Origin of the sequence: Streptomyces sp. CMB-StM0423 (assembly GCF_002847285.1) — a bacterium.
Lineage (GTDB): Bacteria > Actinomycetota > Actinomycetes > Streptomycetales > Streptomycetaceae > Streptomyces.
Genome location: NZ_CP025407.1, coordinates 3,809,914 through 4,034,464, shown reverse-complemented (window position 1 = coordinate 4,034,464; position 224,551 = coordinate 3,809,914). Strand labels below are relative to the sequence as shown.

General features: G+C 72.4%; 218 protein-coding genes, 2 tRNA genes, 5 pseudogenes and 1 riboswitch (2 of these 226 running past the window's edge). Of the genes and pseudogenes, 112 read left to right on the top strand and 113 right to left on the bottom strand.

The features are described 5' to 3' along the window. From CXR04_RS17535 to CXR04_RS17525, 3 genes are all read right to left on the bottom strand, one after another. Window positions 1-721: the 5' portion of a phosphotransferase family protein gene (locus tag CXR04_RS17535; protein WP_101423338.1), read on the bottom strand. The gene continues 209 nt to the left of window position 1, outside the view; only the first 721 of its 930 coding nucleotides appear in the window; the start codon lies at window positions 719-721; its stop codon lies off the left edge, out of view. 73 nt (window positions 722-794) lie between these two features. Next, a complete protein-coding gene (locus tag CXR04_RS17530) occupies window positions 795-1,382 on the bottom strand; it encodes a short chain dehydrogenase (RefSeq protein ID WP_101423337.1) in 588 nt (195 codons plus the stop codon). A gap of 7 nt (window positions 1,383-1,389) precedes the next feature. After that, complete coding sequence (locus CXR04_RS17525) at window positions 1,390-3,027, bottom strand: FAD-binding oxidoreductase (RefSeq protein WP_101423336.1); 1,638 nt, start codon at window positions 3,025-3,027, stop codon at window positions 1,390-1,392. Between the two features lie 190 nt (window positions 3,028-3,217). Between CXR04_RS17525 and CXR04_RS17520 the strand changes: the two genes are divergently transcribed. Together CXR04_RS17520 and CXR04_RS17515 are read left to right on the top strand one after the other, a co-directional pair. Then, on the top strand, window positions 3,218-3,853 hold the full coding sequence (locus tag CXR04_RS17520; RefSeq protein WP_101423335.1) for a hemerythrin domain-containing protein: 636 nt from the start codon (window positions 3,218-3,220) through the stop codon (window positions 3,851-3,853). A 144-nt stretch (window positions 3,854-3,997) separates the two neighbouring features. Beyond that, the gene (locus tag CXR04_RS17515) at window positions 3,998-4,987 is read left to right on the top strand and encodes a hypothetical protein (RefSeq protein WP_101423334.1); all 990 of its coding nucleotides are present in this window, start codon (window positions 3,998-4,000) and stop codon (window positions 4,985-4,987) included. Window positions 4,988-5,008: 21 nt separating this feature from the next. On the opposite strand, the gene CXR04_RS17510 is transcribed toward CXR04_RS17515, so the two are convergent. Then, on the bottom strand, window positions 5,009-5,188 hold the full coding sequence (locus tag CXR04_RS17510; protein WP_442802387.1) for a hypothetical protein: 180 nt from the start codon (window positions 5,186-5,188) through the stop codon (window positions 5,009-5,011). Window positions 5,189-5,312: 124 nt separating this feature from the next. Between CXR04_RS17510 and CXR04_RS17505 the strand changes: the two genes are divergently transcribed. The 5 genes from CXR04_RS17505 to CXR04_RS17485 all read left to right on the top strand — a co-directional run bounded on the left by CXR04_RS17505 (window position 5,313) and on the right by CXR04_RS17485 (window position 11,481). Further along, complete coding sequence (locus CXR04_RS17505; RefSeq protein WP_101423333.1) at window positions 5,313-6,527, top strand: helix-turn-helix domain-containing protein; 1,215 nt, start codon at window positions 5,313-5,315, stop codon at window positions 6,525-6,527. Between the two features lie 79 nt (window positions 6,528-6,606). Next, complete coding sequence (locus CXR04_RS17500; RefSeq protein WP_101423332.1) at window positions 6,607-7,044, top strand: ATP-binding protein; 438 nt, start codon at window positions 6,607-6,609, stop codon at window positions 7,042-7,044. Between the two features lie 68 nt (window positions 7,045-7,112). Next, the gene (locus tag CXR04_RS17495; RefSeq protein ID WP_101423331.1) at window positions 7,113-7,424 is read left to right on the top strand and encodes a MazG-like family protein; all 312 of its coding nucleotides are present in this window, start codon (window positions 7,113-7,115) and stop codon (window positions 7,422-7,424) included. A 371-nt stretch (window positions 7,425-7,795) separates the two neighbouring features. After that, window positions 7,796-10,732 (top strand): helix-turn-helix transcriptional regulator, encoded by a 2,937-nt coding sequence (locus tag CXR04_RS17490; protein WP_101423330.1) that lies wholly within the window; start codon window positions 7,796-7,798, stop codon window positions 10,730-10,732. A 110-nt stretch (window positions 10,733-10,842) separates the two neighbouring features. Further along, window positions 10,843-11,481, top strand: a complete 639-nt coding sequence (locus tag CXR04_RS17485) for a hypothetical protein (RefSeq protein ID WP_101423329.1) — start codon at window positions 10,843-10,845, stop codon at window positions 11,479-11,481. Window positions 11,482-11,640: 159 nt separating this feature from the next. Here the strand turns inward: CXR04_RS17485 and CXR04_RS17480 are convergent, their stop codons facing one another. Then, window positions 11,641-11,991, bottom strand: coding sequence for a winged helix-turn-helix transcriptional regulator (locus tag CXR04_RS17480; protein WP_101423328.1), 351 nt, complete (start codon window positions 11,989-11,991; stop codon window positions 11,641-11,643). A gap of 58 nt (window positions 11,992-12,049) precedes the next feature. Here CXR04_RS17480 and CXR04_RS17475 point away from each other — a divergent pair, with 58 nt between their 5' ends. Together CXR04_RS17475 and CXR04_RS17470 are read left to right on the top strand one after the other, a co-directional pair. After that, a complete protein-coding gene (locus tag CXR04_RS17475) occupies window positions 12,050-12,946 on the top strand; it encodes an NAD(P)-dependent oxidoreductase (protein WP_101423327.1) in 897 nt (298 codons plus the stop codon). A 159-nt stretch (window positions 12,947-13,105) separates the two neighbouring features. Beyond that, complete coding sequence (locus CXR04_RS17470) at window positions 13,106-13,381, top strand: hypothetical protein (protein WP_234380293.1); 276 nt, start codon at window positions 13,106-13,108, stop codon at window positions 13,379-13,381. 83 nt (window positions 13,382-13,464) lie between these two features. On the opposite strand, the gene CXR04_RS17465 is transcribed toward CXR04_RS17470, so the two are convergent. Further along, window positions 13,465-13,974 (bottom strand): MarR family winged helix-turn-helix transcriptional regulator, encoded by a 510-nt coding sequence (locus tag CXR04_RS17465; protein ID WP_101423326.1) that lies wholly within the window; start codon window positions 13,972-13,974, stop codon window positions 13,465-13,467. Between the two features lie 128 nt (window positions 13,975-14,102). Here CXR04_RS17465 and CXR04_RS17460 point away from each other — a divergent pair, with 128 nt between their 5' ends. The 3 genes and pseudogenes from CXR04_RS17460 (at window position 14,103) to CXR04_RS17450 (ending at window position 16,791) form a co-directional block, all read left to right on the top strand. Further along, window positions 14,103-14,528: a Rid family hydrolase gene (locus tag CXR04_RS17460; protein ID WP_101423325.1), complete on the top strand. Its 426-nt coding sequence runs from the start codon at window positions 14,103-14,105 to the stop codon at window positions 14,526-14,528. 127 nt (window positions 14,529-14,655) lie between these two features. Continuing rightward, a complete protein-coding gene (gene sigJ / locus CXR04_RS17455; protein ID WP_101423324.1) occupies window positions 14,656-15,537 on the top strand; it encodes an RNA polymerase sigma factor SigJ in 882 nt (293 codons plus the stop codon). Window positions 15,538-15,612: 75 nt separating this feature from the next. Next, window positions 15,613-16,791: pseudogene (locus tag CXR04_RS17450) on the top strand (NAD(P)/FAD-dependent oxidoreductase). Here CXR04_RS17450 and CXR04_RS17445 read toward each other — a convergent pair. Beyond that, on the bottom strand, window positions 16,775-17,311 hold the full coding sequence (locus CXR04_RS17445) for an SRPBCC family protein (protein WP_101423323.1): 537 nt from the start codon (window positions 17,309-17,311) through the stop codon (window positions 16,775-16,777). The pseudogene CXR04_RS17450 and the gene CXR04_RS17445 sit on opposite strands and share 17 nt — an antisense overlap. 92 nt (window positions 17,312-17,403) lie before the next feature. Beyond that, window positions 17,404-17,979: a hypothetical protein gene (locus CXR04_RS35955; RefSeq protein WP_234380292.1), complete on the bottom strand. Its 576-nt coding sequence runs from the start codon at window positions 17,977-17,979 to the stop codon at window positions 17,404-17,406. Window positions 17,980-18,033: 54 nt separating this feature from the next. On the opposite strand from CXR04_RS35955, the gene soxR reads away from it, so the two are divergent. After that, window positions 18,034-18,525, top strand: a complete 492-nt coding sequence (gene soxR / locus CXR04_RS17430; RefSeq protein WP_101423322.1) for a redox-sensitive transcriptional activator SoxR — start codon at window positions 18,034-18,036, stop codon at window positions 18,523-18,525. Between the two features lie 90 nt (window positions 18,526-18,615). Here the strand turns inward: soxR and CXR04_RS17425 are convergent, their stop codons facing one another. The 3 genes from CXR04_RS17425 to metE form a co-directional block, all read right to left on the bottom strand. Next, complete coding sequence (locus CXR04_RS17425) at window positions 18,616-22,236, bottom strand: SpoIIE family protein phosphatase (protein ID WP_234380291.1); 3,621 nt, start codon at window positions 22,234-22,236, stop codon at window positions 18,616-18,618. A gap of 4 nt (window positions 22,237-22,240) precedes the next feature. Then, on the bottom strand, window positions 22,241-22,447 hold the full coding sequence (locus CXR04_RS17420) for a hypothetical protein (protein WP_101423321.1): 207 nt from the start codon (window positions 22,445-22,447) through the stop codon (window positions 22,241-22,243). A gap of 372 nt (window positions 22,448-22,819) precedes the next feature. After that, complete coding sequence (gene metE, locus CXR04_RS17415; RefSeq protein ID WP_101423320.1) at window positions 22,820-25,138, bottom strand: 5-methyltetrahydropteroyltriglutamate--homocysteine S-methyltransferase; 2,319 nt, start codon at window positions 25,136-25,138, stop codon at window positions 22,820-22,822. Between the two features lie 204 nt (window positions 25,139-25,342). Further along, window positions 25,343-25,522: riboswitch (cobalamin riboswitch) on the bottom strand. Window positions 25,523-25,624: 102 nt separating this feature from the next. Here metE and CXR04_RS17410 point away from each other — a divergent pair. The 4 genes from CXR04_RS17410 to CXR04_RS17395 are packed head-to-tail and all read left to right on the top strand — an operon-like array spanning window position 25,625 to window position 29,332. Further along, window positions 25,625-26,575, top strand: a complete 951-nt coding sequence (locus tag CXR04_RS17410) for an ABC transporter ATP-binding protein (RefSeq protein WP_101423319.1) — start codon at window positions 25,625-25,627, stop codon at window positions 26,573-26,575. Continuing rightward, window positions 26,572-27,360, top strand: coding sequence for an ABC transporter permease (locus CXR04_RS17405; RefSeq protein WP_101423318.1), 789 nt, complete (start codon window positions 26,572-26,574; stop codon window positions 27,358-27,360). Before CXR04_RS17410 ends, CXR04_RS17405 begins: the two co-directional genes overlap by 4 nt. A 9-nt stretch (window positions 27,361-27,369) precedes the next feature. Beyond that, the gene (locus CXR04_RS17400; RefSeq protein WP_101423317.1) at window positions 27,370-28,155 is read left to right on the top strand and encodes a MerR family transcriptional regulator; all 786 of its coding nucleotides are present in this window, start codon (window positions 27,370-27,372) and stop codon (window positions 28,153-28,155) included. 46 nt (window positions 28,156-28,201) lie between these two features. After that, complete coding sequence (locus CXR04_RS17395) at window positions 28,202-29,332, top strand: ferric reductase-like transmembrane domain-containing protein (RefSeq protein WP_442802386.1); 1,131 nt, start codon at window positions 28,202-28,204, stop codon at window positions 29,330-29,332. 160 nt (window positions 29,333-29,492) lie between these two features. Here CXR04_RS17395 and CXR04_RS17390 read toward each other — a convergent pair whose 3' ends face one another. From CXR04_RS17390 to CXR04_RS17350, 8 genes are all read right to left on the bottom strand, one after another. Continuing rightward, complete coding sequence (locus tag CXR04_RS17390; protein WP_442802385.1) at window positions 29,493-29,648, bottom strand: anti-sigma factor domain-containing protein; 156 nt, start codon at window positions 29,646-29,648, stop codon at window positions 29,493-29,495. Window positions 29,649-29,805: 157 nt separating this feature from the next. Further along, the gene (locus tag CXR04_RS17385) at window positions 29,806-30,801 is read right to left on the bottom strand and encodes an aldo/keto reductase (protein WP_101423316.1); all 996 of its coding nucleotides are present in this window, start codon (window positions 30,799-30,801) and stop codon (window positions 29,806-29,808) included. 36 nt (window positions 30,802-30,837) lie between these two features. After that, the gene (locus CXR04_RS17380) at window positions 30,838-31,458 is read right to left on the bottom strand and encodes a hypothetical protein (protein WP_234380289.1); all 621 of its coding nucleotides are present in this window, start codon (window positions 31,456-31,458) and stop codon (window positions 30,838-30,840) included. Window positions 31,459-32,326: 868 nt separating this feature from the next. Further along, window positions 32,327-32,758: a nuclear transport factor 2 family protein gene (locus CXR04_RS17375; protein ID WP_101426437.1), complete on the bottom strand. Its 432-nt coding sequence runs from the start codon at window positions 32,756-32,758 to the stop codon at window positions 32,327-32,329. A gap of 920 nt (window positions 32,759-33,678) precedes the next feature. After that, window positions 33,679-34,152: an SAM-dependent methyltransferase gene (locus CXR04_RS17370; RefSeq protein ID WP_101423315.1), complete on the bottom strand. Its 474-nt coding sequence runs from the start codon at window positions 34,150-34,152 to the stop codon at window positions 33,679-33,681. 207 nt (window positions 34,153-34,359) lie between these two features. Beyond that, the gene (locus CXR04_RS17360) at window positions 34,360-35,082 is read right to left on the bottom strand and encodes a hypothetical protein (protein WP_101423314.1); all 723 of its coding nucleotides are present in this window, start codon (window positions 35,080-35,082) and stop codon (window positions 34,360-34,362) included. Window position 35,083: 1 nt separating this feature from the next. Next, complete coding sequence (locus CXR04_RS17355; protein WP_234380288.1) at window positions 35,084-35,641, bottom strand: RNA polymerase sigma factor; 558 nt, start codon at window positions 35,639-35,641, stop codon at window positions 35,084-35,086. An 88-nt stretch (window positions 35,642-35,729) separates the two neighbouring features. Continuing rightward, the gene (locus tag CXR04_RS17350; protein ID WP_101426435.1) at window positions 35,730-36,119 is read right to left on the bottom strand and encodes a RidA family protein; all 390 of its coding nucleotides are present in this window, start codon (window positions 36,117-36,119) and stop codon (window positions 35,730-35,732) included. A 213-nt stretch (window positions 36,120-36,332) separates the two neighbouring features. On the opposite strand from CXR04_RS17350, the gene CXR04_RS17345 reads away from it, so the two are divergent. Beyond that, window positions 36,333-37,535, top strand: coding sequence for an NAD(P)/FAD-dependent oxidoreductase (locus tag CXR04_RS17345; protein ID WP_101423313.1), 1,203 nt, complete (start codon window positions 36,333-36,335; stop codon window positions 37,533-37,535). Between the two features lie 37 nt (window positions 37,536-37,572). Here the strand turns inward: CXR04_RS17345 and CXR04_RS17340 are convergent, their stop codons facing one another. Together CXR04_RS17340 and CXR04_RS17335 are read right to left on the bottom strand one after the other, a co-directional pair. Next, a complete protein-coding gene (locus CXR04_RS17340; RefSeq protein WP_234380857.1) occupies window positions 37,573-38,919 on the bottom strand; it encodes a tetratricopeptide repeat protein in 1,347 nt (448 codons plus the stop codon). Between the two features lie 591 nt (window positions 38,920-39,510). Further along, window positions 39,511-39,756, bottom strand: a pseudogene (locus tag CXR04_RS17335) (helix-turn-helix domain-containing protein); the annotation flags it as partial. 207 nt (window positions 39,757-39,963) lie between these two features. Between CXR04_RS17335 and CXR04_RS17330 the strand changes: the two are divergent. The 6 genes from CXR04_RS17330 to CXR04_RS17305 all read left to right on the top strand — a co-directional run bounded on the left by CXR04_RS17330 (window position 39,964) and on the right by CXR04_RS17305 (window position 46,046). Then, window positions 39,964-41,712 carry a hypothetical protein gene (locus tag CXR04_RS17330; protein ID WP_101423312.1) on the top strand — a complete coding sequence of 583 codons (1,749 nt, stop codon included), beginning with the start codon at window positions 39,964-39,966 and terminating at the stop codon, window positions 41,710-41,712. 239 nt (window positions 41,713-41,951) lie between these two features. Continuing rightward, window positions 41,952-44,006, top strand: a complete 2,055-nt coding sequence (locus CXR04_RS17325; protein WP_101423311.1) for a sensor histidine kinase — start codon at window positions 41,952-41,954, stop codon at window positions 44,004-44,006. Next, window positions 44,003-44,407 (top strand): roadblock/LC7 domain-containing protein, encoded by a 405-nt coding sequence (locus CXR04_RS17320; protein WP_101423310.1) that lies wholly within the window; start codon window positions 44,003-44,005, stop codon window positions 44,405-44,407. The genes CXR04_RS17325 and CXR04_RS17320 overlap by 4 nt, the downstream gene beginning before the upstream one ends. 1 nt (window position 44,408) lies before the next feature. Beyond that, complete coding sequence (locus CXR04_RS17315; RefSeq protein ID WP_101423309.1) at window positions 44,409-44,777, top strand: DUF742 domain-containing protein; 369 nt, start codon at window positions 44,409-44,411, stop codon at window positions 44,775-44,777. Continuing rightward, window positions 44,755-45,432, top strand: coding sequence for a GTP-binding protein (locus tag CXR04_RS17310; protein WP_101423308.1), 678 nt, complete (start codon window positions 44,755-44,757; stop codon window positions 45,430-45,432). The genes CXR04_RS17315 and CXR04_RS17310 overlap by 23 nt, the downstream gene beginning before the upstream one ends. Further along, a complete protein-coding gene (locus CXR04_RS17305) occupies window positions 45,429-46,046 on the top strand; it encodes a GAF domain-containing protein (RefSeq protein WP_101423307.1) in 618 nt (205 codons plus the stop codon). Before CXR04_RS17310 ends, CXR04_RS17305 begins: the two co-directional genes overlap by 4 nt. A 61-nt stretch (window positions 46,047-46,107) precedes the next feature. Here CXR04_RS17305 and CXR04_RS17300 read toward each other — a convergent pair whose 3' ends face one another. The 3 genes from CXR04_RS17300 to CXR04_RS17290 all read right to left on the bottom strand — a co-directional run bounded on the left by CXR04_RS17300 (window position 46,108) and on the right by CXR04_RS17290 (window position 49,225). Further along, window positions 46,108-47,298, bottom strand: a complete 1,191-nt coding sequence (locus CXR04_RS17300) for an acyl-CoA dehydrogenase family protein (RefSeq protein ID WP_101423306.1) — start codon at window positions 47,296-47,298, stop codon at window positions 46,108-46,110. 327 nt (window positions 47,299-47,625) lie between these two features. Next, window positions 47,626-48,417, bottom strand: a complete 792-nt coding sequence (locus tag CXR04_RS17295) for a carbon-nitrogen hydrolase family protein (RefSeq protein WP_101423305.1) — start codon at window positions 48,415-48,417, stop codon at window positions 47,626-47,628. A 49-nt stretch (window positions 48,418-48,466) separates the two neighbouring features. Continuing rightward, window positions 48,467-49,225 (bottom strand): HpcH/HpaI aldolase family protein, encoded by a 759-nt coding sequence (locus CXR04_RS17290; RefSeq protein ID WP_101423304.1) that lies wholly within the window; start codon window positions 49,223-49,225, stop codon window positions 48,467-48,469. A 59-nt stretch (window positions 49,226-49,284) separates the two neighbouring features. Between CXR04_RS17290 and CXR04_RS17285 the strand changes: the two genes are divergently transcribed. Then, a complete protein-coding gene (locus CXR04_RS17285) occupies window positions 49,285-49,962 on the top strand; it encodes a GntR family transcriptional regulator (protein ID WP_101423303.1) in 678 nt (225 codons plus the stop codon). A gap of 23 nt (window positions 49,963-49,985) precedes the next feature. On the opposite strand, the gene CXR04_RS17280 is transcribed toward CXR04_RS17285, so the two are convergent. The 12 genes from CXR04_RS17280 to CXR04_RS17225 all read right to left on the bottom strand — a co-directional run bounded on the left by CXR04_RS17280 (window position 49,986) and on the right by CXR04_RS17225 (window position 63,942). Beyond that, window positions 49,986-51,713: an ABC transporter ATP-binding protein gene (locus CXR04_RS17280; protein ID WP_101423302.1), complete on the bottom strand. Its 1,728-nt coding sequence runs from the start codon at window positions 51,711-51,713 to the stop codon at window positions 49,986-49,988. After that, window positions 51,710-52,543, bottom strand: a complete 834-nt coding sequence (locus tag CXR04_RS17275; RefSeq protein ID WP_101423301.1) for a creatininase family protein — start codon at window positions 52,541-52,543, stop codon at window positions 51,710-51,712. Before CXR04_RS17275 ends, CXR04_RS17280 begins: the two co-directional genes overlap by 4 nt. 62 nt (window positions 52,544-52,605) lie before the next feature. Continuing rightward, window positions 52,606-53,499 carry an ABC transporter permease gene (locus tag CXR04_RS17270; protein ID WP_101423300.1) on the bottom strand — a complete coding sequence of 298 codons (894 nt, stop codon included), beginning with the start codon at window positions 53,497-53,499 and terminating at the stop codon, window positions 52,606-52,608. 1 nt (window position 53,500) lies between these two features. Further along, window positions 53,501-54,445 (bottom strand): ABC transporter permease, encoded by a 945-nt coding sequence (locus tag CXR04_RS17265; protein WP_101423299.1) that lies wholly within the window; start codon window positions 54,443-54,445, stop codon window positions 53,501-53,503. Continuing rightward, complete coding sequence (locus CXR04_RS17260; RefSeq protein ID WP_101423298.1) at window positions 54,442-56,031, bottom strand: ABC transporter substrate-binding protein; 1,590 nt, start codon at window positions 56,029-56,031, stop codon at window positions 54,442-54,444. The genes CXR04_RS17265 and CXR04_RS17260 overlap by 4 nt, the downstream gene beginning before the upstream one ends. A gap of 356 nt (window positions 56,032-56,387) precedes the next feature. Continuing rightward, window positions 56,388-57,494, bottom strand: coding sequence for a hypothetical protein (locus CXR04_RS17255; protein ID WP_101423297.1), 1,107 nt, complete (start codon window positions 57,492-57,494; stop codon window positions 56,388-56,390). 128 nt (window positions 57,495-57,622) lie between these two features. Then, entirely contained in the window at window positions 57,623-58,066 is a 444-nt protein-coding gene (locus tag CXR04_RS17250; protein ID WP_101426434.1) for a GNAT family N-acetyltransferase, read from the bottom strand. A gap of 57 nt (window positions 58,067-58,123) precedes the next feature. Further along, window positions 58,124-58,738: a hypothetical protein gene (locus CXR04_RS17245; protein WP_234380287.1), complete on the bottom strand. Its 615-nt coding sequence runs from the start codon at window positions 58,736-58,738 to the stop codon at window positions 58,124-58,126. 86 nt (window positions 58,739-58,824) lie between these two features. Continuing rightward, the gene (locus tag CXR04_RS17240) at window positions 58,825-61,356 is read right to left on the bottom strand and encodes a discoidin domain-containing protein (RefSeq protein ID WP_101423296.1); all 2,532 of its coding nucleotides are present in this window, start codon (window positions 61,354-61,356) and stop codon (window positions 58,825-58,827) included. A gap of 125 nt (window positions 61,357-61,481) precedes the next feature. Further along, window positions 61,482-61,694: a DUF397 domain-containing protein gene (locus tag CXR04_RS17235; RefSeq protein ID WP_101423295.1), complete on the bottom strand. Its 213-nt coding sequence runs from the start codon at window positions 61,692-61,694 to the stop codon at window positions 61,482-61,484. Next, window positions 61,669-61,929 (bottom strand): Scr1 family TA system antitoxin-like transcriptional regulator, encoded by a 261-nt coding sequence (locus CXR04_RS17230; RefSeq protein ID WP_199850477.1) that lies wholly within the window; start codon window positions 61,927-61,929, stop codon window positions 61,669-61,671. The genes CXR04_RS17235 and CXR04_RS17230 overlap by 26 nt, the downstream gene beginning before the upstream one ends. A gap of 66 nt (window positions 61,930-61,995) precedes the next feature. Beyond that, window positions 61,996-63,942, bottom strand: coding sequence for a serine/threonine-protein kinase (locus CXR04_RS17225; protein ID WP_101426432.1), 1,947 nt, complete (start codon window positions 63,940-63,942; stop codon window positions 61,996-61,998). A gap of 271 nt (window positions 63,943-64,213) precedes the next feature. Here CXR04_RS17225 and CXR04_RS17220 point away from each other — a divergent pair, with 271 nt between their 5' ends. The 3 genes from CXR04_RS17220 to CXR04_RS17210 all read left to right on the top strand — a co-directional run bounded on the left by CXR04_RS17220 (window position 64,214) and on the right by CXR04_RS17210 (window position 67,545). Beyond that, the gene (locus CXR04_RS17220) at window positions 64,214-65,029 is read left to right on the top strand and encodes a helix-turn-helix transcriptional regulator (RefSeq protein WP_234380286.1); all 816 of its coding nucleotides are present in this window, start codon (window positions 64,214-64,216) and stop codon (window positions 65,027-65,029) included. A gap of 10 nt (window positions 65,030-65,039) precedes the next feature. Continuing rightward, on the top strand, window positions 65,040-65,759 hold the full coding sequence (locus CXR04_RS17215) for an SDR family oxidoreductase (RefSeq protein WP_101423294.1): 720 nt from the start codon (window positions 65,040-65,042) through the stop codon (window positions 65,757-65,759). 142 nt (window positions 65,760-65,901) lie between these two features. Next, window positions 65,902-67,545 carry a substrate-binding domain-containing protein gene (locus tag CXR04_RS17210; protein WP_101423293.1) on the top strand — a complete coding sequence of 548 codons (1,644 nt, stop codon included), beginning with the start codon at window positions 65,902-65,904 and terminating at the stop codon, window positions 67,543-67,545. A 27-nt stretch (window positions 67,546-67,572) separates the two neighbouring features. On the opposite strand, the gene CXR04_RS34875 is transcribed toward CXR04_RS17210, so the two are convergent. Then, a complete protein-coding gene (locus tag CXR04_RS34875) occupies window positions 67,573-67,713 on the bottom strand; it encodes a hypothetical protein (protein ID WP_159072341.1) in 141 nt (46 codons plus the stop codon). 140 nt (window positions 67,714-67,853) lie between these two features. Between CXR04_RS34875 and CXR04_RS17205 the strand changes: the two genes are divergently transcribed. Genes CXR04_RS17205 through CXR04_RS17190 form a run of 4 tightly spaced genes read left to right on the top strand, consistent with a single transcriptional unit; the run spans window position 67,854 to window position 71,094 of the window. Continuing rightward, on the top strand, window positions 67,854-68,240 hold the full coding sequence (locus CXR04_RS17205) for a TOBE domain-containing protein (protein WP_199850476.1): 387 nt from the start codon (window positions 67,854-67,856) through the stop codon (window positions 68,238-68,240). A gap of 21 nt (window positions 68,241-68,261) precedes the next feature. Then, window positions 68,262-69,089 carry a molybdate ABC transporter substrate-binding protein gene (gene modA, locus CXR04_RS17200; protein WP_101423292.1) on the top strand — a complete coding sequence of 276 codons (828 nt, stop codon included), beginning with the start codon at window positions 68,262-68,264 and terminating at the stop codon, window positions 69,087-69,089. Next, window positions 69,086-69,985, top strand: a complete 900-nt coding sequence (locus CXR04_RS17195; RefSeq protein ID WP_101423291.1) for an ABC transporter permease — start codon at window positions 69,086-69,088, stop codon at window positions 69,983-69,985. Before modA ends, CXR04_RS17195 begins: the two co-directional genes overlap by 4 nt. Next, complete coding sequence (locus CXR04_RS17190) at window positions 69,982-71,094, top strand: ABC transporter ATP-binding protein (protein WP_234380284.1); 1,113 nt, start codon at window positions 69,982-69,984, stop codon at window positions 71,092-71,094. Before CXR04_RS17195 ends, CXR04_RS17190 begins: the two co-directional genes overlap by 4 nt. Before the next feature lie 51 nt (window positions 71,095-71,145). On the opposite strand, the gene CXR04_RS17185 is transcribed toward CXR04_RS17190, so the two are convergent. The 3 genes from CXR04_RS17185 to CXR04_RS17175 form a co-directional block, all read right to left on the bottom strand. Further along, window positions 71,146-72,273 (bottom strand): SPFH domain-containing protein, encoded by a 1,128-nt coding sequence (locus CXR04_RS17185; RefSeq protein WP_101423290.1) that lies wholly within the window; start codon window positions 72,271-72,273, stop codon window positions 71,146-71,148. Between the two features lie 90 nt (window positions 72,274-72,363). Beyond that, complete coding sequence (locus tag CXR04_RS17180) at window positions 72,364-72,801, bottom strand: NfeD family protein (RefSeq protein ID WP_101423289.1); 438 nt, start codon at window positions 72,799-72,801, stop codon at window positions 72,364-72,366. A 130-nt stretch (window positions 72,802-72,931) separates the two neighbouring features. Further along, window positions 72,932-73,888: an arsenic resistance protein gene (locus tag CXR04_RS17175; RefSeq protein WP_442802462.1), complete on the bottom strand. Its 957-nt coding sequence runs from the start codon at window positions 73,886-73,888 to the stop codon at window positions 72,932-72,934. 350 nt (window positions 73,889-74,238) lie between these two features. On the opposite strand from CXR04_RS17175, the gene CXR04_RS17170 reads away from it, so the two are divergent. From CXR04_RS17170 to CXR04_RS17160, 3 genes are all read left to right on the top strand, one after another. After that, complete coding sequence (locus tag CXR04_RS17170) at window positions 74,239-74,853, top strand: hypothetical protein (protein WP_101423287.1); 615 nt, start codon at window positions 74,239-74,241, stop codon at window positions 74,851-74,853. A 149-nt stretch (window positions 74,854-75,002) separates the two neighbouring features. After that, a complete protein-coding gene (locus tag CXR04_RS17165; RefSeq protein ID WP_101423286.1) occupies window positions 75,003-75,632 on the top strand; it encodes a DUF3105 domain-containing protein in 630 nt (209 codons plus the stop codon). After that, window positions 75,608-76,270 carry a DUF305 domain-containing protein gene (locus tag CXR04_RS17160; protein WP_101426428.1) on the top strand — a complete coding sequence of 221 codons (663 nt, stop codon included), beginning with the start codon at window positions 75,608-75,610 and terminating at the stop codon, window positions 76,268-76,270. The genes CXR04_RS17165 and CXR04_RS17160 overlap by 25 nt, the downstream gene beginning before the upstream one ends. 24 nt (window positions 76,271-76,294) lie before the next feature. On the opposite strand, the gene CXR04_RS17155 is transcribed toward CXR04_RS17160, so the two are convergent. From CXR04_RS17155 to CXR04_RS17145, 3 genes are all read right to left on the bottom strand, one after another. Beyond that, window positions 76,295-77,494: a hypothetical protein gene (locus CXR04_RS17155; RefSeq protein ID WP_101423285.1), complete on the bottom strand. Its 1,200-nt coding sequence runs from the start codon at window positions 77,492-77,494 to the stop codon at window positions 76,295-76,297. 56 nt (window positions 77,495-77,550) lie between these two features. Beyond that, window positions 77,551-78,243: a DsbA family protein gene (locus tag CXR04_RS17150; RefSeq protein WP_101423284.1), complete on the bottom strand. Its 693-nt coding sequence runs from the start codon at window positions 78,241-78,243 to the stop codon at window positions 77,551-77,553. 82 nt (window positions 78,244-78,325) lie between these two features. Next, window positions 78,326-78,907, bottom strand: a complete 582-nt coding sequence (locus tag CXR04_RS17145) for a hypothetical protein (RefSeq protein WP_234380282.1) — start codon at window positions 78,905-78,907, stop codon at window positions 78,326-78,328. Window positions 78,908-79,005: 98 nt separating this feature from the next. On the opposite strand from CXR04_RS17145, the gene CXR04_RS17140 reads away from it, so the two are divergent. From CXR04_RS17140 to CXR04_RS17130, 3 genes are all read left to right on the top strand, one after another. Then, complete coding sequence (locus CXR04_RS17140) at window positions 79,006-79,392, top strand: BlaI/MecI/CopY family transcriptional regulator (RefSeq protein ID WP_101423283.1); 387 nt, start codon at window positions 79,006-79,008, stop codon at window positions 79,390-79,392. After that, the gene (locus CXR04_RS17135) at window positions 79,389-80,324 is read left to right on the top strand and encodes a M56 family metallopeptidase (RefSeq protein ID WP_101423282.1); all 936 of its coding nucleotides are present in this window, start codon (window positions 79,389-79,391) and stop codon (window positions 80,322-80,324) included. The genes CXR04_RS17140 and CXR04_RS17135 overlap by 4 nt, the downstream gene beginning before the upstream one ends. Before the next feature lie 106 nt (window positions 80,325-80,430). Next, entirely contained in the window at window positions 80,431-81,459 is a 1,029-nt protein-coding gene (locus CXR04_RS17130) for a C40 family peptidase (RefSeq protein WP_101423281.1), read from the top strand. Window positions 81,460-81,499: 40 nt separating this feature from the next. On the opposite strand, the gene CXR04_RS17125 is transcribed toward CXR04_RS17130, so the two are convergent. From CXR04_RS17125 to CXR04_RS17115, 3 genes are read right to left on the bottom strand one after another with little or no spacing between them, the layout of a single operon-like run. Continuing rightward, window positions 81,500-82,105 (bottom strand): methyltransferase family protein, encoded by a 606-nt coding sequence (locus CXR04_RS17125; protein WP_101423280.1) that lies wholly within the window; start codon window positions 82,103-82,105, stop codon window positions 81,500-81,502. Beyond that, window positions 82,102-82,821 carry a cation transporter gene (locus CXR04_RS17120; RefSeq protein ID WP_101426427.1) on the bottom strand — a complete coding sequence of 240 codons (720 nt, stop codon included), beginning with the start codon at window positions 82,819-82,821 and terminating at the stop codon, window positions 82,102-82,104. Before CXR04_RS17120 ends, CXR04_RS17125 begins: the two co-directional genes overlap by 4 nt. A 2-nt stretch (window positions 82,822-82,823) precedes the next feature. Beyond that, complete coding sequence (locus tag CXR04_RS17115; RefSeq protein WP_101423279.1) at window positions 82,824-83,159, bottom strand: ArsR/SmtB family transcription factor; 336 nt, start codon at window positions 83,157-83,159, stop codon at window positions 82,824-82,826. Window positions 83,160-84,480: 1,321 nt separating this feature from the next. Here CXR04_RS17115 and CXR04_RS17110 point away from each other — a divergent pair. Beyond that, complete coding sequence (locus CXR04_RS17110) at window positions 84,481-85,224, top strand: Crp/Fnr family transcriptional regulator (RefSeq protein ID WP_101423278.1); 744 nt, start codon at window positions 84,481-84,483, stop codon at window positions 85,222-85,224. A gap of 110 nt (window positions 85,225-85,334) precedes the next feature. Next, entirely contained in the window at window positions 85,335-85,799 is a 465-nt protein-coding gene (locus CXR04_RS17105) for a hypothetical protein (protein ID WP_101423277.1), read from the top strand. 49 nt (window positions 85,800-85,848) lie between these two features. Here the strand turns inward: CXR04_RS17105 and CXR04_RS17100 are convergent, their stop codons facing one another. The 5 genes from CXR04_RS17100 to CXR04_RS17080 are packed head-to-tail and all read right to left on the bottom strand — an operon-like array spanning window position 85,849 to window position 90,659. Continuing rightward, on the bottom strand, window positions 85,849-86,760 hold the full coding sequence (locus CXR04_RS17100) for a UbiA family prenyltransferase (RefSeq protein ID WP_234380281.1): 912 nt from the start codon (window positions 86,758-86,760) through the stop codon (window positions 85,849-85,851). Then, window positions 86,757-88,037: an FAD-dependent monooxygenase gene (locus CXR04_RS17095; RefSeq protein ID WP_101423276.1), complete on the bottom strand. Its 1,281-nt coding sequence runs from the start codon at window positions 88,035-88,037 to the stop codon at window positions 86,757-86,759. Before CXR04_RS17095 ends, CXR04_RS17100 begins: the two co-directional genes overlap by 4 nt. Then, window positions 88,034-88,651 (bottom strand): hypothetical protein, encoded by a 618-nt coding sequence (locus CXR04_RS17090; protein WP_101426425.1) that lies wholly within the window; start codon window positions 88,649-88,651, stop codon window positions 88,034-88,036. Before CXR04_RS17090 ends, CXR04_RS17095 begins: the two co-directional genes overlap by 4 nt. 11 nt (window positions 88,652-88,662) lie before the next feature. Then, window positions 88,663-89,460, bottom strand: a complete 798-nt coding sequence (locus tag CXR04_RS17085) for a class I SAM-dependent methyltransferase (RefSeq protein WP_101423275.1) — start codon at window positions 89,458-89,460, stop codon at window positions 88,663-88,665. Next, window positions 89,457-90,659 carry a polyprenyl synthetase family protein gene (locus CXR04_RS17080; RefSeq protein ID WP_101423274.1) on the bottom strand — a complete coding sequence of 401 codons (1,203 nt, stop codon included), beginning with the start codon at window positions 90,657-90,659 and terminating at the stop codon, window positions 89,457-89,459. Before CXR04_RS17080 ends, CXR04_RS17085 begins: the two co-directional genes overlap by 4 nt. Before the next feature lie 350 nt (window positions 90,660-91,009). Here CXR04_RS17080 and CXR04_RS17075 point away from each other — a divergent pair, with 350 nt between their 5' ends. The 4 genes from CXR04_RS17075 (at window position 91,010) to CXR04_RS17060 (ending at window position 97,541) form a co-directional block, all read left to right on the top strand. Then, a complete protein-coding gene (locus tag CXR04_RS17075; protein WP_101423273.1) occupies window positions 91,010-91,471 on the top strand; it encodes a hypothetical protein in 462 nt (153 codons plus the stop codon). Between the two features lie 210 nt (window positions 91,472-91,681). Beyond that, window positions 91,682-96,379: an RHS repeat-associated core domain-containing protein gene (locus CXR04_RS17070; RefSeq protein WP_101423272.1), complete on the top strand. Its 4,698-nt coding sequence runs from the start codon at window positions 91,682-91,684 to the stop codon at window positions 96,377-96,379. Beyond that, entirely contained in the window at window positions 96,376-96,843 is a 468-nt protein-coding gene (locus CXR04_RS17065) for a hypothetical protein (RefSeq protein ID WP_101423271.1), read from the top strand. Before CXR04_RS17070 ends, CXR04_RS17065 begins: the two co-directional genes overlap by 4 nt. 35 nt (window positions 96,844-96,878) lie before the next feature. Then, on the top strand, window positions 96,879-97,541 hold the full coding sequence (locus CXR04_RS17060; RefSeq protein ID WP_101423270.1) for a ribonuclease H family protein: 663 nt from the start codon (window positions 96,879-96,881) through the stop codon (window positions 97,539-97,541). 50 nt (window positions 97,542-97,591) lie between these two features. On the opposite strand, the gene CXR04_RS17055 is transcribed toward CXR04_RS17060, so the two are convergent. Further along, entirely contained in the window at window positions 97,592-97,810 is a 219-nt protein-coding gene (locus tag CXR04_RS17055; RefSeq protein ID WP_101423269.1) for a DUF397 domain-containing protein, read from the bottom strand. Further along, window positions 97,794-98,669 carry a helix-turn-helix domain-containing protein gene (locus CXR04_RS17050; protein WP_234380280.1) on the bottom strand — a complete coding sequence of 292 codons (876 nt, stop codon included), beginning with the start codon at window positions 98,667-98,669 and terminating at the stop codon, window positions 97,794-97,796. Before CXR04_RS17050 ends, CXR04_RS17055 begins: the two co-directional genes overlap by 17 nt. Before the next feature lie 112 nt (window positions 98,670-98,781). Here CXR04_RS17050 and CXR04_RS17045 point away from each other — a divergent pair, with 112 nt between their 5' ends. Continuing rightward, window positions 98,782-99,012 carry a hypothetical protein gene (locus CXR04_RS17045; RefSeq protein WP_101423268.1) on the top strand — a complete coding sequence of 77 codons (231 nt, stop codon included), beginning with the start codon at window positions 98,782-98,784 and terminating at the stop codon, window positions 99,010-99,012. Further along, window positions 99,009-99,428 carry a hypothetical protein gene (locus CXR04_RS17040; RefSeq protein WP_101423267.1) on the top strand — a complete coding sequence of 140 codons (420 nt, stop codon included), beginning with the start codon at window positions 99,009-99,011 and terminating at the stop codon, window positions 99,426-99,428. The genes CXR04_RS17045 and CXR04_RS17040 overlap by 4 nt, the downstream gene beginning before the upstream one ends. 178 nt (window positions 99,429-99,606) lie before the next feature. Here the strand turns inward: CXR04_RS17040 and CXR04_RS35950 are convergent, their stop codons facing one another. From CXR04_RS35950 to CXR04_RS17020, 3 genes are all read right to left on the bottom strand, one after another. Further along, window positions 99,607-101,103 carry a glycosyltransferase 87 family protein gene (locus CXR04_RS35950; protein ID WP_234380279.1) on the bottom strand — a complete coding sequence of 499 codons (1,497 nt, stop codon included), beginning with the start codon at window positions 101,101-101,103 and terminating at the stop codon, window positions 99,607-99,609. 365 nt (window positions 101,104-101,468) lie between these two features. Continuing rightward, a complete protein-coding gene (locus CXR04_RS17025; RefSeq protein WP_101423266.1) occupies window positions 101,469-102,836 on the bottom strand; it encodes a serine/threonine-protein kinase in 1,368 nt (455 codons plus the stop codon). Between the two features lie 232 nt (window positions 102,837-103,068). Continuing rightward, on the bottom strand, window positions 103,069-103,812 hold the full coding sequence (locus CXR04_RS17020; RefSeq protein WP_101423265.1) for a hypothetical protein: 744 nt from the start codon (window positions 103,810-103,812) through the stop codon (window positions 103,069-103,071). A 247-nt stretch (window positions 103,813-104,059) separates the two neighbouring features. Here CXR04_RS17020 and CXR04_RS17015 point away from each other — a divergent pair, with 247 nt between their 5' ends. Further along, complete coding sequence (locus CXR04_RS17015) at window positions 104,060-104,782, top strand: alpha/beta fold hydrolase (RefSeq protein ID WP_101423264.1); 723 nt, start codon at window positions 104,060-104,062, stop codon at window positions 104,780-104,782. A gap of 55 nt (window positions 104,783-104,837) precedes the next feature. On the opposite strand, the gene CXR04_RS17010 is transcribed toward CXR04_RS17015, so the two are convergent. Further along, window positions 104,838-105,743, bottom strand: a complete 906-nt coding sequence (locus CXR04_RS17010) for a helix-turn-helix transcriptional regulator (protein WP_101423263.1) — start codon at window positions 105,741-105,743, stop codon at window positions 104,838-104,840. A 138-nt stretch (window positions 105,744-105,881) separates the two neighbouring features. On the opposite strand from CXR04_RS17010, the gene CXR04_RS17005 reads away from it, so the two are divergent. Further along, complete coding sequence (locus CXR04_RS17005; RefSeq protein ID WP_199850475.1) at window positions 105,882-106,916, top strand: SDR family NAD(P)-dependent oxidoreductase; 1,035 nt, start codon at window positions 105,882-105,884, stop codon at window positions 106,914-106,916. Between the two features lie 62 nt (window positions 106,917-106,978). Here CXR04_RS17005 and CXR04_RS17000 read toward each other — a convergent pair whose 3' ends face one another. From CXR04_RS17000 to CXR04_RS16990, 3 genes are all read right to left on the bottom strand, one after another. Continuing rightward, window positions 106,979-108,460, bottom strand: coding sequence for a sulfatase family protein (locus tag CXR04_RS17000; protein WP_101423262.1), 1,482 nt, complete (start codon window positions 108,458-108,460; stop codon window positions 106,979-106,981). A gap of 106 nt (window positions 108,461-108,566) precedes the next feature. After that, entirely contained in the window at window positions 108,567-109,238 is a 672-nt protein-coding gene (locus CXR04_RS16995; protein WP_101423261.1) for a GntR family transcriptional regulator, read from the bottom strand. Then, on the bottom strand, window positions 109,235-109,762 hold the full coding sequence (locus CXR04_RS16990; protein ID WP_101423260.1) for a peptide deformylase: 528 nt from the start codon (window positions 109,760-109,762) through the stop codon (window positions 109,235-109,237). The genes CXR04_RS16995 and CXR04_RS16990 overlap by 4 nt, the downstream gene beginning before the upstream one ends. Window positions 109,763-109,786: 24 nt before the next feature. Between CXR04_RS16990 and CXR04_RS16985 the strand changes: the two genes are divergently transcribed. The 10 genes from CXR04_RS16985 to CXR04_RS16940 all read left to right on the top strand — a co-directional run bounded on the left by CXR04_RS16985 (window position 109,787) and on the right by CXR04_RS16940 (window position 119,917). Then, window positions 109,787-110,743 (top strand): threonine ammonia-lyase, encoded by a 957-nt coding sequence (locus CXR04_RS16985; RefSeq protein ID WP_101423259.1) that lies wholly within the window; start codon window positions 109,787-109,789, stop codon window positions 110,741-110,743. A 207-nt stretch (window positions 110,744-110,950) separates the two neighbouring features. After that, the gene (locus CXR04_RS16980) at window positions 110,951-112,057 is read left to right on the top strand and encodes a hypothetical protein (RefSeq protein ID WP_234380277.1); all 1,107 of its coding nucleotides are present in this window, start codon (window positions 110,951-110,953) and stop codon (window positions 112,055-112,057) included. Further along, window positions 112,054-112,989 (top strand): DUF6772 family protein, encoded by a 936-nt coding sequence (locus CXR04_RS16975; RefSeq protein WP_101423257.1) that lies wholly within the window; start codon window positions 112,054-112,056, stop codon window positions 112,987-112,989. Before CXR04_RS16980 ends, CXR04_RS16975 begins: the two co-directional genes overlap by 4 nt. A 7-nt stretch (window positions 112,990-112,996) precedes the next feature. Beyond that, window positions 112,997-113,371, top strand: a complete 375-nt coding sequence (locus CXR04_RS16970) for a hypothetical protein (RefSeq protein ID WP_101423256.1) — start codon at window positions 112,997-112,999, stop codon at window positions 113,369-113,371. 15 nt (window positions 113,372-113,386) lie between these two features. Further along, window positions 113,387-114,919: an ABC transporter substrate-binding protein gene (locus tag CXR04_RS16965; RefSeq protein WP_101423255.1), complete on the top strand. Its 1,533-nt coding sequence runs from the start codon at window positions 113,387-113,389 to the stop codon at window positions 114,917-114,919. Window positions 114,920-114,938: 19 nt separating this feature from the next. Further along, window positions 114,939-116,027 (top strand): LacI family DNA-binding transcriptional regulator, encoded by a 1,089-nt coding sequence (locus CXR04_RS16960; protein WP_101423254.1) that lies wholly within the window; start codon window positions 114,939-114,941, stop codon window positions 116,025-116,027. Then, a complete protein-coding gene (locus tag CXR04_RS16955; RefSeq protein ID WP_101423253.1) occupies window positions 116,027-116,953 on the top strand; it encodes an ABC transporter permease in 927 nt (308 codons plus the stop codon). The genes CXR04_RS16960 and CXR04_RS16955 overlap by 1 nt, the downstream gene beginning before the upstream one ends. Beyond that, on the top strand, window positions 116,950-117,861 hold the full coding sequence (locus tag CXR04_RS16950) for an ABC transporter permease (protein ID WP_101423252.1): 912 nt from the start codon (window positions 116,950-116,952) through the stop codon (window positions 117,859-117,861). The genes CXR04_RS16955 and CXR04_RS16950 overlap by 4 nt, the downstream gene beginning before the upstream one ends. A gap of 17 nt (window positions 117,862-117,878) precedes the next feature. After that, complete coding sequence (locus CXR04_RS16945; protein ID WP_101423251.1) at window positions 117,879-118,904, top strand: ABC transporter ATP-binding protein; 1,026 nt, start codon at window positions 117,879-117,881, stop codon at window positions 118,902-118,904. After that, on the top strand, window positions 118,901-119,917 hold the full coding sequence (locus CXR04_RS16940) for an ABC transporter ATP-binding protein (RefSeq protein WP_101423250.1): 1,017 nt from the start codon (window positions 118,901-118,903) through the stop codon (window positions 119,915-119,917). Before CXR04_RS16945 ends, CXR04_RS16940 begins: the two co-directional genes overlap by 4 nt. 80 nt (window positions 119,918-119,997) lie before the next feature. Here CXR04_RS16940 and CXR04_RS16935 read toward each other — a convergent pair whose 3' ends face one another. After that, window positions 119,998-120,528: a hypothetical protein gene (locus CXR04_RS16935; protein ID WP_101423249.1), complete on the bottom strand. Its 531-nt coding sequence runs from the start codon at window positions 120,526-120,528 to the stop codon at window positions 119,998-120,000. 100 nt (window positions 120,529-120,628) lie between these two features. On the opposite strand from CXR04_RS16935, the gene CXR04_RS16930 reads away from it, so the two are divergent. After that, on the top strand, window positions 120,629-121,984 hold the full coding sequence (locus tag CXR04_RS16930) for a BTAD domain-containing putative transcriptional regulator (RefSeq protein WP_101426421.1): 1,356 nt from the start codon (window positions 120,629-120,631) through the stop codon (window positions 121,982-121,984). A 213-nt stretch (window positions 121,985-122,197) separates the two neighbouring features. Continuing rightward, window positions 122,198-122,782, top strand: a complete 585-nt coding sequence (locus CXR04_RS16925) for a TerD family protein (protein WP_101423248.1) — start codon at window positions 122,198-122,200, stop codon at window positions 122,780-122,782. Between the two features lie 45 nt (window positions 122,783-122,827). On the opposite strand, the gene CXR04_RS16920 is transcribed toward CXR04_RS16925, so the two are convergent. Beyond that, window positions 122,828-124,078, bottom strand: a complete 1,251-nt coding sequence (locus CXR04_RS16920; RefSeq protein WP_101423247.1) for a serine hydrolase domain-containing protein — start codon at window positions 124,076-124,078, stop codon at window positions 122,828-122,830. 111 nt (window positions 124,079-124,189) lie between these two features. On the opposite strand from CXR04_RS16920, the gene CXR04_RS16915 reads away from it, so the two are divergent. After that, window positions 124,190-125,398, top strand: a complete 1,209-nt coding sequence (locus tag CXR04_RS16915; protein ID WP_234380276.1) for a sensor histidine kinase — start codon at window positions 124,190-124,192, stop codon at window positions 125,396-125,398. Beyond that, window positions 125,389-126,066 (top strand): response regulator transcription factor, encoded by a 678-nt coding sequence (locus tag CXR04_RS16910; RefSeq protein ID WP_101423246.1) that lies wholly within the window; start codon window positions 125,389-125,391, stop codon window positions 126,064-126,066. Before CXR04_RS16915 ends, CXR04_RS16910 begins: the two co-directional genes overlap by 10 nt. Before the next feature lie 126 nt (window positions 126,067-126,192). Here the strand turns inward: CXR04_RS16910 and CXR04_RS16905 are convergent, their stop codons facing one another. Continuing rightward, on the bottom strand, window positions 126,193-127,152 hold the full coding sequence (locus tag CXR04_RS16905) for a sporulation protein (protein WP_101423245.1): 960 nt from the start codon (window positions 127,150-127,152) through the stop codon (window positions 126,193-126,195). A 263-nt stretch (window positions 127,153-127,415) separates the two neighbouring features. Between CXR04_RS16905 and CXR04_RS16900 the strand changes: the two genes are divergently transcribed. The 4 genes from CXR04_RS16900 (at window position 127,416) to CXR04_RS16885 (ending at window position 131,626) form a co-directional block, all read left to right on the top strand. Next, window positions 127,416-128,762 carry a hemolysin family protein gene (locus CXR04_RS16900; protein ID WP_101423244.1) on the top strand — a complete coding sequence of 449 codons (1,347 nt, stop codon included), beginning with the start codon at window positions 127,416-127,418 and terminating at the stop codon, window positions 128,760-128,762. Next, window positions 128,759-129,811 carry a hemolysin family protein gene (locus tag CXR04_RS16895; RefSeq protein ID WP_101423243.1) on the top strand — a complete coding sequence of 351 codons (1,053 nt, stop codon included), beginning with the start codon at window positions 128,759-128,761 and terminating at the stop codon, window positions 129,809-129,811. Before CXR04_RS16900 ends, CXR04_RS16895 begins: the two co-directional genes overlap by 4 nt. 105 nt (window positions 129,812-129,916) lie before the next feature. Further along, window positions 129,917-130,579 (top strand): DUF1707 SHOCT-like domain-containing protein, encoded by a 663-nt coding sequence (locus CXR04_RS16890; RefSeq protein WP_101423242.1) that lies wholly within the window; start codon window positions 129,917-129,919, stop codon window positions 130,577-130,579. Window positions 130,580-130,729: 150 nt separating this feature from the next. Beyond that, the gene (locus tag CXR04_RS16885) at window positions 130,730-131,626 is read left to right on the top strand and encodes a hypothetical protein (RefSeq protein WP_234380275.1); all 897 of its coding nucleotides are present in this window, start codon (window positions 130,730-130,732) and stop codon (window positions 131,624-131,626) included. Window positions 131,627-131,675: 49 nt separating this feature from the next. On the opposite strand, the gene CXR04_RS36450 is transcribed toward CXR04_RS16885, so the two are convergent. Further along, the gene (locus tag CXR04_RS36450; protein ID WP_101423240.1) at window positions 131,676-131,921 is read right to left on the bottom strand and encodes an SAM-dependent methyltransferase; all 246 of its coding nucleotides are present in this window, start codon (window positions 131,919-131,921) and stop codon (window positions 131,676-131,678) included. Between the two features lie 29 nt (window positions 131,922-131,950). On the opposite strand from CXR04_RS36450, the gene CXR04_RS16875 reads away from it, so the two are divergent. The 3 genes and pseudogenes from CXR04_RS16875 to CXR04_RS16865 form a co-directional block, all read left to right on the top strand. After that, window positions 131,951-132,370, top strand: a complete 420-nt coding sequence (locus tag CXR04_RS16875; RefSeq protein WP_101423239.1) for a TIGR03668 family PPOX class F420-dependent oxidoreductase — start codon at window positions 131,951-131,953, stop codon at window positions 132,368-132,370. A gap of 221 nt (window positions 132,371-132,591) precedes the next feature. Then, entirely contained in the window at window positions 132,592-134,082 is a 1,491-nt protein-coding gene (locus CXR04_RS16870) for a hypothetical protein (protein WP_101423238.1), read from the top strand. Window positions 134,083-134,099: 17 nt separating this feature from the next. Beyond that, window positions 134,100-134,303 (top strand): annotated as a pseudogene (locus CXR04_RS16865) (integrase core domain-containing protein); the annotation flags it as partial. Window positions 134,304-134,605: 302 nt separating this feature from the next. On the opposite strand, the gene CXR04_RS35260 reads toward CXR04_RS16865, so the two are convergent. Continuing rightward, entirely contained in the window at window positions 134,606-134,806 is a 201-nt protein-coding gene (locus CXR04_RS35260; protein WP_199850697.1) for a hypothetical protein, read from the bottom strand. Between the two features lie 235 nt (window positions 134,807-135,041). On the opposite strand from CXR04_RS35260, the pseudogene CXR04_RS35940 reads away from it, so the two are divergent. Continuing rightward, a pseudogene (locus CXR04_RS35940) lies at window positions 135,042-135,197 on the top strand (6-carboxytetrahydropterin synthase); the annotation flags it as partial. A gap of 278 nt (window positions 135,198-135,475) precedes the next feature. On the opposite strand, the gene CXR04_RS16850 reads toward CXR04_RS35940, so the two are convergent. Then, window positions 135,476-135,910: an HIT family protein gene (locus CXR04_RS16850; RefSeq protein ID WP_101423236.1), complete on the bottom strand. Its 435-nt coding sequence runs from the start codon at window positions 135,908-135,910 to the stop codon at window positions 135,476-135,478. 136 nt (window positions 135,911-136,046) lie between these two features. Between CXR04_RS16850 and CXR04_RS16845 the strand changes: the two genes are divergently transcribed. From CXR04_RS16845 to CXR04_RS16835, 3 genes are all read left to right on the top strand, one after another. Beyond that, complete coding sequence (locus tag CXR04_RS16845) at window positions 136,047-136,883, top strand: alpha/beta fold hydrolase (RefSeq protein WP_101423235.1); 837 nt, start codon at window positions 136,047-136,049, stop codon at window positions 136,881-136,883. 96 nt (window positions 136,884-136,979) lie between these two features. Next, on the top strand, window positions 136,980-137,567 hold the full coding sequence (locus tag CXR04_RS16840) for a TetR/AcrR family transcriptional regulator (RefSeq protein WP_101423234.1): 588 nt from the start codon (window positions 136,980-136,982) through the stop codon (window positions 137,565-137,567). 159 nt (window positions 137,568-137,726) lie between these two features. Continuing rightward, window positions 137,727-138,383, top strand: coding sequence for an NAD(P)H-binding protein (locus tag CXR04_RS16835; RefSeq protein WP_101423233.1), 657 nt, complete (start codon window positions 137,727-137,729; stop codon window positions 138,381-138,383). Between the two features lie 18 nt (window positions 138,384-138,401). Here CXR04_RS16835 and CXR04_RS35935 read toward each other — a convergent pair whose 3' ends face one another. After that, on the bottom strand, window positions 138,402-139,343 hold the full coding sequence (locus tag CXR04_RS35935; RefSeq protein ID WP_234380273.1) for a helix-turn-helix transcriptional regulator: 942 nt from the start codon (window positions 139,341-139,343) through the stop codon (window positions 138,402-138,404). Between the two features lie 120 nt (window positions 139,344-139,463). Here CXR04_RS35935 and CXR04_RS16825 point away from each other — a divergent pair, with 120 nt between their 5' ends. The 3 genes from CXR04_RS16825 to CXR04_RS16815 all read left to right on the top strand — a co-directional run bounded on the left by CXR04_RS16825 (window position 139,464) and on the right by CXR04_RS16815 (window position 142,435). Beyond that, window positions 139,464-140,267, top strand: a complete 804-nt coding sequence (locus tag CXR04_RS16825; protein ID WP_101423232.1) for an SDR family NAD(P)-dependent oxidoreductase — start codon at window positions 139,464-139,466, stop codon at window positions 140,265-140,267. A gap of 235 nt (window positions 140,268-140,502) precedes the next feature. Next, window positions 140,503-141,483, top strand: a complete 981-nt coding sequence (locus tag CXR04_RS16820; RefSeq protein ID WP_234380271.1) for an acetylserotonin O-methyltransferase — start codon at window positions 140,503-140,505, stop codon at window positions 141,481-141,483. Window positions 141,484-141,556: 73 nt separating this feature from the next. Then, entirely contained in the window at window positions 141,557-142,435 is an 879-nt protein-coding gene (locus tag CXR04_RS16815; RefSeq protein ID WP_101426417.1) for a cyclase family protein, read from the top strand. On the opposite strand, the gene CXR04_RS35930 is transcribed toward CXR04_RS16815, so the two are convergent. The 5 genes from CXR04_RS35930 to CXR04_RS16790 all read right to left on the bottom strand — a co-directional run bounded on the left by CXR04_RS35930 (window position 142,354) and on the right by CXR04_RS16790 (window position 144,748). Further along, window positions 142,354-142,824 (bottom strand): hypothetical protein, encoded by a 471-nt coding sequence (locus tag CXR04_RS35930; RefSeq protein ID WP_234380270.1) that lies wholly within the window; start codon window positions 142,822-142,824, stop codon window positions 142,354-142,356. The two genes, CXR04_RS16815 and CXR04_RS35930, sit on opposite strands and share 82 nt — an antisense overlap. A 578-nt stretch (window positions 142,825-143,402) precedes the next feature. Further along, window positions 143,403-143,508, bottom strand: a tRNA-Gly gene (locus tag CXR04_RS34870). A 232-nt stretch (window positions 143,509-143,740) separates the two neighbouring features. Next, window positions 143,741-144,067, bottom strand: coding sequence for a DUF1048 domain-containing protein (locus tag CXR04_RS16800; protein ID WP_101423231.1), 327 nt, complete (start codon window positions 144,065-144,067; stop codon window positions 143,741-143,743). Between the two features lies 1 nt (window position 144,068). Then, a complete protein-coding gene (locus CXR04_RS16795; RefSeq protein ID WP_101423229.1) occupies window positions 144,069-144,425 on the bottom strand; it encodes a DUF1048 domain-containing protein in 357 nt (118 codons plus the stop codon). After that, window positions 144,422-144,748 (bottom strand): PadR family transcriptional regulator, encoded by a 327-nt coding sequence (locus CXR04_RS16790; protein ID WP_101423227.1) that lies wholly within the window; start codon window positions 144,746-144,748, stop codon window positions 144,422-144,424. The genes CXR04_RS16795 and CXR04_RS16790 overlap by 4 nt, the downstream gene beginning before the upstream one ends. Before the next feature lie 244 nt (window positions 144,749-144,992). Between CXR04_RS16790 and CXR04_RS16785 the strand changes: the two genes are divergently transcribed. Next, entirely contained in the window at window positions 144,993-146,366 is a 1,374-nt protein-coding gene (locus CXR04_RS16785) for a TrkH family potassium uptake protein (RefSeq protein ID WP_234380269.1), read from the top strand. Window positions 146,367-146,375: 9 nt separating this feature from the next. Next, entirely contained in the window at window positions 146,376-147,095 is a 720-nt protein-coding gene (locus CXR04_RS16780) for a potassium channel family protein (RefSeq protein ID WP_199850474.1), read from the top strand. Window positions 147,096-147,102: 7 nt separating this feature from the next. Here CXR04_RS16780 and CXR04_RS34865 read toward each other — a convergent pair whose 3' ends face one another. The 8 genes from CXR04_RS34865 to CXR04_RS16750 all read right to left on the bottom strand — a co-directional run bounded on the left by CXR04_RS34865 (window position 147,103) and on the right by CXR04_RS16750 (window position 154,197). Then, on the bottom strand, window positions 147,103-147,276 hold the full coding sequence (locus tag CXR04_RS34865) for a hypothetical protein (protein WP_159072339.1): 174 nt from the start codon (window positions 147,274-147,276) through the stop codon (window positions 147,103-147,105). 222 nt (window positions 147,277-147,498) lie between these two features. Next, window positions 147,499-148,644 carry a universal stress protein gene (locus CXR04_RS16775; RefSeq protein ID WP_101426414.1) on the bottom strand — a complete coding sequence of 382 codons (1,146 nt, stop codon included), beginning with the start codon at window positions 148,642-148,644 and terminating at the stop codon, window positions 147,499-147,501. An 8-nt stretch (window positions 148,645-148,652) separates the two neighbouring features. Further along, window positions 148,653-149,249 carry a potassium-transporting ATPase subunit KdpC gene (gene kdpC, locus CXR04_RS16770; protein ID WP_101423225.1) on the bottom strand — a complete coding sequence of 199 codons (597 nt, stop codon included), beginning with the start codon at window positions 149,247-149,249 and terminating at the stop codon, window positions 148,653-148,655. Window positions 149,250-149,262: 13 nt separating this feature from the next. Then, window positions 149,263-151,329, bottom strand: coding sequence for a potassium-transporting ATPase subunit KdpB (gene kdpB / locus CXR04_RS16765; RefSeq protein WP_101423223.1), 2,067 nt, complete (start codon window positions 151,327-151,329; stop codon window positions 149,263-149,265). Further along, on the bottom strand, window positions 151,326-152,987 hold the full coding sequence (gene kdpA, locus CXR04_RS16760; RefSeq protein WP_101423221.1) for a potassium-transporting ATPase subunit KdpA: 1,662 nt from the start codon (window positions 152,985-152,987) through the stop codon (window positions 151,326-151,328). Before kdpA ends, kdpB begins: the two co-directional genes overlap by 4 nt. Further along, the gene (gene kdpF, locus CXR04_RS16755; protein WP_101423219.1) at window positions 152,987-153,076 is read right to left on the bottom strand and encodes a K(+)-transporting ATPase subunit F; all 90 of its coding nucleotides are present in this window, start codon (window positions 153,074-153,076) and stop codon (window positions 152,987-152,989) included. The genes kdpA and kdpF overlap by 1 nt, the downstream gene beginning before the upstream one ends. Further along, window positions 153,073-153,201: a hypothetical protein gene (locus tag CXR04_RS36445; RefSeq protein WP_267898192.1), complete on the bottom strand. Its 129-nt coding sequence runs from the start codon at window positions 153,199-153,201 to the stop codon at window positions 153,073-153,075. Before CXR04_RS36445 ends, kdpF begins: the two co-directional genes overlap by 4 nt. A gap of 552 nt (window positions 153,202-153,753) precedes the next feature. Then, complete coding sequence (locus CXR04_RS16750) at window positions 153,754-154,197, bottom strand: CBS domain-containing protein (protein ID WP_101423217.1); 444 nt, start codon at window positions 154,195-154,197, stop codon at window positions 153,754-153,756. 169 nt (window positions 154,198-154,366) lie between these two features. On the opposite strand from CXR04_RS16750, the gene CXR04_RS16745 reads away from it, so the two are divergent. From CXR04_RS16745 to CXR04_RS35920, 4 genes are all read left to right on the top strand, one after another. Continuing rightward, window positions 154,367-154,669 carry a hypothetical protein gene (locus tag CXR04_RS16745; protein ID WP_159072338.1) on the top strand — a complete coding sequence of 101 codons (303 nt, stop codon included), beginning with the start codon at window positions 154,367-154,369 and terminating at the stop codon, window positions 154,667-154,669. Window positions 154,670-154,978: 309 nt separating this feature from the next. Continuing rightward, the gene (locus CXR04_RS16740; RefSeq protein WP_234379988.1) at window positions 154,979-156,577 is read left to right on the top strand and encodes an ISL3 family transposase; all 1,599 of its coding nucleotides are present in this window, start codon (window positions 154,979-154,981) and stop codon (window positions 156,575-156,577) included. 572 nt (window positions 156,578-157,149) lie between these two features. Further along, window positions 157,150-157,983 (top strand): polyphosphate kinase 2, encoded by an 834-nt coding sequence (ppk2, locus tag CXR04_RS16735; RefSeq protein WP_101426413.1) that lies wholly within the window; start codon window positions 157,150-157,152, stop codon window positions 157,981-157,983. Window positions 157,984-158,061: 78 nt separating this feature from the next. Further along, window positions 158,062-158,349 (top strand): hypothetical protein, encoded by a 288-nt coding sequence (locus tag CXR04_RS35920; protein WP_234380268.1) that lies wholly within the window; start codon window positions 158,062-158,064, stop codon window positions 158,347-158,349. Window positions 158,350-158,627: 278 nt separating this feature from the next. Here the strand turns inward: CXR04_RS35920 and CXR04_RS16725 are convergent, their stop codons facing one another. From CXR04_RS16725 to CXR04_RS16700, 6 genes are all read right to left on the bottom strand, one after another. After that, window positions 158,628-158,942 (bottom strand): MazG-like family protein, encoded by a 315-nt coding sequence (locus CXR04_RS16725; protein ID WP_101423213.1) that lies wholly within the window; start codon window positions 158,940-158,942, stop codon window positions 158,628-158,630. 95 nt (window positions 158,943-159,037) lie between these two features. Beyond that, window positions 159,038-159,550, bottom strand: coding sequence for an NUDIX hydrolase (locus CXR04_RS16720; protein ID WP_234380267.1), 513 nt, complete (start codon window positions 159,548-159,550; stop codon window positions 159,038-159,040). After that, window positions 159,547-160,320 (bottom strand): DUF5753 domain-containing protein, encoded by a 774-nt coding sequence (locus tag CXR04_RS36915; protein ID WP_442802383.1) that lies wholly within the window; start codon window positions 160,318-160,320, stop codon window positions 159,547-159,549. The genes CXR04_RS16720 and CXR04_RS36915 overlap by 4 nt, the downstream gene beginning before the upstream one ends. A gap of 9 nt (window positions 160,321-160,329) precedes the next feature. Continuing rightward, window positions 160,330-161,037, bottom strand: coding sequence for a 3'-5' exonuclease (locus CXR04_RS36910; RefSeq protein ID WP_442802382.1), 708 nt, complete (start codon window positions 161,035-161,037; stop codon window positions 160,330-160,332). Window positions 161,038-161,301: 264 nt separating this feature from the next. Beyond that, a complete protein-coding gene (locus tag CXR04_RS16705; RefSeq protein ID WP_101423211.1) occupies window positions 161,302-161,835 on the bottom strand; it encodes an NUDIX domain-containing protein in 534 nt (177 codons plus the stop codon). Between the two features lies 1 nt (window position 161,836). Next, the gene (locus CXR04_RS16700; protein ID WP_101423209.1) at window positions 161,837-163,195 is read right to left on the bottom strand and encodes a transcriptional regulator; all 1,359 of its coding nucleotides are present in this window, start codon (window positions 163,193-163,195) and stop codon (window positions 161,837-161,839) included. Window positions 163,196-163,429: 234 nt separating this feature from the next. Here CXR04_RS16700 and CXR04_RS16695 point away from each other — a divergent pair, with 234 nt between their 5' ends. The 4 genes from CXR04_RS16695 (at window position 163,430) to CXR04_RS16680 (ending at window position 166,452) form a co-directional block, all read left to right on the top strand. Next, the gene (locus CXR04_RS16695; RefSeq protein ID WP_101423207.1) at window positions 163,430-164,179 is read left to right on the top strand and encodes a hypothetical protein; all 750 of its coding nucleotides are present in this window, start codon (window positions 163,430-163,432) and stop codon (window positions 164,177-164,179) included. A gap of 79 nt (window positions 164,180-164,258) precedes the next feature. Beyond that, window positions 164,259-165,170: a phosphotransferase gene (locus CXR04_RS16690; protein ID WP_101423205.1), complete on the top strand. Its 912-nt coding sequence runs from the start codon at window positions 164,259-164,261 to the stop codon at window positions 165,168-165,170. Between the two features lies 1 nt (window position 165,171). Further along, entirely contained in the window at window positions 165,172-165,864 is a 693-nt protein-coding gene (locus CXR04_RS16685; protein ID WP_101423203.1) for a class I SAM-dependent methyltransferase, read from the top strand. Between the two features lie 36 nt (window positions 165,865-165,900). Next, on the top strand, window positions 165,901-166,452 hold the full coding sequence (locus CXR04_RS16680) for an HAD domain-containing protein (protein ID WP_101423201.1): 552 nt from the start codon (window positions 165,901-165,903) through the stop codon (window positions 166,450-166,452). Between the two features lie 307 nt (window positions 166,453-166,759). Here CXR04_RS16680 and CXR04_RS16675 read toward each other — a convergent pair whose 3' ends face one another. Both CXR04_RS16675 and CXR04_RS16670 read right to left on the bottom strand, forming a co-directional pair. Beyond that, on the bottom strand, window positions 166,760-167,248 hold the full coding sequence (locus CXR04_RS16675; protein WP_101423199.1) for a GNAT family N-acetyltransferase: 489 nt from the start codon (window positions 167,246-167,248) through the stop codon (window positions 166,760-166,762). Continuing rightward, window positions 167,245-168,522, bottom strand: a complete 1,278-nt coding sequence (locus CXR04_RS16670) for a tetratricopeptide repeat protein (protein WP_159072337.1) — start codon at window positions 168,520-168,522, stop codon at window positions 167,245-167,247. The genes CXR04_RS16675 and CXR04_RS16670 overlap by 4 nt, the downstream gene beginning before the upstream one ends. Before the next feature lie 269 nt (window positions 168,523-168,791). Between CXR04_RS16670 and CXR04_RS16660 the strand changes: the two genes are divergently transcribed. The 13 genes from CXR04_RS16660 (at window position 168,792) to CXR04_RS16605 (ending at window position 178,883) form a co-directional block, all read left to right on the top strand. Then, window positions 168,792-169,160: a hypothetical protein gene (locus CXR04_RS16660; protein WP_101423193.1), complete on the top strand. Its 369-nt coding sequence runs from the start codon at window positions 168,792-168,794 to the stop codon at window positions 169,158-169,160. Continuing rightward, window positions 169,153-169,341: a DUF5999 family protein gene (locus tag CXR04_RS35915; protein ID WP_101423191.1), complete on the top strand. Its 189-nt coding sequence runs from the start codon at window positions 169,153-169,155 to the stop codon at window positions 169,339-169,341. The genes CXR04_RS16660 and CXR04_RS35915 overlap by 8 nt, the downstream gene beginning before the upstream one ends. Beyond that, window positions 169,338-169,697 carry a hypothetical protein gene (locus tag CXR04_RS34860; protein ID WP_159072336.1) on the top strand — a complete coding sequence of 120 codons (360 nt, stop codon included), beginning with the start codon at window positions 169,338-169,340 and terminating at the stop codon, window positions 169,695-169,697. Before CXR04_RS35915 ends, CXR04_RS34860 begins: the two co-directional genes overlap by 4 nt. Further along, complete coding sequence (locus CXR04_RS16650; protein WP_101423189.1) at window positions 169,694-170,044, top strand: hypothetical protein; 351 nt, start codon at window positions 169,694-169,696, stop codon at window positions 170,042-170,044. Before CXR04_RS34860 ends, CXR04_RS16650 begins: the two co-directional genes overlap by 4 nt. Before the next feature lie 271 nt (window positions 170,045-170,315). Next, window positions 170,316-171,176 carry a hypothetical protein gene (locus tag CXR04_RS16645; protein ID WP_101423187.1) on the top strand — a complete coding sequence of 287 codons (861 nt, stop codon included), beginning with the start codon at window positions 170,316-170,318 and terminating at the stop codon, window positions 171,174-171,176. 236 nt (window positions 171,177-171,412) lie between these two features. Continuing rightward, window positions 171,413-172,162 (top strand): hypothetical protein, encoded by a 750-nt coding sequence (locus tag CXR04_RS16640; protein WP_159072335.1) that lies wholly within the window; start codon window positions 171,413-171,415, stop codon window positions 172,160-172,162. Between the two features lie 416 nt (window positions 172,163-172,578). Beyond that, window positions 172,579-173,076: an NUDIX domain-containing protein gene (locus tag CXR04_RS16635; RefSeq protein WP_101423183.1), complete on the top strand. Its 498-nt coding sequence runs from the start codon at window positions 172,579-172,581 to the stop codon at window positions 173,074-173,076. Window positions 173,077-173,530: 454 nt separating this feature from the next. Then, window positions 173,531-174,532 (top strand): hypothetical protein, encoded by a 1,002-nt coding sequence (locus tag CXR04_RS16630; RefSeq protein ID WP_159072334.1) that lies wholly within the window; start codon window positions 173,531-173,533, stop codon window positions 174,530-174,532. A gap of 219 nt (window positions 174,533-174,751) precedes the next feature. Beyond that, window positions 174,752-175,735 (top strand): hypothetical protein, encoded by a 984-nt coding sequence (locus CXR04_RS16625; protein WP_159072333.1) that lies wholly within the window; start codon window positions 174,752-174,754, stop codon window positions 175,733-175,735. A gap of 18 nt (window positions 175,736-175,753) precedes the next feature. Continuing rightward, a complete protein-coding gene (locus CXR04_RS36440; RefSeq protein WP_267898191.1) occupies window positions 175,754-175,876 on the top strand; it encodes a hypothetical protein in 123 nt (40 codons plus the stop codon). Window positions 175,877-176,105: 229 nt separating this feature from the next. Then, window positions 176,106-176,837 carry a hypothetical protein gene (locus CXR04_RS16620; protein ID WP_101423178.1) on the top strand — a complete coding sequence of 244 codons (732 nt, stop codon included), beginning with the start codon at window positions 176,106-176,108 and terminating at the stop codon, window positions 176,835-176,837. A 113-nt stretch (window positions 176,838-176,950) separates the two neighbouring features. Further along, window positions 176,951-177,838: a hypothetical protein gene (locus CXR04_RS16615; protein ID WP_101423176.1), complete on the top strand. Its 888-nt coding sequence runs from the start codon at window positions 176,951-176,953 to the stop codon at window positions 177,836-177,838. Window positions 177,839-178,106: 268 nt separating this feature from the next. Then, on the top strand, window positions 178,107-178,883 hold the full coding sequence (locus tag CXR04_RS16605; RefSeq protein WP_159072332.1) for a terpene synthase family protein: 777 nt from the start codon (window positions 178,107-178,109) through the stop codon (window positions 178,881-178,883). 159 nt (window positions 178,884-179,042) lie between these two features. On the opposite strand, the gene CXR04_RS16600 is transcribed toward CXR04_RS16605, so the two are convergent. The 4 genes from CXR04_RS16600 to CXR04_RS16585 form a co-directional block, all read right to left on the bottom strand. Beyond that, window positions 179,043-180,761, bottom strand: a complete 1,719-nt coding sequence (locus CXR04_RS16600; RefSeq protein ID WP_101423172.1) for a relaxase/mobilization nuclease domain-containing protein — start codon at window positions 180,759-180,761, stop codon at window positions 179,043-179,045. Then, window positions 180,758-181,282: a plasmid mobilization relaxosome protein MobC gene (mobC, locus tag CXR04_RS16595; RefSeq protein WP_159072331.1), complete on the bottom strand. Its 525-nt coding sequence runs from the start codon at window positions 181,280-181,282 to the stop codon at window positions 180,758-180,760. The genes CXR04_RS16600 and mobC overlap by 4 nt, the downstream gene beginning before the upstream one ends. Window positions 181,283-181,560: 278 nt before the next feature. Continuing rightward, the gene (locus CXR04_RS16590; RefSeq protein WP_101423169.1) at window positions 181,561-182,388 is read right to left on the bottom strand and encodes a DUF2637 domain-containing protein; all 828 of its coding nucleotides are present in this window, start codon (window positions 182,386-182,388) and stop codon (window positions 181,561-181,563) included. Window positions 182,389-182,549: 161 nt separating this feature from the next. Beyond that, window positions 182,550-183,815 (bottom strand): DUF3631 domain-containing protein, encoded by a 1,266-nt coding sequence (locus CXR04_RS16585; RefSeq protein ID WP_101423167.1) that lies wholly within the window; start codon window positions 183,813-183,815, stop codon window positions 182,550-182,552. A gap of 300 nt (window positions 183,816-184,115) precedes the next feature. On the opposite strand from CXR04_RS16585, the gene CXR04_RS16580 reads away from it, so the two are divergent. The 3 genes from CXR04_RS16580 (at window position 184,116) to CXR04_RS16570 (ending at window position 186,210) form a co-directional block, all read left to right on the top strand. Beyond that, window positions 184,116-184,619 carry a helix-turn-helix domain-containing protein gene (locus CXR04_RS16580; protein ID WP_101423165.1) on the top strand — a complete coding sequence of 168 codons (504 nt, stop codon included), beginning with the start codon at window positions 184,116-184,118 and terminating at the stop codon, window positions 184,617-184,619. Window positions 184,620-184,816: 197 nt separating this feature from the next. After that, window positions 184,817-185,038: a helix-turn-helix domain-containing protein gene (locus CXR04_RS16575; RefSeq protein ID WP_101423164.1), complete on the top strand. Its 222-nt coding sequence runs from the start codon at window positions 184,817-184,819 to the stop codon at window positions 185,036-185,038. Beyond that, the gene (locus CXR04_RS16570) at window positions 185,038-186,210 is read left to right on the top strand and encodes a tyrosine-type recombinase/integrase (RefSeq protein ID WP_101423162.1); all 1,173 of its coding nucleotides are present in this window, start codon (window positions 185,038-185,040) and stop codon (window positions 186,208-186,210) included. The genes CXR04_RS16575 and CXR04_RS16570 overlap by 1 nt, the downstream gene beginning before the upstream one ends. A gap of 51 nt (window positions 186,211-186,261) precedes the next feature. Here the strand turns inward: CXR04_RS16570 and CXR04_RS16565 are convergent. Beyond that, window positions 186,262-186,335, bottom strand: a tRNA-Gly gene (locus CXR04_RS16565). Window positions 186,336-186,735: 400 nt separating this feature from the next. On the opposite strand from CXR04_RS16565, the gene dcd reads away from it, so the two are divergent. Beyond that, window positions 186,736-187,311, top strand: coding sequence for a dCTP deaminase (gene dcd, locus CXR04_RS16560; protein WP_101423160.1), 576 nt, complete (start codon window positions 186,736-186,738; stop codon window positions 187,309-187,311). A 10-nt stretch (window positions 187,312-187,321) separates the two neighbouring features. Here the strand turns inward: dcd and CXR04_RS16555 are convergent, their stop codons facing one another. From CXR04_RS16555 to CXR04_RS16535, 5 genes are all read right to left on the bottom strand, one after another. After that, a complete protein-coding gene (locus tag CXR04_RS16555) occupies window positions 187,322-188,221 on the bottom strand; it encodes a Yip1 family protein (protein ID WP_442802381.1) in 900 nt (299 codons plus the stop codon). 273 nt (window positions 188,222-188,494) lie between these two features. Next, window positions 188,495-189,964 carry an FG-GAP and VCBS repeat-containing protein gene (locus tag CXR04_RS16550; protein ID WP_101423156.1) on the bottom strand — a complete coding sequence of 490 codons (1,470 nt, stop codon included), beginning with the start codon at window positions 189,962-189,964 and terminating at the stop codon, window positions 188,495-188,497. Between the two features lie 137 nt (window positions 189,965-190,101). Then, window positions 190,102-191,583 (bottom strand): FG-GAP and VCBS repeat-containing protein, encoded by a 1,482-nt coding sequence (locus tag CXR04_RS16545; RefSeq protein WP_101423154.1) that lies wholly within the window; start codon window positions 191,581-191,583, stop codon window positions 190,102-190,104. A gap of 168 nt (window positions 191,584-191,751) precedes the next feature. Continuing rightward, window positions 191,752-193,275: an FG-GAP repeat protein gene (locus CXR04_RS16540; protein WP_101423152.1), complete on the bottom strand. Its 1,524-nt coding sequence runs from the start codon at window positions 193,273-193,275 to the stop codon at window positions 191,752-191,754. Window positions 193,276-193,515: 240 nt separating this feature from the next. Next, complete coding sequence (locus CXR04_RS16535) at window positions 193,516-195,816, bottom strand: (Fe-S)-binding protein (protein ID WP_101423150.1); 2,301 nt, start codon at window positions 195,814-195,816, stop codon at window positions 193,516-193,518. A gap of 380 nt (window positions 195,817-196,196) precedes the next feature. On the opposite strand from CXR04_RS16535, the gene dnaK reads away from it, so the two are divergent. Genes dnaK through CXR04_RS16515 form a run of 4 tightly spaced genes read left to right on the top strand, consistent with a single transcriptional unit; the run spans window position 196,197 to window position 200,553 of the window. After that, complete coding sequence (gene dnaK / locus CXR04_RS16530) at window positions 196,197-198,062, top strand: molecular chaperone DnaK (protein WP_101423148.1); 1,866 nt, start codon at window positions 196,197-196,199, stop codon at window positions 198,060-198,062. Then, a complete protein-coding gene (gene grpE, locus CXR04_RS16525) occupies window positions 198,059-198,844 on the top strand; it encodes a nucleotide exchange factor GrpE (RefSeq protein WP_101423147.1) in 786 nt (261 codons plus the stop codon). The genes dnaK and grpE overlap by 4 nt, the downstream gene beginning before the upstream one ends. Window positions 198,845-198,886: 42 nt before the next feature. Further along, entirely contained in the window at window positions 198,887-200,077 is a 1,191-nt protein-coding gene (dnaJ, locus tag CXR04_RS16520; protein WP_101423145.1) for a molecular chaperone DnaJ, read from the top strand. 5 nt (window positions 200,078-200,082) lie between these two features. After that, window positions 200,083-200,553, top strand: a complete 471-nt coding sequence (locus CXR04_RS16515; RefSeq protein WP_101423144.1) for a heat shock protein transcriptional repressor HspR — start codon at window positions 200,083-200,085, stop codon at window positions 200,551-200,553. 9 nt (window positions 200,554-200,562) lie between these two features. Here the strand turns inward: CXR04_RS16515 and CXR04_RS16510 are convergent, their stop codons facing one another. Continuing rightward, window positions 200,563-203,793 (bottom strand): NACHT domain-containing protein, encoded by a 3,231-nt coding sequence (locus tag CXR04_RS16510; protein ID WP_101423142.1) that lies wholly within the window; start codon window positions 203,791-203,793, stop codon window positions 200,563-200,565. A gap of 221 nt (window positions 203,794-204,014) precedes the next feature. Here CXR04_RS16510 and CXR04_RS16505 point away from each other — a divergent pair, with 221 nt between their 5' ends. Continuing rightward, on the top strand, window positions 204,015-204,332 hold the full coding sequence (locus CXR04_RS16505) for a helix-turn-helix domain-containing protein (RefSeq protein WP_234380265.1): 318 nt from the start codon (window positions 204,015-204,017) through the stop codon (window positions 204,330-204,332). 200 nt (window positions 204,333-204,532) lie between these two features. Here the strand turns inward: CXR04_RS16505 and CXR04_RS16500 are convergent, their stop codons facing one another. The 3 genes from CXR04_RS16500 to CXR04_RS16490 are packed head-to-tail and all read right to left on the bottom strand — an operon-like array spanning window position 204,533 to window position 207,519. After that, window positions 204,533-205,498, bottom strand: coding sequence for a helix-turn-helix transcriptional regulator (locus CXR04_RS16500; protein WP_101423140.1), 966 nt, complete (start codon window positions 205,496-205,498; stop codon window positions 204,533-204,535). A 7-nt stretch (window positions 205,499-205,505) separates the two neighbouring features. Continuing rightward, entirely contained in the window at window positions 205,506-206,486 is a 981-nt protein-coding gene (locus tag CXR04_RS16495; RefSeq protein ID WP_101423138.1) for a helix-turn-helix transcriptional regulator, read from the bottom strand. A 31-nt stretch (window positions 206,487-206,517) separates the two neighbouring features. Beyond that, complete coding sequence (locus CXR04_RS16490; RefSeq protein WP_101423136.1) at window positions 206,518-207,519, bottom strand: hypothetical protein; 1,002 nt, start codon at window positions 207,517-207,519, stop codon at window positions 206,518-206,520. A gap of 893 nt (window positions 207,520-208,412) precedes the next feature. Here CXR04_RS16490 and clpB point away from each other — a divergent pair. After that, window positions 208,413-211,019 carry an ATP-dependent chaperone ClpB gene (clpB, locus tag CXR04_RS16480; RefSeq protein WP_101423133.1) on the top strand — a complete coding sequence of 869 codons (2,607 nt, stop codon included), beginning with the start codon at window positions 208,413-208,415 and terminating at the stop codon, window positions 211,017-211,019. 159 nt (window positions 211,020-211,178) lie between these two features. Next, window positions 211,179-211,760, top strand: a complete 582-nt coding sequence (locus CXR04_RS16475; RefSeq protein WP_101423131.1) for a YbjN domain-containing protein — start codon at window positions 211,179-211,181, stop codon at window positions 211,758-211,760. Between the two features lie 97 nt (window positions 211,761-211,857). Here the strand turns inward: CXR04_RS16475 and CXR04_RS16470 are convergent, their stop codons facing one another. The 11 genes and pseudogenes from CXR04_RS16470 to CXR04_RS16420 form a co-directional block, all read right to left on the bottom strand. After that, window positions 211,858-212,616, bottom strand: a complete 759-nt coding sequence (locus CXR04_RS16470) for an alpha/beta hydrolase family protein (protein WP_101423129.1) — start codon at window positions 212,614-212,616, stop codon at window positions 211,858-211,860. Beyond that, window positions 212,603-213,961 carry a kynureninase gene (gene kynU, locus CXR04_RS16465; RefSeq protein ID WP_101423127.1) on the bottom strand — a complete coding sequence of 453 codons (1,359 nt, stop codon included), beginning with the start codon at window positions 213,959-213,961 and terminating at the stop codon, window positions 212,603-212,605. The genes CXR04_RS16470 and kynU overlap by 14 nt, the downstream gene beginning before the upstream one ends. Further along, window positions 213,954-214,868 carry a tryptophan 2,3-dioxygenase family protein gene (locus CXR04_RS16460; protein WP_101423125.1) on the bottom strand — a complete coding sequence of 305 codons (915 nt, stop codon included), beginning with the start codon at window positions 214,866-214,868 and terminating at the stop codon, window positions 213,954-213,956. Before CXR04_RS16460 ends, kynU begins: the two co-directional genes overlap by 8 nt. A gap of 256 nt (window positions 214,869-215,124) precedes the next feature. Then, entirely contained in the window at window positions 215,125-215,538 is a 414-nt protein-coding gene (locus CXR04_RS16455; RefSeq protein ID WP_101423123.1) for a DUF3151 domain-containing protein, read from the bottom strand. Between the two features lie 141 nt (window positions 215,539-215,679). Beyond that, on the bottom strand, window positions 215,680-216,702 hold the full coding sequence (gene fbaA / locus CXR04_RS16450) for a class II fructose-bisphosphate aldolase (RefSeq protein WP_101423121.1): 1,023 nt from the start codon (window positions 216,700-216,702) through the stop codon (window positions 215,680-215,682). 175 nt (window positions 216,703-216,877) lie between these two features. After that, window positions 216,878-217,435 carry an orotate phosphoribosyltransferase gene (gene pyrE / locus CXR04_RS16445; RefSeq protein WP_101423119.1) on the bottom strand — a complete coding sequence of 186 codons (558 nt, stop codon included), beginning with the start codon at window positions 217,433-217,435 and terminating at the stop codon, window positions 216,878-216,880. A gap of 10 nt (window positions 217,436-217,445) precedes the next feature. After that, on the bottom strand, window positions 217,446-218,201 hold the full coding sequence (locus CXR04_RS16440; protein ID WP_101423117.1) for an aldose epimerase family protein: 756 nt from the start codon (window positions 218,199-218,201) through the stop codon (window positions 217,446-217,448). 373 nt (window positions 218,202-218,574) lie between these two features. Continuing rightward, window positions 218,575-219,519: an SRPBCC family protein gene (locus CXR04_RS16435; protein WP_234380264.1), complete on the bottom strand. Its 945-nt coding sequence runs from the start codon at window positions 219,517-219,519 to the stop codon at window positions 218,575-218,577. Between the two features lie 167 nt (window positions 219,520-219,686). Further along, a pseudogene (locus CXR04_RS16430) lies at window positions 219,687-221,344 on the bottom strand (polyamine aminopropyltransferase). A 118-nt stretch (window positions 221,345-221,462) separates the two neighbouring features. After that, window positions 221,463-221,981, bottom strand: coding sequence for a DUF2617 family protein (locus tag CXR04_RS16425; RefSeq protein ID WP_101423114.1), 519 nt, complete (start codon window positions 221,979-221,981; stop codon window positions 221,463-221,465). A 226-nt stretch (window positions 221,982-222,207) separates the two neighbouring features. Next, window positions 222,208-222,432: a hypothetical protein gene (locus CXR04_RS16420; protein ID WP_101423113.1), complete on the bottom strand. Its 225-nt coding sequence runs from the start codon at window positions 222,430-222,432 to the stop codon at window positions 222,208-222,210. A 100-nt stretch (window positions 222,433-222,532) separates the two neighbouring features. Here CXR04_RS16420 and CXR04_RS16415 point away from each other — a divergent pair, with 100 nt between their 5' ends. Together CXR04_RS16415 and CXR04_RS16410 are read left to right on the top strand one after the other, a co-directional pair. Then, on the top strand, window positions 222,533-223,723 hold the full coding sequence (locus CXR04_RS16415) for a pyridoxal phosphate-dependent aminotransferase (RefSeq protein WP_101423112.1): 1,191 nt from the start codon (window positions 222,533-222,535) through the stop codon (window positions 223,721-223,723). 71 nt (window positions 223,724-223,794) lie between these two features. Next, window positions 223,795-224,551, top strand: the 5' portion of a protein-coding gene (locus tag CXR04_RS16410; protein ID WP_101423111.1) for a 2-hydroxyacid dehydrogenase. 260 nt of this gene lie beyond the right edge of the window; only the first 757 of its 1,017 coding nucleotides appear in the window; it begins with the start codon at window positions 223,795-223,797; its stop codon lies beyond the right edge, outside the window.

Genomic DNA, 224,551 nt, shown 5'->3' with positions numbered 1-224,551 from the left:
CCAGCGACTCCCAGTCGACGAAGCGCAGGCCCGCGGGGGTGAGGAGCTGGTTGGCGTGGTGCGGCTCGCCGTGGGTGGGGACCCACGGGGCGCGGCCGGCGCGGGCGGCCCCGGCGAGGTGCAGATAGCGGTCCGTCCAGCGGGCGATGGCGTCGCCGTGGGCGGCGAGGGCTGCGCGGGCCTCCTCGGCGAGCGGTCCCGACGTCCAGGGCTCCGCGGTACGGGCCCGGAGGCCGGCCGCGAACCCGGGGCCGACCCGCGGCGCCCAGACGGGCAGCGCCGGCGGCAGGACGGCGGTGGCGTGCAGGGTACGCAGGGCGCGTACGACCTCCGCCGCGTGCGCCGGTTCTGCCGCCTCCGCCTCCGTCGGCGTACGGCCCTCGACCCACGGCGTGACGCTCAACGCCCCGTCCCCGTACGGCACCGTGAACGCCCCGGCTACCGTCCCGGACTTCGCCCGCAGCGGTGCGCACACCGACTCCAGCCCGCCCGCCGCCAGCGCCGCCGCCCCCGCGTACGCCGCCTCCAGCGACGCCGCCGAGTGCCGCGGCGCGAGCGCGTCCAGCGTCGCGAAGAGCACCGTCCCGCCGCCGGCCACCCGCCAGTGGTACGCCCCGAAGCCCCACGGCAGGTGCGCCACTTCGTCCGCCTCCGGCAGCCAGTGCCCGGCCACCGCCTGCAGAATATCCTGGTCGGTCACGGAAGTCGGCGGCGTCAGCATGGAATCGATCGTACGAGCGCCGCGCGCCGGCCTCCGAGTCCCGACTCCCGGGCCGCCGCCCGGCCGCCCCCTGTCACGGCCGGATGGTCAGCCCCTGCGCGGTGCCCGTCACCGCCTCCGCGTACGCCCGCGCCACCTCCGCGGCGGGCGTGCCGCCCGCCGGGTCCATGCCCAGGCTCTCCAGCGTCTCCGTGATCCACCCCGGGCTGATGAGGTTGATCCGCAGGTTCCGCGGCAGCTCGGCGGCCGCGTTGCGTACGAAGCCCTCCAGACCGGCGTTGACCAGGGCCCCCAGCGACCCGCCGGCCAGCGGCGCGGCGAACGTGCCGCCGGTCAGCGTGACGGAGCCGCCGTCCGGGAGCCGGTGCATCGCCCGCCGGGCGAGGGCGACCTGGCCGAGGAGCTTGCCCCGTACCCCCGCGGCGAACTCGTCGTCGGTCACGGAACCCAGGTCCACCAGCGGGCCACTGGCCGCACAGCACACCAGCGCGTCGAGGTCCGGCACGGCGTCGAAGAGCCCGTCGAGCGTGGCGGGATCCTCCAGGTCCACCCGCACGGGACCGCTGCGCGACGCCTTCACGACGTCGTGGGAAGCCTCCCCCAGCACGCTGACGACAGCACTGCCGACCGTTCCGGTCGCACCGATCACGAGTACCTTCATGCGCCGATCATGTCAGTGGCCGTACGGACAGCCCGTGGTGGAAGACGTTGCGCGGGTCCCAGCGCTCCTTGGCGCGCTGCAGCCGTGCGTAGCCGTCCTTGCCGAAGTACAGCGTGTGCCAGGGTGTGCCGGAGGTGTTGTGGGCCGGGTCCGCCAGGTCGTTGTCCGGGTAGTTGATGAACGTCCCGCTGTCGTCCCGGCCCGCCGGTACGCCGCCCGACTGCGCGTACAGCCTGCCGTACAGCTTGCGCAGCCACCTCAGTTGCCGCTCGTCCTCGCCCTCGCCCGTCCAGCCGGTGAGGAAGCCGGCGAGGAAGACGGAGTCGCGGTGCGGCATCGCGGTCGCGCCGGGGGAGACGGCGTTGACCTGGCCGCCGTAGGTGTTGATGAAGACGCTGCCGAAGGGGTTGTCGTACGCGGGGTCGGTGAGGCCGCGGTAGAGGGTGGTGAGCTGGGCGGCGGAGAAACCGCGGCGGCGGTAGCCCGACTTGATCTTCATGCGGCTGGCGAAGGGGACGGCGTCGGCGCCGCTGTGCGCCAGCGTCGCGGAGAGCCACGGCAGCGTCGCGGCCTCCCGCTCGGGCCGCGGTACGCCCCGGCTGCCGGTCAGCGCGCCCTGGAGGTCGTCCAGCAGCCGGCGCGCGGCGGTGTCGCCCGCGGCGACCTGGCCGGCGATGCCGAGGGTCCCGCCCGGCGAGGTGGTCATGGCGAACTCGCCGTAGAGCGCGGCGGCGGGGGAGCCGGGGGCGGAGTTGCGCTCGCCCCAGCGGGCGTAGTTGCGCATGAGGGTGCCGAAGGAGTCCTCGTCCAGGTCGGCCCAGCGCCAGGTGAGGGAGTACGTGAGGACGGTGGCGGGCGGGCGCGGCAGCAGGTCCCCGGGCTCGGCGTTCCGGGGGGCGCCCGGGGAGCGGAACCAGTAGCGGGTGACGACGCCGAAGCTGCCGCCCCCGCCGCCGGTGTGCGCCCACCACAGGTCGCGGTGCGGGTCCGACGGCTCCCGGGTGGCGACGACGCTGCGCGCCCGGCCCGACCGGTCGGCGACGACGACCTCGACGGCGTACAGGTGGTCCACCGTCAGTCCGTACAGCCGGCACAGCGCGCCGTACCCGCCGCCCGCGACGTGCCCCCCGGCGCCCACGCCGGTGCAGGTACCGCCGGGCACGGTGACGCCCCAGCCGAGGAAGAGCCGCCGGTACGCCTCGGCGAGGGTGGCGCCGGCCTCGACGGCGAAGGCGCGGCGCCCGGGGTCGTAGCCGACGTCGCGCATGCCGCTCATGTCGATGATCACGTCGGTGTCTGGGCGGTCGACGAAGTCCTCGAAGCAGTGCCCCCCGCTGCGCACGGCGACGCGGCCCCCGGTCCGTAAGGCGTCGGCCACGGCGCGGACGACGTCGGCGGTGGTGCCGACGAGGCGGATCCGGGAGGGGTGGGAGGCGTGGCGGTGGTTGTATCCGCGGAGCCGGAGGGAGGCGTAGCGGGGGTCGTCGGGGCGTACGGTCACGGGGCCGAAAGCGGTTCCGGCTCCTGTCTCGGCGGCGGCGGGTTGCGGCGCGGCGTGCGCCTGCGGTGCGGCGTACGCGGCCGGTGCGGCCACGGCGGCGGCGGCGCCTGCGCGCAGCAGGCCGCGGCGGGTGGATGCGGACATGCGGGTGCTCTCCTTGCCTTGCGCCGGGTCGGGGGGCTTTCCGACGCTAAGGACCCGCCGCCCGGGGGGACATGGGCCTAGCACCCGGCTCCGCGGTGCAGCCAGCACCCCTTTCCGGCCGACCTCGCCGCGCCGCCTCACACTCCGCGGGGCTGTCCCGTCATTAGGGGTGAGCAAGGGAGAACCGACCATGAGCGACACCATCGACTTCACGCTGATGTACGCGATGCACCACGCGCTCCGCCGCGACCTGGAGCACATCGCGAAGGCGACCGTACGCACCGACGACGAGCCGCGGCGCATCCTCGCCGCCGCGGCCGGCTGGGAACTTTTCAAGAAGGTCCTGCACATCCACCACACCGCCGAGGACGAGGCCCTGTGGCCACCGCTCCGCGAAGCCCTGGAGAACCGTCCCGACGACCTTGCCGTCGTCGACGCCATGGAAGACGAACACGCCCAGATCGACCCCCTCCTCGACGCGGTCGACGCCGCCCTGGCCGACCGCGAGACGGGCCCGGAGCGGCTGGCGGGGCTGGCGGACGAACTGGCCGTGAAGCTCAACGCGCACCTCACGCACGAGGAGGACGTCACGCTGCCGCTGATCGAACGGACGCTGACCCCGGCGCAGTTGCTGCACTTCGGCGGCGTGCACGCGGCCAAGGGCGGGGCCGACGGGCCGGTGCTGACGGCGTGGATGCTGGAGGGCGCGGACGACGAGACCCTGGCGGCGACGCTGGCGATCCTGCCGGAGCCGGTGCGCGCGGCGTACCGCGACGAGTGGCGGCCGGCGTACGTGGCGCGGGACTGGTGGGGCACGCGCGGCTGACGGCGCTTCCGGTGGCGGGCGTACGGGCCGGAATTGCGTATTCCGGCCCGCACGCCCGGCTTTCCGGCATTTCGCCTCCGCGGTCACATCGGCCCGCTCGCGACTGTCATCAGGACGAAGGTGTCGCCGAGAGGACTCGACCGGATGGACGAACACGACTGGCTGGCCGAACGTTTCGAGACCGACCGCCCCGGCCTGCGCCCGCTGGCGTACCGGCTGCTCGGCCCCGCCGAGGAGGCGGGCCGGGAGGAGTGGACGAGGCTGGGAGGCCGCGCGCCGGGTGCCGCCGGTGCCGAGGGCGTGGCGGCGGACGGCCTTGAGGGCTGCCTGCGCACGACCGTCGCGCAGGTCACGCTGCATGTGCTCCGGTCGGGGCCGGTCGTGGAGACGCCTGCAGTGAGCGGAGCGCCGGCGGACCTCCCCCGGTCCGTACGCGTGACGCTGCTGGTCGTGTGCGAGACGCTGCTGCCGCCCGAGCGGCTGGCGTACGTGCTCCAGGACATGTTCGCGGCGCCGTTCGAGGAGATCGCGGCGCTGGCGGCGCTGGCGAACCGCGAGCTGGCGGGCAGCGCCCGCCGTCCCGGCGCGGCGGCGGCCGGATACGGCGGGAGCGGCTACGACAGGGGCGGCCCGTTCGGCTCCGGCATGGACGCCGGGGCGACGACCGGCGCGGACATCGCGGGCGCGTTCCTCGCGGCGTCCCGCGGGGGCGACTTCCGGGCCATGCTGACGGCCCTGGACCCCAACCACCCCGACCGCCGCCCCCGGTCGGACACCCCGCCCGCCTCCCACGGCTCGCACGGCTCGCACGGCTCGCACACCTCGCACGGCTCGCACGGCTCGCACGGCTCGCACGGCTCCGCCGGCGACGCCGCCCCGCACCCCGCCCCGGCGGAACACCGCGGCGGCGACGCCGTCATCGGCACCACGGAGGTCCGCGGCACGGAGTCGGTCACCCGCGTCTGCACGGTACGCACCTGGACCCCGATCCCCGCGCTCATCGACGGCGCCGCGGGTCTGGTGTGGGTCCAGAACGGCCGCCCCCAGGTGGCCTTCCGCTTCACGGTCGAGGACGGCGAGGTCACGGACACCGAACTGGAAACGGACCTCTCGGCGCTGAGCATCGTCTACTGAGGCCCGGTCGGGGCCCGCGGGCTACCAGGGAAGCGGCCCGTCCGCGCTGAAGAACCCGCCGGTCGGGCCGTCGTGGCCGAGGGTCGCCAGGCGCACCGCCACGGCGGCGCCCTGGGCCGGGGTGAGGAAGCCGTTGTGCCCGTTGCTGTCCGTGTCGACGTCCCCGGGCGCGGACGGCGGCGTAGATGTCGAGCAGGTCACTGCGGACGGTTGGCAGGCTGGCGGCGGCGCGAAGCTCGATCGAGGGTGCGGTCATGCCTGGTTCCTCCAGGTGTCGGACGCGAGCGGTAGCGTGGGGAGGGGAATCCGCACCGCGGAGGTGTCCATGTTGTACGGCGAGACCATCGGTGACCGGGTCGGGCGGCTGCGGGTGCGGCGGGAGTTGACGCAGGAGGGGCTCGCGGAGCGCGCGGGCGTCTCGGTCGACACCGTACGGAAGCTGGAGCAGAACCGGCGCCACTCCGCCCGGCTGTCCACGCTCAACAGGCTGGCGCGCGCGCTCGACGTCGAGACCTCCGCGCTCGTCGGCCAGCCCACCACCTTCGAAGCGCACGCAGAAGGCGACGCCCCCTCGGTCCTCGCTCTGCGGCAGGCCGTGGCCCCCGTGTCGGACCTGTTCGGCGAGGAGCCGGACCCCGAGGACCCGCCGACGCTGAGCGCGCTGCGGGCCGCGCTGCGCGCCACGGAACGCATCCGGCGGGACGGCCACATCGGCGAGATCGGCGCGCTGCTCCCGCAGTTGATCCGCGACGCCCGCGCCGCGGTGGACGTGCAGCAGGGCACCGCCCGGTCGGCGGCCTGCGCGGTGCTCGCCGAGGCGTACCAGGTCGCGGCGACCACGCTCGCCGCGCTGGGCAAGGAGGACGCCGCGTTCACCGCGATGGAGCGGGCGACGGACGCGGCCCGCCGCTCGGACGACCCGTACCTGGAGGCCATCGGCGCCTCGACGCTGGCGTGGATCCTCACCCGGCAGGGCCGGCTGGAGGACGCGGAACACGTCGCGCTGGCCCAGGCCGACGCGATCGACCCGGGTTTCCGGTCGCGGCCCGTCGAGTTGTCGCTGTGGGGGATCCTGCTGCTCCGCGCGGCCACGGCCTGCGCGCGGCAGGGCGAGGCCCGCTACGACCGGGTGGAGGACCTGCTGCGCCTTGCCTCGGCCGCCGCCGCGCGCATCGGCGAGGACCGGCTCGACTACGCCACCCCCTTCGGACCGGCCAACGCGGGCGTGGCGAAGGTCAACTTCCTGGTGGAGATGGACAAGAGCCATGAGGCCGTCACCGCCGCCCGCACGATCCCGGGCGTACGCACCCTGCCCCCCACCTGGCGCGCCCGCTTCCACGTCGACCGCGCACTCGCCTACGCGAACCTCGCCCAGGACGCCCGCGCGACCGACGCCCTGCTGGCCGCCGAACGGGACGCCCCGGAGTGGATGCGCTACCACGGCACGACCCGCCAGTTGGTCACCGACCTCCGCACCCGCGAACCCCGCCGCACGGCCCCCATCACCGAACTGGCCGCCCGGCTGCGCGTGGACGGGTAGGACACCGCGTCCCACCCGGGCCGGAGAATGGCACAGAGCGTCCCTGTCCGGTCACGTAGCGCGCCCCTAGGTTCTGCCCATGCACGAAACACACGTGACGAGGGTGACCGAGCCGACCGCCTGTGATCTGCCTGCCTACAGCGTGACTCTGCCGCGCACCGAGGCTTCCGTGGCGAGGGCGCGCAGGCTTGTCTCCGCCTCGCTGCGGGCGTGGGCGCTGGAGGCCGGGGCCGAGGACGCGTGTCTCGTCGTGAGCGAGTTGGTGACCAACGCCGTGCGGCACGCGCGGCTGGAGGTCGTGCACGTCAAGGTGTCCCGGGTCGGGCCGCGGCGTGTGCGGGTGGCCGTGGTCGACCGGTCCAGGGCCATGCCCAGGGTCGTCGAGGCGGGCCGGGACGACGAGTCGGGGCGGGGGCTGGCCGCGGTGGCCGGGTTCTCTGCCGCGTGGGGGGCCGAGCCGATGCCGTGGGGTAAGCGGGTGTGGGCGGACGTCGATGTCTTCGGAGGCGGCTCGTGAAAGAAGTCGGTGGGTCGATCTCCCTGCCGCCGCCCGCGGATCTGTCGGACCCCGTACTGAGGACTGTGATGGACGAGACCTGGACCACGATCGAGCGGTTGTGTGCGTGGCTGGATGAGGAGAGTCCCGTGCAGGGGAGGACCGGGCGGTTGCTGCGGATTCTGAAGGTCGGGGAGGAGTACGGGGAGGTGGCCGCGGCCGTGCACGGGCTGCTGGGGTCCAATCCGCGGAAGGGCAGGACCCACACCATCGACGACATCTGCGAGGAACTGTGCGATGTGATCGTGACGAGCATGGTCGCCCTCGCCTCGATCTCCGACGACGCCGGTGACGTCTTCTCCGCGCGGCTGCGGGAGATCGCCCGCCGTTCCCTCGAATGAGAAGAGTGGCACGGCACCCCGGGGGAAGGTGCCGCGCCACTCGGTCCGTGGGCCCGGTCAGGGGGACCGGGGTGGGGAGTGGGTGGCGTGGGGCCCCGGCGGTGGGCTCACGCCACCCACGCTCTCGTGGGCGAGATCGCCGGCGCCGGCCGAGCGCGCGCGGGAACGTCCCGGTTGCTCCATGACGTCCCCCTCGGTCGCGTGCGAACCGCTGCCTTCCTCTATGACAGCCGCGGGGCCCGTGATGTGACACGCCGGGCCGGTCTTGCTTGGGGCGTGTGCTGAGGCTTACCTTCACGCTGTCGCCGCCGCGACGCGCCGCGCACACCCCCGCTCCGCGTGTCGCTGGACCCCACCGGCCGGAGGCGCTCATGACCGTGACCGTTCTGCGCCCCGCGGAAGCGCCTGTGCTGGTCGGCCGGGCACGGGAGTTGGGCGCGCTCGTGGATGCCGTCACCCGGTCCCCGTCCGTGGCGATGGTCGAGGGCGAGGCCGGGATCGGGAAGACGCGGCTGATCCGGGAGGCGTTACGGGATCCCGCCGTGCGGGGGCGGCGGGTGCTGCTCGGGGGGTGCCGGCCGCTGCGGGAGCCGTTTCCGTACGGGCCGGTGTTCGATCTGCTGCGGCATCTCGCCGGCGGCCTGCCACCCGCGCTGAACCCCGTCTGCGGTGCCCTGCGCGCGTATCTGCCCGAGCTGGCCGACCGGCTGCCGCCCGCGCCCGAGTTGCTCAGCGACTTACGGGCCCGGCGGCACCGGCTCTTCCGTGCCGTACGGGCCCTGCTGGACGCCGCCGGCGAGACCGTCATGGTGGTCGAGGATCTGCACTGGACCGACGACGGCACCCGCGACCTGCTTCGCTTCCTCGTCGACGATCCCCCCGACGGGCTGTCCGCCGTGCTCAGTTACCGTCGCGAGGACCTCCCCGGCAGCGGGCTGCCGCTGGGCCGCGCGTACCGGCAGCCGCCCGGCACCACCGCCGTCGTCATCCCCCTGCGTCCCCTCGACGTCCACGGCGTACGCGGCATGTTCACCGCCCTCACCGGCTCGGCGGAGTCGTCCGACGCCTTCACCGCCGAGCTGCACCGCCGTACCGCCGGCATCCCTTTCGTCGTCGAGGAAGTCGTACGCGCCCTGCCCACCGCCGAACACGACGCCCAACACGGCACCGAACAAGCCGCCTTCGCCCGCATGCCCGTCCCCACCCGCCTCCAGGAAGCCGTCGCCGACCGCGTGAGCGTGCTCTCCCCCGCCGCCGCCGACGCCGTACGGGCCGCCTCCGTCCTCCGCGTGCCCGCCGGCGAGGCGCTGATCGCCGCCGTCGTCCGCGGCACCCCCGGGCAGCCCGCCGCGCCCGCCGACTCCGCGGCCGTACGCGAGGCGCTGCGCGCCGGCGTGCTGCACGAGTGGGGCGAGGACCGCTACGGCTTCCGCCACGCCCTCGCCCAGCAGGCCGTCTACGCCGGTCTCCTCGGCCCCGACCGGCACCGCCTCCACCGGCAGGCGATGCGCGCCCTGGCCGCCGAGGACCCGCAGCCCCTCATCCAGCTCGCGTACCACGCGCGCCACGGCGGCGAGCCGGCCCAGTGGCAGCGCTACGCCGAGGCCGCCGCCTGCTCCGCGCGCGAGATGGGCGATCTGGCCCTCGCCGTGGGGGTGCTGGAGGAGCTGCTGTCGGACGGGCGGCTGGGCCGGCCCGAGTGCGCCCGTATCGCCGTCGACCTCAGCCGCGACGCCGTCGTCGGGCTCACCCACCACCGGGCCACCGCGCTGCTCCACGACATCGTCCGCGACGGCCACATCCCCGAAGCGGTACGCGGCGAGATCCGGCTCAACCTCGGCCTGCTCCTCTACAACCAGGCGGGACGCTACGAGGAGGGCCGCGTCAACACCGAGGTCGCCGTGGCGGAGCTGCACGCCCGGCCCGCGCTCGCCGCCCGCGGCATGGCGGCGCTCGCCATGCCGAGTTGGGGCGACCACCCGCGGCAGGTCTACGAGGCGTGGATCGCGCGGGCGGAGGCGCTGGTGGCGCACGAGTCCGACCCCGCGGTCCGTACCGCCGTCCGCGGCAACCACCTGGCCCTGCGCATGAGCCTCGGCGACCCCGCCGTCCGGGCCGAGGCCGACGGTCTCATCGCCGGCTCGGGACCCGGCACCCACCGCCGCCAAGTCGCCCGCGCCTGCGGCAACTTCGCCGACGCCGCCACCTGCCTCGGCCACTACCGGGCGGCGCAGCGCTACCGCGCTGAGGGGCGGCGGCTGGCGGCGGAGTGCGGGGCGGCCTTCCTCGAAGGCATCGTGGAGGGCACGGCGCTGCGCCTGGAGTGGTACGCGGGCCGCTGGCGGGGCCTCGCGGAGCGCTGCCGGCACACCCTCGACGCGGTGCAGGGCGTCTCCAGCATCGCCGCCGACGCGCACCTGGTGCTGGGGCTGCTGGCGTCGGCGCTGGGGGAGTGGGACGAGGCGGCGGCGGAGCTGGCGGCGGCCGGACTCGCCGACCCGCGCAACGCGCCCGCGCCGGTACTCGCCACCGCCGCCGGCGCCATGACCCGGCTGCTGGCCGCCCGCGGCGAGCCGGAGCGGGCGCGGGCGGAGGCGGAGCGGGGTCTCGCGCGGATCCGGCGCAAGGACATCTGGCCGTGGGCGGGCGACCTGGCGCCGCCGGCCGTCACCGCGCTCGTACGGGCCGGGGAGTTACGGGCCGCGGAGGAGGTCACGGCGGAGCTGGCGGCGGGCATCGCGGGCCGGGACGCGCCGCTGGCGGCGGCGGCGCTGCCGGCGTGCCGGGGGATCGTGGCGGCGGGGCACGGGCGGGCGGAGGAGGCGGCGGTGCTCTTCACGGCGGCGCAACGGGCGTACGGGGCCCTGCCGCAGCCGTACTCGGCGGCCCGCGCGGGCGAGGCGGCGGCCCGCTGCCGCCTCCCGGCGGCCGCCGGTCCCGAACCGGCGCGCGAACTCGCCGCGCTCGCCCAGCAGTTCACCGACCTCGGCGCCATCCGCGACGCCGCCCGCTGCCGCCGCGTGCTGCGCGGCCACAACGTACCGCTCCCCTCCCGCCGCGGCCGCCGCGGCTACGGTGACCAGCTCTCGCCGCGCGAGCGTGAAGTCGCCCGGCTCGTGGCGCTGGGCCGCACCAACCGGGAGATCGCCGACGTGCTGTATCTCTCCCCGCGCACCGTCGAGCAGCACGTGGCGAAGCTGCTGCGGAAGCTGCACGTCGGCTCGCGGTCGGAGGTGGCGGAGGCCGCGGGGCGGGCCGACGCCGCGGGACGCCCGGACGCCGCGCCGCGGCCGGGCGCGGGCAATTAATACGTACCGCCTACGTACCGTTTCCCGGATTGTTCTGCGGCCGCGGACATGCGATCTGTGTGAACGGGCGGCGCGCCGCCCCGAATCCCCCACCAGCAGAGGAGAGCGCCATGCGGAGCAAGGTACTCCTGAGATCGGTACTCGTGGCCGTGGCCGCCCTGGCCGCCGCGGTCGTCGGCCCCGGCGCGCAGGCGGCGCCCGCGCCCGAGGCCCGTAGCGCCGCGGCCGTCGAGGCGGCCGCGCACGACCACGCCGCCCACGCCGGCGACAGCAAGCTCGGCGAGGGCCACGGCATCACGGCGAAGGAGTTCGAGGCGCTGGCGGCCGAGGGCCGGAGCGGCGACCTCGGCGCCAACGCCTGGCCGGTGCCCACCGACCGCAGCTACTACCTCACCTCGTCCTGCAACGCCTACGCGGGCGCCATCGCGCAGGGCGCCGCGGCCTGGGCCAACCTGGACCGCACGTCCGGCAGCGGCACCCCGGTCGAGTGCCGCAACAGCTACATCACCGACTGCGGTGGCGGCGGCAACATCGTCGGCTGCAACTGGGGCGCGGGCCAGCGCATCGCGCTGTTCATGGGCGGCGTGAACGACGACGCGCTGCTCGCGGCGCACGAGTTCGGCCACGACTGGTACGGCCACTCCACGTACCAGTGCGCCGGCTGGTCCAGCCCGGCGCACGTGATGGCGCCGTCGATATGCAACTTCGGCGGCAACGGCGCCAAGAGCGGCCCGGTCCGCATCGACTGACCCGCCGCGCACGACCCGCGGGGGTGTCCGGACGGCGGACGCCCCCGCGGCGTCGTGCCCGGGGGTCCTCCGCCCGCACGGCCGTACCCACCTTTTTGTGGGTACTTGGCACGCCGCCGCGGGGGCGCGACGCTGGAGGCAGACGCGAAACGGAGGTGATCAGGGAGCCACCGCGGCTCCGGTGAGGTTGTCAAGACGGCGGTGGCCCCAGTCGGACAGCGGGCCCAGCGCCACGGAGAGGTCGCGGCCGAAGCCGGTGAGGGAGTAGACCGTCTTCAGCGGCAGTCCCTCGTGCACCTCGCGGTGCACCAGACCGTCGCCCTCCATCTCGCGCAGCGCCTGCGTCAGCACCTTCTCGGTGAGACCGGGCAGCCGGCGGACCAGTTCGCCGGGGCGGTGGGGGCGGGTCTCCAGCAGCCAGAGCAGGGTCGTCTTCCACTTGCCGTCGATCACGGCGATCGCGGCGGTCACACCGCAGACGTTCGTGTCCTGAGCGAGCTTGCGCGTCATGGCACCCCCATGGTCACCACGTGTCTCTTTTTCCTGTCTTCACTTATGGAGGTTAGTCATGTCCGCAAAGTCTGCCGTCACGGTCCTCGGGCTGGGCCCGATGGGACGGGCCCTGGCCGGCGCGTTCGTCGCCGCCGGGGTGCGTACGACGGTCTGGAACCGGACGCCGGGCCGGGACACCGAGCTGGTCGAGCGGGGCGCGCTGCGCGCGGCGTCGGCCGCGGAGGCGGTGGCCGCGAGCGACCTGACCGTGGTGTGCGTCGTGGACTACGACGCCTCCGACGCGGTGCTGCGGCGCGAGGACGTCGCCGCCGCGCTGAAGGGGCGTACGGTCGCGAACCTCAGCGCCGACACCCCCACGCGGGCCCGCGACGCCGCGGCCTGGGCCGCGGACCAGGGGATCCGCTACCTCGACGGCTCGATCATGACGCCGACGTTCACCATCGGCACACCGGACGGGGTGTTCATCTACAGCGGCCCGAAGGACCTCTACGACGAGCACCGGCCGGTGCTCGCCGCGCTGGGCGGCGCCCACACCCACCTCGGCGAGGACGTCGGCCGGGCCGCCGCGTACGACGTGGCGCTGCTGGACATCTTCTGGACCACGATGGCGGGCTGCGCGCACGCGCTGGCCGTCGCGCGGGCGGAGGGGGTCAGCCCGGCCGAGCTGGCGCCGTTCGCGAAGGGCATCGGCGCGATCCTGCCGGAGGCCATCGAGGAGATGGCCGCGGGGGTGGCGGCGGAGGAGTACTCCGGGGAGACCAACCCGATCACGTCGTCCGCGTCGTCGATGAAGCACATCATCGCGACCTCGGAGAGCCACGGCATCGACGCCGGGGTGATGCGGGCGGCGGCAGGGCAGGCGCAGCGGGTCATCGGGCTGGGGTACGGGACGGACGGGTTCATCCGCATCACGGAGCTGGTCGCGGGCCGGCTGAAGCCGGTGGCGGACTGAAGCCGGTGGCGGGCTGACGGTCCGGCCAACGGGGGACGTCCGGGCCGGGTCTCCCCGGCCAACTTCCGGCCTTCCCGGCGCGGGGGGCGTTAGACGGCGTACGGGACGGGCATTCCACCGTCGACTCGCGGTGAACGCGGGAGCGACGAAGGGGGAGCCATGAGGCGACGGTGGGGGATCGGTGCGGGGCTGGCGGCGGCAGTGGCGGCGGTGCTGCTGCTCGCCGGCTGCGGCCAGCCGACGGACTACAGCGAGGTGGTGACGTTCACCGACGAACACGGCCGCGCGTGCACTGCGGCGGTGGTCGTCGACCAGGAGCAGAACGAGGGCGACGACTACGAGGTGGCCGGCCTCGACTGCGACTACCCCCCGAAGGGCCGGGAGCCGGGCCCGGCGGGCCGTCAGGCCCTCCCGGAACGGGACCGGAAGGACTGACGCCGGGGGCCGCCCCCGGAGCCGTCTCGGCCGCCGCCGGGGGCGGCCGCCCCCGGCCCCGCTCCCTCCGCCTCACCCGGCCGTCAGCCCAGGCCGTCGGGGACGATGCGGAGTTTCTCCGCGATGCGGGTGAGGGCCTTCTGGTCGGCCGTGTTGAGCGAGTCGAGGACGATGCGGCGTACGGAGCGCAGGTGGGTGGGCGCCGCCTGCTGCACGATGCCGAAGCCGGCGTCGGTGAGTTCCGCGAGGGTGTAACGGCCGTCGGCCGGGTCGGGTGTCCGTACGATCCAGCCGCGCTGCTCACAGCGCTTGACGACGTTGGACAGGCGGGAGAGCGACCCGCTGGCGAGGAAGGCCAGCTCGCCCATCCGCAGTTTGCGCCGCGGGGCCTCGGAGAGATGGCTGAGCACGAGGTACTCGAACAGGGTCAGGCCGTGCTCCTGCCGCAGCGGCGGCTCCAGCTTGCCGGGCAGCAGCAGGACGAGGGAGATCAGCCCCGTCCACGCCGCCTTCTCCTGCTCGTCGAGCCAGCGCAGCTCCGCGTCGTCCTCGTCTTCGCCCGTGCCGCTCATGGGCCCTTCCGTGCTGCTCATGGACCTTCCCGTCTCTCCGGCGGTGGCCGCCATCACTTTGCGCTTGAAGTCATCGCTTGCTAGTATCACTTTATGCGTGAACTCATGCCAGGGGAAGCGCACCCCTGTGGACAGGAAGAGGGAACATCATGAGCACCGTCACCTTCGGCGTCGCTCCGGGCTACGGCGAGAAGCTGAACAAGGCCCTCGGCTACAGCGGGGCCGTCCGCGTCGGCGACCGGGTCGAGATCTCCGGCCAGGCCGGGGTGGACGACGACCTGGTCATCCCCGACTCGCTGGCGGACGAGATCATCCGGGCCTTCGACAACGTCGAGCGCACGCTCGCCTCGGTCGGCGCCACCTGGAAGGACGTCATCCACGTCAACTCGTACCACAAGGTCGCACCGGGTGAGGACGTCATCGGTCCCGACCACAACGACGTCATGGCTGAGCAGTTCCGCCGTCGCCTCGGCGGCCGCGCGCCGATCTGGACCGAGACCGGCGTCACGGTCCTCGGCCTCGCCGCCATGCGCGTGGAGATCCGCGTCACCGCCATCGTCGGCTCCGGGGACTGACCCGCACGCCGGCACCCCGGACCCGCGACCGGGCCCGCGGCCCGGGCCGCCGTCCCCGCCTCGCCGGTGCCTGCCTGCGTCTGCATACACTGCACACCCCGGCGCCGGTGTGAGGAGGCCGTGACCCGTGGAGGCCACCCGGGCGTTGAGCGACGCGGACTGGCGGGCGCACCGGCCCGCCGTGTTCGGCGCCGCCTACCGGATCCTCGGGTCGGTCGCCGAGGCCGAGGACGTGACGCAGGACGTGTGGCTGCGGGCCGCCGAGGCGGATCTGGCGGAGGTGCGGGACCTGCGCGCCTGGCTGGTGACCGTCGCCGCGCGGACCTCGTACAACGTGCTGAAGTCCGCCCGCGTCCGGCGGGAGGCGTACGTCGGGCCCTGGCTGCCCGAGCCGCTGCCGACCGGGCCCGACGCCGCCGCGCAGGTGCTGGTGGACGAGTCGGTCGGCACGGCGATGCTCGTGCTGATGGAGCGGCTGGCGCCCGCCGAGCGGGTCGCGTTCGTGCTGCACGACGTCTTCGACTTCCCCTTCGCCCGCGTCGCCGACGTGCTCGGCGCCACCCCCGCCGCCGCCCGCAAGCTCGCCTCCCGGGCGCGCGGCCGGGTGCGGGCGGCCGGGCGGCAGCCGCACGCCTCCCGGGCCGAGACCGAGCGCGTGCTGCGGGCGTTCAAGGCCGCCGCCGAGGCGGGCGACATGGCCGGGCTGGTGGCGCTGCTGCACCCGGACGCCGTGTACGTCGGCGACGGCGGCGGCAAGGCGACGGCCGCGCGCCGGCCGGTGCGCGGGGCGGAGACGATCGCGCTGCTCGCGGTCCGTTCGGTACGGATCGCGCGCCCCGACGCCGTACGCCTCGTCGAGGTCAACGGGCAGCCCGCGCTCGCGGTGTACCGCGACGGCGTGCCCGTCTGGCTGGACACCGTGGACGTCGCCGGCGGCCGCCTCACCGCGATCCGCCGGCTCGCCAACCCCGACAAGCTCGGCCCCGTCGCCGCCCTCGGTCACATCTGAGCCCTCCGTCTTGTCTCCCTGCGGATCCTCGCCCCGAGAGGGTCCGTACCGAGCAAGCTGAGGAAGGACCACACGATGAACCATGTCGTGATCATCGGCGGGGGCTTCGCCGGCGTGTGGAGCGCGGCGGGCGCCGCGCTCGCCCGCGGGGACGCGGATCTGCGCATCACGCTCGTCGCGCCCAACGACCGCCTGGTACTGCGCCCGCGGCTGTACGAACCGGAGCCCGACCGCGCGACGGTGGCGCTGGACCGGATCCTGGGCCCGGTCGGCGTCGAGCACGTACGGGCGACGGTCGGCACCATCGACACCGAACGCCGCGTCGTCGTGGCGGACGGGGCGGAGATCGGCTACGACCGGCTGGTGCTGGCGTCCGGCAGCCGGCTCGTGCCGCCGACGGGGCTGCCCGGCGCCGAGCGGCTCTTCGACATCGACACCCTCGCCGGCGCCCGCCGCCTCACCGCCCACCTGCGCGGCCGCGACGGCTACGCCGCCGTGGTCGTCGGCGCCGGGTTCGTCGGCCTGGAGGCGGCGACGGAACTGGCGGCGCGTGGCCGGGTGCTGCTCGTGGACACCGCGGAGACGGTCGCGGAGCCGCTGGGCCCCGGGCCGCGCGCGGCGATCGAGGCGGCGCTGGACGAACTGGGCGTCGAGCGGCGGCTCGGCACCTCGGTGACGGAGGTCGGCGACGGCTAGGCGGTGCTCTCCGGCGGCGAACGGGTCGACGCGGACGCCGTGGTGTGGTCGACCGGGATCCGCGCCCAGGAGCTGACCCGGCAACTCGTGCAGGACCCCGGCGACCTCGACCACCTCGGCCGGGTGCCCGTCGACGAGTGGCTGCGGGCGCTGCCCGAGGTGTTCGCCGCGGGCGACACGGCGGCGGCGCCGTTCGACGCGGAGCACACCGTGATGCAGGCGTGCCAGCACGCCACGCCGCTCGGCAAGGTCGCCGGGTACAACGCGGCGGCGGACCTGCTGGGCGTACCGCCGCGGCCGTTCACCCCCGCCCCGTACGTCACCTGCCTCCATCTGGGCGGCGCCGGCGGGGTGTTCACCCGGGGCTGGGACCGCATGGTCATGGCGACGGGCGCGGACGGCGCCTTCGTCAAGGAGCAGATCAACGGGTACATCCACCCGCCGGTGGACAACGCCCGGGAGATCCTGGCGGCGGCCGACAGCGTCTCCATCGACCTGCCGTTCTTCCCGCGGGAGGACGAGCCGGAGGCGCCCGCCGCGGTCAGGTCAGCGAGGTGAAGTAGTCCCGCTGCGCCGGGTAGTAGTCGTCGAACGACGGCGCCGCGGTGCCCGCGGCGCCGTCGTGCGCGGCGACGAGCAGGTCCAGGTAGTACTCCCAGCCGGGGCCGACCTCGCCGACGCCCTCGACGGACGCGAGGTGGTGGATCAGGTCCAGCCGCGTCCCGCCGCCGGCCTCCGCGAGCAGCGCCTCCATGCGCCAGTCGCCGGCCTCGTCGACCATGGACACGGCCAGGCGGTGCGGCGCTTCGCACACGTCGACGCGCAGGTCGGACCAGGGCGCACCGTCCTCGTACGCCATCTGCACCCGGACCGTGCGGCCGGGCGCGGCGTCGCCCTCCCACTGGCCGAACCAGCGGACGGTGCGCTCGGGTTCGGTGAGCCAGGACCAGACGTCGGCGGCGGGGGTGCGGAACGTGCGGCTGAGCACGAGGTCGTGCCCGTCCGCGGTGCGCTTGAGTACGCCGGTGGGCCGGGGGGCTTCGCGGGGGGCTTCGGTTGCGTGGTCGTCGCCGGTCACGGTGGTCCTCCGTACGGTGTCGAGTGGGCCCCCGGGTCGCGCGCTCCGCGCGGCGTTCCCCCGCGCGAGCGGGCTGTGAGCGTAACGCATGGTTACGGACTTACGCGCCGTTTTCCCCGCACGCCGGCCAGTGCCACCAGCACCGCCGTCGCCGCCGTCAGCGCCGCGCACACGCCCGCCGCGACCTGGAACCCCGTCTCGAACGCCCCCCGCGCCGCGCCCAGCAGTTCGTCGCCCACCGGCCCCGGCAGCCGCTCCGCCGCGGTGACCGTCGCGCTCAGGTCGTCCTCGAACGCCCCGGCCGCGTCCGCCGGTACGCCCTCGGGGACCGCCCCGTCCGTACGCCCCCGGTACACCGCCGTGATCACGCTGCCCAGCAGCGCGATGCCCAGCGCACCGCCCAACTGCGGCGCCGTGGACGAGATCGCCGCCGCCGCGCCCTGCATGGTGATGAGGGAGCCGGCGAGGAGGAAGGCGTAGATGTCGACGGTCCACAGCAGTTGGGTGCTGCCGGCGCCGAGGTCGCGGCCGATGGCGGGCAGGGCGAGGTTGGTGACGGTCAGTTCGAGGGAGGCGAGCAGCGCGGGCAGCGCGAGCACGGCGAGCCCGAGCCACCGCCGCTGCCGGCCCTGCTCCTGCCCCTGTGCCGAGGTGCGGGAAGTGGTCATGCCGGCCAGTCTCAAACCTCGATCATAATCGAGGTCAAGAGCTAGCCTGCCGTCATGGACAAGCCCCCCTTCGACGCGAAGGAGCTCACGGTCGGCCAGCTCGCCGCCCGCTCCGGCGTCGCCGTCACCGCCCTGCACTTCTACGAGGGCAAGGGCCTCATCCGCAGTCGCCGCACCCCCGGCAACCAGCGCCGCTACACCCGGGACACGCTGCGCCGGGTGGCGTTCATCCGCACCGCGCAGCGGGTCGGCATCCCCCTGCGCACGGTCGCCGAGGCGCTGCGGACGCTCCCCGACGAGCGCACGCCGACGCAGGAGGACTGGGCGCGGCTGTCGGCGGCGTGGCGCGACGAACTCGACATCCGCATCGACCAGATGGTGCGGCTGCGGGACCGGCTGACCGACTGCATCGGCTGCGGCTGCCTGTCGCTGGAGCGCTGCCTGCTCCGCAACCGCGACGACCGCCTCGGCGACACGGGACCCGGCCCGCGCCGGCTCCTCACCCGCCGGCTGGCCCAGGAGACCCGGGTGCCGCCGGCGGGCTGAGGGTGTCCGTGCGCGTGGCCCGGTCCGGTGGTCGGCCGGCCTCGGCAGGTTTCTCCGCTTGTGCGCGGGCGGTGGCGACGGCCGGGCCGGTCAGTTGCCGGGTGTCTCCGGTGTGGCCTGTTCGGCCCAGATGACTTTGCCGTCCTGGGTGTAGCGGGTTCCCCAGCGTGCGGTGAGCTGGGCGACGAGGAAGAGACCTCGTCCGCCTTCGTCCATGGTGGCGGCGTAGCGCAGGTGTGGTGAGGTGAGGCTGTGGTCGTAGACCTCGCAGGTGAGCGTGTGGTCGCGCAGCAGCCGTACCTTGATGGGCCCGACGCCGTAGCGCATGGCGTTGGTGAGAAGTTCGCTGAGGATCAGCTCGGTGTTCTCCCGGAGGTTCTCCAGTTCCCATTCTGCGAGGAGTGTGGAGACGGCGGCGCGTACGCGGTGGACGGCTGCGGGGTCTGACTCGACGTCCCACTGGGCGACGTTTCCGCTCCCCAGTACGCGTGTTCGGGCGACGAGCAGTGCGATGTCGTCGCTCTGGACGGGCGGGAGGAGTGCGTCGAGTACGGCGTCGCAGGTCTCCTCTGGGGTCTGATCGGCGCGTGCGAGGGTCTGGCGGAGTAGGTCGAGTCCGGTATCGATGTCCTGGTCGCGGCGTTCGACGAGGCCGTCGGTGAACAGGACGAGTCTGCTGTTCTCCGGCAGGTGCAGTTCGACGGATTCGAAGGGCAGTCCGCCGATGCCGAGGGGGAGACCCGAGGGGACGTCCGGGAATTCCACGGTGCCGTCGGGGCGTGCGAGGGCCGGTGCCGGGTGGCCGGCTCTGGCGATGGTGCAGCGGTGGGTCACGGAGTCGTAGACGGCGTACAGGCAGGTGGCGCCGGTGATGGTGGTCTCGCCGCCGACGGCGACGGCTTCCTGGTCGGTGAGGGTGGCCAGTTCGTCGAGGTGGCCGAGGAGTTCGTGGGGTGGTGGATCGAGGGAGGAGAAGCTGTGTACTGCGGTGCGCAGCCGCCCCATGGTGGCGGCGGCGTGCAGTCCGTGTCCGACGACGTCGCCCATCACCAGGGCGACGCGGGCGCCGGACAGGGGGATCACGTCGAACCAGTCGCCGCCGACGCCTTCCTGTGCGGGGAGGTAGCGGTGGGCGACTTCGACGGCGTTCTGTTCTGGCAGGGTGCGGGGCAGCAGGCTGCGCTGAAGGGCCACGGCCATGCCGTGCTCGCGGGTGTAGCGGCGTGCGTTGTCGAGGGATACGGCGGCGTGGACGGCCAGTTCTGCCGCGAGGGAGAGATCGTCCTGCTCGAAGGGCTCGGGTTTCTCCGAGCGCCAGAAGTGGACGACCCCCAGCAGCACACCGCGGGCGCGCAGCGGCGCCGTGATGAGCGAGTGAACTCCGTAGTCCAGGATGCGTGCGGCCCGTGCGTGATCCACCTCCCGCCACCCCGGGGAGTCACGCAGCCGGGGTACCAGGATCGCCTGCCCTGTCTCGATGCTGCGGGCGGGTGGCGAGGACGGCGCGAAAGTGATCAGGTCGCCGATGGGGAAGAAGGGGTTGTCGTCACGGATACCGCTGACGGCCGTGCGCCGTATCCGCGGGCCGCTGTCGCCGGCGCGGCTGCCGGTCACCCCCGGTTCGTCACCGCGCAGCACGGCCTCGGGCAGGTCGACGGTGACATGGTCGGCGAAGCCCCGGACCGAGACCTGGGCCAGCTCCTCGGCCGTATGCGTCACATCGAGGGTGGTTCCGATGCTGCTGGTCGCGTCGTAGAGGAACTCCAGCCGTCGCCGTACCAGCTCGACCCGCTGCGACGCCTCGCCGATCATCTCCATCACTTCATCGGTGCGGACCGGTTCCTGTCCGACCACCGCGTCGACCACGAGCCGCGCGGATGCCGCGCCGACAGAGCCGGAGAGCTGGGCTTCCGCGTGATGGATCAGCTCCGGGGACGCCTCGGCTTCCGGTGAGTCGGGCCTCGTCCCCGGGTAGGCGCGCACCGCCCGCTCGGCGCCCTCCCGCCCGAGGAAGCGCTCCAGCATCGTCTGCAGGGCGCCGACCGTGGCACGGGCCTGCCAGCGCCGTTCTCCGGCGGGCTCCGCGAGGATGTCGACGTACTGCACCGCCTGCGCCCGCTCGGCGGCATTCGGCCGGTCGGCGAGTGAGACGGCGACATACCCGCCGATGTTCACCAGCGCGCTCCAGAACATCGCATGGCCGATCGGGTCCATTCCCGAAAGGCCGAACAACTGCTGCGGCCGGAGCGGCCCAATGCCGAGCGGGCCCTCATGCAAGAACGAGGCGGGCAGCAGCCCGGACTCGGCAAAGCTCGGCAGCAGCAAGGTGTATGCCCACATGACGAACCCCGCCACAAGACCCACCAGCACACCCCGGCGGGTGCCGTCCTTCCAGAACAGGCCGCCGAGGATCGCGGGCGCGAACTGTGCCACGGCCGCGAACGACACCAGTCCGAACGCCGTCAGCGCCCGCCCCTCGCCCGCGAGTCGAAAGTACGCGTAGCCGAGGAGCAGAATCAGCACGATGGCCGTTCGGCGGATGCCCAGTACCAGGCCGGTGAGATCGTCCCGACGGGTCAGCCGGGACCTGCCGCGCAGCAGCAGCGGCATCACGAGCGAGTTGGACACCATGGTGCTGAGCGCGATGGTCTCGACGGCGATCATGGCGGTGGCCGCGCTGAGGCCGCCGATGAAGACGAACAGCGCCAGTGCCTGCTGGCCCGCGACCATCGGGAGGGCCAGCACATAGGTGTCGGCGTCGGTGGCCTTTCCGAGCCGCAGAAGGCCGCCGGCTGCGAGCGGAAGCACGAAGAAGGTGTTCGCGAGCAGGTACAGCGGGAACAGCCACATCGCGCGTTTGAGGTGCTTCTCGTCGACGTTCTCGACGAAGGTGACCTGCCACTGCCGGGGCAGCAGCACGATCGACAGCATGGACAGCACGATGAACCAGACCCACGTGCCATAGCTGGTGTGCCCTTGCAGGGTGAACAGTTGGGTGAAGTCGGCATGCGCTGCCCGGGAGAACAGGTCGTCGAACCCCTGGAACATCCAGAAGGTCACAAAGATCCCGACCGTGAGGAGCGCCGCGAGCTTGACCACGGACTCGAACGCGACGGCGGCGACCAGACCCTCGTGGCGTTCTGCGGTGTCCAGGTGGCGGGTGCCGAAGAGGATGGTGAACGCGGCGAGCAGCAGCGCCGCGTACAGCCCGGTGTCCTCAAGCAGCGGAACCTGGCCCAGCTCCGAGGGAGCGGTGATCTCGGGATACCGGCGAATGATCTCAAAGGTGTTGGAGACCGCTTTGAGCTGGAGCGAGATGTAGGGAGTAATCCCTACCACGGCCATGATCGTGACCAGACCGCCCAGCACCGCGCTCTTGCCATAGCGGGCGGAGACGAAGTCGGCCAGTGAAGTGACCCGATGCCGCCGGCTGATCCGGATGATCCTGCGCAATACCGGCCAGCCGAGCGCGAACATGATCACTGGACCCAGATAGAGGCCCAGGAAGCCGATACCGGTCGTGGCGGCCCCGCCCACGTTGCCGTAGAGCGCCCATGCGGTTTCGTACACCGCGATTGACAGGGCGTAGACCGTGCCGTTGTTGATCAGGCTCCGGCCGGCGTCCGCCCTCCGATCGGCGTAGAAGGCCACAGCGAAGAGCAGAACGAGGTACCCCACCGAAACAGCGACGATGACCTCGGCCCGGAGCACGGCACTACCTTGATCTGCCGCCGATGACGGCGACCAGGCCGATCACGACCGCCCAGACGAGATACAGGTACGCCCAGAGAACCGGGACACCGAAGACCCGGTCCTTGTGGTCGAACTGCGCCAGCAGCGGTGGAACGACCAGCACGAACCCCAACGCCCCCACGGCCACCAGGCGCCCGGCCAGCCGGTCGTTGTCCCGTGACTCCGCCACGGCTGCCTCCACAACCCCATGTCACGCCTCGCCACGCACCCAGGTGTGTCCCGTGCCGATCACGGCCGCCGACACCGCCGTGCCCACACAAACGCCGCCCCAAGACGCTATCGGCAGCCTGCCGCACCATCGAAGACCAACACACCCACTCCTGCTCCCCTTGCAGGACGACAGCCCGCTCCCGGGCACCGACCCCCCTTGCCCGCCGGCCGGCCCGGGAGACCCGGGTGCGGCGGCGGGTGCGGAGGAGGGGGCGGACGCCTGACGCGGGTCCCCGCACCGGAGCGCCGGCCGCATGCCCGGCGCCCGGTGCGTACGGCCGTCGGCACCCGGCCCGTACGCGAACGCCGGCGCCCGCCCCCCGCCGCTACGTCACCCGCGCAGCTCCGCCCGCACCTCCCGCGCCGCCGCCACCAGGCTCTCCAGCGACGCCCGCGTCTCCGCCCAGCCGCGGGTCTTCAGCCCGCAGTCCGGGTTCACCCACAGCCGCTCCGCCGGAATCGCCCGCAGCCCGGTGTGCAGCAGCGCCACCGTCTCCGCCGCGCTCGGCACCCGCGGCGAGTGGATGTCGTACACGCCGGGACCCGCCTCCCGCGGATAGCCGTGCCCGGCCAGCTCGTACGCCACCTGCATGTGCGAGCGTGCCGCCTCCAGGCTGATGACGTCCGCGTCGAGGTCGTCGATCGCCGCCACGATGTCGCCGAACTCCGCGTAGCACATGTGCGTGTGGATCTGCGTGTCCGCGCGCGCGACGCCCGTCGTCAGCCGGAACGCCTCCGTCGCCCACGCCAGATACGCCGGCCGGTCCGCGGCCCGCAGCGGCAGCGTCTCGCGCAGCGCCGGCTCGTCGACCTGGACGACCGCCGTGCCCGCCGCCTCCAGGTCGGCGACCTCGTCGCGCAGCGCGAGCGCCACCTGCCGGGCGGTCTCGGCGCGCGGCTGGTCGTCGCGGACGAAGGACCACGCCAGCATCGTGACCGGGCCGGTGAGCATGCCCTTGACCGGGCGGTCCGTCAGCGACTGCGCGTACGTCGTCCAGCGGACCGTCATCGGCTCCGGGCGCGAGATGTCGCCGGCCAGGATCGGCGGGCGGACGTAGCGGGTGCCGTACGACTGGACCCAGCCGTGCCGCGTGGCGAGACAGCCCGTCAACTGCTCGGCGAAGTACTGCACCATGTCGTTGCGTTCGGGCTCGCCGTGCACGAGCACGTCGAGCCCGGCCTTCTCCTGGTACGCCACCACCTCGCGGATCTCCGCCGCGATCCGCTCCTCGTAGCCCTCCGCGCCGATGCGCCCGGCGCGCAGGTCGGCGCGGGCGGCGCGCAGCTCGGCGGTCTGCGGGAACGAGCCGACGGTCGTCGTCGGCAGCAGCGGCAGTCGCAGCCGGGCCCGCTGGGCCGCGGCGCGCTCGGCGTACGGTGCCGGGCGGCGGGCGTCGGCCGCGCCGACGGCGGACGTACGGGCCCGGACGGCGGGGTCGCGGGTGATCGGGGAGGCGGCGCGGGCGGCCAGTCCCGCGCGGTTGGCGGCGAGTTCCGCGGCGACGGCGCCGGTGCCGTGGGCCAGCCCGCGGGCGAGCGTGACGACCTCGGCGGTCTTCTGCCGGGCGAACGCCAGCCAGCGCAGCAGGTGCGGGTCGATGTCCCGCTCCGCGGCGGCGTCGAGCGGCACGTGCAGCAGCGAGCACGACGGGGCGACGTCGACGCGGTCGGCGAGCCCGAGGAGGGTGCCGAGGGTGGCGAGCGCCCGTTCCAGGTCGCAGGCCCACACGTTGCGGCCGTCCACGACGCCCGCGACGAGCCGCTTGCCGGGCAGCCCGCCGGCGGCGGCCAGCGCGTCGAGCTGGTCGGCGGCGGCGCCGGTGAAGTCCAGCGCCAGGCCCTCGACCGGCGCCTTGGCGAGCACCGGGAGGGCGTCGCCGAGGCGGCCGAAGTACGAGGCGACGAGGAGCGCCGGGCGGTCGGCGCGGGCGCCGAGATCGCGGTAGGCGCGCTCGGCGGCGGCGAGTTCCGCGGGCGTACGGTCCTGGACGAGCGCCGGCTCGTCGAGCTGAACCCACCCGGCGCCGGCCGCGCGCAGATCGGCCAGCACCTCCGCGTACACCGGCAGCAGCCGGTCCAGCAGCGACAGCGGCTCGAAGTCCGCGGGCGCGCCGGGCGCGGGCTTGGCGAGCAGCAGGTACGTCACGGGCCCGACCAGCACGGGCCGCGCGGCGTCCAGTCCGAGCGCCAGGGCCTCGGTCAACTCGGCCGTCTGCTTGGCCGCGTCGGCGGTGAAGACGGTGTCCGGCCCGAGCTCGGGGACGAGATAGTGGTAGTTGGTGTCGAACCACTTCGTCATCTCCAGCGGCGCCGCGTCCTGCGTGCCGCGGGCCATGGCGAAGTAGCCGGCGAGCGGGTCGGCCGCGACGGCAGCGCGGTGGCGGCCGGGGATCGCGCCGACCATGACGGTGGTGTCGAGCACGTGGTCGTAGTACGAGAAGTCGCCGGTCGGCACCTCGTGGACGCCGGCGCCGGCCAGCTCCCGCCAGGTGGCGCGGCGCAGCTCCGCGGCGGTGGCGCGGAGTTCGCCGGCGGTGACCCGGCCCTTCCAGTAGCCCTCGACCGCCTTCTTCAGCTCCCGGTGGTGGCCCTGCCGGGGGTAGCCGTACACGGTCGCCCGTGCCGCCGCGGCTGCGGACTTCGCTGTCACGGAGATCTCCTTCGCGAGATGAATCCCTGAGATCCCGGGACCGGAAGGAGAGGGGGAGGCAAACGCGAAGAAGGCAGCGCGGCGCGTCCCCGCCGGTCCTGCGCGGCGGGATTCCGCATGCCTGCCTGGTGCGTCACGTGCGCCGACCCGCCCTCGAAGGTCACCGGGATGTCCGCGCACGGAGGGCCCGCGCACGGGCAGCGGGCAGGTCTTCGGACTCGCGGGCAGGTCCGTACGCGACTCGCGCGCACGGGCGCCTACTGGCCGTCGCTTCCCGGATCCGGCGGATCCAGTGCGTATGACGGCGGTCGTTCCCGCTCACCGCTGCGGGGCAGTCCCGGATTCCCACCGGGTTCCCTCTTGCGACGCCACCGCCTGGCGGACGGGGCGAACCGGCTGCACGGGCCAGTCTAGGGCGCCCGTCCGACACCGGCCCGCGCCGCCGCCCTTGACCCCGACGCAGGGTCAACCTTCGAGCATGGCGCCATGACCACCGGAACCCCCGCCGTCGAGGCCGCGGGACTGCGCAAGGCGTACGGCGGCCGCGAGGTCCTCGCCGGCGTCGACCTCACCGTGCCCGCCGGCACCGTCTACGCCCTGCTCGGCCCCAACGGCGCCGGCAAGACCACCACCGTCCGCATCCTCACCACCCTCCTCGCCGCCGACGCAGGCACCGCGCGGGTCGCCGGCCACGACATCCGCCGCGCGCCCGCCCGGGTGCGCGCGGCGATCGGCGTCACCGGCCAGTTCTCCGCCGTCGACGGCCTCCTCACCGGCCGCGAGAACCTGCGCCTGATGGCCGACCTCGGCCACCTCGAACGCCCCCGCGCCACCGCCGTCAGCACCGGGCTGCTCGCCCGCTTCGGCCTCGCCGATGCCGCCGACCGGCGGGCCGCGACGTACTCCGGCGGCATGAAGCGGCGGCTGGACCTGGCGATGACGCTGGTGTCCGGGCCGCGGCTGATCTTCCTCGACGAGCCGACGGCGGGACTCGACCCGCGCAGCCGCCGCGAGTTGTGGGACGTCGTCCGCGAACTCGTCGCCGACGGCACCACCGTCTTCCTCACCACCCAGTACCTGGAGGAGGCGGACCGGCTCGCCGACCGCATCGGGGTGCTCGACGGCGGCCGGCTCGTCGCCGAGGGCACCGCGGCCGAGCTGAAGCGCCGCGTCCCCGGCGGCCACGTCGAGCTGCATGCCGCCGACGCCGCGCGGGCGGCGGAGCTGGCGCGCCGGCTGCCCGGCGCGGTGGCCGGCCCGGCGGGGCCGGCGGTCACCGTGCCGTACGACGGCAGCCTCGGCGCGCTGCGGCGGCTGCTGGCCGGGCTCGACGACGACGGGTCGGTCACCGGGCTCGCGGTGCACACCCCGGACCTGGACGACGTGTTCCTGGCCCTGACCGGCCACGCCGCCGCTGCCGAGGGGGTACGGGCATGAGCGCCCCCGGCACGTACGTCCTCCGCGACTCCGCGACCATGCTGCGCCGCAACCTGAGGCAGATGGCCCGCTACCCGTCGATGACGATCATGCTCGTCGGCCAGCCGCTGCTGTTCCTGCTGCTGTTCACGTACGTCTTCGGCGGCACCATGGGCGCGGGACTCCCCGGCGGCGACCGCGGCGGCTACCTCACGTACATCGCCCCCGGGATCCTCACGATGACGGTCGCGAGCGTGTCCATCGGCACCGCCGTGCTCGTCGCCAACGACATGACCGACGGCATCATCGACCGGTTCCGCACCATGCCCATCGCGAAGTCCTCGGTCCTCACGGGACACGTGCTCGCCGCGATGATCCAGACCGCGCTGGCGCTCGCGGCGGTCGGCGCGGTCGCGTTCGCGCTCGGGCTGCGGACGGACGCGTCGGCGGCGGACTGGCTCTGCCTCGTGGGGCTGCTGGCGCTGCTGTCGTACGCCCTGACGTGGTTCACCGTGGCGCTGGGCCTGGCCAGCCCGGACCCGGAGACGGCGAGCAACCTGCCGATGGTCTTCGTGCTGCTGCCGTTCGTGGGCAGCGGGTTCGTCCCGGTCGACTCGATGCCCGCGGGGCTGCGGTGGTTCGCCGCGCACCAGCCGTTCACGCCGGTCATGGACCTGATCCGGGGGCTGCTCGGCGGCGCGCCCGACGGCGCGGACGCGGCGTGGGCGGTCGGTTGGTGCGCGGCGCTCGGTGCGGCCGGCTACCTCTGGTCGCGCCGCCTCTACCGGACCCGCGCGGCGACCTAGGATGCCCCGATGCTGACCATCGGCGAACTGGCGTCGTACGCGGGCGTGACGGTCCGCGCGGTCCGGCACTACCACGCCAAGGGCCTGCTCCCAGAGCCGGACCGGGACAACTCCGGCTACCGCCGCTACGACGCCGCCGCCGTGGTCGAGCTGATCCGCATCCGCACCCTCGCCGAGGCCGGCGTGCCGCTGGCCCGGGTGCGGGAGCTGCTGCGGGCCGACGAGGCGGAGTTCGCGGCGGCGGTCGCGGACATCGACCGGCGGCTGCGGGCCGAGATCCGCGCCCGCCAGGAGACCCGCCGCCGCATCGCCCGGCTCACCGCGGGCGACAGCCTGGCGCTGCCGGCGGAGGTGGTGGCGTTCCTGGACCGGCTGCGCGAACTGGGCGTCGACGAGCGGATCGTGGCCGTCGAGCGCGAGGGCTGGATCCCGCTCGCCGCGCACGCCCCCGACCGCGTACCGGAGTGGCTGGCCCGCAAGCGAGCCCGGCTCGCCGACCCCCAACTGCTCGACTTCTACCGCACCCTCGGCCGCGCCCTCGACTGGGCACCCGACGACCCCCGCCTGACCGCCCTGGCCGACGACCTCGCCGCGTACCTCGCCCGCCTCTCGGCGGAACACGGGCGGGACTACGTCGCCGACGTCGACCTCGCGCCGCCGCTCGCGGAGCTGATGGACACGCTTGCGTTCGAGGCGGCGCCGCCGGCGCGGCGGCTCATCGAGCTGCTGGGGGAGCGGGGCTGGACGGGGTGGACGCGGCTGGAGCCGCTGGAGACGCGTCGATCTTCGGGGTGATGGGTACACATCACGTGGGGTCGACGGGACTCAGGAGGCGGAAGAGATGGCCGTGGAACGTCGATCAGTGCTGCCGGAAAGCGGGAGAGCGGGCAGCGGCGGGCGGGGGCGGACCGAGAGCAGGTCCGCGGGGTGGTTCGACTGGCCGGGGCTGAAGGCCGACCTCCGGGCCGCGGGACCGGACGCGGGCATCGCGCTCGTCGTCACCGGGGCGATATTCGTCTGGCTCTACGTCCGCGTCGGCAACGGCTCGTCCGCGACCGTCCAGGTCATGCCGCACCTCGCCGACGCCGACCGCTACTGGATGTACTGGCTCTGCCAGGCGTTCGGCTGGTCCGGCCTGCTGTGGGCGTGGATCACCATCGTCTTCAGCCTCCTGCGCACGGGCCCGCGCCCGCGGGTGCGCTGGCTGCCGCCCGCCGGGCTGGAGAAGCTGCACCGCACGACGAGCCTGACGACGATCGCGCTGATGTTCCTGCACGCCGTGATGTTCTTCCTGGAGGAAGTCCGCGGCAACGAGGGCGGTGCGACCTGGGCCGGCCGGCTGTGGGACGCCTTCGTCAAGGTCTTCGTACCCGGCGGCTACGCCACGGGCACCGGCCGCATCGCCATCCTCGTCGGCCTCCTCGCCTTCTACCTCGCGATCCCCCTGGGCCTCGCGTACTACCTGCGCCAGCGCACCGGTTCGCGCATGTGGCGGGCGCTGCACCGCTTCATCATCGTCGTCTACGTCCTGAGCGTCTGGCACACGCTGCTGTACGGCACGAACGTCTGGTACGACGGCGCCTTCCGCACCCTGGTCTGGGCCCTCCAGATGCCCATAGCCGCGATGCTCCTCCTCCGCCTCCTCGCCCCCGCCCGCCCCAGCGAACGCCTCCACCTCCGCGGCCCCCGCCGCGGCCGCCCCCTCCCGCTGACCGCCCGCGCCGCGGGCCGCCTGGCGGTCGTCGCGACGGTGGCGGGCCTGGCGGCGGTGGTCGCCACGGGCGTGGACGGCGGCCGCACCCCGGACGGGGCATCGCCGGGGCTGTGGCCGGAACGGTGGGTGATCTGGGCGGGGTTGCTGGCGCTGACGCTGGCGGCGGTCGCGGTGGCGCACCGGCTGCGGCCGTCGGCGGTGGGAGGCCCCGCGAGGGAGCGGCGGGGGGAGGCGGCGGCGGAACCCGGGGCGGGCTGAGGACGGGAGTGGGACGCCGCCGGCAGGGCCGTGGGGTGCCCCTGCCGGCGACGCGGCTGAGCGGCCGGGCCTGTGGGCCGGCCGGAGAGGTGGGCCCGACAGAGCCCCCGGGCCCGCGAAGCGGCCGGTCCGCGAGGCCCGTACGCCGCGGTGGCCGTGGTCACGTCGGCAGTTCCCTTGCCGCGACGGGCTTCGTGGTGGGGCGTTCCGAGCCGCCGGCCGGTTCCACGGTGACGCCCAAGCCGGAGGCGGTCGCCACCCGGCCCTCCATGAGCACCGCGCCGCCGTCGCCGTCGAGTACCCCGGCCGGCCGCATCCCGCCGCCGTCGTCCCCAGGGCGCTGCGCGCGGCGGGGGCGGCATCGGCTCGCTGTGGGGTCGTCACACCCCACATTCGGAGCCGCGGGCGCCGCGGATTGGTCGGAGTTCGGAACCGGACCGCGAGACCACCCGCGGGGCCCGGCCCCCCGGCGTTCAGCTACCCGGCGTGGGGGCCTCCGGGGGGAGGAGGCCCTCGGCCTTGGCCGTGGTCCAGAGTTCCGGCGGGATCGGGTGCGCGAACGCGCGTGCCGTGTCGGCCACTTCTGCGGGAGCGCGGGCGCCGATCACCACGCTGGTCACCGCCGGGTGGCCGAAGGGGAAGGCGATCGCCGCCGCGGTCGGGGGGACGGCGTGGCGGCGGCAGAGGGTGCGCCAGGCGGTGACGCGGTGGGCGAGGGCCGGGGGGACGGTGGCGTAGCCGTGGGGGGCTTCGGGGCGGAGGTCGGTGAGGAGGCCGGACTGGTAGACGCCCGCCGCCAGCACCGCGACCCCGCGGGCCGCGCACAGCGGCAGCAGCTCGTCGAGGCCGGTGTGGTCGAGCAGGTTGTACCGGCCCGCCAGCATCACGCAGTCCGGCCCGGGCGCCGCTACCTCGCGGAGGTAACGGGCCGCCACCGGCGCGTGGTTGACGCCGATCGACACCGCGCCGACCGTGCCGCGGGCGCGGAGTTCGGCCAGCGCCCGGTAGGCGTCCGTGACGGCGACGGGGAAGTCCTCGTCCGGGTCGTGGACGTGCAGCACGTCGATCCGGTCGAGACCCAGCCGCGCCAGGCTGTCCTCGACCGAGCGCATGACGCCCGCGTACGAGTAGTCCCGCCGCGGCCCGACGCCGGGCGGCGGGTCCGCCCAGATCGGCTGCGTGTCGGTGCCGCCGGGCACGATGAGCCGGCCGACCTTCGTGCACAGCGCGTACGCCCCGCGCGGGCGGGCGGCGAGCGCGGCGCCGGCGCGGCGCTCGGAGCGCCCGTACCCGTAGACGGGCGCGGTGTCGAAGAGCCGGACGCCGGCGTCCCAGGCGCGGTCGACGGTGCGGGCGGCGTCCTCGTCGGACACGGGCGCGAACAGGCCGCCGATGGAGGCGAGTCCCAGCCCGAGGCGGGTGACGGCCACGCCGGTATGTCCCAGGGGCACGACCTCGTCCGCTCGCATGCGCGGCTCCTCTCGGGGGCGTTCGGGGGGAGGCGGTCACCACGCGATGTCGTAGCCGCCCGCGCTCAGCGTCGCCGCGTCGCCGTCCCGCGGGAAGCGGTACGACAGCGGCGCCAGCAGCAGCCGGAGCACCTCCCGCGCCGACCGGTCAAGCCACGGTACGTCGAGCGCGGCGATCAGGGCGTCGACGTGGGCGGGCCGCGCGTACGCGAGCGGGCGGGCGGCGAGGGAGGGGATCTCCGGTGGGCGTACGTCGTACAGGTCGGTGGCCCCGCCCGCGTACCCCACGGCGAGCAACCCGCCGCCGGGGGACGCGTGCAGGCTGGTCACGTCACCGAGGCTGAACCGGCTCGGCGAGACGGGGGGTTGCGGCATCGCGCCGGGGCGGGGCACGAGGGTGGCGGCGTCGAGCAGGCGCAACTCGGCGCGCGCGTCCACGATCGCGCGCTGCCCGCGACCGGGCAGCGCGGTCACCGCCGCGACCCCTTCGACGGAATGGGCGGGCCGCAGCCCGCCGCCTTCGAGCCGGAGCACGTCGACGGTGCCGCGGCGCTGCTCGAACACGGCGAGGGTGGCGGGTCCCGCGAGGACGGCGCGGGTGGTGACGCGGCGGGTTGCTTGGGCGATGACGTGGTCGGACCCGGGGTGCTCGTTCACGTCTGTCAGCAGCAACCGGCGGCTGCAGACCGCCAGTCGGCCGGAGTATGGGTCGGACGCGAGGGCGCGCGGCCAGTCCGTGTCTGTGTGGGGCGGGTGCGGGGGTACGGCGCCGGGCGGGCGGTGCCTCGTTAGGGGAGCCGGTGTGCGGGGGTGTCGGTGAGGGGAGTGACCGTGTCGCTGGGGCTCCCCCCGGGCCACCCCGCTGTTGAGTGTGCGGGCCTGCGTCCGGTGTCAAGGGCGTCCCTTCCGCTTCGCTTCAGGGACGTCGCTGCGCGATGGGGCTTCGCCCCACCCTTGACACCGGACTCCGGCCCGAAAGACCGGCGGCTATGGGTGGCCCGGAGGGAGCGGGCACGCTAACGCTGCGCTACGGATGCCGTGCCCTGCCGACGGGGGCCGGGACACCGGAAGTTGCACCCACCCCGATCGCGGACGTGCGCCTAGACGAGGAGGCAGCCGGGGAAGCTCCGTTCCGGGATGCCCCGGTGGGCGTGGGCCGAAGACCAGAGCCGGGCCAAGCCCGTTCACGGTCAGGCACCGAGACGGAGGGGAGCCGGGGCCGCCTCATTCAGGGACGCAGGGGAGGACGGGTGCCGAAGGCCGGAGACGGGCCCGCCCCGTTCGCAGGTAGGCGCCCAGCCGGAGTTGAGCCGGGCAGTCCTCGTCCGGGACGCTCGATGGAAGTGGAGCCAAGGCCGGATTCGAGCCTGCCCCCCCGTCGTGGGCGTCAGGTCCAAGGGGAGCCGGAGCCCGGCCCGGTCGCCGGCGCGCCCGGCGGGGAGGGGCGGGGCCGGGGTCGTCCCGGTCGGGGGTGGGCCTCCGGGTCCGGGAGGGAGGTGACCACGGGATGCCCGGTGACCCGCCTTTACCGACGCTCCGCGTCGAAGGCTTGGGCGACGGCCAGGCTGTCCTCGTAGACGTGGTGCCGAGTGACAAGCCCGTCCTCGACGGTGAGGTGCAGCGCGAATCGGGCGCGATACGCGCGTCCGGTGGACCGCGCTGTCTGGCGGATCTCCCCGATCACGACCGCGTCCTCTCCGTCGACGAGGATGCGTTCGACCTGGGTCGCCACCTCTTCCGGTACGTGATGCTCGGCAATCTCGCGGAAGTGGGCCCCCGCGTCGCCCCGGGTGGACCGGTGGCGGATCCAAGGCGTGGCGGGACGACCGTGCTCGGCTTCGGGCCAGTCCAGCTTCCAGTCGCTCTGCTCCGCGTACAGCTCAGCGATACGGTCGGGATCGCCCTCGCCGATCCGGCGCAGCAATTCCTCAACCACCGAGCGCGTGCTCGCGGGCACGGATTCCGACACGACTGCCCCCTACGTCCTGGTCCGCGTCCGGGCAACGCGGCGAGATCAGCAAGCTTGCCCGCCCAGGCCGGCCGACACGATTACCCCAGGGGTAAGACAGGCCCTTCGCCCTCGGGTGGGTGCGTGTCGGCGCGCAAAAGTCGACCCACGCGGGTGATTTGCCCTGGTTCTGCGGGGGTGTTACCGCGAGTTTGTGTCGGTGACGCTTCCTCGGGTGGGTTGGGCGGCGGTGAGCACCTTCGGGGGTGGCTGCGTGCGCGCGAGTGGGCGAAACGCGACTCGCGTGGACGTTTTGAAGTGATTTGGGGGGTGAGGTGCCGCGAGTTGGTGCCAATCGCGTGCACTCGGGGGCGCCCGGGCTGTGGCTCGCGGCCGCGGAGGATGGTCGGTGCTCGTAACGGGGCAAAACTCGGCCGCCGTGGGGCATTTGGCCCAGTTTGGTGGCCTGGTGGCCCAGAGTTTGTGCCGGTGGCGTGCATGCGGAGCAGCCTGAGGCGGCTGGGTGCGCGGGGTGGGGAAAAGTCGGGCTTCGGGGCCTGTTTCGGGCTGGATCGGCGGGTGTTACCGCGAGTTACGGCGAGATTCGTCCGCTCGGGGCACGCCGTGGCGGCTGCCTCCTCGTCTCGGCGCACGTCCGCGATCGGGGTGGGTGCAACTTCCGGTGTCCCGGCCCCCGTCGGCAGGGCATGGCATCCGTAGCGCAGCGTTAGGGTGCCCGCTCCCTCCGGGCCACCCATAGCCGCCGGCCCGCACACTCAGGAGTGGGGTGGCCCGGGGGGAGCCCCAGCGACGCCCTTCTCCCTTCGCCGACCTCCCCGTACGCCGGCTCCCCCGACGGAGCGTCGCGAGCCCGGCGCCGTACCCCCGTACCCGCCCTGCACAGAGCACGACGTACCAGCCCCCACCCCCTACCGCCTGAAGTACTCCGACATCATCCCGCTCACCCACCCCGGCTGCCGTACCTCCGCCGGCAGGAACTCCCTCATCATCGGCTTCAGATCCACCACCGGTGTCCCCGACACCGCATCGAGCCCCACCACCCGCAGCTCCCGCCCCGCCACCCCCGCGATCTCGCACGTCGTCGCCCCCAGCCGGTTCGGTCTCCTCGGTCCCCTGCCCGCGAAGATGCCCATCGGCGGGAGGTCCGCGCGGCCCCGGTACGGGCGCGGTTCGTGCAAGGCTTCGGCGTCCGGTTCCGGGAAGCGGTCGAAGACGAAGAGGACCTCCACGTGGGAGAAGTCCTCCAGGCCCTGGAGGCAGGACTCGCCGAAGCGTTCGTCCACCGTGATCGTGCTGCGGACAGCACCCCAGTTGTCCGTGTTCTGGATGTCCGTCCGGTCGTTCCGGACCGTACCAATCGGCGTGATCTCGAAGCTCGGCATGGCCAGAGGCTATCCCCGCGCCCCACAAGACGTACCGAACGTGATGTCCGATTCCCGCCAGCCATCCGCCCCCGCCCCGATCATGCTGGCGGTAAACCGTCACGGTCGAGCGCGGGCGGATCTCCGAGGTACGTCCGTTCTACTGGGACACCCGCGCCATCGCCGACGCCTGCGACCCCTCCGCACCGCCAAGCTGATACCGGCCCGTCACCAGTCCCGGTTCATGAAGTACGACGGGCACCGCACGCCCTCCTCCTGCGCCTCGTTCAGCGCCCGCAGCCGCTCCCCCCGCACCGTCTCCAGGCCCGACCCCTCCCCCGGCCCGTCGCGGAAGTACGAGATCGAATCCCGGCCCAGGTCCTCCACCAGCAGCGGTTCACCGCGGGCGAAGGGCTTCTCGTCGTTCCACTCCACCGGATCCGGCAGCCGCACCGTCACCCGCTCCTCCGCCGACGGGGGTACGTGCCAGCGGATGCCGGTCAGCGTGACCTCCACCCACGGGAACCCGTCGGGCGGGTGCGGGACCTGCTTCACGGCCGCCACCGTGCCCTCCAGCAGGCGCTTCGTGCACGCGGCGTTCTCCAGGCGCGACAGCCCCTTGCCATCCGCATCGGCGTCCCCTCCCGCGTCTCCTCCGGCGTCCTCCGCGGCGCCCGCGTCCGCGTCGTCCTTCGAGATGCGGTCCGTCCCCGCGCCGCTGATCGTCGTGTACGCGAGCAGGCAGAACGCCACCACCGCCGCCGCGCTCACCACCACCGCCAGTGCCCGCCGTACCCCCCGCACCCGTCTGGCCCCCGGTGACTCCCCGGCCCAGCCCCACTCCTCGCCCGCGGCCTCCGCCCCCGCCGCCGAACCCGCTTCCGCCTCCGCCGCGATCAGCCCCAGCGCCCGGCGCAGCCGGGCCTCCTCCGCCTCCGTCAGACCCGGCACCTCACCCCACCTCCCTCTCCCGCAGCCGCGTGCGCAGCACCGCCGCCGCGCCGTGCAGGCGGCTCTTGACCGTGCCCTCCGGGATGCCCATGGCCTCCGCGATGTCCTTCACCGGCAGGTCCGCGTAGTAGCGCAGCACTATCACCTGGCGCTGCCCCGGCGGCAGTTCCTCCAGGCCCTCCGCCACCGCCAGGGCCAGCAGCCGGGCGTCCTCGGGGTGTTCCGCCGGGCGGGTCCAGCGGGCGGCGAGGCGGTCGCGCAGGCCCGCGTCGCGGGTGCGGCCGCGGTGCCAGTCCGCGGCTACGCGGGAGGCGACCGCCGCCGCCCAGGCGGCCGGGTTGCGGACGGGGGCGCGGTCCGGGTCGAGGTGCTGTTCCAGCAGCTTGAGCTGGACCTGCTGTACGCCGTCGTCGAGTTCGCCGAACGGCACACCGCCGAGCGCGAGCACGGCCCGTACCCGGCGCGCGTCGGCCGCGGACAGCGCGGTGTCCGCGGAGTGCGCGTGGTCCGCGCCGCGCCTGCCGGGCCCGCCGTGCGCCGGTCTGCGGCGGACTGCCATCGCGTCCCCTCCCTCGCCCTGCCTGCAACCGCGTCAGGGCTATGACGGAGTACGGGCACAGAACGTTCGCCCGCGCCCCACACCCGCCTCACCCCGGAACCACCGCCAGCGCGTCCACCTCCACCCGGAACTCCGGGCTCACCAGACCCGCCACCTGCACCAGCGAACTCGCCGGCGGCAGCGCCGGGTTCTGGATCTCGTCCCGTACGCGGCGGAACGCCGGCAGGTCGTCGAGGTCCGTCAGGTAGACCGTCAGCTTCACCACGTGCTCCAGGCCGGATCCCGCCGCCCGCAGCGCCGTCGTGAGGTTCGCGAAGACCTGGCGCACCTGTGCCTCCGCGTCGTTCGCGCCCACCAGGCGGCCGGCCTCGTCCAGCGGCACCTGGCCGGAGACGGCGACCATGGTGCCCGTGCACGTCACGGCGTGGCTGTAGCCGTTGACCGGCGGGGATCCGTCGGGTCGGACGATGTGCTGCATGCGCGTGCTCCGCTCGTCGATCACTTCAGTGCTCAGCTAGTCGATCAGATTCCGGCATCTCGAACCTACCTTCCGCACGAATCTTGCTTTCCCTCCCGCCACGGGTGATATCCGGACACGTCATCTTCCATTCCCTCGCCGCGGGCCGCTCGGTGGCAGCCTGGTAGCGACTGCGTGCACGAGCGAAACGGGGGCGAATCCATCGTGCGCATTGTGGTGATCGGTGCAGGCGTGATCGGTACGGCGCTGGCGGCGCAACTCGGCAGCGGGGGACAGCGGAGCGGGGGACGGCGGGCGGACGGCGCCGTGCAGGTGTCGCTGCTCGACGGCGGCGAACCGGCGGCGGGGACCACGGCAAGCTCGATGGCCTGGATCAACGCCCACTCCAAGACCCCGCGGCACTATCACGAGTTGGCGGTCTCGGGCATGCGCGCCCACGCCGCCCTCGTACGGGCCACAGGACCCGCCGCCTACGCGGACAGGGGAGGCGGTGCCGCCGGCGGACCCGGCTGGTACCGCCCCGGCGGTGCCCTGCGGTGGGCCTCCGGCGGTGCCGCGCTCGGCCAGCTCCGCCGGACCGTCGCCCGGCTGCGCGACTGGGGGTACGCCGCGGAGTGGATCCCCGTGCCCCGCGCCCGGGAGCTGGAGCCCGCGTTACGTCTCGAAGACGCCGCCCAGGTCGCGTACTTCCCCGACGAGGCCGCCGTCGACCCGCGGCCCTTCGTCGCCCACCTCCTGGCCACCGCCCGCGCGCGCGGCGTCCACGTCCGTACCGGCGAGGCCGCCCGCGTCGTGGCCATCGACACCGCCGGCGGCCGGGTGCGCGGCGTGCGCTGCGCCGGGGGCGAGACGGTGCAGGCGGACGTCGCGGTGTGCTGCGCCGGGTGGCGGACCCCGGCGGTCGCGGCGCTGGCCGGGGCGTACGTGCCGCTGGTGCCCGGCGACGCGCCGGGATCCGAGGCGCCGACGCTGCTGGCCCACCTCCGGCCGGATGCCGCCGCGGGACCGCCGCTGACCCGCATGGTGCTCAGCCCGCGGCTGCACGCCCGCCCGCTCGCCGGCGGGCGCGTCTACCTGGAGGCGCTGGACCTCAACGACGAGGTGGACCAGCACACGCCCGCCGAGCGCGTCACCGCGCTCGCCCGCGAACTCCACGCCCGCGCCCGCGACCTGCTGCCCGGCCTCGCCGGCACCGCCCGGCTCGCCGACGCCCGGGTCTGCACCCGCCCGCTGCCGCCGGACGACAACTCCATCGTCGGCCCGCTCGCCGGGGCCGAGGGGCTCTACACCGTGGTGACGCACAGCGGCATGACCCTGTCCCTGCGGCTGGGGGAGCTGGTGGCACGGGAGTTGCTCACCGGCCGGGACGCGCCGGAGCTTGCGCCGTACCGGCCCTCCCGGTTCGTACGCCCCTAGCGCCCGGGAGCGCTCGAAGCGCCCCCACACCACCTCGTCAGCGCAGCATCCGCGCCGCCTTGTACGAGAAGTCCCGCGCCGCCGGCACGTTCCGGAACGGCCGCAGCCGCTCCCGGAACCCGGCGAGATAGCCCCGTACCCGCTCCGACTGGATGTCCTCCGTCGCCCGCAGCGCGCCCGTCGCCACCTGGCAGGCGCGCTCGACCTCCCGCTGCTGGAGCCACGCGGTGGCCAGCACGACGCGCGTGAACGCGATGCTGCGCGCGTACCGGTCCGTGCGCGCCGCGATCCCGTGCTCCGCGTGCGGCCGGGCGGCGCGCGCCTGCCGCAGGTCGACGAGGCAGTGCGCGATCTCGTCGTGCAACTCCGCGCCGCTGAAGTAGCGCAGCCAGACCGGCTCCTGGGCGGGGGTGCCGGCGGACAGCGAACTCTCGGCGTGCGAGAGGGAGATGGCGGTCGCGCGCGAGTCGCGCAAGCGGGCGTGCGCGCGGGCCGCCATCGCGTGCAGCACGGCGCGTCCGGCGGGGGTCAGGCCGGGTTCGGCGAGGCCGGCTTCGGAGAGTTCGACGGCCTCGCGGTAGTCGCCGAGGTGGACCGCCTGGTGGGCGAGCGTGCCGAGGATCTTGGCGGCGAACGCGCGGTCGTGGCCGTGGTACGCCATGTCGAGCGCGAGCCGCAGATAGCGCCGGGCGGCGCCGTGCCTGCCGGTGTCGTACAGCAGATGCGCGGTGTGGTGGGTGACGAGGGAGGCGGCGCGGAACAGGTTGCGGCCGACCGCGGCCGTGTAGCTGCCTTCGAGCATCGGCAGCACGTCGGTACGGAGGTGGGTCATCGCGATCGACCGGGCGGCGCCGCCGCCGTAGCGGTTGTCGAGCATCGCCAGGTGCTCGGTCAGCGCGTGGATCTTCGCGATGTCCGGCTGTCCGACGCGGTACGAGCCCACGGCGCGCTGCGGCGGCGCGGGCGGCGTGGCACGGCGCCAGCGGCGGACGGAGTCCCGCAGGTCGGTGGCGGAGACGGGCGGCAGGGCGTAGCGCGGGTCGGCGTCCCAGAGCTGGGCGGCGGTGCGGACGGCGCCGAGGGGCGTCGTCGGACCGCGCAGGCCGAGGTCGTCGGGGGGGAGGCGGCGGCCGATCGGCGTACCCCCGCCGGTGAGGGCGTAGTCGGCGGGGGAGGGGGCGGCGATGTCGCGGGGGGTGATGTCGCGGCCGAGCCTCCGGGAGAACACGGCGGCGATCAGCTCGGGCGGCACGGAGGCGCCGAAGCTGCCGCGCAGCCAGCGCTTGACGTACGTGTGGGTGCAGCGCAGTTCGAGGCCGCGGCGCCGGCCCAGCTCCCTTACCCGGCCGGCGAGGGAGGTGGGGGTGAGCCCGGACTCCCGCATGAGGGCGGCCAGCCGTACGTTGACCCGCGCCTGCTCGCCTCCGCCGGCACCGGGGCTTGCGCCGGTGCCGGCGCCTATACCGGGACCCCGACCGGCCGGAGCCCTGTCCCGGGACGGGGTTCCGGTGCTGGACCGGGATGCGGCGGTGGGCCGGGTTCCGGTGGTGGACGGGGGTGTGGTGGTGGAGGGGGTTCCGGTGGTGGGCCGGGATGCGGTCGCGGATCCGGGTCCGGACAAGGCCGGCCCGGGCCAGGTCGCGGACGGGGAACCGGCCCCGGCCCCGGGCCCGTTCGCGGATCCTGCCCCGGGTCCGGTCGCCGGCCCGCCCCCGGCGCCCGGTCCGGCCCCGGCCGCCGCCGGGGCGCCGAACCGCCGGAACAGGGCCCGCCCGACCGCGTGTCCGGTCCCCCCGGGATCGGCGCCCGCGTGCCCGGTCCCCGCAGCACCGTTCGCCTCCCGCCGGGATGCCTTACGGTCCCGTACGGCCCGCTCCCCGCCCGCCGGCGTACCCGCGTCCCGTGCCTCCGACTCCCGTGCCCCGCTCCCGGGTTCGCGTACCCCCGGTACGCCCGACGCCTCCGGCCTCCGCGCCGCCGCCCCCCGGACCGCCCCCAGGCGTTCCCGCGCGAAGCGGTTGCGCCAGCGGCATACCGTCGCCGGGGTGATGCCGAAGCGGGCCGCCACTTCGCCGTTCGACTCGCCCGCCGCGCACGCCAGCACGATCCGGCAGTGCAGCCGTCTTGCCGCCGGGGTGGCGCTGTGTGCGACCAGGTGTTCGAGGAAGTGGAGTTCCCGATCCGTCAATGTCAACCGAGTCGTGGGCCTGCCTCGCGTCATGGACGCGCATTATTGCCGGTCCGGCGCCGCCCGCAGGGCGCTCTGCCTCGGACGACCCTCGAACGACCTGGAGGATCACCCGATTTAATGCGCGTAGTAACGGTGAACGCTCTGCACACCCCCGGAACTTACGGACGGCACATGCCAGACGGCAGGCTACGGAGCGCAAAGTTCCGGTCTGAGCCGGCAGATCGAGGTAGCGCTTACATGACCACGACGGGACCACCCGCCGACGGCCACACTCCGCAGCCCGCGGACGACGACTCCCCGGGCCCCTCCTCGGGCGATGCACGAGAGGACAGAGCAGACACCCAAGCCGCCCCACGGGAGCCGGAACCCGGCCCCGTACCGCCGCCGCCGACGCTGCTGCGCGTCGAGCTGGCCAAGCGCGGCTGGGCGAGATTCTCGACGTTCGAAGTCCACTACACGCACGCCGCGCGCAAGGCCGCCGCCGAGTACGGCGACCCGCGGCTCGCCCGGCTCACCATCTCCAGCACCACCTTCAAGCGGTGGCTCGCCGGGGAGCAGATCCCGCGCGGCAACGCCGGCACCGTCCTGGAGCACATGCTCGGCATCGACGTCGACGCGCTCCTCGGCCCGGCGCCCACGCGCACGTTCACCACGCCCCGCCTGCCCGACGACGCCTCCCTCGCCACCGCCCGCGCGCTCGACGTCACCTGGTCCACGTCCTTCCTCTCGCCCACCGCGCCGGCCCCCGGCGGCGGCGGGGTCTGGCAGCTCGACGGCCACCGCGTCTTCGACGGGACGTCCGTGGCCGTGCAGTTGTACGAGGCCGAGGCCGGCTCCGACAGCGTCGTCATCGGGCCCGACGACCACCCGCACCTGCGCGACTTCATCCGCCCCGCGCGCCGCGCGCTTCTGCTCGCCGCGCTCGGCGCGCGGCGCGGCGAGGGGCTGTTCGTGCTCGACGCCGTACGCGCCCGGCAGCCCGTCGCCGCGGACCCGGTGGACGTGCTGCCGATCCCGCGCGCGTACCGGCTCGACGACCTGACGTACGCGGTCCTCTGGGCCGTGCTCAACCTCGACGACGGCCTCCTCGCCGACGACGCCGTGCTGGAGGCGGAGCGCAGCGGCCTGGACGACTTCCTGACCCGCGAGCGGTCCGCCGTGGCCCGCTCGGCGATGCCGGAGCTGTCCGACGTCGGCACCGCGTGGCTCGGCTCGTACGTCTGCGACCAGCACATCCTGCGTGAGCTGCGCGCCGACTCCGGCGAGCCGCCGGTGTTCTGGGCCCGCGAGCAGTACGGCGAAGAGGCCGCTGCCTGGCTGTTCTTCCGGCACAAGCACACGTATCTGCGCGCGCTGCGCGACGTGCTCGCGGACGCCGACCGCCCGTACGGGTACGCCTTCTGCCTGCCGCACAACGCGGTCAAGACCAGCGAGCGCTACGAGCGCACGCTGCTGTTCCTGACGCTGGCGCTGCTGGAGCGGCACGGGCTGACCACGTGGGTGGTCCCGGAGCCGGAGTACGCGCAGGTGGACGGGTTCGCGCTGGTGCCGGGCGAGCGGGCGATCATCGCCAACTGGCTCCGTACGGACGGGATCTGGCAGGTCGACACCACCAGCCACTGGGCGCGGCTGCGCGCGTACGCCGACGCCGTACGGCACGCGCAGACGCACAGCGTCACCGACGGCGCCACGCCGGCGGAGCGGCTGCGCCGGCTGGCGGACCACCTGGACCTCGACTGGGCCTGGCTGACCGACCGCTGCGCCGAGCTGGGGCGCTACGGCAGCGCCGGGATGCTCCGGCCGCGCAGCCGGCTGATCGGCCTGGCGGAGCTGGACGACGTGCTGCGCTACGTCGGTGAGCTGGGGGCGGGCGACCCGGCCGGGCGGGAGGCCGCCGACGGCGATCTCGGCGTCTTCGCCGGGGCCGTGACCGGCGGAAACCGAACGCAGTTCCGGCCCGACCGGCACCGCGGCGGGCGAAGATAACGCAGACGTTCGAACCCCCGGGAAGCGACCCCCAAACGACCCCGGGGAGCGGTGGCAACGACACCGGTTGCTGAGCAATGTAGGTGTGGCTCACGGTGCCGTTGAGGCCACGGTGACCATCCGATGTGTGTGCGCCGCGCGCGCACTGCCCGGCAGACGGCCGGAAGAAACGCCGCACGACGCCGTACGACAGCGCAGCCAGATGCTGTCCTCGTACGGCCCATCCAGCGAGGAAGCCCATGTCCGACCACCCCGCTCCCGCCGGGAACGACGGCCCCCGCCAGGGCCGGTTCCCCTCCCGGCGGCGCCGCGCGGGCCGCGCCCTGCGCGCCCGGCTCTGGCGGGTCACGCTGCTGCCGGTGACCGCCGCGCTGCTGGTGGGCGGCGCCACCACGTACGGCGCGCTCATAGGCGGGTCGACGAGCGCCGAGACCCGCATGATCATCGGTGCCGGAGTGCTGGCCGTGGTGGGCATCACGGTCCTGGCGATACTCCGCATCGGCGCGCTCGCCGACGCGCTCGACGCCGAGGAAGACGGCCGCACGGAACGCAACCTGGAGCTGACCGCGCTCCTGGAGGCGGCGCAGGGCGAGCTGCTGCGCCTGGTCGACCAGGCGCAGCGCGGCGAACGCCCCGAGCCCGACCCGCTGTCGCTGTCCTCCCCCTCCGCCACCGGCTACGCCCCTGTTGGCGGGGGTGCCCCCACTGCCCGCGCCGCGGCCGACGTCACCCCCGAGACGGTGGAGCGCCTGGTGCACGCCACCGTGCACGCCGCGCTCAAGGCCGTCGTGGACGTCTCGTCCCGCGGCCGCATCGAGGTCTTCGTCAACCTGGCCCGCCGGCTGCAGAACCTCGTCATCCGCTCCCTGGACGAACTGGACGGGCTGGAGAAGCAGGTCGAGGACCCGGACCTGCTGCACGGCCTCTTCCAGCTCGACCACCTCGTCACCAGGCTCCGCCGCCAGGTGGAGAGCCTGGCGATCCTCGGCGGCGCGGTGCCGCGCCGCATCAGCCGGCCGATGCCGGTGAACGCCGTGCTGCGCTCGGCGGTCTCGGAGGTCGAGGACTACGGGCGCGTCAAGCTGGTGCCGCCGATGACCGGCGTGCTGGAAGGTGCCGTCGCCCCCGACGTCATCCACCTGATCGCCGAACTCGTCGAGAACGCCGCCGGGTTCTCCCCGCCGGAGACCAAGGTCGAGCTGCGCGTCGAGCCGGCCGCGGCCGGTCTGGTCGTGGAGATCGACGACCGCGGCCTCGGGCTGCAGTCCGACACGCAGGACCGGATGAACACCCTGCTGAGCCGGGCCACGCCGCAGGTCGTGGACGAGCAGATCAAGGACGGCCGCATCGGCCTCCTCGTCGTCGCCCACCTCGCGCGCCGGCACCGGATCCCCGTCCAGCTCCAGCGCAACGTCTACGGCGGCTGCCGCGCCACGGTGCTGCTGCCCAACGCGCTGCTGATGGACCCGGAGGAGAAGGGCAAGCGCGCCGCCGCCGCGGCCACCCGCGAGCCGCAGTCCGCCGCCGCCGCACCGCAGCCGCAGGCCGCCGCGATCGCCGCGCCGCAGCCCGCGGTCCTCGCCGACGGCGCCGCCGAGCGCCGCCCGGCCGCCGTCGGGAGCGCCGCCCCCGCGTCGCTGCCCGCCGGTTCCGCCAATGGCGTGGCGCGACAACGGCAGCCGGGCGCCGCCGAGATCAACGGCGCGTCCCAGAGCACCGCCGCGTACGAGGCCACGGGCGGGCACCGGATCCCCGGTGGCCCCGAGACCACCGGCACGTACCAGATCACGGGGGCCCAGGAGATCACCGGCAGCCACGACATCCTCGGCGCCTACGACCACACCCCCGCCTACGACGGCACGGAGTACGAGAGCACCACCCCGTACGAGAACACCGCCGCCCACGAGCGCACCCCCGCGCACCCGGCGCCCGCCGCCGGCCACCCCGACGCCACCCCGCACACCACCGACCCCGTGGCCGGCTACACCCCTCGCCACGCCGCCCCGCCCCCCGCGGCGCCGGCCCCGGCTCCCGGGCAGCGCCCCCCGCTGCCCGAGCGCTCCGGCAGCCACCTGGTGCCCGAGCTGCGCCGCGAACCCGGTGTCCCCGGCGCCGCACCAGGCGCCGCGGCGCCGGCCCCCTCCTCCCCCCTGAACACGGGTCTGATGGCCAGCTTCACCGCCGGCTCCCGGGCCGCGGAGGACGGCGGCCAGCGCGCCGCCGACTACCCCGAAGAACCGGCCGGACCCGCCCCCACGCACCAGCACCGATCCACGGAAGGCCCCTCTTCGTGAGCGAAAGCCTCGACTGGCTTCTGGCCAACTTCGTCCAGCAGGTCGCCAGCGCCCGCAGCGCCGTCGTCGCCTCGACGGACGGCGTGCGGATGCACGCCCACGACCTCGACACCGCCTCCGCCGACCGGCTCGCCGCGGTGGCCACCGGGCTCTTCTCGCTCGGCGCCGGCATCGGCACCGACACCGTGCGCGGCGTGCGCCAGGTGCTCGTGGAACACGAGGACGTCGTGCTGTGCGTGATGGCCGCGGGCCCCGGCGCCGTCCTGGCGGTGCTCGCCGAGCCGGACGCGGACCTGGGCGTGATCGGCTACGAGATGGGCCAGTTGGTCAAGCGCGTCCCGACCCACCTCACCTCGCCCGCACGGACCGCCGCGGCCGCGGCGCCGGGCTCCGTCCGGTGACATGACGTCGTACGACGATGCCCCCTGGGTGGAGGACGGAGCCCCGCGGTTACGCCCGTACGCGGTCACCGGCGGGCGGACCACGCCGACCCGCAGGCTGGCCCTGGAGACGCTGGTCATGGCCGCCAGGACGCTGCCGCGGGTGCCGCTGACGCCGGAGCACGACGAGACGCTGCGGGAGTGCCGCGCGGGCCCGCGCTCGGTGGCGGAGGTGGCCGGCCGGCTCGGGCTGCCGGTGGCGGTGACCAAGATCCTGCTGTGCGACCTGCTCGACACCTGCGCGCTCATCCTGACGGCGCCCGCGGGCCCGCCAGACCCCACCGACCCATACCTACTGGAGAAGGTCCTTGTCGGACTACGCAATCTCTGACGACTCCTTCGTCCCGCTGAAGATCGTGATAGCCGGCGGGTTCGGGGTCGGGAAGACCACGATGGTCGGTGCGGTGAGCGAGATCCCGCCGCTGACGACCGAGGAGACCCTGACCGCCGCGAGCGTCGACCACGACAGTCTGGACGGGGTGCCGGAGAAGGACGCGACCACCGTCGCGATGGACTTCGGCCGCATCACCCTCACCGCGCACCACTTGATGCTGCTGCTGTTCGGCACGCCGGGCCAGAAGCGGTTCTGGTTCATGTGGGACCACCTCGCGAGCGGCGCCATCGGCGCCGTCGTCCTCGCCGACACCCGGCGGCTCGCGGACTGCTTCGCGGCCGTCGAGTACTTCGAGCGGCGCGGCCTGCCCTTCGTGGTGGGCGTCAACGAGTTCGACGACGCCTACCACTACACCCCGGAAGAGGTGAAGGCCGCGCTCCATCTGCGCAGCGACACCCCCGTGATGTGCTGCGACGCCCGCGCCACCAGCTCGGCGCGCAGCCTGCTGATCAGGCTGGTCGAGCACGCGCACGCGCGGTCCGTGGCGGCCAGGGCCGGGGCCCCGGCGGAACCGGAGCCCGCGACCGGGGCAGCGTCCGCGTCCGAGTCCGCACAGCCCGTGCCCACCTCCCCACCGAGGAGCCCCGCATGACGACCTTCGACCACCACACCGCCCGCCATCTGATGACCGACGGGGAGCAGGACCAGGAGCTGGAGCGGCGCAAACAGCGGCTGCACGAACTCGGCCTGGGCGACAACCCCGACCCGGAGTTCGACGCCTTCGCCGCCCGGCTCGCCGAGGGCGCCGCGTCGCTGGCCCAACTGGGCGGGACCCCGTATGCGATGGTCAACCTCATCACCGACCACCAGTACTTCACCGGCCTGTACGCGCCGCCCGCCGACTGGGCCGACCCCAGCCTCGCCGAGCAGCCGGGCAAGCCGGAGGTCAGCCGGATCATGGACCGCGACCACGGCTACTGCCCGCACGTCGTCGGCCGGCGCACCGCGCTGGTGCTGCCCGACGTGTGCGCGTACCCCCGCTTCGCGGGCAACCCGGTGGTGGACCAGATCGGCATCCGCACCTACATGGGCGCGCCGCTCATCGACCCGGTGACCGACGTGACGCTCGGCACCGTGTGCGTGGTGGACACCGAGCCGCGCCCGTGGGGCCGGCAGGCCCAGGAGGGCCTGGAGTTCATCAAGACCCAGGCCCGTTCGCTGATGGAGATCCTCGAAGAGCGCAGCCGGGGCCGGGCGGCGAGCTGAAGGCCCCCGCGGCGAAGCCGCGGGGGCCTTGCGGGGGCTTGCGCCCCAGTCGCTCCGCTCCTCAGACCGGCTGGACGGAGTGCGGCGCGAGGCGCGTCGACCACGGCTCGTGGTCCGCGCCGAGCGCCACCTCCGCCAGCCGCAGCCGCTGCACGTCGGAGGTGCCCGCCGGCGGTAACACGTGGTACGCGTCGCGCAGATACCGCTCCACGGACATCTCCGGGTAGAGCCCGCAGGCGCCGTGCACCTCCATCGCCGTACGGGCCGAGTCGAGCGCGGACTCGACGTTGACCAGCTTGGCGTTCTGCAGCTCGGCGTCGCACGGCAGCCCGCGGTCCAGCAGATGCGTCGCGTGGTACGCGGCCAGCCTGGCCGTCATCAGCCGCGACTGCATCTCGCCCAGCCGCTGCTTGACGGTGCCCAGTTCGGCCAGCGGCTTGCCGTAGCGGATCTGCCGCGCGGCGAAGGCGGTGGTCTCCGACACGAGCGCCTGGTGGATGCCCAGGGCGACGGCGGTGAGGTTGGGCCTGCCGTACAGGATGCTGGAGGAGTACGCGACCGAGAGCCCGTCGCCCTCCTGCCCCAGCAGGTTCGACACCGGCACCCGGCAGTTGTCGAAGATCACCTCGCCGAAGCTGAAGCCGTGCAGGCCCATGGAGGGCCGGTGCGGGCCCAGCGTGCAGCCGGGGCGGTCGGCCTCCACCAGCAGTGCCGAGAGGCCCTTGGAGCCCGGTCCTGTGCGCACGACGACGCCGTGGAGATCACCGACGTGGCTGTTGCCGACGAACACCTTGCGGCCGTTGACGATGTATTCGTCCCCGACGCGCTCCGCGCTCGCCGACATCCCCAGCACATGGCTGCCCGAGGTGGGTTCCGTGACGGCTATGGTCGGCATGCAGACGCCGGCGGATACCAGCGGCAGCCAGGTCTTCTTCTGGACGGCGCTGCCGAAGTGCACGATCTTGGCGACACCGAGCTGCGACGCCTGCACCATCGCGCCCATGGCGGCGCTCACGCGCGAAAGCTCTTCGATCACGATCGTTTTGGCGAGGTGCCCCATGTCCATCCCGCCGTACTCGGCCTCGACGGTGACGCCGAGCCAGCCCTGCCGGGCGATGTCGCGGGACAGCTCGAACTGCACGCTCCGCGACTCCTCCATTCCCGCGATACGGGGGCGGACCTCGCGCTCCGCGTAGGCGCGGACCTCCTCCCTGAGACGTATATGACGCTCCGTGAGGAAGTAACCGTCCATCTGAGTCTCGCCTTCTCGCGTGCAGGTGGGGTGAGCAGGTCGGCGTGGGCCTGTGGTGACAGAGGCCAGGTAGGGCCTCCACCCACGGTGAAGATTTATCGCCATCGCCGCAGTACCCACAAACGCTCGCTTCCGGGTCGTTCACCTCCCCGTATGCACGTCGTCGCACTCCGCACCCGCCTCGTATGGGTGCTACGGTCCCATTTGCTCGCCGGGCCGCCGGGGCCGAACGCCCCCGGAACGGCCCTTGGCCGGCCGGCAGCGACCGGCCGGCCCGGGGGGCCGTTCCCAAAGGGGCGGAAAAGGGGCGTGGTTGCGGGCCGGGCGTCAGCCGAAGGACACGGAGAAGCGGCGGTTGGCCAGGCTCGGGTTCTTCACCCGCACCTCCGCGACCCGCGCCGCGTCCAGGACCGCGGACGCCACCCCGGGCGCCTCGCCGGCGGAGGCGGCGATCTGGCCCATGGGGTCGACGATGGCGCTCTGCCCACACGAGACGGGCCCCGTCTGGCCGCAGCCGAGGACGTAGACGGTGTTCTCGATCGCCCGGGCCCGCAGCAGCGTGGTCCAGTGGTCCTCCTTGACCGGACCGGTGACCCACGCGGCGGGGACGACGATCGCCTCGGCGCCGGCGTCGACCAGGAACCGGGCCATCTCGGGGAAGCGGAGGTCGTAGCAGGTCATGACGCCGACGGTGAGGCCGTCGAGGGTGAAGGTCAGCGCCTTGGCGGGCTGCGGCTGGATGCGGTCCGACTCCCGGTAGCCGAAGGCGTCGTAGAGGTGCACCTTGCGGTACACGCCGAACTGCTCGCCGCCGCGGTCCACGGCCAGGACGGTGTTGCTGGGCTTGCCGGCGCCGGCCGCGGCCTCCGTCATGCCGGCGACGATCGCGACGCCGTGCTCCTTGGCCAGCGCGCCGATCGCGGTGGCGAACGGACCGTCGATCGCCTCGGCCTGGCTCGCCGTCTCGGCCTGCGGGTCGGGGTTGGCGTACATCGAGTTCTCGGGGAGGACGACGAGGTCGGAGCCGCGCGCGGCGGCGGTGGCGACGAGTCCCGCGGCGGCGTCGAGGTTGGCGGCCTTGTCGGTGGTGGCGGCGAACTGGGCGACGGTGGCGAGCATGAGGTGGTGCCTTTCGTGTGGTGGAGCGGTACGGTCCGGCGGCGTGCGGTCAGCTACGCCCGGCCAGCGCGTCGGTCTCGGCGACCGCGGCGCCGAAGCCGGCCAGCAGCGCGCCGTGCTGCATGGTCAGCACCAGTTGGTCGGCGCCGTGCGCGAGCGCGAATGCCTTCTCCGCCGCCGACCAGGCCGGCAGCACCCACGGCTTGCCGGCCGTCCGGGCGGCGTCCGCGATGGCCGCGAGGTCCGCGAAGTCCGCCTCGCTCCGCGTGTACGCGCCGCGCGCGCGGCGCATCGACAGGTCGCTGGGGCCGACGAACACCCCGTCGACCACCGGCAGGTCGAGGATCTTCCCGATCTCCTCGATGGCCCCGGCGTCCTCGATCATCGGGTAGACCCGGGTCTCGCGGTCCTGCCGGGCGATCCAGTCGTCGTCGAACCCGCCGTAGCCCGCGGTCCTGCCGCCCGCGAAGCTGCGGTCCCCCAGCGGCGGGAACTTGCCGTACGAGCAGACCTCGGCGGCGTGCGCCGCGCTCTCCACGTGCGGCACGACGACGGCGGTGGCGCCGAAGTCCAGCGCCTGCTGGATCGGGCCGCGTTCGGGGCCGAGCACCTTGGCGAGCACGTCGAGGTCGAGCCGGCGCAGGAACGGGATGAACCGCTCCAGATCGGCGAGGTCGAAGGCGCCGTGCTCGATGTCGAGCACCACGGCGCCGTACCCGGTGGCCGCCACGATCTCGGCGGTGGCGAAACTCGGGTCGGACAGCCAGGCGGCGTATTCGCGCCGGCGGTCGGTCGTGCGCGGGGGCATGAGCCTCCTTCACGTAGGTATACACTGCGTATACACATGGGCCAGAAAGGGCGGGGAGCGTGTCAGTCGACGAGGACGGCCGTGCGGTGACGGCGCGGGCGCGGGCGTACGAGTGGGTCAAGGAGGCGATCCTGCTGGGGCGCTACCCCGAGGGGTCGTTCCTGGAGGAGAAGGTCCTTTCCCTGGCCGCGGGGGTGTCGCGGACGCCGGTGCGCGAAGCGCTGCACCGGCTGGCCGCCGAGGGGTTCCTCGACCTGCTGCCGCGGCGCGGCGCGCAGGTCAGGCGCGTCACCGTGGCCGAGATGATCGAGACGTACGAGATGCGCCAGGTGCTGGAGATCCACGGCTTCCGCACCCTGTGCGACAAGCGGCTGGAGATCCCCGCCCGGCAGGCCGGACTGCTCGCGCAGATGGGGGACACGGAGCTGCTGGCGCGCTGCCGCGCCGGCGACCGCGAGGCGATCGCCGAGCACGGCAAGCTCGACTTCCAGTTCCACTTCGGCTTCGTCCGGGCCACCGGCAACACCGTGCTGACCGACCTGTTCCGCAGCCTCCAGCCGCGGCACCAGCGCATCGGGGTCTCGGCGATAACGATCCGCCCCGAGCGGCTGCCGCTCATCATGCGCGAGCACCACGCGCTGCTGGACTCCCTCGGCGGGTATGAGTTCGAGACCGCCGCCCGGACGATCCGCACCCACCTGAACCCCGACCAGACGGTGGTCGCGCACCTGGACTGACCGGCGGCGGCAGCGCACGGCGGTCATGCCGCCGCCATCTCGCGCCAGAGCCGGCGCCGCTCCGCCTGCTGCACCGGGTCCGGCACGGGCGCGGCGGCGACGAGCCGCTTGGTGTACTCCGTACGCGGGTTGGCCAGCACCTCGCGCGCCGGGCCGTGCTCCACGAGCCGCCCGTTCTGGAGCACCGCGACCTCGTGCGCGAGGAGTTCGACCACGCCGAGGTCGTGGCTGATGAACAGGCAGGCGAAGCCCAGCCGGTCCTGCAGCTCGCGGAACAGCCGCAGCACGGTGGCCTGGACGGAGACGTCGAGCGCGGACGTCGGCTCGTCGGCGATCAGCAGCTCCGGCTCCAGCGCCAGCGCGCGGGCGATGCCGACGCGCTGGCGCTGGCCGCCGGACAGCTCGTGCGGGAACCGGCTCGCCCAGTGCGCGGGCAGCTCGACCTGCTCCAGCAGCTCGGCCACCCGGGCGTGCGCGGCGGCGCGGTCGGCACGGCGGTTGACCAGCAGCGGCGCGGCGATCGAGTCGCCGATCGACCAGCGGGGGTTGAGCGAGGCGCCGGGGTCCTGGAAGACCATCGAGTACGTCGGCCTGAAGGCCCGCAGCCGGCGCCCCGACAGGCCGGTGACGTCGGTGCCGCAGACCTCGACGGACCCGCCGGTCGCGCGGGACAGCCCGACGACGGCCCGGCCGATGGTGGACTTCCCGGAGCCCGACTCGCCGACCAGGCCCAGGACTTCGCCCTTGCCGATGGTCAGGCTCACGCCGTGCACGGCCTTGAACCCCTTGCGGCCCAGCCGCCCGGGGTACTCGACCTCCAGGTCCCGTACCCGCAGCGTCGTGTCCTCCCCCGCCGGCCATGCCCCCGTCGGCGGGGGTACCCCCACTGCCGCCCCGGGCCTGGTCACCGCGGCGGGCTCGGCGCCAGGGGGCGGCGGCTTGGGCACGGCGGCCAGCAGCCGGCGGGTGTACTCGTGCCCGGGCGCGGCGAACAGCCGCCCCACGGGCGCCTCTTCGATGACCTCGCCCTCCTTCATCACCACCACGCGGTCGGCGATGTCGGCCACCACGCCCATGTCGTGGGTGATGATGAGCACCGCGGAGCCGAGGTCCCGGCGCAGTCCGCGCAGCAGCTCCAGGATCTCGGCCTGCACGGTGACGTCGAGCGCGGTGGTCGGCTCGTCGGCGATGATGACCTCGGGGGAGCCGGAGATCGCCATGGCGATCATCGCGCGCTGCCGCTGGCCGCCGGAGAGCTGGTGCGGGTAGCTGTCGACGCGGCGCTCGGGCTCCGGGATGCCGACCTTCGTCAGCAACTCGATCGCGCGGGCGCGGGCGCCGGCCGCGGACACCTTCTCGTGGCAGCGGATGGCCTCGGCGATCTGCTTGCCGATGGTGTAGACGGGGTTGAGCGCCGTCATCGGCTCCTGGAAGATCATCGCGATCCGCTTGCCGCGGATGCCGCGCAGCGCCTCGTGGCCGAGGCCGAGCAGCTCGGTGTCGTGGAAGCGGATGCTGCCGCGGTGCCGGGCGCTGCCGGCGACCAGGCCCAGCACGGACATCGAGCTGACCGACTTGCCGGAGCCCGACTCGCCGACCAGCGCGACGACTTCGCCGCGGCCGACGGTGAAGCTGACGTCCCGTACGGCGGGGATCCACTCGCCGGCGACGCGGAAGTCCACCGACAGCCGCTCGACGCTCAGCACCGGCTGGGCCGCCGTCGCCTCCTTCTCCAGGTCGGCGCCGGTCACTTCGGCCCCGCCGCGGTTCCGGCGCCCGCCGCCGTACGGGTGTTGCGGTCGTACTCCGCCAGATACGCGGCGCAGAAGCCGAGCACCCGCTCGATCCACACCTTGCCCGTCTCGGCGCTGCCCAGGCTCACGTCGCCGGTGCAGCCGGTGGCGCTGATCTCGGAGAAGTCCCAGAGGACGGTGCCGGGTACGGGCTGGCCGGGGATGGCGGCCTCGGTGTAGCTGGTCGGCGTCCAGCCGGCCGGCGAGGAGAGCCCGCCCGGCTCGGCCAGCTCGCTCTGCACCTGCTCGGGGAACATCGCCAGCATCGCCGAGTGCTCCGGCTCGGCGCCGTGCCCGTAGGCGGTGGCCGGGTCGTCGTACACGTCGCGCATCAGGGCGTAGCCGAGCTGCCAGGGGTAGAGGTGGCCGACGAGGATGCCGAAGTCGCGCCGGGCGTCGATGGCGGCGCCGGTCACCGGGCCGACGTTGCCGCCGTTGTTGTCGACGATGACGATGCGCCGGAAGCCGGAGGCCACCAGGGCCTCCAGGATCTCGTACGTGACGTTGCGCAGCGTCTCCTGGCTGAGGGAGAGGTTCCCGGCGAAGCCGCGGAAGACGCCGGAGTGGCCGTAGTTGAGGGCGGGCGCGACCCAGTAGCCGTGCTCGCGGGCGAGCTTGTCGGCGACCCACTCGGCGACGATGGAGTCCTCGTGGACCGGCAGGTGCGGCCCGTGCTGCTCGATGGCCCCGATGGGCAGCAGGACGACCGGGTCCTGCTCCGCCAGGTGCTTGACCTGCGTCCAGGACAGTTCGCCGAGACGGTGGGTGTCGGGCAGGGAGACGGCCATGGGGCTGGTTCCTTTCGCTGCTGTGCTGGGGTGCTGCTGCGGTGCGGTGTGCGTACGGGAGTTCACGAGTCGGTCCCGCTGCGGCGGGGGTCGAGGAGGTCGCGCAGGCCGTCGCCGAAGACGTTGAGGGCCAGCACGATGAGGATGATCAGCACCGACGGGTAGATCAGCAGCGTTGGCTGGACCTCAAGGAAGTCGCGTCCCGCGCCGACCATCGTGCCGAGCGACGGCAGCGGCGGCTGGGCGCCGAGGCCGAGGAAGCTCAGCCCCGCCTCCATCTGGATGGCGAAGCTCACCGACAGGCTGAGCTGCACGATCACCGGCGCGGCGACGTTCGGCAGGATCGTGCGCAGCAGGATGGTGCTGCGTCCGGTGCCCATGATCTCGGCGGCCTCGACGTACTCCACGCTGCGGATCGCCAGCACCTGGCTGTAGACGATCCTGGTGAACCGCGGGATGTACAGCACGCCGATGACCATGACGACGTTGACCAGCTCGGGCCCCATCGCGGCGACCACGGCGATGGCCAGCACGATGGGCGGGAAGCTGAGCAGGATGTCGATGCCGCGCATGATGACGCTGGACGCCCAGCGGCCGCCGTAGCCCGCGACCAGGCCGAGCGTGGTGCCGATGGCGCCGGCGATGAGGACCGCGGAGAGCGCGACGGCCAGTGACGTACGCAGCCCGATGAGCAGCCGGGAGAGCACGTCGCGCCCGTAGTCGTCGATGCCCAGCACGCCGCCCTGGGTGAGCGGGGTGCCGGCGATGTCGCGGTAGTCGTGCGGCGCGATCAGCGGGGCGAGCAGCCCGGCGGCGCAGACCAGCAGCAGGAAGCCGCCGGCGATCGACGTCCGCCGGTTGGCGGCGAGGCTGCGCAGCAGGTGCCGGCCCCCGCGGCGGGGCGGGGTGGCGGCGGTGGGCGGTGGCGCGGCGGTGGTGAGTTCGACGGTCGGCATGTCAGGCTTCCTCCGCCCGCGGGTCGAGGGCTCGTACGACCAGGTCGCCGACGAGGTTGACGAGGATGACGACGGCCGCGACGGCGAGGACGACGGCCTGGATGACGGGGTAGTCGCGCTGCCCGACCGCGCTCATCAGCAGCGAACTCACCCCGGGCCAGCCGAAGATCGTCTCCACCAGCACGGTGCTGCCGATCAGCGTGGTCAGCTCCACCGTCGTCGCGGACGCCACCGGCAGCAGCGCGGTGCGCAGCGCGTGGTCCTTGATCACCCGCTGCTCGGCGAGGCCCTTGGAACGGGCGGTGCGTACGTAGTCCGCGGAGAGCGTCTCCAGCATCGCCGCGCGCGTCATGCGCGTGATGACCGCGCACGAGGCGGCGGTGAGCGTCACCACCGGGAGGATCAGGATCTGCACGTGGGCCACCGGATCCTGCCAGGGCGTGGTGAAGCGCTGCGGCGGCAGGATCGGCACGAGGAACGCGAAGACCATCAGCAGCAGCGTGCCGACGACGAACACCGGCAGCGAGATGCCGAAGATGGAGCCGGCGACCAGCGCGTGGTCGGCGGGCTTGTCCGCGCGGGTGGCCGCGACCCGGCCGAGGAGCACGCCCAGCGTGACCGCGATGATCAGCGAGACGAGCACCAGCTCCAGTGAGTTGCCCAGCCGGTTCGGCAGGTCCTGCATCACGGGGCGGCTGCTCATCAGCGAGGTGCCGAGGTCGCCCTGGAAGAGCCGGCCCCAGAAGCCGAAGTACTGGCTGAAGAAGGAGTCGTTGAGGTGCATCGCGTCGCGGGTCTGCGCCACCTGCTCCTCGGTGGCGCCCTCGCCGAGCGCGGCGCGCGCCGGGTCGCCGGGGATGAGGCGGACGAGGAGGAACACGATGCTGCCGACGGCGAAGAGCTGCAGCGCCGCCTGTGCGAATCTGGTGAGGAGGAACCGTCTCATTTCTTGTCCATCCATATGCGGCGCAGCGTCACTCCGGTCCACGAGCCCTTGGGCGGGTGCCGGTAGCCCTTGACGTAGTCGTAGTGCGCCTCGCCCTGCTGGCGGCGTACGGTCCAGGTCATCGGCACCAGCTCCAGGGCCCGCTGCTCGACGTCCCGGTAGATCTCGTCGCGCAGCGCGCGGTCGCGGGTGCGGCGGCCTTCGGCCAGGAGCTGGTCGATGCGCTCGTCCTTGAAGTCGGTGTTCGCGGTGAACGTGCCGGTGCTGCCGAGGAAGTCGCTCAGCGAGGCGGGGTCGCCGAACTTCGGCGCGGTGCCCCAGGAGTGCACGGGGTACGACTTGGCCTCGACGCTGGCCCGGAAGGTCAGCCACTCCTGCTGGGTCAGCCGCACGTCCACCCCGGCCTCCCGGATGCCGGGGAGCATGGCCTGGGCCGGGCGGGCGATGACCGAGTACGTGCTGGTGGTGACGACCGGCAGCGTCAGCCCCTCCTGGCCGGCCTTCTTGAGCAGGAAGCGGGCCTGCTCCGGGTCGTGGTCCATGGTGTTGTCGAGGGAGCCGGAGTAGCGCGCGAAGGCCGGCGGCATCAGGGCGCCGTCGATCGGCTGGCCGTGGCCGAGGAGCGCGGTCTCCAGCACGGAGTCCCGGTTGATCGCCATCGCGACGGCCCTGCGGACGCGTACGTCGTCGAACGGCGGCTTGCTGGTGACGAAGCCGACGAAGCCGAAGCCGAAGCTGCGGTCCGAGGCGAGGCGCAGCCGGGAGTTCTCGCTGATGACGTCGACGTGGGTGGCGGGGACGTAGTCGATCATGTCGACGGTGGCGGTGCGCAGGGCCGTGACGCGGGCGTAGTCGTCGCTCATCGGCTGGAAGACCATCGCGTTGAGGTACGGCAGCTCCGGCTCGAAGTACTCGTCGAAGCGCTCGTACGTCGTGCTCACCCCGGGGATGCGCTCCACGAACCGGAACGGTCCCGTGCCCATGACCTGCGTCTTGGGGTCGACGCCGGACTCGATCCAGCGCTGGGAGACGATGTTCGCGGTGGGGTTGGCGAGGACGAACGGGATCGTGGAGTCCGCCTGCTTGAGGTGGAAGACGACCGTGGTGGCGTCCTTGGCCTCGACCTCCTCGACCAGGTCGAGGAGCGGGCCCGTGGTCGCCGCGGTCTTCTCGTCCATCATGCGGCGGAACGAGAACGCGACGTCCTTCGTGGTCAGCCGCGAGCCGTCGTGGAAGCGGACTCCGGGGCGCAGCTTGACCTCGTACGTCGTGTCGTCGGCCCAGCCGAACTCGGCGGCCAGGTCGCCGATGATCTCGCCGTCGCCGTCGTACTGCAGCAGCGCGTTGTACGTGAGCTGCCGCAGCAGGTCCGACGCGGCGCCCGTGGTGACGTGCGGATCGAGGTTGGCCGGGTCCGTGGAGAGCCCGAAGTGCAGCACCCCGCCGCGGCTCGGGCCGCCGGGCCGGGGGGTGACCTCCTCCATGGACGACGGCAGGTTGACCGGGCTGCCGCACGCGGCCAGCGCCGCGCTGCCCAGCGCGCCGCCGCCGGCGGCGAGGAGGTGCCGCCTGCTGATTGGTGCCATTGATTATCTCCACACATCGGGGCCAGGGGACGAGCCGTACCGGCGGTGGATCCACCGTGCATGTGGCAGGTATACACGGGGTCCACATAGGGGTCAACGGGTGTGCAGACCTTGATTCCGGATGAGAAGCGGTGGTCAGGACCGGTGTGGGAGAAGCCGGAGGCGAGGCGGCGGACCGGGAGGGGCGAACTCGGGGGCAGTGCACGGGTCGTCGGCGGCGGGTCGTCGGGGGCTGGGGCGCGGACGCGGCCGGGGGACGAAGGGCCGTGGCCGTGGGCCGTCGGACCCGCCCGACCTGGGAACGGGGCGCGCGGGGGCCTGCGGGCCGGTCCGCTTCCCGGGGAGGCCGCCCGGGGTCAGGGCCGGAGGCGCGCGCGGGCCTCGGCGAACAGCGACGGGTACGCGCTGCCCCAGGTCGCGGCCGCGTGGGAGAGTGCGTCCAGGGCGGCCCTCAGGGGGTCGGGTTCCGCCGCGCCGAAGAGCGCCGGCAGCGCCATGGCCTGCTGCAGGACGTTGTCGTAGCGGCCGTCCGTCGAGTCCACGAGGGTCTGCGGAACCGCGGGGTCGGCGAGGAGCCGGTCGAAGGCCCGGCTCATGTCGTCGAACGGCGCGGGCAGCGCCTCGCCCCGGTCCAGGCCCTCAAGGCCGGCGGCTACCCATCCGACGCGGTCGAGCCCCGCCGCCGCCAGCGCCCGGCGCGCGGCCCAGCGCGCGAGGTCCCGCTGCGCCCGCGGCCCCGCGGCGTCGACCTCGTCGATCAGGTCGCGGTCCAGTCTGACCAGCATCATCACGTTGCCCCCGGCGGCGAGCACCCGCTCGCTCGGTATCCGCCCGCCCCACCGCAGGCGCTCCGCCCGCTCGCGGGCTTCCGCGGCCTCGCGCTCCTTCGCCTCCCGCTCGCGGCGCGCGGCCTCGGCCAGTTCCCCGGGCGTGGGCGGCGGGGGCAGGCCGCGGGCGTGGGCGTGCCAGTACCCGGCGGTACGGGAGGTCTCGCGGACCACCTGGTCCGGGGCGGGCGGGGCGGGCCAGAACTGCAGCAGGTAGTGGTCCACGGGCGGCCCGCCGTCGAGTACGGCCGACTCCGCGTCCGGCTCGACGTCCATTCCCCGCGCGCAGTACCGCACCCGGTGGTCGGTCTCCGCCAGCTCCGCGGCGCACAGCTCCCCGTCACCCCACGGGAGCACCGCCGTCTTCGGCGAGGCGGGCCGGAAGGAGACCTCGACGATGTCCTCCCATAAGTCCGCAACGGGCGGTGCCTCGTCGTGCACCTCGACGGTCAGGCCGACCTGGCCGGTGTGCAGCCCGGTGGTGAGGAACAGGTACCCCGGCACGGAGGCACCGCACAGCCCGTTGCGCTGTCCCGCGCACGGGCGCCAGGGCTGTTCCCCGAACGCCTCCGGCCGGCTCTCCACGTAGAACTGCATGTAACTGACCGGGAGTTCGCCGCTGTACACCGTCCGCATGACGGCAAGTCTGCCCGCCGCCACTGACAACGGGACGGCGCGATGGCGGGCCGGGACCCCTATCGGGCGGGCGTGGGTACGTTCGGTGGTGCGGACATGTCATGCCGTGCGGCGGGAGGGGGCGGTCCCTAGGGGGCCAGTTTCATGTCGATCCAGGGGACCGTCTCGCCCGGCAGCACGTAGCGTTCGGTCTCGACGAAGCCGTGTTCGCGCGCGAAGCGCAGGCCGCTGTGGTTCGACGACAGGACCACGGTCGCGATCTGCTCCGCGCCCAGCTCCCACGCCTTGAAGAGCCCGCGCGCGTACAGCTCCTCGCCGATGCCGCGGCCGCGGTGGTCGGCGAGGACGCGGGCGATGACCGTGGCGGTGCGGGTGCCGTCCTCGGGCGGGCGCACGGTGCTGCAGCCGGCGAGCACGTCACCGGCGTAGGCCAGCTCCAGGTGGTGCCGCCACGCCCGGTCCCGTACGTCGTCCAGGGAGAGGTGATGCGTCGGGATCGTCGCGTTGTGGACGCGGCGCCAGTCCCGGAGCGCCTCGTCGTCGGCCGGCGGCGTGAAGCGGAGATCGGACACCCGGGCAGCCAACATCGCGCACGGCCCGCGCGTCAAACCGCGGTCCTCCGCAGTTGGTCAGTGCCCGCCGGCGGGCTCGGTGCAGCCGCCTTCCATGTAGACACCGTGTACGTCGATCTCGGCGGCCGGGTCGGTGTTGCCGCTGATGCAGGGACCGGCCCCGGCCACGAGCACGTCCCACCAGACGAGGCCCCCGTCGTTCTGCCGCGCGGAGACGGTGTCCCCGGTGTAGCCGAGGTCCTCGAAGAGGCGCCGGATCCGCTCCTCGTCCTTGAGGTCGGCGGGGGCGGCGTCCTTGAGCGCGGCGGCGATGCGCACGGCGTGGGCCTCGCCCCGGCACAGCTCGTCGGGGGTGACGTCGGTCGTCTGCTTGTAGGCGTTGTTCTCCCCGTACTTGGGGTTCTCGGGCACGGCACCTTCGCCCCCGTCGCCGACCGCTTCCGAGGGCTCCGGCCGCACGTCGCGGCACTCCCGCGCGACGTCGGGCCACGCCCGGTCGTGCTCCTTCCGCGTGGCCTCGGCGTACTCCTCCGCGGTGGAAGGGGAGCCGCCGCCCGACGGCGTACCCGTACCGGAACCCGGACCGGAATCCGCGCCGCTCTCCTCGCCGCACCCCGCCGCGACCACCGCGCCCAGCACGACCGCGACCACGGCGACCGCGCCTCTGCGCATTCCGGCACTCCTCGTCACCACGCGCCCCCCTGGCATCAGCCCCGGACGATTCTCGCCTACTGCCGCAGGTCACGCTGTAGCGGACGTCACGCACCGGGGGCGGGCGGCAGGATGGTGGCCGCGGCGGCCGGGAGGTCTACGCGGACGGTGCGGGCGGGGTCCTCGTCCGATTGCGCGGGGACGTGGACGGTTGCCTGGACGGCGGTGCCGGTGAGGTTGAAGACGGCGAGGTGGCCGTCGGCCAGCGCGGCTGCCACGCCGGGCGCGTCGGTGGTCGGGGCGGGGGCGGCTGCCAGGGCGCGGGTGCGGCCCGCGCGCTGTGCCGGGTAGCCCTCGGCGACGAGCGGGGCGGCCGGGCCCGCGGAGAGGGTGACGGAGCCGGCCGTCACGCGGATCGGGTGGCTTCCGCCGCGTACGACGAAACCGGCCCGGTCGTCGACGTTCACCCAGTTCCCCGCGAAGCCGTGCGCCGCCGGCACCGCCGCCACGTCGCGCCAGCCGGTGCCGTCCGCGGACACCTGCACCCGGTACTCCGCGCCGTACGCCGCCTCCCACCCCAGCAGCACCCGGTCCACCCGCTGCTCCGCGCCCAGGTCCACCGCCAGCCAACTGTCCGCCCGCGGCCGCTCCGCGCGGGCCACCGCCCAGCGGGTGGCGGGGTCGCCGTCCGTGGCGTTCGGCGGCGGGTACGCGGGGTCGGCGGACGAGGCGGTGGCGGTACGGCCGCGGGCCAGGTCGGTGCCGGAGCCGGGGGCGGTGCCGGGAGCGTAGACCTCGACGCGCCAGAGGGAGTAGCCGTACTGCGTCGCGGGCCGGGCACCGAGGATCCGTACGTGCCGCGCCGCGACCGCCGGGAAGCGCACCTCGTCCACCCCGCCGTCGCCCCCGTCGGGGGCCAGGGTGACGGCGCCGCCGGGGCCGTGGAACGTACGGTCGCCGTCGAGGCCCCGTACGCCCGGCATGGCCAGGGTGTGCAGCCGCAGCCGCCCCTCGTCGGGGGCGAGTCCTGACGTGGCGTAGACGACCGCGCCGGTGGGCAGCGTCGCGTAGCCGGCGGTGCCCTGCGCGAAGCGCAGCACCGTGGCGGAGCCGTCGAAGCCGTCGGCGGCCCGCGTGTAGCGGGCGACGCGGCGGCCGGTGACCGCGAGGGCGGTGCCCGGCAGGAAAGCGGGGGACGCGCCCGTGACGTCGAAGAGCCAGTCGTCGTGCTCGGGCAGGAACGCGAACTTCACGTGCCCCGCCTTGCTCACCGCCATCGCCAGCGCCCGCGCCGACTGGTGTGCGACCAGCCCGACTTCGGCGCCGTAGTCCGTCGCCCCGGCCACGTTCGCCCAGTAGCGGGCCTCGCTCACCGGCCGGACGTCGCCGTGCAGCCGGTCGCGCCAGACGTGCAGCAGGTACGCGATCGCCACCTCCGCGCGCGCCTCCGGCTCGTACTTCGGCTCGCCGCTGAACTTCGTCAGCCGGTTCTCCGGCGGGTACGCGAGATACGGCTCCAGATGCGCGGCGAGCATCCGCTCCGCGCGGGCGGTGTACGGGTCGGCCTGGCCCATCCGGCGCCAGGTCAGGGGGAGTACGTCGCGGCCGTAGAGGTGGTAGCGGTCGGCCACCATGGGGTGCGAGGAGAGCCCGGAGGCGGTGCCGAGGTGGGTCATCGTGCGCCAGAGCCCGGCCGCGTTGGGCTGCTTCGCGAGCACCTCGGGCAGCGGGGCGCCGGCGATGAGGAAGTGGAGGGCGTTGCGCCCGGGGTACGCGCCGGTGGACTGCTGGTACATGGGCGCGTAGGTGCCGTGGTTCTCCACGACGTGGCCCTCGTACATGTTCTGCGCGGTGTTCCATTCGGACACCGGGCGGCCGTCGATCCGGGTGTCGTTCTCGCGGTCCGCGGAGGGCAGTCCCGTCATGTTCGACAGCCAGCGGGTCAGCCACTCCCGCCAGGCGGCGGCGTCCGGGTGGTCCGGGTGGTACGCGAGGCCCGTGGCCAGCGGCATCGACTTCGCGCCCATCTCCTCGATCTTCGAGTCGCCGCGGTGCCCGCCGGTGAGCCCGTTGGACGACCAGCCGCCGCTGCGCGGGTCCTCGCCGGCGCCGAGGCCCGCGACGTACTGCGCGCCGCGGACGGCGATGGCGTCGACGTGCGCGCGGGTGGCGGCGTCGAGTTGGTCCCAGAGCAGCCGGGCGGCGGCGACGAAGTACGACTCGAACGTCCCGTCCCAGAACACCCTCCCGCCCCACTCGTACCCGCCGCCGCCCCAGGTCGCCCCGGTGGCCCAGAAGTTGGTGGCGGCGAAGTGCCGGATGGTCCGTACGGTGTGGTCGGCGAGCGTGTCGCGGCCGACGCCGGCGAGGTCCGCGTCGTACGTGCCGTGGGTGAGCAGCACGGCGTTGCCGAGGACGCTGACGAAGCCGAAGTCGGCGAGCGGGTAGCGACCGGCGGCGTCCCACTGCGTCTCGACCCAGCGGGTGTGGCGGAGCAGGAGCCGGTGGTAGAGCAGCGCTTCAGGCCCTGGCCCGGGGGCGGCGGCACCGACCCCCGGCGTGCCGAGGGCAAGTCCGGCGGCGGTCGCCCCGCTCGCGAGGAGAAACCGCCTGCGGGGGAAGGGAGTCGGGGTCGCCATTGCGGGATGCCTCCCGTCGCCGCGGTCCGGGCCCCGACTGTAACCCCTGTGCCCGCCGGGGAGTAGATCGCGGCCCCCGCCGTGAGGCGAGGGCCGGTTACTCGGACGTCGGTGAGTGGCGCGGGTCAGCCGTGGCGCTGGGCGAACTCCACGAGACCGGCGAACCCCTCGCGGGTGAGGGTCAGGTGGGGGCCGTGCTGGTCCTTGCTGTCACGGACCAGGACCTCACCTGTCGCACACGCGTGGTCGGATGCCCACTGGACGCAGTTGCCGCCCTGAGCGTCGCTGTATGTGCTGCTGATCCAACGCAGGTCACGCGGGTTTGGCGTGCCGCTCATCCGCGTGCTCCTCCATGATCGAGTGGATGAGGCGCAGTGACCGGATCCCCGACTCGGCCGAAGCGCGCAGCCGATCGTACGTGGCCGTCCACTCGCCTACGGCCGTCGCGGAGTCGTTCACGTACCCGTGCCCGGTCGTCTCCGAGTAGAGGACTGCCGCCCCGTCGGCCTGCGTCAGCAGGCTAAACGACAGTGCCGACGCGGGGGCACCCGCGTGGCCGGGAGTTTCGGGCATCGCCCTCGGCGGGTGGACGACGGAGCGACTGGCCGGGCAGGGGTGCCGCACGTGTGCCTGCTGCCGTCATCGCGCGCGGAGCCGGGCGGCGGCGGATGCCGCGAGGTCCTTCGCCATCCCGCAGAGATCCTCGGTGGGACGCTCACCGTGGACGTCGATGCGTACCATCTCGGCGGCGGTCACGGCATCCTGGCCCTTGTACCTGTGGTGCTCGACAAGCGCGCTACAGGTGTCGCCTTCGTCGTTCGTTTTGACGACCGTGCGATATCCACTGAGTGTGAGGACCGTGCCGTCCTGAGCGGAGCCGGGCTGGTCCCGGAAGAAGCTCACCCCTGCATCGAGCTCGTCGACGGTGCTGGACCACTCGCAGCTCCAGTTCGCGATTGCGGCGTCCGGCACGTCGGCCCTGAGGCCGGGAACGGCGGACAGCGCGGTGGCGTCGAGGAGTGTGCAGGCATTCCCCCAGACCAGCGAGGTTTGCGGGTAAGCCGATGCACGGCGGGGGATCGGACCGGCGTCGAGGACCTCGGCCGCGCTCGCAGCGGCTCTTTCTGCGACCGTACACAGGGTGGCGTTGCCGCCGTTCACCGAGCCTTTGCCCATGTTGACGCGGACCTGGACCACCGTTTCCCCGGTGCTGCCGCCGGTGGTCAGCAGCCGGCTGCACTCATCGTCCTCCGGCTCGTCTTCGACGATGTCGATCCTCCCGATCGTGCGGAAGGGTTCGGCCCCCTGGGGCGGCGCGCTCTGAAGGAGGCGGATCTTTACGTCGATCCGGGTCTCATCGTCGACTTCTACCAGCACGTCGCAGCGGTCGAAGTTCCCGTGGTCCACATCCTTGCGGACGTCCTTGCCGGCGAACTGGTCGAGAACGGAGGTGTCGGCGAGGGCACACACGTCCGCCGTGTGCGGGCTGCCGATCAGGGCCTGCGCCCCCAGTTGCCCGCTCTGGCCGTCCTCGGAGGCGGGCTTTCCGTCCTCGCCGTCGCCGCCGAGGATGAAGACGAGTGCCAGAGCCGTCACAGCAGCACCGACCCCGAGCGCGGCTGCGAGCAGTGGCCGGCGTCGGCGCTTTGTGAGGGTGTCGGCGGCGGCAGCGTCCCCGAGTGCTGAAGCCGTGTCCTTCGAGGATCGAGGGCCGGCTGCGGCGACGTCCTCCAGCAGTTGCTTGGCCTCCGTGGCATCGGGGCGCTGCCGGGGGTTGCGTCGGAGCATGGCGGCGAGCGCGGGGGACAGCGGCCCCACGGCGTCGGTGTCCAACTCGACGAAGCCCTGCTCGGCCTGTAAGTGCCTCAGACTCCGGGTGTTCTCCCAGGAGTCCGTGTCCTCCTGGTGGTCGTTGCTCTCCCTCTCCCCTGGCTCGCTGCCACGCGGCGGCGTACCGGTGACCAGGGCGTAGAGGGTGGCCGCCAGGCAGAACACGTCCGATACCGGCCGGGGGACACTGCCCCGGGCCAGTTCAGGAGCTGCGTAGTCCGGTGTGTAGCTGAAGGGGCCGTTGAACGTGATGGTCTCGCGGCCGCCGACCCGGTAGGCCGCTCCGAAGTCCAGTAACTTCGCGTCGCCGCGCCGCGTGAGGCCGATGTTCGCGGGCTTGACATCGCAGTGAACGATGCCTTCCTCGTGCAGGGCGACCAGCGCGTCGGCGAGTTGGGCGCCGATGCGGGCCGCCTGTTCGGGGGAGATTGGTGGCAGCCGGTCCAGGCCGCCGCCGGGCACGTACTCCATGACGAACCAGTACGTGTCCGCGTCGCCCCCGTCGGCCTCCGGCGCCACGGTGACGACGTCGTACAGGGTCACGACGTGAGGATGGTCGCGGAACTTGGCCATGGTCCGCGGCTCGCCCAACAGCCGACGCACCGCTGTCTCGCCCTCGCCGTCCGTCCGCTCCGGCTTCAGCGCGACGTCCTGACCCACCACTGTGTCGTGTGCCAGCCACACATCGCCGCCGCGCCCCGCGCCGATGACCTCCTTGAGGACGTAGCGGTCGGCGAATTCCTCTCCGGAACGCAAGATCCACCCCCTCGCTCGACCCTGCACACGCGACCAGCGCCACGCGCCGGATCGAACCTACTGTGTAAGGAGGACTGTGCGCAGAGTTACCAGCGCTTTCAACAGTCGCCCTCAGCGGTGGCCGCAGTCTGGCCGGAAGTGATCGGACGACTGACTGGATGACAGCCAGCTTCCGCCCTGGCCGCCGGGGTCCCCACCTCCACGACCGGTCGCGAGGGGGTGATCAACACGTGTGAGCCGCTGCCGGGGCGAAGCGGCTTGAGGAATCATCGTGGTGGTGAACGTGAACGTGCACTCCATCCCGGCGCAGGCGCAGCCCGCCCCGTGTGAGTCGGTGGTCGGCACGCCCCCGCCCCGGCTGGCGCCGTACGTCGTCGGCTGCTCGGCGTTCCGCGCGGGCGGCGGTACGCCCGTACGCCACCGGCTGCTGCCGGTCAACGCCACGGTCCTCGTCATCGACGTCACGGGCGCCGACCGCCTCGTCACCGGCGCCCGCTCCGCGTACGGCATCCACACCACGCAGCGGTGGCGCGAGGGCGTCACCGTCGGCCTCACCCCGGCGGGCACGGCGGCGCTGCTGGGGGTGCCGGCGCGGGAGTTCGTGGGCGAGACGGTGGAGCTGGCGGACGTGCTGGGGCGGCGGCGGGAGGAGGAACTGGCGGAGCGGCTGGCGGAGGCGGGGCCCGGCAGGCTGGACGTACTGGAGGAGACGATGGGGACCTGGCTGGAGGCGGGGACCGGCAGTCCGGCCACCACCCTCGTCGCCGCGGCCTGGCACCGGCTCCAGCGCCAGGGCCGCCGGATCCCCGTCCCGGCGCTGGCGGCCCGGCTGGGCGTCAGCCGCCGCTACCTGGAGCTGGCCTTCCGGCGCGAGGTCGGCATGCCGCCGGGCCGGGTGGCCCGCATCGCCCGCCTCCAGCACGCGGTCGGCCGGCTGGCCGGCCCGGCGCACGACCTCGCTGCCATCGCCGCCACCTGCGGCTACGCCGACCAGCCGCACTTCACCCGGGACGTACGGGAGTTGACTGGCCTGACGCCCACCGCGCTGTGCGCAAACCTTCAATACCGGGAGCCGGCCGCCGGATAGCGTCCCGCGCATGCTGCTGAACGGTAAGACGGCGCTGGTGACGGGCGGTTCGCGGGGCATCGGCCGGGCGATCGTGACCCGGCTGGCGCGCGACGGCGCGCGGGTGGTCTTCACGTACAAGGAGAACGAGACGGCGGCGGCGGAGGTCGTACGCGAGGTCCCGGGCACGGCGGCGGTCCGCGCGGACCAGGAGCAACCGGACGCCCTCGCCGACGCCTTCGCCCCGGTCCGCGACGGCCTCGACATCCTGGTCAACAACGCGGCGGTCAACCCGCGGCTGCCGCTGGCGGAGCTGACGGCGGCGGAGTTCGACCGGGTGCTGGCGGCGAACGCGAGGTTCGGCGCCCTGGCGATGCGCGAGGCGGCGGCCCTGATGCCGGACGGCGGCCGGATCGTCAACATCTCCACCCTCAACACGGTGGTCCCGGCCCCGGGCCATGCGCTGTACTGCGCGAGCAAGGCGGTGCTGGAGCAGTTCACCCAGGTCGCCGCCCGGGAACTGGGCCCCCGTGGCATCACGGTCAACACCGTCTCCCCCGGCGCCACGGAGACAGCCCTCCTCCGCGCCACCAACCCCCCGGAAGCCCTTACCCGGACCGCGGCCATGACCGCCCTCCAGCGCCTGGGCCACCCGGAGGACATCGCCGCGGTGGTCTCGTTCCTGACGGGCCCGGACGCCGCCTGGATCACCGGCCAGAACCTCCGCGCCACGGGCGGCCTGCTGATCTGAGCGAACACGACATGGCGTAAATGGATCCCGGATGAACATTGGCCGGACGGTTTCGGCATCTCCGGCGGTCTGCCGTGGTCACTCCGCACCCTGGTCTCCTTCCAACTCCTTTCTCTGTGCAAGGAATTCAGGGGGCCTGGCGGTGGGCGAACGGGTCGAGCAGTGGATCGCGATTCTCAGTCTCGCGTTTCCCGTGGTGGCGTTCCTGTGGGAGTTCGCCGTCATCGGCCGGAAGCGGCTCGGGTACCGGGTGCAGATGGACACCCTGGCCGCCGATGCGGCCAACAAGCCGTATGCCGGGGTGCTGGGGGACATGCAGCACGACGGGCACCACCTCAAGGATCCCTCGTTCGTCCTGCTGCGGATCGAGAACGCCGGGTCGACGAAGATCGTGTCCGAGGACTATCTCGCCGATCCGGTGGACCACCACGGCATCAAGGTCACCTTCCGGGACCGGCGGGTCACGGCCGTGGTGCTCACCGACCCGAGCGACGAGGTGCTGCGCGACTTCTTCTTCGAGGTACGGACCGAGGGCGACACCGTGCGCGAGGTCGTCGCCAAGCCGGGGTTCCGGCGGCACAACAACGAGACGGACCGTACGGGCACCATCCAACTGCCCAAGGTGACGCTGCCGCGCGGGTCCGAGTACAAGGTGCTCGTCGTGCTGGAGCGGTGGCCCGACGACAACGGGACCGACCGGTTTCCGCCGCCCATCGTGCAGGGGACCGACGGGCTCGACCGGTGGTACGACCCGCTGGTGCGGTTCCTGCGGCTGCGGGCGACCAGGACCGAGAGCCACGTCTTCGCCTCGCGGCCCGCGTGGTGGGCCATCTGGATCCTGATCGCGGCGGTCGTCGTGCAGGCGTCCTTCACACTCTTCCTCCGCGACGACCAACGCCCCCCGCTGGGCTGCGTCGACGGCACGCTGCACCTGCACGGCTCCACCGCCTTCGCGCCCGCCGTACGGGCCGCCGCGGAGGACTACCTGGCCCGCTGCGAGGGGGCGGACGTGTCGATTCCGCTGGAGGACGACACCTTCCGGGGCAGTACGGACGGCGTGACCGACCTGGACGCGGCCGGTGCGGACGCGAAGATCCCGGTCGGCAAGGGGCTCGGCGACCACCTCGCCTTCACCGACGGCCTCGCCTCCGCGGGCCATCCCCGGCTGATACCGCGGCCGGTCGCCTTCTCCGTCTTCACCCTCGTCGTCAACAAGGACGCGGGCGTGGAGAACCTGACGCTCGATCAGATACGGGACGTCTTCGCCGGCCGGGTCAGGAACTGGTCGGAACTCGGCGGCGACGACGTCCCCGTCCACCTCGTCAACCGCGAACCCGGCTCCGGCACCCGCAGCACCCTCGTCGAGAAGGTGCTGAACGGCAAGGAACCGCCGCAGTTCACGGAGACCGACTGCGCCGCGCTGGAGGCGCGGCGGTACGGGCGCTGCGAGGTCAGCAGTACGGACACGATGCTGGCCGCCACCGCCGACAGGGCCGGTGCGGTCGGCTACAGCGAGGCCGCAGGCGTGGACGGCCACCGGGCGGCCGGCGAGCTGGTCAAGCTGAGGATCGACGGCAGGGAGCCGACCGCGGCGGGGGTCGAGGACGCCAACTACCCGTACTGGCAGACGGAGTTCGCGTACACCTACGGCGAGCCCCCGGCCGGCTCGATCGCCGCGGCCTTCCTCAACTTCCTCACCCAGCAGACCGGCCGCGACATCCTCCGCGACCAGGGCCACGGCCTGTGCTCCGAGGCCCGGAACACCGGGGAGTGCCGCCCGGTGTGAGGCGTACGCCGGAGAGCGTGGCGCATGTCAGAGCGGCGGCCGGTACGCGCCGGGCCAGCCGCGGAGGTCGGCCACCGTCGGCCGGGCCGGGCGGGCGAGGTCCCCGGTGAGGACAAGCTCCGCCGCGGGGCGGGCGGGCGTACCGGTGGCTGCGCGGGTACGGGTCACGGGCCACCACCTCCCGCGGGTCACCGTACCCGGGCGGCGGGCCCGTAGAAACGCACATGCCAAGCCATTTCCAGTATTGCCAGGCTTGTGCAAAGGACCCAGTGACTTTTGCCTCGCAGGTGCGGCATTATCATCGGCGCATGCACACGTACCGGATGGGAGATGCCGCCGCCCTGCTCGGTGTCAGCGCCGACACCGTCAGGCGGCTGGTCGACGCCGGAAAGCTGACCGCCGAGCGCGACGACGCGGGGCGCAGGATCATCCCCGGGGCGGCGCTCGCGGCGTACGCCAGGGAGATGCACAGGGCGGAGCGGGAGTCCACCGGGTCGTCCGCGCGCAACCGCTTCGCCGGGATCGTCACCGACGTGCACATGGGGGACGTCTCGGCGCAGGTGGAGATCCAGGCGGGGCCTTTCCGGGTGGTGTCCATGGTCAGCCGGGAGTCGGCCGAGGAGCTGGAGCTGGCGCCGGGCGTTCCGGCGGTGGCAGTGATCAAGTCGACCAACGTGGTCGTCGAGAGACCGTAGACGTCAGGGAGTGGACCTGTGATGACCCGTTCCGCACGCCGGACCGGCGGCTACCGCCCCACCCTCCGCATAGCCGGCGCGGGCGCCGCCGCCCTGCTGGCGCTGACCGCCTGCTCCGACTCGGACTCGGGCTCGGACTCCGGGAAGGACGACGAGTCCGCGTCCGGTGAGCTGTCCGGCGAGGTCACCGTCTTCGCCGCCGCCTCCCTCACCGAGAGCTTCGAGAAGCTCGGCGCGCAGTTCGAGAAGGACCACCCCGGTACGAAGGTGACGTTCAGCTTCGGCGGCAGCGACGCCCTGGCGGCGAGCATCACCGGCGGCGCCCCCGCCGACGTCTTCGCCTCTGCCAGCCCCACGACGATGGAGATCGTCACGGACGCGGACGCCGCGGCCGGCACCCCCGAGACCTTCGTGCGCAACCAACTGGAGATCGCCACCCTGCCCGGCAACCCGGACGGGATCGCCTCGCTGAAGGACCTCACCGACTCGGGCCTGAAGGTCGTGCTCTGCGACGGGACCGTGCCCTGCGGGTCGGCCGCGCAGAAGGCCCTGGACGCCAGCGCGCTGAAGCTCACCCCCGTGTCGTACGAGGAGGACGTCAAGTCCGCCCTCAACAAGGTGGTGCTGAAGGAGGCCGACGCCGCCGTCGTCTACAAGACCGACGTTCAGGCTGCCGGCGACACGGTGGAGGGCGTGGACTTCCCCGAGTCCGCCGACGCGATCAACGACTACCCGATCACGCTCCTCAAGGAGGCGCCGAACGCCGCCGCGGCCGAGGCGTTCGTCGAGTTGGTGCAGTCGGCCGAGGGGCAGAAGGTGCTGACCGGGGCCGGGTTCCTCAAGCCGTGACGCTCCCCTCCGCCGCGGACAAGGGCGAGGCGGCGGACACCCTGGCCGGTGGCCCCGCCCCGCTCCGCCGGCGCGGTGTGCGGTCCCGGCCGCGGTCCCGGTCCCGCCCGCCCGGCCGCGGCGGGGCGCCGCTGCCGCTGCTCGTACCGGCGCTGCTCGGTCTCGCGTTCCTGGTCCTGCCGCTCCTCGCCCTGCTGCTCCGCGCCCCGTGGAGCAGCATGCCGGAGCTGCTCACCAGCACCGAGGTGTGGCAGGCGCTGCGGCTCTCGCTGGTCTGCGCGACGGCGGCGACGGCGCTGAGCCTGGTCATCGGGGTGCCGCTGGCGTGGCTGCTGGCGCGGGTGGAGTTCCCGGGGCGCGGGCTCGTCCGGGCGCTGGTGACGCTGCCGTTGGTGCTGCCGCCGGTGGTCGGCGGCGTGGCGCTGCTGATGGCGCTGGGGCGCAACGGGGTCGTGGGGCGGTGGCTGGACGACTGGTTCGGGGTCACGCTGCCGTTCACGACCGCGGGGGTGGTGGTCGCGGAGGCGTTCGTGGCGATGCCGTTCCTCGTCATCGCCGTCGAGGGCACGCTACGGGCCGCGGACCCACGCTACGAGGAGGCCGCCACCACGCTCGGCGCCTCCCGCTTCACGGCGTTCCGCCGCGTCACCCTGCCGCTGGTCGCGCCGGGCATCGCGGCCGGTGCGGTGCTGGCGTGGGCGCGGGCGCTGGGCGAGTTCGGCGCCACGATCACGTTCGCGGGCAACTTCCCGGGGCGTACGCAGACGATGCCGCTGTCCGTCTATCTCGCGCTGCAGAGCGATCCGGAGGCGGCGATCGCGCTGAGCCTGGTGCTGCTCGCGGTGTCGGTGGCGGTGCTCGCGGGGCTACGGGACCGGTGGATGACCTCGGCATGAACGACGATTCGGTACGAGGAGGGACGCGCGGGGAGATCCGCGCGGAGACACGCGCGGAGACGCCCGGCGAGAGCGGGCTCGACGCCCGGCTCGTGGTCGAGCGCGGCGCCTTCCGGCTCGACGTGGCGCTCACCGCGCGCCCCGGCGACGTCCTCGCCCTCCTCGGCCCCAACGGCGCCGGCAAGACCACCGCCCTGCGCGCCCTCGCGGGCCTCCTCCCGCTCACCGACGGGCATCTGCGCCTCGACGCCGCCGAGTTGGACCGTACGCCGCCGGAGGACCGCCCGGTCGGGGTCGTCTTCCAGGACTACCTGCTCTTCCCGCACCTCAGCGCCCTGGACAACGTCGCCTTCGGGCCGCGCTGCCACGGCGCCACCAAGGCCGGGGCCCGCGCCGAGGCCGCCGCCTGGCTGGCGCGGATGGACCTTTCCGAGCACGCCGCCGCCAAGCCCCGGCGGCTCTCCGGCGGCCAGGCCCAGCGCGTCGCCCTCGCCCGCGCCCTGGCCACCCGCCCCCGGCTGCTGCTCCTGGACGAACCGCTGGCCGCGCTCGACGCCCGTACCCGCCTGGACGTCCGCGCCCAGCTCCGCCGCCACCTCGCCGGCTTCGAGGCCGTCGCCGTGCTGGTCACCCACGATCCGCTGGACGCGATGGTGCTGGCGGACCGCCTCGTGGTCATCGAGGACGGCCGTATCGTGCAGCAGGGCGCCCCCACGGACATCGCCCGCCACCCGCGTACCGACTACATCGCCCACCTCGTGGGCCTCAACCTCTACCGGGGGCGGGCCCGCGGCCACTCCGTCGACCTCGACGAAGGACCCGCGATCACCACGGCGGACGACCTCACCGGGCCGGTCTTCGTCGCCTTCCCACCCAGTGCCGTGACCCTGCACCGGGACCGGCCGACCGGCTCCAGCGCCCGCAACCTCTGGCGCTGCGCGGTCGCGGGACTCGAAACCCACGCCGACCAGATCCGCGCCGAACTCACCGGCGAACTCCCCCTGGCCGCCGACCTGACCACCACCGCGGCCGCCGAACTCGACCTGCACCCGGGCGCCGAGGTCTGGGCGGCGGTGAAGGCGACCCAGACACACGCGTACCCGGCCTGAACCCGGCGGCCGGGCGCGGCCTGGTCGGCCGGCCCGGCCAGGGCCGCCCCGCTACTCGTCGTCCGGCTTCGCCTTGTTCGCCTTCTGCGGCTGCGGCGAACCCGCCGCCCCTGCCTCCGCCCTGGCCTCGCCCACCGCCGCGTCCGCCCCCTTCGCGGCCTCCACCGCCGCCGCCACCGCGTCGAGCGCGGGCTTGGGCGCGGCGGCCAGCTCGGGCGCCCCGGCCTTGTCCAGCGCCGGCGGCTGTGCGTCTCCCGTCGCCGCCGTCGCCCCCTCGTTCGCCTGTACGGCCTGGGGGACGCCCGGCGCCGACTTGTCGCCGAAGGCGGTGGTGACGGTGCGTACCGCCTCGGTCAGCTCGCCGGGGATCACCCAGAACGTGTTGTTGTCGCTCTTCGCCAGGTGCGGCAGCGTCTCCAGGTACTTGTACGCCAGGATCTTCGGGTCGGCGTTGTTGCGGTGGACGGCCTGGAACACCCGCTCCACCGCCTGCGCCTCGCCGTCCGCCCGCAGGATCATGGCCTGCTGCGCGCCCTGCGCCTCCAGGATGTCCTTCTGCTTCGTGCCCTCGGCGGTCAGGATCTTCGCCTGCCGCTCGCCCTCGGCGTGCAGGATCGCGGCGCGCTTGTCGCGCTCGGCGCGCATCTGCTTCTCCATCGCCTCCTTGATGCTGTGCGGCGGGTCGATGGCCTTGATCTCGACCCGGTTGACGCGGATGCCCCACTTGCCGGTGGCGTCGTCGAGGACGGAGCGGAGCCGGGCGTTGATCTCCTCGCGGGAGGTGAGGGTCTCCTCCAGGTCCATGCCGCCGATCACGTTGCGCAGGGTGGTGACGGTGAGCTGGTCGATCGCCTGGAGGTAGTCGGAGACCTCGTACGCGGCCTTCCGCGGATCGGTGATCTGGTAGTAGAGCACGGTGTCGATGTTGACGACGAGGTTGTCCTCGGTGATCACCGGCCGGGGATCGGACGAGTACACCTGCTCGCGTACGTCCAGCTTGGTGTTGACGCGGTCCGCCACCGGCAGGACGAAGTTCAGGCCGGGCTGGAGCGTACGGCGGTAGCGGCCGAAGCGCTCGATGTTGTAGCGGCGGGCCTGCGGGACGACCCGCACGCTGCTCGACACGAGAAAGACGACGACCAGCGCCGCCAGGAGCATCGGGATGACAACCGGGTCCACACTTCCTCCGTTGGCTGTGCGTTCTGCGGCCCGTCGGGGGCTCGGGGCTCAGGGGCTCGGGCGTTCGGGGCGTTCGGGTGCCCGGGGTGCTCAGGGAAGGAGTTCGCGGGGATAGACGACGGCCGTCGCGCCTTCGATCTCCATGACCTCCACCAGCGCCCCCACCGGAATCACCGCCGTCTCGTCCAGCGCGCGGGCCGACCACTCCTCGCCGGAGAGCTTGATCAGCCCCCGGGTCGCGGTGACCTCCTGTACGACCTCGGCCCGCTTGCCGAGCAGCGCGTCGCTGCCGTCGCGGGTCAGCGGGGTCTGCGCCATGTGCTTCAGCGCGACGGGACGTACGACGACGAGCCCCGCTGCCGCCGTCGCCCCGAGGGCCACGAACTGCCCCAGCGCACCGACGCCCACCCCGGCCACCACGGCGGCGACCATCGCGGCGCCGGCGAGCAGTCCGAAGACCAGGGTCATCGTGAAGAACTCGGCGGCACCGAGCGCCGCGGCGGCGAGCAGCCAGACGATCCACGGCATCGCGTCAGCCTCCCTCGGGGGACTCGCCTCCAACCTACCTCCCCGAAATGCCGGGCAGAACAGGCGAGTTCAGGTGGTTCCGGGATTCGGCAGGCTGTTCGCCCGCGCGCCGCCGGGGGCGGGCGCGGGGTCAGGCTCGTGCGCGTACGGGATCCGGCAGCAGCCGAGGGATGAGGCGTACGTAGATCACCATGCCGACCACCTCGACCAGGGTCTGGGTGACGACCACCACCGCGGCGGCGGCCAGCCGGTCGGGCAGCGCGAGGGCGAGAGGGAGGACGACGAGGGAGTTGCGGGTGGCGCCGGTGAAGACGATTGCGCGGCCGGCGGGGACGTCGAGGCGGAACAGCCGGGCGACGCCGAGTCCTGCGAAGGCCATCACGGCGAGGAAGAGCACGTAGAACGGCACCACGCGGGCCACGTCGCCGGCGCTGTCGTCGACCTCGGGCACCTGGGAGGCGACGACGGTGGCGAGGGTCGCGGCCATCAGCGGCACCATCGCGGTGCCCGCCGCGTCGGCGGTCTTCTGCCCGGCGGGGCGGCGGGCGGCCCACGCCTGGGTGAGCCAGGCGAGGGTGAGCGGGATGGCGATGAGGACGACGAACGCTTCGACGAAGGGGCCCGCCTCGACGATGTCGGCGAGGTCGGAGCCCATGAAGAGGTACAGGTAACCGGGCAGCAGCACCATCTGCGCGATCAGGAGGAGGGGCGTGGCGGCGAGGAGCTGGCGGCTGCTGCCGCCGGCGAGGCCGCTGAAGACGATGACGTAGTCGATGCAGGGGGTGAGGAGGACGAGCAGGACGCCCATGCGGATGGCCTGCTCGTCGGGGAGGAAGGCGAACATCGCGGCCACGACGAGCGGGACGACGGCGAAGTTGACGACGAGAGCGGCGGCGAGGAACCGGCCGGAGCGCAGGGAGCGGAGCAGTTGGGCGGCGGGCACCTGGAGGAAGGTCACGTAGAGGAGGGCGGCGAGCACGGGGTTGATGGCGTGCTCAAGACCGGGCCCGGCATCGGGCGCGACCCACCCGACGACGCCGCCGACGACGAGGGCCCCGAGGTAGACGGCGACCTGATGCCGCTCCATGGCGACGACGATCCCGCCCGGCTGCGCCACGGCTGCTCCTCACGGGGGTGGGGTGATCTGCGGTGCTCCCTAGACGGTAATCGGCGGAGCGGTGGTGGCCGGGGCGGGGGCTTGTGGCGCGGCCGGGTGCGGTTCGGGCGGGCGTCGGCGCTGAGGTCCTGTCGGTGGGCGTTGTCGGTGGGCGTTGTCGGTGGGGCTGCCTACCCTTGGGCGGGTGTGCGGGGTTGGTGTGGTGGCCCCGGGGCGGGTGTGAAGGGTGGCCGTGGTGCTGCCGGGGCGGGGGCCGCGGGGGTTCGTTCCTGGTGCGGGGCGCTGTTGCGGCGTGGGTGGGCGGGCTACGATTCGCGGCGATGACCAGGCCACGCAGGGTTCCGGACGCCGCGACGCGCCGCCTCCGCCTGCTCGGCTACGTCCTCGTCCTCCTGGGCCTCCTCGCCGGTGCGGCGTCCTGCGCCGACGCGGGCCGCTCCGACACAGCCGCGAGCCATGGGCTCGTCCTACGCGCCGCTGTTCTGCAGGGCGACGTCCTGGACGTGCTACGTCCCGACGTCCCGCCCGACGCCGTCCGGACCGCTGCCGCACCGGCGGACGACCGTGTGGCCGCCGCCACATCGTCCGGCGGCCTCCCGGCCGCCGCCTCCCCGGCCGACGCCTCGTCCGCCGACACCCTCCGCGCCGATACGCCCGGCGAAGTCGTCCTGTCCGACCGTCCGCCCGCCGGCGCGCCTCTCCCCCAGGACTGCACCGCCGCTCACACCCCCGGCGGCTCCGCCGGTGACTGTCCCGCCGCCTCCGAGCGTGCCGCCGCGCCTCCGCTCCCCGGCGCCGGGGCCTGGCCGGAGCCCGGTGACGGGCCGCCGTGTGCGCCCAGTGCGGCCGCCGTCGCCGGGTGCGGCGTCACCCCGGCCCCGCCCGGGGCCCTCCGCACCCCCGATCTCCACCAACTCCAGGTCCAGCGGACCTAGGACGGATCCCCGCGCACGCCCAGAACCGGACCGCCGCCCGCGGGGCCCGGCCCGTGCGCCCACCCGTACTCCGTCCACCACACCCCTACGCAATCACCCCGCCGCGCGTCCGCGTAGGCGCGCGACCCGGGGAGAAGGGTCCGCACACCATGGGTTCCGCCAAGTCCAAAGCCGCCGCCCGCCGTGCCCGCGTCGAAGAGCTGCGCCGCAAGGAAGCCGCCCGGGAGCGGCGCAGCAAGCAGGTCACCTATCTCGCCTCCGCCGTCGTCGTGATCGCCACCGCCGTCGGCGGCTACTTCATCGTCGACAGCGCCCGCGAGGACGACAAGGCCGCCGCGGCACCCCTCAAGGGCGAGCAGAGCTGGGACGACCTCGAACAGAACCACGTCACCGAGGACGTCGACTACAAGATGACGCCCCCCGCGGGCGGCGACCACGACCCCGCCTGGCAGAACTGCAACGCCGACGTCTACGAGCAGCCGATACGCGACGAGAACGCCGTGCACTCCCTGGAGCACGGCGCCGTGTGGGTCACGTACAGCGACAAGGCGAAGGAAGGGGACGTCAAGACGCTCACCGAGCGCGTCACCAACACCCCGTACTCGCTGATGAGCCCCCACCCCGATCAGACCGGGGCGATCACCCTCTCCGCCTGGGGCAAGCAGCTCACGGTCAAGACGGCGGACGACCCGAAGGTGGGCAAGTTCTTCGACAAGTACGTCCAGGGTCCGCAGACCCCCGAGCAGGGTGCCGCCTGCACCGGTGGGAAGGAGGCGTGACGCTCGTCCGGCCCGCCCTGCGGTGGCCGCTCGCGATGCTGGCCGCCACGGTCCTCGTCTGCGGGGCGTTCCTCGTCGTCCTCGCCACCGGCGCGGACGGCGACGACACCCCCGCCGTCCCGGACACCGGCTCCGCGGACGCCGGGTTCGCCCGCGACATGGTCGTCCACCACCAGCAGGCAGTGGAGATGTCCCTCATCGTGCGCGACCGCACCGACGACGAGGACGTGCGCCGGCTCGCGTACGACGTCATCAACACCCAGGCCAACCAGCGCGGCATGCTCCTCGGCTGGCTGGACGCGTGGGAGCTGCCGAAGTCGTCGGGCGAGCCGCCGATGGCCTGGATGGGCCACGAGATGCCCTTCGAGGCGCGCGACGGTGCGCTGATGCCCGGCATGGCGACGAACACCCAGCTCCGCCAACTGCGGGCCGCGGACGGCGAGGACGCCGAGGTGCTGTACCTCCGGCTGATGACCGCGCACCACCAGGGCGGCGTGCAGATGTCGCAGATGGCGGCGGGCGCGGTGGAGACGCAGGTGGTGCGGCGGCTGGCGGAGACCACGCTGCGCGGGCAGCAGTCGGAGATCAAGCTGATGCGGGACATGCTGGAGGAGCGCGGCGGCATCATGAAGCCGTAGCCGCGCCGTACGCCGGCGGGCGGCTCACCAGTACGCGCTGTCGTCCCACGGCTCGAAGCCCGCGAACTCGACCGGGTCGTCGTCCTCGTCCAGGACGGCGAACCCGGGCGTGAACAGCCTCCCGCGCTGCCAGTCCAGCAGCGTCTCGACCAGGCCGCCCGCCAGTGGCGGGGCCTGGTCCGCGTGCCGGGGCCAGACGATCAGCGGCCAGGCGTCGGGGTCCCTGCCCTCGGTGAGCCAGCCGAGGCAGTCGCCGTCGATGGAGCCGGCGAAGGAGAGGAAGCCGCCGGGCTCGGGCCAGATCGGCAGCGGGTACCACTCCGGGTGGCCGGCATGGAGTTCCCGGTACGCGTTCGCGATGCTCTCGGCGTGCGTACGGAACCGGCGTTCGCCGGTCCGCAGCGGGGTGTGGAAGCGCAGCCACCCGCCCCAGATCCCGGCGCCGTACTCGTCCATGAGCCGCACGTACTCCCCGGGCAGCCGGGTGCCCAGCTCGGCCCACAGCGCCTCCCAGGACCCGTCGCCGAGGTACGGCCGCGCCGGCGGCGGCGACAGCAGCCGCAGCGCGGTCGTCCCGGTGCCGGTCTCCAGTGCGACGCGGCGCTCGGCCGCGGTGAGCCGGGGCGGTACCGGCGCGGGCGGGGTCCACTGCCCGGCGTCGGGCAGGAACGCGGTCCGCGCGGCGGTGCCCGGCAGCGGGCCGAGCAGCGGTCCTGGCGGGGTGGGTAGTTCCCAGGCGTCGCGGACGGTGTGGCGGAGATAGCCGGTGAGCGTCAGGTCGTAGCGGTGCCAGGGTTGCAGGCCGCTGCCCGGTATCGGCCCCGAGTGCCGTACCACCACGGTCCACTCGTCGGGGTCGGCGGAGACCGAGGTGTCCCAGAACAGCACGTCGGTGCCGCGCGTGCAGCCCCACGCCAGCAGTCCGCCGGGCTCGGGGTGGAGCGCGGGCCGCTCCGCCTCGGGCAGGTTCCGCGCCGCGATCCGCGCCTCCCGGTGGGTCTCGCGCAGCCACGCGCCGTAGTCGAAGCGGTCCTGCTGGCCGCACGGCACGTGGATCCAGACGTATTCGCCGAAGTCCAGCGGCCCGTGCCGGTCGGCGAGTTGCCTGTAGTCGGCCGGCAGCCGCAGCCCGAGCCAGTCCTCGACGGCCGCCCAGTCGACGGGTACGGGGGCGGGCGGGCGCTCCGCGGAGGGGGTGGTGAAGGTGCTGATGTCCGACGGCAATTGACGTTCCTCCGGGGTGCGGTGCTCGGTACGCGGCCGATTCTGCCGTCTCGGGTTCAGCGGGCGAGCGCTTCGTCGAGGGCGGCGGCGAAGTCCTCGTACGACTGCGGGTTGGAGATCTTCTCGCCGCCGAGGAAGAACGTCGGTGTCCCCTGGACGTCGAGCGCGAGGCCGTCGCGCTGGTCGGCCCGCACCCGGTCGGCCGTGCGCGGGGCCGCCAGGTCGCGGTCGAAGCGGGCCAGGTCCAGGCCCAGTTCGCGGGCGAAGCCGCGGAAGACGTCCTCCTTCGGCTCCTGCGCCTCGCCCCACTCCGCCTGGGTGTCGAAGAGCTTGCGGTACATCTCGTCGAACTTGTCCTGCCGGGCGGCGGCTTCGGCGGCGCGGGCGGCGAGTTCGCCGTTGCGGTGGCCGGGCATGGGGAAGTAGCGGGCGACGAAGGTGACGCGGTCGCCGTAGCGCTCGCGGAGCTTCTCGACGGCCGGGTAGTACGCGCCGCACGCCTCGCACTCGAAGTCGAGGAACTCCACCAGGGTCAGCTCGCTGTCGGCGGGCGAGGTCAGGCGGTGGCTGTCGGCGCGTACGACGCGGGGGTCGGCGGCGGGCGCGGCGTCGGTGGGGGAGTCGTCGCCGGGCAGGAAGGCGGCGGCGAGGGCGAAGACCGCGACGAAGACGGCGGCGATGACGACGGTGGCGTAGAGGTGCTTCTTCTTGTTCCCGCTCTGGGTGGTGGTGCTGCGGTTCTCGGGCATGGGTTCCTCACGACGGGGTGCGGGCGGGCGCTGGCGTACGTACCGGCGGCGCCGGCCGGCGCCGCGTTCCCGTCCGCGTCCGTCAGGAGGCGAGGGCGAGGGCGAGGCGGCCCGGGACCGGTGGCCGGGCGGGGAGCGGGCCGTACACCGGGGGCGCGCGCAGCCGCAGTTGCCCCGGGCCGCGGTGCCGGCGGGGCGGCGCCTGGGCGGCGGGGAGCGGCGGGCGGGGCGGCGCGTACGCGGGGTGCGCGGCCCGTACGAGCCGGTGCGCGAGGACGTACCCGCGCACCTCGGCGACCACCGTCCGGCCGCGCGCCAGCAGCGCGTCCGCGGCGCCGAGCAGCCGGGCGGAGATCAGCAGCGCGACGGCCTGGGCGGCGACCAGCCCCCACGGCGGGTGCCCCGGGCCGGCGACCGCGGGGGCGGTGACCACGCACAGCAGGTCGAGCGCGAGCTGCGCGGCGACGAGGACGGCGAGCCCGCCCGTCTCCGTACGCCGCTGCCGCCCCGCGACCAGCCACCCGGCGACCGCCGAGACGGCGAAGAGCCACAGGCACCCCTGCGCCCGCAGCGCCCCGGCGGGCAGTACCGCCCCGAGCTGCGGCAGCAGCACGCACCCGGCGGCGAGCGCGGGCGCGGGGACGGAGGACGTACGAGCGGTCATGGTCGTCGCAGCCTAACCAGCACCGCCACCGGCCCCGGGCCCCGGTCCGCCCCTGACTACGATGTGGCTGCGCGCAACGCCTGCGGAGGGAAACGATCATGCGGCGGCTGGGGGATCTCGAAGCGGAGATCATGGACCGGCTGTGGAAGTGGGAGCGCCCCGCCACCGTCCGCGAGATCGTCGACGACATCAACAACGACCGCGAGCTGGCCTACACGACGGTCATGACCGTCGCCAACATCCTGTACCAGAAGGGCTGGCTGGTCCGTACGAAACAGGGCCGGGCCTGGCTCTACACCCCCGTCCGCAGCCGGGAGGCGTACTCCGCCGCGCTGATGGAGGACGCCCTCGGCGCCAGCGAGGACCGGTCCGCCGCCCTCGCCCACTTCGTCGAGGGCATGACCGACGACGAGGTCGCCGCCCTGCGCAAGGCGCTGCGCGACAGCGACGCCGCCCGCCGCGGCGAGAGCCGGGGCCCGGGGTGAGCGAGGCGCTGCCGGTCCTGGGGTACGCGGCCGTGCTGGGCGTCGTCGCGCCGCGCCTCGTGCTGCGCGGCGCGTGGCCGCACCGGGCGCCGCGGCTCGCGGTCGCGGTGTGGCACGCGCTCGCGGTGGCGTTCACGCTCTCCGTGGCGCTGGCCGCGTACCACCTGGCGACGCCCACCGAGCATCTGCACGCCAGCTTCGTCGGCTTCCTGCACTCCTGCGGCCTGGGCCTGGACCGGGGCGTGGACCTCGGCCTCGGCACCGGGCGGCCCGACCCGGGCGTTGCGAGCCGGCTGGCGGGTGCGCTGCCGGCCGCCGTCGCCGGCGCGGTGGCGGTGAGCGTCGGCGTGCACGCGTTGCGGGCGCGGCGGGTACGGGCCCGGCACCGCGCCGTGCTCGACATGGTCGGCCGCCGGTCGGCCGCGCTGGGCGCCACCGTGGTGGCGCACGGCACGCCCGTCGCGTACTGCCTGCCGGGCCGCCGCGCGCGCGTCGTCGTCAGCGAGGGCGCGCTGCGGCTGCTGTCGGCCGCGCAGGTCGACGCGGTCCTGGAGCACGAGCGGGCGCACGTCGCCGGCCGGCACCACCTGCCGCAGGCAGCGGCGGACGGCTTCGCCGCCGTGTTCCGCGGGCTGCCGCTGGCGCGGCACGTACGGCGGCAGACAGCGCTGCTGCTGGAGATGGCCGCGGACGACCGCGCGCTGCGGCGGCACCCGGGCGGGGTGCTGGCCACGGCGATGTACGAGATGGCGGCCTGCCGCGCGCCGAGCGGGGCGTTCGCCGTCGGCGGCGGGACGGTGCCGGTGCGGCTGCGCCGGGTGCTGGGCCCGCGACGGCGCGCGCACCCGGTGCTGCGGGCCGCGGTGGCGGCGGTCGCGCTGACGGTGCCGCTGGTGCCGCTGCTGGTGGCCTGCCCGCCCGCGCTGGTCTGACGGCCCGTACCCCCGGCTTGCAGGGGGTCGCTTGCCCGTGCTTCTACTAATCTACTAAGTTGCCTTTCGGTCCCTGTCGCCGCCGAGGATGAGGAGCAACTCCGCCATGGGAGCGCACCGCCGCCCGAAGTCCCCCGGCCGCGCCCGGATCACGACCCTCTCCTTCGCCGCCGGGGCCTTCACCCTGCTCTCGGCCCAGAGCGGCCAGGCCGAGCCGAAGCCCACCGTCGAGGAGGTGCGCGCGGAGGTGGAGGAGCTGTACGAGGAGGCCACTGGGCCCACCGAGGAGTACAACGCCGCCCGCGAGCGCCAGCGCGGGCTCCAGGAGGAGGCCGACAAGGCGCAGGACGAGGCGGCCCGCCAGCAGCAGGAGATCAACGAGCTACGCGACCGGATAGGCCCGCTCGCCGCCGAGCAGTACCGCAACGGCGGCATCGACCCCAGCGTGCAACTCGCCCTCTCCGCCGACCCGGACGAATACCTCCGGGAAGCCGAGTTGGCCGACCGCGTCGGCCACCGGCAGGCGTCGGCGCTCAGCGTCCTCCAGGGCAAGCAGCGGGAGCTGGCGCAGCAGCGCAAGGAGACGTCGGCGAAGCTGCGCGAGGCGGAGGAGTTCCGTACGGCAGCGGCGGAGAAGAAGAACGAGGTCCAGGCGAAGCTGACGGAGGCGCGCCAGCTCCTCAACTCCCTGACCGCCGAGGAACGCGTCCGCCTCGACGCCGCCGAGGAGCGCGACGCGGCCGAGGCCGGCACGAGCGACGCGGCGGACAGCTACGACGGCCCGGCGAGCGGCCGCGCGAAGGCGGCCCTGGACTTCGCCTACGCCCAGCTCGGCAAGCCCTACGAGTGGGGCGCCACCGGCCCGGACTCCTTCGACTGCTCCGGCCTGACGGGCGCGGCGTGGAGCGCGGCGGGGGTCTCGCTGCCCCGTACGGTCAAGCAGCAGTACGACGCGGGCCGGAAGGTCGGCCAGGCGGACATGCAGCCCGGCGACATCATCTACTGGTACAACGACACGCAGCACAACGGCATGTACGTCGGCGACGGCAAGGCGATCCACGCGCCCCGCACCGGCAAGAACGTCGAGATCGTCCCGGTCGACAGCATGCCCTTCTACGCCGCCAGCCGCCCCTGAGCCGCTGCCCGCCCGAGGTGCGGCCCGCTGCGGGTGCCCGTCAGGCCGTGCGCCGGCCGATGCCGGGAAGGAAGCGGCCGGCGCGGGCCGTGTACGCGGCGTAGGCGTCGCCGTGGACCGTCGTCAGGTACGGCTCCTCCACGACCCGTACCTGCAACTGGATCGCGACGACCAGCGCGGCGAGGGCCGCGAGGGAGACCGCGTGGGGGAGGACGAGCGCGAGGCCGGTGGCGGCGGCGGTCATGGCGGTGAAGACGGGGTTGCGTACGTGGGCGAAGAGGCCCGCGGTGACCAACTCGGTGCGCTCGCCGGCGGCGACGCCCACGCGCCAGGACGCGCCCATGTCCGTCTGCGCGACGAGGGTCGCGCCCATCGCCGCGAGCGTGACCGCCAGCCCGCCCCACTGCAGCGCGGGATGTTCGGCGGTCGGCAGCCCGGCGAGCGTCGCGACCGGCGCGGCGGCGCCGCCGAGCAGCGCGACGACGAAGAGCACCCCGGCCCACCAGGCGGCCTCACCGGGCCGCCCGGAGATCCCGCGGAACCCGGCGTCCCCGGTCCGCCGCCGCTGCACGGCCCCGCGCACCCCGAACGCGGCGACCGCCCAGGCCACGTACAACCCGAGCGCCGCCCAAGCCCACCCGCTCATGACAGTCCTCCTCGATCGGTGCCGCAGCAGTCGCACGCGGCGGTGGTGTCCATGGCGTCGGCGGTGCCGGCGGCTCCCGGGACGGCGCAGCAGGCTTCGCCCCGCCAGGCGTTACGGCCCTCCCGTACGGCGATGGCGGCGATGACCAGGGCCGCGACCGGGTCGGCGAAGGCCCAGCCGACGGTCGCGTTGAGGACGAGCCCGAGCAGCAGGACGGCCGACAGGTACGTGCACAGCAGGGTCTGCCTGGAGTCGGCCACGGCGCTGGCGGAGCCGAGTTCGCGGCCCGCGCGGCGCTGCGCGGCGGACAGGAACGGCATGATCGCCAGCGACAGCGCGGCCAGCACGATGCCGGGTACGGACGGCTCCGCCTCGGCGCCGCCGGCCAGCGCCCGTACGGCGTCGGCGGCGACGTACGCGGCGAGGGCGAAGAACGACACCGCGATGATCCGCAGCGTCCGCCCCTCCCGGGCCTGCCGGGCGGCGGGGTCGGCGGCGGAGAACTGCCAGGCGAGGGCGGCGGCGGAGGAGACCTCGACGACGGAGTCAAGACCGAAGCCGATCAGCGCGGTGGAGGAGGCGAGTGCCCCGGCGGTCAGCGCGGCGACTGCCTCGACGACGTTGTACGCGATGGTCGCCGCGACCAGCAGCCGTATCCGGCGGGTGAGCAGGGCCGCCCGGCCCGGACCGGGACCGATGCCGACGCTCGCGGCCATCGTCAGCAGCACCCCTCGGCGTCGGCGTCCGGGCAGGTCCGGTCCGTCGCCACGGCGACGACGGCGGCCCGCAGGTCGTCCAGGGCGTGGCCGAGGCGGGCGTCGGCGAGTTCGTACCGCACCCGCCGCCCGTCGGGCACGGCGACGACGAGCCCGCAGTCGCGCAGGCACGCCAGGTGGTTGGAGAGCCGGGTCCGGGAGACCCCGAGCGCCTCGGCCAACTCGGCGGGGTAGCCGGGTCCTTCGCGCAGGGCGAGCAGGACCCGGCAGCGGATGGGGTCGGCAAGCGCCCGCCCGAAGCGGGCCAGCACGTCGATGTCTACGGCGGTGGTCAGCACACCGGCGACGATACAGAAAATCCTGAATCCAGGGAAGGGTGAATCAACTGCCCGGCATCGGCGGCGCCGTCCGCGGCCGGCGCCCGCCCGGCGTGACGGAACCCACGCCGGGCGCTGCCCGGCCGCCTCCCGGCCCTGCCGGGCGTCCGCCGGCCGGACCCCCGCGGGCCGCTGCGCGGTGGCGTCGGGCCGTATGGGGCAGGGGAGTTGGTGTCGTTCTTGGTGCGGCATGGAGTGTCCGGGGGCTCCGGGGGTGTGCGCTGACGGGCCATCAGATGCGCTCGGGGCGGACGGGGGTGGGCCATTGGCTCACGGTGAGTCGACAAAACTCCTTGGGCATTGCGTTCCTGTCCCCGATGGATAATTCAGGCCCTCCTTTTCGGGCCGTATCCCGGCCGGCAGGCTTTCACCCGTCGTAACGCCGCCGGGGGGTGCGGGAAGCGATGTCCATGTCCGCAGGCCGTGCGCCCCCGGGGTGGGTGCCGGCCTTCCTTTGCACAAGTGCACCGAGTCTGCTGAGTGCGCGCACTTGTACGCTCCGGCGTCGGGCGGTTCGCCCCCGCAGCCTTTCGCAGAGGTGAATCGCGACATATTGTACTCAAGCGGACAGGTGGTGCCGTGCGGTGCCGGTCACTCTCGGTGCGCTTCGCGGCGCCCCGATCCGGATGTCAAAAGCCCCGGCTGCGGGGAATGTTGCCTCTGTGCAGGCGCCGGTGGTGCTGCACTTGCATGCTGTGGTGTTAAATAGGGAGTCGGTCTGAGCCTTGGTGGGTCCAGACCTCTTCCCGGAGGCTCCAGGGTGGTTCCCTGGAGCCTCCGGTGCGTTGCGCGACGCCCGTGCGTATTCTCCCGCCGCGTTTACCTGCCGGAAATCCAGTGGGGCCGCTGTGGGCAATTGCGGAAACCTTGTTGCATGGGAAAGGCCGTTGAGTTCCGTGCCTGGTGGCACCCGGTGCAGGCGCCGCTGAGTGGAATTTCAATCCCCACCGGTGGGGATTCTCGGGGAGGCTGCGGAAACGATCGGGCATAGCTGGGATCTGCCATGCCGTGGGGGTAAAGTAAGTGCCTCGCTTGTCGCCGTGCCGCAGCCGGACTCACCATCCGGACAGGTGCGGGGAGAGGTGCTGGACCCACCGCTTTCCCGTTCCGGACAGAAGGAGGCTCGGACCTTGGACCGCGCCGTCCCCGACGGCGTCGCAGCGCAGGCCACCCGTGTTCCGCGGGCGCGCTGTCGTGCTGCGCTGCCGCCCCACCCCCCGCCTCACCCCGCCGCCGGCGATCGCGCCGGCGCGCCCGCCCGACCGGGAGGCCAGGGGTAGAGATGGGTTCGCTTCCGTCGCAGGGTGACGGCTTCAACCCCGCCGAGGTGCTCGCAGGCCGGCTGCCCATGCCCAAGGGCAGCTTCCTGCACCACCTCCCGTGCGCCATATGGCCGTTGCTGGTGCAGGCGTGGGGCCCGGACGTCTGTGACTTCCGGGCCGGCGAGAAGCTGCCGGTCGGCCAGGACGACCGCGACTGCTTCATCGTGCTGGGTGGCTGCGTCGTCCAGAAGCGCCACCCGATGGGCCGAAGCCGGGACCTGATCGCCCGGTTCCGCGGCGTCGGCCAGTTCCTGGGCGAGGCCAAGCTCATCGAGCCCTGGTCGCAGGTGGAGACGTGCTGCCTCAGCACCACGTGGGTGCTGCCCTGCTCCGCGCAGCGGGTGAACGTCCTGCTCAAGCAGCACCCGGCGATGCAGCTCGCCCTTCTGCGCAGCCTGGAGGACCGCAACCGCGCGGACGAGAAGGTCTATTCCATGACCCGCAGGAGCACTCTCGCCCGCGTGACCACGCTTCTGGTGCACCTGGCCCACACCGCCGGGACCAGGGATCCCGTCGATCCCGACCGGATCACGATCAAGGGGCTGCGGCAGCGCGACATCTCCGACGCCCTGGCACTCAGCACGTCCACCGTCGAGAACGCGCTGCGCCACCTGCGGACCGCCGAGCGGGCAGTCGAAAGCGGGTACCGGGAGCTGGTGGTGGCCGATCTGAACGTCCTGGAGCGCCTCGACGTCACCACCTAGCCCCACCCGCACCGACCCGCCGCCCGCCCCGCGGGTGACTGCCCTCCACCCCCCCGCGCGGTTCCGGTGCCACCGGAGCCGGGCCGTGCGCATCCACGAACGGAAGCTCGATGAACCTCACCACCACCGTGGCGATCTGCAGCAGCACCGGCCTCTTCGCCGCCGCCGTCGTCACCGTGCGCCACAACCGCCGGGTCTTCGCCTGGAACAGGAGGAACTACCTCACGGACAACGCCGCCAAGGACCTGGACGACGTCGACCGGTACCTCAAGGACATCCACGAACTGCTGTGCCGGTTCGCCCAGAAGCCCAGCACGGCCGCCGACCTGGACTGCCTGCGCACCCTGCGCCACGTGATCGAAGGCTACGCCGGCCGGCCCGGCGTGCTGCGCGCCGAGTTGCAGGACATCGTGGCCCGCTGCGACGTCTACCTCGGCACGGCGCTCAAGTCGCCCGTGTCCGGGTCCAGGGCGTACCTGATGGTGGCCGCCATGGAGCAGGAGCAGGCCCGCACCCGGCTCGCGGCGGCCGTGAGCGGCGCCCAGCAGCGGGTCCGTACGCTCCGCAGGCCGTGACCCGGCCGACGGGCGGAACGGCCGAACCGGGTGCCGTGCGCCCCCGGAGTCAGATCACCAACGACCCCGCCACGAAGGCCGCGAGGACTCCCAGGGGGTGGAACGACGCGCGGTTGAAGACCGTCAGGGCCGTGGGCGCCTCGGGGTGGCGGAGGAGGTGGGCGGCGGGGAGGACGAGGGTGGGGATCGCGGTGAGGGCCGTTACCGCGAGGCCCACCGCGCCGTAGGACGGCCAGGCCGTCACGGCCAGGGCGCAGGCCGTTGCCGCCGTGAGCAGGAGCAGGGTCGCCGAGAGGCGGGCGGCGGCGCGGGGGCCGTAGACGATCGGGACCGTCTTGATGCCGAGCGGGGTGTCCTCGGCCACGTCGGCGAGGTCGTTGGGGATGTTGCGGCCGCCGATCTCCCACGCCGCCATCCACACCGCCAGCAGCCCGAGGCGCAGCGGGTCGACGGTGTCGGAGAAGGCGAACCAGCCCGCGCAGGCGCCGATCGCGACCATCGCGCCGCTGAGCAGGAACTTGTACGCCGTGACCGTGGCCAGCTTGCAGTACGCCGCCTCCAGCAGCGCCGCGCACCCGAACAGCACCGCGCACACCCAGCTCAGCGCGATCGCCACCGCCAGCGCGATCCCGCCCAGCAGCAGCACCCACGCGAGCCCCGCCGCGAACCGCAGCCTGCCCCGGGCCAGCGGGTGCCGGCCGCCCGTGCTGTCGATGTCGGGGGCCGCGCGGGTGTGGGCCATCGCCGCGCTGCGCCGGTCGAGGCGGGCGTCGAAGAGGTCGTTCGCGGCGAAGACCGCGAAGAACGCCGCGGCGGTGGCGAAGACGGCGGCGGCCAGGCGGCCAGGCGCGGGGTGGTCGGTGGCCAGCAGCGCGCCGACCAGGGGCTGGGCGATGCTCAGCAGCGCCTGGTTGCCGCGCGAGAAGCCGTACAACGCCCGCGCCTGGACCGCAAGGCTCATGGAGTGGACTCCCTGGGTTCTCTCGGCTGCGTCGGGTGCGAGGCGCTGTGCGGCCTGGGGAGGCCGGGGCCCGCGCCGACGTACCAGTGCGCGAACGCCGCGCCCGCGGCGCCCGGTTCTGCCAGCTCGCGCAGCCGCTCCAGCCGCCGCGCCAGCTCCCCCCTGCGGTCCGCGGGGTGCTCCCCCTGCGGGTGCAGCAGGTCCAGGAACCCGGCCGCCAGGTCCCGGGTGCGCAGCACCTCGGGGAGCCTGCGGGCCGTATAGCCGGCCAGGTACGTCTCGTCGCCGTCCCGGTAGCGGCGGATCAGGGCATCGGCCAGGTCGGCGGCGTCCGCGACGGCGAGGTTCATGCCCTTCGCCCCCGAGGGCGTCAGCACGTGCGCCGCGTCCCCCGCGAGGAACAGCCGCCCGTGCTGGAACCGCTGCCGCACGCTGCTGCGCATCCGCAGCACCCCGGTCTCCACGATGTCCCCCAGCCGCGGCACCGCCTCGCCCGCGCCCACCAGCCGGGCGCGCAGCCGCTCGTGCACGCGCGCGGCGGTCCAGCGCGCGGTGGCGTCCCCGGCGGGGATCTCCAGGTAGAGCCGGGCGATACGGGACGTCCGCGGCATGACGCCCGCGAAGCCGTCCTCGTGCACGGCGTACACCACGCCCGGCACCCCGCGGTCGACCTCCGCGAGGAGCGTGAGCCAGTCGTACGGGTAGCGCTCGTCCAGCTCGCCGCGCGGCGCGGTGTCCGGGGGCAGCGCCTGCGGGGTGATGCCGTGCGGGCCGTCGCAGCCGACGACGTAGTCGCAGTCGATGTCGAGACCCGCGCACTCCACCCGCGCAGGCCCGGCGCCGTCGACGTGCAGGCGGGTCGCCGGCAGGTCGAACTCCGGGGTGTGGCCCGCCGCGCCCAGGTCGGCGATGAGGTCGCGGACCAGGAGCTGCTGCGGGTACACCCAGTGCCGTACGCCCCCGGACTGCGCGCCGTAGTCGAAGCGCAGCAGCCGGCCCGCGCACAGGAAGTCGCACCAGCCGTGCCGGGTGCCCTCGGCGAGCAGCCGGCCGGCGAGGCCGTGCGCGCGCAGGTACTCGACGACCCGGTGCTCCACCAGGCCCGCCCGCGCGCGCCGTTCGACCTCGGCGCGGGAGCGGCGCTCCACGACGGCGACGTCGACTCCGGCGCGTAAGAGGACGTTTGCCAGGACAAGGCCCGCCGGTCCCGCGCCCACGACGGCGACCTGCGTACGCAATCGTCGCCGCGGCCCCGCCGCCGCGCTCGCGCCGCTCATGCCGTCTCCCCCAGATCCGCCGGTACGTGCGCGGGGTTGAACACCTCGTGCACCGCGGCCAGCACGTCGTCGCCGCACCACAGCCGGTACGTGCGGAACGCCGCCGCCCGCGACTCCGCCGCCCCCGACTCCGCCCTCGACGCCCCCGGCTCCGGCGGCCACGGCGTCACCCCGGCCCGTACGACGGTGCGCCCCAGCCGCGCGCCCGCCGCCCGCAGCGCGGGGCCCAGCGGCACCGAGGCGTCCGTCAGGCAGCGCCGGAGCGCCGGGTCGCCGCCCGGCCCTGCGACGACCCGGTTCCACGACCACATGCGGCCCCCGGCGTCGGTGAGCGTCGAGTGCCGTACGAGCACCTCGCCTTCGGTCCCGAGCAGCGCGACGACGCAGCGCGGGGCCAGCTCGGGGCGGACGACCCGGAGGGCCACGTCGCCGACCCGCATCGGCGTGCCCGCCCACGACTCCAGGAGCGTCGTCGTCAGGCCGTCGCTGCCGAGCAGCATCCGCGTCAGCGGGCTGCGGAACCGGCCGATGGCCGAGCGGGCGGTGTCGGTGCCGAAGGTGTCGAAGTTGTCGTCGTCGTGGGCTGCGGGCGGGAACTCGGTCCTCGTGGGCATACCGTTGCGGCTCACTTTCGGGTCCGGAGACGGGTCGGGACGGCAGGAGCCGGGGCGTACGACGACCGCGTGGCGGTGGCGACGAGATACCCCGGCAGTGCGAACCGAGTGTGCACCCGCAGTGGCGCTGCGCACATCCCCGCAAGTGCCCGGACGGCGGCGGCCCCGTAGACCTTGCGCAGGCTGATCAGGCCGTCGTGCGCCTGGGCCGGGCCACCGGTCAGAAACATGAGCGGCACCGACGCCAGGCACAGCGGGTGCCGCCACCCGTCCACCAGCAGCAGCGTCCGCGCCACCCGCGTGCCCTCCCGCAGCAGCGCCAGCACCCCGGCGGGCGGCAGGTGGTGCAGCGACATCGCCATCACCGCCACGTCGTACGCGCCCGCCGGGGCGTCGATCGCCGTCGCGTCGACCACCGCGCAGCGGGCCCGCGGATGCCGGCCGAGCGGCCCGGCGCGCAGCTCCTCGACGACGCGCGGGTTGACGTCGCTGGCGGTGACCCGCGCGGTGGGGTGGGCGCGGAGGATCCCGTACGCGAGCCGCCCGCAGCCGGCGCCGAGTTCGAGGACGCGGGGGTGCGGGGCGGGGCCGAACTCGGCGGCGGTGAGGCGGGCGCAGGTGCGGTAGCCGAGGGTGAGGCGCTGGAACCGGTCGAGCCCGCGGAGGACGCGGCGGGTGGTGGCGGGGTTGCCGGGGCGGTCGATGTACTCGGCTCTGTCCGTCTCGTAGAGCCGGTCCCAGCGGGCGGCGGCGGGGCCGCCGCGGGGCATGGCGAAGGGGGCTGCAGGGTCGGGGGGCGGGGGGTTCACGGCTGGTCACCGCCGGGGCCGTGGCCGTAGGCCGTGCCCGCCGCCTCGTGGCCGTACGTCTCACCCGCCGTCTCATGGCCGTTCGCCGTGCCCGCCGCCCCGTTGCCGTACGTCGCGCCCGCCACCTCGTCCGCCAGCCACGCCAGCCGGTCGCGGTCCGTGCCCGCGGGCACCGGCGCGAGCGCCTCCCGGCAGCGGTCGACGTACGCGCGCGCCATGCTCTGCGCCGCGTCCAGCGCGCCGGTGTCGTGGGCGAGCCGGGAGAGCTGCCGCTGGCGGGCGCGCTCGTCGGTGGTGCCGTCGACCAGTTCGACGAGGGCGGCCCGTTCGGCGCGGCCGCCGAGGCGGTGGGCGAGGAGTACGGGCAGCGCGGGGCGGCGGTTGCGGAGGTCGCTGCAGACGGGCTTCCCGGCGCGCAGTTCGCCGTCTCCGTCACCGTCCTCGCCCTCCCCGTCGTCGCCGGCATCGCCGTCGGCCACGTACGGCAGCAGGTCGTCCCGGATCTGGAAGGCGATCCCCATCGCCTCCCCGTACGCCGCGAGCGCCCGCGTCTCCTCCGGGCTGCCGCCGCCCAGCAGCGCCCCCACGTGGCACGCGGAGTAGAACAGCGACGCGCTCTTCAGCCGCGCCATCTCCACGTACGCGGCGATGCCTCCGTCCGCCGCCGAGGTCACCTCGCGCAGGCTGCCGCTGAGCGCGACCTCCTGGGCGACGCCGCGCGCGGTCTGCTGCCCGGCGGCGCCCAGGACCCCGACGGCGTCGAGCACGCGGTTCGCGGGCACGCCGGCCTGCCGGCAGGCGCCGACCTGCTCGAAGAGGGCGAAGAACAGCGAGTCGGCGGCCAGCACCCCGTGCGCGAGCCCGAACTCGCGGTGCGCCGCGGCCTTGCCGCGGCGCAGCTCGTCGCCGTCGATGATGTCGTCGTGGACGAGGGTCGCGACGTGGGCGAGTTCGATGCCCACGGCCGCGGGCAGCACCGCGTCGTACGAGCCGCCGACGGCACCGGCGGCGGCGAGGAGGGTGATCGGCCGCAGCAGCTTCCCGGGCGGGCAGAGCGCCCAGCGCTGCGCGGTGGCCAGGTGGTCGGAGTCGTCGGCGCCGGAACCGGTGCGGTCCAGCCAGGCGGCGATGCCGCGGTCGACGGCGTGACGCAACTCGGCGAGCGGAAAGCACGCCGGGCCGGCGTCGGTGCGCTGCATGAGGACAAGCCGCCTTCCCGGGGGCAGGGTGCGTAGGCGCCCGTTTGGCTGGTAACGACGGCGCGAAAGCGCAGGGCACTGAGGATCACCCCACTGGGGGCACGCTGCCCGCCGCGCGACGCACGACCGGGGGACATACGCGCCGTGAGGATCCGGCGGTCCGGGGTACGGGACACGCCGCGGCACGGCTTCCGGAGGGCACCTGACGCGCCGGTAACAAACATGGCGCAATAGTGATGCCCATGACAAAGAGAGGCCGTCACCGGTCTTGCCCTCGCGGGGTGGGGCTGCCTCAATGCCTAGGTATCCGGGGTGATCCACCCCGACCCCCCACCAGGAAGAGGCACTCCATGAAGAACGCACGCACCGCCCTGGGCGTCGGTGCCGCGGTCGCCGGCGCGCTGTTACTCGCGGCGCCGAGCGCGCTGGCGGTGGAGCCGCAGACCGCCACCATCGGGTTCGACTGCGGGAGTTGGGGCGCCGGCGAGGCGACGCTCGAAGCCACGCAGGACGGCACCGCCGCGACCGTCACCATCACCACCGACGCCATCACCGCCCCGATCCCGATCGGCGCGAACTCCGCGTCCTCGACGCTCACCCTCACCCGGAACGGCACCGACACGGTCGAGTTCTCCGGCAGCTCCAACCCGGCCATCCCGGCCGGCGCCCCGGCCGACACGGGTCCGCTCGACGGCACGGTCGCCTCCGGCGACTCGCTGGAGGCCACGTCCCTGACCGTCTCGGTCCTCGGCATCACGGCCACCTGCGACGCCACGACCCCGCAGAACCCGGGCCCGTTCGTCTTCGAGTGACAGACCCGCACGAACGCACCACCGGTGGCCGGGTACCCGCCCGGCCACCGACCCGTACCCGCCCCCGGTGCAGACACTGACCGGGCACCACCCCGGCGGAGGGAAACCAGCCGTCCGATTCTGTCGTCTTTTCTCGCACGGACGGGTATCGATAAGCGTTGTCCGGGCACCGATACGGCTGTTTGACACGCGACTTCGGGGGTGGGAGTGGTGGGGAACCGGCCGACGGACTGGCACGTACTCGACCTGGATGACGACCCGACCCCGGGGGATCCGGAGCGGGTCAAGCAGTTGGCGCGTGAGCTGCACGATTTCGCCGATGACGTGGCGGATGCGTTGCGGCAGATCAAGGGCATGGCCGGTGAGGATGCGCTGCTGCGGTGGGCGGGGAAGACGGCGAAGGCGTTCCAGGACGAGTTCGAGGAGGTCCCCAAGAACCTGAAGAAGCTTCAGCGGTCGTACGACCTGGCGGGTGATGCGCTTGCGGCGTACTGGCCGAAGCTGGAGCGGGCCCAGTCGCTGGCGGACAAGGCGCTGGCCAAGGGCCGGGAGGCGCAGAGTGATCTGAGCGCCGCCAGCGGGCGCCTCGATTCGGCGAACTCCTGGGTGGACCGGGCGACGAAGAAGACCGACGAGTACGACGAGAAGGAGGGCAAGGAGAAGCCCGACGAGTCCGAGGTACGCGCCGCCACCCGTAACGCCACCGACGCCAAGTCCGCCCGCGCCAGTGCGCAGAGCGCCGTCGACAACGCGCAAGGCGGCCTCGAAGCGGCCAAGAAGATGGCCGCCGACGCCAAGAAGATGCGTGAGGATGCCGCGTCCGAGGCGAAGGACAAGCTGGAGGACGCCTCCGACGCCGGGATCCAGAACCGCAAGTGGTGGGAGAAGGCGGTCGACTGGGTCAAGGACAACTGGGACACCATCGTCACCGTCTGCAAGGTCATCGTCGCCGTCCTCGGCATCGTCGTCCTCATCATCGGCGGACCCCTCGCCTGGGTCGTCCTCGCCGCCGCCCTCGTCGTCCTCGCCGACACGCTCTACAAGTACATGAACGGCGAAGCCTCCCTCTGGGACGTCGCCTTCGCCGCCCTCGACTGCATCCCCGGCATGAAGGGCCTCACCACCCTCGGCAAGCTCGCCGGCGGCCTCAAGGCCCTCGCCAAGGGCGGCCTCAAGGGCATGGCGGCTGCTCTCCGCGGCCTCGGGACCAAGGGCCTCAACAAGCTCCGCAGCGCCGCCAACGGCATGCGCAGCGGGATGGACAACCTCGTCGCCAAGGGCAAGGCGGCCGTGGGCAGGTGCCCGGGCGGGGACCCGGTGGACATGGTCTCCGGCGAGATGATCATGATCGAGACGGACGTCCGGCTGCCCGGGCTGCTTGCGCTGACCTGCACGCGGACGCATCTGTCCACGTACCGCTACGGCCGTTGGTTCGGCGCGTCGTGGGCCTCCACGTTCGACCAGCGGCTGGAGATCGACGCGGACGGCGCCGCCCTCGCCACCGAGGACGGCATGCTGCTCGCGTACCCCGTTCCCCGGCCCGGCGAGCCCGTGCTGCCGGAGGAGGGGCCGGCCTGGCCGCTCGTCTGGGACGGCACGCCCGGCGGCGAGATCCGGATCACCGATCCGGCCGGCGGTCTGACGCGGCACTTCACCGCCGACGGAGCGCAGGACGGCGGCAGTCCGCTCGTGCTGCCCGTACGCGCCGTGTCCGACCGCAACGGGCAGCGGATCGACTTCGACTACGCGCCCGACGGCCTGCCGCAGGCGATCCGGCACAGCGGGGGCTACCACGTGGACGTCCGCACGGACGACGAGGGCAACATCACCGCCCTCGCCCTGCGGGAGGGCGAGGACAGCACCGTGCTCGTCTCGTACGGATACGACGCCGAAGGCAACCTCACCGAGGTCGTCAACTCCTCCGGAGAACCCTTTCGCTACACCTACGACGAGCAGAGCCGCATCACCGCCTGGACCGACCGGAACGGAAGCTGGTACGCGTTCGAGTACGACGCCGAGGACCGCTGTGTGCGCGGCAGCGGCGCCGACGGCTTCCTCGACTGCACCATCGCGTACGACGCCCGGGCCAGGACCACCGCGTACACCGACTCCCTCGGCCACACCACGGTCCACCACCACAACGAGCTGCTCCAGCGCACCTCCGTCACCGACCCGCTCGGCAACACCGACCACTGGACCTACGACGAGCGAAACCGCCTCCGCTCCCACACGGACGCCCTCGGCCACACCACCCGCTACGACTACGACCGGGCCGGCAACCTCATCGCCGTCACCTCGCCCGACGAGACCAGCGTCACCGCCGAGTTCAACGACATCCACCTGCCCCTCGTCCTCCACGGCGCCGACGGCACCCGCTGGAGCTACACCTACGACGAGCGCGGCAACCGCACCTCGGCCACCGACCCCCGCGGCGCGACGACCACCTTCGCGTACGACGGCGCCGGCACCCTCACCGCCCTCACGGATCCCCTCGGCGTCACCACCCGCGTCGAGTGCGACCCCCGGGGGCTGCCGGTGCGCACGGTCGACCAGCACGGTGCCGCCATCGAGCGCCGCCGCGACGCCTTCGGCCGGATCGCCGCCACCGTCGACGCCCTCGGCCAGGTCACGCACGTCACCTGGACCACCGAGGGCAAGCCCGTCACCCGCACCCACCCGGACGGCACGGCCGAGACCTGGCACTGGGACGCCGAGGGCAACCTCGTCGCCCACACCGACCCCGCCGGCGCCACGACCCGCTTCGCGTACACGCACTTCGATCTGCTCGCCGCCCAGACGGGCGCGGACGGAGCGCGGCGGACCTTCGCGTACGACACCGAACTCCGCCTCACCGCCGTCACCGATGCCCGCGGCGCCACCTGGACGTACGACTTCGATGCCGCCGGCCGGCTCGTCGCCGAGTCCGACTTCAACGACCGCGTGCTGCGCTACGCCCGCGACGCCACCGGGGAGCTGAGCACGCGCACCAACGGCGCCGGGCAGACGACGACGTACCGGCGCGACTCCCGCGGCCGGATCGTGGAGAAGCTCAGCGGCACCGCCGCCACCACGTACGCGTACGGCCTCGACGGCCGCATGGTCCGCGCCGAGAACGCCGACGCGGTGCTGGAGGTGGAGCGGGACGACGCCGGGCGGCTGCTGCGCGAGACCGTCAACGGGCGCACCACCGGCTACGCGTACGACGAACTGGGCAGGCGGTGCCGCCGCAGCACACCCTCCGGGGCGGTCAGCGAATGGGAGTACGCGGACAACGGGCTGCCGGTGCGGCTGGTCGCCGACGGGCACGAGGTCACGTTCGCGTACGACGGGATCGGCCGCGAGACGGAGCGGGTCTTCGGTGACGGGTTCCGCATCGGCCAGCGGTGGGACGAGAGCCACCGGCTCGTCGGCCGCGAGCTGACGGCCCCCGGTGGGCCGGCGGGGGACGACCCCCTCGCGAAGTTCCGCACCGTGGGCCGTACCGCCTACCGCTACGACCCCGCGGGCCGGCTCGTCGGCCTGGACGACCTGCACACCGGCTCCCGTGCACTCGAACTGGACGCCGAGGGCCGGATCACGACGGTACGGGCCGAGGGCTGGAGCGAGCGCTACGCCTACGACGCCGCGGGCAACGTGACGTCGGCGGCGGCGGGTACGGCAGCCGAAGCGGGCGCCGCCGGCGCCGGACCGGCCGCCGAGCCGGAGGCGTACACGTACACGGGCAACCGCCTCCGGCGCGCCGGCCGGTCCCGCTACGACTACGACGACCAGGGCCGCTGCACGAGCATCACCCGCCGCACGCTCTCCGGCACCCGGCGCACCTGGCTGTTCACCTGGGACGCGGACGACCAGCTCACCGCCGTCGTCACCCCCGACGGCAGCCGGTGGCGCTACCGCTACGACCCCATGGGCCGCCGGCTCGCCAAGGAACTCCTCGACGCGGCCGGGGGCGTGGCCCGGCGGGTGGACTTCGCCTGGGACGGCGACCGGCTTGCGGAACAGTCGACGCGCACCGACGACGGCGGCAGCCACTCCGTCACCTGGGACTACGAACCGGGCGGCCACCGGCCCGTGGCCCAGAGCGAACGCCGCTCGCTGCGCGACGCGCCGCAGGAGGAGATCGACCGGCGCTTCTACGCCATCGCCACCGACCTCGTCGGCGCGCCCACCGACCTGATCACCCCGGACGGCGAGGTCGTCTGGCGCCACCGCGCCACGGTGTGGGGCAGCCCGGCCGGAACCGCCACCGCCACCCGGGCCGCCTGCCCCCTGCGCTTCCCCGGCCAGTACGCGGACGAGGAGAGCGGCCTCCACTACAACCGCCACCGCTACTACGACCCGCGCAGCACCCGCTTCCTCACCCCCGACCCCCTCGGCCTGGCCGCCGCACCGGACGACTACGCGTACGCGCCGAACCCGCTGACGTGGTCCGACCCGCTGGGCCTGCAGATGTGCCCGCAGTTCCTGCGCATCGACTGGCTGACGGAGAAGCTGCTGTCGCGGGTCTCGTACCAGTACCAGAGGTTCGTCACGCACACCGACTACGAGCAGGTCTTCAAGCTCAAGAACGGCCGCGAGGTGCACGTGGACGGCGGGCCGACGGCCGACAACTTCATCGTCGAGGCGAAGTGGACCGGAAACGAGAAGCAGTGGTCGTCGTCCCAGTACAACCCGGAGCACCGCCACTACAACCAGGACCGGATCATCGACCAGGCGGAGCGGCTGGTCGCCCTCAACGACGAACTCGGCGCCAACGGCGTCCGCTACGCCACCTCCAGCCCGCAGGGTGCCGACCACCTGCGCGAACTGTTCTCCGACAGCTCGGTCAGCCAGTCGGTGGCCGACGCGCTCAGTGATGGCAGACTGCAGGTGTTCCACGTACCGGCGAACGGGATGATCAGCACATGAACGAACTCATCGCTCTCGTCCAGCGCCTGGCCGCCGAACCGCAGCTCACGGGCGAGCTGCTGGCGGCGACGCTTGAGGAGGAAGGCTGGTCGGTGCTGCGTGCCAGGCCCGGAGCACCCTTTCCGCGGGTCTGGGAGAAGGACGGCCTGACGGCGGGCATCCAGGGCGATCCCCCGGAGACGCACCTCGCGGTGACGCTGTGGCTGCGGGAGGCGGACGAGGACGAGGGCTTCGAGGCCCTCGAAGCGCTGCACGATGAGGCGGAGGCGGAGTCGCGCCGGGTGGCGGGCGAGCTGGAGCAGGGCCCGCTCGGCGGGGAGCTGGCGCCGCCGACGGGAGATCCGTCCCGCGGGCTCGACTACATCCACCACCGGGCCTGGCAACTGGGGGACCGCACTCTCCTCGTGGGCTCCATCCAGCAGGACTCCGACCTGCCGGTGGTCGTCGAGGCGGTCATCGGCTGACCGGCGCCCCGCCGCGGGATGGCAGAATCGGCCGTATGGCTGACGTGATCATCGCCGCATGCGACGGCGCCGCGAGTCCGAACCCGGGGCCGGCCGCGTGGGCGTGGGTGGTGGCGGGCCCGGACGGCGCGGTCGCGCGCTGGGAGGCGGGCCCGCTGGGCAAGGCGACCAACAACATCGCCGAACTGACCGCCCTGCTGCGGCTCCTGGAATCCACGGACCCTGCCGTGCCCCTGGAGGTGCGGATGGACTCCACGTACGCGATGCAGGCCGTCACCGACTGGCTGCCGGGCTGGCGGAAGCGCGGCTGGAAGACCGCGGCGGGCAAGCCGGTCGCCAACCAGGAGCTGGTACGCAGCATCGACGACCGCCTCACGGGCCGCGAGGTCCGCCTCGTCCACGTCCGCGCCCACCAGGTCGACGGCGACCCCTACAACGCCGCCGCGGACGCCGCCGCCGCGGAGTCCGCCCGTACCCAGAACCCCGCGGGCACAGCTCACGGCTCCCCGCTCCCGACGGCGGAAGACGCCCCGGCGCGCGTCTCGTCCCCCGCCCCGAAACGGCGTGCGGGGAAGACCGGCGGCACCCTGAAGGCGAAGTACGCGGGCCGCTGCCGCTGCGGCGCGTCGTACGAGGCAGGCACGACGATCGCGAAGAACGCCACGGGCTGGGGCCACGTGGAGTGCGCGAAGGCATGACAAGGCCCCCGCGGTAAGGCGGGGGCCGGTCAGTGGCTACGCGGGCGGGGTCAGCCGTGCCGCTTGGCGAACTCCACGAGCCCGGCGAACTGCTCGCGGGTCAGGGTCAGGTGGGGACCGTGGGGATCCTTGCTGTCGCGCACCAGGAACTCACCGGTGGCCACCGCGCGCTCCGGCGCCCACTCGATGCACTCGCCGCCCTGGCCGTTGCTGTAGCTGCTCTTCACCCAGACCGGAGACGGTGCCTTGTCCTCAGGAGTCGATGTCATCCTCATACCCTTTCAGGTACCTGTTGAGCAGGGCCACGCTCTTCCCGCTGTCAAGGGCCTTCGACCGGGCGATGTCGAGGAGGGTCGTCAACTCCAGGACCTCCGCCGGGATATCCACGGACACACCGGACGCGAACGACTCGACGTAGGCGAAGGTCGCACCGTCATGGCGGGTGAGCAGGCTCAGGCTACCGCCCAGCAGCGGATGGACTCCGTGCGCGAAAGGCAGTACCTGCACCCGTACCGCACCGTTGCGCTCGATCACGTCGAGGATGTGCTGAATCTGCTCCGCCATCACCGCCGGACTGCCCACGGGGCGGCGTAGCGCGGCTTCATCCATGATCGCCCAATAGAGCGGCGGCGTCGGCGAGTCCAGCACCGCGCGCCGGTGCACTCGCGTCTCCACCAGCATCGCGACCTTCTCGGCGTCCTTGCCCGGCATGGATTCGACGAACATGGCCGACGTGTACGGCTCGATCTGCAGCAGTCCGGGCACGACGCTGCTGTTGAACGTCTGGATACGCGCCGCGCGCTGCTCCTCTTCGAGGACTCGGCGCCCCCACGTCGGGATCTCGGCCGCCCGGGCGACGGTCAGCAACTCGGTGATGAGCCCGTCGGTCCCGTAGAAGTCGTCAAGGGCTTCGGCCAGCGCGGTGGACGGGAGCTGGTCACCGCGCTCGACGCGGCTCAGGTAAGTGTGCGGATAGCCCAGCTTCTCAGCGAGCGCGCGCAGCGACAGGCCCTTCTTCGCCCGCGCCCGCGCCGCGCGGCTGGCGAGCATTCCCGCTGGTGAAGCCGGCGTGACCGCATCTTCCGGCTCAAGCTCCACGCAGCCGACCTCCTTCATCTCGCTGTCCACAGAGCGTATTTGGTCACACACGATCTGTGTACCTGACTCTTTCCGGCGGCCAGGGTGGAGTTGCGGAGGAAGCCGCGGCCAGCACAACGGAACAAGGCGATCGGAGAGCGACATGACGAAGAACCGGGCTCAGGGTCCCGACAGGGTGAAGGAGGCCGGGCTGGCGTGTGAGGAACTGCGGGCGGCGCTCAAGGCGGCGGGGGTGGTGCTGCCTTCGCTGGGGCTCGACCCCGTTTCGTGTAGCGGGTCCGCGCCGCTGGGGCTGATCGACCTCGGGCGCTGCAACATCGCCACCGCCCGCGCCCTCGCCGCCGTCCTCCGCCCGCGGGAGACCGCCCGGTGAACCGGTTCCTGCCCGCCGTCGACCGCCCGTGGCGCGACGCGTGGCCCGCGGTGGCGCGAGGCGGGGACGGTAACGCGTGGGTGCCGGGGGTGTGCTGGCTCTTCTGCCGCCGGGCGGGCGTGGCCGTGCTGTGGGTCGGGTCCGTGATCACGCCCGGCGCGGGCGGCGAGATGTACGCGTGCGGGGCGTGCATCGCGGAACTGGACCACATGGTCCGCGTCCAGGCCCAGACCCGCGACCGCCAGGGCCACCGCACCGCCCGCTACGCCACCCTCACCCTCCCCGCCCACCAGCCCGCGGCAGGACGGCGCCTTGCGGCGGTGCACCCCGCCACCGGAGGCTGCGAGCATCCGCGGACCGAGCAGTGCGACGGCAAGACCTGTTGCCAGGACTGCAAACGCCAGCTTTACCTATGAAGACCCCACTCCCGCACTCCCCACCCCCACACTCCCCACCCCCACATCCCCTCACACCCGCCCAAGGGTAGGCGGCCGGTCTGACAACGCCTGGTCAGCGAAGTGCTGAGCCGGTACGTCGCCCAAGCCGGGCCGGGGCGGCGCGAGGTGGGTGCGGGGGTACGGAGTCGGCCGCCCCTCAGGGCACGGCGATCTCACCGTCCGGACCCAGCGCTCTGTTCCCCCGGGGAGAGCGGTCGCGCAGGGCTTGGACGGCCAGGTGTGCGCCGACGGCCAGGACCGCGACGGCCGCCGCCGGATACAGTGCCGACAGGAAGATGTGCCAGGTGCCCAGATCGGGCTGCCCGAGCCGCTTGGGTACGAGCCAGACGCCGTAGGTGAGGAAGACCCCGACGGCACCGCCCGCCAGATACCACCACCGGACGCCCACCCGGCGCCATGCCTGCGAGACGAGCAGGACGATCACCGGCACGCACCACACCCAGTGGTGGGACCAGGTCACCGGGCTGATCAGCAGCGCGGTCATGGCGCAGCACACCGCGGTCCAGGCGGTCGAGGACTCCAGCCGGGGTCCGGCCAGTGCCGCGGCGGTGGTGACCGCCAGGCCCGCGGCGAGGGTGAGGGCGGCCACCGGCAGCCACCAGGTGCCGGGGTCGGTGGTGTGCAGGAGCCTGGCCAGGACCCCGCGCAGCGACTGGTTCGCGGGGTCGTCCGCCCGCCCGACCCGGTTCGCGGACAGGAAGAGCCCGCCCCAGAACCGCCGGGAGTCCTCCGGCACCACGAGGGCCGCCGCCGCGATCGTGGCGGCGAACGTGACACCGGCCGTCACCCCCCGCCGCAGCCAGAGACGACCCGCGCTCGCGCCGGCGTCCCCGCCCGTGCCGCCGGCCCATCTCGCGCCGCCGGCCCCGCGCGCATCGGCCCCGCGCGCGGCGTCCCCGCTCACGTCGCCCCCGCGCGCGGCGGTCCGGCCCGCGGCGGTCCGGCCCGCGCCGAGCCGTGCCTTCCCGTCGGTACGTCGCCCCGCCCGCCGCTCCCGCCACATCTGCGCCGCGCCGATCAGCACGAAGGACACGAGGAACAGCCCGGGGGTGATCTTGATGCCGGCGGCCAGGCCGGTGCCCGCCCCGGACCAGCGGGACCCCGGCCGCCGGGTGAGGTCCCACAGCACCAGGACGAGGATGAGGAGGTTGATCTGCCCGTAGCGGAGTGTGGTCCACACCGGTTCGGACCACACGACCAGACCCGTCACCGCCAGCCCGGCGGCCGCCGACGGAATCCGGGACGGCCCGGCGACCAGCCGCAGCGACAGATGGACCGCCACCCCGGCCAGCAGCAGGTTGACCACCGTGGCGAGGGTGCGCATCTCCCCGACGCCCAGCCAGGTCAGCGGCACGAAAAGCACCGCGGCGAACGGTGGATAGGTGTTCCTCAGCCCCACATCCGTCGCCCGCAGGGCATAGAGGTTCTCACCCGCGCGTACGGCCCATCCCTCGGCCCGGTACACCGCAAGGTCGATCATCGACACCTGCGCGGCGCGCTGCGCCCACCAGAACAGGGCCAGGGAAAGCACGCACCACAGGAGCGCGACGGCCGTACGGTGCCGGGCGAGGAAGGACCGGAGCACCGCCGCGGCAGTGCGGTTGTCCCCGGGAGGCTTTCGTGTCGTGGTCATGAGCATCGGCTCCGCGCGGTAAGCGGGTATGTGACGGGCACCCGCCCCCGCAGCACACCACCGCCGCCGCGACCCACCCGAAACTAACCGCAACCCCGCACCCGCCCCGCTCCCGGCACACCCATCCCGCCCCGACACAGCCTGTTCAGCCGACACATCCCGGCCGCGGGACCGGGACCCGGCCGCGGCACGGGTGGGTGCGTGGCGATGGGCGAAAGTCGGCCTGCGCGGGTGATCTGCCCCGGTTCCCGGCGGGTATGACCGCGAGTTGCGCCCGTCCATCCCCGTCCCGAGCGGCACCCCTTCGGCCGGTCAGCGAGCGGGCCGGACGCACCCGGGAGCCCCGGGGGCCGTGGCCCCGCCCCTCAGTCCGACTGCATGTCGAGCATGTGGGTTCTGAACGCGGCGACCGCCGTCAGCAGTGCCTCGCGTGGGCTGTCGCCCGTCAGGAGTGCCGCCGACAGGGGCAGCGTTTCGTCCAGGGCCGCGAGGGCGTCCCGGCGGGTGGCCAGCCAGGCGCCGTGGTCGGAGGCGTACGGCTCCATCGCCCGGCGCGACTCCTCGTCTTCCAGGTCGCGTAACCGGACCAGCTTGTGCTCCTCGTCCGCCAGGATGCGCCCCACCCGGTGGGTGTGCGTGTCCTTGAGGTTCTTCAGGCCCGTCAGCAGGTCCGCGTCCGACGGCGGGGCCGTGGCGATGACGTCCAGGAGACCGAGGTGCACCTGCACCTGGCTGTGCAGCCGTTCGCGCGCCGCGCGTTCCAGTTCTTCCACGGGATCCGCCCGCATGACCCGCGTCGGCGGGAGCTGCGGGGCGTACGTGGGGTGGGTGCGGCGGGTGGGGAGGAGTTTCCAGGGGCGGCGGGACCTGCGGGGGTGGGCCGGAGGGCGCGCGGGTGTGCCGGGGGTGTGGGCGCGGAGTTCCGCTGCCGCCGCCGCGAGGGTCGTACGGTCGGCCGGGTTCTTGGCCAGGAGCGCCGCGAGGACCGGGGCCAGGGGGCCCGCGTGCCGAAAGGGCGCCGGGGCGGACTCGGAGACGGCGTGGCGCAGCGTCCACAGGTTCTCGCCGTGGAAGGGCAGGTGGCCCTCGACGGCCGCGTACAGCGTGGCGCCGAAGGACCACATGTCGGAGGCCGCGGTGGCCGGTTCGCCGTTCAACTGCTCGGGGGAGGCGTAGGCGGGCGTGCCCAGCATGCCGCCGGTGGTCGTCAGGCCCGCCGCGCCCTCCGGGCCCGCCGCGTCGGCGATGGCGGCGATGCCGAAGTCGGTGATCACCGCGCGGCGGTCGGTCACCAGGATGTTGTCGGGCTTCAGGTCGCGGTGCACCACGCCCGCCCCGTGCGCCTCGGCCAGCGCGTCGAGGACCTGTACGCCGATCTCCGCCACCCGCGGCACCGGCAGCCGCCCGCGTTCCCGCAGCACGGCGGCCAGGGAGCTGCCGGCGACGAACTCCATCACGATCACCGGGGCGCCGTCGTGCTCCACGACGTCGTACACGGTGGTGATGCCGGGGTGGTTGAGGCGGGCGGCGGCGCGGGCCTCGACGATCATGCGGCGTAGCTGCTTCTCGCGCTGCCTGTCCCCGACGTCGGCGGCGAACAGGATCTCCTTGACTGCGACCCGTCTGTCGAGCAACTCGTCGCGAGCGCTCCAGACCCGGCCCATGCCACCCTGCCCCACCGGTCGGTCCAACCGGTACCGGCCCGCGATCAGCAGACCGCTCGCCCCAGCCATGTCTCCATCGTAGGCAGTGATCCCGGGCGTGACCTCCGGGTCGTTCCGCGGGCGGCCGGTGCTACGGCTGCGGGTGTCCTACGGCGACGGAGAACAGGTGCCGTACGGGCGACCGCGCGGAACGGGCCGCGGCCGTCGGCGACATGGACCCCGGCGGAAAAGCAGCCGGCGGCGGTACGAGCCCCCCGACCCGTACCGCCGCCGCTTCCCCCGGAGGCGGCGAGGCCGCCCGCTACATCGCCTCGAACTCGATGTCCGAGACCTGGTCCTCCGTCAGCACCGAGTCCGCGGCGGGAGCCTTCGGCTTCACCGGCTCACCGAACGCCGAGAACGCCAGGTCGACTTCGGCCCCCTCCGGGTCCGTGATGGTCACCGGGTACGGCTTGCCCTCGGCGGCGATCTTCATGCTGGCGCCGTCGCTGGTCGAGGGGTCCTCGTTCACGTAGGGAACGACCGCCACGCCCTTGTGCTTCGTCTGCTCCTTCTGCGTCATCCCGGGGCTGAACGACACGACGCTGTCGGTCTGCTCGACATACGTGTCGATCTTGCAGAGGTCCGTGATGGCCGACTGGACGTCGGCCTTGGACTCCTCCAGGTACGAGCCCTCGACCTCTTCGATCACGGCGGCGTCGTACATGTACTCGGACTCCAGATAGGCGGCGTCCGGCTTCATCCACGCCTTGTCGCCCTGCATGACGAACTCGACGGCTCCGTCGTCGGTGGTGGCGCTGCCGACGCAGTTGCCCTTGTCGTCCACCTGCACGTCGATCTGGGCGGGGTCGGCGACGACGACCATCTCGCCGACCGCGTGCACCGACTTGGCGGCGCGCATCGCCTCGACGGCATCCGTCTGCGCGGGACCACCGCTCGCTCCGCCGCCACCCTCGTCGTCGCTGCCGCAGGCGGTGAGCGCAAGCAGCGCTGCCGTCCCGGCCGCCGCAACGGCGACGCGATGCCCGCGTATGACGTACTTCATCTCGACCTTCGATCACTCGACTGCTGGGTGCCTCCCGGGGGTTGACCTTGGATCGGCCGGAGGAGGCGCACACGTTACCTGCGGAGCATCGGACAGCCAAAACGTTCCAGCGCACACAGATCACGGGCGCGCCCCCGCCCGTTCAGCTCGTGCACGACTAACTTGCACACAAGGAAGTTGCGCGCTATCTTCTTGTGTGTCGCCGGGGCCTCCCGGCGGCGTAGGAAACCAGCCACGGAGGCTCTCCATGTCGAACCACAAGCAGCCGACCGTCGTCCTCGTCCACGGCGCCTTCGCCGACGGGTCGAGCTGGAACGGGGTGGTGGACAAGCTGAAGCGCGCGGGATATCCGGTCGTCGCCCCCGCCAACCCGCTGCGCGGCCTGCACAGTGACGCCGCCTACCTGCGCGACGTAGTCGACAGCGTCGAGGGCCCCGTCGTCCTGGCCGGCCACTCCTACGGCGGCTCGGTCATCAGCGAGGCCGCCGCAGGCAACGACAGGGTGAAGGCGCTCGTGTACGTCGCCGCCTTCCTGCCCGACGAGGGTGAGAGCGCGGCCGGGCTGTCCGGAAAGTTCCCCGGCAGCACGCTCGGCGAGACGCTGCAGGAGGTGCCCACCGCGCTGCCCGGCGGGGCCGCCGTCACCGACCTCTACATCGACCAGGACAAGTTCCACGGCCAGTTCGCCGCCGACGTGCCCCCCGCCACGGCGCGGCGGATGGCCGCCACCCAGCGCCCCATCACGAGCGCGGCCCTCGGCGAGGGCGCGGGCGCCGCCGCCTGGCGGACCGTGCCGTCCTGGGCCCTGCTCACGACGGAGGACAAGAACATCCCCGTCGCGGCGCAGCGCTTCATGGCGGAGCGCGCGGAGGCCCGTACGGTGACGCTCGACGCCAGCCACGCGGTGACGGTCTCCCAGCCGGACGCGGTGGCCGACCTCATCGAGGAGGCGGCGAAGTCGATCAGTTGACGGCCGGATGACACCCCGTGAACCGGCCGGCGCGACCCCACCCGGCCGCCGCGCGTCACCCCCGCGCGGCGGCGGCCGGCCCGGCCCCGCCGGTCGGGCCGCCGGTGGCGCTGCCGCCCGTGGCGCGGAGGAGGTCCAGCTTCCCCGCGTCGTCGCTGCCCGCCGCCGCCGTGTACGTGACCACGCGCAGGTCGGCGCCGGGCACCAGCAGCACGTCGCAGTCCAGCAGGATGTCGCCGACCTCCGGGTGCCCGACCGTCTTCTGCTCGCTGACGTGCGGGGTCGCGGCCGCTGTGGCCCAGTGCCGGGCGAAGTCGGCGGAGCCGGCACGCAGTTCGCGTACGAGCCGGTCGAGCCGCCCGTCCGACGGATAGCGGGCCGCGGCGTCCCGCAGATCGGCGACGATCGACGCCGCGAACGCCTCCTCCCCGCGCTCGGACCTGACCGGCCGCAGCGTCTCGCGCGCGGCCCCGGCGCCGAACAGGGCGCGGGCGACGTTCCGTTCCGCGGCCGGCAGCAGGGCCGGGTCGCCGTGGAGCGCGCGCCACATGGGGTTCCACCACAACAGGGTCCAGTCGGCGGCGAACACCCCGACCGGCACGTGCGCGAGCCGGGCCGCGAGCCGCTGCACGCCCGCGGGTACGTGGGTGCCGACCGTGCCATCCTGCGGCGGCAGCAGCCCGGCACTGCGGTAGAGCCGGTCGCGTTCGGCGCGGGAGAGCTGGAGCGCGCGGGCGAGGGCGGCGACGACCTGGGCGGAGGGCCGGGTCGCCCGGCCCTGCTCCAGCCGCAGGACGTAGTCGACGGACAGCGCGGCGAGTTGCGCCAGCTCCTCGCGGCGCAGCCCGGGGGCGCGGCGGCCGGGCAGGGCGGTGAAGCCGGCGTCGGCCGGGTCGAGGCGGTCGCGCCAGGTGCGCAGGAGCCGGCCGAGCTCGGAGCGTTCCGTACGGGTGGCAGCCATGCCTCCATCCTGCGCCCACGGGCGCCGGACCAGGCTGGGTACTGCCAGTCCTGGTGTCGCGGACGGCACTGGTTGCGGGGCGCGGGGACGACGACCGTGGGCAGCGAACGCAGGAGCCGAATCCCGAAGGGGTACGCCATGGAGTCCACCGCCCACGCCACCGTCGTCATGACCGGCGCGAGCCGCGGCATCGGCCGCGCCGCCGCGGAGCACCTGCTGCGTACGGCACCGGACGTGCACCTGCTCGTCGTCACCCGCGGCCCGTCGGGCGCCGCGCTGGCCGCGGAGCTGGCGGGGGACGGCCCGACGCCGTACGCCGTCTCGCACATCGAGGCCGACCTCGGCTCCCTGGCCGCCGTGCGGTCCGCCGCCGCGGCGGTCCGGGACCGGCTGGACCGCGGCGACCTGCCGCCGCTGCGCGGGTTCGTGGGCAACGCGGGCATCCAGTACACCGACGCGCTCACCGCGGGCGGCGACGGCTACGAGGCCACGTTCACCGTCAACGTCCTCGCCAACCACCTCTTCGTACGCCTCCTCCAGGACCGCTTCACCGCCCCCGCCCGCATCGTGATCACCAGCAGCGACACGCACTTCGGCGACTTCAGGCACAACCTGGGCATGGTGCCGGGGCCGGTCTGGCAGGACCCGGACGCGCTGGCCCGGCCGGGCGCGTTCGCGAAGCCGGGCACGGCGGCGGCGGGGCGCACGGCGTACTCGACGAGCAAGCTGGCGACGCTGTACCTGGTCCACGAGTACGCGCGCCGCCTCCCGGCGGGGGTCACCGCCGTCGCGTACAACCCGGGCTTCGTCCCGGCCACCGGCCTCACCCGCAACGCGGGCCCGGTCACCCGCTTCGTCACCAACCGCCTCCTCCCCGCCCTGACCCTGACCCCCTTCGCCACCTCCCGCGACACGGCGGCCCGCCACCTCGCGGCCCTGGCCCTGGGCACCCTGGACGCCCCGACGGGCGCGTACGTCGACCGTGACCGGGTGGCCGACTCGTCCCCGGAGTCCTACGACCCGACCCGGGAGTCCGCCCTGTGGACGACAGCGGAACGCCTGACGACCGCCCACCCGGCGACCACTGGCCAGCCTGCCGGGGTGGCGGACACGGAGTCGGTCGTCTTCGACGGCGGGCGGAACCTCGTCGTCCACCACGCATCGCCTCGGTGATCAACGGCCGGACAACGGGCCGACCGGCCTGGGCGGCACCCTCCGCGAGGGCCGCCCCGCCGCTAATCGCCCTCCCCGCGGTGCCAGTTGTGTGCGGGGAGGAGGGGGTCGTAGGCGCCGTCGGGGAGGTCGTCGGTGAGGCGGAGGGACCAGCGGTGGAGGCGTTGGGTCAGGTCCGCCTGGACGTGGCGCAGGCGCGGGTCGTTCCAGCGGTCGTGCAGCTCCATCGGGTCCGCCGCGACGTCGTACAGCTCCGCCTCCCCGGCCACGTGCTGGTAGAGCTTGTACCGGTCGTGCCGCAGCATCCGCGAAGACCCGCTCTGCGTCACGCTGTTCAGCTCGTCGTACTTCGTCCCCTCGTACGGGAAGTGCAGCTCCGGCCGCGCGTCGTCCGGATACGGCAGCCCGCCGTACCCCCGCTCGGTGACGACGTCCGCGAACTCCGCCGCCGGGTAGTCCGCCCCGGTCAGCATCGGCCACATGCTGCGGCCCTGGACCCCGAGCGGCAGCGGCCGCCCCACCGCCTCGCAGACCGTCGGCAGCAGGTCGGCGAGCGAGACGAAGTCCCGCCGGTTGTCCCGCGCCTCGACCCCGCAGCCGTGGACGACCATCGGGATCCGCGCCAGCACCTCCGGCATTCCGGCGCCCTTGCGCTGGAGGCCGTAGTCGCCGACGTAGTCGCCGTGGTCGGCGAAGAAGACCAGCAGCGTGTCGCGCCAGACGTCCTGCGCCTTCAGATGGTCGACGAGGCGGCGCAGTTGGTCGTCGATGAGCCGCAGCATCCCGCAGTACGTGGCGCGATACCGCCGCCAGAGCCGGTCGTATCCGGGCCGCTTCTCCTCCACCAGCTCCCGCAGCCACTTGTACGCCCCGCCCTTGCGCTCCGCGGCCTCGGGCCCGCACGTCCGCGCCGGCACCTCGTCCTCGCCGAAGAGCGAGAAGTACGGCTCCGGTGCCTGGTACGGGTTGTGCGGCTCGGGCATGGAGATCCACGAGAAGAACGGCTTCCCGGGGTCCCGTGCGGAGATCTGCCCCATCGCGTCGGACACGATCCGGTGCGCGAACTGCAACTCCACCGGGAACGGCGTCGCCTCCGTCGTCGGCCCGTGGTCGATGGACCGCATCCAGCGCGCGAAGTCCTGCTGCTCGACGGTCTCGTCGGGTCCGCTCTCGTGCCCGTAGGGACCGGAGAACGCGTCGAAGAACTCCTTCCGCCCCCGGTACATGTGCGTCTTCCCGGCGTAGAAGAGCTGGTACCCGGCCCCGCCCAGCACGTCCAGCAGGTCGTCTCCCCGCACCACCCCCTGCGGCGTGGAGTTCTGCCGCACGCGGTGCGCGCTGGGCCACCGCCCGGTCAGCACGCTGGTGCGCGCGGGCACGCACGCGGGCGCGGTCGTGTACGCCCGCCGCAACCGCACGCCGCCGGCGGCGAGGGAGTCGAGGAAGGGCATGGTGTCCAGACCGAACCCCTCGCCCGCGGTGAAGTCGGCACGGAACTGGTCGGTCATGACGAACACGATGTTGGGCGCGGTAGGGCACGTCACAGCGTCCGTTCCTTTCCGGTGCGCGGTACGGAGAAGGAGGAGGAGAAGGAGGAGTGCTACCGGCACCATGCGAACGCCCGCCGGACCCCGTCAATGACCGGACGATTTAATCCGGTCCATCGAGCCAGTCGAGGATCGTGCGCATGCCGTCGTGCCAGTGGGCCTCCAGCAGGTCCGCCGCGTGCGCGAAGTCGCCCGCGGCGAGGGCCGCCAGGGCCTTCCGGTGCTCGTGGTCGACGTCCGCGCGGTGCTTCACCTCGCGCATGTACGCGAGTTCGTAGCGGGAGAGGTTCGTGCGCAGTTGGGTGAGCATCCCCAGCAGGTGGCGGTTGCCCGCCGCGGCGGCGATCGCCGTGTGCCACTCGGTGTCGAGCTGCCAGCGGCGTACCGGGTCCGCGCATCCTTCGAGTTCGTCGAGCACGGTGCGCAGCCGCTGCGTCGTGGCGGGGTCGAGCGCCGTGATCGTACGGGTGGCCAGCGCTTCGAGGGATGCCAGCACGGGGTACAGCTCGGCGGCGTCGCGGCGGACGAGGGGGCGGACGGTGAAGCCGCGGGCCAGTGCGGACTGGAGGACGCCTTCGGCCTGGAGGCGGAGGAGGGCTTCGCGCACCGGGGTGCGGGAGACCTGGAGGGTGCGGCTGAGGCCGGCCTCGGTGAGGGGGGCGCCCGGGGCGTACTTGCCCGCGGAGATGAGGGCGACGATGCGGAGGTAGACGGCTTCGCGGAGCGGTTCGGCCCGGGCGATGGGCTCGTTCGCGCCTGCGGGGTACGTGGTCATTGCTGGTACGGGCTTTCGTCGCGGTGGCGTTGCTCGAACTCCGAGCGCATGCACAGGGTGCTCGGCGAGATCATCCGGTCGACCGCCATGATGCCGTCCAGGTGGTCGATTTCGTGCTGGAGCAGTTCGCCGAGGTCGCCTTCCGCGCGCAGAGCGTGCCGCTCCCCGTCCGCGGACAGGTACTCCACATCCACCCATCTCGCCCTGCCGACCTGGCAGAAGAACTGCAGGGAGAAGCTCAGGCAAGCGTCCCACGGCTCCCAGGTCGCCGTGGAACGGCCCGTGATCCGGGGGTTGATGAGCGTCCAGGGCCGGTCCAGGTGCAGATGGACCACGCGGCTGGGCACGCCGATCTGCGGCGCGGCGATGCCGCGGCCGTAGCCGGTGCGCGCCACCCAGCCGGCCAGCGTGTCCGCGAGGTCGGCGGCGGTTTCGGCGGTCCGGGGCGAGCCCGGCTCCGCGACGTCGGCGGCGGGCTCGCGCAGGGCGGGGTCGCCGAGTTGGAGCGTCGAACGTACGGCCATTCGCTCATCGTATACGATACGCAGATGATAAAGCCCTTGAAGGTGGAGAACATCGAGGAGGCGGCGAGCCTCATCGATCCCGTCTTCCGCGACGGCCCGTACGTCGAGGACGCCGCCCTGGCCCGCCGGGTGGGCCGGGATCTGGCGCTCAAGCTGGAGACGCTCAACCCGATCCGGTCCTTCAAGGGCCGCGGCGCGGACTACTTCATGCACGAACTGGCCGAAGGGCAGCGGGTGGTCTGCGCCTCGGCGGGCAACTTCGGCCAGGCCGTCGCGTACGCGGGCCGCGCGCGCGGCATCGCCGTCACGGTGTACTGCGCCCGGACCGCGAACCCCGTCAAGGTCGCCCGGATGCGCGAACTCGGCGCCGAAGTGGTCCTGGCCGGCGCCGACTTCGACGCCGCGAAGGACGCCGCACGGGCCTACGCGGACGGCGCCGCGGACCGCCTCTTCGTCGAGGACGGCGAGGAGCCGCGCATCTCCGAGGGCGCCGGCACCATCGCCGTGGAACTCGCGCCGCTGCCCGGCACCCTGCTCGTACCGGTCGGCAACGGGGCCCTGATCGGCGGCATCGCCTGCTGGACCAAGGCCCGTGCGCCCCGCACCCGGATCGTGGGCGTCTGTGCGGCGGGCGCCCCCGCGATGGCCGAAAGCTGGCGCCGGAACGCGCCCGTCAGCACCCCCGAGGCCCGGACCATCGCCGACGGGGTCGCCGTCCGGGTGCCGGTGCCCGCGGCCGTCGACAGGATGCGCGGCCTCGTGGACGACGTGGTACTCGTCGACGACGACCAACTCCGCGAGGCGCTGCGGGCGGTGCGGGACACCGTGGGCCTGATCCTGGAACCCGCCGCCGCCCTCGGCGTCGCCGCCGCACTCCACCACGACTTCGAGGCCGGCGCCCTGGCGACCGTCGTGACCGGCAGCAACTTCTCCCCCGAACTCCTCGCCGAACTCACGGAGTTGACTCCGGCCGCAGACTGACAGCCGACGGATCCGGCGTTCCGCCGGGAGCCCTCCGACCGCCCCCGCGCCTCCCCACCCCGAGGCCGGGGGCGGCGCCTTGTCGCCGTCCCCTCACGAAGTAGTCGCGTCCGGACCGTTTACTTCCGGCCACGGGATGCGTAACGTGCCCATCGCAACGCTCACGTTAACGTTCATGTCGAGGCTGGAGCCGAGATGCGTCCCAGATTGCGTGCAATATCCACCGTGGTGGTCCCCGGCGTCGCGATAGCCCTCGCGCTGCTCGGCGGGTCTGCTGCCGCGGCCTCAGACCAGGACGACCAGGGGCAGAACGGTCCGTCCGGAGCGACCGGGCGGACCGTGGAGGTCCGGGTCGGCACGTACAACGTGTGCGGCCACGGGTCCCTGCCGACCAAGGCCGAGTGCGAGCGCGTCATCGGCCGCGACTGCGCCACCAAGCTGCGCCCCTGGGCCGAGGGCCGGGCCGCGGACGTCGCCGCGGACATCGACGCGGCCGGGCTCGGCGTCGTCGCCACACAGGAGATCGGCAACAACGCGACGCCCAGCCAGCCCGCCGTCGACGTGGAGTCGTTCCGCGCGCCGCTGACCGCCGCCCTCAAGGAGCACGGCTACGCCGAGGCCCCCGCCGACTACGCCGGCACCCGGCACCCGGAGCAGGGCTACCCGCTCAAGTCCGGCGCCGGCCGCTACACGTACTACGACGCCTCCCGCTACTCCCACCTCGACAAGCGCGGCCGCGAACTGCCCCACGACCTGCTCTGGCTGCCGGACTCCACCGAGATCTACGGCAAGACCATGACCTGGAACGTGCTGCGCGAGAAGAGGTCCGGCGCCCGCTTCGTGGTCGTCGACATGCACCTGGAGTACCGCAAGAACGGCGCCACCGACCCCAACGGCTGGACCAAGAACTGGGACGAGGTCCGCTACGCCGACGCCAGGCGCACCGCCGAGGAGCTGACCCTCCGCAACAAGCACACCCGCAACCTGCCCGTCGTCTTCGCCGGCGACATGAACTCCGGCTCCACCGCCGAGGGCGCCAGCGCCATCGACGCCTTCGCCGACGCCGGCTTCACCGACGCGCTCGCGGTCGCGGACCGCGTCACCGGCGATGAGTACGCCTCGTACAACGGCGGCAAGATCCCGCTGCCCCGCGGCGAGAAGATCGACCACCTCTTCGTCCGGAACGGGACGAAGGTCGACGAGTGGGTGCAGATCCCGCAGACCACCGCGACCGAGGGGCCGCAGGCCGAACTGCTGCGCTCCGACCACAACCTCTCCTACGCCACCGTCCGCCTCATGAAAGGAAACCGGTGACGACCGCACCACACTCCGATCCGCGCCTGCTCGACCCGAAGCTGGCGAAGTTCAACCCGCTGCGCCGCATCCTCGTCCACGACGACTTCAACACCGGCACGCACGGGTGGATCGAGCTGATCGGCAACCACGACCAGCACGGTGATCTCGACACCGTCGACGAGCACATGTCGGACTTCCGGCCGCCGCAGCTCAGCTCCTGCAACTTCTTCGACGTCGGCACGCACGGGGCCATGTCCGGCACGTACGCCCTGAAGGTCGCCACCCGGCCGGTCACCGGGCACACCGGCGTGGCGATCCGGCGGCTGACGATGTCCGGGCGCGGCCGGGTGCAGTTCGAGACGTACTTCGCGTACAAGGCGGAGGCCGCCTCGGCGGAGAACGGCGCCGCGGCCGCCGCCGGCGGCGGCAAGTGGGACGCCAACAACCACCCGTCGGAGCAGCAGTTCGGCGCGATCACCGTCGCGACCGACATCTGCGACGGCGTGCGCTACCACAACGTCGTGCGCTACCAGAACACCGATCTGGACCACGAGGTGCAGCACCGCTGGATGTACCCCACGGTCCCCGAGCCGACCCCCCGCGAGCACTTCGAGGGCAAGCTCAAGCTCCCGCGGACCGCGGACTTCACCGCCCCGGAACCCGCCGACTGGCGGCAGTTCGGCGAGCGGCAGGACCTCTGCTTCAACGAGGTCCCCACCAAGGTCAACTGGCACTACCTGCGCTGGGTCATCGACACCGGTACCCGCAGCAACGTCGAACTCCAGGTCAACGACGTCGTCCACGACATGTCCGGCGTGCCCGTCCCGCCGTACGACGAGGAGTACGGGTCGCTGCAGAACCTGCTCAACTTCTACGTCTCCGTACGCACCCACACCGACGTGCGGAACTTCCTGTACCTCGACTCCGTGCTGATCTCGGTGGACTGGTGAGTGCGACATGACCATGCGACAGTCCTTCACCGCCGTCATCGAGCGCAACGCGACGCTGACGGGCGAGTTCACCACCGAGCCGTACGAGGCCGCCTGGGCCCGCGAGGCCCGCTGGTTCGTGCGCGTCCTCGACGCCTCGGGCCGCGCCCCGAGGCTGCTCGTACGCACCCAGATCTCGCCTGACGGCCTGCACTGGTGCGACCTCGACCGCGGCACGGAGCAGTCCGTCGACCCCGACGACGGCCCGCTGCACAGTTGGCCCGCCGAGGGCTTCGGCGGCTGGCTGCGGCTCCGCGGCACCGTCGTCGACGAACCGGCCGAAGCCACCGGCGACGCGGCCTCGTCCGTCAAGGTCCTGATCTATCTGGCACTCAAATCATGACCCGGAGGTGGTGAGATGACCGGGACGAGCAGAGCGGGTGGCAGAGGCCCGGCGCGGCGGGACTTCCTGGCGATGGCCGGGCTCGGCGCCACGGCGGTGCTGCTGCCCGGCTGCGGCGTCGGCAGTGCCGCGCCCAGCGGGGCGCTGCGGGCGGCGTTCGGGCAGCCGGTCACCGACCTGGACCCGTACAACGCCGCGACCGCCGTCGACGAGGCGTCGCTGATCGTCAAGCGGCTGGTCTTCGACACCCTCGTACGGCGCGAGGGCGCGGAGCTGGTGCCGGGGCTCGCGTCCAAGTGGCGGCGGGAGGGCGACACGAAGTGGGTCTTCACGCTCCGCCGCGGCGCCGTCTTCCACGACGGCAGCGAGGTCACCGCCCGCGACGTGGTCGCGTGTCTGAAGCACACGCAGCAGGTCGCGTCCGCGCAGACCCCGCTGTGGGCGACGGTCACGGGCGCCGAGGCGCCCGACGACCACACGGTGGTCTTCACCACCGACGGGCCGCTCGGCTCGCTCCCGGTCAACCTCACCCTCCTGTTTATCGTCCCGGCCCGGCTGGTCGCGGACCCGGAGCAGAAGCGGAGCCCCGTCGGCTCCGGTCCGTTCCGGGTCACCGGCTTCACCCCGTCGACCTCCGTCGAACTGGCGCGGTTCGACGACTACTGGGGCGGCCGGGCGGAGCTGCCCGCGGTCTCCATGCCGTACATCGCCGAGACCTCGACGGCGATCACCGCCCTGCGCAACGGCGACGTCGACCTGCTCTGGCCGGTCCCGCCGGACCAACTGCCGGAGGTCACCGGGGTGTCCGGGATCACCGTCGAGTCGGTGCCCTCCTGGACGTACTACTTCAACTGGTTCAACTGCGCGCGCGAGCCGTTCAGCGACCCCGACGTCCGCCGCGCGCTCTGCCAGGCCGTGAACGTCCCGCAGATCGTGGACGCCCTCTTCGGCCGCGGCGGCAAGCAGATGCGCGCGCCGATACCCGAGACCGTCGCCGGCTTCGCGCCGCAGCGGCCCTGGCCGTACGACCCGGACGAGGCGCGCCGGCTGCTGGCGCGGGCCGGGCTCGGGCGGGGGTTCTCCACGTCGATGATGTGGTTCGACGCGACCGGGCCGCTGTCGCGGGAGCTGGCGCAGGCGCTGATCTCGGCGTGGGCCGACATCGGCGTCACCGTCGAGCCGCAGAGCATCGAGAAGGCGATGTGGCTGGAGCGGCTCAACGGCCTCGACTGGGACATGAATCTCCAGACGAACACCGTGACCACCGGCGACGCCGCCTTCACCATCGGCCGCCTCTACACCTCGGAGGCCAAGCGCCTCGGCTATGCCAACGAGGAACTCGACGCCGTCCTGGCCCGCGCCGCCGGTGCGCCCGAAGGCCCGGAACGCGACGCACTCTACGGCGAAGCCTGCGGGACCATATGGTCGGACGCCGTCGGTCTCTTCCCCGTCACCCTCGTTACCGGGTACGGGCGCGCGAAGGAGCTGACCGGCTTCACCCCCGCCCCGAACAACCAGCCCGACCTCGCCGTGGTGGGGCGCCGATGACCCCGCGCCGGAGGATCCCATGACCCCACGCCGCCGACCCACGCTGCGCGACATCGCCCTGTCGCTCGACCTGTCGGTCAACACCGTCTCCAGAGCGCTCGCCGACAAGGACGCGGTCAGCCCCGAGACCCGCGAGCGGGTCAAGGAGGAGGCGGAACGCCTCGGTTACGTGCCCAACACCATGGCCCGCTCCCTCGTGCTGCGGAACGCCATGACCCTCGGGCTCGTCATCACCAACCCGGCCAACCCCTTCTACGCCCGCCTCATCTCCGCGATCGAGGAGCGCGGCCGCCAACGCGGCTACTCGCTGATGCTGATGGTCACCGAGGACTCCGCGGAGAACGAGCGCCGCGCCGCCGAGGAGCTGATGCGCTGGGGCGTCGACGGCGTGCTGGCCATCCCCGTGCAGCACGGCGCGGAGCACTGGAGCCGGCTGCGCAAGTCCGGTACGCCCGTGGTGCTGCTCAACCGGCACCTGCCGGAGCTGGACGCCGACGTCGTGGGCGTCGACTACTACGCCGGTGCCCGCGCGGCGACCGAGCACGTGCTGGACGGCGGGGCGACCGAGCTGTACCTGGTCGAGGAGGACCTGGAGATCTCGCCGGTCTCGGAGCGTATCCGGGGCTTCCGGGAGACGCTGGCGGCCCGCGGGATCGCGGCGCCCGACGACGCGGTGGTGCGCGTGGATCCGGCGGCCGCGCCGGAGGGGGTGCCGGTCTCGGGGCCCTTCGACCCCGGGGTGGCGTACGCCGTCGGCGCGGAACTGGCGCGGCGGGCGGGGCCCGGCGCGGTGGTGCTGGCCGGCAACGACTACCACGCACTCGGCCTGTACCGGGCGTTCGCCGAGCGGGGGCTGCGCGTCGGCACGGACATCGGCGTCGTCGGCCACGGCGACCACCCGTTCTCCGCGTACCTCGACCCGGCCCTGACCACGGTCCGGCTGCCCGCGCCCGACGTGGGCCGGGCGGGCGTCGACCGGCTGCTGGAGCGGGTGCAGTCCGGGCCCGACTCCGCGGCGGAGGACGCGGATCCGATCCGTACGCTCCTGGCCCCCGAACTCGTCGTACGCGCCTCCGCCGGACCACTCCGAAGAAGAGGTGAGCAATGATGGGCGCGTTCCTCGCCAAGCGCCTCGCGCAGGCCGTCGTCGTCGCCTTCGGCGCGCTGACGCTGGTGTTCCTCATCGTGCGGGTCGTGCCCGGCGATCCCGCCAAGCTGATCGTCGGGCCCGACGCCTCCGCCGAGCAACTGGAGAGCGTACGGGCCGACTTCGGCCTCGACGACCCGCTGTGGCGGCAGTACGCCGACCACCTCGCCGGCATCGTCCGCGGCGACCTCGGCGACTCCTGGCGCCTCGGCGGCTCCGCCCTCAGCAACACCCTGGACCGCTTCCCGGCGACCCTGAGCCTGTCGCTCGCGGCGCTGCTGCTGACCGTCGTCGTCGGGATCCCGCTGGGCATGCTCTGCGCCCGCCGCCCCGGCAAGCTGCTCGACCTGGTGGTCTCCACCGGCTCGCTCGCCGGCCAGGCCATCCCGTCGTTCTGGCTCGGCATCGTCCTGATCCTCATCTTCGCCCGCCGACTGGACTGGCTGCCCGCGACCGTCGACGGCTCACCGGCCGCGGTGCTGCTGCCGGCCTTCACGCTCTCGCTGCCGTTCATCGGCTGGCTCGCCCGGCTGGTGCGCAGCAGCGCACTGGAGGAGGGCGGCAAGGACTACGCCCGTACGGCCCGCGCGAAGGGCGTGGGCGAGGGGACGATCCAGTACGTGCACGTCGGCCGGAACATCGCGATCCCGGTCGTGACCGTCCTCGGCCTGCTGATGGGCAACTTCATCGCCAACGCGGTCATCATCGAGGTCGTCTTCTCCTGGCCGGGCATCGGCTCGCTGATGGTCGACGCGATCACCAACCGCGACTACGCGGTCGTCGAGGCCGCGATCCTCACGATCACCCTGGCGTACATCGTCCTGAACCTGCTCGTGGACGTCGTCTACTTCGTCATCGACCCCCGCCTCACCCCGGAGGACGCATGAGCAGCACGACCGCGGCCGCGCCCGCTCCGGCGCCCGCCGCAGAAGAGCCCCGTACGGGCAAGGCCCCCGGCGACGCCGTGCGGCGGGTGCCGGTGCGGGTCTGGATAGGCGCCGGGATCCTCGCGCTCTTCGTCCTCGCCGCCGTCGTCGGGCCGTTGCTGCACCCGTACGACCCGGTGGCCACCGACCTGCCGAACCGGCTGCTGTCACCGGGGGAGCGCACCGACGCGGGCGACATCGCCTGGCTGGGCACCGACCAGATGGGCCGCGACCTGCTCGCCAACCTGCTGGCGGGATCGCGGATCTCGCTGCTGGTCGCCTGCGCGACCATCCTGGTCGGCGGCGCGGCCGGCCTCGTCGTCGGGCTGGTCTCGGGCTACTTCGGCGGCTGGCCGGACACGATCGCCTCCCGCATCGGCGACATCCAGCTCGCCTTCCCGTCCATCCTGCTGGCGATCCTGCTGGCCGGGGTGCTCGGCCCGAGCGTCACCAACATCGTCATCACGCTGGCGATCACGAGGTGGGTCATCTTCGCCCGCGTCGCCCGCGCGTCGGCGATGGCGACGCGGCGGCTCGGGTTCGTCGACTCGGCGCGGGTGCTGGGGGCGGGACACGTACGCATCATGGTCCGCCACGTGCTGCCGTCCGTCTGGCAGCCGCTGCTGGTCGCGGCGACGGTGCAGGTGGGCCTGGTGATGGTCGCGGAGGCGTCGCTGAGCTTCCTCGGCCTCGGCGTACCGGTCGACACCTCGTCGTGGGGCGCCACCGTCTCGGTGGGGCGCGACTACCTGGGCTCGGCGTGGTGGATCTCCACGATGCCGGCGGCGGCGCTGGCGCTGGTGGTCACGGCGGTGGGCGTGATCGGGGACGGCTTCCGGGACGTGTCGGACCCGCGGTCGCAGATATGAGCAGAGAGGGGAGCACGATGTCTTCCACGGCGTCTTCCACGGCCGCAGAGACGGCTCCGGCCGCCCGGTTGCGGGACGTCCACATAGGCTTCGGCCGCGACGGTTCCCGGCGGGTCGTCCGCGGGGTCGACCTCGACCTCGTACCCGGGCGGGTCACCGCCCTTGTCGGCGAGTCGGGCAGCGGCAAGTCGCTGACGTCGCTGGCCCTGATGGGGCTGCTGCCCGCGGGCGCGCGGGTGAGCGCGGGGACGGTCGAGATCGAGGGCCGGGACACCGCCGGGTTCACCGACGCGCAGTGGCGGCAACTGCGGGGCGCGAAGGTCGCGATGGTCTTCCAGGACCCGATGGCGGCGCTGAACCCGTCGTTCACCGTGGGCTGGCAGATCGCCGAGACGCTGCGCCGCCGGGGCACCGGCCGCCGCGCGGCCCGGGAGCGGGCGGTGGAGCTGATGCGGACCGTCGGCATCCCCGACGCGGAGGCCAGGTACGGCGCGTACCCGCACGAGTTCTCGGGCGGTATGCGGCAGCGGGCGGTCATCGCGATGGCCCTCACCCTGGACCCGGCGGTGCTGCTGGCCGACGAGCCGACGACGGCGCTGGACGTGACGGTGCAGGCGCAGATCCTGCGGCTGCTCGCCGGGCGGCAGACGGAGGCGGGGATGGCGATGCTGCTGGTCTCGCACGACCTGGGCGTGGTGGCCCGCGTCGCGCAGGAGGTGGCGGTGATGTACGCGGGCCGGATCGTGGAGACGGGCGCGCTGGACGACGTCTACACGGCACCGGCACACCCGTACACGCGCGGCCTGCTGGACGCGGTCCCGGACCCGGCGCGGCCGGGGCGGCTGGTGCCGATCGAGGGCCAGCCGCCGGCGCCGGGGACGCTGCCCGCGGGGTGCGCGTTCGCGCCGAGGTGCGGGTACGCCACGGAGGTGTGCCGGACGCAGGACCCGGCGCTGACGGCGGTGGGGAAGGCCCACAAGTCGGCCTGCCACCACAGCGGGAAGGTCCTGGCCGGGGCAGGGAACGTGGAGGCGGCGTCATGAGCACGGGCAAGCAGAAGCCGGACGCACTGCTGGACATCCGGGACCTGCACGCGGGTTACACGGTCGCCGGCCGCGCGGGCCTGGGCCGCCGCCGCGTCGACGCGGTCGCGGGCGTCGACCTGGCGGTACGCCCGGGACGTACGGTCTGCATCGTCGGCGAGTCGGGCTGCGGCAAGTCGACGCTGGCCCGCGCGGTGGTGGGCCTGCTGCAACCCTTCGCGGGATCGGTCTCCTTCGCGGGCCTGGACCTGGCGACGGCTGGCCGCCGCGAGCGGCGGCGGGTGGCGAACGACCTGCAGATGGTCTTCCAGGACCCGTACACGTCGCTGAACCCGCGGATGCGGGTGGCGGAGATCGTGGCGGAGGGCTGGCACATCCACAAGGAGATGGCGCCGGCGGACGAGGGGACGGAGGTGGAAAGCCTCCTGACGCAGGTGGGACTGGACGGTTCGTACGCGACCCGCCGCCTGCACGAGCTGTCGGGCGGCCAGTGCCAGCGGGTGAGCATCGCGCGGGCGCTGGCGCTGCGGCCGAAGCTGATCGTGTGCGACGAGGCGGTGTCGGCGCTGGACGTGTCCGTACGCGCCCAGATCCTGAACCTGCTCGCGGATCTGCAGCGGGAGCTGGGGATCGCGTACCTCTTCATCTCCCACGACCTGGACGTGGTCCGGCACATCGCGGACGAGGTGGCGGTGATGTACCTGGGCACGATCGTGGAACACGGCACGGCGGCCCAGGTCTTCGAGTCCCCCCAGCACCCGTACACCCAGGCCCTCCTGGCGGCGGCCCCCTCGGTCCACGACCGCCCGGACACCACCACGACCCTCCCCCTCACCGGCGAGGTCCCCTCCCCGGCCGACCCCCCGTCCGGCTGCCGCTTCCACACCCGCTGCCCGTTGGCGACGGACCTGTGCAGAACGGACCCCCCGGACCTCCGCGTACGAACCGGAGCCCCCCACCCGTCCGCCTGCCACTACGCGGGCGAGCCCGCGGCGGAGCCCGCTGCTCGCTGAGCGTGGGCGGTCGGTGAGCAGGCAGCTCCCCCGGGAACTGCCTGCTCGGCCTCGGGGGCGGCCGGCGCCCGCCGCCCGGCTCAGGCGACCTTGTTGCAGACGTCGGTCAGTTTCTTCGTGCCTTCCTTCCACGTCACCGTGCGGTAGTCGGCCGCGGTGATCTCCAGGGTGTAGACGCCGTCGACCAGGTACTCGCCGCGGGGCAGGTTGCCCTGGTTCTCCTTGAAGCCGATGAGGACCGGGCCCGTGGCGTAGTAGATGTGGCCGCCGTCCGGGGCGTACCGGACGATCGAGCGGCCGCCGGCGTCCGCGTCGTAGCTGGCGCCCGTCTCCAGGTTGGTGACGCGGACGATGAGGGCGCCCTTGTACAGCTCGGTCTTCGGGGAGCCGTCGGGGTAGGTGGCGACGGTCTTGACCATGGTCTCGTCGAGGATGGGTTCAGTGCGGAAGGGGAAGTCGCAGCGTTCGCCCGCGGGGTAGTTCACCGGGGGGTAGTCGACCGGGCGCCAGCCCCCGTCGTCGCTCTCCCCGCCCGCGGCCGTCGCCGCCGGGGCGGCCAGGGTGGCGGTCAGGCAGAGCGCTGCGGCGGTGGCTGCTGCGTAACGGCGCATGGGTACCGGCTCCTTCGGATCGGGGCGCGTGCTCGTCCTCCGAGCCTGGTCCCGCCGCCTCACCATCCGCTCACCACAACCGGCGTACGCTGCCCTCGTGTTGGAGTTCCGCCTGCTCGGGCCCTTCGAGGCGGTACGCGACGGCGTCCCCGTCTCGCTGAGCCGGCGGCGCCAGGAGCGGCTGCTGCTCGCGGTGCTGCTGCTCGCCCCGGGGCGTGCGGTGGCCGCCGGGCGGCTGGCGGAGCTGCTGTGGGACGGGGGCGGCGCGCGGGGCACGCTGCACACCTACGTCAGCCGGCTGCGGGTGGCGCTCCGGCCGTACGGGGTGCGCATCGTGACCCGCGGCGACGGGTACGCCGCCGAGCCGGGCGGGTGGCGCACCGACGCCGCCGAGTTCGCCGAACGGGCCCGGGCCGCCACCGCGCTGCGCGACCCCGCCGAGCGGCTGCGCCGTACCGAGGAGGCGCTGGCCCTGTGGCGCGGGGAACTCCTCGACGGGCTCGCCGACGGCGAACTCCGCGCCCGGCTCGGCACGGAGCTGGCCGAACTCCGCCTCGGCGCCCTGGAGCAGCGCGCCGAGGACCGGCTGCACACCGGCCGCGACGGGGCCCGCGACGGCGGCGGCGCCCTCGCCGCAGAACTCCGGCCCCTGGTCGCCCGCTACCCCCTCCGTGAACGGCTCGTCGCCGCCCTGATGACCGCCCTCTACCGCGCCGGCCGCCAGGCCGAAGCCCTCGACGTCTACCGCACCACCCGCCTCGCCCTCGCCGCCGAACTGGGCGTCGCACCCGGCCCCGCCCTCCGCGACGTACACGCCAAGGTGCTCAGCGCCGACCCCGCGCTCGACCAGCCGCCGCTGCCCGCGTACGCCGTCCAGGTCCGGGACGTACGCCTGCCGCTGCACACCAGCGGCCAGCCCGCCCTGGAGTTCTGCAACACCTGGGCCGGCTGGGACGGCGCCCGCGCGGCCGGCGCGGAGTGGCTGACCGGCTACCGGGCGCTCGCCGTGTGGGCCGGGCACCTCGGGCTGCTGGAGGACTGGCTGGTCACCCAGCTCCTCAAGCAGGCGGAACAGCAGCCCGCCGCCGCGCTGGAGGCGCTGGCGGAGGCCCGCGAGCTGCGTACCGCGATGCACGGCTGCTTCGTCGACCCGGCCGACCGGCGCGCCTTCAAGCAGGTCGCGCGCACGGCGGAAGCCGCCGCCCGGGCCGCGGAGTTCCACCGCGACGAGGACGGCCTCGGCCGCTGGCGGCTGCCCGCCTCGACGGGCCTGCGGCTGCCGGTGCTGGCGGTCGCCCGCAGCGCCGCCGACCTGCTCGCCGACCCGCAGCGCTTCACGGTGACGGCGTGCCCGTCACCGGACTGCGGCTGGCTGTTCCTCGACGCCCCGGGCCGCCGCCGCTGGTGCTCCCTGGGCACGTGCGCGGCCCGGGAGGGCGCGGGGTGCCTCGACTGAGGGCGGTTGCGGCTCCCTCAGGCCGCCGACCGGCCCGGCCGCGTACGGGAATCGGCATCGTCGGAGAGGCGGTTCCGGGGTGGATCCGGGGCGTTGTACCTCCCTGGCGCCCGGCCCGGCACGGTATGTTCCCATGCGGAGCGGCTGTCACCCGAGGCCCACGTGGCGCCGGAGCCGCTCGGATGGCACCGTCTCACCACCAAGGGATCGGGAATGATCACGCTTACGAAGGATGACGAACCGGCGGACCTGGCCGGGGTTACCCACCTGTCGATAGGGGTCTCCTGGGACCCCACGGTCGGGAGCAGCGGCGGCATCATGGGCAAGCTGCGCCAGACCAAGGGCACCGACCTCGACCTGATCGCCATCGCCATGGCGGGATCCGACCCGGTCCGGCTCGCCGGTCTCGACTCGCTGGACCCCATGGGCAACGGTGCGATCGTGCACAGCGGCGACAACCAGACCGGCAAGGGCGACGGCGACGACGAGACGGTCACCGTCGAGTTCTCCCGGATCCCGGGCCAGATCACGGCCATCGTCTTCGTCGCCGCCGCCTACAAGAAGGGCAGCAGCTTCCAGAAGGCCCGCAACATCAGCTTCAAGGTGTACGACGCCTCCGGCGGCAGCACCCAGCAGGTCGCCGACATCTGGCCCAGCCTGCTCACCACCGACAACGGCTGCGCCGTCGCCAAGGCCACCCGCTCCGGTGAGACCTGGCGGCTCCAGGTGATCAACGAGACCGGCAAGATCAAGCAGGGCAACGAGCACTCGCTCATGCGCTTCGCCGCAGGCAAGTAGCAACCAGGAAGCGTTCGCCCGGGACGCCGCCCCCCTGGGCGGACGCTACTGCCCCCTGCCGCCGGTGTCGCACAGCGCGCGGTCGACGAGTTCGCCCGCGACCCGCTCCTGCCGGAGCATGCTGTCGTGTGAGTCCCCCAGCGCGGCGGACATCGAGACGGTGACGGCCCGACGGCCGTCGCCGGTGGCGCCGTTCACGGTGATGTAGCCGGCTTCGCCGCCGCCGTGGCCCCAGTAGCTGCCGCCGCAGGACAGCGGGCGTTCGACGAGGCCGAGGCCGTAGCGCCCGCCCGGCCAGAACTCCGCCAGCTCCTCGCCGACCGGGACCGTCTCCCGCATCTCGGCCAGCCGCGCCCGCGGCAGCAACCCGCCCCCGAGCAGCGCCCGGAGGAAGCGGTTGACGTCCGCGGTGGTGGAGACGTAGCCGCCGGGGTCGGGGACGAGCACCTTCGTGACGTCCACGCGTTCGCCGGACGGGAAGACCTGGTACGCACGGGCGTGCGGGCTGCGCGGGGTGGGCGTGCCGCCCGGCAGGTAGGTGCGGTCCATCCCGAGCGGTGCCAGGATCCTGGCCTCGACCTCCTCGTGCCACGGGCGGCCCGTGACCTTCTCGATGATCATGTCGAGCAGTACGTAGCCGGTGTTGGAGTAGCCCCACCCGGTGCCGGGCGGGAAGTCCGGGCGGTGCTTCATCGCGCGGGCGACGACCTGCCGGGGGGTGTAGGTGTCGTACCGGTGCTCGTAGTACTCCCGCGGGGTGGCGAAGCCGGGGAGGTCGTCGTGGAGGCCGGCGGTGTGCTGGAGGAGATGGCGGACGGTGATCAGGCGGCCGTCGTTGCCGTTGCCGGCCACCAGGCCGGGCAGCCTGCGGTCGACCGTGTCGTCGAGCGACAGTTTGCCCTCGCCGGCCAGTTGCAGGACCACGGTGGCGACGAGCGCCTTGCCGGTGCTGGCCATCCGGAAGTAGCCGTTGCGGGGCACCGGCCGGTGCGTACCCACGTCGGCGACGCCGCTGGTGGCGACCAGGTTCCGGCCGGGTCCGGCGGTCACGCGGGCCTGGACGCCGGTGATGCCCAGGGCCCGGAGGGCGTCGGTGTCGCGGCGCAGCTCGTCGCGGCCGTAGCCGGGCCTGGTCGTTCGGTGTGCGTCGTCGCGTGCGTCTTCGTGTGCGTCGGCGGGCAGTGGTACGGCGCCGGCCGCGCAGGCGGCGACGAGGACGGCCGCGGCGACCGCCGGCCACCGTCGTCCGCCGATGCGGCGCCGCCGCGCTGTCGTCTTCTGGCGGGTGGAATCCATGTCCGCACGGTAGGAACGCGGCGGGCCGCCGGTCGCTACCCCGGACTGCCGAAGGAAAGGTACGGCTAGCTGTAGTGCTTGCGGGGCTGCCCGGTACCTACGGTGACGCGTGTGCGGTCTCCGACACTCTCCCCGTACGCCGGCGGGCAGGCACCCCGCGCGCCCGCCGCGCCCGTCCTCCTGCGCGCCGTCAGCGCCCGCTGCACCGCCGCGTGGCGCGCCGGCCGCTACCTGCTGCACACCCTCGCCACGGCCGTGGCGACCCTCGCCGCCGCGCCGCTGCTCTGCGTTCCGTCGCGTGCGCAGCGCCGGGCGGAGCGGCACCGACGGCGCGCCGGGGCGCTGCTGGGGCAGCCCGTCGAGCCGCACTCCCGCGCCGCCGTCCGCAACCTGAGGTGGCTCGTGACCCAGGTCGGCACGGGCCTGCCCGCGGGCGGCCTCGCCCTGCTCCTCCTGGGCGCCCTGTTCCTCACCCCGGTGATCACGGTGCTGTGGTGGGCCTTTCCCTCGCCGCCGTGGCTGCCCCTGATGAGCGTGCACCTCACCGACTGGGGCACCGCGCTGCCGCACGGCCTGCTGAACGTCGTGGGCCTGGCGGCCCTGGCCGCGGCCGCCCTCCCGCCGCTCGCCCGCGCGCACGCCCGCTGCTGTCTCGCGGTCCTGGCGCCCTCGCCCGCGGAACACCTGGTCGAACGCGTCACGGAGCTGACCCGGACCCGTACGGACGTGCTCCAGGCGCACAGCGCCGAACTCCGCCGCATCGAACGGGACCTGCACGACGGCACCCAGGCGCGGCTCGTGGCCATCGCGATGCGGCTCGCCGTGGCGGGGGAGCGCTTCGCGGCCGACCCCGCCGGGGCCGCCCTGCTGGTGCGGCAGGCGCACGCCGAGACCGAGGACGCGATGACCGAGCTGCGCTCCGTCATCCGCACCATCTACCCGCCGGTGCTGGCCGACCAGGGACTGCCCGGCGCGCTCAGGACGCTGGCCACCAGGGCTGGGGTGCCGACCCGCGTCGAGACCGGCCCGCTCGGCGAGGTCCCGGCGGCGGTCGAGGCGGTCGCGTACTTCGCCGTCACCGAGGCGCTGGCGAACGTCGCCCGGCACAGCGGCGCCTCCCGCGCGTCGGTACGCGTCACGCGCCAAGCCGCGCTGCTGCGTACGGTGATCGCCGACGACGGGGCCGGCGGCGCCGACGCCGCCCGCGGCTCCGGCCTCGACGGCATGCGCCGCCGGGCCGCCGCCCTGGACGGCTCGCTGGACATCAGCAGCCCGCCGGGCGGGCCGACCGTCGTCACCGTGGAGCTGCCGTGCGCGTAGTGATCGCCGAGGACAACGTCCTGCTCTCGTCCGGGCTGGAACTGCTGCTCGACTCCCAGGGCTTCGAGGTCGCCGCCGTCGCGGCCGACGCCCGCGGCTTCCTCGCCGCCGTCGGCACCCACCGCCCCGACGTCACCATCGTGGACGTACGCCTGCCCCCGACCTTCCGCGACGAGGGCATCCGGGCCGCGGTACGCGCCCGCCGCGACCATCCGGCGCTGCCCGTCCTGGTCCTGTCGCAGTACGTGGAGCAGGACTACGCGGGCCGCCTCCTCGCCGACACCCGCGGCGGCATCGGGTACCTGCTCAAGGACCGCGTCAGCCGCGTCGCGGAGTTCACCGACGCGCTCCGCCGGGTGGCCGGCGGCGGCACGGCCATGGACCCCGAGGTCGTCGCCCAGCTCCTCGCCGCGCGCGGCGACCCCGTCGGCGCCCTCACGGCACGGGAGCGCGAAGTCCTCGCGCTCATGGCCGAGGGCCACGACAACGCGACCATCGCCCGGCGGCTCGTCATCACCGCCAACGCCGTGCACAAGCACATCGGCAACGTCTTCCTCAAACTCGGCCTGGCCCCCGGCGACAGCGGCCACCGCCGCGTCCGCGCCGTCCTGGCCCACCTGCGCAGGCAACGGGCCCTGGACGGGGAGCGGGCTACGCTCGAAACGTGACGCGGCAGGCCCGGGAGGCCGCCGCGGCGATGCGCGCGGGCGGGTACGGGCCCCCCGGGCGGGCCCTCCGGGGCGGGCCCCCCGGGGCCGTCCGCCCGCCGCCGGACCGCGGCGGGCGGGGGCGGGTTACTCCTCCTCGTCCTCGAAGGCGTCGCCGATTTCGTCGACGACCTCCGCGGCGACCATGCCGCCCACCACACCTGCCGCGAGGCCGCCGGCTGCCGCTACGGCGACCGTGCCCATCCCCGGGCCGCGGCGGCCGTGGTCCTCCTCGTAGTGGTGTCCCCCGTGGCCGTACGAGCCCGGCGGGGAGCCGCGGTGCTCCGCCACCTGCCTGACCCAGGCGTCCACCTCGGCGGTCCAGTCGACCTGCGCGACGTCGTGGTGGCCGACCGTGAAGCGGGCGAGCGCGTCGTGACCCGCGGAGAACATCCCGCCGCGCTTGTCGGCTTCGAGGACGACCTCCATGCCGCCGGGCGAGGCGAGGAACGTGACCTCGACCTCCTGCATCGCGTGGGCGAACTGCGGGCCGGGGGCCAGCTCGATCTCCTGGTAGAAGGGGAGCTGCTGGCCGGTGCCGGGGATGTGGCCGAGTTCGAGGTCGGCGGAGGTGAAGGCGAAGCCGAGTTGGCCGAAAGCCTCCAGGACCGCTTCCTGGACGGGCAGCGGGCGGACCGCCAGCGGGTCCAGGTCGCCGGCGTCCCTGGCGCCGGCGACGGCCAGTTCCGTACGTACGCCCAGCGGCAGCCCGAGGGACTGGCCGTGCAACTCGGTGATCGGGGTCTCCCACGGCAGGACCAGGGAGAACGGCACTTCGTGGTCCTCCTCCTCGCCGAGGCGGAAGGAACCGCCGACGGGGAAGCGGCCGAAGGACACCGTTCCCTCGTGCTCGCCGTCGTCGCCTTCGGCCTCGACGCGGGCGACGAGCTCCAGGGTGATCTGCTCGATGTCGGCCGCGGCGCTGCCGCCGCGCAGCAGCACCCGGCCGCCCAGGGTGCCGCCGGGCAGCACCGCGCCGCCCTCCAGGACCGTGTCCACGCTGGGCGCGCCCACGCCGATCGCGCCGAGCAGTCGCTTGAACACCATGCGGTGTCGTCTCCTTCGTCGTCTGTCCTAATGAGGTGGCGGGCGAGGGGATCGCCGCCCGGATTTACTATCCCTTTACTCTGGTGTCCACGACATCGGCATTCGGCCAGATCCACTCGATCCGACGACTCGCACGGAGCGGGGCGACGGGCGGCCGGCGACGAACTACCGAGGAGCAGCGGTCCCCCCATGGGCGAACCTCCCGAACAGGGCCACTTCCATTCCCACGTGTCCGCAGACGGACCTGTCCCGGGCGGTGACCGATGAGCGCCTGGTTCGCCCTCGCCGCGGTGGTCGTCCTCACCCTCGGCACGGGGTACTTCGTGGCCCAGGAGTTCGCCTACGTCGCCGCCGACCGGCTGGCGCTGGCCCGGGAGGCCGAGGCCGGCGACAGGCGCGCCGTCCGGGCCGTCGAGGTGCTGGGGCGGCTGTCGTTCATGCTGTCCGGGGCCCAACTGGGCATCACCGTCACCGGCCTCGTCGTCGGCTTCCTCGCCGAGCCCGCCATGTCCGAGCTGCTGGAACCGGTGCTGAACGGCATCGGCGTACCGGACGGCGCCGTGTCCGGGATCTCCGTGGCCCTGGCGTTCGTGCTGGCCACCGTGCTGCAGATGGTCATCGGAGAGCTGGCACCGAAGAACCTCGCGCTCGCGGTCCCCAACCGCCTCGCCAAGGCGCTCGGCGCCTCCACGCTGGCGTATCTGAAGGTGGCGCAGCCGGTGGTACGGATCTTCGACGGCGCCGCGAACCGGCTGCTGCGCCGCGTCGGCATCGAGCCCGTCGAGGAGTTGCACCACGGCGCGTCCCTGGAGGAGCTGAGCCATCTGATCGGCGAGTCCCACGAGTACGGGCACCTGCCGCGCGAGCACGCCGAGCTGCTGGACCACGCGCTGGGCTTCTCCGAGCGCACGCTGGCCGAGGCGATGGTGCCGGCGGCCGACGTGGCGTACGTGGCGGCCCGCGACCCGGCACGCGAGGCGGTCCGGCTGATCGCCGGCCGCGGGCACTCCGCGTACCCCGTCATCGGGGACCACCGCGACGACGTCGTCGGCGTCCTCGGCGTCGAGGAGCTGATGGCGCTGCCGGCCGACCGCCTGGACCGTACGACGGCCGGGGAGGCCGCCCGCCGCCCGCTGCTGCTGCCGGAGACCCTGCCGCTGCCGGACGCGGTGGCCCGTATGCAGGAGCGGCGCGAGGAGTTCGCCGTGGTGCTGGACGAGCACGGCGGTCTGGCCGGGATCGCCACCTTCGAGGACATCGCCGAGGAACTCGTGGGGGAGATCGTGGACGAATCCGACGACCGCACCCCCGTCGCCGTCGCGGACGGCACCGGCTGGCTGGTCGAGGCGGGCCGCCGGCTGGACGAGATCGAGCAGGCGACCGGTGTCGCCCTGCCCGAGGAGGCGGACTACGACACGGCCGCCGGGCTGATCGTCGACCGCCTCGGGCGCTTCCCCGACGTCGGCGAGCGCGTCACCGTGGAGCTGCCGGACGGCGGCCGGGCCGAGTTGGAGGTGCTGGCGCTGGAACGGCACGTGCCCGAGCGCGTACGACTGGAAAGCCGTCCTGCGGCACCCGCCGCCGGTGAAGAGAAGGGGGCGGACGCATGAGCCTGCCCGTCGCCCTCCTCGTGACCGTACTGCTGCTGATCGGCAGCGGGTTCTTCGTCGCCGCGGAGTTCGCGCTCGTGGCCGCCAAGCGGCACCGGGTGGAGCAGGCCGTCGCCGACGGGCGCCGCGGGGCCAGGTCCGCGCTCGCCGGGATGCGCGAGCTGTCGCTGATGCTGGCCGGCGCCCAACTCGGCATCACCGTCTGCACCCTCGGCCTCGGCTCGATCTCCAAGCCCGCGATCTCCCACGCCGTCGACCCGCTGCTGGAGGACCTGGGCCTGCCCGGCGGGCTGAGCTACGGGATCGCCTTCGCCCTCGCGATGGTCATCGTGGTGTTCCTGCACATGGTCGTCGGCGAGATGGCGCCCAAGTCCTGGGCCATCGCCCACCCCGAGACCTCCGCCATGCTGCTCGCCCCGGCGTTCCGCGGGGTCGTCATGCTCGTACGGCCGCCGCTCTGGGCGCTCAACAAGGTCAGCAACGGGCTGGTGCGGCTCTGCCGCGTCACGCCGCGCGAGGAGCTGACCTCCGTCCACAACCGGGAGCAACTCACCCACCTGGTCGCCGAGTCCGAGCGCCTCGGCCTCATCGACTCCGCCGACTCCCGGATCCTGACGCGCTCGCTGACCGAGCCGGACACCCTCGTCGGGGACCTCCAGACCCCGGCCGAGCGGATCGTCTACGTGGACGGGGGCGCCGGCCCGGAGGCCATCCTGGCGACGGCGAGCGCCGCGGGGCGCACCCGGCTGCTGGTACGCGACGAGGCCGGCGGCGTCCTGGGCGTCGTACACGCCCGCGCCGCCCTCGTTGCGAGGGACGGCGAGGGGGGACGCGACCGTGACCGCGAGCGGGAGGTCACCGCCGCGGAGCTGGCCCGGCCCGTACCCGAAGTCGCCGCCTCCGACACCGCCGCCACCGCGCTGACCCGCATGCGCCGCCACCGCGCGCCCCTCGCCCTCGTCCGCACCGGGACCGGCACCGGCGAGCTGACCGGGCTGATCACCCTCGACGACATCCTCGCCCGGCTGCTTCTCGGGCAACCGGCGTGAGGGCGGGGCCGGATGGGTGTCGCGATATAGCGCTAGTCTGGTGGTCGCGCCGATGTCCGCGTCGCGCGCACGTTTGAGGGGACCGGGACGGAACAGGACGGAAGCATGTCGGGAGAGATCTCGCCCACCGGACAGGACTCCGGCCCGGGCACGCCTGGCTCACCGGGGTCGCCCGGCTCGCAGCCCGAACTGCGCGCCTCGCACGCCGACCGGGACCGGGTGGTGGACGTGCTGCGGATCGCCGCGGGGGAGGGCCTGCTGACCGCGGACGAGCTGGACCAGCGCGTGGAGGCCGCCCTGTCGGCCCGTACCCGCAGCGAACTGGCCGTGCTCACCACCGATCTGCCGCCCGTGCCGGGCGGTGCCGGCGCGGCCGGGACCGAGGTGAAGGACCTCGTCAGGATCGAGCAGATCCACAGCGGCGCGATCGAGCGCGTGGGGCGCTGGGTGGTGCCGCGCAGGCTGGAACTCGCGGTGACCTTCTGCGAGGTGACCCTCGACTTCACCGACGCGGTGATCACGCAGGACACCCTGCGGATCGACGTGGCCATGATGGGGAAGACCCTCACGCTGGTCACAGGGCCCGGCATCGTGGTCGACACCGACGGCCTGCAGTTGGTGCACAGCAAGGTCGTGTTCCGCCGGCCGCCCGCGGATCCCGCTGTGCCGGTCAGGCTACGGGTGGAGCTGTACGGGCAGAAGGCCCACGGCCGCGTGGTGGTGCGGCCGCGGCGGCGGACGTTCGGGCAGTGGCTGCTGCGCAGGTAGTGCTTCCGTGAGCCGGGGGATGCGCTCCGGCAAGTGGCGTAACGGCGGCGGTTCCCTCGCCCGGTGCTCCCTAACCTGACGTCCCGGCGCGAGCCTTCGCGCCCGACGGACAGAGAAAGCGAGCCCCCGGTGAAACTCCCGACGCAGTGCATGGCCTGGCTCACCGCGGCGGCCGCGCTCCTGGCGATGGCCGGCACCGCCCCGGCCGGCGCGGACGACGCGTGGCGGAAGGTCGGCGCCGACGCGCGCAGCGGCGTGAGCGGCGCCGCGTACGAGGGCCGTACGGGAGCCGGGGTGGATGTCCTCGTCGTACACGACAACAAGCGCTCCGGGCAGCAGCGTCTGTCCCGGATCACCCACGGCGAGGGCCCCGCGGCCGTCACCCCGCTCACCTGGGACGGAGCGGAACCCTCCGACCTGGAGGCCATCGAGGCCATCCCCGGCGTGCCGGGGGAGTACCTGGCGCTGGCCAGCCGGGGCATCGTCTACCGCCTGAAGGTCACCGGCTCCACGGCGACGGTCGTCGACTACGCCCCGCTGCCGGCCATCGGCGAGGGCGACGACTTCGAGAGCTTCGCGCTCGTCGCGCAGAACGGCAGACTCGCCGCCCTCTGGGCGGACCGCGGCGCGGGCGCGAGCCGCCCCGCCACGGTCTACGCGGCGCCCCTGACCTTCGCCTCCTGGGGCCAGCCGCAGTTCGGCACGGTGACCCGCCGGGACTACCGGGCGACGTACCCGGCCGACGACGGCACCCGCCACATCTCCGACATCTCGGTGACCGACTCCGGCCGCGTCCTGGCGAGTTCGGCGGCGGACGCCGGCGACGACGGCCCGTTCGACTCCGCGGTGAGCAACGCGGGCCGCGTCACGGTCTCGCCGGCCGGCCGCGTACGGCTCACGCTGGCATCCCCGACGGTGCTGGAGACGTACCCGGGCTACAAGATCGAGGCCGTCGAATGCCTCCCCGGCACCACGGACGCCTTCCTGGGCACGGACGACGAGAACCACGGCGGCCACGTACGGACGACCCCGCTCTGCGAAGCCTGACGCCGCGTTCGGCGACGGGGCTGCCGGGGGCTTCCTGGGCGGCGATCGCCTACGGCTTGCGGGCGACGCCGCAGTGGATCGCCGCCTTCTCCGGTGCCCCGACCGCCGTCGGGTCCGGGCGCCACAGCGGGGTCGACACCACGCCGGGATCGACCAGCTCCAGCCCGTCGACGTACGCGGCGATCTGCTCGACGCTGCGGTTGGTGTACTCGTGGCCCGGGTTGCTCTGGTTGGGCCTTCTCCCTGAAGCGGGCGACGGGAATCGGACCCGGTGTAACAGCCTGCCTGCCTGCACGGATCCGGCGCGGTGGGTACCTTCGGCTCATGAACCTCTCTGCGGTTGAGGCTCGTGATCGCTTCATCGGCTCCCCCGTGGCGCGGCTGGCTACAGCCGACGGGGCAGGTGTGCCGCACGTGGTGCCCATCACCTTCGCCGTCGACGGGGATGTGATCGTCTTCGCCGTCGATCACAAGCCGAAGCGCACGACCGAACTGCGCCGCCTGCGCAACATCGCGGAGAACCCTGCCGTGTCGGTCATCGCTGATCGCTATGCCGACGACTGGGCATCCTTGTGGTGGGCCCGCGCCGACGGACGGGCTGAAATCTGGGCAGACCACGACAGCCGCTCGTCAGCCGTCGAGTTGCTGCAACAGAAGTACCGTCAGTACGAGGAAGCACCCCCGCAGGGTGCGGTGGTCGCGATCCACGTCGTGACCTGGACCGGGTGGGCGTTCACTGACTGAGCGGCCAGTTGACGGCAGGCAAGGCCGCGGATCCCTGAATTGGTCTGGACAACACGAAAGGCCCGGGTCGCTGACCTGGGCCTTCTGGCTGGTGCGGGCGACGGGAATGTTGGCGCCAACTCGGCGCGCAGTAATTCGTGCGGCCGCTGCCACAGCAAGGTGAGTGCATCGTGACCCGGTCGTGGCCCTCGGGTGTTCGGAGTACGGCAGGCTGCGCAGGCGTGACCTCCATCCGAGGAGACAGACGCCGGACCCGCCGACTGCTCACGCTAGCCTTGGCCGTTGTCGCTGCCGTCGCCGCGGTGGTGGGTGGGGCTGGTGCCACGTTCGCGGACGGGCGTGCGCCGCGTGACCTTACCCCGCCGTATTACTACGCGTCCCTGCATCCTGAGACCGCGTGGGCGGGCGCGAATGTGCTGCCGCTGGAGTTCGATTATTCGGGACCGGACGCGCTGGCCGAACTGGCCGTTGACGTCAGCGGGATCGAGGGCGTCGCGGACATTACCGGGGGAGCCGACGGCTGTCGGCCGGCCAAGCCGGAGTTCAGATGCACGATACGTCTGTCCGACGACTGGACCCGGCAGGAGCTGATCGTCGAGCCGGCCGCCGGGGCGCGGGCCGGCGACTCCGGAGTGCTGCGCTACTCCCTCAAGGCGGACGGGCTGCCCGCCGTCCAGGGCGGCGTCACGGTGGTCGCCGGGCGGCCGGAGCTGCGCGTCAACTCCGGCGGCAGTGTCGGCATGAAGGCCGTAGGCGAGTCCTTCGACACGCCGGTCCTCATCCGCAACGAGGGCGATGTGCCGGCCCTCGGCCTGGAAATCGTCCTCGACGCGGACGGCACCATGGACCTGGACAGGCGGCACTCCAACTGCCGCTACGCGGCCGGCGGCAGCGCCATGCGTTGCAGGTTTGCCGATGTCGAGATCGCACCGGGAGAGACGTTCCGGGTAACCCCCCACCCGCGTCTGAAGCCGCGCCGCAGTGCGCTCGACGCTCGGCTCTCGTATGGCGCATGGGCCTTCCACACCGGGTACCGGCGCGGTCTGCCGCCGGGCGGGTCCACGCGTGGCACGGCTGCTCCGCTCGTCCTTGCCAAGGACCCCGGCGACGGCGCCGGGGTCGAGTTCGCCACAACCTTCGATCCAGCAGACCTGGCCGTGCCGGTGCGCAACGGTGCCGACGCCGAAGCCATCGGCAGCTCCGTGCGTGGCGCCGTCGGCACCGAGCACCGGATCAGCATCGGCTTCCGCAACAACGGCCCGGCCGAACCGGACACCGCGGAAACCCGCGCCGTATTCACCGTGCCACCCGGCGCCGAGGTGGTGAAAGCGCCGTACGACCCAGAGCGTGAGGAAGAAATGCTCCCCCAGCACTGCACGAAGGAGGACGACGGGCAGACGTACGTGTGCACCAGCCACGGCGCGGTCGGCGAGCAGGTCTTCTTCGACTTCACGCTGCGCATCGTGAACAAGGACAACCGCCCGGGGAGCGTGGCCGCATCCACGATCCTCTTGAACCCCAAGGGCGGCGCGCGAGTCCGCGACCCCGAGCCCGCCAACGACCAGGCCCCCGTCCGGATGGACGTCCCCGGGGCACCCTCCGCGTCCGGCTCCGGCCCGGCCCCGGCCGCATGGGGCACGGGCGCCGCGGTCACGTCGGCGGCTGCCGCGGCGCTGGTGGTGATGCTGCGCCGGCGACGGAACGGGGCCTGAACCCGAGGGGCACCGGCAACGCCATGGCGGAATCGTTCTTCGGCACCCTGAAGAACGAACGTGTATCCCGAGTAACGTACTTGGCCCGCGAGGCTGCCCGGCGGGACATCACCCGGTACATCGAATTCTGGTATAACCGCGAACGCCTGCACTCAGCCGTCGGCTATCGCCCTCCGCGAGAAGTCCACGCCGAGCATGTGAAGTTGCGAGCCGTCGTGTGAAATAGACAGTCAGAATCCTGTCCGGAGAACGCGAGGCCCCTCACGCGAATGGCACATGGCTCCAAATTGGTCTAGACAACGAAGAATCCCCAGGCCGCTTACCTGAGGATTCGAAATGGAGCGGGCGACGGGAATCGAACCCGCGCTCTGAGCTTGGGAAGCACCGGACTCTCTACGGCATCCGAACCGCTCACCAGCGAGAACGCGACTCTTCTGTGTTCGCTCGGCATGCCTCTGGTGACCGCTGTTGACCGTCAACGACCACCCTGACGGGCACGCATCGGGCACGGCCGGGTCGTTGTTTAGTACGTCCAGACATAGCAATTGCGAAGGCGAGCCCAGGTCGGCGATCCAGCGTAACGCTCGCGTAGACGATGCCGTCCGTGGACGAGACGGGCCGGGCCGTCGTGCGTCACGCCGGCCGGGGTCAGCACGTGCCCGTGGTGGGCGCTCTTGCCGACGTCCAGGCCCAGGAAGACGCCTATCTCGTCGTTGTCGTTCAAGCCGTCCTCCCGGACGCATGTCGAGTGTGCTGGCCTGGGCGTTGGCGTCGTGCGCGCATCCACGTTATGCAGACCTGCCGCCCGCAAGCGGCCGGGCGTTGCACCAGGCCAGGCGGTAGTCGGACCTCTCATCAGCGTCTCCAACGGCGCCTCTCGGGCCCGGTTGCACCACCCCCCAGGTCATCCGTTCGACAGGGGGGACCAGTCATGCCGGGCCCGGAGGCCAGCGGCCCTCTTGCAGGACCGCGAAGAAGATAACGGGGGTTCACCGTCGGCAGAGAATCTGGCCGCGTGGATCTTCGACCTCTGGATCCAGCGATTCCCTGAACTGAAGGCGGTCAGGGTGTCCGAGACACCCAAGACCTGGGCCGAATACCGGCCAGAGCGGTGAAATGAAGAACGAGGTTTCTACGCACAGTCCTGCGTCCCGGGCCGCCGCGGGACGACTCTGACTTGATCGGCGTCGATCCGCAGTGGCTCCCCAGTCGGGTGGACGCACGAGACGCCGCGACGCTGACTGTCAGCGACGCGAACCTGGAGTGGCCGCTGTCTCTCGCCCTTCCCTCGGAGCGCACCCAGGGCGCCGCAACGCGCGCCATGGTCGCCGTGACGCGAGAGCTTCTGTCCTGACTCCAGTCCCCGTCATCAGCCTGAGCCGGCTGCGCAGTATCAGCCGCGGTCGGTGTCCCGGGCCTGCTCATAACCGAGTTCGAGCAGGGCGGCGCGCAGTTTTGCCGCGGCGTCGTCCAGAGCGGACTGATCCTCCTCCGGCTTGGCCTTGGTGAAATCGAAGTCGGACATGTCCCAGACAGGAGCGACATGGATGTGCAGGTGCGGCACCTCGAAGCCCGCGACGACGAGGCCGGCCCGCGGAGCGTCCCAGGCCCGCTGCACCCCTTGCCCTACGGCCTGGGCAACCTCCATGCACCGCACCAGAAGGGCACCGTCGGCATCCGTCCACCGGTCGATCTCGCGCCGGGGGACGACGAGGGTGTGCCCGGGCCGCAAGGGCGCGACGGTGAGGAACGCGGTGACCTCGGGATCCTGCCAGACGAAGCGTCCGGGCAGGTCGCCGGCGATGATGCGGGAAAACAGAGTGGGCACGACTGAAGTTCCTTTGACGTACGGGGTGGCTTCGGCAGTCCGGTGCGCGCCGGTTGGGGGTTGTGGTGCGAGTAGACCAGTCGTATAGTACCTGGAGAGCGCAGCACACGTCGAACTCTTCGAAGGGGAAGGCATCATGGGGCGTATCAAGGTTGGTATGGAGAACCGTGTCGGTATCGAGGTGCACTACGAGGACAAGGGTGCCGGGCAGCCGGTGGTGCTGATCCACGGGTATCCGTTGGACGGCAACTCGTGGGAGGGGCAGGTTCCGGCGCTGCTGGAGGCGGGCTACCGGGTCGTCACCTACGACCGGCGGGGTTTCGGGAAGTCCAGTCAGCCTTCGACCGGCTACGACTACGACACCTTCGCGGCCGACTTGAACACGGTCATGGAGACCCTCGACCTGCGTGACGCGGTCCTGGTGGGCTTCTCGATGGGCACGGGGGAAGTGGCCCGGTACCTGTCGACTTACGGTTCGGGTCGGGTGGCGAAGGCAGTGTTCCTGGCGTCGTTGGAGCCGTATCTGGCGATCACCGAGGACAATCCGGACGGGGTGGCGCCGCCGTCGTTCTTCGAGGGGGTGTCGGCGGCGGTGAAGAAGGATCGGTACGCGTTCTTCACCGGTTTCTACGCCGACTTCTTCAACCTGGACGAGAACTTGGGCACCCGGGTGAGCGAGGAGGCGGTGCGCAACGCTTGGAACGTGGCCGCGGGTGCGGGTCCGTTCGCGTCGGCGGCTGCTCCGCTGAGTTGGCCTACCGACTTCCGGGCGGATATCCCGAAGATCGATGTGCCGGCGCTGATCGTGCACGGCACAGGTGATCGCACCCTGCCCGTCGACGCTACCGGGCGTCGTTTCGCGAAGGCGTTGCCCGCTGCTCGGTATGTGGAGATCGAGGGGGCGCCGCACGGGCTGCTGACCACCCACACCGCTGAGGTCAACGAGATCCTTCTGGACTTCCTCGACCGATGACCTACCGGGGCAGCACCGGGGCGGCGGCGGTGTGGTGCGGCGGTTGTCGCACGCAACCGGGGAGACGACTGGTCTAATGGGTGGTAAGGTGTGAACATGTCAGCAGTTCGAGGCGATACCCGCCGCAGCATCCTCGACGCCGCCCAACAGATCATGTCCCGCAAAGGCTTCTCCGCGGTCGGCATCAACGAAGTCCTCACCGCCGCCGGGGTCCCGAAGGGCTCGTTCTACCACTTCTTCGGCTCCAAAGACGCCTTCGGTGAAGCGATGATGCGCGCCTACTTCGCCGACTACCTCGCCGACATGGACCGGATCCTGGCCGCACCCGGCCAGACCACGGCCGAGCGGCTGATGGCCTACTGGCAGAACTGGCACGACAACCAAAGCCTCGACGCATGCCAAGGCAAATGCCTGGCCGTCAAACTCGGCGCAGAAGTCTCCGACCTCTCCGAAACCATGCGACTCGCCCTCAAAGAAGGCACCACCGCCATCATCAACCGCCTCGAACGAGCCATCACCACCGGCCTCGACGACGGAACCATCAACATCGACGGCACCCCCCGCGACACCGCAGAGGTTCTGTACGACATGTGGCTCGGAGCAAGCGTCAGAGCCAAAATCCACCGGGACACCAGCCCACTCGACACCACGATGACAACCACCCGCCGACTCCTCCACCCATAACACCCGGCAGACCACCGACCCCGCGGGCCCACCGGCGCAAGCCCGGGGCCCGCGGGCACACGGCCGGCACCAGCGGCACCAACCGGGGCACCGCCACCCGAGACGACAACCCCGTACGCGCCAGCTCCGGCCGGCACCCGATCAAGGAGAGCCAGATCAATGAAGGTCTTCATCGTGGGCATCGCCGGCGGCGTCGGGAGCCGCCTGGCCCGTCTGCTGACCGCCGCAGGTGACCGGGTCGACGGGCTCTACCGCCGTCCGGAACAGGGCGAACGCCTCGCCGCCGAGGGTGTCCACGCCACCCACGGCGACCTGACCCGCCTCGACGCACCCGCCCTCGCCGAGCTGCTGCACGGCACCGACGTCCTGGTCTTCGCCGCCGGAGCCGGCGGCGAAGGCGGCACCGCCGCCACCACCGCCATTGACGGAACCGGCCTGACCACCGCCATCGAGGCGGCCCGCCGCGCCGGCATCAACCGCCTGCTGCTCGTCTCCGTCTTCCCCGAAGCCTGGCGCGACCGCGAGAGGTCCGACACCTTCGAGCACTACATCGACGTCAAGAAGAGGGCGGACGCCGAACTGGCCGACACCGACCTCGACTGGACCATCCTGCGCCCCGCCGCACTCACCGACGACGCGGGCACCGGCCGGATCAACCTCTCGCCCGCCCTGGTCCACACCGACATCACCCGTGACGATGTCGCGGCGACACTCGCCGAACTCGTTCACACCCCGCAGATCCACCACCGGATCCTCGAACTCACCCAAGGTCCCGAACCTATCGCCGACGCGGTCCGCCGGCAGGCCCGCAACTGACCGGCCGGGCCCTTGTGGTCAGGAGTTCCGCAGTGCGTACTCGGTGGGTGTGAGTCCGTAGCGCCGCTTGAAAGCGCGGCTGAAGTGGCTGCCGTCGGCGAACTGCCAGTGCGCGGCGATCTCCGAGACGGTCAGCCGAGACGCCGACAGCGCCCGCCTGGCCGACTCCAGACGCCTCTCCCGGATGTACGCGGCCACCGATTCCCCGCCGACCGCGAACGCGCGCTGAAGCGTGCGTACGGAAACGTTCAGTTCCCGGGCCAGCATCGTCGGCGAGAGATCGGCGTCGGCGAGCCGCTGCTCCGCGAGGTCCTTGGCCGCCTGGGCGAGGGCCGGGGCGAGGCGCGTGTTCACATCGTCGAATCCGCCGTGTGCCACCGCGATGACCAACTCGACCAGAGTGTCCCGCGCGGCCCGGACCCCGGCCGGGCTCAGATCGGGCCGTACCTCCTCCACCATGGTGGCGTGCGCCATCAGGAGGCGTACCTCGGCGGTGTCGGCGTGGCCGGCGACCTGACGTCCGGCGAGTGCCGGGGCGAAAGGGGCGGCGGGCAGTACGATGCACCGCGCTCTCGTGCGCGGGGGGAGCGAGAAGTGAGGTATCCCCCCGGCATGCCGCAGCAGGAACTCTCCCGCCGCCACGGTGTGTTCCACGCTGCTTCGCCTGCTGCCCAGTGCCCAGGCTCCGCTACGCACCAGCCACAGGCGGACGTGATCGGTATCCGGAATCGGCCCCTCTGCCGTTTGTGCAGGCGACACCCCGTCCACGGTGGTGACGGCCACGTCGTGCACCTTGGCGGCGCGGAAGCGCAGCCGGAAGTCGGCCACGGTCGCCGCGCTGAACGTGGGGAGAGGGAACTCGTCTCCGATGTGGGCGGACCAGTTCTGCGCGTAGTCGTCCAGACCGGTGGCGGCCACACGGCGTGAGTCGAGTGAGAAGGATGCGGGCTTGTCGTCCATGGTCTACGAGTCTGCCTCCCGGATGTGTCGCTGATCTTCCAGCCTGTTGTCGCGTGGGTGCATGCCGAGGCTTGCGTGATCTTCCTAGTGTGCGAAGCAGGCAGAGATCAGGAGGACTTGGTGAACGAGCAGTCCCACCACCAGCGCGACGAACACGGCCACCACGGCCGCGTGGCCGTGATCACCGGTGCCGGCGGCGGCCTCGGTGTCCCCATCGCGCACCGCTTCGCCGCCGACGGATACACCACGGTACTGGTGGGGCGTACGGAATCGACCTTGCGCAGGGCCGTCGAGAGCGGCCCGGACGGGGGCGACATGCACCCGTGGGTCGGCGACATCTCCGACCTGGCCGCGATCACCGCCCTCATGGACGGGGTGGCCAAGCGCTTCGGGCATCTTGACGTCCTCGTCAACAACGCGGGGCTTGCGTTGCCGGGCACCGTGGAGAGCACGACCGAGGACGACTACCGCGCCATGATGAGCGTGAACGTCGACGGTCTGTTCTTCGCTTCCCGCGCCGCCCTGCCCCACCTGCGCGCGGTCGGCGGGTCCATCGTCAACATCGGCTCCGTCGGCGGCGTACGCGGAGACTGGAAGCAGGCCGTCTACAACACGGCCAAGGGAGCGGTGGTCAACCTGACCAACGCGATGGCCCTCGACCACGGCCGGGAGATCCGGGTCAATGCCGTCCACCCCGGAGTGACGGCCAGCACCGAGGCGATCCGGGCGGCGCTCGCCGAAGGCACGCCGCTGCGCGAGCGGTTCGACGACCGCGTACCGATGGCCCGGCCCGGCGACCCCACCGAGGTGGCCGCCGTAGTGGCGTTCCTCGCCGGCTTCGGCGCCTCGTACGTCAACGGCGCGCACATCCCCGTGGATGGTGGCCTGACCGCGTCGAACGGTCAGACCGATCTCTACCGCTGACGCGGCGTGACCACGGCTTCGCCTGCAAGGGGCGGGGCCGCTGCGACCGAACCTCCCACGGCTCCGAGGCGTCGCCGAGTGCACCGCCACGGCCGATGGCCGATGGACCTCCGGCGCAGCGCCGTCACCCCGTGCGGCGGTACCCATCCAGGAAAGAACGACATGGCACTCTTCGAACATCCCCTCACCCCTGCCGGGGCCGCTGAACCGGCAGCAGATGATCACCGGATACTGGGTGACCCAAGTCGTGCGCACCGCGGCGGAACTGCGCATCGCCGACCATCTGCGCCCGGCTGGAGCCACCGCCGCGGAGGTGGCGGATGCCGAGTCACTCGATCCCCAGGCGACGTTCCGGTTCCTGCGTGCGTGCGCCCCCCTCGGGCTGGCCTCCTGCCAGGACGGAGAGCGGTTCACCGCCACACCGCTGCTGCGGACACTGCGCGCCGGCCGGCCCGGCTCACTACGCGACCTGGCACTGTACGGCGGTACGGCCTCCCACTGGGCGCCCTGGGGAAACCTGTCCCAGGCGATACGCACGGGCTCGCCGCAGACCGTGGCCACTCTCGGCGCCCCCCTTTTCGACTGGCTCGCCGCGCACCCGGAGGATGCCGCGGTCTTCACCGCCTCCATGAACGCAATGACTCGGGGGCTGGCCCGTCAACTGGCCGACGTCATCGACCTGAAGGACGCCGGGACCGCCGTGGACGTCGGAGGCGCCAGCGGCAACTTCGTCCACACCCTCATGCTGCGCCACCCGGAGCTGACCGGTGTGGTGCTCGACCTGCCCCACGCCGGCGCCGACGCCATGGCCTCCGCCGAACGACTGGGCGTGGCCGACCGGTTCACCTTCGTCGGCGGCGACTTCTTCGAGAAGGTCCCGGCCGGCGACGTACACCTCCTGAAGTTCGTCCTCCACGACTGGGACGACGACTCCGCCGTACGCATCCTGGAGAACTGCCGCGACGCGCTCACGCCCGGCGGACGGGTACTGATCGCGGAACTCGTCGTCGACCGGCTGGGAGAGCGGGGGCTCCCGCCCCTGATGGACCTGAACATGATGGCTCTGTCGACCGGACGGGAACGGAGCGTCGACGAGTTCCGGTGCCTCTGCCAGCGGGCGGGCCTGCATCTCTCCAGGGTGTCCGCCTCCGCCTCTCTGGTGTCTGTGCTGGAGGCCGTACCTGCCTCATCCGGCGCGGATGCGTGGGGTGCGTGACCGGCGTCGGGCCGCCGCGGGAGACCGGCCTTTGCAACGCCCGTAGAACACCATGAAGAAAGGGGCCGACTACATGGCCGATACGAGTGAGACGAACCTGCCGGACAACTGGGACCGATGGGGGCCGGACGACGAACTCGGCACCCTCAACCTCATCACCGACGAGGTACGCGCCAGGGCCGCCGCGGAGGCGCGGACCGGCCAGTGGGTGTCCCTGGCGCAGCCGATCACGCCGAACGCGATGTTCTTCAGCCCGTTCTCGCCCGACACGGTCGAGGCGTCGCCGGTGCAGCAGATGGTGTCCCACACCGGTGGACCGGTGGCAGCCGATCTGTCGGTGGTCTACCACCACCACTGGAAGTCGACGCACCTCGACGCCCTCGCACACTGGTCGACCGACGGCCAGGTCTATCCAGGCCGCCCGAGGGAGCAGGTCGTCACCCCCGTCGGCATCACGCACGCGTCGACGACTGCCTTCGCCGCCGGGATAGTGACACGCGGGGTCCTGCTCGATCTGGCCGTCGAAGGCCCCCTTCCCCCGGCCTACGCGGTGACGTCACACGACTTCGAACAGGCCGAGAAGCGGCAGGGAGTCACGGTGGGCTCCGGTGACGCACTGGTGGTCCGACTCGGCTGGACGGGACGCGGGCCCCACGACGTACCGAGCCCGGGAATCAGCATGGACGCGGTTCGCTGGATGCACCGTCGAGGGGTCGCCCTCGTCGCCCCGGACAGGGGCGACGCGCATCCGCCCCTGAACCCGGACGAACCCTCCCCGCTGCACGGGGTGGCGCTCGGCCGGATGGCGATGCCCCTGATCGACGTGCCCCAAGTCGACGACCTCGCGAAGTTGTGCACGCAACTCCAGCGCTACAGCTTCCTGCTCACCGTCGCTCCGCCCCGCATCCACGGCCTGACCGGCGTACCGGTCAACCCCATCGCGATGTTCTGACCGCGCAGTTCAGCACCTGCCGCGATCTTCCTGTGAGGCCCGGACAACGGACAATCCCCAGGTCGCCGACCCGGGGATCTCCACTTGTCGTCGTAGAACGCCGCGTCCAGATGCGTGACCGGGGCGTCGAGGATCCTGCCCAGCTCGCGGGCCACGTCGCCGCCGGGGCCTGGGCGGCCGGAGCGGGTGAGGTCGTCGACCCAGGCGGTGATGCCGGGGTGGTCGGCGATGGCGCGGCGGTAGCGGGGCGGGATGCGCTGCTCGGCCAGTTCCAGTGCCGCGATCGGCTCCGGGCTGCTCTGCTCGGGTACGGCGTCGGCGGGGATGCCGCGGGCGGAGAGGATGCTGGTGAGACGTACGGCGATCCGGTCGCCGACCACGGTGGCCACGGGCTGCGGCTCGCGTTCGCTTCTACGACCTGCGGCACACCGGCAACACCCTCGCGGCCGACACCGGGGCCAAGCTCAAGGACCTCATGGTCCGCGCTGGCCAGTCCACAGAGCGGGCCCAGCTCGTCTATCAGCACTCCAAGCGCAAGCACCAGCAGCGCATCGCCCACGCGATGCACCGTGACGTGCTGCGGCAACGCGGCGGGGCAGCCGTGCGGGGCCGGGGCGAGCAGACGCGAGCGACTGTTCATCCACTCTTCGCCGATCGTGAGGCGGCTGGGGCGCAGCAGGAGGCCGCGGAGGAGAAGCAAGCCTGACCTCTTACCGGTGGCCCGGGGCGACTTGTGTCGGCCCGGGCTTTGCCATTGCATCGACATGATGGACTTTCCGCGAGTGTGACGCAGGCCACATGAAGACGTCTCGTGATGTGAGACGAGAGGCGGTTATATCTACGGCGATGGCCTTGCGGCATTCAAATCCATGCGTTATTCGGGCACTTATGGTACGCGAATGTCATGCGGCTCTCAATTGGTCCAGACAAGGCGAAAGGCCCGGGTCGCTGACCTGGGCCTTCTGTCTGGAGCGGGCGACGGGAATCGAACCCGCGCTCTGAGCTTGGGAAGCACCGATCTCTTAACGGTATCCGAGGAGGTTGACCAGTAAGAACGCGACTTTCTCGCCCGCACTCGGCATGCCTCTGGTGACCGCTGTTGCCCGTCGATGACCACCTTGACGGGCACGCATCGGGCACGGGGCTGCCGTGCCTCACCGGCAAGGGCCTGCACCTCGACACCGAGGTCGTCGATAACGCCATGAGGGTCTCCGCTTCGAGGGCTTGGTGGCGGATTCGCGCCGGGCTGCGGCGACCGGGCGTGCGTGCGGACGGGCTATGCCTGCTGGTGTGAGGCGATGGGTGTTACTTCTCAGCCTTGTTGGGTTTCCCGCCGAGGGACTCCTGGTAGTCGTCGGCGTAGGTGCGGGAATCCTTGACCAGGTCGTCGCAGAACGCGGCGACGTCGGTGCCGACGACTTCCAGGACCCCCTTGCCCGCGGCGACGCCCTCCTCGAAGAAGTCGACGATCCCCGGGAGCAGGGGACCGTCGGGCAGGTCGACCGGTCCGACCTTGAACAGGTACCGCTGCATCTCCTTGTAGACGATCTGGTAGTCGGGCGGGAGCGCCTTGACCCGGGCCATGTGCGCCCGCCACTGCTTCTTGCCCTCGATGATGTCCTGAATGCTCACGTCAGCCCTCCAGCCGGCTCAATTTCCTCGCGACGTTCCTGTTCAACTGCTCGCGCCAACGGTCGCGGTAGGTCCGGGCCCCTTCCCCACCGGCCAGCGCCGTGCAGAAGCCCGGGATGTCGTCGCCGAGCACTTCCTGGACGCTCTGCCCGTCGGCCGCTGTTTCTTCGAGCAGCCCCAGGGCGGTGTCGAGGATCGGCATCAGGTTGCGGCCGGTGAAGTCCCCGTAGGGGAAGAGGTGGTTCTTGATCTCTTCCCACGCCGCCTGGTGTTCGTCAGGCAGGGCCTCGGCCCGGGCTTCGAACGCTTTCCATTCCCTGGTGAGATCGCTGCCTGTGATGGTCTCCCAGAATTTCATCTCACGCCCTCCTTGAGCTTGTCGATGCGTGTGGAGACGTACTGCCACTTTGCCCAGAACTTCGCGAGTTCCTCGCGGCCGGCGTCGTTGAGGGCGTAGAACTTGCGGGGCGGACCGACCTCGGACGGCCGCTTCGTCACCTGGACGAGTCCGTTCCGCTCCAGCCGCAGCAGGATGGTGTACACCGTCCCCTCGACGACATCGGCGAAGCCGAGCTCGTTCAGGTGGCGGGTGATGGCGTAGCCGTAGGTCTCCTCACGGCCGATGAGCTGCAGCACGCACCCTTCGAGCGTGCCCTTCAGCATCTCCGTCAGGTCGTCCATCGCGAGCCCACCACCCTTTCTTCGGTACTGTGTGCTACCGAGTACCACTATACAGTACCACCGAATAGTGGGAAGGTCGGCGAGGTGCGCCGTCGACGGCTACTCCTTGGGACGCCCCCCTCGCCGCCATCGGGGTGCCGGGTCGGGCACGCGGGTTAAGGTGCGCGGGAGTCCTGCGGTGGCGCCGACGGGGCAGCGGACCATGCTGGATTCCGTTCGTGGCAGGAGAGGGAGTGGCGGCGAGGTGCTGAAGCGCCTGGGTGCGTTCGGGCGCACGGTGCTGGCCGCGCATCCGGCCCGTCTGGTCGCGGTGGCGTTCGGAGCCGTGATCATGCTCGGCGCGGTGCTGCTGTCGCTGCCCGTGGCCGCCGAGGACCGTACCGGCAGCGGCCTGCTCACGTCGCTGTTCACCGCCACCTCCGCGGTGTGCGTCACGGGGCTGGCGGTGGTCGACACCAGCACGCACTGGAGCGGCTTCGGCGAGGGGGTGATCCTCGCGCTGATCCAAGTCGGCGGTTTCGGGATCATGACGCTGGCGTCGCTGCTGGCGCTGCTGGTCTCCGGTCGGCTGCGGCTGCGGCTGCAGCTCACTGCGCAGGCGGAGACGAAGTCGCTGGGCATGGGGGACGTACGCCGGGTGCTGCTCGGCGTCGCCGGCACCACCCTGATCGTGGAACTGTCCGTTGGTGCGCTGCTGGCGCTGCGGCTGCGGTTCGGCTACGACCGCGGTATCGGCGAGTCCGTCTACTCGGGCTTCTTCCACGCCGTCTCCGCCTTCAACAACGCCGGCTTCGGCCTGCATGCCGACAGCCTCAGCGGTTACTCCGACGACCCCTGGATCCTCCTCCCCGTAGCCGCCGCCGTGATCCTCGGTGGCCTGGGCTTTCCGGTCCTGCTGGAAGTGCTGCGCCACCGTGAGCGCCGTCGGCGCACCGGGCGGCGCAACTGGTCGCTGCACACGAAGCTCACCCTGCTCACCTCGGCGGTGCTCCTGGCCGCCGGCACCGTGCTGACGTTCGCCCTCGAATGGTCCAACCGGGGCACCCTCGGTCCGTACGGTGCGGGGGAGAAGCTGCTGCAGGGCTTCTTCCACTCCGCCATGTCGCGCACCGCCGGCTTCAACGCCATCGATACCGGTGCGCTGCAGTCCTCCACGCTGCTGGTGACTTGCGTGCTGATGTTCATCGGCGGTGGCAGCGCGGGTACCGCGGGCGGCATCAAGGTGACCACCTTCGCCGTGCTCGGCGTTGCCATCCTCGCCGAGGTACGCGGTGAGCCTGCCGCGGAGGCGATGGGACGCCGGCTCGCGCCCAGCGTGCTGCGGCAGGCACTGACCGTGGCCCTGCTGGGCATCGGTCTGGTCATAGCGGCGTCCATCACCCTGCTGACGATGATGGACGCCGCCTTCGAGCGGGTGCTGTTCGAGGTGGTCTCGGCCTTCGGCACGGTCGGGCTGTCCACCGGGATCACCGCGGAGGTTCCCGGGGCCGGGCAGGTGGTCCTCATCCTGCTCATGTTTATCGGCCGGATCGGGCCGATCACTCTCGTCTCGGCGCTGGCTCTGCGCGAGCGCACCCGCCGCTACCACCTTCCCGAAGAACGCCCGATTATTGGATGACGGACGGTCATGAGTACCTATCTGCACCATCTGCGCCGGCGACGCGGCAGGCGTCTCGCCGCCCAGTACGCCCTCCCCTCCGACGACCGCATCGCGGTGATCGGCCTGGGCCGGTTCGGCGGCTCTCTGGCCAACGAGCTGATGCGCCGCGACTGGGACGTCCTGGGCGTCGACACCGACTCGCGACGCATCCAGCGTTTCAGCGACCAGCTCACGCATGCGGTGGTCGCCGACTGCACCGATCCACAGACGGTGCAGCAACTCGGCATTCACGAGTTCACGCACGTGGTCGTCGGCATCGGGACCGGGATCGAGGCGTCCATCCTGGTCACCTCCAACCTTCTGGAGTTCGAGGTCCCTAACATCTGGGCCAAGGCCATCAGCCGGCAGCACGCGCAGATCCTCGAACGCATCGGCGCTCACCACGTGGTGCTGCCGGAGCACGAGATGGGAGAGCGCGTCGCCCACCTGGTGACCGGCCGCCTGCTGGACTTCATCCAGTTTGACGACGACTTCGCGCTGGCCAAGACGGTGGCCCCGCAGGCGTCCACCGGACTCCCGCTGGGCGAGACCCGGGTGCGCAGCGAGTACGGCGTCACGGTCGTCGGTATCAAGCGGCCGGGCCAGGACTTCACGTACGCCACGGCTGAGACGGTTGTGGAGAAGGACGACGTCATCATCATCACCGGACCTACCCAGAAGGTGGAGAGATTCGCGGCGATGAGCTGAGCCGCCCTCAGAGGTCGAGGAACCACCGGGTGACCAGGGCGACCATGAATGCCCAGGCCCCGAGTGAGAAGATCCAGACCGACTCCAGGGCGAAGCCCGTGACGAGCAGAGCCGCCGTGGCAATCCACAGGCCGGGCAGAACACGACGGGCAGCCTTGCCCTGCTGACCATCACCCGTCACACGAGTACCTTGATCAAGGTCGGCACCAGGTAGCCGAAGGCGGGGTCACTCATGGCGATGCACCTTCGCGGCACGAGAGGGCTGGCGAATAGAACGGATACCGGTAGACAACCTCGTAGGAGTTGCACCTACGAGGGCCCTTAGCGGGTCCCTGATGCATCCCCGGGCACCTTTGACACGTCCCTGACCCGCGGTGGCCGGCCAGCACCGCGTTCGGCGTGATCACGATCCGGCGGTGTCGTTCTCCTGGGTATGGGTGCGGCGGTGGCGCAGCCAGCGGCCGTGGGCGGCTTCGGCATGGGTGACGACGTAGACGTCGATGTCGTCGCCCGAACCCTCGATGAGGACTTCACCGAAGCCGCGGCTGATCAGTCGTTTGAGGCGGCTGCGTCGTGTGGCGCCGACGACGATCTGGGTGGCGTTGACCTTGCGGGCGAATGAGAGGATGGCCTGGGCGGGGTCGTCGCCGGTGACGGTGTGGAAGCTGCCGCCGAGTTCTGCCACCAGTTCTCGCTGACGGGCGAGTAGTTGCGGGGAGGCGCTGGTGAGCCCGTCGCTCGGCTGGACGTGGACGGCCAGGAACTCGCCGCCTGCACTGCGTGCGGAGATGCGTTTGGCCCGGCGGATGAGGGTGTCGCCTTCGGGGCCGCCGGAGAGGGCGACCAGGAGGCGTTCTCGGGTGTGCCAGGGCTTGTGGATGTCGTGGTCCTGGCGGTAGCGCATCAGTGCTTCTTCGACGCGGTCGGCTGCCCAGAGCAGGGCGATCTCACGGAGGGCGGTGAGGTTGCCGGCGCGGAAGTAGTGAGCGAGAGCGGCTTCGACCTTCTCGGGCGGGTAGATGTTGCCGTGGCTCATGCGGCGGCGCAGTGCCTCGGCGGACATGTCGACGAACTCGATCTGGTCGGCGCGGCGGACGACGTCGTCGGGAACCGTCTCCTGCTGGCGAATGCCGGTGATCTGCTCGACGATGTCGTTGAGCGATTCGAGGTGCTGGATGTTGACGGTCGAGATGACGTCGATGCCCGCGTCAAGGAGGTCTTCGATGTCCTGCCACCGCTTCTCGTGACGGGAGCCGGGGACGTTGGTGTGAGCGAGTTCGTCGACGAGAGCGACCTCGGGGTGCCGGGTCAGGACGGCGTCGGGGTCCATTTCCGTGAACGTGGCGCCGCGGTAGGTCATGGTCCTGCGGGGTACGGTCTCGAGCCCTTCGGCCATCTTCCGGGTCAGGGCCCGTCCATAGTCCTCGACGAACCCGATGACCACGTCCGTGCCCCGGTCGGCCCGGCGGCGGCCTTCGGCGAGCATGTCGTACGTCTTGCCCACACCCGGAGCGGCCCCGAGGTAGACGCGCAGGCTTCCGTGCGGCATGGTCGTCTTCATCCCTTCCGGGCGAGTCGTTCCAGCGCGAGGTTGAGTTCCAGGACGTTGACGCGTGGTTCGCCGAGGAAGCCGAGGACTCGTCCATCGATGTGGCCGTCGACCAGGTCATGGACTTGCCGGTCGGTCAGGCCCCGGGCGGTGGCCACCCGCGTTGCCTGCTGGCGGGCGTACGCCGGGGAGATGTGCGGGTCGAGGCCGCTGCCGGACGCGGTAAGGGCATCGGCTGGTACGCGCGAGGGGGTTGTCCCGTTCCAGGTGGCGGCTGCCGCCCGGCGTTGCCGGACCTGGGTGAGGAGTTTCCCGTTCGTCGGCCCGAGGTTGGAGGCCCCGGAGGCCAGTGTGTCGTAGCCGCCTCCTGAGCCGGCCGCCGAAGGCCGGGAATGGAACCATCGCCGGCCGGTGAAGTCCTGCCCGAGCAGCGAGGAGCCGACCGTACGGCCGTGGGCGGTGACCTTCGAGCCGTTGGCCTGCCCGGGGAAGGCGAGATGCGCGATGGCCCAGACGGCCAGCGGGTAGAGCGCGCCGACGACCACGGACAGGGCCAGTAGTACGCGCAGTCCTGCCGCGGCCTGTCGGAGGAAGCTGGTGATCACTCGTGTACCCCCTTCACAGGCCCGGGAGCTGTGAGACGACGAGGTCGATGAGCTTGATGCCGATGAACGGCGTGATGATGCCGCCGAGTCCGTACAGGCCGAGGTTGCGTCGCAGCATGGCCCCGGCGCTCGTCGGCTTGTAGCGGACCCCGCGCAGCGCGAGCGGAATCAGCGCGACGATGATCAGTGCGTTGAAGACGACGGCGGAGAGGATCGCGGATTCGGGGGTGGCCAGCCGCATGACGTTGATGTCGTCGAGCTGCGGGAAGGCGGCGGCGAACATCGCGGGGATGATCGCGAAGTACTTCGCGACGTCGTTGGCGATGGAGAAGGTGGTGAGCGCGCCTCGTGTGATGAGGAGTTGTTTGCCGATCTCCACGATCTCGATGAGCTTCGTGGGGTTGGAGTCCAGGTCGACCATGTTCCCGGCCTCCTTGGCGGCCGTGGTGCCGGCGTTCATGGCGACGCCCACGTCGGCCTGGGCCAGCGCCGGGGCGTCGTTCGTGCCGTCACCGGTCATCGCGACGAGCCGGCCGCCGGTCTGTTCGGACTTGATGAGGGCCAGCTTGTCCTCGGGCGTGGCCTCGGCGAGGAAGTCGTCGACGCCGGCCTCGCGGGCGATGGCCTTGGCGGTGGCCGGGTTGTCCCCGGTGATCATCACCGTGCGGATGCCGAGCGCGCGCAGTTCCTCGAACCGGTCGTGCAGCCCCGCCTTGACGATGTCCTTGAGGTGGATGATGCCCAGCACCCGCGCCGGTTCGTGCACCAGATGTTCGGCGACGACGAGCGGGGTGCCGCCTTCGGCGCTGATCCCGTCCACGACGGCGCCGACATCGGCCGGGGGGTGGCCGCCGTTCTCGCGCACCCACCTCAGCACCGCGGCGGCGGCGCCCTTGCGTACCCGGCGGTCGTCCAGGTCCACGCCGGACATCCGGGTATGGGCGGAGAACGGCACGAAGCGGGCGTCCTGGATGGCGCCTTCCTCACGGGCCCGCAGGCCGTAGCGCTCCTTGGCCAGCACCACGATGGACCGGCCCTCGGGTGTCTCGTCGGCGAGGCTGGCCAACTGGGCGGTGTCGGCCAGGGCCGTGCGGGAGATGTCGCCGACGGGTACGAAGGCGGCGGCCTCCCGGTTGCCGAGGGTGATGGTGCCGGTCTTGTCGAGCAGCAGGGTGTTCACGTCCCCGGCGGCTTCGATGGCGCGGCCGGACATGGCCACCACGTTGCGCTGGATGAGCCGGTCCATGCCGGCGATCCCGATCGCGGACAGCAGCGCGCCGATGGTCGTGGGGATCAGGCACACGAGCAGGGCGACGAGGACGACGATCGGCTGCTGGCGCCCGGAGTAGGCCGCCAGCGGCTGGAGCGTGGTCACGGCCAGCAGGAAGACGATCGTCAGTGAGGCCAGGAGGATGTTGAGGGCGATCTCGTTGGGCGTCTTCTGCCGGACGGCGCCCTCCACCAGGGCGATCATCCGGTCGATGAAGCTCTCGCCGGGTTTGACGGCGATGCGGATGACGATCCGGTCGGAGAGCACTTTGGTGCCTCCGGTGGCCGCGGAACGGTCGCCGCCGGACTCGCGGATGACGGGCGCCGACTCCCCGGTGATGGCCGACTCGTCGACGCTGGCGATGCCTTCGGTCACCTCGCCGTCGCCGGGCACGATCTGGCCGGCCTCGACGACGACCAGGTCGCCCACGCGCAACTGCGTCCCCGGCACCTCTTCCTCGGTGCCGTCTGCGCCGAGTCGTCGTGCGACCGTCTCCTGCTTGGCCTTGCGCAGCGTGGCCGCCTGCGCGCGCCCGCGGCCCTCGGCGACGGCCTCGGCGAGGTTGGCGAAGACCACCGTCGCCCACAGCCATACCGCGGTGGCCACGGAGAAGACACTGGCGTGCCGGATGGCGAAGACCGTGGCGAGGATGGAGCCTACCCACACCACGAACATCACCGGGGCCCGCACCATGTGGCGTACGTCCAGCTTCCGGAACGCGTCCGGCAGGGAGATCAGCAGTTGCCGCGGGTTGAAGAGCCCGGCCGAGACCCGGCGCACCTCCTCCGGCGGGGGCGTTGCCGGGGTCATGCCAGCCCTTCCGCGAGCGGGCCCAGCGCGAGCGCTGGGAAGAAGGACAGGCCGGCCACGATGGTCACGACGCCGATCAGCAGGACGACGAAGAGCGGGCGGTGGGTCGGCAGGGTGCCCTCGTCGACGGGGACCGGGCGCTGCCGCGCCAGGGAGCCGGCGAGCGCGAGCGTGAAGACGATCGGCAGGAAACGGCCGACGAGCATCGCCAGCCCGAGCGCCGCGTTGTAGAAGTCGGTGCCGGAGCCCAGTCCGGCGAATGCGCTGCCGTTGTTGTTCCCGGCTGAGGTGAAGGCGTACAGCACCTCGGACAGGCCGTGTGGGCCGGGGTTGAGGATGGACTTGCGTGGCTCGGGGAAGCCGAGGGCCAGGCCGGTGCCCAGGAGCACTGCGAGCGGCATCGCCAGGACGTACAGCGCGACGTACGTGATCTCGTGCCCGCGGATCTTCTTGCCCAGGTACTCGGGTGTGCGGCCCACCATGAGTCCGGCCAGGAACACCGCGAGTACGGCCATGATCAGTATCCCGTACAGACCCGATCCGACTCCGCCCGGCGACACCTCGCCCAGCAGCATGTTCAGCAGCAGCACGCCGCCGCCCAGGGCGGTGTAGCTGTCGTGGGACGAGTCCACCGCCCCGGTGGAGGTCATGGTCGTCGCGTTGGCATACAGCGCCGAATTCCACACACCGAAGCGCTGTTCCTTGCCTTCGAGGGAGGCTCCCACGGCCTGCGGCACAGTGCCCGGATGCGCGGCCTCGACGGCGGTCACCGCCGCCAGGCCGCCCGCCCACAGGACCGCCATCGCGGCCAGGATCGCCCACCCCTGGCAGGTGCTGCCGGCCATCCGCCCGAAGGTACGGGGCAGGGCGCTCGGGATGAGCAGCAGGAGGAAGATCTCGAAGAGGTTGGTGAAGGGGTTCGGGTTCTCGAAGGGGTGTGCCGCATTGGCGTTGAAGAACCCGCCCCCGTTCGTGCCCAGCTCCTTGATCGACTCCTGTGAGGCGACCGGGCCCCCGACGAGTGCCTGTGTCCCTCCGCCCGGCGTACGCACGTCCTGAGGGCCGGAGAAGTTCTGCACCACACCGCCCGCGACCAGCACGATCGCCGCCACGAAGGCCAACGGCAGCAGGATGCGCACCGTGCCGCGCACCAAGTCGACCCAGAAGTTGCCGAGCTGGTCGGTACGGGAGCGGGTCAGCCCGCGTACGAGCGCCACCGCCACCGCCAGGCCGACCGCCGCCGACAGGAAGTTCTGCACCGCCAGCCCGGCCATCGGCACGAGGTACCCCAGCGTGGACTCTCCGGCGTACCACTGCCAGTTCGTGTTCGTTACGAACGACACGGCGGTGTTGAACGCCCCGGCGGGCGGGACCGCACCGAAATCCAGCGACAGCGGGAGCACGCCCTGGATGCGCAGGAAGGCGTACAGGAAGAGCACCGAGACCGCGGAGAACCCCAGCAGCGACAGCGTGTATGCGGTCCACCGCTGTTCGCTGTCCGGGGCCACCCGCACGACCCGGTACAGCAACCGCTCGACGGCCAGGTGCCGCCGGCTGGTGTACACCCGCGCCATGTACTCGCCCATCGGCACATGCGCCACCGCCAGCGCCACCACCAGCACACCGATCGCCGTCAGCCCGGCGGCGGCGTCGCTCATCAGAACCGGTCCGGGAACAGCAGGGCAAGAAAGAGGTAGACCAGCAGTCCGGCCGAAACGATCAGACCGACCGTGTTCTCCGCGTTCACCGGCGCTCGGCCCCCTTCACCACCAGGACCAGCAGGCTGAAGAACGCGACGGTCACGGCAACGAAGACCACATCGGCCATCGACGATCTCCTGGGGGCGGTGCCGGCACTTGTCGTCCGGCACACGCCGACGACCGTGTCCAGCCGTACCACGCGCGGGCCGCGCCCCGTCGCAGACGCCGTCGCCGCACCGGCACGATCACCGGCAAGGCGTACCGGGAACCGCGCACGGTGCCTGCGGATCGGTCACCGCTCGGAGTGCGTACCGAGGGCAACCCGGCGTGGGACACCGGCGAGCGGCCAGGATGCGCCAGGAGTACGCGCGGTGGCGTCAAGGACGCGTCAAGGGTGGATCCCCAGGGGCGCCGGTTTCCTAATGTCGGTCTATGAGTGCGTGATAACGCACCGCCGCAGAGCGGCCGCAGGTCCCGAGTCGTGGTGATCGATTTCGTCGCTGCCGGTGCCATCCGCAGCGCGCCGCGGACCGGCTGGTTCCGCGCAGACGGCCCGGGGCCTGGCGCGCTCGTGGAGCATGCCTGGGCCAGCAGGCGGGGGCGCTGGTGGGCCGATCGCGTACTGCGCCCTCGGGTAGTGGCGGTGCGCTGCGGGGAGTACGCGATGCTGCGCGGTGACCCCGGAGGGGTGACGCCGACGGGGCTAGCGCCGGCGGTACGGAGGTCAGTGGTGGCCGCCCCCGTACACGCCGCGGCAGAAGGCCGCCATCTGCTCGTCCGTCAGCCCCCTGGTCAGGTCGGCCTCGCTGATCATGCCGACGAGCCGATGGTTCTCGATGACCGGGAGGCGGCGCACCTGGTGCTGCTCCATCGTGCGCAGCACCTCGTCGACCGGGGTGCCGGCGTCCACGTACACCGGTCGGCCCGCGGCCAGCTCGCCGGTCATGCAGGTGCTCAGGTCGCGGCCCTTGGCGACGCACTCCACGACGATGTCGCGGTCGGTGATCATGCCGGCGAGCTTGCCGTCCTGGCCGCACACCGGCAGGCAGCCGATGTCCATGGAGCGCATCTTCGCGGCGGCGGTGGCGACGGACTCGGTCGAGTCGATGCACTCGCAGCCTTCGTGCATGAGGTCGCGGGCAGTACGCGCGGTGGTGGGAGCGGCCATCACGGGTCTCCTGTCGAGAGAGGTACGGAGGGGTGTACGGGAGGGGTTCCGTCACGGCTATAGTCCGGGCCCTCGGCCCGCCGGGCGAGATGCGCGCCGCCGAACGGGCGAACAGTACGGAAACGAGCCCGTATCGCCTCTGGTGGGCCTGTTGAGCACGCTGGAATCCATGGCCACTGCGGTTGAACCCTTCATCCCGGACACGTTCGCTGCCCTGCGTGACGCCGTCGCCGAGTGGTTCCCGCCGGGGCGGCCGGCCGGGCAGTACGAACTCGTCGGTGCGCTGCGGGCGGCCACCGCCGGCGTAGAGGGCGAGCTGTGGGGGCACGCCGCGGCGGCGGACGCGGCGGCGTGGGTCAACGCGGACAGCCACACACCGCCCGGCCGCTGTGAGCGGCCGTGCGGGACTCCCACCGCCGCGCGGTCGACGCCAGGGCTGGCTCTGTCGACGTCGAGCGGCAGCCTTTCTTGACGGGTTCCGGAGGCACCACGGCTGACTGCCCCGGCCACAGCGGACGGCACTGGGAGGCGGCGCCCCTGAGCCGGCCGACCGCCGCCGCCGTCGACGCGGACGAAAAGCGCCGGCTACAGGGGCAGGAGCGTGGTCGGAACCGCACCACCGCCGACGAACGGCGGTCCGCGCAACCGCCTCCCGAACTCGGGTTCTGGCTCAACTTCCGTGAAGCCCGACGCTGAGTGACGACCGAGGCTGGAGCTGACCTTCGGGAAGTTGCCCGAAAATGATCAGTGGTGATCTTGGTGTGGTCGACAGTTCGGCGCCGTGGAAGAGACGGTGCTCCGGTTGGAGGAGCTGCTGTTCTCGTCGATCGCGGACGTTGCGGTGCTGTCGGTGGACGTGAACAACGAGGCGATACGGATCGAGGCCCGCCGGACGACGGCCGGCTCGACGTGTCCGGACTGCGGAACCTGGTCGGGGCGGGTGCACAGCTCCTACCTGCGGTTTCCGGCCGACGTGCCCACGGCGGGGCGGCGGGTGGTGCTGAGCTTGCTTGTCCGCCGGTTCTTCTGCCCGAACGCTTCGTGCGGACGGCGGACGTTCGTCGAGCAGGTGCCGGGGCTGACCCGGCGGCACAGCCGGTGGAGCGAGCGCCTGCGCTCGACGCTGGCCGCGGTCGGCCTCGCGCTCGCCGGCCGGGCCGGCGCACGGATGGCCCGGGTCGTCGGGGTATCCGTCAGCCGCAGCACCGTGCTGCGGCTGGTCGACGCCCTGCCCGAGCCTCAGCCTCCGGCCCCGCGGGTGGTCGGCGTCGACGAGTACGCGATGCGCAAGGGCAGGGTCTACGGGACGGTGCTGGTCGACGTCGAGACCAGGCGCCCTGTGGATCTGCTGCCGGACCGCGAGTCGGCAACGCTGGCGGCCTGGCTCAGCGAACGTCCCGGCATCGAGGTGGTCTGCCGGGACCGCGCCCCCTTCTTCGCCGAGGGAGCGCGGGCCGGGGCCCCGACGGCTCTCCAGGTCGCGGACCGCTTCCACCTCTGGCACAACCTCGGCGAAGCCGCCGAACGATGTGTGTCGCGTCATCGATCCTGTCTACGGGCACCGTTCACCCTGCCTCGACGCGACGCGGCCAAGAACCCTCGGCAACCTGACGGGCAGAACAAATCGCCCTGGCCGACAGGCCACCGGTTCGCCGACCGCACACGCGAGAAACACGCGATCGTCCAGGCGCTGCTGGCCGAAGGTCTCAGCAGACGGGCCATCGGCCGCCGACTCCACATGACACACCGGACGGTCAAACGCCTCGCTGACGCTGCCGCCCCGGAAGACCTCTTCCAAGGGCAGTGGCAGAACCGGCCGACGAGGCTCGATGACTTCAAGCCCTACCTGCATGAGCGGTGGGCGGAAGGCTGCACGAACGCGTGGACGCTCTGGGAGGAGATCAAGGCTCACGGATACGCCGGCGGATACGGAACCGTGCGTGCCTACCTCCGGCCCTTCCGCAGCCCCTCGCGAACGGCGACCCACCCGCCCACGCCCCGGACGGTCACCCGGTGGATCCTCACCCACCCCGACGCCCTTCCGGAGACGGACCGACTCAAACTCAAGTCCGTCCTGGCGCACTGCCCTGAACTGGACGCTCTGACCAGCCATGTCCGCGCCTTCGCTCAGATGCTCACCCAGCTCCAGGGCCACCAGCTCCGCGAGTGGATAGCGGCGGTCCGCACCGACGACTTGCCCAGCATGCACACGTTCATCAACGGCCTCGAACGCGATCTCGACGCCGTCACCGCGGGCCTCACCCTGCACTGGAACTCCGGCGTCGTCGAAGGACACGTCAACCGCATCAAGATGCTCAAACGGCAGATGTTCGGCCGAGCCGGCTTCCGGCTCCTCCGTAAACGCGTCCTGCTCGCGTGACGGAGAGCGACCGCTTCACGGAAGTTGAGCCAGAACCCGAACTCGTCGACATCGACATCCCGGTTCGGCTGACGCCTCCCGCGACCGTCAACAAGTTCTGTCGCGAGTCGTCGAGAAAGCCACCGGCACATGCATGATCCCCGGACCGCATCCCAGCAAGGGCGGCGTCGCCCAGCTCGGCATCCGGCCCGGCGAGCCGGGTCGTGGACCCTTCGGTGTCCACCGCGACGGCCAGGACGACGAGTCCGGACCTCCGGGGTTGCGACGCACAAGACCAGCGGCACACCCAGGCCATCGGCGCGGGCCTTCGACCCGACCCGGAGCTGGCCCTCGCGGCGCTGGAGTGGCAGGTCCCGTTCTCTCCGGGCCCAGTTCCACCGGACGCCTGCGACCCTGGCCCCGACACCGCCCCCTTCACAGAGGTCATCCTCGCCATCACAGGACGCATGACAAACGCACACCGCGCGAGGCTCGGCGGGCGTGCCGTCGATGGACCGGTCATGCTGAATCCGTCCGCCGGTTCGTCCAGGAGAAAGCAGCGGGAGGCGAGCGGGATGCGCGGGAAGAAGGGGATGGAAGGGGGTGCGCGGTCAGACGGTGGGGTGCCTGGCCGCCTGCCGAGGGCTGTGTACGGCAATGAGCTTTTCCGCCTCCAGACCGAGCTGGTCAAGCTCCAGGAGTGGGTGCGGGCCGAGGGCGAGCGGCTTGTGGTGGTCTTCGAGGGGCGTGACGCGGCTGGGAAGGGCGGCACGATCAAGCGGGTCACCGAGCACCTCAACCCGCGCGTCGCCCGTATCGTCGCCCTGCCGGTGCCCACGGAGCGTGAGCGCACTCAGTGGTATTTCCAGCGGTACGTGGAGCAGCTTCCGGCTGCGGGAGAGATCGTGCTGTTCGACCGCAGCTGGTACAACCGGGCCGGCGTCGAGCGCGTCATGGGCTTCTGCACGCCAGAGGAGTATCAGCGCTTTATGCATCAGTGCCCCGTCGTGGAGCGGATGCTGGTGGAGGACGGGATTCTGCTGCGCAAGTACTGGTTCTCGGTGAGTGACGCGGAGCAGGAGTCGCGGTTGCGTAGGCGGCTGGACGATCCGACGCGACGCTGGAAGCTCTCCGCGATGGATCTGGAGTCCTTCACCCGTTGGGAGGCGTACTCCCGGGCGAAGGACGAGATGTTCACGCGCACTGACATCCCGGAGGCACCCTGGTACGTCGTGGACAGCGACGACAAGCGCGCGGCACGCATCAACATGATCGCCCATCTGCTGTCCACCGTGCCTTACGGCGAGGTCGAACCGCCGCGGCTGCGGCTGCCGCCACGGCCAGCGCCCACCGGGTACCGGCGGCCCCCAAGAGACCTCCAGAGGTACGTGCCCGATCACGCGGCCACGCTTCTGCCCCCTCGCTAGGTTGCGGTGCCCCCGCGAGACCGCCGAAGGCCACACCCGTACGGCGCTGCTGCCGGTGCCCAGCCCTGCGCGGTCCGCGTGATCGCGGCCCAGGCGACGCGCAAACGCGGCAAGACCATCGGCGGCGCGGGCGTCACCGACGACGACATGCTCTCCACGGCCCTCCACCTGCGCGACCAGGAGATGAGCCTGCGCGACATCGCCAAGCGACTCGTCATCACCACCGGCGCGAAAAAGGGCCAGCCCTCTGCGGTACCTGTGCCTGCTCCACCACGGCCTGCACGAACTGGGCCCGATGGACGTCGACCTCCCGCCCGGGAAGTTCGAGCACGTGCGCCGCGGCTGGCTTCAGATCCCGGCGCCTGACGGCGGATGACGCGGGACGCGAAGGGCTGAGCCAAGGCCATCAGGATGACCTCGGCGCGCTGAGCCCGTCCCAGTGGCGAATGTTGAAGGCCAGCTCACCCTAGGACACGCTTGTCGGTGTCTGACCGGGTGTCATGGGATCATCGGCACTGCCGCGGAGGGCGGGTCGGGCGGAGAGTCCGTGCCCCGGCGCGCTGGCGCCGGGTTCCGGAACAGCGGGGGCGCTCCGCGAAATTTCTGGTGCGGCACCAGTTACCTCCGCACGGGACCTGAGTCGCTCAGCGGTTCAAGGAACGCTCTGCGACGTGGTGGAGGCGTTCGGCGAAGATCTTCTCGGCTTCCGGGGTGATGGTCCGTAGGGCGACCATGCTGGTGAAGATGACGTCGCAGAGTTCGGCCTGGACATCGTCCCAGGTGTGGCTGTTGCCCTTGCGGGGGTTGGAGCCGGTTACCCCGTGGATGGCCTCGGCGACCTCGCCGGCCTCCTCGCTGATCTTCAGTACGCGCAGGAGGCGGGCCATCTCGGGTGAGACGCCGCTTTCCGCGTCGAGCCACTCGACAAGCCGTTCGATGGTCTCCCAGGTGTCGCGCATGGGGGGGTGCTCCGTGTTCTGTACAGGGTGTCGCGTGGGGACCCTGCGGTCATGGGGCCGCTTCGTGGTCATCGGGTCTGGTGCGTGAGGTGACGCTACCGGGATGTGCGGGGAGCGCGGTGGCGATTCGGGCAGCCGCCTTCGACGGGGTGGTGCTGGTGCCAGGTAGCCAGCACTGTCCGGACGGCTTCCGAGGTTTTGTGCTGCGAGGTGGTGTCGGCCCATTCGTAGGCGTCGTGCTCGGTGAGCCGTACATCGGAGCCGACGGCAGCAGCGGCGAAGTTGAACTGGCGGGTCTTCCGCCCCGAGCCTGAGGTGTAGTCGAAATGTCCCAGGTAGCTGCTGATACCGGTGACGGGTAGCCCTGTCTCTTCGGCGACTTCCCGGTGCACGGCGTCGAGGAGGGTTTCGCCGTTCTCGACGCCGCCGGAGGGCAGCTCCCACAGGTCGCCGAGGAAGTCGCTGGGGGGCCGGTGCAGGAGCAGGACCCGGCCGGCGGGGTCGGCCAGAACCGCGCCGACGACGTGCTTGGTGATGCCGTCGGCGTCAGCGGTGGTGGTGAGCGCCTGGAGCAGGGCGGCGTCGACTGGTGCGGCTGGTGCGATCACAGCAGGTCCTTGTAGTGGCGGGCGACTTTGGCCAGCGCCGCGGCGTAGGCGCCGGCGAGGGCGGAGTCCTCGGGGCGGTGCCAGACCGGCAGCTTGAGCGTGCTGGCGTGCACGCGTGCGGCGCCGCGGCAGTCCCCGAGGGCGGGATCCTGGGCGACAGGGTAGTGGGGGATCAGCTCCCTCGGGGCGTGGAAGAGGGGGTGGTCGCCGACTGGGCGGGTAGAGCCGGGGTGGTCGACCATGGTGGCTCCCTCCGCATGGACCGCGGCCAGGAAGCGCGTGTCCTTCGTCTCACGGCGGGCCGAGTGCGTGCGTGCGCGGGCGATGGTCCGGTGTGCATCGGTGCCGTAGAGGACGGAGTCGCGCAGTGCCTCCCACGCTCTCAGGTGCATTGCGACGGTTTCGGCGTCATCGAGCCACAGCTCGGCGTGCCAGGTCTCGACGATCACCTGCCGGTCGACGTAGATCCAGAAGCCGACGGCGGGTGGCTGCTTGAGGGTGGCAGTGAAGGGCACGATGCCCAGCTCGACGGTGTCCAGGCCGATGACGCCGGCGAGCCGGTCCAGTTGGGCGGCTAGCACCGCCGGCGGGCAGAGCAGCGTACGCAGCACGCCTTCCCACAACAGGATGTGGTAGCGACGTCCGGGCTGGTAGAGCAGTTTCTGTCGCCGTATTCGCGTCCGCACGGCCTCCTTGATGTAGCGGGGCGAGCGGTGCGGTTCGACAGCGCGGGACAGGACGGCGCGGGCATAGTCCGGGGTCTGGAGCACGCCGACGATCTACGACGACTCCCACGCGCGGAGCACGGAGGCTTGTGCCTGGGCCTGGTTGTGCGCATTCTGCACAGGCGCGTGGCCGCCGACGAGTTGGCGGAGCCACGAACGGATGTGGGATTCGAACGGTCTCGGGCTGAGCCATGATCCCTGATGAGCCGACAACCGAGACGCTGGGTCCGGCCCGGGCGGGATTGCGGCGGAGATCAGTTCCTGCCAGGTGGCGTAGTGGGCGGCGGCGAGGAGCAGCAACTGCGCGGCGGCGTAGGCGTCGAAGGTGGCCCGGTGTCGCTGCGCGGGGGCCCGGCTCACGTCCAGCCCGAGGTGCTCGATGAGCGCGTCCAGACCGTGTCCGGGGGCGTCGGGGTAGGTGTGGCGGGTCAGGCGCAGGGTATCGAGCACTCCTGCCGGTTCCCAGCCGGGCAGGTGGCGGGCGAGGACTTGGTAGTCGGTGCTTGCGTTGTGGGCGGCGAACCACGCTCCGTGGAGGGTGTCGCGTACCTCGTCGGCGACGTCTGCCCAGGCCGGGCAGGTGGCGAGCTGGTGGTTGGTGATGCCGTGGATTCGGCTGGCGTGGCCGGTGACGGGGCGGGGCGGTCGGATCAGCCACCAGCCGGCGGTGGTGACGTCCGGTGTGCCGGCACGTAGCGGTAGGGCGGCGACCTCGACCAGGTCGGGTGGGCTGGTTGCCGTCGCCTTCGACGTCGATGACAAGCAGTCGGGACGGCCAAGCTGTGGTGTTCAGGAGGGGCCTCCCTGCCTGAGGGCGGGCCGATGTCGGCGTGGCCGCGTTGCCGGTTGTGAAGGGCGCGAGGACAGCGACTTGGCGCCCGTCCAGCATCCGTGTGCTATCGCGCGATGCAGTAGAGGGCGTGCTGGTTGAGTGCCGCAGCCGAGACGTCATGAGGAAGGCGGGCAACGATGGACTCCCCTTGTTGGCTCCTTCCGCCGTGTGAGGCACATTGACAGGTCGGCCTGTCACTCCCAGCCGTGAAGAGAGACCTGTGGGCCGTTCTCTAGGTATTGGCGGAGGGCGCTGTCGGTGCTCTCGACGAACTCCTCGGGGAGGCTTCTGGTGTGGATCCAGCGCACCTGGGCGTGCTTCTGCGGCTCGCGGTTTTCCGGCTCGCCGGCCCATTCGTGCGCGGTGAAGACAACGGTGAGGAAGCCGTTGGGGGCTTCGACGCCCCAGGCTCCGTGAATGATGTGGGCGACACGGAGCTGCTCCGGTTTGACCGTGACACCAGTTTCTTCGTAGAGCTCGCGTACGGCGGCGTGGGTGATGGGCTCGCCGGGATCTGCCTTGCCGACGGGGAGGTCCCACTTGCCCTGGGCGAACTTGGCGTTGGGGCCGCGCTGGAGGAGCAGGACGCGGTTGGCGGTCTTGTCGTGGAGGATGACTGCGGCGACGAGCAGGGTCATGGATTCGGTGGCGGGCTTGAGGGGGCGGGGAGGGGAGTTGGTATCGGGCTGAGCCACGGTGATCCCTTCGTCGGGCGAACTGGACGGCATGCTAAATCAGCGCCTCGCGGGCGCGGTGGGCGAGATCGGCGGCGCCGGGAACTCTTCGTCGTTGGTAGATCGCCAGGGTGGGGCGGATCGAAACGATGGCTTTTCGGGTGCGTTCGGAGGTCATGCCGTCCATCAGGTCCAGTGCGGTGCTCCAGGCGGCGATGGCTTCGTCGGCGCGGGCTTGGGCTGCGAGGCTGTCGCCGAGGTCGGCGTGGGTGAGGGCGTGGACGCGTTTGTACTTCTGGGGGTCCCAGCGGTCCAGGGCGTCGCGGTGCTGTTGTTCGGTGCCGATGTGGTCGGCGAGGTCGGTGAGGGTGCGGGCGGTGTGGCTGGCGACGGTGCCGGCGGCTGGGCCGGAGACGAGTGAGTAGCTGGGCTGTGGTCTGTCCTCGCGTAGCAGGGCGTCTTCGGCTGCTAGGAGGGCGCGTGCAGCGGCGGTCTTTTCCTTGGTGGCGGCGAAGGCGCGGGCGTGGGTGATGTGCAGCAGGGCTTCGGTCTGGCCGTCGATGTGGCCCAGGCCGGTGGCGAGGGCGGCTTCGGCGAGGTCCACGCAGTGGTGGGGTTGTTTGAGGCTGAGGGCTTGGTGGGCCAGGGTGCGCATCATCCAGGCGGCGTGGGCGTGTGGGTCGGCTTCGCAGGCCAGGCGGTATCCGGCTTGGTAGTAGCGCTGGGCTGTGCCTTCGTGGCCGAGATCGTGGTGCTTCCAGCCGGCGAGGTAGGCGAGTTCAGCAACGGCGCCGAAGGCGGCGCGGCGTAAGGCGTCGTTGCGGAAGCGGCCTCGGAGCATGGGGGCGGCGGTGTCGGCAAGGTAGGCGGCGACGGTAGTCAGTCCGTGGCCACCGCCCAGGCGTTCGTCGGCGGCGCTGAAGGCGGCGGTGATTTGGCGGACGACTTCGACGTCTCCTGCGCCGACCAGGGTGCCACCGGTACGGGTGCGCATAAGGCGGGATGCGGCTGCGTGGTCGTAGCCGAGCGGCATCGCCACTCCGGCGACAGTGAAGGCGGCCACGGCCAGATGCCGGTGGCGCTCGACGTCGGCCCGGCCGAGATCAGCGGCGGCGACGATGGGATCGGCGTCGTGGTCGAGTGCCGCGTCACCGCCGCCGGCGAAGCCGAACTCTGCCGGGGTGACGACGCGCCTGAGGCGACGGGACAGAGCCTCGGCGAGATAACGGTCCGTCTGACCCGTGGGGCTGCGGGTGCCGTTGGCCCAGTGGGAGATCGCGGACTTGTTGGTCTGGATGATCTCGCCGTTCTCGGCGGCGACACGGCGCACATCGCGCGCCAGGGCGTCCAGCGTGCAGCCGGCCTCGGCGATGGCCGCCTGGAGGCGGGCGTTGGGCTGCTTCGGAGCGTTCACGACCCTCCCCGATCGCGAGGCTGTAAACCGCGTATACCGCCTAGCCGGCACTCCACCGTACCCACTGTGCGTAGCGGCCGGTTCACTAATTGGCAGGCCGCCCGGTGCGAGACTCACCAGTCGCCGACCACGCTCCCCCGCTTGGGCCGGGCGGCTTCCCACCATCCGCAAGGCGCCGGCCTGAGCGATGTGACGCTGCTCAGGTCCCGCCCGAGGAGAGACGGAGAGACCGCAGTGACGACCATCGACACCACGGCCATTTCGGTCGACTTACCGCAGGCGCTCGATGAGCGCTGGAGCCGACTGCCCGGCATCCAGGTCGACGGCACCCGGCTGACCATCGACCCGGCGGATTACTTCTTCCGGTTCGAGTCGAACACCTGGCTCGTCGCCGACTGGCAACTGGTCACCGACCAACTGCTCGGCGCGCAGGAGACCACGGAGAGCGCCGTCGAGCAGATGGCGCTGCAGTTCATCAAGGAACACGCCGCCTCGACCTCCGACGCGGCTCTGGTGCTGCGGACGGCGTACGAGGTGTATGCGTACCTGTTCCGCGAAGAGCACCTGACCGGCCTCGGGCTGCCGCAGATCACCCCGGCCCATCTGCGGATGCTGCGCGAGGCCGCCACGCTGATGGCGCTGAACAAGGTCGAGCTGGACGGGCACATCTCCAACGTCGGCCCGTGCTGGTTCTTCCCCGCCGCCACCTCCGTCGTCTTCGACCTGGACGACGAGATGGGCGGGATGCTGGACGAGGTCTACCACGGCGGCTGGTTCAACGAGCACCGCCGCATCGAGTCCATCAAGGCCCACGCCGCGCTCGGCGGCCGACTGGTGCACGGCTGCCAGTCCGTGCCCGACCAGACCGGTGGCGTCGTCGCGCCCTACGGCGCCTCCATGAACGCCTTCCGCGACGACCTGGCTGACTTCAAGACCGGCTGGATCGAACAGGTCTACGCCCACCGCGTCACCCCGGCCGCGTAACTCGCACCGCAGTACAGGCTTCGGGGCTGGCACACTCGCCAGCCCCGAAGCCCTCCACCTCACCATCGGAGCCCCACCCATGGACGAGACGCTGATCACCAAGCTCTTCACCGACCTGTGCGCCACCGTCGGGCAGCCCGCAGCCAAGCGGGAGGAGGTGCGCGTGTGGTCGATGTCGGGGGTAGAGCGATTGAACTTCCCCGACGGCAGCACCGCCATCTTCAAGTACGCCACCCGCCCCTTCGACACCGAGGACCGTGCCCTGCGTCAGGCCCGCGCCCGCGACATCCCCGTTCCCCAGGTCTTCGCCTCCACCACCCGCAAGGAATGGCTGGGCATGTTCCTCGAAGACCTCGGCCCCGCCACACGCGAGGCCAACGACCTCGACGGCGCCGCCGCCGCCGCGACCCTGCACGCCGCGCCCAGGGCCGGCGCCGTGCCCGTGCTCGACGAGGAGGGCCTGCGGGCACTGCCCGGCCGCGCCACCGACCACCTGCGACGACTGCGTGAGGCGGGCCGCTGGAGCGACACACACGACGTCGCCGGTGGCCTGGACGCCCTCGCCGGCGCCGCGGAGGCGCGTGCTGCCGGGGCCACGCTGGAGCCGTTCGGCTGGGTGCACTCGGAGTTTCACCCCACCAGCCTGCACATCGGCACCACCGGCTGGCGGCTGCTGGACTTCGCCCGTGCCTTCACCGGCCCCGGCCTGCTGGACCTGGCCAGTTGGCACGGCACCCTCGACGCCCCCGACACGGGCCGCACCCGTGTCTTCCTGGAGACCTACGTGGCCGAGGGCGGACACCAGGAGGCGCTGGCCGACCGCGGTGGGCTGGCGGCGGAAGCGTGGGCGTTGGGCTGGCACCGCGTCTGGATCATCGAGTGGTTCCTGGAACAGGCCGTGCGCTGGGTCAACGACCCGGCCACCGATCCCGCCTACCTCAAGGTCGTACGCCGACACCTGAACGACGCCGTACGACTGCTGGAACCCTGACATGCCCACCCACCCGTCCCCGTGGTTCGCCCACGCTGCCCAGCGCACCGCCGCCGGCCCCGCCAAGCCGCTTCCGCCCCCGGCACGCATGGAGTGGACCACCCGCCCCGGCCAAGGACCCGGCGACGAGATCCTCGGCACCGACCTGCACCAGCGCCAGGTGCTGGAACTCGGCTGCGGCCCCGGCCACAACATCGCCTACCTGGCCGTCCGCCGCGGCGCCCACGTCACCGGCGTCGACCTGGTCGGCCTGCAGATCCGCAGGGCCCGCTCGCACTACGGACACATCAGTGGCGCCACCTTCGTCGCCGGTCACGCCCTGCACTTCCTTCAGGCGTCCCAGCAGCAATACGAAGCGATCTACTCGGTGTTCGGAGCCATCGGCCTCGTCATGCCGAACCTTCTCCTCCCGGCTATCGCCGCACACCTCAAACCCGGCCGGACCCTCGCCTTCTCCGTGCCGCACCCCGCACGCCGGGGCCGCCGACCGGCCGCAGACGACCACCCCCGGCGGGACTTCGTGACCCTGCCCGATTACACCCGCCTGCCGCTCGACCGTTGGGAGTTCGACGCCGCGCGCTGGGCAGACCACCTTGCCGATGCCGGCCTTGCCCTGAACCACACCCAGGAGTTCGACGACCCCCGCCTCGGCCACTGGCCGACCACCCTTCTGATCGCCGCGCGCAAGCAGTGAGCGTCACACCCTCACCCACGAGCCCCGGAGGTAGAAATGCCCCCGCCCCACCTGCTGCTCGATATCGACGGCGTCCTCATACCCTTCCCCGACACCGACGGCAGCACCCCTCACACCCACCGCTGCCACGACGTCCTCCCGACCGGACGGGCTACCGACGACCCCGTCACCGTCTGGCTCAACCCCGCACACGGCCCACTGATCCGCGACCTACTGGAAACCGGGCTGGTCACCCCGGCCTGGTGCACAAGCTGGCGCCAAGACGCCACCCGACTCATCGCACCGCTCCTCGGCCTGCCCGCCTTCCCCCACCTCGACCTCCCCCGGCTACCGATCACCACCAGCCGCCCCAACGGCTACCTCTGGAAACGCGACTACGTCGACCAGTGGCTCAAGGACACCCCGGCCGCCTGGATCGACGACGACTTCACCGCCCTCGACCACGAATGGGCAGCCCACCGCACCGCAGCAGGAACACCAACACTGCTCGTCCAACCCAACCCCCGACAAGGACTACACCCCGCACACATCCAAGCGATCAAACAGTGGGCCGAACAGCCGAAATCCACGGATCGCAAAGTTGCATGACCAGCGAGCAGAACCGGCCCTCGGCCGCGTCGCCTCCTCCCGCTCACCCGCCCCTGGCCCGACTGCCGCTGCCTGCTCACCTACACCACCACCGGCGCCGTCAAGGCACGACTCGCCCGTGGGCGTGCTACCCGTGCCGAGTTGGATTACCCCGAGTTGCCGCTGACGGTCGCCTGAGCCCACCACCCCAAGGCCCTCCACACCGCTACGGTCACGAGGACGCCTGCGTCCGGCTGGGTGACTGCACCGACTAGTCCGCCCGCATCGGCGGCTCCAGCCCTCCAACTCGTCCGCAGACCGTCCGGTCTTAGCGCAGTTGGAGGACCATGACGTCGTACAGAGGGGCGTCGGGGAAAGGTAGCTTCTCACCGACTTGTTGGTAGCCCCAGCGCTCGTACATTGCCCGTAGCCTCGGTCGCTCGCGGCGGACCAGAAGCTCGGCTCGCTCCTCCTGGCGGTGGCGCACTAGTTCGTCATGCATGAGCTTGGAGACGCCGCGGCCGCGCCACTGCGGAAGGAGCATGTTCTCGCAGACCATGAAGGTGGTGTGCTGGTTACGAGCCGTGAAGCCGTACGTGAATCCGGCCGCACGCTTGTCGACTTCGGCAATGACGCAGCCCCAGCCGCCGGCGGAGCTATGGCCAGCCAACCGCTCCTGCCAGCGCTCCATGGAGAAGAACGGGTCGTTCGCGATGTCGTCGGCGTACACCTGGGCGTAGACATCGAGCAACGTGCCGCGGATCTCGTCCAGATGCCCGGCCGTGTAGTAGCCCGTCGTCAGCAGATCCACGCTCATGCGGCCACCGCCTTGTAACGGTCGGAGAAGTCAGTGGCGCCTGGCGCGCCGCTGTCGATCAAGCCGTCGCGGAACTCCGCCAATCTCATCACGACTCGCGGGCTGCGCACCTGCGGCAACAGGTTCAGCGCTCGGTCACCGGAGGCAATCGCCTCGTCGGCCTCACCGGCAGCCAGCAGTGCACGCGCTACGCGTGTGTGTGCGGCGAGCAGGTTGCGCCACAGCTTGGTCGACTCGATCACGGCCAGCGACTTGCGTGCGGAATCGACGGAATTGGTGTGCTGTCCGAGGTCGCGGTAACACAGAGCCGCCGAACTGTGGATCTCGCCTGCGTTGTAAAAGCGGAGCCAGCGCTGTTCGCTCGGGCGGTGTTGGTCGTATGTCTGTTCAGCACGGAGTAGCGATCGTCCGCACCAGCCTCTTTCGTCCTGGAGGGCGTGGCCCTGTGCGACGCGGCTGTGTAGCAGGCTGGAGAGGTGTCCGTCGCGTCGACCGCGTGTTTCGTCCAGTGCCGCGCGCGCGATCGAGACTGCTTCTCCTCCGTGCCCGAGGTGGTATGCCTGGTGCGACATCGAGGACCAGACGCGGGCCTGGAGCTGCCTGTCGCCTGCGAGCAAGGCGTAGCGAAGGCCGGCGTCCCACCAGCGTCGTGCTGTGTCCTGCTGCCTGGAGTCGAACGCGAACCAACCAGCGGACGTAGCCATCCCCCCGAGGGCTTGGTACAGGGCAGTCTGCACGCGGCTGCCGAAGCTACACCGACGAGCGGAGTGCTCCACGTACTCGATGTACCGGGCAGCCGCTTCGCTGAGTTGGGCTCCGCCATATTGGTCGTCGAGCTGGTGTAACCGGTCCGCTGTCATGTAGATGCGCCGGACGTCGGCCATGCCGAGGCGCCCCGAGTCCGGCAGCGTGGGCAGAACGATCATGGACCCGGTCAGACCGAGGACGAAGGTGCGGCGTTGCACGGATAGATCCTGAAGGTGGGTGGGTGCTGTTGCTCGCACATTACGCCCGCGTGGTGCCGATTGTGGAGGCGGCCGGAAGCCGAGTTCCGTCGCGCGCTGGCCGAGGACTGCTTCCAGTGGCAGCCGGGTGGGATCGCGGGGCCAGGTGACTTCGCCCGTCAGCAGGCGGCGCACCTGGCGATCGCTGCAACGGCCCGGTGTGCCGTACAGCTCCTCGTGCGCTTTGTTGATGGCTTCTGCCAGGTCATCCTGCGTGTAGCCGCTCTTCTCGATAGCGCGCTGTAACTGCGTGTTGGGGCGGAACGGCATCGGGCATCAACTCCTGTGACCCATGCCACAGTAGTTGGCTCGTCACCGGGTGTGGAGAGAACCGTCCGGTCCCCATGAAGTAACTGCCCGCGCATCGTCCTGTCCGCGGACGGCCCTGCCACGGCACCGTGTTCACACGACGTGATGCCAGTCACTCCGCTCACGCACCGCCGTTGGCTGAGCACGTCATCGCCGAGCCGTAGAGCGCACTCGACATCGCAAGCCGCGGCCGGCCTTAACGAGGCAGACCAGGCCAGGAGAGGTTGGCGATGTTCAGCGCCAGAGGCAACCCCCAGCAGGGATCTACGGTCGCCGCGTACGCTGCCGCGCCGCCGGCTGACGTGCGCATGGGACACCAGTCGCACCCGTGGCTCGGTCACCTGGTGGTCGACGCCGAACACGGCGGACGTGTCGGCGTTCTACGGGCTGTGGCGCCCGACGTGGACGACATCCGTCTGGAGCCGATCTTCAGGGTGCCGGAGGCGCCGCCGGTCGCGTGGCTCCAGGAGGAGCGGGGCGGGAAGGAGTGGACGACCCCCCTCACCGCGATCGGAGAAGTCCCCGCTGGCGACACCCAGGGGACACCGCGTGAGCACAGCGTGGACGAGGGCGGTAGGGAGGGCGGGGGCCGTGTGTAGTCATCAACCGCGCTGTCCTGGCGCGGAGTCGCCTGGCCGTGACGCGGCACGGCGCGTGAGGCGTGACTGGTCGCTGGGCTTCAGCCTCCTGTGCAACGGCGTCTATCTCTTCGATGACACCGGCGAGTTGCTTCCCGACGGTCGCGTGATCAGCCCCCGCCGCCCCTGGGGGGCGCTATGACACCGCGGGAGCCGTACTACCAGCACGGCCTGCGGGTGCCGGCGATTGCACCGTGGACGGGCGAAGCCTCGCTCTCGGCGCAGGTGACGCGGCGGTGGCTTCCGCTTCTCGGCGGCGAGGGGATCGGGTATGTGGATGAGCAGCCGAGCGACCGCCATCGTGGCCTGCTGTGGAATCGGGTGCCGGAGGCGGAGGGCAAGGGGAGTGCGCGGCTCGGTCTCGTACACGGGCCGCGCCAGCGTCGGGCAATGAACGAGAAGCTGTGCCAGGTCTGCTTCGCCCCGGCCGCGCCCGCGGGTGAGCCGCTGCTGTTCCTGGCCGCCGGGGCACACCCATCACGGCCGGGGAACGCATGACCCAGCCCCCTGTCCACAAGGAATGCGCTGAGGAGGCCGTGCGCGACTGCCCTCATCTGGGCGATGTCTACTCCGCTGCGCTGGTGGAGCGCACGTCGAGCTGGGGTGTCGCGGGCCTCATCTACCACCCGCAGACGCTGGAGCCCATGCCCGGCCAGCAGAAGGACGGCCTCACCCTGGTCCCTTACACCAGCCCCGCTGCACGGCTGCGGTGGACCCTGGCGGCCCAGGAAGTCATCACCGTTCACCGCTGCACGCGGGTGCGCCTGGACGAACTCCCCACCGAGAGCGAGGCCGCGGGCGTCCGCGGCTTAGAGCCCGGGACGGGAGCTGCCCGGTGCCCATAGTCGACGCCCTGGTTGCACGCGCCGCCGCATCACGGGGGTCCCGTTTCCGGCGTGTGCCGGCCTTCCCGTCGCACCGGTACCGGTGTTGTAGACCCCGCCCTGCTGGGCGTTGAAGCCCCTGCTGCCCGCCGGATGCCGGACCCTCACCTTCCCGGAGAGGACCCATACCCCTGGGGTCCGTGGTCCTTCCCGGCGGGCAGCAGGTCACCACCGCGGCGCGGTGGATCCCCCAACCGCTGTACCAGTTACGTCTTTTGGAGTTCTGTTTCTCATGTCCCCTGCCAGCCCGATCCTGCCCTGTCACTACGCGGGGTCAGCGCATGACGACCTCGCACGGCAGGTCGCCCGGATCGCCTCGCAAATCGCGCCGGTCGTCGAAGACGCCACGGCGTTACGGCTGCCCCCGGGTGTCGAGATCCATCTCGTTACGCGCCGGGGCTGGATCCGGCGCACGCGCAAGTACGCCGAGCGGATCGCCCGCGAGGACCTGGCGGCCTATGGGCCGGACCGTGCTGCGCTGACGTGGCTCAACCGCAGGCTCAAGGCTGACAAGACCAGTTGGCTGGACATCGCGTCCACCCTCCACACCGAGCATGGCCCGGCACGGGTGCTGCTGTGTCCGCTCGGTTTGAAGCACGCCGGCTGGTACCACCACCAGCCCCGCCTGGTCGAGGTGATCGTGCGCGAGCTGTGCCAGGTCGCCCAGCACCACGCCAGCTCCGACACGCTCCTGGGCGCCGTCAACACCTCGATGGCGACCCGGCGCGGGGTTTCCGACCGTGCGCTGCGGCCAGTGGTGCAGGGCCACGCGACCTGGTGCGCCGAGAAGGTGATGGCCGAACGGTACGGCGAGCACACCAGGGGCGGGCTGACGAAGCCGCCGAGCCGCCGTCACGCCCGACGAGCCCGCAGTGCCGGATGCCGTCAGGAGCGCCGCGACAACGACGCCGGGACCGGGTTCGTCACCCACGTGCTGACCGGCGCTGGGAAGCGGCCGGCGCTCGACGTCGGGCAGTTCAACGTGCTGTTCAGCGCCTTCACGCTGATGCCGTCGCCGGCGGAGCTGGCCGCGCCGGACACCTGGCTTGATCGTGTCCAGCCCGTCTGGGACCGGGACCACAGCGCTCGATGAGCCGGTGCAGGAGCCGCGTCCGCTGCTGCCTGCACGGGCCAAGGGGCAAGGCCCGGGCACACCCTGCGAAGCGGTCCGGCAGAACCCCCACTCGCATAACCCCCTGTACTTGTAAGGAGCACTTCTCTGATGACACCCGTATCCACATCGACAACCAGGCTGGCCGGCGGCACGCCGAGCTGGCCGACCGCCTGAAGACGATCGTCGACCGGTGCGCGCCGGAGGTGGCCGGGGCCGTGGGGATGGAACTGCCCTCCGCCCTGACCATCCGATTGCTCACCCCGCCCGCCTGGCGCAAGCGCGTCGTGGACAACACGCGCGAGCGGATCGCCGCGGAAGTTCGCGACCTCGCGCCGGACGCCAGCGCGGTGAAGAAGGTAAACCAGCAGGCGGCGTTCCAGCCTTTCGCACTGCGCCTGATGTGGATGCAACTCGGCCCCCGGACGGTGCGGCTGCCGGATGGCGCTGCCGAGATCTGGCTCGCGCCGGAATCCCTGCGCCACACCGGTCTCTACCACGACGAAGACGAGCTAACGCTGTGCTTCGCATTCGGATTGATCGGTCACGCGCAGCAACTTCGCTCACCGCTGCTGGCGACCGTCGATTCCCCCTTCCAGCACGAGCGGGGCTGGTCCGGCCGCGCGGCCGTACCGTTCGTTGGGGGTCATGCCACCTGGGGCGGCACGCAGATCGCTACCAAGATCCTCGGCCGCATCCCCCACGAGGACGGCAAGTCCCGCCAGGGCCAATCGTTGCAGTCCCGCTTCTGGGGAAAGCTGTTCGGCCCGATGAGGAAGGCCACCTTCGAGGACCCGCTGACGTTCTTCGACCAGGTCATCGAGGGCACCGACGCAGAGCCGGGCCTGGGAATCGAGCGCTTCAACGGAGTCTGGGCGGACATCGAGTGCTTCCCCACCGCTGAGGAGATGTCGAACCCGCGCCAGTGGCTCAAGCGCGTCCGCCCGCTGCTGGGTGATGAGCGGTGAGCCGCCACAAGCGAGTCCCTGACAAGGAGCAGTCTCAGGATCTGCGGGGACTGGGCCTGTGGCCGCTCATATGGCTCATCGTGATCGTGATCGCCATCCCCGTCTTCGTTTTCGGAGACCCGGCCCGCGGCGCCGAGACCGTCGCTCCCGGCGCCCGTTCCGTGCCGGCCGGGGAGAACGCATCCGATCCGCATGGTGACGGACCCGTCGTGCCTTCACGCGGGCCGGGCGGGTTCGCCCGGCCCGCGTGATCACCACCCCAGGGGATGTGCCCGCCGTCCCGGGGAGCAGATTCTGCCGATCGCCCTGGGCTGGGTTCGGCGCCGGTCTGTGCGCCGTCTTCGTGTGGCTGTGGTGGACCCGCGGATGCGGTGACGACACCAAGTGCCGCCTGACTCATCCCCCGAAGGAGGGACATGCCTGAGCTGTTCGTCGACAGATCCCACGAATCGGGCCGTCTGTGGCCCCGCCGGGCGATAGGTGCGCTGGCCTTGCTGTGCGATGCAGGCGGTCACCGGGTGGCGCTGGTCGAACCTGCCTATCACACCCGCGGTCTCATCCTGATCGGCGGCGCTGTTGAAGAGGGCGAGGACCCTCGAAGGGCGCTCTCGCGGGAGATTGATGAGGAGACCCGTCTGCAACGAGAGGCGGGGCGACTGCTGGTGACGGAGTATGTCAACGCTGAGCCCGGCCGGGGAAAACCCGACGGTCTGAATCTCGTGTTCGACGTCGAACCGCTTGGTCCGGGCGAATGGGAAAGCGTCATCCTGGCGCGCGCAGAACTGAAAGAAAAACGCCTCGTACCTCTGGCTGACGTTGAAACCTGCACCGAAGGCTTGCTCGCCCGCCGCATCAAAACTGCAATGCGAGCCAGGGCCGCCGGCACCCACGAATATCTATCACCGCCCGAATGAAAACAAGCTGCCAACGTAAAACGGACGGTTCAACCCGGCAGCGGCGGCCCCCCGCGGGCTGCCGGCTCTTGACCGTCCGGCGGCCCGGCCCTCACTACCGCACCCACGGCTTCGCCCGCCCCGGCACAGCGGGCGGCGGCCCGCCCCGAGGTGCACAGCCCTTCGGACCGTGCCCTTACGCCCTACCCCACCTGACCCGCACCACCCGTTTGCTGATCACGCCGAGAACCAGGACATGAAACCCTCACTTTCTGCTGCCGCCCGCACCGCAACCGACGCCACCACGCCCGACGCACCGACCGCCCCCATTCTTGCGCCGCTTCCCGCAGATCCCTCCGAGCCGGATGCCCGCCCCTCGTCCACGACCGGAGGCGAGAGCATGCCCGGGGCGGGCAACACGGCACCGGTCCGGTCAGGAGGCGCGCATCAGCCCGCGGTGTTCACCCTCGACCGTGTGAACCGGCCGCGTGCCGTTGCCGACGCCTGCGGGCTGCTGCTGATCGTCGTTGCCGCGGTCTGTGTGGGGTCGGTCTATGCCTTCGCCGACCTGTGCGGCATCCGGCAGGCCCCGCACGAGGAGACCGTCACGCTGGTCTCCTCCGTGCTCGCCGCCGGCACGGTTCTGCTGTGGCTGACCTGGTTGCTGATCAAACGGGCCGCGCCTCGGTGGGCATGCCTGGCCGCCGTGGTGGTCGGGATGCTGGCCGTGGTGGCGAAGGTCCCCGAGCCCTGGCAGACCACCGAGCAGATATCGGGGACCGCCGGCGAGGCCGTCTTCCACACCGCCCTGGGCTGGCTGGTACTGGAGGTCTGCCGCCGGCACGGCATCACCCCAAAGCGGCTGGGCCTGCTGCCGCAGCAGCGCGGCGCCACCGACCAGGCACGTGACCGCGAAGCGGCGCTGCTCCTGACCGTGGCGGTCGTCTGCTTTCTCACCACGGACCTCACCGGCTGGCTGAAGACGAACCTGGCGCCGTTCGGGTCGCTGCCCGTGCCCCGGCCCGACTCCCTCGACGGCGTCGTCGTCTTCGCATCCTGGGAGGTACTCCCCGCCGTCTTCGGCGCCGTGATCCTGGAGGACGTCCTGCTCGTCGGCGCCGTGGCCGCACTGCTGCACATCGCCCGCCGACCCGCCTGGATGATCTACACCATCGTCAGCGTCATCGAAGTGGCCTTCCACCTCCACTACGGTCTGGGCGCCCTCGCGTTCGTGCCCTACGCGCTGATGCGTACCTGGCTCCTCCTGCGCTACGCACGGCTGCTTCCCCTGATCCTCGGCCACACCATTGCCGACGTAGCCGTTCTGCTCTGGGCACCGCCGGCGGTAGCCCTCGCCAAGATCACCCTCACACTGATCCTGATCGCCAGCCTGTGGCACCCCCTCCACCGAGAAGGGCAGAACCCGGCACCCGCCGACTCCGGTTGCCACGACACCACCCCGCACGGCGGCCATTAGCCCGAGCACCGCACCGGCCGCCGGCCAACACCCCGGTGCCCGGGTCCTGAGCCCCACGTAGAGCCCCGCCGCCCCCAGCGCAGCTCGGGGGAGGCGGGCACAAGCTCCCGCCGCTCGCCGGGGACGAGTAAACGCGGCCTTCGGACGGCGGGCGGCGGGCCCTTCTTCTTCGCACTCCTTCGGCATCCCGCTACGCACACCCCCTGTATCGGAGCAGCCATGACTTCCCGGATTCTGGTGACCGGTGTCGCCGCACCTCCCGGGCTCGCCCTGGCCAGGGCACTGTTACCCGAAGCCAACGTCATCGCCGCGGACGCTGACCCCCACGCACCTGGTCTGCGCATCCCCGGCGTCACCGCCCGGCAGCTTCCCCCCGCCTCGGACAACGAGCGCTTCGCCAAGGAACTACTGAGTCTGTGCGGCAGCGAACAGCCGCACGCGCTGATCTCCACCACAGCGCAGGAACTACCGCTGCTCGGCCGCCTGGCCGGCCGGCTACAGAGCATGGGCGTACGCACCTGGCTCCCGAGCACCCGCACCGCCGAAGCCTGCCTGGACCACCGCCTCCTCTACACCCTCCTCGCCGACCGCGATGTACCCACGCCAGGGTGGTGGCGGCCGGAGCACACCGCAGGCATTCCCCACGACGCCGAGGTCGAGATCCAGGTCACCGACCGCCGCCCCGACAGGGCCTTCGAACCGGTCCCCTGCACCTCCCGTGAGCAGGCGCGCATGCTGTGCGCCCTGCTGGAGCCCGCGGTGATCCAGGAACGGGTTCGCGGCGCGGAGTTCACAGCGGACTGCCTGGTCGACAACCGCCGCCAGGCATCGGTGATCCTGCGCCACCGCCACCTGATCCAAGGCGGCGTGTCCATGGTCACCTCCACCTTCCACGACCCACGTGCCGCCGCCGTGGTCACCCAGGCCCTCGACGCCGTCGGCATCCGCGGCCCGGCCTGCGTACGCGGCGTCATCCGCACCCCGCCACATCCCGCCGTGGTCATCACCCACGTCAACGCCCACGTCTCCGCCGGGTTCGCGTGCAGCACCGCGGCTGGCGCCGACTACCTCGGACAGGTCATGGGCGGCCTGTTCGGCAGGCCCGTCGACCACAGCCGGCTCCGCTACGCGCCCCACGTCCGCATGGTCCAGCACCACGCAACGCTCGACATCCACGGCGCCCCGCCCCGCACCTGGAACTGAAGGAGAACCCCGCAGCCCATGACCGGCACCGACCACGGACAAGAACACCGCTTCGAACGACGACAGCGGCTCGCCGTCGCACTCCTGGCCGGCGCCGTGCTGCTCATCGCCGCAGCGGTGCTCCTCCCGCGGCTGCTCTAGCCGCGGGCTCGGCACCCGGGGCCGCCCTCTGTGGGGGACAGGCGGCCCCGGGCCCGTCCCGCTTCCCCGAGCGGCAACCGCTCCGCCCGCGCGGGAACCCGGGCCCCCGGGGGGTGGATCACCGAGATCAGGACACGGGCACGGTGATCCACCCCCACCCCACCGTGCACCGCAGGAGAAAGAGAGAAAGCGGGCCGTCCCCGCCTCTCCACCCGACCAGGAGACCCACATGACCTCCTTCCCGATACCGGAAGCCCCCTTCTTCGTACCGACACTCATCCGAGAGGACATGGAATGGCTGACTGAGCACACCGACGTCGAGCCGCGCATCGAACGACCCACCAAACAGACCCTGCGCGTCATCCACGAGGGCAAGCGCCTGCGTCTGGAGCTGAACTACCGGCGCAATTACCAGGGAAAATGGAGGCTGTGCGTCTCACCCCTTTACCAGGACGGTGAGCGCCGTGAGCCAGCCAACGGGTGGCACGACTACGCCCGCATCTTCAACAAGATCGAACACGGGAAGAAGCCCGAACTCCTGGAAATCGAGCCCCTGCCCCCAGAGCACAAGATTCCATTGGCAGTTCAAAGGGAACTCGATGGCATCCGCAAGGTGGGGAAGAAGCACGGCGGCGAGACCACCATCGGGCTGCACGGACTGAGGTACGTCATCTGCCTCCATGCGCCGAACGGGGCGCGCTGGTACCAGTTCTATGCCCGGCGCGGTGGAGTATACGTACGCGAGATGGTGCAGATCTACGACAGCGACGGCAACGACACCACCCGCGAAGTCCTCAACGGCACCGTGACGGTCCAGATCGAAGCCTTCAAGCAGCTCGTCGCCCGCTTCGGGGGAATAGGGACGACCCCTTCGAAGATGGGATCGCCCAGCCGTTCGCCGGAATCTGGGGGCATGCCCAACTCGGTAGCCGTGCGCAAGCACAGCGTCATCCGCGTATGAGCCGCCCTTCGCCGAATCGCTCCGATGACGAGCCGGCCCCGGCTTCATCGGACACGGAGACCAACCACCGCTTCAATAACCCAACCCGCCTGAGCCAGTGGAGTCCTTCCCGCATGCCACCCCCCAGCCACATACACGTACAGCAGGACGCAGGCCGCAGGCACGACGCCCTCGCCCACCGCATCGAGCGCATAGCCGACGCGTGCGCTCCGCTCGTCGAGGACATCACCGGCTTGCTGCTGCCCCCGCGGGTGGTCATCCGCCTTGCCACCCCCGGTGACTTCCGCGTCACCTGCCAGGCGCACCATGAGCGGCTGCTGATCACCGAAGTACGCGAACTTCTGCCGCGTGCGCCTCATATCCGCGCAGCACGCGAGCAGGTGCGGCAGCACAAGGACGGCCCCGCACGCCGGCTGGGAGGAGCTGCCCAGACGATCCTCACCGCCGAAGGCGGCACCGAAATCCTGATGACCCCGAAGGTCATGCGCCGTGCCGGGCGCGATGAGGACGACAGGTGGCTGCACCTGAACCTCGCGCAGGCACTGTGCCGGCCGGCCCAGCACCGCGCTTCCCAAGGGCTTCTTCTCACCCTGATCGACACACCGTTTCCGCATGCGCGGGGCGTTGCCGGCCTCGCCCTGGAAGACCTGACTGCGGGGCACGCCATGTGGACGGGGCAGCAGGTGCGGACCACGCTCCTGGGCGCCCCGCCTGCCGTGCCGGCCACCCCGAAGACCTCCTGGGTGTATCGCAGGCACGAGACGCGAACCCGGCCCGCCGCAGAAGCGGTCGAACACGGCGGAGAGGACTTCGTCACCTATGTAGTCAGCCAGTTGGGGACCGCTCTCTTCAACCGGCTGTGGCAGCGCCTCGACCTCGCCCCGACCCACGACGAACTGAACACCCCGATTCAGTGGGTGAAACGCATCTACCCCCTGCTCGCGGCCGATGACCCCGTGCGTGAGCCCCTTTCAGCACGACCGACCCCGCGGTTCAACTGACGCGCTGGCCCAGCGGCCCCCCGGGCTCACCCATGCAGAACAGCCCGAGGGGCCGCCCCTGCAATGCCTCAACGCAGATGCTTCCATCCTGGAATTCACGATGATCACCCGCGAACAGCTCAGCATCCCCGCCGGGCCTCCACGGCATGAGGATGAAGAACGCCTCAGACACGATCACTTACGCTGGCTCACCGACACCGGACTGCTCGCCGAGAACCAGGCCCACAGGTTCGTCCGAACCTCCCGCATCACCGAGCTAATCTCCCTCATGGCACCAAGGGGCCTCTACCCGGAAATCGTGTACGTCACGAACACGGCAGCCTGGCACCTCCTTGTCCGGGAACTCTTCGAAGCCCCGGACGGCCTCCGCCTGACCGAGCACACCGAGTTCGTCCGCACCCTCGTCGCCTCCATCGACGCCCGCACACCCCCCACCACCCAATGGCACACCGCCGCGATCCTGTGCACCACCGCCCTCACCGCATCCAAGAGCCCGGAATGGGCACGGCGGCACAAGCACCACTGGCGGACGTTCCTGGTCAACTGCCTCGAAGACGCCCGCCCCGAACCGCCGCGCGCCGACTTCGCCGACTGCCTCCGGCGCCGCCGCATCCCCGTCGGCACCGCCGTCATCGACAGCGCCGAAGCCCTCGGCCGCTACGAACTCCCCCAGCACATCGCCGGGCTGCCCGAGCTGGAGCGCTTCCGCCTGGTCACCACCGACATGTGCGTGCTCGCCCGCGACCTGCTCCGCCTCGACCGCGAACTCACCAACGCCCACAATGCGGTCGTCGCCTACCGCACCCAGCACTGCCTCGACTGGTCCGACGCCCAGACTCAGGTCCTGGCCATCTACCACCGCCGCCGTCGCGAACTGCACGAACTGACCGCCCGCATCCCGTACTTACCCGCCGTCGCCGGCCAGCCCCTCACCGACCAGGTCACCCTCCGGACCTACCTCCACGATCTCTGGCAGGTCACCCACGGATTCGCAGCAGCCCACCTCATCAACCACCGCCACTGGACCCCGTTCCACACCCGATGACGCCCTCCAGGCCGGAAGTACAAGGACCTATCCAGCCCGCAGGGTGATGACGCGCCGACCGGCGCTTTCCGCACATGCTCAGCCCGGTACGGGCACCGTCATGGCAGGGCCGGGCGCGGCTTCGGTACGTCCGGCAGATAGGTGGAGACAGCGAAGCTGTCATCGCTGCCGCCGGGGGTTATCCGGACGGTGATGCGGCGCCATCGAGCGCCAGCTATCGGGGGCCTGCACGGGCTGCTGGCCGGTGCGGCTGCGGGTGGCGCTGCTGGTCTGTGCGCCTTCGGCCTGTCGGAACTGCCGATCGGCGATGTTGCGCATACGCCAGACGAGGACCTCGACGACGGAATCTGCGGTGTCGAGCTCGCGGCCGTCGACGGCCTTGGTCAGAACGTCCGCCGGACGGTGACCATCCGCCTCGGCCTCGTGGATGGTGGTGGCCAGGGCTGGCCAGGCGGGGTCCGTGAGGATCTGCTCGGCGCGCTCGGGGAGGGCCCCGCGTACGAGGACGGCGTAGAGGTCGACGGCCTCGGGTGTCGGGGCACGCTGGGCGAGGGTGTTCAGGGCTGGTGCGGCGGTGTGGCGGTAAGCGGCACGGAGATGGGACAGGGTGGCTCGGGCTGCGGCGGCTTGCTGGGTGTGGCGTTGGGCGCGGTGCCAGCGGGCGGCGGCAATGGTCAGGAGGGTGAGGGTGAGCAGTAGGTCAAGGGCGGGGGCGTCGGGGATGGGTTGGCCCGCGGTGCGCAGGAGGCGTTTGGCGGAGGTGCGCAGTTCGGCGGCTTGGGCGTAGTCGAAGCGGATGCGGGAGCGGGTGGCGCGTTCGAAGGTCTGGGCCGCGACGAAGAGTTCGCGGCGGGCGGTGCCGGTGGCGAGGGCGGGCAGGATGTCCAACAGCTCGCCGGCGGCGGCCAGCCCGGCTTGGGCAGCAGAGGGGTTGCCGTTCTCGTGCAGGGTGCGGTGGGCGTTGCGGAGTGCTGAGGTTGCCTGGCGCCAGCGCTCGGCGGGCTGGACCTGGCGGGTGGTGGGGGTGTCGGGAGACTGTCCCGTGAGGCGGGCTCGAATCTTCGGCAAGGACAGGTCGGGGGCGAGCTTGCCGCCCGGGAACCAGATCGGGTCGCCGGCGGCATTGGTGTCTGCGGCGAGGGCGACTTTGTAGCCGAGGGCATCCCCGGAGGGCGCGATGCGCTTGTCGACGAGGACGTCGGCCCCGGCAAGCAGAGCGAAGAAGTGGTCTTCGCTCTGGGCGTGGGCGGCGGCGGTGCGGACGGTGGCGCGCAGCTTCTCGCGCGGTGTGACAGGGCTGCCGGTGCGGCGGGTGGCTTTCTCGGTTTCGGCGCGGGTGGGGCGTTTGGCGGCGGTGCGGTCGCCGCGGCCGTAGGCACGTAGCCCCCACTCGGTCTCTATCTTCGCCAGCTCGGCGTCGGCGCGGTGGTAGTCGTTCCAGTGGCGGGGGCGGCGCAGGTCCCCGCGCATCTTGGTGGCAACGATGTGGATGTGGTCCGGTGCGTGCCGGGCGGCGATCCAGCGGCAGCCGTCCGGGTCCCCGGTCGGGGCGATGCCGGTGGCATGCACGATACGGCGGGCGACCTCGGCCCACTGCTCGTCGGTCAGGATCGGGTCTTCGGGTGCGGCCCGGATCGCGCAGTGCCACACGTGACCCTTCGGTGCGCGGTCGCCGGCCTGTTTCACCCGCAGATCGAGGGCCTGTACCAACTGGCCGAGGACCCGCTTGGGGTCATCGGTGCGGCCGGGGTCGGGGACCAGTTCGTCCCAGGCGGCGACGAGGTGCGGGTCGGTGTGGTCGTGGCTGCGGCCGGTCTTGTACAGGTAGGCGATCGTGTTGCGGGTGCTGTGGCCCGGCTTCATGATCTTCGCAATCATCGGCGGGCCCGGTCGGTGGCGGCCTGGTAGGCCGAGGAGTCCACGGACTCCAGAACTGCCTGGGTGAGCGAGATGGCCTGCACTGCGGCGGCCAGCACAGCGGTGTCCCTGGGGTGGGTAGGGCCGCGGGAGTTCAGGCGCTTGGCGATCTGGTTGACGTTCTTGCCGACCCGGGAAATGGCGGTGCGCAGGGCAGCGAGTTCGTCGATCAGGTCGTCGGTGGCGGTGCGCTGGCCGACGAGCGGGATGGTGTGGTCGACCACGGCCATGGTGGCGTCCGCCATCAAATGGGCGACCGCGATGTTCAGCTCCCTGGCACGCGTCTTGATCTGGGTTTCCTCGGCACGGCTGAAGCGCACGGTCAGGCGTCGGGTGCGCTGGCGGGTGTCGCGGCGCCGGCGGCGGGCGGCGCGGTGCACGGCGGCGGCGATGGCGGCACGGATCGGCAGCGGCCCGGCGGACTCGCCGCCCGCCCCGTTCTGGTCCGGCTCCCCCTGGAGCCGGACCACTTCCTCCGCCACCCCCGGGGCGGAGACACCCCCGCACGGACCGGCCTTGGACGGTCCAGGGGGATACCTTGCTGCGCCGTTATCAGTGGTGCTGTTGATGCTGGCGGGCCTGACGTTCTGGTGGTGCATGCTCGTGTCTCTGGTTCGTGTGGTGTCGTCCCACTCGTTGCTCCGCTGGTCAGCGTAGGTACGGGTAGGGATCGAGGTACGGGAGGACTCGTTGCGGGGACGAGTCCCGTCCCCGGGCTGAGCTGCGCGGGGACGGGTGCAACGAGTTGCTGCGGGTGGCTTTACGCCGCTGAGGAGATCGCCGACTGTGCCGGTTCCTCGGCCTGGTCGCGTTCTGCCTGCAGTTGGTGGGTGACCTGCACGAGGCGGTCCTTGCCGATCGTGTGGCCCGCGGCCCGGATCGCTTTTTCGACCGAGCGCCGGGAGATGCGGTCATCGCGTCCAAGTGGCGCATTGCGGCCGATGGCGACGAGTTCGTCGAGAGCGGCGCTGGGCTGGCGTCCCCTGGGCCTGCTTCTCGATTCCGCCGGGTCTTTCGCCACTTGCTCCCCGGTGGTGATGGCGGTCTCTGTCGGCGCGGGCTTCGGCGGGTTCTCCGGCATCTCCGTAGGGGGCGTTTCCGGGATTGCGGTGGTGTGGCGATCACGTGCGGCGGAATGTGTGGCGTTGGTGTGGCGGCGGACGAGGAGGTACAGGTGTACGGCTCCGGCGAGGGCGAGTGGTGCGATGGCGGACAGGGCGCCGACGGTGAAGTTGTCCAAGCGCAGGCCACCGGTGTCGGGGCGGGATTGCTCGTTGAGGCGGATGGCGTGGAGGGCGTTGGCTGCGATGCTGACGGCGGTGGCGATGCCGACCAGCGCCCAGACGTAAAGGCGGGATCGCAGAGGGCGGGTGCGCAGAAGGAGGAGGGCGCCGATGCCGATGGCGATGAACCCGTCGATGACGAAGGGGAAGGCGTAGGCGAGGGGTTCGCGTACGTGGCTGGCGACGGCCATGTGGCGCAAGGCGTCGTAGGAGAGGGCGAAGCCGGCGGTGCCGAGCAGGGCGATGCCGAAGCGGATGGCGACGGCTCCCGGTATGGAGGTGGGGACATCAGAGTGCTGGGGCATGCGGTGCGTTCTTCTCCCGGGGCGGGGGTGAGCGGATATCGGCCGCCGTTGGGCCCTGTGGCCGCAGGGGGGTGGCGGTGATGTCGGGTGGACTCGTTGCGGGGTGGGGACCCGTCCCCGTGCTGGGCTGCGCTGGGACGGGTGCGACGAGTTGCGCCGGGTCAGGCCCGTGAGTCCGTTGGTGCCTCGGGGAGCGCTGGGCAGTAGCGGTTCCAGGCGTCGACGAACTGGGTGCGGGAGAACCCCTTGGCCTGGGTGCCGCCGGGGAAGCGGTGGTTGGCGGAACTGATGCCGTAGTCCTTGAGCAGCAACTGCAACCCGCGCGGGCTCAGTCCGTGTGGGCCGTATTCGGCCCACGGTGCTTCGCTGTCGGCCTTCAGCGCCTCGATGAGGCGGCTGGTGCGCATGATGGCGGGGTCGCCTTCGTCGGCGAAGACGCGGCGGATGTCGGTCAGGATCCGGGCCTTCAGGCCACCGTCCTCGTCCTGCCCCGCCTCGTGCATCGACATCGCCCGGCACGCTGCGCGGGCGGCTTCGGGCCAGCGTCCTCCGGCGAGGTCGGCGACGACAACCAAGGGCTCCCAGGTGTCGGCGGCGCGATCCTCGACCGGCATCACCGGCTCTTCGTTCATCGCCTCCGCCTTCAGCGGGCGCAGCCAGGCCGTGAGACGTTCGCGGACGCGGCGGAGAGCGGGGGTGTCGCGGGCGGTGCGGAAGGAGGCGACCTTCTCGGCTCCGGCGCGGCGGCGCATGCGGATCACCACGGACCGGTCCATGATCGCGTCCGGCAGGTCCCCGATCCCGGCCAGCGCCGCCATGGCGAAGGTGGGAAACGTGGCCACGTCGTGGTTGGGTCCGGTGACGCGGAGGGTAGGGCGGTTGCGCTGATGGCCGGCGTTCAGCAGACCGCGCAGGTCCTCGTTGCGTTCGGCGACCTTCGCCGTGCCGAAGATCGTGTCGGCCTCGTCCACCAGCAGGGTGGGCGGCTCGTCGTCGGTGATGGACCGGAAGATCGCTGCCGGGCTGGCGTTCACCGTGATCAGCGGCGCGTGCACGGTCTCGGTCACCACGTCCAGCAACCGCGACTTCCCGCACCGCTTCACCGGACCGGTGATCGCCAGCCGCGGCGCGTGCTGCCACGCCGTCTGCAGATGCGTCGCGGCCACCCACAGCGTCACCGCGTCCAACGCGTGGTCGGACGGCAGGATGACGAAGTGGGCTATCTTCCGCCGCAGTTCAGAGAGCAGCCCGGCGCCCCCGGATTCGGGCGCCGTCGCTTCCCGATGGTGGCTGCGCGGCGGCTCCTCAGCAGCGCAGGCTGGCCCGATGGCCGGTGCCTCGTCCCCCTGGCTGGGCTGGGCGGGGACGGAGAGCAGCGGCCGGGTGGCGTCGCTGGTGGCTGGCGTTTCGGGGCAGGTGTCGTCCATACTGGACATCAGCTCCTCAGCTCGCGGGCCATATGGGACGGCAATCCCGGCCACGCGGGTCGATCGCTAGGGATGGCGGTTATGAGGTTCGCGCTTGGCCCCCTGGCTACCACCGGGGGGCTTTTTGCTGTCCGCGGTGCCGACCATGGCGGTCTTCTTCGGTGGTCAGTGGTGCGGTGCAACTAGCGTATCACATCTTCTGCCGATCGCAGAAGTGTTTTGCGTGACGCAGAAGAGCTGCTACTGTAGTAGTCCCCTAGCAACGGAGCAGTGCGCTACGAACGGAGGGAGGTGATCAGGATGAGCGAGGACCCCTCGCAGGGCGTTCTCCTCAGCGGCGAGGAGAACGTGGCCGTCCGCATCAGACTGGAACGCGAGGCGCGCGGCTGGAGCACCAACGGACTGTCCGACCGACTCAACGACGCCGGGTTCGACATGAACCCCTCGGCGGTCTGGCGCATCGAGAACCGCAAGCGCCGCATCAACCTCGACGAGGCCATCGGCTTCGCCGGGGTCTTCGGCATCGACCTGCGCAACCTCGTCGGCCCGCCGCAGCTCGCGGCCAGAACCCGGGCCATGGAGCTGATCGACGACGTCGTGGACGCCTACCGCGCCACCCAGCGCGCCAACGGTGCCTTCACCACCGCCCGCGACGCGCTGGACGCGTACCTCGCCGAGCACCCCGGCATCCGCGAAGAGGCCGACGTGATGGTGTCCAACGCCATCGCCGAAGTCAGCGCCGGCCAGATGGCCAAGACCTACGGCCCCCCGCCGGAGGAGCGCTCCGAGGCGGACGAGGCTTAGCCTCCCACCGCTCCAACAGCCCTTCCGGGCACGTCACAAGCCCAACTACGGGCCCCTCCCTCTCCACCACCGCCATCCCGTGCGATCGACCCGGCAGGCCGGCATTGCCGTGCCACCGCCTGCCAGAAGAGGAACCACACTTGCGCCAAACCGCAATACCCCGCGCCTCCACGCAGACCGCTACCGCAGCGAAGGAGGTGACCAATCAGGATCGCCTGCTCACCGCGGGCGAGGCTGCCGAGCGCCTCGGCACGGGCGTGCGCTTCGTGCGCCGCCTCATCCAGGAACGCCGCATCCGCTACGTCAAGCTCGGCAAGCACGTCCGCATCCCCGAGAGCGCCATCGCCGCCTTCATCGCGGAACGCACGGTGCTCACCGCCGCCGAGACGCGAGCCGCCCGCTACGGGAAGGCCGCCTGATGGCAAAGGGTAAGAGTTCCAAGCGGACCTTCGGCCGCATCCGCAAGCTGCCTTCGGGTCGCTACCAGGCGCGCTACCTCGGGCCTGACGGCATCGACCGGCCTGCGCCAGAGACCTTCGCCACCCGCCGTGACGCGGACGACTGGCTGGCCGAGAAGCGCACCGAGATCCAGCGCGACGAGTGGGTGGCTCCGGAGGTCGGGGCCATCCCTCTGGAGAAGTACGCCCTGCAATGGGTGGATGAGCGCGATCTGTCGGCCACCACCGAGGAGTTGTACCGGCGGCTGCTCCGGTTGCACATCGTCCCGCAGATCGGTGACCTTCACCTCGACGAGATCACCGCTCCGCGCGTCCGCACCTGGCGGGCCGAACGGCTGAAGGTGACGGGAGCCACCACGGTCGCCAAGTCCTACCGGCTGCTGAAGGCCGTCATGGAGACGGCTGTTGAGGACGAGTTGATCCGCCGGAATCCGTGTCGGATCAAGGGAGCCGGTAAGGAGTCGGCTGCTGAGCGGCCGATCGCCACCGTCGGCCAGGTGGACGCCTTGGCCGACGCCATGGGGCCGCGCTGGCGCCTGATGGTCTACATCGCGGCCTTCGGCCCAGCCCGCCCGGAGGAACAGGCCGAGATGCGCCGCTCCGATGCCGACCTGGACGCCGTTGGCGTGTGGGTACGCCGGGCCGCCCCGGAGCTGACGACCGGCCGCCGCGTCGTCGGTGACACCAAGTCAGAGGCGGGCAGGCGCTTCATGGCGCTTCCGGCCTTCATGGAGAAGGATCTCCGGCGTCACCTCGACTGGTACGCCGAGAAGGAGCCGGACGGACTGCTGTTCGTAGGAGAGCGCGGGAAGCCGTTCCGCCGATCCACCTTCGGACGGAAGTGGCGCAAGGCACGGTCGAAGGTCGGTCTGCCGGACGGCTTCCGCTTCTACGATCTCCGCCACACCGGACACACGCTCTCGACCCAGGCCGGCGCGACGCTGAAGGACACCATGGTGCGTGCGGGCCAGTCCACCGAACGGGCCGCGCTGATCTACCAGCACTCGAACCTGCAGCGTCAGCGGGAGATTGCAGATGCACTCGACGCGAAGGTGCGGGCGGAGCGTGAAGCCGCAGCTCGGCAGGGGCACGACGAGGACCCATCGGGCACGCAACGGGCACGCGGGGGGTAGAGAGGTCTAGACAACACGGAAGCCCCAGGTTTCTGACCTGGGGCTTTCTTCTGGAGCGGGCGACGGGAATCGAACCCGCGCTCTGAGCTTGGGAAGCTCATGTTCTACCATTAAACTACGCCCGCGTAGAGCGCCCACCGGGCGCTTCGCTGTCACTCTACCGTATGTGCGCCCCCCGGCGAGGTCGTCGGGGGGCTGCCGGTGTTGTGGGGTGGATGTGCCGGGGTGGGGCGGGAGTTGGGGTTACCTTGAGGTGGGGGGTGGCGTGTGGGGTGGGGGGTTGGTCCCGTAGTGTGGCTTTTGTTGCGTTATGGGGAAGGAGCCTGATGGAGACCACCGTCGTCCGATGTGCCGAAGGGCACGTCTTCAGCACCGCCTCGCTCCCGATGCAGAACGTCGGCGCCGCCCGGCGGATCGGGTCCGGTGGGCTCGTGCGGTGTCCGCGGTGTGCGCGGTTGCGGAACGTTCAGCCGGTGGGCAAGGGCGACGCGCGGTAGCGTGCCGGGCAGCCGGTAGGGTCGGGGCGTGCTGCTCTCTGACAAGGACATCCGGAGCGAAGTCGACGCCGGGCGGGTCCGGATCGAGCCCTTCGACGACGCGATGATCCAGCCGTCCAGCGTGGACGTACGCCTCGACCGCTACTTCCGGGTGTTCGAGAACCACCGTTATCCCCACATCGACCCCGCCGTCGAACAGAGCGGCCTCACGCGGCTCGTGGAGCCCGAGGGCGACGAGTGCTTCATCCTGCACCCCGGGGAGTTCGTGCTGGCCTCGACGTACGAGGTCATCTCGCTGCCCGACGACATCGCCTCCCGGCTCGAAGGCAAGTCAAGCCTCGGCCGGCTCGGGCTGCTCACGCACTCCACCGCCGGCTTCATCGACCCCGGGTTCAGCGGGCACGTGACGCTGGAGCTCTCCAACGTCGCCACCCTGCCCATCAAGCTGTGGCCGGGCATGAAGATCGGGCAGCTCTGCATGTTCCGGCTCAGCTCACCCGCCGAGCACCCCTACGGATCCGCCAAGTACGGCTCCCGGTACCAGGGGCAGCGCGGGCCCACGCCCTCCCGGTCGTACCAGAACTTCCACCGCACCGTGATCTGACCGGCTCGGGTCAGAGCGTGCCCAGCTTGAACAGCGCCAGCAGCGCCACCAACTGGATCGAGCACGCCCCCAGCGCCCGCGGCCACGGCAGGTCGTGCGACTTGCTCACCATCGACGTCAGCAGCACCCCCGCCGCCAGCCACGTCAGCCAGCCCACACCCTGCGCGAACATGTGCTCGCCGCCGATGAACATCGCGACCAGCAGCCGCGGCGCGTCCGTGATCGCCACGACCAGCATCGCCAGCCCCACCGTCGGCGCCAGCGCGCCCGCGCCGCCCAACTGCCGGGCGAGCGTGTGCGTGACCGTGCCCATCACCAGGCCGCTGAGCGTGACCGCGACGCCCGTGGCGATGATCCACGGGATGCTGGCCGAGATCGTGGAGTTGAGCACCTCGTCGCGCGCCTGCTCCAGGCCGAAGACCGCGAGCAGGCCGTAGAGGAAGCTCACCGTCAGCGCCGGGCCCCACATGCTGTGGTCGCGCATCTGCCAGAACGTGCGGCTCGGGTGGAAGACGATCCCGCTGAGCAGGTCCTTCCAGTGCAGCCGCGGGCCTACGGGCGGCGCTGCCCCCTCGCCGGCGCGGTAGACGTGGCCGTCGTGGTACGGACCGTAGTCGTCCGGCACCCCGCCGACGCCGTACGGCTGGGTGTTGCCGGGGCGGTCGGCGGCGTACGGGTCGTGGCCGCCGCCGTAGTACTCGGGCCCCGAGCCGTGGCTGCCCGGGGGCTGCCGCCACTGGGCGCCGTACGGCTGCCCGTGCCCCTGTCCGTGCCCGCGCGGCGGCGGCGGGGGGCCGCCGTACTGCGGGCCGCCGTAAGGCGGGGGGCCGCCCTGCGGCGGGCCCTGCGGCCGCCCCTGCTGCCGACTGCCGTGGGGCTCGCGTCCCCGGCCCATTCTGAATCCTGCCACGCGATCGAACGTACCTGGTCTTGCCCGCCGAGGTCACCGGGGCCCGGGAATACGGGGGATGTTTATGGCCAAGACGGTACTTCCCGTAGGGGATCCGCCCTACTGGGTCCGGGGGTGGGTGGCGCGAGTGGAGTGTGGGGGGTCACAGGGCACCGGTGTTCCCGGGCATGAGCCAGGGCCCGGCCGGGGGAGGTCCGGGCCCTGGCCGTCTCTGCGGCGGCGGCGTGAGCGGTGGCGCTCGCGGTACGTCGCCGTCCCTGCGGCGCTGCGTCGTCAGCCCGCGAACTCCGACCCGTACCCCGGGTCCCCCGTCGTCGGCATCCCGACCGACGACGGGTAGATCGCCACCGCACCGTCCGCCGCCACCGTGCCCGCGTCGGAGCGCAGGGCGTAGACCGCGCCGTTGCCGGCGTTCTTGCCGGCCGGGCCGACCGTCAGGTCGTCGTAGCCGTCGCCGTTGAGGTCCGAGAGGAGGACGGCGATGCCGAAGCGGTCGCGGGTCTCGTTGGTGCCGGGGACGCCCGGGGCGTTCTGGTGGACCAGCGTCGCGCCCGCGCCGCCGAAGCCCGAGCCGTCCGCCGCGCCGTAGAGCACCGTGACGGTGCCGGTGTTCTCGGCGGCGCCCAGGGTCTCGTTCGCCGCGGCGACGGCCAGGTCCGTATGCCCGTCGCCGTCCACGTCGCCGAGGGCCAACTGGCCGCCGAAGGAGTCCCCCTTCTCCGGCGTGCCCGGGACGCCCGGCGTGGCCTGGCTCAGGTCCGTGGTGCCGGCGGGGCCGTCCGCGGAGCCGAGGGTGACGGAGACCTTGCCGCCCAGCGCCGCGCCCGGCGTGCCCTCGTCGTCGCGCGTCAGCCCGGTGACGATGTCGGCCCGGCCGTCGCCGTTCACGTCCCCGATGACGGTGGTGTCGCCTCCGGGGAGCTGCCGCTGCCCCGCGTCGGTCAGGCCGTCCGGGGAGCCCGGCACGTAGACGCCGCTGTGCTCCCAGTCGACGTGGCCGTTGACGACGAGATCGTCGTCGCCGTCGCCGTCGACGTCGCCCGCGGCGAGGTCGAACCGGCCCCAGATCTTTCCGTTGTCCAGCGGCACCGCGACCGTGTCCCACGCCCCGTAGTCCCCCTTCGTACGGCCGAAGCCGCCGGTGAAGACGTCCATGGACGCGCTCGTCGAGGCCACGGCCAGGTCCGCGGTGCCGTCGCCGTCGAAGTCGCCGGCGGTGAGGCCGCGGCCGAAGAGGTCGTGCTCGTACGGGCGCGGGTCGGGCAGCGTCGTACCGCCGGCGAGGCCGTACGGCCCGCCCCAAAGGAGCTGGATCGTACCGCCGCTGACGTCGCCGCCGACCTTCTCGCCGGGGGCGGCGACGGCGAGGTCGGTGTACCCGTCGCCGTCGAAGTCCGCGGCGGCGGTCCAGCCGCCCCAGCCGTCGCCCTCCTCGGCGGTGCCGGGGACGCCGGCGCTGTGCTGGCTGAGCCGCTTGGCGCGGCGGGCGGTGATGCCGGCGGCGGTGCCGTTCTCCGCCCCGTAATGGGCGACGATCTGGCCGGCGCCCCTTACTCCGGCGACGTACGCATCGGGCGCGGAGACCGCGATGTCGCGGTCTCCGTCCCCGTTGAAGTCGACCATCGCGCCCGCGGGTTCCGCGGCCGGGGTGCCGGAATCGGCGACGGCGACGGCCCCCAGGCCGCCCGAGAGCGCGGCGGCGGCGGTCGCGGTGGCAAGTGCGGTACGGAGTCTGTGATGCATGCGGCAGCTCCCGGGCGCGGTCGATGACGGCGATCAGAAGACCCCGTACCGCGGCCAAAGGTTGTAGGAATACGGCTAGTTGGTTCGTACGGTGACAGAAAGTGTCATTCCGCCTACGGAAACGGCGGTGAGGGGAGCTACTCCGCGATCGTCTCGGGGAACCGCGCGTTCGCCCCGTTCGCGCCCATCGACGCGCCGCTGAAGTTCCACGACCCGTCCGCGATCAGCCCGCTGCTACGGGCCTGCAGCACCCACGCGAACCCCTGCCCCGCGTTCTCGCCGGGTGCCCCCGCGATCAGGCCAGACCGGCCGTCGCGGTTGGGGTCGTGCAGCCGCACGTCGGAGCCGAAGAGGTCGCCGGCCTCCGCGGTGCCGGGGATCCCGGGGGTGTCCTGGTTGAAGTGCTGTACGCCGGTCGTGGTCAGCCCGGCGGCGGAGCCGCGCAGCAGCCAGACGGCGCCGGCCCCGGCGCTGGTGCCGATCGCCTCGCCCTCGGCGCCGACCGCGAGGTCGGGGAAGCCGTCGCCGTTGACGTCGCCGAGCGAGACGTCGCTGCCGAAGCGGTCCTCCACCTCGTACGCCCCGGGGACGCCCCCGCTGCCCTGCTGCCACACCTCGGGCTGCCCGGCGCCCGGCCCGCCCGCGGCCCCGTACCAGACCTCGACGGCGCCGCCCGACAGCTCGAACTGGCCGTGCTCCAGCACCGAGGGATCGCCGATCACGAGGTCGTCGGCGCCGTCCTTGTCGATGTCGCCCGCGACGCCGACCGGCCCGCCGGCGAACCCGGTGCGCGTGTAGCCCTCCGGGCCGCCGCCCTTGAGGTACAGGGAGTGGCCCTCCAGGTACTCCAGGTACCACTGCGTGCCGGTGACCACGAGATCGGCGGCGCCGTCGCCCTCGAAGTCGCCGCCGACCAGGCCGGTGGGCGTGAAGTCCTGCGGGAAGTCGCCGAAGGGGTGGCCCGTCTGCGCGCGTGCAGGGGTACGTGCCCGGCCCCAGCCCCCGTACAGCTCCAGGTGGTCCTTCGACAGGATCGCCAGCGCGGTCGAGCCGTCGTGGAACCAGTCGCCTGCGGCCAGGCCGGTCGCGTAGGCGTTGCCCTCGGTCAGGGAGGCGGGGCGCAGATCCTGGGCGCCGCTGCCGGACACCCCGCCGGACGAGCCGTAGAGGATGATCGTGCGCCCCGTGTCGGCGACGCCGCCGAGGTCTTCGCCGGTGGCGCCGACGGCGAGGTCGGCGTACCCGTCGCGGTCGAAGTCGGCGGAGGCGAGGGTGGCGCCGAAGGCGTCGCCGGCCTCGGAGGTGCCGGGGACGCCGGCGGTGGACTGGCTGACGACCGTGCGCCTGGCGGTGTCGAGCCCGCCGGCCGAGCCGTAGAGCACGGCGACGTACCCGGCGCGCGCGGCGCCGTCCACGGTGCCGGAGGGGGCGGCCACCACCAGGTCGGGGTAGCCGTCGCCGTTGAAGTCGTCGTGGAACTTCGCGGGCGCCGCGACCGCGCCTTCCGCGGGCGCGGCCGCGGCCGGTGCGGCGCCGCCCGCGAGGGCGGCGCCGGCGACGACGGCCAGAGAGGCCGCTAAGGCGGTGGCGGTCGTGGGCGTACGGCGGCTGCGTGGCATGTCGGGCTCCTGAACGTAGGTGACGGAGTACGGCTACTCAGTGGGCCTCTCACCCGGTGAGACACCTGACGTTCACCCGAGGTTGTACGAACTACCGCTCTTCATATGGCACATGCAGCTTTCCGCGAACTTGTTGCGTAATGAACCTGGTTCGCGGGATTCATCCGGTCATTCCTGGCCCATCAGGTAGTGACCCAGGTCCTCGTCCGCGAAGCCCGTGCCGAACCGCGCCCCGCCCGTACGGCCGGGCCCCTCGAAGTTGTCCGGGCTGAACGCCACCGAGCCCGTGGCCGTCAGCCCGCCGGCGGCGCCGCGCAGCGACCAGATCGCGCCCGTGCCGTTCTCCTCCGGCGCGCCCACCGCCAGCTCCGCCCGGCCGTCGCCCGTGACGTCCCCGAACACCAGGGCCGCGCCGAACCGGTCCCCGGTCTCCGCCACGCCCTTCACGCCGGGCGTGTCCTGGTGGAACGCCTGCGCGCCACGGGCCTTGAGCCCGCCGGAGCCGCCCTTGAGCAGCACCACGGAGCCCGCGGACTGCTTGCTGCCGATGGCCTCGTACGGCACGCCCACGGCGAGGTCGGCGAAGCCGTCGCCGTTCGCGTCGCCCGCCGCGAGCCGGGCGCCGAACTGGTCGCCGCGCTCGCCGGTGCCAGGCACGCCCGCGGTGTCCTGGGTGAAGGCCGAACGGCGCGTCTCGCTGGGGCCGTTCGCGGTCCCGTAGACGACCCTGACCTTGCCCTTGCCGTACGGGAGGTCCTCGACGCTCGCGCCGACCGAGCGGTACGCGAGGTCGCCTTTCCCGTCGCCGTCGAAGTCGCCGATCGTCGGCGAGCTGCCGTTGGGCAGCGCGGCGCCGCTCCGCGTCAGCCCGCCGGGGCCGCCGCCCTTCCAGAACCAGCCGCTCTCGGCGTTGCCCTGGTAGCTGAAGAACGCCACGAGGTCGTCGGCGCCGTCGCCCGTGACATCGCCGACGGCGACGCCGTCGAGGCTGTCCTCGGGCTTCATCTCGACGAGCCCGCTCTCGCGCGCGGGAGCGCCGGCGCGGGTGAACGGGCCGTAGAGGACGGTGTACGCCTCGGCGCTGTCGCTGCGGGTGCTGGGCACGAGCAGGTCGCCCTCGCCGTCGCCGTCGAAGTCGCCGGCGTGCAGGTCGCGGGCGAGACCGCCGCCGCCCGGCACCTGGGCGCGGGCGGCGCCGGCGCCGGTCAGGCCGCCCGCGCGGCCCCACAGGACGGTGACGGAGCCCGCCGCGTCGCCGTCCTCGGCGCGGGCGGTGACGGCGAGGTCGGTCAGGCCGTCGCCGTCGAGGTCGCGGGCGACGAGCCGGTCGCCGAAGCGGTCGTCCGCCGCGGGGGTGCCGGGGACGCCGGCGGTGGACTGGCTGAGGACCGTGGAGGCGGGAGCGGTGACGCCGTCGGCGGAGCCGTAGCTGACGAGGACGTAGCCGGCCTCGGTGTGTCCCGCGACCCTCCCCCCGGGGGCGCCGGTGGCGAGGTCGTCGTAGCCGTCGCCGTCGAAGTCGGCCCGTACGGCACGGGCGTCTGCGGCGGCGGCTGCTGCCGAGTCAGCCGGGACGGCGGCGGCGCCGGCCGGGGCGCCCCGGTCCTCCGCCCCCGCCGAAGGGGCGGTGACGGCCGCCGTGCCCGCGGTGGCGAGACAGGCGGTTAAGGCGGCGAGGGTACGGATGCGCATGGGGGGTCCTTCCGGTGACGGTCTGACGGGCGGGTTGCGTGCACTCCCGCGTCATACGACACGCCCCGCCCGGTGATGGTTGTCCATCCCGGGCGCCGAGACCGGCGCTGGACACGCCACGGCCGGCCCCGTATGGCTCACGGGGCCGGCCGCCGTGGGGGGTTGCCTGTGGCGTCCCGTCCTGCGTCACGTCTGCCGCACACCGTACGGCCGTCCTCGCCGTACCGCACCGCCGCACCACTACGTCGCCGGCTGCGGCTCCGGCTCGCTCTCCGCCGCCTCGGTGCCGTCCCCCGGCGGCTCCTCCGCCGGCGTCCTCACCGAGTCGAGCAGAAGCTGCGCCACGTCCACGACGGCCAGCGACTCCTTCGCCGTTCCCGCGTTCTTCTTGCCGTTTACGGAGTCCGTAAGCATCACGAGGCAGAAAGGGCACGCCGTGGACAGAATGTCCGGGTTCAGCGACAGCGCCTCGTCCACGCGCTCGTCGTTGATCCGCTTGCCGATGCGCTCCTCCATCCACATGCGCGCGCCGCCCGCGCCGCAGCAGAAGCCGCGCTCCTTGTGCCGGTGCATCTCCTCGTTCCGTACGCCCGGGACCTTGGCGATGATCTCGCGCGGCGGCGTGTAGACCTTGTTGTGCCGGCCCAGGTAGCAGGGGTCGTGGTACGTGATGATCCCCTCGACCGGCGTCACCGGGACCAGCCGGCCCTCGTCGACGAGGTGCTGGAGCAACTGCGTGTGGTGGATGACCTCGTAGTGGCCGCCGAGCTGCGGGTACTCGTTGGCGATGGTGTTGAAGCAGTGCGGGCAGGTGGCGACGATCTTCTTCTTCGCCTTCTCGACCGTCACCCCTTCATCCTCGTCCTCGCCGAACGCCGTGTTGAGCATCGCGACGTTCTCCTCGCCCAGTTGCTGGAAGAGGAACTCGTTGCCCAGCCGGCGCGGTGAGTCGCCCGTGCACTTCTCGTCGCCGCCCATGATCGCGAACTTCACGCCGGCGATGTGCAGCAGCTCCGCGAACGCCTTGGTGGTCTTCTTCGCCCGGTCCTCCAGCGCGCCCGCGCAGCCGACCCAGTACAGGTAGTCGACCTCGGAGAGATCCTCGACATCCTTGCCGACGACCGGGATCTCGATGCCCGTGTCCGCCGCCAGCTCCTTGGTCCACTCCAGCCGCTGCTTCTTGGCCAGGCCCCAGGGGTTGCCCTTCTTCTCCAGGTTCTTCAGCATCGTGCCCGCCTCGGACGGGAAGGAGCTCTCGATCATCACCTGGTAGCGGCGCATGTCGACGATGTGGTCGACGTGCTCGATGTCGACGGGGCACTGCTCGACGCACGCGCCGCAGGTGGTGCAGGACCACAGCACGTCGGGGTCGATGACGCCCTGCTCCGCCGCGGTGCCGATCAGCGCGCGCTCCGCCTCGGCGAGCGCGTCGGCCGGTACGTCGGCGAGCTGTTCCGCGGTCGCCTTCTCCTCGCCCTCGGCGGACTTGCCGCCGCCGGCGAGCAGGTACGGGGCCTTGGCGGCGGCGTGTTCGCGCAGCGACATGACGAGCAGCTTGGGCGACAGCGGCTTGCCGGTGTTCCAGGCCGGGCACTGCGACTGGCAGCGGCCGCACTCCGTACAGGTGGAGAAGTCGAGGATCCCCTTCCAGGAGAAGTGCTCGACCTGGCTGACGCCGAAGACGGTCTCCTCGCCGTCCTCGTCGTCGAAGACCGTCTCGAAGTCGATCGGCTTGCCGCCGGAGGTCATCGGCTGGAGCGCGCCGAGGGCCACCGCGCCGTCGGCGTTGCGCTTGAACCAGATGTTGGGGAAGGCGAGGAAGCGGTGCCAGGCCACGCCCATCGTGGCGTTGAGGCCGAGGACGAGCGCCCAGATGAAGGAGGTCGAGATCTTGACCATCGCGACGAGGTAGACGAGGTTCTGCACGGCGCCGGTGCTCAGCCCGTCGACCGCGGCGGTGACCGGGTACGACGCGAAGTAGGCGGCCTCGTAACCGCCGACGTGGTGCAGCGAGCCCTCCAGCCCGCGCAGCACCAGGATGCAGATGCCGATGACGAGGATGACGTACTCGACGAAGTACGCCTGCCACATCGTCGAGCCCGTGAAGCGGGACTTGCGGCCGGCCTTCGACGGCAGGCTGAGCTGCCGGATCACGATGAGCGTGAGGATGCCGAGCGTGGTCATCAGCGCGATGAACTCGACGTACAGCTCGTACGGGAGCCACTCGCCGATCACCGGCAGCAGCCAGTCGGCGACGAACAACTGGCCGAAGGCGTTGACGAGGGTCAGCACCAGGGTCAGGAAGCCGATGGCGACGAACCAGTGGGCGAAGCCGATGACGCCCCAGCGGTTCATCCGGGTGTGGCCGAGGAACTCCCTGACCAGGGTGACGCTGCGCGCGACCGGGTCGTCCGTGCGGCTGCCGGCGGGGACGGGCTTGCCGAGCCGGACGAAGGCGATGATCTGCCCGATGGCGCGAGCGAACAGCGCGGTGCCGACCGCGGTGATCACCAGCGATACGACGATGGCGGCGAGCTGCATGGAGGGCTCCTCGGCCGGACTGCTCTGTGTGTCGGCTCTGCGTGTCTGCTGGATCTGCTGTGTGCGTGTGCGGGCCGTACGTGTCGTACGTGCCCTGCTACTCGGCCTACCCAGCTACTACTAAGCGGTAACTTATCTCTTCCCCGCCTGAGGGTACCCGGGCGGCCCCGGCCCCCTGAAGCCGCCCGGCCGGTGATGTGCGTCGCGCCTCCGGCACCGCCGCGACCTCCGGCCCGTAGCCCGAAAACCCGTTCCCACCTGCACTGACGCACAAAACTTGAGTGGAGTTGACTCAGGTGAATTGCGCCGGGGGTGGTCGGCATGGCACCCTTGAGCCTGACCAGCTCAAGGCAGAGCATCTGATCCGGAGGATAGACAACATGGCACGTGCGGTCGGCATCGACCTGGGCACGACGAACTCTGTCGTCAGTGTTCTCGAGGGCGGTGAACCCAGCGTCATCACCAACGCCGAGGGCGCCAGGACCACGCCGTCCGTCGTCGCCTTCGCCAAGAACGGCGAGGTGCTCGTCGGCGAGGTGGCGAAGCGCCAGGCGGTCACCAACGTCGAGCGGACCATCCGGTCGGTCAAGCGGCACATGGGCACCGACTGGAAGCAGCCGATCGACGAGAAGCAGTTCACCCCCCAGCAGATCTCCGCGTTCATCCTGCAGAAGCTGAAGCGGGACGCGGAGGCGTACCTGGGCGAGAAGGTGACCGACGCGGTCATCACCGTCCCCGCGTACTTCAACGACTCCGAGCGCCAGGCGACCAAGGAGGCCGGCGAGATCGCGGGCCTCAACGTCCTGCGGATCGTCAACGAGCCCACCGCCGCCGCCCTCGCCTACGGCATGGAGAAGGAAGACCAGACGATCCTGGTCTTCGACCTCGGCGGCGGCACCTTCGACGTCTCCCTGCTGGAGATCGGCGAGGGCGTCGTGGAGGTCAGGGCCACCAACGGTGACAACCACCTCGGTGGTGACGACTGGGACCAGCGCGTCGTCGACTACCTGGTCAAGCAGTTCCAGAACGGCCACGGCGTCGACCTGTCCAAGGACAAGATGGCGCTGCAGCGGCTCCGCGAGGCCGCCGAGAAGGCGAAGATCGAGCTGTCCTCGTCCTCCGAGACGTCGATCAACCTGCCGTACATCACCGCCTCCGCGGAAGGCCCGCTGCACCTCGACGAGAAGCTGACCCGGGCGCAGTTCCAGCAGCTCACCCAGGACCTCCTGGAGCGCTGCAAGACGCCGTTCCACAACGTCATCAAGGACGCCCGCATCGATCTGGGCGAGATCGACCACGTGGTCCTCGTCGGCGGCTCCACCCGCATGCCGGCCGTCGCCGAGCTGGTCAAGGAGCTGACCAGCGGCAAGGAGGCCAACAAGGGCGTCAACCCGGACGAGGTCGTCGCCGTCGGCGCCGCCCTCCAGGCCGGTGTGCTCAAGGGCGAGGTCAAGGACGTCCTGCTGCTCGACGTCACCCCGCTGTCCCTCGGCATCGAGACCAAGGGCGGCATCATGACCAAGCTCATCGAGCGCAACACCACGATCCCGACGAAGCGTTCCGAGACCTTCACCACGGCGGAGGACAACCAGCCGTCGGTGCAGATCCAGGTCTTCCAGGGTGAGCGCGAGATCGCCGCGTACAACAAGAAGCTCGGCATGTTCGAGCTGACCGGCCTGCCGCCGGCCCCGCGGAACGTGCCGCAGATCGAGGTCACCTTCGACATCGACGCCAACGGCATCATGCACGTCGCCGCGAAGGACCTCGGCACGGGCAAGGAGCAGAAGATGACCGTCACCGGCGGCTCCGCGCTGCCGAAGGACGACATCGAGCGCATGATGCGCGACGCCGAGCAGTACGCGGAGGAGGACCACAAGCGCCGCGAGGCCGCCGAGACGCGCAACCAGGGCGAGCAGGTCGTCTACACCACCGAGAAGTTCCTCCAGGACAACGAGGACAAGGTGCCCGGCGATGTGAAGTCCGAGGTCGAGGGCGCGATCGCCGACCTCAAGGAGGCGCTGAAGGGCGAGGACGCCGCGGCGATCCGCGAGGCGACGGAGAAGGCCGCGGCCACCAGCCAGAAGCTCGGTCAGGCGCTCTACGCCGACGCCCAGGCGTCCGGCACCGCCGCCGCCGGCGGCGAGGGCGCCCAGCAGGCGCAGAACGACGCGCCCGCCGGTGCCGACGACGACGTCGTCGACGCCGAGATCGTGGACGACGACAAGCCCAAGGGTGGTGCCGCGTGACGGAGGAGACCCCGGGCTTCGAGGAGAAGCCCGACGTCCCCACCGACGCAAAGACAGCGGAGGCACAGCAGGGCGGCCCGGACGGGGCCGGCGGCTCGCCCGCCGGCGCACGCCGCGCCGACGGAGCCGGTCCGGGTGCCACCGCCGGGAACGGGGACGCGAACAGCCCGCTTGCGGCTCGTCTGGACGAGACCCGCAAGGCGCTCGACGAGCGGACGAAGGACCTGCAGCGGCTCCAGGCGGAGTACCAGAACTACCGCCGGCGGGTCGAGCGGGACCGGGTCGCGGTCAAGGAGGTCGCGAACGCGAACCTGCTGACCGAACTGCTGCCCGTGCTCGACGACATCGGCCGGGCCCGGGACCACGAGGAGCTGGTCGGCGGGTTCAAGTCGGTCGCCGAGTCGCTGGAGACCGTCGTGGCCAAGATGGGCCTCATGCAGTTCGGCAAGGAGGGCGAGCCCTTCGACCCGCTGATCCACGAGGCGCTGATGCACAGCTACTCGCCGGATGTGTCCGAGACGACGTGCGTGCAGATTCTCCAGCCTGGGTATCGGATCGGCGAGCGTACGATCCGCCCCGCGCGGGTCGCCGTGGCGGAGCCGCAGCCGGGGGCGTCGTCCGGGTCGCAGGGCAAGGAGGGCGAGAAGCCGGACGAGAAGCAGGCGGACGCGGACGACGGCGGACCCGAGTCCGCCGCGGCGGACGGCGGCGGCTCGGACGCCGGATCCGCGAAGCCGGGGTCCGGCGGAGAGACGGACAACGGTGGCCCGGACGAGGGGTGACGCCGTAGCGGCCGCCGAGGGACGAGAGGAGGGACGCCGGGAATGAGTACCAAGGACTTCATCGAGAAGGACTACTACAAGGTTCTCGGCGTCCCGAAGGACGCCACCGAGGCCGAGATCAAGAAGGCGTACCGCAAGCTCGCCCGGCAGTACCACCCGGACGCCAACAAGGGCGACGCCGCGGCCGAGGAGCGCTTCAAGGAGGTCTCCGAGGCCAACGACGTACTCGGCGACCCCCAGCGGCGCAAGGAGTACGACGAGGCGCGCACCCTCTTCGGCAACGGCGGCTTCCGCCCGGGCCCCGGCGCGGGCGGCGGCGGCTCGTTCAACTTCGACCTCGGCGACCTCTTCGGCGGCTCGGGCCCCGGTGCCCCGGGCGGCGGCGGCCAGACCACCCCCGGCGGCTTCGGCGGCGGCCTCGGCGACGTCTTCGGCGGGCTGTTCAACCGCGGCGGCGGGCGTACGCAGCCCCGCCGCGGCCAGGACATCGAGTCGGAGGTCACGCTCAGCTTCACGGAGGCCATCGAGGGCGCCACGGTCCCGCTGCGGATGTCGTCGTCGGCCCCGTGCAAGACATGCGCCGGCACGGGCGACAAGAACGGCTCCCCGCGGGTCTGCCCGACCTGCGTGGGCACCGGCCAGGTCTCCCGCGGCGGCGGTGGCGGCTTCTCGCTGACCGACCCGTGCGTGGACTGCAAGGGCCGCGGGCTCATCGCCCAGGACCCCTGCGACGTCTGCAAGGGCAGCGGCCGCGCCAAGTCGTCCCGCACGATGCAGGTCCGCATCCCCGCGGGGGTGCAGGACGGGCAGCGGATCCGGCTGCGCGGCAAGGGCGGCCCGGGCGAGCGCGGCGGCCCCGGCGGCGACCTGTACGTGGTGGTGCACGTCGACGGCCACCCGGTCTTCGGCCGCAAGGGCGACAACCTGCTGGTGACGGTCCCCGTCTCGTTCCCGGAGGCGGCCCTCGGCGCGGACATCAAGGTGCCCACGCTCGGCGGCCCGCCGGTCACCCTGAAGCTGCCGCCGGGCACGCCCAACGGACGCACGATGCGCGCCCGCGGCAAGGGCGCCGTCCGCAAGGACGGCACGCGCGGGGACCTGCTCGTCACCGTCGAAGTGGCGGTGCCGAAGGAGACGGACGGCACGGCGCGCGAGTCGCTGGAGTCGTACCGGACGGCCACCGCGGGCGAGGACCCGCGCGCGGAGCTGTTCAAGGCCGCGAAGGGAGCTTGACGACGATGAACGGCAGAAACGGCGGACGCGGCGGCCCCCGCGGCCGCAACCCGTACGAGCTGACCGAGGAGACGCCGGTCTACGTCATCTCCGTAGCCGCGGAGCTCTCGGGCCTGCACCCCCAGACCCTGCGCCAGTACGACCGCCTGGGCCTGGTCTCCCCGGACCGCACCGCGGGCCGCGGCCGGCGCTACTCGGCGCGGGACATCGCGCTGCTGCGGCAGGTCCAGACGCTGAGCCAGGACGAGGGCATCAACCTGGCCGGGATCAAGCGGATCATCGAGCTGGAGACGCAGGTCGCCGCCCTCCAGGCGAAGGTGGCGGAGCTGACGGACGCGGTGGACGGCGCGGCGTCGGCGATGGCGCAGCGGGAGGCGCAGGTGCACGCGTCGTACCGGCGGGACCTGGTGCCGTACCAGCAGGTGCAGCAGACGAGTGCGCTGGTGGTGTGGAAGCCGAAGAAGAAGCGGGGCTGAGCCGGCGGCTCACTCGGCGAGGTAGGTGACCTCCACGCGGGGCGGGAGCCCGGCGTGGAGGTTTCTCATGTGCGGGCGCAGGGAGACCTCGCGCAGGGTGCCGAGTCCGGCGAGCGGGGAGAGGCCCAGCGGGCCGTTGCCCGGCGGCAGGTCGAGCACGAGGTGGTCGAGCTGCGGGAAGAGCTCCGGGAAGCGGGCCAGGTCGCGTTCGCCTGCGGGCCGGTCGTCGACCAGGCCGAGGAAGCGGACACCCGGCAGCGCGGCGCCCGCGGGGGCGACGGCCGGCAGGTCCAGCGGGGACCGCAGCCCTTCGAGCCGGGGGAGCGCGGCCAGCGCCGGCCAGTCGTCCGCGGCGGCCTCGTGGCGCCAGCCCAGGTAGACGAAGCGGAGCCCCGGGTGCTTGGCCAGCGGACGCAACCCGGAGGTCTGGGCGGTCAGCAGGTTGAGGGTGTCCAGCGCGGGCAGCGCCGGCAGTGTGCCGAGATCCAGCCGGGACCGCCGCTCGGGCGAGAGCGACAGGCTCTCCAGCCCCGGGTGGTGCGCGAGCAGTTCGGGAACGGCGTCCGCCAGGCCCGGCACGGTGTCGAGGATGAGGGTGCGCAGGGGCAGCCCGGCCGTCGCGGACGCGTCCCGCAGGCCGAAGCACTCACTGAGCCGCAGGTGGCGCAGCTCGCTCTGGTCGCGGACGAAGCCGAGGTCCGGCAGTGTCGGCTGGGCGCGGAGAATCAGGTGGGTGAGGCGTATCCCGGCGAGCGTGCCGTGCACCTCGGCGGGGTCGACCGGGCCGCGGACCTCGATCATGGGGCGGCCGCCGAGCGCGCGCAGGGCCCGTAGCTCGGCGTCGGAGGTGGCGGTGAAGTACAGCCCGTCAGGATCGAGCCGGGCGATGATCTCCTCGGCGTACTCCTCGGATTCGAAGCGGTGCCAGGCCCAGGCGAGTTGCCTGCGGACGCTCAGGGAGGGATGGGCGGCGTAGCGGGCGAGGAACGGGATGGCGCGGTCGGACTCCACCCGGCTGGCGGCCACGGCGACCAGGTCGGCGGCGTCGCCCGCCTGCTCCGGGCCCGGCAGCAGGTCCAGCACCAGCGGTCCTGCCGCACCCAGCGCCCGCGCCGCCATCGGCGTCGTGGGCGGGATCAGCGCCTCCGTCTCGCGCTCCACCGCCTCCCGTACCGCCGGGGCCAGTTCGGCCGCGTGCTCCAGGCAGGCGGTCGCCAGCAGCCGGATGCGTACGCTCTCGACCCCGCCCTTCCGCTGCGCCGCCGCCAGCAGCTCCCGCAGGATCTCCTCGCGCTCCCGCGGGCGGGCCTGGGCCACCGCCATGCGGATGACGTCCTCCCACTGGTCGTCCGCCGCGTGGGCCGCCAGGACGCCGATGTCGCCCTCCTCCACCGCCGCGCGGGCGCCGAGGTAGTCCTGGAAGGTGCGGTGGACGAAGTCGACGGCGCCCGGGGCCGGTTCGCGGAGGAGGCCGCTGCGGTCGCGGAAGTGTTCCAGTACGGCCGCCGCGTCGCCCAAGGCCGCGACCTCCGGGACCGCCGGGAGGGCGGCGGCGACGAGGGATTCGGCGCGAGTGCGGTCCAGCTCCGTGCGGCCGTTGCGGATCAGCCAGTACGCGAGCCGCTGGAGCACCTGGAGCTGGGGTTCCTCGCGCAGGTCGGGAACGGCCATGTCGCGTTCGCGGTCGCGGCGGCTGAGCAGCATCGACAGGGCGGCCTCGTACAACTCCTTGCGCCCGCGCGGGAGGTAGCCGCGGCGGGCGCGGTTGAGCGCGCACATCAGGCCGCACATGAGCGGGTTGGTGGCCAGCCGGCCGAGGTCGGAGGTGTGCCGTACGGCGGCGGCGAGCTGCTGCTCGTACGCCGTGAGCTGCGCGTCGTCCGCCGCGGGGGCGCCGGTGCGGGCGGCGCCGGCGCGTACGGCCTCATGCCAGCGGGCGATGAAGCGGGTGAGGTCCGCGGGGCGCATGGGGGCGAGGGCCAGCTCGGTGAAGCCCTCGGCGGCGAGCCAGTCCTCGCCGACGGCGGAGGGGCGGGAGGTGACGAGCCAGCGGTTGCCGGGGTAGGCGTCGGCGAGGTCGGCGAGCCAGCGGCGGGTGCGGTCGCGCTCGGCGCGGGGGACCTCGTCGATGCCGTCGACGAGGAGCAGCCCGCGGCGGGCGGTGAGCACGCGGTGCTCCCAGCCGCCGGGCTGCGCGCCGGCGAGCGGGCTGCCGGTGGCGGCGAGGAAGTCGCGGGGGGCGGGGAGGCGTTGGCCGTGCCGGGTGAGGGTGCGGAGCGGCAGGACGAAGGGGACGCGGCCGGCGAGGTAGTCCATGGCGCTCGCCGCTCGGGCGTCGGCACGGGTGGCGGAGAGGGCGAGCCACTGCACGAGGGTCGTCTTGCCGGAGCCGGCGGCGCCGCGGAGCAGGACGCGCTCGTAGGTGGCGAGGGCCTGGTCGGCGGGGAGTACGGGGTCGGGGAGGGGCTCGGCGTCCTCGAAGGGGAACGGTGCCGGGGCGGCCTGCGGCGAGGCGGCGGCCTCCAGCCGCAGATACGCCACGTCCAGCGGCCACTTCGCCGGCGAGTCGGCGAGATCGACACCGTAGATGGTGAGTCTGCCGTGCGTCTTGGCGGCGTACGCGAAGTACTCGCGCTCGAAGGCCGCGTCCTGTGCGGCGGGGAGCGGGGTGCGGGCGATGAGTGCGTCGAGGCGGGCGATCTGGTCGGCCTGGCGACGGGACTGCTCGACGAGGGTGCGGGCGACGAACGTCGAGCGCTGGCTGAAGAAGTGCAGGATGTGCAGGCAGGCGGTGTCGAGAAGGGCGTCGTGGAAGGAGGCGGCGTCGGCGGAGAGTTCGCGTACGGGATCACCGCCGCCGCTCTGTGCCGCGGCGTGGCGGAGCCGGCGGGCGAGGGCTTCGGGGCCGAGCTGGACCGCCTGTACGTCGTCCAGGTCGAGGTCGCCGAGCGCCGTGAGGCTGCGGGCGAGCGCGCCGGCGACGGCGGCCGTCTCGCCGGCGGGGACGGGGGAGGGCTCGCCTCCGGGGCCGCGCAGGGCGCGGCGTACGAGGGTGTCCGCGAGCTTGCGCAGGCCGTTCTGGTCCAGCTCCCGCTGCTCGCCGCGGAACGACACCAGCGCCGCCATCCGCACCGGCCGCCCCGCCAGCCCCGCCCCGGGGCCCTCGCTGCGGAACAGCCGCCGGACGAGGGGCGCCACGACGGCGGACGCGAGCCTGACGCCGACGGCTGCGGGTTCCATGGGGCTGACGATATAAGCGGGCGGTGACAGGTCACCGGCGGTGTTCACCGAACATCCGGTTCGTTCTGTTATGTACACCCTCATCATCATGAATTTCAGGAAGATGATGCTGAGTTCGGGTGGAGTTGATACGGACAGCAAGCCAATGTTCTGGTTAAGAGCGGGGGACAAGTCGCCGAACGTGATGCACGTACGGCTCAGTTGGTCCGGGAGTTCATACAGTGAGGTCTCACGCTTCGGGCAACACGGCGCGGCAGGCTCCCCCGGTCGGTCTCGCGCTGCTCTCCGACCGGGAACGCGAGGTGCTCCTCCTGCTCGCCGACGGCCCGACCAATCGCCGGCTGGCGTCGCAACTGGGGGTGGCGGAGCGCACGGTCCGCGCCCACCTGACGAACATCTGCCGCAAGCTGAACGTGGAGTCCCGCGTCCAGGCAGCCCTGGTCGCCGACCGCCACCGCCGCGCCCTGCTGCCGGCCGGGGCGGGTCCGGACCGGGTTGCCCCAAGAGGCAATGGCCGGGGGCGCCGCGTTCGTGAATGATGGGGGCGCGTGCCCTCCGGGTGCCGCTGAGGCGACCTGCCATCGTCGTACGCGGGCGCCGGCGGCACCCCTCGGACGGAGCGCTGGTGCGTTCGCTTCCCGGCCTCACGCACCAGCGACTCCGTTCCTCTTCCCCCGGTCCCACTCGCTCCGCGCCCCCGCAGCCGTCTGTACAGGCTCCGGAGACGGCCCCCCATGGGTCAGACCCTGTCGAGCATGCCGGAGCGGGAGATGAGGTAGCCGAGTTGGGTGCGGCTGTCGCTGCCGAGGGCGGTGGACAGCTTGGCGATGTGCGCGCGGCAGGTGCGGACGTTCATGCCGAGGCGGCGGGCGATGGCCTCGTCGAGGTAGCCCTCGACGAGCAGCCGGGCGATGCTGCGCTGGACGCCGGTGATGCCTTCCCGGGTGTCGTGCTCGGGAGGCTGGTGGCCCCACGGGACGCCGAGCTCCCAGAAGTAGTCGAAGATGGCACGCAGGAACCAGACCAGGCCCGGGTGGCGGATCTCCATCGCCACCTCGCGGCTGGCCTGCGCGGGGACGAAGGCGATGTCCCGGTCGACGATGAGGAGTCGCTCGGGCATGACCTCCAGGGTGCGCACCTCCAGCCCGGTGTCGCTCAGCTCGTCCAGGTAGGCGAGCTGACTTGGGTGGTGCCGGTACGTGTGGTTGTACAAGGTCCGCTGTGTGACGCCGCGTTCGCTCATCCGCCGGACGCGGTGGGCGGTGGTGCGCATGGTGGCGGGGTTCCAGTTGGTCCGCCCGCTGGCCGGCTGGATGGCGAGGAACTGCTCCGTGCAGTCCTCCAGGGCCCGCGCGAGGGCGGCGTCGATCCGCTCCTTCCCGGTCCAGACGGTGAACCCGGCCGTGGCCGGGTCGTCCGGACCGGGCGACGTCAGCTTCTCGACGGTGTCGGCGAGCACGGACACGAAACGCCGGTACTCGCCCAGCTCTCTTTCGAGGGGCTCGACGAGCCCGGCGAGCGCCTGCGTCGGAGGCGTCGGCACCAACCACTGGGTGTCGCCGGGCTCGAGCCGTAAGAGGTCCAGGTCGAAGAGGCACGGCGCGGTCGCCGTGGCCTCGTGTGAGATGCGGCCGGAGCGCAGGGCCGAGGCGTAGAGCTTCCTCCCCGGGGCGCAGAGGCCGGTGGTGTGGTGGGGGTGCGACATGTCTCTCTCAGGTCTCGTCGAGGATGCCGGAGCGGGCGATGAGATAGCCCAGTTGTGCACGGCTGTTGCTGCCCAGTGTGGAAGCGAGCTTGGCGATGTGGGCGCGGCAGGTGCGGACGTTCATGCCGAGGCGGCGGGCGATGTTCTGGTCGAGGTGGCCCTCGACCAGGAGGCGGGCGATGCTGCGCTGGACGCCGGTGATGCCTTCGTGAGTGGCCTCCGTGTAGGCGGCTTCCTCCAGGGGGGTGGCCAGTTGCCAGAACTGCTCGAAGACGCCCACGAGATAGGAGACGAGCCCGGGGTGGCGGAGTTCCAGGGCGACCTGGCGGTCCGGGCGGGCGGGAAGGAAGGCCGCCTGGCGGTCGACGATGATCAGGCGCTCGATGATCTCCTCAAGCGTTCTGACCTCGACCTGCTGCGGGCCGACGAACCGCAGGTACGCCAGCGTCATGGGCGCTTCACGCGCCGCATGCTGGTAGAGGGTGCGCATCCGTACGCCGCGTTCGGCGAGCGGGCGGACCCGCTGCAGTGCCTCGCCGAGGGCGCGGGCGCCGCGGCTGGCCGCCTCGGGCTGGACGGTGAGTAGCTCGTGTGAGCACTCGCCGACCGCCCGATCCAGCGCGGTGTTGATCGTGCCGAGGCCCTCAAGCACCGTGATCGGTGAGTTGTCGGAGGCGACCTCGATGCCGATGTCGATGAACCGGCTGAAGCTCTTCGCGAGATCCGCCGCGTGCTGCTGCCGCTCACGGATCTCCCGTTCCCGGGATACCAGAAGCCCCATCATGGCGTCGGACGCGGGGACCGGCAGCAGCCAGTCCGGGGCGTCGGGGTCGGGGTAGAGGAGGGCGAGGTCGTTCAGGCACGGTGCGAGCCGCGCGTCCGCCGCCGCTATCCGGCCGTCCCGCACGGCGGCGGCATATGCCTCGCGGGCGGCCGGGCAGGGCTCTTGGAGGCTGTGGCCGTGCTCATGATCGTGCCCTGCGTGCATCTCCGTGTACTCCCAGGAGCGGTGATCGGGGTCAGGACTGGTCGAGGATCCCGGAGCGGGCGATGAGGTAGCCGAGTTGGGCCCGGCCGTTGCTGCCGAGCGTGGTGGCGAGCTTGGCGATGTGGGCGCGGCAGGTGCGTACGTTCATGCCGAGCCGGTCGGCGATGACCTCGTCGACGTGCCCTTCGACGAGCAACTTGGCGATGCTGCGCTGGACACCGGTTATGCCGTCCGGCTCCGGATGCTCGTAGTGCACCTCCTCGTCAAGGGGCGTGGCGAGCTGCCAGAGGTGGTGGAATACGCCGACGAAGTACTCGACGAGACCGGGATGCCGGACCTCCACCGCCGTATCCCGGTTCAACTTCACCGGCCGGTCCCGGTGCGCGGGAACGAAGGCGACTTTGCGGTCGATGATGATCAGACGATCGACCAGCTCCTCGAGCGTGCGCAGTTCCATGAGGTCGTTGGCGACCCGTTCCTGATAGGCGAGCAGGCCGTAGTTGTGCCGTGCGGTGTGCTGGTAGAGGCTGCGAATGCGCACGCCGCGGTCGACCAGCGGACGCACCCGGTCCACGGCCTTGTCGAGGAGCGCCGGGGGGCGGGTGCCACCGGGCTGGACGGTGAGGAGTTCCTTCTCGCACTCCGCCGTCGCCCTGCCGACGATCGCGTCGATGTTGGTCACGCCGCTCAGTTCGGTGATCGCGCTGCTGACGGTGGTGCGTCCCTGGGTGATGGAGAGGAACGGCTCGAACGCGTCCGCCAGCGCTAGGGTCTGGTCCCTGCGCTCCTGGATCTCGCGCTCGATGGGGTGCTCAAGTCGGGCCAGCGCGGTGGACGGAGGCACCGGCCGGAGCCATCGTGAGTCGTCCGGGTCGGGGAGGAGCAGCATCAGGTCGATCAGACACGGCACGTTTTCTCCCTCCGGCCGGGAGACGCGCCCGGCCCGCAGCGCGCGGGCGTAAAGCTCCGAACTCGCGGCACAGAGGTCGGCGTATCCATGAGGATGGTCTGATTCGCCTTGATTTACGCCCATTTATCCTTCCCACAGGAAGATGTGATTCAGGAACATGATGCAGTGCAGAGGTGGTGAACAGCCTTCGCGTGAGGCACCTTCTTCTGTGGGAAGCGGATTCATTAGGGAGGCCGGGACTCCCAATGGCAAAAAAACTGACACGGTGGGCAGTTGCATTCGTGACTGCGGCTGTACTCAGCGTCATAGCAAGTCCCTTTGGCGCAGGCTCCGATGCCGGTCCGAGTGAGCAGGGTTCGGACCGGGTGGCGGTGGCGGCACAGCAAGACCCGACCTGGGGCTAGCCCGGGGACTGGACATTGACAACCTCAGACAGACAAGGACTTAACCAGACACAGGTAGCACGATGAACCCAGACCACCGCCGAAAGACGGAGAACCATTGGCACTCCGTCGATCTCGCTACGGCGGTGCCCCGTCCCGGAGACAGGCTGGCGGTTGCCCTCCTCGGAGAGCCGCTCACCATCCTGCGCGACGGAAGCGGGGTCGTCCAGGCCTTCCGCCGGAGGTCCGGGCGCTATGTACGCTGCGTGGTGCGCTGCGGCGTGATCTTCGTCAATCTTGGCGAAGAGGATCACGTTCCCGTAGCAGCCGACGGCGTACCTGATAGCGAGAGCATCACCCCCCACTGTGCCTGACCGGGCGGTATCCCCCGTGTCCAGATCGCCCGAAGGCACACCAGCGGTGCCATCGCGGACGCAACCCCGCGATGGCACCGCTTTTGCGTGTTCTTGCGCGCATGCTTAGGGGTCGGCGGCCGCGTCGCGGTCGCCGGTTGCCGGTGCCGGGTTGGAGTTGAGTGGAGTAGACTCAACTTAGCTTACGTAGCCTCAGGCACGCCGAGTGCGGGCCGAGGTGTACCCCCATCGGCACCCCGGCAAGGAGGAGCACACAGCAGTGGACGCGGAGCTGACCAACAAGAGCCAGGAAGCGATCGCCGGCGCCAACAGCCGTGCCGTGTCCGGCGGCAATCCGGACATCACCCCCGTACATCTGCTGCTCGCCCTGCTCGACGTAGCGGACAACGAGAACCTCCAGGACCTGCTGGCCGCCGTCGACGCCGACCAGGCCGCCGTGCGGTCCGGGGCCGAGGCACTGCTCGGCGGGTTGCCCAGTGTGCAGGGGGCGACGGTGTCGCCGCCGCGGGCGGACCGGGAGTTGCTCGCCGTCGTGGCCGATGCCGCCGCGCGGGCGCGGAAGCTCGACGACCAGTATGTGTCGACCGAGCACCTGCTCATCGGGGTCGCCGCCGAGGGCGGTGCCGCCAAGGAGTTGCTGAAGAAGCAGGGGGCGAGTGCCAAGGCGCTTGTGCAGGCATTCGAGGAGATCCGCGGCGACCGGCGCGTGACCACGAAGAACCCCGAGGGCACGTACCAGGCGCTGGGCAAGTTCGGCACCGACCTGACCGCCGCCGCCCGCGACGGCAAGCTCGACCCGGTCATCGGGCGGGACCAGGAGATCCGCCGCGTCGTGCAGGTGCTCTCCCGGCGTACGAAGAACAACCCCGTCCTCATCGGCGAGCCCGGCGTCGGGAAGACCGCCGTCGTCGAGGGGCTCGCGCAGCGGATCGTGAAGGGGGACGTGCCCGAGAGCCTGAAGAACAAGCGGCTCGTCGCGCTCGACCTCGGCGCGATGGTCGCCGGGGCGAAGTACCGGGGCGAGTTCGAGGAGCGGCTGAAGACCGTGCTCGCCGAGATCCGGGAGAGCGAAGGACAGGTCATCACGTTCATCGACGAGCTGCACACGGTCGTCGGCGCCGGCGCGGGCGGCGAGTCCGCCATGGACGCCGGCAACATGCTGAAGCCCATGCTCGCCCGCGGCGAGCTGCGCATGGTCGGCGCGACGACCCTCGACGAGTACCGCGAGCGGATCGAGAAGGACGCCGCCCTGGAGCGCCGTTTCCAGCAGGTACTTGTCTCCGAGCCCACCGTCGAGGACACCATCGCGATCCTCCGCGGCCTGAAGGGGCGGTACGAGGCCCACCACAAGGTCGTCATCGCCGACTCCGCGCTCGTCGCCGCCGCGACCCTCTCCGACCGCTACATCACTTCCCGCTTCCTCCCCGACAAGGCCATCGACCTCGTCGACGAGGCCGCCTCCCGGCTGCGGATGGAGATCGACTCCTCGCCCACCGAGATCGACGAGCTGCAGCGCGCCGTCGACCGCCTCCGGATGGAGGAGCTGGCGCTGAAGAACGAGTCGGACGTCGCCTCCCGCGAGCGGCTGGAGCGGCTGCAGCGCGACCTCGCCGACAAGGAGGAGGAGCTGCGCGGCCTCACCGCCCGCTGGGAGAAGGAGAAGCAGGGCCTCAACCGGGTCGGCGAGCTGAAGGAGCGGCTGGACGAGCTGCGCGGCACCGCCGAGCGCGCGCAGCGCGACGGCGACTTCGACACCGCCTCCAAGCTCCTCTACGGCGAACTGCCCGCCCTCGAACGCGAGCTGGAGGAGGCGTCCGCCGCCGAGGAGGAGGTCAAGCGGGACACGATGGTCAAGGAGGAGGTCGGCTCCGACGACATCGCCGACGTCATCTCCTCCTGGACGGGCATCCCCGCCGGCCGGCTGCTGGAGGGCGAGACGCAGAAGCTGCTGCGGATGGAGGAGGAGCTGGGCCGGCGGCTCATCGGGCAGGACGTGGCCGTACGGGCCGTCTCCGACGCCGTACGCCGCACCCGCGCCGGCATCGCCGACCCCAACCGGCCGACGGGCTCGTTCCTCTTCCTCGGCCCCACCGGCGTCGGCAAGACCGAGCTGGCCAAGGCGCTGGCCGACTTCCTCTTCGACGACGAGCGGGCCATGGTCCGCATCGACATGAGCGAGTACGGCGAGAAGCACTCCGTCTCCCGCCTGGTCGGCGCGCCCCCGGGGTACGTCGGGTACGAGGAGGGCGGTCAGCTCACGGAGGCCGTACGGCGGCGCCCGTACTCGGTGATCCTGCTGGACGAGATGGAGAAGGCGCACAACGAGGTCTTCGACATCCTGCTCCAGGTGCTGGACGACGGGCGGCTGACGGACGGTCAGGGCCGTACGGTCGACTTCCGCAACACCATCCTCATCCTCACCTCCAACCTCGGCTCCACCTTCCTCGTCGACCCGATGATCAAGGACGAGCAGAAGCGGGAAGGGGTGCTGGAGACGGTACGGAAGGTCTTCCGGCCCGAGTTCCTCAACCGGCTCGACGACCTCGTCGTCTTCAACGCACTCGGCGGCGACCAGCTCAAGCGCATCGCCGCCATCCAGCTCGCCCATCTGCAGGAACGGCTCGCCGAACGCCGGCTCACGCTGGACGTCAGCGACGCGGCGCTGGCCTGGCTGGCGCGCCTGGGCGTCCCGGAGGACGAGCCGGAGCCGGACCTCAGCTACGGGGCGCGCCCGCTGCGGCGGCTGGTGCAGACGGCGATCGGGGACCAGCTCGCGAAGGAGATCCTGGCGGGCGAGGTGCGCGAAGGGGACAGGGTGCGGGTGGACGTGTTCGGGGACCAGTTGCTGGTCGGCGCGGCGGAGTAGGGGCGGCCGGGCGGGGCCCGTTCGCCGGCGCCGGGCGGCGGTGCCGCCCGGCGCGCTGCTCCGGCGCAGCGAGTTATCCACAGGGTGTCGCCGCCGGGTTGCGGGCACGGGCCCCCGGTGGGGGAGGATGGGCGCCGAACCGTTCGAAGGGAACCCCACGTGAGCATCGACCCGTCCTCGATTCCGAACTTCGGGGGCCAGCAGCCCGAATCCCGCGGCAGCGGCGGCCCGCAGGGGCCCATCGTGCCCGACCAGGATCTGGTCAAGCAGCTCCTGGACCAGATGGAGCTGAAGTACGTCGTCGACGAGGAGGGGGACCTCGCGGCGCCGTGGGAGCAGTTCCGTACGTACTTCATGTTCCGCGGCGAGGACGAGCAGCAGCTCTACTCGGTGCGGACCTTCTACGACCGGCAGCACTCGCTGGACGACAAGCCGGAGCTGCTGGAGGCCATCGACGACTGGAACCGGCGCACGCTGTGGCCCAAGGTCTACACGCACACGCATGACGACGGCTCCGTCCGGCTCATCGGCGAGGCGCAGATGCTGATCGGCACGGGCGTGGCGCTGGAGCACTTCGTGTCGAGCACCGTGAGCTGGGTGCGGGCGTCGATCGAGTTCGACAAGTGGCTGGTGGAGACGCTGGGGCTGCAGCAGGAGCTGGACAGCGACGAGCCGGACGAGGGCGGCGAAGGCAAGGACGGTCCCGACGACGCGGGCGGCCCGGGGCCGAAGGAGGTCTGAGGGCGCGACGGGCGCGGTCGGGTCGAGTGTGGCGCTGCGGTCGGGCGTGGTCCGTCGGTCGGGCGCCCCGGTCGGGTCGTCCGGTCGGGCGCGGTGGTCAGGGTTCCGTCAGGGCGGTGCGCAGCGCCTCGTACGCGCGGGTGCCCGGCGTGACGGGTGCGTAGTGGCCCGTGCCGGGCAGCTCCAGCAACCGCGCGCCCACGGCGCGGGCGTAGCGGCGGGACAGTTCCACCGGTACGTCGGCGTCGGTCTCGCCGTGGAGCAGCACGACCGGCGCCGTCGGGGCCGGCATCCGCATCGGGTCCGTCTCGTCAAGCCGCTCCGCCACCCGCCCGGCGCCGCCGAGGAGCCCGGCGACGGCGCCGTCGCTGAGGCCCAGTTCGTGGGCGCGGGCCAGGTCCGCGACCGCGGCGACGCCGACGACGCGGGAGACGGCGGTCGGGCACCGCGAGGCGGCCCAGAGCGCGAGGTGGCCGCCCGCGGAGTGCCCGGCGAGCACCACGGGCCCGGCCCCGGGCAGCGCGGCGAGCGCGGGCGGCAGATCGTCGAACGTCGCGGGGAACCCCCCGCCGCCGTCGCCCTCCGCACCGCCCACGCGCCGGTACTCGATCAGCGCCACGCACCCGTTCAGGTCCTTCGCCAGCGCCGCCGCCAGCGGGGTCAGGTACGTGCGGTCGTAGCGCTCCCGCCAGAAGCCGCCGTGCAGCAGGGCCACGACCGGCCGGGCCGAGGCGTCCCCGTACAAGTCGACGACCTGCGAGGGGTGGTCGCCGTACGCCAGCGTGCGGGCGGGCGCGACCCGCTTCAGGGCGAACAGCGTGCGGGCCTCGTCGTCCAGCTCGTCAACGGCGGTCATCCAGCACCTCTCCCAGCACTCCGGCAGCGCGGTATATGTCCGAGAACGAGGTATACAGCGGCGTCACGCCGAAACGGAGCACATCCGGCGGCCGGAAGTCGCCGACCACCCCGCGCGCGATCAGCTCGCCCATCACCGCCTCCGCGTCCGCGCACCGCAGCGCGACCTGGCTGCCGCGCTCGGCGTGCGGCAGCGGAGTCAGCGGCGTGAGCGACGGCCCGCCCGGGAGGGCCGCGACGCACTCCAGGAAGAAGTCCGACAGCGCCAGGCTCTTCTCCCGCACCGCCTCGATCGCCACGCCGTCCCACACCCCCAGCGCCGCCTCCAGCGCCAGCATCGACAGGATGTCCGGCGTCCCGACGCGCCCGCGCACGGAGCCGTCCGCCGGCTGGTAGCCGGCGGACATGGCGAAGGGGTCGGCGTGGGAGTTCCAGCCGGGCAGCGGGGAGTCGAAGCGCGGCTGGAGGTCGCGCCGTACGTAGAGGTACGCGGGCGAACCCGGGCCGCCGTTGAGGAACTTGTACGTGCACCCCACCGCCAGGTCCACCCCGTGCTCGTCGAGCCCGACCGGCAGCGCGCCGGCGCTGTGGCACAGGTCCCACACGGCGAGCACGCCGACCGCGTGCAGCGCGGCGGTGGTGCCGGGCAGGTCGTGGAGCCGGCCGGTGCGGTAGTCGACGTGGTTGACGAGCGCGACGGCGGTCCGCGGTCCCGCGGTGGCGGCGATCTCGTGCGGCTCCACGGCCCGTAGCGCGCAGCCGGTCAGCCGGGCGGCGGACTCGGCGACGTAGCCGTCGGTGGGGAAGGTCGTCGCGTCGACCAGCACCTCGTTCCGGGCCGCCCCCGCGCCGGACTGCGCGATGCGCACCCCGGCGACGACGGCCTTGAGGACGTTGACGCTGGTGGAGTCGCCGACGACCACCTGCCCCCGCGCGGCGCCCAGCAGCGGCGCGATCCGGTCGCCGATCCGCTCGGGCGCGGTCCACCAGCCGGACTCCGTCCACGACCGGATCCGCAGCTCTCCCCACTCCCGCGCCACGACGTCCGCGACGCGGGCCGGGACGGCGGCGGGGAGGGCGCCGAGGGAGTTGCCGTCGAGGTAGACGACCGGCGGGCCGGCGGGCGGACCGCCGGAGGCCGTCGCGCCGGGCGGCGTCCCACCGGGCGCCGTCCCGTCGGACCGCACCGCGCCGGGCGGCTCCGCGTCGTCGAGCACGAACTCCGCCCGCTTCGCCCGCAGCGGGTCCGCCAGGTCCAGCTCCGCCGCCCGCTCCGCCAGCGCCGCGAACTCCGCCGCCGCCCCGCCGCCGGCCCGGGCCGTCCCCGGCCCGTACGCCTCAGACATGGCTCCGCGCCGTCCACAGCTCGGGGAACACCTGCTTCGCCGCGCGCTTCTCCAGCCACGACACCCCCGCAGAGCCGCCCGTGCCGACCTTCCCGCCCATCGCGCGGCGGGTGGCCACCAGGTGGTCGTTGCGCCAGCGCCCCACCAGCTCGGCGATGTCCGTCAGCACCTCGCCGAGCTTGATCGGACCGGAGTCCTGCGGGCCCGCGTAGACCGCCGCCCACGCGGCCTCGACCTCGGGGTTCGGCTCGTACCGCCGCGCCGGGTCGCGGTCCAGGACATCGGCGGAGAGGCGGTGGCCCTTGGCGTCGAGGTAGCGCAGCACCTCGTCGTAGAGGCTGGGCTCGCCGAGCTGCTTCTCCAGCTCGTCGTGCACCCGCGGGGCGCCGCGGTGCGGCACGAGCATCGACGCCGACTTCTCGCCGAGCAGGAACTCCATCCGCCGGTACATCGCCGACTGGAAGCCCGAACCCTCGCCGAGGGCGGCGCGGTAGGAGTTGAACTGCCGCGGCGTGAGCCGCGCCAGCGGCTCCCAGGAGGCGTTCAGCGATTGCAGCTCGTACGTGCTGCGCCGCAGCGCCGCCAGCGCCACCGGCAGGTCGTCCCGGCGCAGCGCCTCGGCGGCGGTCTCCCACTCGTGGACGATGACGGTGAACCACAGCTCCATGACCTGTGTGGTCACCAGGAAGACCAGCTCGCCGGGGTCGTCGGAGAGCGGGTGCTGCAGATGGGTGAGGACGTCCGCTTGGACGTAGTCCTCGTACGGAGTGGTGCCCCGGAAGTCGAGGTTCGGGGGCTGCTGCCCGTCGGGCTGGGCCCCGTCGGGGTGGTGCCCGCCGGGCTGGTGGGCCGGGGTCTGGTGACCGTCGGTCTCCGCGGGCAGGGGGTCGTGAGCACGGCTGTCCATGAGCTGTCTCCCACACAAGAGCCACCGGGTAGCGGTCCGCCCCTTCCTGCCGGCAGCAGGGCCCCGGTCCCCTCGGGTACGGCCGCATCCGGTGTGCCGTACCCACTTCGCATCATCCGCGGCACGGCGGCGGGAGGCAAGAGCAGCCGGCCCGGCGGAGCGGGCGCGGGCATGGCCCCGCGGCGGCCCCCCGGTCAGCTCCCGGCCGCTCTTCTCCCAGCCCTTCGCCCGCCCCTGACCAGCCCTCGGCCCGTCTTCAGGACAGGGTGGCCGCGGCGGTCGGCGAGCTGTCGCGCAGGAACGTGCTGCACCGCTCGTACTCCTCGGCCTCCCCGATGGCCTGCGCCGCGCGGGCGAGCGCGGCGAGGGCGCGGAGGAAGCCGCGGTTCGGCTCGTGCTCCCACGGCACCGGGCCCTGGCCCTTCCAGCCGCTGCGGCGGAGGGAGTCCAGGCCGCGGTGGTAGCCGGTGCGCGCGTACGCGTACGACTCGACGGCGCGGCCGGCCTCGAATGCCTCGTCCGCGAGCTGCGCCCAGGCCAGCGAGGACGCCGGGAACTTCGCCGCCACCTCGGACGGGGCGGCGCCGTTCGCGAGCAGGTCGCGCGGCCCCGGGTCCTCGGGCAGATAGGTGGGGGGTGGGCCGCCGAGGAGGTTCTCGTGAATCGCCATGGGTTCCAGCCTGCCATGGCCGCGGGCGGCGGTGACCGCCGCGGCGGGTACGGACGCACTTCTCAGCGAAACCTCACGCGTCGATCACCTCAAGGACACCCCCCGGCCGGGCCCGGCAGCCGGGGCGGTGTCCACGCGGGGCTACTTCAGCTTCGTGCCCGTCGAGCGCAGGTGGTCGCACGCGGTCCTGACGCGCTCGGCCATCGACGCCTCGGCGACCTTGCCCCAGGCACGCGGGTCGTACGCCTTCTTGTCGCCCACCTCGCCGTCGACCTTCAGCACGCCGTCGTAGTTCTGGAACATGTGCGCCGCGACGGGGCGGGTGAAGGCGTACTGCGTGTCCGTGTCGATGTTCATCTTGACCACGCCGTTCTCCAGGGCCGTGGCGATCTCCTCCTCGGAGGAGCCGGAGCCGCCGTGGAAGACGAAGTCGAACGGGCTCTGCTTGCCGTACTTCGCGCCGACGCCCTCCTGGAGGTCCTTCAGCAGCTCGGGACGGAGCACGACGTTGCCCGGCTTGTAGACCCCGTGCACGTTGCCGAAGGACGCCGCCAGCAGGTAGCGGCCCTGCTCGCCGAGGCCCAGCGCCTCGGCGGTGCGCAGCGCGTCGTCCACCGTCGTGTACAGCTCGTCGTTGATCTCGTGGGTGACGCCGTCCTCCTCGCCGCCGGTCGGGGTGATCTCGACCTCCAGGATGATCTTCGCGGCCGCGGCGCGGGGCAGCAGCTCCTGCGCGATCGACAGGTTGTCCGCAAGGGTCTCGGCGGAGCCGTCCCACATGTGCGACTGGAACAGCGGGTTCTCCCCGCGGGCGACGCGCTCCTCGGAGGCGGCGAGCAGCGGGCGCACGTACCCGTCGAGCTTGCCCTTGGGGCAGTGGTCGGTGTGCAGGGCGACGTTGACCGGGTACTTCGCGGCGACGATCGACGCGTACTCCGCGAGGGCGACGGCGCCCGTGACCATGTCCTTGCTGTACTGCCCGCCCAGGAACTCGGCGCCGCCTGTGGAGATCTGGACGATCCCGTCGCTCTCGGCCTCGGCGAAGCCGCGCAGCGCGGCGTGCAAAGTCTGCGACGAGGTGACGTTGATGGCCGGGTAGGCGAACTTGCCTGCCTTCGCCCGGTCCAGCATCTCGTTGTAGACCTCGGGGGTTGCGATGGGCATCTGTCCGCTCCTTGGAGACGTGCGGGTGTGTGCGGGTGTCTGCAGTGCGTGTACGAGTGCGACCGGCTCCGTTGCCGTGGCGCCCCTGGAGTGCCCCCATCCTCCCAGATGTCCGCCCGCGCTTCCCGGCCCTGTGGATAACCCCGCGCCGGTCCGTGGGAGCGCTCCGTTCGGCTCAGCCGAGGCCCAGGTCGGCGAGCCCGTAGGCGTACAGATACGGCACGCCGGCCGTGTCGCGCACGCGCTCGGCCGCGCCCGTGTCGCGGTCCACGATCGTCGCGACGGCGACCACCTCCGCCCCCGCCTCGCGCACCGCCTCCACGGCCGTCAGCGCCGAACCGCCCGTCGTCGACGTGTCCTCGACGACCAGCACCCGGCGGCCCGCGACGTCCGGGCCCTCGATGCGGCGCTGCATGCCGTGCGTCTTGCTCGCCTTCCGTACGACGAAGGCGTCCAGCGGGCGCGCGCGGTCGCCGGCGGCGGCGGAGGCGTGCAGCATGGCGTCGGCGATGGGGTCGGCGCCGAGGGTGAGGCCGCCGACCGCGTCGTACGCGAAGTCCTTGGCCAGATCGAGCATGACGCGGCCGACGAGCGGCGCGGCGGAGCCGTCCAGGGTGATGCGGCGCAGGTCCAGGTAGTAGTCGGCCTCGATGCCGGAGGAGAGGGTCACCTTGCCGTGCACGACGGCCTTGTCCTTGATCTGACCCAGCAGGTCGGCGTGTGCGTCGCTCATGGCGGTGAGCCTAACCGAGCGTGCGCCACGCCCAGGTGGTCGATACCTCCAGCGGATCGATGGGGGTGACGAGGCGCGGGTGGGTGTTGAGCCCGTTGGGCGGGCCGGACTGCGGCTCCACGCAGACGGCCGCGGGCTGCTCGTCGTAGACGACGACCCACTCCGCGCGGCTGGTGACGGTCAGCTCCAGCCGGCCGGGCCAGGTGAGCGTCACGTCGACGCCGTCGGGCATGCCGAAGCAGTCGTCCCACGGGCCGGGCTGCGGCTCGATGCGCTTGCCGGTGGGGAGGTGGTCCTCGCCGCGCTGTTCCTGCCAGGCGGCGGCGAAGTCGATGCGCACGCCGGGGTCGTTCCCGTCGCCGGAGAGATGGCGTACGAACCAGGGGTGCCAGCCGGCCTGCGCGGGGAAGGAGTCGCCGGTGGTCTCCACGGCGAGCGTGAGCGTCACCTTGTCCGGCTCCAGCTCGACCAGTTGGGTCACGCGTCCCGGGTACGGCCAGGGGTCGGCGAGGTCGTACGAGAAGGCCGCGGAGGCGTCGTCGGCGCGCACGGTGTGCCAGGCGGTGTTGCGGCCGGTGCCGTGGATGGCGTGCGGCGGGGCGTCGGCGGGGAGCCGGTGCTTGACGCCGCCGTTGCGGAACTCGCCCAGCTCCAGGCGGCCGCAGAAGGGGACCATGGGGAAGCAGCCGTAGCGATCGCCGGCCCGCAGCAACTCGGTCCCGGCCACGCGCAGGCTCGCGACCCGGCAGCCGTTGCGGGGATCCATCGTCAACTCGGCGTCACCGGCGGTGAGACGTGTGGGCACGCCCCGAGCCTAGACGAGGCCCGTGACACCCTGCCGCGAGGGACCCGAGGACGGCGGCGTGGCACGCCTGGCGGCGGGCAGCGGGCGTAGGGGGAGCGGCGGCGGGGCGCGAACCGGGGCGGGTGGCCGTAGGCGCGGGGCAGTGAGCGGTCGCGCGCGGCGAAGCCGGTGGGGATACGAGCGTGTCCGCTCGGGTGCCGCGCCCGCCGTGCCGTGGTGCTGCGCACACCCGGGCGCCGCGGCGCGGGCCGCGCGTACGGCAGGAACGCGCTGGACCCGGGCCGGCGCCCGGTCAACCCGGCCGGGCAGAGCCTGCCGCCCCCGCCGGAGGCGGTCAGTGGCGGCGGCGTAGGGCTCGGCTCAGGATTACTGCCGTGGCCACCGCCAGGGCCGCCGCCGGGGCCAGCCAGCGGAGGCCCGCCGCTTGTACGGGGGAGTCCGCGGCCGGGGTCGGGGCGTACCGGCCGCGCGGCGGGGCGTGGTCGACCTCCTCCGCGCTGCGGCCGATCATCGTGCGGCGGGCGTGCGCGGCCTCCGGCTCCTCCAGCAGGTCGTCGACCGGCTCGTCCCCGTCCTCCTCCTCGTCGGAGAGCGCGTCCAGCACGTCGTCGGCCAGCGGGTCGAGCGACGGCGGCGGCACCTCGGCGTCGAAGACCTTGCCCGTGCCGGGTGGCGTCTCGGCGGACTGCTCGGGGGCCGGGATCCCGGGGATGGCCCGCTCGTTGTCGTCGCCGAGCCCGACATCGGTGCCGTCGCCCGGCTGTACGGCGTCGTGGGGGTGCTCCGGCTCCCCGGCCTGCTCCCCGCCCGGCTCCGGGGACACCTCCGGCAGCGGCTCCGCCTCCAGGTCCGCCGCCAGGCTCTCCGCGAAGCGCTCCAGCAGCCGTACGCCCGCCGCCTGTGCCTGCGCCGCCTCGACTGCCGCCAGCCGTCCCGTGCTCGCCACCGTGCCCGTGCACAGCAGCGTGGCCGTCCCTTCCTCGGTCGCCTCCCGCGGCGTCAGGGTCAGCGACGCCGTCACCGACCCGCTGCCGCGCGACTCCTCGCCCTCGGCCTCCACGGCGACGGAGGGGCCGCCCGGCGTCAGCCGCAGCGTGCCGCGGTACGTGATGCTGGAGCCGGCGACGCGGAGCCGCAGCCGGCCGCGCAGTGTGCCCGGCTCCTCCGCCCCGTCCTCGTCGAGCGTCAGCCCGGGGACGCTGCGGGCGACCCGCTCGGCGTCGGACAGGGCACGGCGAACGGTTTCTGCGGGCTGCGGTACGTGCACCTCTCGCTCCATGGAGCGGAGCCTACCCACGGGGAACCTGCCCGGCACAGGGTTCTGCGGCGGGTGGGGGAACGGGTCACTCCACCGCCCCCGAAAGCCGCCGCACCCACCCCGACCAGCGGAAAGTCCACCCGACCCGACGCGGCACCGACCCCGCACGACCGCAACCCGCCCCGTTTTCACCGCTGATACCTCGGGTGCAGCAGCGTCGACGGCGCCAGGTCCGCCGCCTCCGGCGGCGCCGCCAGCGGGCCCGCGCCGGGGGCAGCGTCGGGGCGAGGGGGCGGCGGGCGGCGAGCACGAAGCCCCAGCGGTCGTCGCTGTCGCCCGCCTCGTACGCGCACGGGGCCAGCCCCGCGGCCCGTACGGTCGCCGCCACCGTCCACAGGCTGTGCGCGGCGTCCCCGGACCCCGGCCCGGCCACCGCCCCGGCCTCGGATCCGGTCCCGCTCCCGGTCCCGGTCCCGCTCCCGGAATCCGATCCGCTCCCGCTCCCGGAAGCGGACCCGGACCCAGGCCCCGCCCACGACGCCGCGTGCACCACCAGCCGACCCCCGTCCGCCAGCGCCCGCCCCGCCAGCCCGTAGGACTCCTGCGAATACAGCTTCGTGCTCCCCGTGTTCCGCGGCCCCGGCAGATCCGACACGATCACGTCGTACCGCCCCCGCGGCGCCGACCGCCGCAGCCAGTCGAACGCCTCCGCGTGCACCACCCGCAGCCGCGGGTCCCCGTACGCGTGCTCGTTGAGCCTCGTCAGCCGCGGGTCCTCGGCCGCCAGCCGGCTCAGCGCCGGGTCCCGCTCCACGATCGTCACCTCCGCGACGTCCGCGTGCCGCAGCGCCTCGCGGGCCGCGAGGCCGTCGCCGCCGCCGAGGACGAGGACCCGCCGCCGCGAGTCCGGCGCGGCCAGCGCGGGCCGCATCAGCGCCTCGTGGTAGCGCTGCTCGTCCGCGGAGTCCACGCGCAACTGCCCGTCGAGGTAGAGCGCCACGGCCCCGCCCTTGTCCGCCGTGAGGACGATCTCCTGGACGTCGGTCGTCTGCGCCACCCGCACCTCCGAGCCGTAGACCGCGTTTCTGGCCGCACGTTCGAAAGGGGCGGACAGGAGTGCGGCAAGCGCGAGGAGCGCCAGGACCGTCGCGTTCGCCGCGAACAGCGCCCAGCGTGCGCGCCGGCTCAGGTCGTGCCGGAAGAGATAGAGCACCAGCGCACACCCCGCCGTGGCGTTGACCGCCCCCGTGATGAGCGCGCTGGAGAGCTGCCCGAGCCACGGCAGCAGCACGAACGGGAAGGCCAGGCCGCCGGCCAGCGCGCCCACGTAGTCCGCCGCGAAGAGGTCGGCCACCGCGCCGCCCGGGTCCTGCCGCCGGACGCGCTGGATCAGCGTCATCAGCAGCGGCACCTCGGCGCCGATCAGCACGCCGATCGCCAGCGCGTACGCCACGAGCACGAACCGCGGCTGGCCGAACCACGCGAAGCACGCGTGCAGCGCCATCGCCGAGAGCCCGCCGAGCAGCGCGAGCACCGCCTCGACGCCGCCGAAGGCGACGGCCGCGCGGATCCGCAGCCGCTTGGCCAGCAGCGAGCCGACGCCCATCGCGAAGACCATGACGGACAGCACGACGGACGCCTGGGTGACGGAGTCGCCGATCAGGTACGACCCGAGGGCCACCAGCTCCAGCTCGTACACCAACCCGCAGGCCGCGCAGACGAAGACGGTGGCGAGCACGAGAAACCGCCCGGTGGCGGGCGGCACCGGGAGGGCGGGCGGCGGCGCGCCCGGCAGCGCGCGGGCGCGGCCGGGGGCGCGCGTCGTCTGCTCGTACGGTTCGATCACGGAGGAACGATACGTTTGCGCCGGTGCCGCCCCTTGTCACCCACACGTGTGCAATATGCCCTGGGCATAGGCGAATTGCCCCCTGTCCACAGCATGGGCGGCGCGCCCGGCGACCGTCCTAGACCGGCTCCGCGACCCGCGCGGCCATCGTCGTCCGCGTCGCCACCAGGCGTCCTTCCTGCGGATACGAGTGCCATGTGCGCCAGCCGACGACGTCACCCTGACGGTGCACCAGCAGCGCGGTGAACGCGTGCGGGCTGCCGGGGAACGTGCCGGCGAGCCCGCGCGGGTGGTCGGCGACCAGCGCCAGCAGCTCCTGGGCGCGGGACTCGAAGGCCCCCCGGGTCAGCGTCTCGACCCGGGCGGCGAACTCGTACTCCCACCCGGCGACCTGCTTGGCCACGCCGAGGGGGAGCGGTGTGCTGCTGCCCGGCAGACAGGCGACCGTCTCGGAACACGCCGAGTCGCCGTCTCTGAGCAGCACTTGATGCGAGGCACCGAGCAGTCTGAGCTGTACGTCGGCGGAGCCGAGGCGCAGGTCGAGCACCGCGAGGGCCGGCATGGGGTCCATCCCGAGCCGCCATGCGAGGTCCTGGGCCCGGGTATCCGTGTACGAGGTCTTGAGAGTGGTGAGCATGGGTCGGCTCCGCAGGCAGATGGAAAGACATCGCGCCGCCCGCCACATGGCGGGACCACGAATGCGGGCGCAGGCCGAGAAGCACGCGGGCACGCCCCGGCAGAAGGGGAATGCGCCCGGGAAATACGGAATCATGAAGTGCGGCCCGCCGACAGCGTTTTTACCCTTCTTCACCGGGTTTCCATCGCGCGGGCGCGCGACTGGTCAGTTGTTCACTTTCTGACAACTAACACCCGCCGCCGCCTCCGTCACCGCCGCCACCCCCGCCGCAGTCCCCGCCGCCCCCGTCCCCGCCCCAGAAGCCCGTGTCCGCCCCGCCACTGCTCCCGCCCGCGAAGCCCCGGCGGCCCGTGCCTGACGGCACGCCGCGGTAGGTGGTACGCCTGGAGAGGGTGACGGACAGTGCCACGACCAGCCCGATCGCGGCCACGCCGAAAATGATGAATCCCATCGGACCTTCCAATCTCCCCCGCCCCCGCGGAGGTCCGCTGTAACACCGGATGTGCCCCGCGCACGGCCTCCTCAACCCTCCGCCGTGCAAGCATGTCCCCATGGGACGCCCACCGCTGAGCAGCCGTCTGACGCCCTTCGTGACCACGATCTTCGCCGAGATGTCCGCCCTCGCCGTACGCACCGGGGCGATCAATCTGGGCCAGGGCTTCCCCGACACCGACGGCCCCGCGGAGGTCGCGGAGGCGGCCGTACGGGCCATCCGGGAGGGCCGCGGCAACCAGTACCCGCCCGGGCCCGGGATCCCCGAGCTGCGGCACGCCGTCGCGGAGCACCAGCGGCGGTGGTACGGGCTGGAGTGGGACCCCGAGTCGGAGGTCCTCGTCACCGCCGGGGCCACCGAGGCGGTCGCCGCGGCGCTGCTCGCGCTGCTGGAGCCGGGCAACGAGGTGATCGCCCTGGAGCCGTACTACGACTCGTACGCCGCCGGCATCGCCATGGCCGGCGCCCGCCGCGTCCCCGTCACCCTGCGCCCCGACACGGGCGCCGGCGCAGGCGCCCCCGCGTACCGGCTCGACCTCGACGAGCTGCGCGCCGCCGTCACCCCCGCCACCCGCCTCATCCTCCTCAACTCCCCCCACAACCCCACCGGCACCGTCCTCGACCGCACCGAGCTGGAGGCCGTCGCCGCCCTCGCCCGCGAGCGCGACCTCCTCGTCGTCACCGACGAGGTCTACGAGCACCTCGTGTTCGACGGCGCGCACATCCCGCTCGCCGCCCTCCCCGGTATGCGCGAGCGCACGGTGTCCATCTCGTCGGCCGGCAAGAGCTACTCCTTCACCGGCTGGAAGGTCGGCTGGGTCACCGCCCCCGCGCCGCTGGTCGCCGCCGTGCGCACCGCCAAGCAGTACCTGACGTACGTCAGCGCCGGCCCCTTCCAGTACGCCGTCGCCGAGGCGCTGGCGCTGCCGGACGCCTACCTCACCGGCCTCCGCGCCGACCTGCTGCGCAAGCGCGACCTCCTCGCCGCCGGGCTCACGGAGGCGGGACTGCGCGTCTTCCGCCCGGCCGGCACGTACTTCATCACCGCCGACATCACCCCCCTCGGCGAGAAGGACGGCGTCGCGTACTGCATGTCGCTGCCCGAGCGCTGCGGGGTCGTCGCGGTGCCGACGCAGGTGTTCTACGACGACCCGGACGCCGGGCGCTGCATCGTGCGGTTCGCCTTCTGCAAGAAGGACGAGGTGCTGACGGAGGCCGTGCGGCGGCTGAAGGAGGGCCGTTCGGCGTAAGCCGGGAGGCCGAGGGGCCGGCGCGCCCGGAGCATGGTGTGCGGAGCATGGTCGGCAGAGGAGGCGCAGCCATGGAGATCGTCGCGTACGGCGTGCAGGCCGACGAGCTGCCGGTGATCGAGCCCGCCTTCGCGGCGGCGTTCGGCGGCGAGCACACCCTGCGCTGCCTCGACCTGTTCCTCAACCGCGACACCGTGCCCACCGCCGCCGGCTACGAGATCGTCCTCACCGGCGCCAACGACGAGCTGGACGGCACCGCCCTGCACCGCCTCGCCGCGGGCGGCACCCGGTTCCTCGCCCAGCGCTCCACCGGCTACAACAACATCGACCTCCACGCCGCCCGGGACGCCGGCCTGGCCGTCGCCCGCGTCTCGCACTACTCCCCGTACTCCGTCGCGGAGTTCGCCTGGGCCCTGGCCCTCGCCGTCAACCGCCGCCTCGTCCGCGCCGCCACCCGCTCCCGCGAGTTCGACTTCCGCCTCGACGGGCTCATGGGCCGCGACTTCCACGGCCGTACCGCCGGCATCCTCGGAACCGGGAAGATCGGCGAGGTCTTCGCCCGCATCGCGCACGGCTTCGGTATGCGGCTGCTCGGCAGCGACGTCGTGGAGAACCCGGACTGCCTGGCGCTGGGCATGGAGTACGTCGGCACGGACCGGCTGTTCGCCGAGTCCGACCTGATCAGCCTGCACGCGCCGCTGCTGCCCGAGACGCACCACACGGTGGACGCGGCGGCGCTGGCGGCCATGAAGGACGACGCGATCCTCGTCAACTCCAGCCGCGGCGGCCTCGTCGACACCGACGCCCTGATCGAGACGCTGCGCGCCG

Coding starts and splice junctions, on each gene's coding strand:
- CXR04_RS17530 (WP_101423337.1), bottom strand. CDS start 1,382: ATGAAGGTACTCGTGATCGGTGCGACCGGAACGGTCGGCAGTGCTGTC.
- CXR04_RS17525 (WP_101423336.1), bottom strand. CDS start 3,027: ATGTCCGCATCCACCCGCCGCGGCCTGCTGCGCGCAGGCGCCGCCGCC.
- CXR04_RS17520 (WP_101423335.1), top strand. CDS start 3,218: ATGAGCGACACCATCGACTTCACGCTGATGTACGCGATGCACCACGCG.
- CXR04_RS17515 (WP_101423334.1), top strand. CDS start 3,998: ATGGACGAACACGACTGGCTGGCCGAACGTTTCGAGACCGACCGCCCC.
- CXR04_RS17505 (WP_101423333.1), top strand. CDS start 5,313: ATGTTGTACGGCGAGACCATCGGTGACCGGGTCGGGCGGCTGCGGGTG.
- CXR04_RS17500 (WP_101423332.1), top strand. CDS start 6,607: ATGCACGAAACACACGTGACGAGGGTGACCGAGCCGACCGCCTGTGAT.
- CXR04_RS17495 (WP_101423331.1), top strand. CDS start 7,113: ATGGACGAGACCTGGACCACGATCGAGCGGTTGTGTGCGTGGCTGGAT.
- CXR04_RS17490 (WP_101423330.1), top strand. CDS start 7,796: ATGACCGTGACCGTTCTGCGCCCCGCGGAAGCGCCTGTGCTGGTCGGC.
- CXR04_RS17485 (WP_101423329.1), top strand. CDS start 10,843: ATGCGGAGCAAGGTACTCCTGAGATCGGTACTCGTGGCCGTGGCCGCC.
- CXR04_RS17480 (WP_101423328.1), bottom strand. CDS start 11,991: ATGACGCGCAAGCTCGCTCAGGACACGAACGTCTGCGGTGTGACCGCC.
- CXR04_RS17475 (WP_101423327.1), top strand. CDS start 12,050: ATGTCCGCAAAGTCTGCCGTCACGGTCCTCGGGCTGGGCCCGATGGGA.
- CXR04_RS17470 (WP_234380293.1), top strand. CDS start 13,106: ATGAGGCGACGGTGGGGGATCGGTGCGGGGCTGGCGGCGGCAGTGGCG.
- CXR04_RS17465 (WP_101423326.1), bottom strand. CDS start 13,974: ATGAGCAGCACGGAAGGGCCCATGAGCGGCACGGGCGAAGACGAGGAC.
- CXR04_RS17460 (WP_101423325.1), top strand. CDS start 14,103: ATGAGCACCGTCACCTTCGGCGTCGCTCCGGGCTACGGCGAGAAGCTG.
- CXR04_RS35955 (WP_234380292.1), bottom strand. CDS start 17,979: ATGACCACTTCCCGCACCTCGGCACAGGGGCAGGAGCAGGGCCGGCAG.
- soxR (WP_101423322.1), top strand. CDS start 18,034: ATGGACAAGCCCCCCTTCGACGCGAAGGAGCTCACGGTCGGCCAGCTC.
- CXR04_RS17410 (WP_101423319.1), top strand. CDS start 25,625: ATGACCACCGGAACCCCCGCCGTCGAGGCCGCGGGACTGCGCAAGGCG.
- CXR04_RS17405 (WP_101423318.1), top strand. CDS start 26,572: ATGAGCGCCCCCGGCACGTACGTCCTCCGCGACTCCGCGACCATGCTG.
- CXR04_RS17400 (WP_101423317.1), top strand. CDS start 27,370: ATGCTGACCATCGGCGAACTGGCGTCGTACGCGGGCGTGACGGTCCGC.
- CXR04_RS17395 (WP_442802386.1), top strand. CDS start 28,202: ATGGCCGTGGAACGTCGATCAGTGCTGCCGGAAAGCGGGAGAGCGGGC.
- CXR04_RS17390 (WP_442802385.1), bottom strand. CDS start 29,648: ATGCGGCCGGCCGGGGTACTCGACGGCGACGGCGGCGCGGTGCTCATG.
- CXR04_RS17385 (WP_101423316.1), bottom strand. CDS start 30,801: ATGCGAGCGGACGAGGTCGTGCCCCTGGGACATACCGGCGTGGCCGTC.
- CXR04_RS17370 (WP_101423315.1), bottom strand. CDS start 34,152: ATGCCGAGCTTCGAGATCACGCCGATTGGTACGGTCCGGAACGACCGG.
- CXR04_RS17355 (WP_234380288.1), bottom strand. CDS start 35,641: ATGGCAGTCCGCCGCAGACCGGCGCACGGCGGGCCCGGCAGGCGCGGC.
- CXR04_RS17350 (WP_101426435.1), bottom strand. CDS start 36,119: ATGCAGCACATCGTCCGACCCGACGGATCCCCGCCGGTCAACGGCTAC.
- CXR04_RS17340 (WP_234380857.1), bottom strand. CDS start 38,919: ATGCGGGAGTCCGGGCTCACCCCCACCTCCCTCGCCGGCCGGGTAAGG.
- CXR04_RS17330 (WP_101423312.1), top strand. CDS start 39,964: ATGACCACGACGGGACCACCCGCCGACGGCCACACTCCGCAGCCCGCG.
- CXR04_RS17325 (WP_101423311.1), top strand. CDS start 41,952: ATGTCCGACCACCCCGCTCCCGCCGGGAACGACGGCCCCCGCCAGGGC.
- CXR04_RS17315 (WP_101423309.1), top strand. CDS start 44,409: ATGACGTCGTACGACGATGCCCCCTGGGTGGAGGACGGAGCCCCGCGG.
- CXR04_RS17305 (WP_101423307.1), top strand. CDS start 45,429: ATGACGACCTTCGACCACCACACCGCCCGCCATCTGATGACCGACGGG.
- CXR04_RS17300 (WP_101423306.1), bottom strand. CDS start 47,298: ATGGACGGTTACTTCCTCACGGAGCGTCATATACGTCTCAGGGAGGAG.
- CXR04_RS17295 (WP_101423305.1), bottom strand. CDS start 48,417: ATGCTCGCCACCGTCGCCCAGTTCGCCGCCACCACCGACAAGGCCGCC.
- CXR04_RS17290 (WP_101423304.1), bottom strand. CDS start 49,225: ATGCCCCCGCGCACGACCGACCGCCGGCGCGAATACGCCGCCTGGCTG.
- CXR04_RS17275 (WP_101423301.1), bottom strand. CDS start 52,543: ATGGCCGTCTCCCTGCCCGACACCCACCGTCTCGGCGAACTGTCCTGG.
- CXR04_RS17270 (WP_101423300.1), bottom strand. CDS start 53,499: ATGCCGACCGTCGAACTCACCACCGCCGCGCCACCGCCCACCGCCGCC.
- CXR04_RS17265 (WP_101423299.1), bottom strand. CDS start 54,445: ATGAGACGGTTCCTCCTCACCAGATTCGCACAGGCGGCGCTGCAGCTC.
- CXR04_RS17260 (WP_101423298.1), bottom strand. CDS start 56,031: ATGGCACCAATCAGCAGGCGGCACCTCCTCGCCGCCGGCGGCGGCGCG.
- CXR04_RS17255 (WP_101423297.1), bottom strand. CDS start 57,494: ATGCGGACGGTGTACAGCGGCGAACTCCCGGTCAGTTACATGCAGTTC.
- CXR04_RS17245 (WP_234380287.1), bottom strand. CDS start 58,738: ATGCGCAGAGGCGCGGTCGCCGTGGTCGCGGTCGTGCTGGGCGCGGTG.
- CXR04_RS17240 (WP_101423296.1), bottom strand. CDS start 61,356: ATGGCGACCCCGACTCCCTTCCCCCGCAGGCGGTTTCTCCTCGCGAGC.
- CXR04_RS17235 (WP_101423295.1), bottom strand. CDS start 61,694: ATGAGCGGCACGCCAAACCCGCGTGACCTGCGTTGGATCAGCAGCACA.
- CXR04_RS17230 (WP_199850477.1), bottom strand. CDS start 61,929: ATGCCCGAAACTCCCGGCCACGCGGGTGCCCCCGCGTCGGCACTGTCG.
- CXR04_RS17215 (WP_101423294.1), top strand. CDS start 65,040: ATGCTGCTGAACGGTAAGACGGCGCTGGTGACGGGCGGTTCGCGGGGC.
- CXR04_RS17205 (WP_199850476.1), top strand. CDS start 67,854: ATGCACACGTACCGGATGGGAGATGCCGCCGCCCTGCTCGGTGTCAGC.
- modA (WP_101423292.1), top strand. CDS start 68,262: ATGACCCGTTCCGCACGCCGGACCGGCGGCTACCGCCCCACCCTCCGC.
- CXR04_RS17190 (WP_234380284.1), top strand. CDS start 69,982: ATGAACGACGATTCGGTACGAGGAGGGACGCGCGGGGAGATCCGCGCG.
- CXR04_RS17180 (WP_101423289.1), bottom strand. CDS start 72,801: ATGCCGTGGATCGTCTGGCTGCTCGCCGCCGCGGCGCTCGGTGCCGCC.
- CXR04_RS17175 (WP_442802462.1), bottom strand. CDS start 73,888: ATGGAGCGGCATCAGGTCGCCGTCTACCTCGGGGCCCTCGTCGTCGGC.
- CXR04_RS17170 (WP_101423287.1), top strand. CDS start 74,239: ATGACCAGGCCACGCAGGGTTCCGGACGCCGCGACGCGCCGCCTCCGC.
- CXR04_RS17165 (WP_101423286.1), top strand. CDS start 75,003: ATGGGTTCCGCCAAGTCCAAAGCCGCCGCCCGCCGTGCCCGCGTCGAA.
- CXR04_RS17150 (WP_101423284.1), bottom strand. CDS start 78,243: ATGCCCGAGAACCGCAGCACCACCACCCAGAGCGGGAACAAGAAGAAG.
- CXR04_RS17145 (WP_234380282.1), bottom strand. CDS start 78,907: ATGACCGCTCGTACGTCCTCCGTCCCCGCGCCCGCGCTCGCCGCCGGG.
- CXR04_RS17140 (WP_101423283.1), top strand. CDS start 79,006: ATGCGGCGGCTGGGGGATCTCGAAGCGGAGATCATGGACCGGCTGTGG.
- CXR04_RS17130 (WP_101423281.1), top strand. CDS start 80,431: ATGGGAGCGCACCGCCGCCCGAAGTCCCCCGGCCGCGCCCGGATCACG.
- CXR04_RS17125 (WP_101423280.1), bottom strand. CDS start 82,105: ATGAGCGGGTGGGCTTGGGCGGCGCTCGGGTTGTACGTGGCCTGGGCG.
- CXR04_RS17120 (WP_101426427.1), bottom strand. CDS start 82,821: ATGGCCGCGAGCGTCGGCATCGGTCCCGGTCCGGGCCGGGCGGCCCTG.
- CXR04_RS17110 (WP_101423278.1), top strand. CDS start 84,481: ATGGGTTCGCTTCCGTCGCAGGGTGACGGCTTCAACCCCGCCGAGGTG.
- CXR04_RS17105 (WP_101423277.1), top strand. CDS start 85,335: ATGAACCTCACCACCACCGTGGCGATCTGCAGCAGCACCGGCCTCTTC.
- CXR04_RS17100 (WP_234380281.1), bottom strand. CDS start 86,760: ATGAGCCTTGCGGTCCAGGCGCGGGCGTTGTACGGCTTCTCGCGCGGC.
- CXR04_RS17095 (WP_101423276.1), bottom strand. CDS start 88,037: ATGAGCGGCGCGAGCGCGGCGGCGGGGCCGCGGCGACGATTGCGTACG.
- CXR04_RS17090 (WP_101426425.1), bottom strand. CDS start 88,651: ATGCCCACGAGGACCGAGTTCCCGCCCGCAGCCCACGACGACGACAAC.
- CXR04_RS17080 (WP_101423274.1), bottom strand. CDS start 90,659: ATGCAGCGCACCGACGCCGGCCCGGCGTGCTTTCCGCTCGCCGAGTTG.
- CXR04_RS17075 (WP_101423273.1), top strand. CDS start 91,010: ATGAAGAACGCACGCACCGCCCTGGGCGTCGGTGCCGCGGTCGCCGGC.
- CXR04_RS17065 (WP_101423271.1), top strand. CDS start 96,376: ATGAACGAACTCATCGCTCTCGTCCAGCGCCTGGCCGCCGAACCGCAG.
- CXR04_RS17060 (WP_101423270.1), top strand. CDS start 96,879: ATGGCTGACGTGATCATCGCCGCATGCGACGGCGCCGCGAGTCCGAAC.
- CXR04_RS17055 (WP_101423269.1), bottom strand. CDS start 97,810: ATGACATCGACTCCTGAGGACAAGGCACCGTCTCCGGTCTGGGTGAAG.
- CXR04_RS17045 (WP_101423268.1), top strand. CDS start 98,782: ATGACGAAGAACCGGGCTCAGGGTCCCGACAGGGTGAAGGAGGCCGGG.
- CXR04_RS35950 (WP_234380279.1), bottom strand. CDS start 101,103: ATGACCACGACACGAAAGCCTCCCGGGGACAACCGCACTGCCGCGGCG.
- CXR04_RS17025 (WP_101423266.1), bottom strand. CDS start 102,836: ATGGCTGGGGCGAGCGGTCTGCTGATCGCGGGCCGGTACCGGTTGGAC.
- CXR04_RS17020 (WP_101423265.1), bottom strand. CDS start 103,812: ATGAAGTACGTCATACGCGGGCATCGCGTCGCCGTTGCGGCGGCCGGG.
- CXR04_RS17015 (WP_101423264.1), top strand. CDS start 104,060: ATGTCGAACCACAAGCAGCCGACCGTCGTCCTCGTCCACGGCGCCTTC.
- CXR04_RS17010 (WP_101423263.1), bottom strand. CDS start 105,743: ATGGCTGCCACCCGTACGGAACGCTCCGAGCTCGGCCGGCTCCTGCGC.
- CXR04_RS17005 (WP_199850475.1), top strand. CDS start 105,882: ATGGAGTCCACCGCCCACGCCACCGTCGTCATGACCGGCGCGAGCCGC.
- CXR04_RS16995 (WP_101423261.1), bottom strand. CDS start 109,238: ATGACCACGTACCCCGCAGGCGCGAACGAGCCCATCGCCCGGGCCGAA.
- CXR04_RS16990 (WP_101423260.1), bottom strand. CDS start 109,762: ATGGCCGTACGTTCGACGCTCCAACTCGGCGACCCCGCCCTGCGCGAG.
- CXR04_RS16985 (WP_101423259.1), top strand. CDS start 109,787: ATGATAAAGCCCTTGAAGGTGGAGAACATCGAGGAGGCGGCGAGCCTC.
- CXR04_RS16970 (WP_101423256.1), top strand. CDS start 112,997: ATGACCATGCGACAGTCCTTCACCGCCGTCATCGAGCGCAACGCGACG.
- CXR04_RS16965 (WP_101423255.1), top strand. CDS start 113,387: ATGACCGGGACGAGCAGAGCGGGTGGCAGAGGCCCGGCGCGGCGGGAC.
- CXR04_RS16960 (WP_101423254.1), top strand. CDS start 114,939: ATGACCCCACGCCGCCGACCCACGCTGCGCGACATCGCCCTGTCGCTC.
- CXR04_RS16955 (WP_101423253.1), top strand. CDS start 116,027: ATGGGCGCGTTCCTCGCCAAGCGCCTCGCGCAGGCCGTCGTCGTCGCC.
- CXR04_RS16950 (WP_101423252.1), top strand. CDS start 116,950: ATGAGCAGCACGACCGCGGCCGCGCCCGCTCCGGCGCCCGCCGCAGAA.
- CXR04_RS16945 (WP_101423251.1), top strand. CDS start 117,879: ATGTCTTCCACGGCGTCTTCCACGGCCGCAGAGACGGCTCCGGCCGCC.
- CXR04_RS16940 (WP_101423250.1), top strand. CDS start 118,901: ATGAGCACGGGCAAGCAGAAGCCGGACGCACTGCTGGACATCCGGGAC.
- CXR04_RS16935 (WP_101423249.1), bottom strand. CDS start 120,528: ATGCGCCGTTACGCAGCAGCCACCGCCGCAGCGCTCTGCCTGACCGCC.
- CXR04_RS16925 (WP_101423248.1), top strand. CDS start 122,198: ATGATCACGCTTACGAAGGATGACGAACCGGCGGACCTGGCCGGGGTT.
- CXR04_RS16920 (WP_101423247.1), bottom strand. CDS start 124,078: ATGGATTCCACCCGCCAGAAGACGACAGCGCGGCGGCGCCGCATCGGC.
- CXR04_RS16905 (WP_101423245.1), bottom strand. CDS start 127,152: ATGGTGTTCAAGCGACTGCTCGGCGCGATCGGCGTGGGCGCGCCCAGC.
- CXR04_RS16900 (WP_101423244.1), top strand. CDS start 127,416: ATGAGCGCCTGGTTCGCCCTCGCCGCGGTGGTCGTCCTCACCCTCGGC.
- CXR04_RS16895 (WP_101423243.1), top strand. CDS start 128,759: ATGAGCCTGCCCGTCGCCCTCCTCGTGACCGTACTGCTGCTGATCGGC.
- CXR04_RS16890 (WP_101423242.1), top strand. CDS start 129,917: ATGTCGGGAGAGATCTCGCCCACCGGACAGGACTCCGGCCCGGGCACG.
- CXR04_RS16885 (WP_234380275.1), top strand. CDS start 130,730: ATGGCCTGGCTCACCGCGGCGGCCGCGCTCCTGGCGATGGCCGGCACC.
- CXR04_RS16875 (WP_101423239.1), top strand. CDS start 131,951: ATGAACCTCTCTGCGGTTGAGGCTCGTGATCGCTTCATCGGCTCCCCC.
- CXR04_RS16845 (WP_101423235.1), top strand. CDS start 136,047: ATGGGGCGTATCAAGGTTGGTATGGAGAACCGTGTCGGTATCGAGGTG.
- CXR04_RS16840 (WP_101423234.1), top strand. CDS start 136,980: ATGTCAGCAGTTCGAGGCGATACCCGCCGCAGCATCCTCGACGCCGCC.
- CXR04_RS16835 (WP_101423233.1), top strand. CDS start 137,727: ATGAAGGTCTTCATCGTGGGCATCGCCGGCGGCGTCGGGAGCCGCCTG.
- CXR04_RS35935 (WP_234380273.1), bottom strand. CDS start 139,343: ATGGACGACAAGCCCGCATCCTTCTCACTCGACTCACGCCGTGTGGCC.
- CXR04_RS16815 (WP_101426417.1), top strand. CDS start 141,557: ATGGCCGATACGAGTGAGACGAACCTGCCGGACAACTGGGACCGATGG.
- CXR04_RS16795 (WP_101423229.1), bottom strand. CDS start 144,425: ATGAAATTCTGGGAGACCATCACAGGCAGCGATCTCACCAGGGAATGG.
- CXR04_RS16790 (WP_101423227.1), bottom strand. CDS start 144,748: ATGGACGACCTGACGGAGATGCTGAAGGGCACGCTCGAAGGGTGCGTG.
- CXR04_RS16780 (WP_199850474.1), top strand. CDS start 146,376: ATGAGTACCTATCTGCACCATCTGCGCCGGCGACGCGGCAGGCGTCTC.
- CXR04_RS16775 (WP_101426414.1), bottom strand. CDS start 148,644: ATGCCGCACGGAAGCCTGCGCGTCTACCTCGGGGCCGCTCCGGGTGTG.
- kdpB (WP_101423223.1), bottom strand. CDS start 151,329: ATGACCCCGGCAACGCCCCCGCCGGAGGAGGTGCGCCGGGTCTCGGCC.
- kdpA (WP_101423221.1), bottom strand. CDS start 152,987: ATGAGCGACGCCGCCGCCGGGCTGACGGCGATCGGTGTGCTGGTGGTG.
- CXR04_RS16750 (WP_101423217.1), bottom strand. CDS start 154,197: ATGGCCGCTCCCACCACCGCGCGTACTGCCCGCGACCTCATGCACGAA.
- CXR04_RS16745 (WP_159072338.1), top strand. CDS start 154,367: ATGGCCACTGCGGTTGAACCCTTCATCCCGGACACGTTCGCTGCCCTG.
- ppk2 (WP_101426413.1), top strand. CDS start 157,150: ATGGAAGGGGGTGCGCGGTCAGACGGTGGGGTGCCTGGCCGCCTGCCG.
- CXR04_RS16725 (WP_101423213.1), bottom strand. CDS start 158,942: ATGCGCGACACCTGGGAGACCATCGAACGGCTTGTCGAGTGGCTCGAC.
- CXR04_RS16705 (WP_101423211.1), bottom strand. CDS start 161,835: ATGCCGTCCAGTTCGCCCGACGAAGGGATCACCGTGGCTCAGCCCGAT.
- CXR04_RS16690 (WP_101423205.1), top strand. CDS start 164,259: ATGGACGAGACGCTGATCACCAAGCTCTTCACCGACCTGTGCGCCACC.
- CXR04_RS16685 (WP_101423203.1), top strand. CDS start 165,172: ATGCCCACCCACCCGTCCCCGTGGTTCGCCCACGCTGCCCAGCGCACC.
- CXR04_RS16680 (WP_101423201.1), top strand. CDS start 165,901: ATGCCCCCGCCCCACCTGCTGCTCGATATCGACGGCGTCCTCATACCC.
- CXR04_RS16675 (WP_101423199.1), bottom strand. CDS start 167,248: ATGAGCGTGGATCTGCTGACGACGGGCTACTACACGGCCGGGCATCTG.
- CXR04_RS16670 (WP_159072337.1), bottom strand. CDS start 168,522: ATGCCGTTCCGCCCCAACACGCAGTTACAGCGCGCTATCGAGAAGAGC.
- CXR04_RS16660 (WP_101423193.1), top strand. CDS start 168,792: ATGTTCAGCGCCAGAGGCAACCCCCAGCAGGGATCTACGGTCGCCGCG.
- CXR04_RS34860 (WP_159072336.1), top strand. CDS start 169,338: ATGACACCGCGGGAGCCGTACTACCAGCACGGCCTGCGGGTGCCGGCG.
- CXR04_RS16650 (WP_101423189.1), top strand. CDS start 169,694: ATGACCCAGCCCCCTGTCCACAAGGAATGCGCTGAGGAGGCCGTGCGC.
- CXR04_RS16645 (WP_101423187.1), top strand. CDS start 170,316: ATGTCCCCTGCCAGCCCGATCCTGCCCTGTCACTACGCGGGGTCAGCG.
- CXR04_RS16635 (WP_101423183.1), top strand. CDS start 172,579: ATGCCTGAGCTGTTCGTCGACAGATCCCACGAATCGGGCCGTCTGTGG.
- CXR04_RS16625 (WP_159072333.1), top strand. CDS start 174,752: ATGACTTCCCGGATTCTGGTGACCGGTGTCGCCGCACCTCCCGGGCTC.
- CXR04_RS36440 (WP_267898191.1), top strand. CDS start 175,754: ATGACCGGCACCGACCACGGACAAGAACACCGCTTCGAACGACGACAG.
- CXR04_RS16620 (WP_101423178.1), top strand. CDS start 176,106: ATGACCTCCTTCCCGATACCGGAAGCCCCCTTCTTCGTACCGACACTC.
- CXR04_RS16615 (WP_101423176.1), top strand. CDS start 176,951: ATGCCACCCCCCAGCCACATACACGTACAGCAGGACGCAGGCCGCAGG.
- CXR04_RS16605 (WP_159072332.1), top strand. CDS start 178,107: ATGGCACCAAGGGGCCTCTACCCGGAAATCGTGTACGTCACGAACACG.
- CXR04_RS16600 (WP_101423172.1), bottom strand. CDS start 180,761: ATGATTGCGAAGATCATGAAGCCGGGCCACAGCACCCGCAACACGATC.
- CXR04_RS16590 (WP_101423169.1), bottom strand. CDS start 182,388: ATGCCCCAGCACTCTGATGTCCCCACCTCCATACCGGGAGCCGTCGCC.
- CXR04_RS16585 (WP_101423167.1), bottom strand. CDS start 183,815: ATGGACGACACCTGCCCCGAAACGCCAGCCACCAGCGACGCCACCCGG.
- CXR04_RS16580 (WP_101423165.1), top strand. CDS start 184,116: ATGAGCGAGGACCCCTCGCAGGGCGTTCTCCTCAGCGGCGAGGAGAAC.
- CXR04_RS16570 (WP_101423162.1), top strand. CDS start 185,038: ATGGCAAAGGGTAAGAGTTCCAAGCGGACCTTCGGCCGCATCCGCAAG.
- CXR04_RS16550 (WP_101423156.1), bottom strand. CDS start 189,964: ATGCATCACAGACTCCGTACCGCACTTGCCACCGCGACCGCCGCCGCC.
- CXR04_RS16545 (WP_101423154.1), bottom strand. CDS start 191,583: ATGCCACGCAGCCGCCGTACGCCCACGACCGCCACCGCCTTAGCGGCC.
- CXR04_RS16540 (WP_101423152.1), bottom strand. CDS start 193,275: ATGCGCATCCGTACCCTCGCCGCCTTAACCGCCTGTCTCGCCACCGCG.
- CXR04_RS16535 (WP_101423150.1), bottom strand. CDS start 195,816: ATGCAGCTCGCCGCCATCGTCGTATCGCTGGTGATCACCGCGGTCGGC.
- dnaK (WP_101423148.1), top strand. CDS start 196,197: ATGGCACGTGCGGTCGGCATCGACCTGGGCACGACGAACTCTGTCGTC.
- dnaJ (WP_101423145.1), top strand. CDS start 198,887: ATGAGTACCAAGGACTTCATCGAGAAGGACTACTACAAGGTTCTCGGC.
- CXR04_RS16515 (WP_101423144.1), top strand. CDS start 200,083: ATGAACGGCAGAAACGGCGGACGCGGCGGCCCCCGCGGCCGCAACCCG.
- CXR04_RS16510 (WP_101423142.1), bottom strand. CDS start 203,793: ATGGAACCCGCAGCCGTCGGCGTCAGGCTCGCGTCCGCCGTCGTGGCG.
- CXR04_RS16500 (WP_101423140.1), bottom strand. CDS start 205,498: ATGTCGCACCCCCACCACACCACCGGCCTCTGCGCCCCGGGGAGGAAG.
- CXR04_RS16495 (WP_101423138.1), bottom strand. CDS start 206,486: ATGCACGCAGGGCACGATCATGAGCACGGCCACAGCCTCCAAGAGCCC.
- CXR04_RS16490 (WP_101423136.1), bottom strand. CDS start 207,519: ATGGGCGTAAATCAAGGCGAATCAGACCATCCTCATGGATACGCCGAC.
- CXR04_RS16470 (WP_101423129.1), bottom strand. CDS start 212,616: ATGACCGCCGTTGACGAGCTGGACGACGAGGCCCGCACGCTGTTCGCC.
- kynU (WP_101423127.1), bottom strand. CDS start 213,961: ATGTCTGAGGCGTACGGGCCGGGGACGGCCCGGGCCGGCGGCGGGGCG.
- CXR04_RS16460 (WP_101423125.1), bottom strand. CDS start 214,868: ATGGACAGCCGTGCTCACGACCCCCTGCCCGCGGAGACCGACGGTCAC.
- CXR04_RS16455 (WP_101423123.1), bottom strand. CDS start 215,538: ATGGCGATTCACGAGAACCTCCTCGGCGGCCCACCCCCCACCTATCTG.
- fbaA (WP_101423121.1), bottom strand. CDS start 216,702: ATGCCCATCGCAACCCCCGAGGTCTACAACGAGATGCTGGACCGGGCG.
- pyrE (WP_101423119.1), bottom strand. CDS start 217,435: ATGAGCGACGCACACGCCGACCTGCTGGGTCAGATCAAGGACAAGGCC.
- CXR04_RS16440 (WP_101423117.1), bottom strand. CDS start 218,201: ATGGATCCCCGCAACGGCTGCCGGGTCGCGAGCCTGCGCGTGGCCGGG.
- CXR04_RS16435 (WP_234380264.1), bottom strand. CDS start 219,519: ATGGAGCGAGAGGTGCACGTACCGCAGCCCGCAGAAACCGTTCGCCGT.
- CXR04_RS16425 (WP_101423114.1), bottom strand. CDS start 221,981: ATGCTCACCACTCTCAAGACCTCGTACACGGATACCCGGGCCCAGGAC.
- CXR04_RS16420 (WP_101423113.1), bottom strand. CDS start 222,432: ATGGGATTCATCATTTTCGGCGTGGCCGCGATCGGGCTGGTCGTGGCA.
- CXR04_RS16415 (WP_101423112.1), top strand. CDS start 222,533: ATGGGACGCCCACCGCTGAGCAGCCGTCTGACGCCCTTCGTGACCACG.